The organism is Brevibacterium permense (assembly GCF_013280495.1).
GTDB classification, from domain to species: Bacteria; Actinomycetota; Actinomycetes; order Actinomycetales; family Brevibacteriaceae; genus Brevibacterium; species Brevibacterium permense.
Map to the genome: position 1 here is coordinate 1 of NZ_JABSSX010000002.1, position 230,686 is coordinate 230,686.

The 230,686-nt window shown below is 64.8% G+C and carries 207 protein-coding genes, 2 tRNA genes and 4 pseudogenes; 55 read left to right on the top strand and 158 right to left on the bottom strand.

Translation table 11 applies throughout. The annotated features are described in order from the left end of the window. Window positions 1-169 precede the first annotated feature (169 nt). The 3 genes from HK353_RS02850 to lipB all read right to left on the bottom strand — a co-directional run bounded on the left by HK353_RS02850 (window position 170) and on the right by lipB (window position 2,672). A complete protein-coding gene (locus tag HK353_RS02850) occupies window positions 170-907 on the bottom strand; it encodes a DUF4191 domain-containing protein (RefSeq protein ID WP_173152137.1) in 738 nt (245 codons plus the stop codon). A 63-nt stretch (window positions 908-970) separates the two neighbouring features. Next, window positions 971-2,023, bottom strand: a complete 1,053-nt coding sequence (lipA, locus tag HK353_RS02855; RefSeq protein ID WP_173152139.1) for a lipoyl synthase — start codon at window positions 2,021-2,023, stop codon at window positions 971-973. Window positions 2,024-2,033: 10 nt separating this feature from the next. Then, window positions 2,034-2,672, bottom strand: a complete 639-nt coding sequence (lipB, locus tag HK353_RS02860) for a lipoyl(octanoyl) transferase LipB (RefSeq protein ID WP_173152141.1) — start codon at window positions 2,670-2,672, stop codon at window positions 2,034-2,036. Window positions 2,673-2,830: 158 nt separating this feature from the next. Between lipB and HK353_RS02865 the strand changes: the two genes are divergently transcribed. Further along, window positions 2,831-4,246, top strand: coding sequence for a hypothetical protein (locus tag HK353_RS02865; protein WP_173152143.1), 1,416 nt, complete (start codon window positions 2,831-2,833; stop codon window positions 4,244-4,246). 62 nt (window positions 4,247-4,308) lie between these two features. Here HK353_RS02865 and sucB read toward each other — a convergent pair whose 3' ends face one another. The 3 genes from sucB to HK353_RS02880 all read right to left on the bottom strand — a co-directional run bounded on the left by sucB (window position 4,309) and on the right by HK353_RS02880 (window position 9,168). Further along, window positions 4,309-6,129, bottom strand: coding sequence for a 2-oxoglutarate dehydrogenase, E2 component, dihydrolipoamide succinyltransferase (gene sucB / locus HK353_RS02870; protein WP_173152145.1), 1,821 nt, complete (start codon window positions 6,127-6,129; stop codon window positions 4,309-4,311). Between the two features lie 21 nt (window positions 6,130-6,150). Continuing rightward, window positions 6,151-7,539: a dihydrolipoyl dehydrogenase gene (gene lpdA, locus HK353_RS02875; protein WP_173152147.1), complete on the bottom strand. Its 1,389-nt coding sequence runs from the start codon at window positions 7,537-7,539 to the stop codon at window positions 6,151-6,153. Between the two features lie 153 nt (window positions 7,540-7,692). Continuing rightward, the gene (locus tag HK353_RS02880; RefSeq protein WP_173152149.1) at window positions 7,693-9,168 is read right to left on the bottom strand and encodes a leucyl aminopeptidase; all 1,476 of its coding nucleotides are present in this window, start codon (window positions 9,166-9,168) and stop codon (window positions 7,693-7,695) included. Window positions 9,169-9,314: 146 nt separating this feature from the next. Between HK353_RS02880 and HK353_RS02885 the strand changes: the two genes are divergently transcribed. After that, window positions 9,315-10,421: a quinone-dependent dihydroorotate dehydrogenase gene (locus HK353_RS02885; RefSeq protein WP_173152151.1), complete on the top strand. Its 1,107-nt coding sequence runs from the start codon at window positions 9,315-9,317 to the stop codon at window positions 10,419-10,421. Here HK353_RS02885 and HK353_RS02890 read toward each other — a convergent pair. Continuing rightward, the gene (locus HK353_RS02890; RefSeq protein WP_173152153.1) at window positions 10,396-11,007 is read right to left on the bottom strand and encodes a DUF3043 domain-containing protein; all 612 of its coding nucleotides are present in this window, start codon (window positions 11,005-11,007) and stop codon (window positions 10,396-10,398) included. The genes HK353_RS02885 and HK353_RS02890 overlap by 26 nt on opposite strands. A 23-nt stretch (window positions 11,008-11,030) precedes the next feature. Here HK353_RS02890 and HK353_RS02895 point away from each other — a divergent pair, with 23 nt between their 5' ends. The 6 genes from HK353_RS02895 to HK353_RS02920 all read left to right on the top strand — a co-directional run bounded on the left by HK353_RS02895 (window position 11,031) and on the right by HK353_RS02920 (window position 16,622). Next, window positions 11,031-12,407 (top strand): dipeptidase, encoded by a 1,377-nt coding sequence (locus HK353_RS02895; protein WP_173152155.1) that lies wholly within the window; start codon window positions 11,031-11,033, stop codon window positions 12,405-12,407. Window positions 12,408-12,486: 79 nt separating this feature from the next. Beyond that, window positions 12,487-12,840 carry a HesB/IscA family protein gene (locus tag HK353_RS02900; protein ID WP_025778316.1) on the top strand — a complete coding sequence of 118 codons (354 nt, stop codon included), beginning with the start codon at window positions 12,487-12,489 and terminating at the stop codon, window positions 12,838-12,840. Between the two features lie 29 nt (window positions 12,841-12,869). Beyond that, entirely contained in the window at window positions 12,870-13,547 is a 678-nt protein-coding gene (gene aat, locus HK353_RS02905; protein ID WP_173152157.1) for a leucyl/phenylalanyl-tRNA--protein transferase, read from the top strand. A 110-nt stretch (window positions 13,548-13,657) separates the two neighbouring features. Beyond that, on the top strand, window positions 13,658-14,530 hold the full coding sequence (gene ctaC / locus HK353_RS02910) for an aa3-type cytochrome oxidase subunit II (protein ID WP_082819349.1): 873 nt from the start codon (window positions 13,658-13,660) through the stop codon (window positions 14,528-14,530). After that, window positions 14,527-16,224, top strand: a complete 1,698-nt coding sequence (gene ctaD / locus HK353_RS02915; RefSeq protein WP_173152159.1) for an aa3-type cytochrome oxidase subunit I — start codon at window positions 14,527-14,529, stop codon at window positions 16,222-16,224. The genes ctaC and ctaD overlap by 4 nt, the downstream gene beginning before the upstream one ends. After that, entirely contained in the window at window positions 16,221-16,622 is a 402-nt protein-coding gene (locus HK353_RS02920; RefSeq protein WP_173152161.1) for a cytochrome c oxidase subunit 4, read from the top strand. The genes ctaD and HK353_RS02920 overlap by 4 nt, the downstream gene beginning before the upstream one ends. Window positions 16,623-16,964: 342 nt before the next feature. On the opposite strand, the pseudogene HK353_RS17530 reads toward HK353_RS02920, so the two are convergent. Together HK353_RS17530 and HK353_RS17535 are read right to left on the bottom strand one after the other, a co-directional pair. After that, a pseudogene (locus HK353_RS17530) lies at window positions 16,965-17,230 on the bottom strand (transposase); the annotation flags it as partial. 281 nt (window positions 17,231-17,511) lie between these two features. Further along, window positions 17,512-17,820: a DDE-type integrase/transposase/recombinase gene (locus tag HK353_RS17535; RefSeq protein ID WP_051505182.1), complete on the bottom strand. Its 309-nt coding sequence runs from the start codon at window positions 17,818-17,820 to the stop codon at window positions 17,512-17,514. Window positions 17,821-18,239: 419 nt separating this feature from the next. Here HK353_RS17535 and HK353_RS02930 point away from each other — a divergent pair, with 419 nt between their 5' ends. After that, window positions 18,240-19,175, top strand: a complete 936-nt coding sequence (locus HK353_RS02930; protein ID WP_025778321.1) for a cytochrome c oxidase assembly protein — start codon at window positions 18,240-18,242, stop codon at window positions 19,173-19,175. Window positions 19,176-19,999: 824 nt separating this feature from the next. Here HK353_RS02930 and HK353_RS02935 read toward each other — a convergent pair. From HK353_RS02935 to ctaE, 6 genes and pseudogenes are all read right to left on the bottom strand, one after another. Further along, the gene (locus HK353_RS02935) at window positions 20,000-20,746 is read right to left on the bottom strand and encodes an ATP-binding protein (RefSeq protein ID WP_131248702.1); all 747 of its coding nucleotides are present in this window, start codon (window positions 20,744-20,746) and stop codon (window positions 20,000-20,002) included. Beyond that, window positions 20,743-22,308: pseudogene (gene istA / locus HK353_RS02940) on the bottom strand (IS21 family transposase). Before istA ends, HK353_RS02935 begins: the two are co-directional and overlap by 4 nt. A 685-nt stretch (window positions 22,309-22,993) precedes the next feature. Continuing rightward, window positions 22,994-24,619 (bottom strand): cytochrome bc1 complex cytochrome b subunit, encoded by a 1,626-nt coding sequence (gene qcrB, locus HK353_RS02945; protein WP_062861640.1) that lies wholly within the window; start codon window positions 24,617-24,619, stop codon window positions 22,994-22,996. Then, on the bottom strand, window positions 24,616-25,659 hold the full coding sequence (qcrA, locus tag HK353_RS02950; RefSeq protein WP_062861641.1) for a cytochrome bc1 complex Rieske iron-sulfur subunit: 1,044 nt from the start codon (window positions 25,657-25,659) through the stop codon (window positions 24,616-24,618). The genes qcrB and qcrA overlap by 4 nt, the downstream gene beginning before the upstream one ends. A 49-nt stretch (window positions 25,660-25,708) precedes the next feature. Further along, window positions 25,709-26,494, bottom strand: a complete 786-nt coding sequence (gene qcrC, locus HK353_RS02955; protein WP_173152163.1) for a cytochrome bc1 complex diheme cytochrome c subunit — start codon at window positions 26,492-26,494, stop codon at window positions 25,709-25,711. A gap of 57 nt (window positions 26,495-26,551) precedes the next feature. Next, entirely contained in the window at window positions 26,552-27,226 is a 675-nt protein-coding gene (gene ctaE, locus HK353_RS02960; RefSeq protein WP_173152165.1) for an aa3-type cytochrome oxidase subunit III, read from the bottom strand. 197 nt (window positions 27,227-27,423) lie between these two features. Between ctaE and trpD the strand changes: the two genes are divergently transcribed. Further along, the gene (gene trpD / locus HK353_RS02965) at window positions 27,424-28,527 is read left to right on the top strand and encodes an anthranilate phosphoribosyltransferase (RefSeq protein WP_173153189.1); all 1,104 of its coding nucleotides are present in this window, start codon (window positions 27,424-27,426) and stop codon (window positions 28,525-28,527) included. Here trpD and HK353_RS02970 read toward each other — a convergent pair. Genes HK353_RS02970 through HK353_RS02980 form a run of 3 tightly spaced genes read right to left on the bottom strand, consistent with a single transcriptional unit; the run spans window position 28,495 to window position 31,569 of the window. Next, on the bottom strand, window positions 28,495-30,252 hold the full coding sequence (locus HK353_RS02970; RefSeq protein ID WP_173152167.1) for a DEDD exonuclease domain-containing protein: 1,758 nt from the start codon (window positions 30,250-30,252) through the stop codon (window positions 28,495-28,497). The two genes, trpD and HK353_RS02970, sit on opposite strands and share 33 nt — an antisense overlap. A gap of 47 nt (window positions 30,253-30,299) precedes the next feature. Continuing rightward, on the bottom strand, window positions 30,300-30,752 hold the full coding sequence (locus HK353_RS02975) for a YiaA/YiaB family inner membrane protein (protein WP_173152169.1): 453 nt from the start codon (window positions 30,750-30,752) through the stop codon (window positions 30,300-30,302). A 28-nt stretch (window positions 30,753-30,780) separates the two neighbouring features. Next, window positions 30,781-31,569 (bottom strand): alpha/beta hydrolase, encoded by a 789-nt coding sequence (locus HK353_RS02980; protein ID WP_173152171.1) that lies wholly within the window; start codon window positions 31,567-31,569, stop codon window positions 30,781-30,783. 106 nt (window positions 31,570-31,675) lie between these two features. Here HK353_RS02980 and HK353_RS02985 point away from each other — a divergent pair, with 106 nt between their 5' ends. Further along, on the top strand, window positions 31,676-32,428 hold the full coding sequence (locus HK353_RS02985; RefSeq protein ID WP_173152173.1) for a 1-acyl-sn-glycerol-3-phosphate acyltransferase: 753 nt from the start codon (window positions 31,676-31,678) through the stop codon (window positions 32,426-32,428). Window positions 32,429-32,676: 248 nt separating this feature from the next. Next, window positions 32,677-33,258, top strand: coding sequence for a MerR family transcriptional regulator (locus HK353_RS02990; RefSeq protein WP_101544153.1), 582 nt, complete (start codon window positions 32,677-32,679; stop codon window positions 33,256-33,258). A 200-nt stretch (window positions 33,259-33,458) separates the two neighbouring features. Here the strand turns inward: HK353_RS02990 and HK353_RS02995 are convergent, their stop codons facing one another. Then, window positions 33,459-34,304, bottom strand: a complete 846-nt coding sequence (locus tag HK353_RS02995; protein WP_173152175.1) for an AAA family ATPase — start codon at window positions 34,302-34,304, stop codon at window positions 33,459-33,461. A gap of 175 nt (window positions 34,305-34,479) precedes the next feature. Between HK353_RS02995 and HK353_RS03000 the strand changes: the two genes are divergently transcribed. Genes HK353_RS03000 through HK353_RS03010 form a run of 3 tightly spaced genes read left to right on the top strand, consistent with a single transcriptional unit; the run spans window position 34,480 to window position 39,285 of the window. Next, complete coding sequence (locus tag HK353_RS03000) at window positions 34,480-37,881, top strand: pyruvate carboxylase (protein ID WP_173152177.1); 3,402 nt, start codon at window positions 34,480-34,482, stop codon at window positions 37,879-37,881. Then, window positions 37,874-38,380 carry a peptide deformylase gene (locus HK353_RS03005; RefSeq protein WP_173152179.1) on the top strand — a complete coding sequence of 169 codons (507 nt, stop codon included), beginning with the start codon at window positions 37,874-37,876 and terminating at the stop codon, window positions 38,378-38,380. The genes HK353_RS03000 and HK353_RS03005 overlap by 8 nt, the downstream gene beginning before the upstream one ends. 50 nt (window positions 38,381-38,430) lie before the next feature. After that, window positions 38,431-39,285, top strand: coding sequence for a 3-hydroxybutyryl-CoA dehydrogenase (locus HK353_RS03010; RefSeq protein WP_101544160.1), 855 nt, complete (start codon window positions 38,431-38,433; stop codon window positions 39,283-39,285). 84 nt (window positions 39,286-39,369) lie between these two features. On the opposite strand, the gene HK353_RS03015 is transcribed toward HK353_RS03010, so the two are convergent. After that, window positions 39,370-40,629 (bottom strand): aspartate aminotransferase type Ic, encoded by a 1,260-nt coding sequence (locus HK353_RS03015; RefSeq protein ID WP_173152181.1) that lies wholly within the window; start codon window positions 40,627-40,629, stop codon window positions 39,370-39,372. 129 nt (window positions 40,630-40,758) lie between these two features. Between HK353_RS03015 and HK353_RS03020 the strand changes: the two genes are divergently transcribed. Continuing rightward, the gene (locus HK353_RS03020) at window positions 40,759-41,493 is read left to right on the top strand and encodes a class I SAM-dependent methyltransferase (protein ID WP_173152183.1); all 735 of its coding nucleotides are present in this window, start codon (window positions 40,759-40,761) and stop codon (window positions 41,491-41,493) included. Between the two features lie 111 nt (window positions 41,494-41,604). Here the strand turns inward: HK353_RS03020 and HK353_RS03025 are convergent, their stop codons facing one another. Beyond that, on the bottom strand, window positions 41,605-42,075 hold the full coding sequence (locus HK353_RS03025; protein WP_173152185.1) for an Hsp20/alpha crystallin family protein: 471 nt from the start codon (window positions 42,073-42,075) through the stop codon (window positions 41,605-41,607). Window positions 42,076-42,341: 266 nt separating this feature from the next. Here HK353_RS03025 and HK353_RS03030 point away from each other — a divergent pair, with 266 nt between their 5' ends. Beyond that, window positions 42,342-43,088 carry an AEC family transporter gene (locus tag HK353_RS03030; RefSeq protein ID WP_245395756.1) on the top strand — a complete coding sequence of 249 codons (747 nt, stop codon included), beginning with the start codon at window positions 42,342-42,344 and terminating at the stop codon, window positions 43,086-43,088. Window positions 43,089-43,235: 147 nt separating this feature from the next. On the opposite strand, the gene HK353_RS03035 is transcribed toward HK353_RS03030, so the two are convergent. From HK353_RS03035 to HK353_RS03055, 5 genes are all read right to left on the bottom strand, one after another. Beyond that, window positions 43,236-43,751 (bottom strand): ferritin, encoded by a 516-nt coding sequence (locus tag HK353_RS03035; protein ID WP_173152187.1) that lies wholly within the window; start codon window positions 43,749-43,751, stop codon window positions 43,236-43,238. Window positions 43,752-43,910: 159 nt separating this feature from the next. Next, window positions 43,911-45,344, bottom strand: coding sequence for an amidase (locus HK353_RS03040; RefSeq protein ID WP_173152189.1), 1,434 nt, complete (start codon window positions 45,342-45,344; stop codon window positions 43,911-43,913). Continuing rightward, window positions 45,341-46,582: an amidohydrolase gene (locus HK353_RS03045; RefSeq protein ID WP_173152190.1), complete on the bottom strand. Its 1,242-nt coding sequence runs from the start codon at window positions 46,580-46,582 to the stop codon at window positions 45,341-45,343. Before HK353_RS03045 ends, HK353_RS03040 begins: the two co-directional genes overlap by 4 nt. 94 nt (window positions 46,583-46,676) lie before the next feature. After that, window positions 46,677-47,414 (bottom strand): hypothetical protein, encoded by a 738-nt coding sequence (locus HK353_RS03050; RefSeq protein ID WP_173152192.1) that lies wholly within the window; start codon window positions 47,412-47,414, stop codon window positions 46,677-46,679. 9 nt (window positions 47,415-47,423) lie between these two features. Further along, on the bottom strand, window positions 47,424-48,170 hold the full coding sequence (locus HK353_RS03055; RefSeq protein ID WP_173152194.1) for a DUF5058 family protein: 747 nt from the start codon (window positions 48,168-48,170) through the stop codon (window positions 47,424-47,426). Between the two features lie 163 nt (window positions 48,171-48,333). On the opposite strand from HK353_RS03055, the gene HK353_RS03060 reads away from it, so the two are divergent. Then, entirely contained in the window at window positions 48,334-48,474 is a 141-nt protein-coding gene (locus HK353_RS03060; protein WP_173152196.1) for a hypothetical protein, read from the top strand. Between the two features lie 177 nt (window positions 48,475-48,651). Here HK353_RS03060 and HK353_RS03065 read toward each other — a convergent pair whose 3' ends face one another. The 8 genes and pseudogenes from HK353_RS03065 to HK353_RS03100 form a co-directional block, all read right to left on the bottom strand. Then, on the bottom strand, window positions 48,652-49,170 hold the full coding sequence (locus HK353_RS03065; protein ID WP_173152198.1) for a hotdog fold domain-containing protein: 519 nt from the start codon (window positions 49,168-49,170) through the stop codon (window positions 48,652-48,654). A 192-nt stretch (window positions 49,171-49,362) separates the two neighbouring features. Then, window positions 49,363-49,644, bottom strand: a complete 282-nt coding sequence (locus tag HK353_RS03070; protein ID WP_245395757.1) for a hypothetical protein — start codon at window positions 49,642-49,644, stop codon at window positions 49,363-49,365. A gap of 314 nt (window positions 49,645-49,958) precedes the next feature. After that, the gene (locus HK353_RS03075) at window positions 49,959-50,429 is read right to left on the bottom strand and encodes a transglycosylase family protein (protein ID WP_342589792.1); all 471 of its coding nucleotides are present in this window, start codon (window positions 50,427-50,429) and stop codon (window positions 49,959-49,961) included. Window positions 50,430-50,599: 170 nt separating this feature from the next. After that, window positions 50,600-52,089, bottom strand: a pseudogene (locus HK353_RS03080) (ATP-binding cassette domain-containing protein); the annotation flags it as partial. Between the two features lie 31 nt (window positions 52,090-52,120). Next, a pseudogene (locus tag HK353_RS03085) lies at window positions 52,121-52,527 on the bottom strand (helix-turn-helix transcriptional regulator). Beyond that, a complete protein-coding gene (locus HK353_RS03090) occupies window positions 52,524-54,047 on the bottom strand; it encodes an APC family permease (RefSeq protein WP_173152204.1) in 1,524 nt (507 codons plus the stop codon). Before HK353_RS03090 ends, HK353_RS03085 begins: the two are co-directional and overlap by 4 nt. 1 nt (window position 54,048) lies before the next feature. Then, the gene (locus HK353_RS03095; protein ID WP_173152206.1) at window positions 54,049-55,407 is read right to left on the bottom strand and encodes an FAD-dependent oxidoreductase; all 1,359 of its coding nucleotides are present in this window, start codon (window positions 55,405-55,407) and stop codon (window positions 54,049-54,051) included. Window positions 55,408-55,511: 104 nt separating this feature from the next. Next, window positions 55,512-56,360: an SDR family oxidoreductase gene (locus HK353_RS03100; protein ID WP_173152208.1), complete on the bottom strand. Its 849-nt coding sequence runs from the start codon at window positions 56,358-56,360 to the stop codon at window positions 55,512-55,514. A gap of 62 nt (window positions 56,361-56,422) precedes the next feature. Here HK353_RS03100 and HK353_RS03105 point away from each other — a divergent pair, with 62 nt between their 5' ends. Next, window positions 56,423-57,358, top strand: a complete 936-nt coding sequence (locus HK353_RS03105; protein WP_173152210.1) for a helix-turn-helix transcriptional regulator — start codon at window positions 56,423-56,425, stop codon at window positions 57,356-57,358. A gap of 28 nt (window positions 57,359-57,386) precedes the next feature. Here HK353_RS03105 and HK353_RS03110 read toward each other — a convergent pair whose 3' ends face one another. Together HK353_RS03110 and HK353_RS03115 are read right to left on the bottom strand one after the other, a co-directional pair. Next, entirely contained in the window at window positions 57,387-58,166 is a 780-nt protein-coding gene (locus tag HK353_RS03110) for a septal ring lytic transglycosylase RlpA family protein (protein ID WP_173152212.1), read from the bottom strand. Window positions 58,167-58,429: 263 nt separating this feature from the next. Continuing rightward, entirely contained in the window at window positions 58,430-58,753 is a 324-nt protein-coding gene (locus HK353_RS03115; protein WP_173152214.1) for a hypothetical protein, read from the bottom strand. Window positions 58,754-58,809: 56 nt separating this feature from the next. On the opposite strand from HK353_RS03115, the gene HK353_RS03120 reads away from it, so the two are divergent. Both HK353_RS03120 and HK353_RS03125 read left to right on the top strand, forming a co-directional pair. After that, window positions 58,810-59,574 carry a glycerophosphodiester phosphodiesterase family protein gene (locus HK353_RS03120; RefSeq protein ID WP_173152216.1) on the top strand — a complete coding sequence of 255 codons (765 nt, stop codon included), beginning with the start codon at window positions 58,810-58,812 and terminating at the stop codon, window positions 59,572-59,574. A gap of 110 nt (window positions 59,575-59,684) precedes the next feature. Next, on the top strand, window positions 59,685-60,026 hold the full coding sequence (locus HK353_RS03125; protein ID WP_098731087.1) for an RNA polymerase-binding protein RbpA: 342 nt from the start codon (window positions 59,685-59,687) through the stop codon (window positions 60,024-60,026). Between the two features lie 123 nt (window positions 60,027-60,149). Here the strand turns inward: HK353_RS03125 and HK353_RS03130 are convergent, their stop codons facing one another. Continuing rightward, on the bottom strand, window positions 60,150-60,899 hold the full coding sequence (locus HK353_RS03130) for a polyprenol monophosphomannose synthase (RefSeq protein ID WP_342589793.1): 750 nt from the start codon (window positions 60,897-60,899) through the stop codon (window positions 60,150-60,152). 277 nt (window positions 60,900-61,176) lie between these two features. Beyond that, window positions 61,177-62,103: an amidohydrolase family protein gene (locus HK353_RS03135; protein WP_173153192.1), complete on the bottom strand. Its 927-nt coding sequence runs from the start codon at window positions 62,101-62,103 to the stop codon at window positions 61,177-61,179. Window positions 62,104-62,179: 76 nt separating this feature from the next. On the opposite strand from HK353_RS03135, the gene HK353_RS03140 reads away from it, so the two are divergent. Both HK353_RS03140 and secA2 read left to right on the top strand, forming a co-directional pair. Beyond that, entirely contained in the window at window positions 62,180-63,883 is a 1,704-nt protein-coding gene (locus HK353_RS03140; RefSeq protein WP_342589794.1) for a 5'-3' exonuclease H3TH domain-containing protein, read from the top strand. A gap of 42 nt (window positions 63,884-63,925) precedes the next feature. After that, complete coding sequence (gene secA2 / locus HK353_RS03145; RefSeq protein ID WP_173152220.1) at window positions 63,926-66,187, top strand: accessory Sec system translocase SecA2; 2,262 nt, start codon at window positions 63,926-63,928, stop codon at window positions 66,185-66,187. Between the two features lie 54 nt (window positions 66,188-66,241). On the opposite strand, the gene HK353_RS03150 is transcribed toward secA2, so the two are convergent. From HK353_RS03150 to HK353_RS03170, 5 genes are all read right to left on the bottom strand, one after another. After that, on the bottom strand, window positions 66,242-68,962 hold the full coding sequence (locus HK353_RS03150; RefSeq protein WP_173152223.1) for a DEAD/DEAH box helicase: 2,721 nt from the start codon (window positions 68,960-68,962) through the stop codon (window positions 66,242-66,244). Next, a complete protein-coding gene (tatC, locus tag HK353_RS03155) occupies window positions 68,955-69,737 on the bottom strand; it encodes a twin-arginine translocase subunit TatC (protein ID WP_173152226.1) in 783 nt (260 codons plus the stop codon). Before tatC ends, HK353_RS03150 begins: the two co-directional genes overlap by 8 nt. A 56-nt stretch (window positions 69,738-69,793) precedes the next feature. After that, complete coding sequence (gene tatA / locus HK353_RS03160; RefSeq protein ID WP_101544196.1) at window positions 69,794-70,075, bottom strand: Sec-independent protein translocase subunit TatA; 282 nt, start codon at window positions 70,073-70,075, stop codon at window positions 69,794-69,796. Window positions 70,076-70,161: 86 nt separating this feature from the next. Further along, window positions 70,162-71,049 carry a WYL domain-containing protein gene (locus HK353_RS17390; protein ID WP_173152229.1) on the bottom strand — a complete coding sequence of 296 codons (888 nt, stop codon included), beginning with the start codon at window positions 71,047-71,049 and terminating at the stop codon, window positions 70,162-70,164. Continuing rightward, entirely contained in the window at window positions 71,033-72,055 is a 1,023-nt protein-coding gene (locus HK353_RS03170; protein ID WP_342589795.1) for a helix-turn-helix transcriptional regulator, read from the bottom strand. The genes HK353_RS17390 and HK353_RS03170 overlap by 17 nt, the downstream gene beginning before the upstream one ends. Window positions 72,056-72,095: 40 nt before the next feature. Between HK353_RS03170 and HK353_RS03175 the strand changes: the two genes are divergently transcribed. Beyond that, a complete protein-coding gene (locus HK353_RS03175) occupies window positions 72,096-73,229 on the top strand; it encodes a DUF3866 family protein (RefSeq protein ID WP_173152232.1) in 1,134 nt (377 codons plus the stop codon). Between the two features lie 146 nt (window positions 73,230-73,375). Here the strand turns inward: HK353_RS03175 and HK353_RS03180 are convergent, their stop codons facing one another. The 7 genes from HK353_RS03180 to dop form a co-directional block, all read right to left on the bottom strand. Further along, window positions 73,376-73,750, bottom strand: coding sequence for an FKBP-type peptidyl-prolyl cis-trans isomerase (locus HK353_RS03180; protein WP_025778366.1), 375 nt, complete (start codon window positions 73,748-73,750; stop codon window positions 73,376-73,378). A gap of 42 nt (window positions 73,751-73,792) precedes the next feature. Further along, entirely contained in the window at window positions 73,793-74,746 is a 954-nt protein-coding gene (locus tag HK353_RS03185; RefSeq protein WP_342589796.1) for an FKBP-type peptidyl-prolyl cis-trans isomerase, read from the bottom strand. A gap of 64 nt (window positions 74,747-74,810) precedes the next feature. Continuing rightward, window positions 74,811-76,214, bottom strand: a complete 1,404-nt coding sequence (gene pafA / locus HK353_RS03190; protein ID WP_173152235.1) for a Pup--protein ligase — start codon at window positions 76,212-76,214, stop codon at window positions 74,811-74,813. After that, window positions 76,215-76,904, bottom strand: coding sequence for a proteasome subunit alpha (prcA, locus tag HK353_RS03195; protein WP_173152238.1), 690 nt, complete (start codon window positions 76,902-76,904; stop codon window positions 76,215-76,217). A 34-nt stretch (window positions 76,905-76,938) separates the two neighbouring features. Continuing rightward, on the bottom strand, window positions 76,939-77,736 hold the full coding sequence (prcB, locus tag HK353_RS03200) for a proteasome subunit beta (RefSeq protein WP_173152241.1): 798 nt from the start codon (window positions 77,734-77,736) through the stop codon (window positions 76,939-76,941). Between the two features lies 1 nt (window position 77,737). After that, window positions 77,738-77,929, bottom strand: coding sequence for a ubiquitin-like protein Pup (locus HK353_RS03205; RefSeq protein ID WP_025778371.1), 192 nt, complete (start codon window positions 77,927-77,929; stop codon window positions 77,738-77,740). 11 nt (window positions 77,930-77,940) lie between these two features. Next, window positions 77,941-79,470, bottom strand: coding sequence for a depupylase/deamidase Dop (gene dop, locus HK353_RS03210; protein WP_173152243.1), 1,530 nt, complete (start codon window positions 79,468-79,470; stop codon window positions 77,941-77,943). 32 nt (window positions 79,471-79,502) lie between these two features. On the opposite strand from dop, the gene HK353_RS03215 reads away from it, so the two are divergent. Then, window positions 79,503-79,907, top strand: a complete 405-nt coding sequence (locus HK353_RS03215) for a DUF3054 family protein (protein WP_173152246.1) — start codon at window positions 79,503-79,505, stop codon at window positions 79,905-79,907. Window positions 79,908-80,005: 98 nt separating this feature from the next. Here HK353_RS03215 and arc read toward each other — a convergent pair whose 3' ends face one another. The 3 genes from arc to HK353_RS03230 are packed head-to-tail and all read right to left on the bottom strand — an operon-like array spanning window position 80,006 to window position 83,934. Further along, entirely contained in the window at window positions 80,006-81,658 is a 1,653-nt protein-coding gene (arc, locus tag HK353_RS03220) for a proteasome ATPase (RefSeq protein ID WP_173152260.1), read from the bottom strand. After that, the gene (locus HK353_RS03225) at window positions 81,655-82,728 is read right to left on the bottom strand and encodes a tRNA (adenine-N1)-methyltransferase (RefSeq protein ID WP_173152263.1); all 1,074 of its coding nucleotides are present in this window, start codon (window positions 82,726-82,728) and stop codon (window positions 81,655-81,657) included. Before HK353_RS03225 ends, arc begins: the two co-directional genes overlap by 4 nt. A gap of 45 nt (window positions 82,729-82,773) precedes the next feature. After that, complete coding sequence (locus HK353_RS03230; protein ID WP_173152266.1) at window positions 82,774-83,934, bottom strand: site-2 protease family protein; 1,161 nt, start codon at window positions 83,932-83,934, stop codon at window positions 82,774-82,776. A gap of 127 nt (window positions 83,935-84,061) precedes the next feature. Here HK353_RS03230 and HK353_RS03235 point away from each other — a divergent pair, with 127 nt between their 5' ends. Next, window positions 84,062-84,871, top strand: coding sequence for a RecB family exonuclease (locus tag HK353_RS03235; protein WP_173152268.1), 810 nt, complete (start codon window positions 84,062-84,064; stop codon window positions 84,869-84,871). Window positions 84,872-84,874: 3 nt separating this feature from the next. On the opposite strand, the gene HK353_RS03240 is transcribed toward HK353_RS03235, so the two are convergent. Beyond that, window positions 84,875-85,549: an HAD family hydrolase gene (locus HK353_RS03240; RefSeq protein ID WP_173152270.1), complete on the bottom strand. Its 675-nt coding sequence runs from the start codon at window positions 85,547-85,549 to the stop codon at window positions 84,875-84,877. A gap of 22 nt (window positions 85,550-85,571) precedes the next feature. On the opposite strand from HK353_RS03240, the gene HK353_RS03245 reads away from it, so the two are divergent. Next, window positions 85,572-86,402: a proteasome assembly chaperone family protein gene (locus HK353_RS03245; RefSeq protein WP_173152272.1), complete on the top strand. Its 831-nt coding sequence runs from the start codon at window positions 85,572-85,574 to the stop codon at window positions 86,400-86,402. A 56-nt stretch (window positions 86,403-86,458) separates the two neighbouring features. Here the strand turns inward: HK353_RS03245 and mshC are convergent, their stop codons facing one another. Genes mshC through HK353_RS03260 form a run of 3 tightly spaced genes read right to left on the bottom strand, consistent with a single transcriptional unit; the run spans window position 86,459 to window position 89,161 of the window. Continuing rightward, complete coding sequence (gene mshC, locus HK353_RS03250; protein ID WP_173152274.1) at window positions 86,459-87,718, bottom strand: cysteine--1-D-myo-inosityl 2-amino-2-deoxy-alpha-D-glucopyranoside ligase; 1,260 nt, start codon at window positions 87,716-87,718, stop codon at window positions 86,459-86,461. Between the two features lie 60 nt (window positions 87,719-87,778). Then, window positions 87,779-88,591, bottom strand: coding sequence for an SCO1664 family protein (locus HK353_RS03255; protein WP_173152276.1), 813 nt, complete (start codon window positions 88,589-88,591; stop codon window positions 87,779-87,781). A gap of 6 nt (window positions 88,592-88,597) precedes the next feature. Continuing rightward, window positions 88,598-89,161 carry a DUF3090 family protein gene (locus HK353_RS03260; protein ID WP_173152278.1) on the bottom strand — a complete coding sequence of 188 codons (564 nt, stop codon included), beginning with the start codon at window positions 89,159-89,161 and terminating at the stop codon, window positions 88,598-88,600. 57 nt (window positions 89,162-89,218) lie between these two features. Here HK353_RS03260 and HK353_RS03265 point away from each other — a divergent pair, with 57 nt between their 5' ends. Next, window positions 89,219-89,479 carry a hypothetical protein gene (locus HK353_RS03265; protein ID WP_025778383.1) on the top strand — a complete coding sequence of 87 codons (261 nt, stop codon included), beginning with the start codon at window positions 89,219-89,221 and terminating at the stop codon, window positions 89,477-89,479. 29 nt (window positions 89,480-89,508) lie between these two features. On the opposite strand, the gene HK353_RS03270 is transcribed toward HK353_RS03265, so the two are convergent. Beyond that, the gene (locus HK353_RS03270) at window positions 89,509-90,423 is read right to left on the bottom strand and encodes an aldo/keto reductase (protein ID WP_173152281.1); all 915 of its coding nucleotides are present in this window, start codon (window positions 90,421-90,423) and stop codon (window positions 89,509-89,511) included. Window positions 90,424-90,492: 69 nt separating this feature from the next. Here HK353_RS03270 and HK353_RS03275 point away from each other — a divergent pair, with 69 nt between their 5' ends. Further along, a complete protein-coding gene (locus HK353_RS03275) occupies window positions 90,493-91,329 on the top strand; it encodes an undecaprenyl-diphosphate phosphatase (RefSeq protein WP_173152284.1) in 837 nt (278 codons plus the stop codon). A 78-nt stretch (window positions 91,330-91,407) separates the two neighbouring features. Here HK353_RS03275 and HK353_RS03280 read toward each other — a convergent pair whose 3' ends face one another. Beyond that, a complete protein-coding gene (locus HK353_RS03280; protein ID WP_173152287.1) occupies window positions 91,408-92,121 on the bottom strand; it encodes a histidine phosphatase family protein in 714 nt (237 codons plus the stop codon). A 58-nt stretch (window positions 92,122-92,179) separates the two neighbouring features. Here HK353_RS03280 and HK353_RS03285 point away from each other — a divergent pair, with 58 nt between their 5' ends. Then, complete coding sequence (locus tag HK353_RS03285) at window positions 92,180-92,362, top strand: DUF5703 family protein (RefSeq protein ID WP_173152290.1); 183 nt, start codon at window positions 92,180-92,182, stop codon at window positions 92,360-92,362. 141 nt (window positions 92,363-92,503) lie between these two features. Further along, window positions 92,504-92,728: a hypothetical protein gene (locus HK353_RS03290; protein ID WP_245395758.1), complete on the top strand. Its 225-nt coding sequence runs from the start codon at window positions 92,504-92,506 to the stop codon at window positions 92,726-92,728. Here HK353_RS03290 and HK353_RS03295 read toward each other — a convergent pair. The 5 genes from HK353_RS03295 to HK353_RS03315 all read right to left on the bottom strand — a co-directional run bounded on the left by HK353_RS03295 (window position 92,682) and on the right by HK353_RS03315 (window position 97,795). After that, on the bottom strand, window positions 92,682-93,989 hold the full coding sequence (locus tag HK353_RS03295) for a M20/M25/M40 family metallo-hydrolase (protein WP_173152292.1): 1,308 nt from the start codon (window positions 93,987-93,989) through the stop codon (window positions 92,682-92,684). The genes HK353_RS03290 and HK353_RS03295 overlap by 47 nt on opposite strands. 147 nt (window positions 93,990-94,136) lie before the next feature. Then, window positions 94,137-94,224: transfer RNA gene (locus HK353_RS03300), tRNA-Leu, on the bottom strand. A gap of 84 nt (window positions 94,225-94,308) precedes the next feature. Then, window positions 94,309-95,145: a MaoC family dehydratase gene (locus HK353_RS03305; RefSeq protein WP_245395759.1), complete on the bottom strand. Its 837-nt coding sequence runs from the start codon at window positions 95,143-95,145 to the stop codon at window positions 94,309-94,311. 11 nt (window positions 95,146-95,156) lie between these two features. Further along, window positions 95,157-96,509, bottom strand: coding sequence for a 3-oxoacyl-ACP reductase (locus HK353_RS03310; RefSeq protein WP_173152297.1), 1,353 nt, complete (start codon window positions 96,507-96,509; stop codon window positions 95,157-95,159). Beyond that, window positions 96,506-97,795, bottom strand: coding sequence for an acetyl-CoA C-acetyltransferase (locus HK353_RS03315; RefSeq protein ID WP_173152300.1), 1,290 nt, complete (start codon window positions 97,793-97,795; stop codon window positions 96,506-96,508). The genes HK353_RS03310 and HK353_RS03315 overlap by 4 nt, the downstream gene beginning before the upstream one ends. A gap of 58 nt (window positions 97,796-97,853) precedes the next feature. Between HK353_RS03315 and HK353_RS03320 the strand changes: the two genes are divergently transcribed. Both HK353_RS03320 and HK353_RS03325 read left to right on the top strand, forming a co-directional pair. After that, on the top strand, window positions 97,854-98,465 hold the full coding sequence (locus HK353_RS03320; protein ID WP_173152303.1) for a TetR/AcrR family transcriptional regulator: 612 nt from the start codon (window positions 97,854-97,856) through the stop codon (window positions 98,463-98,465). After that, window positions 98,462-100,501, top strand: a complete 2,040-nt coding sequence (locus HK353_RS03325; protein ID WP_173152306.1) for an acyl-CoA dehydrogenase family protein — start codon at window positions 98,462-98,464, stop codon at window positions 100,499-100,501. The genes HK353_RS03320 and HK353_RS03325 overlap by 4 nt, the downstream gene beginning before the upstream one ends. A gap of 129 nt (window positions 100,502-100,630) precedes the next feature. Here HK353_RS03325 and metX read toward each other — a convergent pair whose 3' ends face one another. The 5 genes from metX to HK353_RS03350 all read right to left on the bottom strand — a co-directional run bounded on the left by metX (window position 100,631) and on the right by HK353_RS03350 (window position 109,150). Then, a complete protein-coding gene (metX, locus tag HK353_RS03330) occupies window positions 100,631-101,665 on the bottom strand; it encodes a homoserine O-acetyltransferase MetX (protein WP_173152309.1) in 1,035 nt (344 codons plus the stop codon). A 1-nt stretch (window position 101,666) separates the two neighbouring features. Beyond that, window positions 101,667-102,989 (bottom strand): O-acetylhomoserine aminocarboxypropyltransferase/cysteine synthase family protein, encoded by a 1,323-nt coding sequence (locus HK353_RS03335; protein WP_173152312.1) that lies wholly within the window; start codon window positions 102,987-102,989, stop codon window positions 101,667-101,669. A gap of 263 nt (window positions 102,990-103,252) precedes the next feature. Continuing rightward, the gene (locus tag HK353_RS03340; RefSeq protein WP_173152315.1) at window positions 103,253-106,699 is read right to left on the bottom strand and encodes an error-prone DNA polymerase; all 3,447 of its coding nucleotides are present in this window, start codon (window positions 106,697-106,699) and stop codon (window positions 103,253-103,255) included. 65 nt (window positions 106,700-106,764) lie between these two features. Then, entirely contained in the window at window positions 106,765-108,390 is a 1,626-nt protein-coding gene (locus HK353_RS03345; protein ID WP_173152318.1) for a Y-family DNA polymerase, read from the bottom strand. Further along, complete coding sequence (locus tag HK353_RS03350) at window positions 108,380-109,150, bottom strand: DNA recombination/repair protein RecA (RefSeq protein WP_245395760.1); 771 nt, start codon at window positions 109,148-109,150, stop codon at window positions 108,380-108,382. Before HK353_RS03350 ends, HK353_RS03345 begins: the two co-directional genes overlap by 11 nt. 428 nt (window positions 109,151-109,578) lie before the next feature. Here HK353_RS03350 and HK353_RS03355 point away from each other — a divergent pair, with 428 nt between their 5' ends. The 3 genes from HK353_RS03355 to HK353_RS03365 are packed head-to-tail and all read left to right on the top strand — an operon-like array spanning window position 109,579 to window position 111,602. Further along, on the top strand, window positions 109,579-110,247 hold the full coding sequence (locus HK353_RS03355) for a class I SAM-dependent methyltransferase (protein WP_173152320.1): 669 nt from the start codon (window positions 109,579-109,581) through the stop codon (window positions 110,245-110,247). Between the two features lie 20 nt (window positions 110,248-110,267). Continuing rightward, entirely contained in the window at window positions 110,268-110,732 is a 465-nt protein-coding gene (locus tag HK353_RS03360; RefSeq protein WP_173152323.1) for a tRNA (cytidine(34)-2'-O)-methyltransferase, read from the top strand. Between the two features lie 45 nt (window positions 110,733-110,777). Further along, window positions 110,778-111,602 carry a PfkB family carbohydrate kinase gene (locus HK353_RS03365; RefSeq protein ID WP_173152326.1) on the top strand — a complete coding sequence of 275 codons (825 nt, stop codon included), beginning with the start codon at window positions 110,778-110,780 and terminating at the stop codon, window positions 111,600-111,602. A 152-nt stretch (window positions 111,603-111,754) separates the two neighbouring features. Here HK353_RS03365 and HK353_RS03370 read toward each other — a convergent pair whose 3' ends face one another. After that, window positions 111,755-112,009, bottom strand: a complete 255-nt coding sequence (locus HK353_RS03370) for a type B 50S ribosomal protein L31 (protein WP_101544255.1) — start codon at window positions 112,007-112,009, stop codon at window positions 111,755-111,757. Window positions 112,010-112,186: 177 nt separating this feature from the next. Here HK353_RS03370 and HK353_RS03375 point away from each other — a divergent pair, with 177 nt between their 5' ends. After that, window positions 112,187-112,738: a YbaK/EbsC family protein gene (locus tag HK353_RS03375; RefSeq protein ID WP_173152329.1), complete on the top strand. Its 552-nt coding sequence runs from the start codon at window positions 112,187-112,189 to the stop codon at window positions 112,736-112,738. 45 nt (window positions 112,739-112,783) lie between these two features. On the opposite strand, the gene HK353_RS03380 is transcribed toward HK353_RS03375, so the two are convergent. The 4 genes from HK353_RS03380 to HK353_RS03395 are packed head-to-tail and all read right to left on the bottom strand — an operon-like array spanning window position 112,784 to window position 116,183. Further along, complete coding sequence (locus HK353_RS03380; RefSeq protein ID WP_173152331.1) at window positions 112,784-113,554, bottom strand: phosphatase; 771 nt, start codon at window positions 113,552-113,554, stop codon at window positions 112,784-112,786. Between the two features lie 44 nt (window positions 113,555-113,598). Next, on the bottom strand, window positions 113,599-114,528 hold the full coding sequence (locus HK353_RS03385) for a TrmH family RNA methyltransferase (RefSeq protein WP_342589798.1): 930 nt from the start codon (window positions 114,526-114,528) through the stop codon (window positions 113,599-113,601). Window positions 114,529-114,558: 30 nt separating this feature from the next. After that, on the bottom strand, window positions 114,559-115,395 hold the full coding sequence (locus HK353_RS03390) for a sulfite exporter TauE/SafE family protein (protein WP_139467267.1): 837 nt from the start codon (window positions 115,393-115,395) through the stop codon (window positions 114,559-114,561). A gap of 2 nt (window positions 115,396-115,397) precedes the next feature. Continuing rightward, on the bottom strand, window positions 115,398-116,183 hold the full coding sequence (locus tag HK353_RS03395) for an ABC transporter ATP-binding protein (protein ID WP_139908060.1): 786 nt from the start codon (window positions 116,181-116,183) through the stop codon (window positions 115,398-115,400). A gap of 44 nt (window positions 116,184-116,227) precedes the next feature. On the opposite strand from HK353_RS03395, the gene HK353_RS03400 reads away from it, so the two are divergent. Together HK353_RS03400 and serB are read left to right on the top strand one after the other, a co-directional pair. Further along, window positions 116,228-116,962 (top strand): hypothetical protein, encoded by a 735-nt coding sequence (locus HK353_RS03400; RefSeq protein WP_173152334.1) that lies wholly within the window; start codon window positions 116,228-116,230, stop codon window positions 116,960-116,962. Then, entirely contained in the window at window positions 116,959-117,636 is a 678-nt protein-coding gene (gene serB, locus HK353_RS03405; protein ID WP_342589799.1) for a phosphoserine phosphatase SerB, read from the top strand. Before HK353_RS03400 ends, serB begins: the two co-directional genes overlap by 4 nt. A 130-nt stretch (window positions 117,637-117,766) precedes the next feature. On the opposite strand, the gene HK353_RS03410 is transcribed toward serB, so the two are convergent. The 3 genes from HK353_RS03410 to HK353_RS03420 form a co-directional block, all read right to left on the bottom strand. Continuing rightward, window positions 117,767-118,273: a SixA phosphatase family protein gene (locus HK353_RS03410; RefSeq protein ID WP_173152336.1), complete on the bottom strand. Its 507-nt coding sequence runs from the start codon at window positions 118,271-118,273 to the stop codon at window positions 117,767-117,769. A gap of 8 nt (window positions 118,274-118,281) precedes the next feature. After that, the gene (gene fabI / locus HK353_RS03415; RefSeq protein WP_173152339.1) at window positions 118,282-119,040 is read right to left on the bottom strand and encodes an enoyl-ACP reductase FabI; all 759 of its coding nucleotides are present in this window, start codon (window positions 119,038-119,040) and stop codon (window positions 118,282-118,284) included. 147 nt (window positions 119,041-119,187) lie between these two features. Then, window positions 119,188-119,898 carry a beta-ketoacyl-ACP reductase gene (locus HK353_RS03420; RefSeq protein WP_342589800.1) on the bottom strand — a complete coding sequence of 237 codons (711 nt, stop codon included), beginning with the start codon at window positions 119,896-119,898 and terminating at the stop codon, window positions 119,188-119,190. Window positions 119,899-119,998: 100 nt separating this feature from the next. Between HK353_RS03420 and HK353_RS03425 the strand changes: the two genes are divergently transcribed. From HK353_RS03425 to HK353_RS03435, 3 genes are read left to right on the top strand one after another with little or no spacing between them, the layout of a single operon-like run. Continuing rightward, window positions 119,999-120,532, top strand: a complete 534-nt coding sequence (locus HK353_RS03425) for a DUF3099 domain-containing protein (RefSeq protein WP_245395762.1) — start codon at window positions 119,999-120,001, stop codon at window positions 120,530-120,532. Further along, a complete protein-coding gene (locus HK353_RS03430) occupies window positions 120,529-120,741 on the top strand; it encodes a hypothetical protein (protein ID WP_173152345.1) in 213 nt (70 codons plus the stop codon). Before HK353_RS03425 ends, HK353_RS03430 begins: the two co-directional genes overlap by 4 nt. Beyond that, on the top strand, window positions 120,738-121,640 hold the full coding sequence (locus HK353_RS03435; RefSeq protein ID WP_173152348.1) for an SURF1 family cytochrome oxidase biogenesis protein: 903 nt from the start codon (window positions 120,738-120,740) through the stop codon (window positions 121,638-121,640). The genes HK353_RS03430 and HK353_RS03435 overlap by 4 nt, the downstream gene beginning before the upstream one ends. A 51-nt stretch (window positions 121,641-121,691) precedes the next feature. Here HK353_RS03435 and HK353_RS03440 read toward each other — a convergent pair whose 3' ends face one another. The 10 genes from HK353_RS03440 to HK353_RS03485 all read right to left on the bottom strand — a co-directional run bounded on the left by HK353_RS03440 (window position 121,692) and on the right by HK353_RS03485 (window position 130,736). Continuing rightward, the gene (locus HK353_RS03440; RefSeq protein WP_092013696.1) at window positions 121,692-123,290 is read right to left on the bottom strand and encodes an ABC-F family ATP-binding cassette domain-containing protein; all 1,599 of its coding nucleotides are present in this window, start codon (window positions 123,288-123,290) and stop codon (window positions 121,692-121,694) included. After that, complete coding sequence (locus HK353_RS03445; RefSeq protein WP_101593464.1) at window positions 123,287-123,985, bottom strand: ribonuclease H family protein; 699 nt, start codon at window positions 123,983-123,985, stop codon at window positions 123,287-123,289. Before HK353_RS03445 ends, HK353_RS03440 begins: the two co-directional genes overlap by 4 nt. A 209-nt stretch (window positions 123,986-124,194) precedes the next feature. Further along, window positions 124,195-124,530, bottom strand: a complete 336-nt coding sequence (locus HK353_RS03450) for a metal-sulfur cluster assembly factor (protein WP_025778421.1) — start codon at window positions 124,528-124,530, stop codon at window positions 124,195-124,197. Beyond that, window positions 124,523-125,002, bottom strand: a complete 480-nt coding sequence (sufU, locus tag HK353_RS03455; RefSeq protein ID WP_173152351.1) for a Fe-S cluster assembly sulfur transfer protein SufU — start codon at window positions 125,000-125,002, stop codon at window positions 124,523-124,525. The genes HK353_RS03450 and sufU overlap by 8 nt, the downstream gene beginning before the upstream one ends. A 16-nt stretch (window positions 125,003-125,018) precedes the next feature. Beyond that, window positions 125,019-126,269, bottom strand: coding sequence for a SufS family cysteine desulfurase (locus HK353_RS03460; RefSeq protein ID WP_173152354.1), 1,251 nt, complete (start codon window positions 126,267-126,269; stop codon window positions 125,019-125,021). Continuing rightward, a complete protein-coding gene (gene sufC / locus HK353_RS03465; RefSeq protein WP_173152357.1) occupies window positions 126,269-127,027 on the bottom strand; it encodes a Fe-S cluster assembly ATPase SufC in 759 nt (252 codons plus the stop codon). Before sufC ends, HK353_RS03460 begins: the two co-directional genes overlap by 1 nt. A gap of 26 nt (window positions 127,028-127,053) precedes the next feature. Beyond that, window positions 127,054-127,377 (bottom strand): non-heme iron oxygenase ferredoxin subunit, encoded by a 324-nt coding sequence (locus tag HK353_RS03470; protein ID WP_101544279.1) that lies wholly within the window; start codon window positions 127,375-127,377, stop codon window positions 127,054-127,056. Next, window positions 127,374-128,549 (bottom strand): Fe-S cluster assembly protein SufD, encoded by a 1,176-nt coding sequence (gene sufD, locus HK353_RS03475; protein WP_173152360.1) that lies wholly within the window; start codon window positions 128,547-128,549, stop codon window positions 127,374-127,376. The genes HK353_RS03470 and sufD overlap by 4 nt, the downstream gene beginning before the upstream one ends. A gap of 40 nt (window positions 128,550-128,589) precedes the next feature. After that, window positions 128,590-130,020, bottom strand: a complete 1,431-nt coding sequence (sufB, locus tag HK353_RS03480; RefSeq protein ID WP_039207512.1) for a Fe-S cluster assembly protein SufB — start codon at window positions 130,018-130,020, stop codon at window positions 128,590-128,592. Beyond that, window positions 130,017-130,736 carry a helix-turn-helix transcriptional regulator gene (locus HK353_RS03485; RefSeq protein ID WP_139467280.1) on the bottom strand — a complete coding sequence of 240 codons (720 nt, stop codon included), beginning with the start codon at window positions 130,734-130,736 and terminating at the stop codon, window positions 130,017-130,019. Before HK353_RS03485 ends, sufB begins: the two co-directional genes overlap by 4 nt. Window positions 130,737-130,873: 137 nt before the next feature. On the opposite strand from HK353_RS03485, the gene HK353_RS03490 reads away from it, so the two are divergent. The 4 genes from HK353_RS03490 to HK353_RS03505 are packed head-to-tail and all read left to right on the top strand — an operon-like array spanning window position 130,874 to window position 133,857. After that, window positions 130,874-131,791, top strand: a complete 918-nt coding sequence (locus tag HK353_RS03490; RefSeq protein WP_173152363.1) for an ATP-binding cassette domain-containing protein — start codon at window positions 130,874-130,876, stop codon at window positions 131,789-131,791. Beyond that, window positions 131,788-132,519 carry an ABC transporter permease gene (locus tag HK353_RS03495; protein WP_173152365.1) on the top strand — a complete coding sequence of 244 codons (732 nt, stop codon included), beginning with the start codon at window positions 131,788-131,790 and terminating at the stop codon, window positions 132,517-132,519. The genes HK353_RS03490 and HK353_RS03495 overlap by 4 nt, the downstream gene beginning before the upstream one ends. An 8-nt stretch (window positions 132,520-132,527) precedes the next feature. After that, a complete protein-coding gene (locus tag HK353_RS03500; protein WP_342589801.1) occupies window positions 132,528-133,430 on the top strand; it encodes a COX15/CtaA family protein in 903 nt (300 codons plus the stop codon). Window positions 133,431-133,446: 16 nt separating this feature from the next. Beyond that, a complete protein-coding gene (locus tag HK353_RS03505) occupies window positions 133,447-133,857 on the top strand; it encodes a VOC family protein (protein ID WP_342589802.1) in 411 nt (136 codons plus the stop codon). Between the two features lie 130 nt (window positions 133,858-133,987). Here the strand turns inward: HK353_RS03505 and HK353_RS03510 are convergent, their stop codons facing one another. Together HK353_RS03510 and HK353_RS03515 are read right to left on the bottom strand one after the other, a co-directional pair. After that, entirely contained in the window at window positions 133,988-134,974 is a 987-nt protein-coding gene (locus tag HK353_RS03510) for a heme o synthase (protein WP_173152375.1), read from the bottom strand. Window positions 134,975-134,984: 10 nt separating this feature from the next. Continuing rightward, complete coding sequence (locus HK353_RS03515) at window positions 134,985-135,542, bottom strand: hypothetical protein (RefSeq protein ID WP_173152378.1); 558 nt, start codon at window positions 135,540-135,542, stop codon at window positions 134,985-134,987. Window positions 135,543-135,768: 226 nt separating this feature from the next. On the opposite strand from HK353_RS03515, the gene tkt reads away from it, so the two are divergent. The 3 genes from tkt to HK353_RS03530 are packed head-to-tail and all read left to right on the top strand — an operon-like array spanning window position 135,769 to window position 140,578. Further along, complete coding sequence (tkt, locus tag HK353_RS03520; RefSeq protein WP_173152381.1) at window positions 135,769-137,850, top strand: transketolase; 2,082 nt, start codon at window positions 135,769-135,771, stop codon at window positions 137,848-137,850. Next, window positions 137,847-138,950 carry a transaldolase gene (gene tal / locus HK353_RS03525; RefSeq protein WP_173152384.1) on the top strand — a complete coding sequence of 368 codons (1,104 nt, stop codon included), beginning with the start codon at window positions 137,847-137,849 and terminating at the stop codon, window positions 138,948-138,950. Before tkt ends, tal begins: the two co-directional genes overlap by 4 nt. Further along, window positions 138,947-140,578 carry a glucose-6-phosphate isomerase gene (locus HK353_RS03530; protein WP_173152387.1) on the top strand — a complete coding sequence of 544 codons (1,632 nt, stop codon included), beginning with the start codon at window positions 138,947-138,949 and terminating at the stop codon, window positions 140,576-140,578. The genes tal and HK353_RS03530 overlap by 4 nt, the downstream gene beginning before the upstream one ends. Before the next feature lie 146 nt (window positions 140,579-140,724). Here the strand turns inward: HK353_RS03530 and secG are convergent, their stop codons facing one another. From secG to HK353_RS03580, 10 genes are all read right to left on the bottom strand, one after another. Next, window positions 140,725-140,970, bottom strand: coding sequence for a preprotein translocase subunit SecG (gene secG, locus HK353_RS03535; protein ID WP_101544300.1), 246 nt, complete (start codon window positions 140,968-140,970; stop codon window positions 140,725-140,727). Window positions 140,971-141,025: 55 nt separating this feature from the next. Then, the gene (gene tpiA, locus HK353_RS03540) at window positions 141,026-141,811 is read right to left on the bottom strand and encodes a triose-phosphate isomerase (RefSeq protein ID WP_173152390.1); all 786 of its coding nucleotides are present in this window, start codon (window positions 141,809-141,811) and stop codon (window positions 141,026-141,028) included. Window positions 141,812-141,825: 14 nt separating this feature from the next. Next, window positions 141,826-143,043, bottom strand: a complete 1,218-nt coding sequence (locus HK353_RS03545) for a phosphoglycerate kinase (protein WP_173152393.1) — start codon at window positions 143,041-143,043, stop codon at window positions 141,826-141,828. After that, window positions 143,040-144,041: a type I glyceraldehyde-3-phosphate dehydrogenase gene (gene gap / locus HK353_RS03550; protein ID WP_173152408.1), complete on the bottom strand. Its 1,002-nt coding sequence runs from the start codon at window positions 144,039-144,041 to the stop codon at window positions 143,040-143,042. The genes HK353_RS03545 and gap overlap by 4 nt, the downstream gene beginning before the upstream one ends. Window positions 144,042-144,050: 9 nt before the next feature. Next, window positions 144,051-145,034, bottom strand: coding sequence for a DNA-binding protein WhiA (gene whiA / locus HK353_RS03555; protein ID WP_025777783.1), 984 nt, complete (start codon window positions 145,032-145,034; stop codon window positions 144,051-144,053). Window positions 145,035-145,059: 25 nt separating this feature from the next. After that, a complete protein-coding gene (locus HK353_RS03560) occupies window positions 145,060-146,055 on the bottom strand; it encodes a gluconeogenesis factor YvcK family protein (protein ID WP_101544310.1) in 996 nt (331 codons plus the stop codon). A 1-nt stretch (window position 146,056) separates the two neighbouring features. After that, window positions 146,057-146,947 (bottom strand): RNase adapter RapZ, encoded by an 891-nt coding sequence (rapZ, locus tag HK353_RS03565; RefSeq protein WP_425350537.1) that lies wholly within the window; start codon window positions 146,945-146,947, stop codon window positions 146,057-146,059. A gap of 84 nt (window positions 146,948-147,031) precedes the next feature. Next, window positions 147,032-148,891, bottom strand: a complete 1,860-nt coding sequence (uvrC, locus tag HK353_RS03570) for an excinuclease ABC subunit UvrC (protein ID WP_173152431.1) — start codon at window positions 148,889-148,891, stop codon at window positions 147,032-147,034. Window positions 148,892-148,896: 5 nt separating this feature from the next. Continuing rightward, on the bottom strand, window positions 148,897-151,767 hold the full coding sequence (gene uvrA, locus HK353_RS03575; protein WP_173153214.1) for an excinuclease ABC subunit UvrA: 2,871 nt from the start codon (window positions 151,765-151,767) through the stop codon (window positions 148,897-148,899). A gap of 57 nt (window positions 151,768-151,824) precedes the next feature. Next, window positions 151,825-154,320, bottom strand: a complete 2,496-nt coding sequence (locus tag HK353_RS03580) for a DUF3516 domain-containing protein (RefSeq protein WP_173152446.1) — start codon at window positions 154,318-154,320, stop codon at window positions 151,825-151,827. A gap of 65 nt (window positions 154,321-154,385) precedes the next feature. Between HK353_RS03580 and HK353_RS03585 the strand changes: the two genes are divergently transcribed. Beyond that, window positions 154,386-154,676, top strand: a complete 291-nt coding sequence (locus HK353_RS03585) for a YciI family protein (RefSeq protein WP_173152452.1) — start codon at window positions 154,386-154,388, stop codon at window positions 154,674-154,676. A 132-nt stretch (window positions 154,677-154,808) separates the two neighbouring features. Here the strand turns inward: HK353_RS03585 and HK353_RS03590 are convergent, their stop codons facing one another. From HK353_RS03590 to rpsA, 5 genes are all read right to left on the bottom strand, one after another. After that, a complete protein-coding gene (locus HK353_RS03590; protein WP_173152468.1) occupies window positions 154,809-155,867 on the bottom strand; it encodes a TerC/Alx family metal homeostasis membrane protein in 1,059 nt (352 codons plus the stop codon). 186 nt (window positions 155,868-156,053) lie between these two features. Beyond that, entirely contained in the window at window positions 156,054-158,186 is a 2,133-nt protein-coding gene (uvrB, locus tag HK353_RS03595) for an excinuclease ABC subunit UvrB (protein ID WP_245395763.1), read from the bottom strand. A 90-nt stretch (window positions 158,187-158,276) separates the two neighbouring features. Then, window positions 158,277-159,452, bottom strand: coding sequence for a dephospho-CoA kinase (gene coaE, locus HK353_RS03600; RefSeq protein WP_173152471.1), 1,176 nt, complete (start codon window positions 159,450-159,452; stop codon window positions 158,277-158,279). A 9-nt stretch (window positions 159,453-159,461) separates the two neighbouring features. Beyond that, on the bottom strand, window positions 159,462-161,357 hold the full coding sequence (locus HK353_RS03605; RefSeq protein WP_173152473.1) for a hypothetical protein: 1,896 nt from the start codon (window positions 161,355-161,357) through the stop codon (window positions 159,462-159,464). Then, on the bottom strand, window positions 161,335-162,819 hold the full coding sequence (rpsA, locus tag HK353_RS03610) for a 30S ribosomal protein S1 (RefSeq protein WP_025777794.1): 1,485 nt from the start codon (window positions 162,817-162,819) through the stop codon (window positions 161,335-161,337). Before rpsA ends, HK353_RS03605 begins: the two co-directional genes overlap by 23 nt. A 206-nt stretch (window positions 162,820-163,025) precedes the next feature. Between rpsA and HK353_RS03615 the strand changes: the two genes are divergently transcribed. Beyond that, window positions 163,026-163,865: a class I SAM-dependent methyltransferase gene (locus tag HK353_RS03615; protein ID WP_173152476.1), complete on the top strand. Its 840-nt coding sequence runs from the start codon at window positions 163,026-163,028 to the stop codon at window positions 163,863-163,865. A 409-nt stretch (window positions 163,866-164,274) separates the two neighbouring features. Here HK353_RS03615 and polA read toward each other — a convergent pair whose 3' ends face one another. Then, complete coding sequence (gene polA, locus HK353_RS03620) at window positions 164,275-166,938, bottom strand: DNA polymerase I (protein ID WP_173152479.1); 2,664 nt, start codon at window positions 166,936-166,938, stop codon at window positions 164,275-164,277. 42 nt (window positions 166,939-166,980) lie between these two features. Between polA and HK353_RS03625 the strand changes: the two genes are divergently transcribed. Beyond that, window positions 166,981-167,442 (top strand): PaaI family thioesterase, encoded by a 462-nt coding sequence (locus HK353_RS03625; RefSeq protein ID WP_173152482.1) that lies wholly within the window; start codon window positions 166,981-166,983, stop codon window positions 167,440-167,442. Between the two features lie 117 nt (window positions 167,443-167,559). On the opposite strand, the gene HK353_RS03630 is transcribed toward HK353_RS03625, so the two are convergent. Further along, window positions 167,560-168,180, bottom strand: a complete 621-nt coding sequence (locus HK353_RS03630) for an ANTAR domain-containing response regulator (RefSeq protein WP_425350535.1) — start codon at window positions 168,178-168,180, stop codon at window positions 167,560-167,562. A 192-nt stretch (window positions 168,181-168,372) separates the two neighbouring features. Here HK353_RS03630 and HK353_RS03635 point away from each other — a divergent pair. After that, window positions 168,373-168,454 (top strand) — tRNA-Leu (locus HK353_RS03635). Window positions 168,455-168,594: 140 nt separating this feature from the next. Here HK353_RS03635 and HK353_RS03640 read toward each other — a convergent pair. From HK353_RS03640 to HK353_RS03890, 51 genes are all read right to left on the bottom strand, one after another. Next, on the bottom strand, window positions 168,595-169,185 hold the full coding sequence (locus HK353_RS03640; protein ID WP_173152485.1) for a GNAT family N-acetyltransferase: 591 nt from the start codon (window positions 169,183-169,185) through the stop codon (window positions 168,595-168,597). Further along, window positions 169,142-170,515 (bottom strand): dicarboxylate/amino acid:cation symporter, encoded by a 1,374-nt coding sequence (locus HK353_RS03645; protein WP_173152487.1) that lies wholly within the window; start codon window positions 170,513-170,515, stop codon window positions 169,142-169,144. The genes HK353_RS03640 and HK353_RS03645 overlap by 44 nt, the downstream gene beginning before the upstream one ends. Window positions 170,516-170,733: 218 nt before the next feature. Further along, window positions 170,734-172,278, bottom strand: a complete 1,545-nt coding sequence (gene pyk, locus HK353_RS03650) for a pyruvate kinase (protein WP_173152490.1) — start codon at window positions 172,276-172,278, stop codon at window positions 170,734-170,736. Between the two features lie 127 nt (window positions 172,279-172,405). Continuing rightward, window positions 172,406-173,869: a glutamate synthase subunit beta gene (locus tag HK353_RS03655; RefSeq protein WP_173152493.1), complete on the bottom strand. Its 1,464-nt coding sequence runs from the start codon at window positions 173,867-173,869 to the stop codon at window positions 172,406-172,408. Then, window positions 173,862-178,562: a glutamate synthase large subunit gene (gltB, locus tag HK353_RS03660; RefSeq protein WP_173152496.1), complete on the bottom strand. Its 4,701-nt coding sequence runs from the start codon at window positions 178,560-178,562 to the stop codon at window positions 173,862-173,864. The genes HK353_RS03655 and gltB overlap by 8 nt, the downstream gene beginning before the upstream one ends. 185 nt (window positions 178,563-178,747) lie before the next feature. Beyond that, a complete protein-coding gene (locus HK353_RS03665; protein WP_173152499.1) occupies window positions 178,748-179,914 on the bottom strand; it encodes a prolipoprotein diacylglyceryl transferase in 1,167 nt (388 codons plus the stop codon). After that, window positions 179,911-180,702: a tryptophan synthase subunit alpha gene (gene trpA, locus HK353_RS03670; RefSeq protein WP_173152502.1), complete on the bottom strand. Its 792-nt coding sequence runs from the start codon at window positions 180,700-180,702 to the stop codon at window positions 179,911-179,913. Before trpA ends, HK353_RS03665 begins: the two co-directional genes overlap by 4 nt. After that, the gene (trpB, locus tag HK353_RS03675; protein WP_173152505.1) at window positions 180,699-181,913 is read right to left on the bottom strand and encodes a tryptophan synthase subunit beta; all 1,215 of its coding nucleotides are present in this window, start codon (window positions 181,911-181,913) and stop codon (window positions 180,699-180,701) included. The genes trpA and trpB overlap by 4 nt, the downstream gene beginning before the upstream one ends. A gap of 127 nt (window positions 181,914-182,040) precedes the next feature. Continuing rightward, the gene (gene trpC / locus HK353_RS03680) at window positions 182,041-182,838 is read right to left on the bottom strand and encodes an indole-3-glycerol phosphate synthase TrpC (RefSeq protein WP_173152508.1); all 798 of its coding nucleotides are present in this window, start codon (window positions 182,836-182,838) and stop codon (window positions 182,041-182,043) included. Then, the gene (locus HK353_RS03685; RefSeq protein WP_173152511.1) at window positions 182,835-183,104 is read right to left on the bottom strand and encodes an HGxxPAAW family protein; all 270 of its coding nucleotides are present in this window, start codon (window positions 183,102-183,104) and stop codon (window positions 182,835-182,837) included. The genes trpC and HK353_RS03685 overlap by 4 nt, the downstream gene beginning before the upstream one ends. Before the next feature lie 96 nt (window positions 183,105-183,200). Next, the gene (locus tag HK353_RS03690) at window positions 183,201-183,749 is read right to left on the bottom strand and encodes a Trp biosynthesis-associated membrane protein (protein ID WP_173152513.1); all 549 of its coding nucleotides are present in this window, start codon (window positions 183,747-183,749) and stop codon (window positions 183,201-183,203) included. Between the two features lie 4 nt (window positions 183,750-183,753). After that, window positions 183,754-185,394 carry an anthranilate synthase component I gene (gene trpE / locus HK353_RS03695; RefSeq protein ID WP_173152516.1) on the bottom strand — a complete coding sequence of 547 codons (1,641 nt, stop codon included), beginning with the start codon at window positions 185,392-185,394 and terminating at the stop codon, window positions 183,754-183,756. Continuing rightward, window positions 185,297-185,653, bottom strand: a complete 357-nt coding sequence (gene hisI, locus HK353_RS03700; protein WP_173152519.1) for a phosphoribosyl-AMP cyclohydrolase — start codon at window positions 185,651-185,653, stop codon at window positions 185,297-185,299. Before hisI ends, trpE begins: the two co-directional genes overlap by 98 nt. Further along, window positions 185,650-186,414: an imidazole glycerol phosphate synthase subunit HisF gene (gene hisF / locus HK353_RS03705; protein WP_173152521.1), complete on the bottom strand. Its 765-nt coding sequence runs from the start codon at window positions 186,412-186,414 to the stop codon at window positions 185,650-185,652. Before hisF ends, hisI begins: the two co-directional genes overlap by 4 nt. Window positions 186,415-186,423: 9 nt before the next feature. Further along, a complete protein-coding gene (locus tag HK353_RS03710; RefSeq protein ID WP_173152524.1) occupies window positions 186,424-187,926 on the bottom strand; it encodes a carboxyl transferase domain-containing protein in 1,503 nt (500 codons plus the stop codon). 11 nt (window positions 187,927-187,937) lie between these two features. After that, window positions 187,938-189,137: a CaiB/BaiF CoA transferase family protein gene (locus HK353_RS03715; RefSeq protein WP_173152527.1), complete on the bottom strand. Its 1,200-nt coding sequence runs from the start codon at window positions 189,135-189,137 to the stop codon at window positions 187,938-187,940. A gap of 2 nt (window positions 189,138-189,139) precedes the next feature. Further along, window positions 189,140-189,574 carry a PH domain-containing protein gene (locus HK353_RS03720; RefSeq protein ID WP_342589804.1) on the bottom strand — a complete coding sequence of 145 codons (435 nt, stop codon included), beginning with the start codon at window positions 189,572-189,574 and terminating at the stop codon, window positions 189,140-189,142. A gap of 7 nt (window positions 189,575-189,581) precedes the next feature. Next, window positions 189,582-190,421, bottom strand: coding sequence for an ATP phosphoribosyltransferase (gene hisG / locus HK353_RS03725; protein ID WP_101544369.1), 840 nt, complete (start codon window positions 190,419-190,421; stop codon window positions 189,582-189,584). A gap of 53 nt (window positions 190,422-190,474) precedes the next feature. Further along, window positions 190,475-190,738, bottom strand: coding sequence for a phosphoribosyl-ATP diphosphatase (locus HK353_RS03730; RefSeq protein WP_101544371.1), 264 nt, complete (start codon window positions 190,736-190,738; stop codon window positions 190,475-190,477). 98 nt (window positions 190,739-190,836) lie between these two features. Further along, window positions 190,837-191,502, bottom strand: a complete 666-nt coding sequence (locus tag HK353_RS03735) for a nicotinamide mononucleotide transporter family protein (RefSeq protein WP_101544373.1) — start codon at window positions 191,500-191,502, stop codon at window positions 190,837-190,839. Window positions 191,503-191,552: 50 nt separating this feature from the next. Beyond that, window positions 191,553-192,215 (bottom strand): ribulose-phosphate 3-epimerase, encoded by a 663-nt coding sequence (gene rpe, locus HK353_RS03740; protein ID WP_139467323.1) that lies wholly within the window; start codon window positions 192,213-192,215, stop codon window positions 191,553-191,555. Between the two features lie 3 nt (window positions 192,216-192,218). Then, window positions 192,219-193,787, bottom strand: a complete 1,569-nt coding sequence (locus HK353_RS03745; protein ID WP_173152532.1) for an RsmB/NOP family class I SAM-dependent RNA methyltransferase — start codon at window positions 193,785-193,787, stop codon at window positions 192,219-192,221. 5 nt (window positions 193,788-193,792) lie between these two features. After that, window positions 193,793-194,725, bottom strand: coding sequence for a formyltransferase family protein (locus HK353_RS17395; protein WP_173152535.1), 933 nt, complete (start codon window positions 194,723-194,725; stop codon window positions 193,793-193,795). Between the two features lie 29 nt (window positions 194,726-194,754). Beyond that, on the bottom strand, window positions 194,755-196,809 hold the full coding sequence (locus HK353_RS03755) for a primosomal protein N' family DNA-binding protein (protein ID WP_173152537.1): 2,055 nt from the start codon (window positions 196,807-196,809) through the stop codon (window positions 194,755-194,757). Window positions 196,810-196,821: 12 nt separating this feature from the next. Further along, entirely contained in the window at window positions 196,822-198,027 is a 1,206-nt protein-coding gene (gene metK, locus HK353_RS03760; RefSeq protein WP_173152539.1) for a methionine adenosyltransferase, read from the bottom strand. Next, window positions 198,024-199,304, bottom strand: coding sequence for a bifunctional phosphopantothenoylcysteine decarboxylase/phosphopantothenate--cysteine ligase CoaBC (gene coaBC, locus HK353_RS03765; RefSeq protein WP_173152541.1), 1,281 nt, complete (start codon window positions 199,302-199,304; stop codon window positions 198,024-198,026). Before coaBC ends, metK begins: the two co-directional genes overlap by 4 nt. Continuing rightward, on the bottom strand, window positions 199,301-199,636 hold the full coding sequence (gene rpoZ / locus HK353_RS03770; RefSeq protein WP_228281215.1) for a DNA-directed RNA polymerase subunit omega: 336 nt from the start codon (window positions 199,634-199,636) through the stop codon (window positions 199,301-199,303). The genes coaBC and rpoZ overlap by 4 nt, the downstream gene beginning before the upstream one ends. A gap of 12 nt (window positions 199,637-199,648) precedes the next feature. Next, window positions 199,649-200,212 carry a guanylate kinase gene (gene gmk / locus HK353_RS03775; protein WP_101544382.1) on the bottom strand — a complete coding sequence of 188 codons (564 nt, stop codon included), beginning with the start codon at window positions 200,210-200,212 and terminating at the stop codon, window positions 199,649-199,651. Between the two features lie 19 nt (window positions 200,213-200,231). Beyond that, window positions 200,232-200,543: an integration host factor, actinobacterial type gene (gene mihF / locus HK353_RS03780; RefSeq protein WP_025777825.1), complete on the bottom strand. Its 312-nt coding sequence runs from the start codon at window positions 200,541-200,543 to the stop codon at window positions 200,232-200,234. 175 nt (window positions 200,544-200,718) lie between these two features. Beyond that, window positions 200,719-201,564, bottom strand: coding sequence for an orotidine-5'-phosphate decarboxylase (gene pyrF, locus HK353_RS03785; RefSeq protein WP_173152544.1), 846 nt, complete (start codon window positions 201,562-201,564; stop codon window positions 200,719-200,721). Further along, window positions 201,564-204,839: a carbamoyl-phosphate synthase large subunit gene (gene carB / locus HK353_RS03790; protein ID WP_173152555.1), complete on the bottom strand. Its 3,276-nt coding sequence runs from the start codon at window positions 204,837-204,839 to the stop codon at window positions 201,564-201,566. Before carB ends, pyrF begins: the two co-directional genes overlap by 1 nt. 12 nt (window positions 204,840-204,851) lie before the next feature. Further along, a complete protein-coding gene (gene carA / locus HK353_RS03795; RefSeq protein WP_173152567.1) occupies window positions 204,852-206,012 on the bottom strand; it encodes a glutamine-hydrolyzing carbamoyl-phosphate synthase small subunit in 1,161 nt (386 codons plus the stop codon). Further along, on the bottom strand, window positions 206,009-206,503 hold the full coding sequence (locus HK353_RS03800) for a PH-like domain-containing protein (RefSeq protein ID WP_173152570.1): 495 nt from the start codon (window positions 206,501-206,503) through the stop codon (window positions 206,009-206,011). Before HK353_RS03800 ends, carA begins: the two co-directional genes overlap by 4 nt. Continuing rightward, entirely contained in the window at window positions 206,488-207,801 is a 1,314-nt protein-coding gene (locus HK353_RS03805; protein ID WP_173152573.1) for a dihydroorotase, read from the bottom strand. The genes HK353_RS03800 and HK353_RS03805 overlap by 16 nt, the downstream gene beginning before the upstream one ends. Then, entirely contained in the window at window positions 207,794-208,774 is a 981-nt protein-coding gene (locus HK353_RS03810) for an aspartate carbamoyltransferase catalytic subunit (protein WP_173152576.1), read from the bottom strand. Before HK353_RS03810 ends, HK353_RS03805 begins: the two co-directional genes overlap by 8 nt. Continuing rightward, window positions 208,771-209,322, bottom strand: a complete 552-nt coding sequence (pyrR, locus tag HK353_RS03815) for a bifunctional pyr operon transcriptional regulator/uracil phosphoribosyltransferase PyrR (protein ID WP_139467335.1) — start codon at window positions 209,320-209,322, stop codon at window positions 208,771-208,773. Before pyrR ends, HK353_RS03810 begins: the two co-directional genes overlap by 4 nt. A gap of 110 nt (window positions 209,323-209,432) precedes the next feature. After that, complete coding sequence (nusB, locus tag HK353_RS03820; protein ID WP_039207417.1) at window positions 209,433-209,843, bottom strand: transcription antitermination factor NusB; 411 nt, start codon at window positions 209,841-209,843, stop codon at window positions 209,433-209,435. After that, window positions 209,844-210,404: an elongation factor P gene (gene efp, locus HK353_RS03825; protein WP_025777834.1), complete on the bottom strand. Its 561-nt coding sequence runs from the start codon at window positions 210,402-210,404 to the stop codon at window positions 209,844-209,846. Between the two features lie 148 nt (window positions 210,405-210,552). Next, a complete protein-coding gene (gene aroB / locus HK353_RS03830) occupies window positions 210,553-211,674 on the bottom strand; it encodes a 3-dehydroquinate synthase (RefSeq protein ID WP_173152579.1) in 1,122 nt (373 codons plus the stop codon). A 171-nt stretch (window positions 211,675-211,845) separates the two neighbouring features. Further along, a complete protein-coding gene (locus HK353_RS03835; RefSeq protein ID WP_173152582.1) occupies window positions 211,846-212,484 on the bottom strand; it encodes a shikimate kinase in 639 nt (212 codons plus the stop codon). Beyond that, entirely contained in the window at window positions 212,481-213,680 is a 1,200-nt protein-coding gene (gene aroC / locus HK353_RS03840) for a chorismate synthase (protein WP_173152597.1), read from the bottom strand. The genes HK353_RS03835 and aroC overlap by 4 nt, the downstream gene beginning before the upstream one ends. A 10-nt stretch (window positions 213,681-213,690) precedes the next feature. Further along, window positions 213,691-214,326: a prepilin peptidase gene (locus HK353_RS16910; protein ID WP_173152600.1), complete on the bottom strand. Its 636-nt coding sequence runs from the start codon at window positions 214,324-214,326 to the stop codon at window positions 213,691-213,693. A 158-nt stretch (window positions 214,327-214,484) separates the two neighbouring features. Beyond that, on the bottom strand, window positions 214,485-215,408 hold the full coding sequence (locus HK353_RS03850) for a shikimate dehydrogenase (RefSeq protein ID WP_173152603.1): 924 nt from the start codon (window positions 215,406-215,408) through the stop codon (window positions 214,485-214,487). A 3-nt stretch (window positions 215,409-215,411) separates the two neighbouring features. Next, window positions 215,412-216,548, bottom strand: a complete 1,137-nt coding sequence (gene mltG, locus HK353_RS03855) for an endolytic transglycosylase MltG (RefSeq protein WP_173152606.1) — start codon at window positions 216,546-216,548, stop codon at window positions 215,412-215,414. Continuing rightward, window positions 216,545-217,021 (bottom strand): Holliday junction resolvase RuvX, encoded by a 477-nt coding sequence (gene ruvX, locus HK353_RS03860; RefSeq protein WP_173152609.1) that lies wholly within the window; start codon window positions 217,019-217,021, stop codon window positions 216,545-216,547. The genes mltG and ruvX overlap by 4 nt, the downstream gene beginning before the upstream one ends. Beyond that, window positions 217,018-219,672, bottom strand: coding sequence for an alanine--tRNA ligase (alaS, locus tag HK353_RS03865; RefSeq protein ID WP_173152612.1), 2,655 nt, complete (start codon window positions 219,670-219,672; stop codon window positions 217,018-217,020). Before alaS ends, ruvX begins: the two co-directional genes overlap by 4 nt. Window positions 219,673-219,878: 206 nt before the next feature. After that, entirely contained in the window at window positions 219,879-220,520 is a 642-nt protein-coding gene (gene rpsD, locus HK353_RS03870) for a 30S ribosomal protein S4 (RefSeq protein ID WP_373270422.1), read from the bottom strand. A gap of 459 nt (window positions 220,521-220,979) precedes the next feature. Further along, window positions 220,980-222,383, bottom strand: coding sequence for a replication-associated recombination protein A (locus HK353_RS03875; RefSeq protein WP_173152615.1), 1,404 nt, complete (start codon window positions 222,381-222,383; stop codon window positions 220,980-220,982). Next, entirely contained in the window at window positions 222,383-224,167 is a 1,785-nt protein-coding gene (gene aspS / locus HK353_RS03880; protein WP_173152618.1) for an aspartate--tRNA ligase, read from the bottom strand. Before aspS ends, HK353_RS03875 begins: the two co-directional genes overlap by 1 nt. A 58-nt stretch (window positions 224,168-224,225) precedes the next feature. Continuing rightward, on the bottom strand, window positions 224,226-225,560 hold the full coding sequence (hisS, locus tag HK353_RS03885) for a histidine--tRNA ligase (protein ID WP_173152621.1): 1,335 nt from the start codon (window positions 225,558-225,560) through the stop codon (window positions 224,226-224,228). Window positions 225,561-225,611: 51 nt separating this feature from the next. After that, on the bottom strand, window positions 225,612-226,256 hold the full coding sequence (locus HK353_RS03890) for an MBL fold metallo-hydrolase (protein WP_173152624.1): 645 nt from the start codon (window positions 226,254-226,256) through the stop codon (window positions 225,612-225,614). 119 nt (window positions 226,257-226,375) lie between these two features. Between HK353_RS03890 and HK353_RS03895 the strand changes: the two genes are divergently transcribed. Then, window positions 226,376-227,728, top strand: a complete 1,353-nt coding sequence (locus HK353_RS03895; protein ID WP_173152626.1) for a DUF349 domain-containing protein — start codon at window positions 226,376-226,378, stop codon at window positions 227,726-227,728. 122 nt (window positions 227,729-227,850) lie between these two features. Further along, window positions 227,851-228,405 (top strand): hypothetical protein, encoded by a 555-nt coding sequence (locus HK353_RS03900; protein WP_173152629.1) that lies wholly within the window; start codon window positions 227,851-227,853, stop codon window positions 228,403-228,405. Here HK353_RS03900 and HK353_RS03905 read toward each other — a convergent pair. Next, window positions 228,384-230,681, bottom strand: a complete 2,298-nt coding sequence (locus HK353_RS03905) for a RelA/SpoT family protein (protein ID WP_173152632.1) — start codon at window positions 230,679-230,681, stop codon at window positions 228,384-228,386. The two genes, HK353_RS03900 and HK353_RS03905, sit on opposite strands and share 22 nt — an antisense overlap. Window positions 230,682-230,686: the final 5 nt, after the last annotated feature.

Here is a 230,686-nt window from a genome sequence, read left to right on the forward strand (position 1 = left end):
CTGCCCCTCCATTCCCCCCCCCCGGGGGCCCCCGCCCCCCGGCCCGTGGTGGGGGGGCCGCGGTCTGGTATTATGTGGGTAAGGGGATGGGGCGCCGACTCTCGTTGAGTCGGCGCCGCTTCTCCTTGCCTCGGCTGAAGGGCTCGTGCCTTCGCTGAGGGGCTGCGGGTCAGCGTCCGCGCATCGCCTTGTGGTTCGGGCGGGCCTTGTTCGGGTCGATGCCCTTCGGGATCGGCGGGCGGGTGCCCTGCGTCCCGAGAGCAGCCAGACGATTGCGCACGGCCAGGACCTCGGCGCGGTTGAGCTTGCGCGGCAGCTTCTGCACGGCCGGAACGACCTGCTTCATCGCCAACTGGCCCTCTTCCTTGCCGCCCTGGAAGGTGTGCACCGGAACATTGGGGAGGATGCGTTCGTGGCGCTTCTTCTCCTTGGCCAGCAGTTTCGCGCTGCGTCCCTTCGGACCTTCGCTCAGCAGCACGACGCCGGCACGACCGGTCGACCGGAACACGAGGTCACGGCTCTTCGGATCGACGGCGATCGGCTTCTCATCCATGAGGTACCCGCGACGGGCCGTGTTGAGAACAGCGCCGAAGGCTCCGGGCTGTCCGTCCATCTGAGCGAATGCGGCGGTCTCGGCGAAGCGGCCGAGCATGAACATGCCCAACAGCAGACCGACCATGAAACCGAGGATCGTCGTGAAGATCGCGGTGGTGCCGCCGATGAGCAGACCGATCAGCAGACCGATGAGCGTGCATCCGAGGATCGCCGCAGCCAGCAGCCACGGGGTCGCTTTGTTGTGTTTGGCGGACAGCTCGTAGACCTGACGCATCTGCGCCAGTCGGCCGGGCTTCTTGTTCGGATCCTTTGGCTTGCGCCGGAAGAGTCCCATACGCGGTTCTTCGCTCATTCTCTCACTTGCTCTTGAGGGGCGTTGCGGCGTCGCCTCCGGTAATCAGGGGGAGGCCGACGCTCATTGCTCAGCAGTCAAGTCTACCTCTTCGCCGGGGCCGAAGGTATCCACAACGGCCTGCGCCTCCTGCTTGGCGGGCGTGTGCTTGTCCAGGTGCGCCAGATGCGAGGGGATCTCCTCCCCGCGGCGGCGCATGGCTGTGGCCCACAGGCGGCCGGCACGGTACGACGAACGTACGAGCGGACCCGACATGACACCGAGGAAGCCGATCTCCTCTGCAGCATCGCGCAGCATCACGAAGTCGGCGGGCTTGACCCACCGGGTCACGGGATGGTGCCGGGGAGAGGGACGCAGGTACTGCGTGATGGTGATGAGGTCGCAGCCGGCATCGTGGAGGTCCTGCAACGCGGAGATGATCTCGTCATTCGTCTCACCCATCCCGAGGATGAGGTTCGATTTCGTGACCAGGCCGGCTTCGCGGGCCTGAGTGATCACCGACAGCGATCGTTCGTAGCGGAATGCGGGACGGATGCGCTTGAAGATGCGCGGAACCGTTTCGACATTGTGCGCGAGCACTTCGGGGCGGGAGGAGAACACCTCGGCGAGCTGATCCGGCTTGGCATTGAAATCAGGGATGAGCAGCTCGACGCCGGTGCCGCGTCCGTCGACATACGAGAGGTCGTGGATCTGGCGCACGGTCTCGGCATAGAGCCAGGCGCCGCCGTCTTCGAGGTCATCGCGAGCCACGCCGGTGATCGTCGAGTAGCGCAGACCCATCTCCGCCACCGAGGCGGCCACCCGGCGAGGCTCGTCAGCATCGAATTCGGCCGGTCGGCCGGTATCGATCTGACAGAAGTCACAGCGTCGGGTGCACTGTTCGCCGCCGATGAGGAAGGTCGCTTCGCGATCCTCCCAACATTCGAAGATATTCGGGCAGCCAGCCTCTTCGCAGACAGTGTGCAGGTCCCGCTTGCGCACGAGCGACTTCAGCGCGGTGTATTCGGGGCCGATATGGGCCTTCGCCTTGATCCAGGCCGGCTTGTCCTCGATGGGTGTCTCGGAGTTGCGGGCTTCGACGCGGAGCATGCGGCGGCCCTCTGGTGCAATCGTCATCTGAGTTCTCCTAAGCGGTGATGGTCTCGTGCAGGATTTCGTCGAGTCGCGATGCCACATCTTCGGGAGTGACTGTGCGACCGAGCTCAGCACTGATGGACGTGGTGTCGGCGTCTGTAATGCCACACGGGACGATGGACTCATAGGCGCCGAGGTCGTTGCTGCAGTTGAGGGCCAGGCCGTGCATCGTCACGCCTTCGTGGATGCGGATGCCGATAGCACCGATCTTACGGTCACGACGGAGTTCGTCGCCGCGCAGCCAGACACCGGCACGGCCCTCGATCGTGGTCGCTTCGATCTCGTATTCGGAGAGCAGTCGGATCATCGCGTCCTCGAGTTGGGACACGAAGAGTCGGACCTCTTTGGGGTCGTTAAGTTTGTAGATGAAGTAGGCGACCAGCTGTCCGGGGCCGTGCCAGGTGATCTTCCCGCCGCGGTCGACGTCGATGACATCGGTGCCGTCGGTCGGTCGTTCGAAGTCCTCGGTGCGCTTGCCGGCCGTATAGACCGGAGAATGCTCGAGGAGCAGCATCGTCGATTGACGGTCACCTGCGAGCACTTCATCGTGGTATCTCTTCTGCAATTCCCAAGTCTGCCGATAGTCCGAGAGGACAGGGGCGAACCCGAGCGTTTCTGTGGCCAGGGGCATGGCTCCACACTATGACTCTTGTCCCCGGTGTTCAATTTGTTTCCAATCACATCTGGCGGCCGCCACCGACGCTGTGGCCCTTGACACATAGCGACAGCGGCGAGCATCATTAAACAACACCAAATGTGACTTATCATCATCAACGGAGATGACGAACCATGACATGGGAGTTCCAAGCAACGATCGCGGATGATATCCATCGCGTCGTCGATTCCGACGGTCGCAGTGCGTGGGGCGTCGTGCACAAAGATTTCGATGCCGACGATCCCCGTGTTCTCGCCCTCACCGAGGTGGCTCTCCCGAACGGCGCCCGTTCCCTTCTCATCGTCCCCGCTTCGCCCGGTGGGCTCGTCCTCGACGTGATCCGCGCCTATCAGGGACTGACCGAGGCCGAGCTGTGCACCCTGTTCCTGGGCATCATCGAGGAGCTCACGACGTGCGCGCGGCCAGAGGATCGGCTCACTCTTTCCGCGTTCTCCCTCGACGCCCACGGTCGACCGGTCATCATTCCCGGAGTCTCGGCGCCCATGGCGACGACACCGCGCCGTGCGGTGGGAGAGATGATCTATCACGCCGTCTACGGGCGACCGTGGGCCGAGGTTCTGCTTCCCGTCGAACTCGCGCTGTCTGAGTCATCGTCGGCTCTGCGATCGCTCGTCGCAGGTCTCTTGGACGATGCGGCGTCCGATATCGGCTTGGGCGGCGCTCTCGCCGAGGCGGCCGGTTCTCTTCGTGCACTCGACCGTCCGGCTGCGCTGCCGCTGGTGCCTGCCGAGAGCGGAACGTCGCCGGAATCGGCCCTCACAGCTCGACTGCGCGTGGCAACCGGGCTCAGACCGCACCGGCGATCCGAGGAGGACATCGATTCGACGCTCAGCGCATCGGCTCCTCCTCTGCGCGGGGGCGGAGTGACTCCGCTGCGCGCCGATGCGAAGAGCTCGCGACGTTCGAGACGCGAACGCAGGCGCGCAGTTGGCCGAAGGGTATTGATGACATCGCTGCTGGACTCCGTGGACTCCCTGTGGACCCGCCTGCTGGCGGTGGACCTGCAGCGGGCGTTCGGGCGCAGAACTCTGTTCATCGGCGTCGCCGTGTGCCTGACGGTACTCGGCGGAATAGTCGTCTGGTCCTCATGGTCGTCCACCTCGGCCGTGAGCGGAGAAGAGGCGTCGTCCGCCGAGGGGGCGGACCGGTCACCCGAAGCGACGTCGACGCCGAGCGCAGACGACGTGACCGCCGTCCTCGAGGAACTGTGTGAGTCACGCGCAGCAGCTCTCAGCAATGGCGACGAGGCGGCTCTGAAGGCGCTGACGGTGCCCGAGTCGGCCGCCGCAGCAGCCGATGAGCTCATCGATCTTTCGACGTATGCCGACTCCGACTATTCGATCGATGTCGAGGACGTGGTCATCGTCGCCGCCGACGATGACCGGGTGGTCGCCTCGGCGCTCATGAGGTCGAGCGGAGGCACCGGGGCCGACCTGGTGGAGTTCGCCGAGCAGACCGTCGAATTCGAACTGCACAGAGTCGAGGGGGCATGGCTCGTAGCGGAGGTCCGGGAGGCGACGACGCGGTGAATGGCACGAGGGGCCGACCACGAATGGTCGGCCCCTCGAAACGGTGTGTCGGTCGGTCAGGCTCAGAGGTCGAGATCGGCCTCGAAGTTGCCTTCTTCCAGACGTGCCTTGATGGTCTGCAGGAATCGTCCTGCATCCGCACCGTCGACCAGCTGGTGGTTGTAGGTCAACGGCAGGTACACCATGTCGCGGATCGCGATCGCCTCATCACCGTCGGCCGTCTTCACGGCGATGGGACGGCGGACGATCGCGCCCGTGCCGATGATGCCCATCTGCGGCTGGTTGATGATCGGCGTGTCGAACAGCGCCCCGACGGAACCGATGTTGGTCACCGTGAAGGTTCCGCCCGACAGCTCGTCCGGCATGATCTTGTTGTTGCGGGTCCGGTCAGCGACATCGTCGATGGCCTTCGACAGACCTGCGACGCTGAGGTCACCGGCATCCTTGATCACGGGCACGAGCAGTCCGCGCGGGGTGTCGACCGCGACGGCCAGGTGCTCGTGATCGAAGTAGGTGATCTGCTGCGACTCGAGATCATACTGGGCGTTGACCTTCGGGTGCACCTGAAGCGCTTCGACGATGGCCTTGGCGAAGAACGGCAGGTAGGTCAGCTTCGAACCGTGCTTGGCCTGGAATGCCTCCTTGTTGGCCTTGCGCAGTTTGACGACGCGAGACATATCCACTTCGATGACCTGCGTGAGCTGAGCGGAGACGTCGAGGGACTCGCTCATGCGCTTGGCGATGGTCTGGCGGATACGCGAAGCCTTCTCCGTGGTGCCGCGCAGCTTCGCAGCCTCCTCGGGGATCTCAACCTTGAACGGAGCCTTCGGAGCTCCGGCCGATGCGCCCGCGTCTGCCGCTGGAGCGGCAGCAGGGCCGTTCTTCGCGGCCGACTCGACATCCTGCTTGCGGATGCGTCCGCCCACTCCGGTGCCGGTGACCTGCGAGAGGTCGACACCCTTCTCGCGGGCCAGACGGCGCACGAGGGGAGTGACGTAGGCAGCGTTCTCGCCGACGGTGTCGGCGGCGGCAGGGGCCTGTGCAGCGGCCTCCACCGGCTCTTCGGCCTGAGCGGCAGAAGCCGACTGCGCCGACGCGTCTGCGGCCGGCTTGGGAGCCGACTCCTGCTTCGGGGCCTCCTGCTTCGGGGCCTCCTCGGCGGGGGCTTCCTCCTTCGGAGCTTCCTCGGCGGGGGCCTCTTCCTTGGGCGCTTCCTCAGCTGGTGCGGATTCGGCCGGGGCACCGGAACCGATGCGGGCCAGAGGCGCGCCGACCTCGACGGTGTCGTCCTCGTCCGCCAGGTGAGCCTGAACGACTCCGGCAACGGGGGAGGGGACCTCGGTGTCGACCTTGTCGGTGGAGACCTCGAGGAGCGGTTCGTCGACCTCGACCTCTTCACCGACCTCCTTGAGCCACCGGGTCACGGTGCCCTCGGTGACGGATTCGCCGAGCGCGGGCATCGTGATCTCGGTGCCTTCGGAGGATCCGGAATCCGAAGCGGCAGGTGCCGACTCCTCGGCCGGGGCCTCTTCGGCCGCCGGTGCCTCTTGGGCAGGTGCTTCTTCGGCCGGGGCCTCTGCAGGCTCTTCGGCCGGGGCCACTGCAGGCTCCTCGGCGGGTTCCTCGTCGTCGGATGAAGCGCCGCTGCCGTCGCCGATGTAGGCGAGGTCGCCGCCGACCTCGACCACATCATCTTCTTCGGCCAGGATCTTCTCGAGGGTGCCCGCGTAGGGGCTCGGGATCTCAGTGTCGACCTTGTCGGTCGACACCTCGAGCAACGGCTCGTCTACCTCGACTTCTTCGCCCACTTCCTTGAGCCAGCGAGTGACAGTGCCCTCGGTGACCGACTCTCCGAGAGCCGGCATCTGAACGGAATTCGACATGAGTATTCGTCTCCTCGGATCTTATGAGTGGAAGTGCAGGGGTTTGCCGGCCAGGGCCAGGTGGGCCTCGCCGAGTGCTTCGTTCTGCGTGGGGTGCGCATGGATGAGCTGCGCGACTTCCTCGGGGAATGCTTCCCAATTGACGATGAGCTGAGCTTCACCGGCCTGCTCGGACAGGCGCGCGCCGATACCGTGCACGCCCACGACCGGACCGTCTTTTTCCCTGACGACCTTGATCAGACCTGTCGTGTTCAGGATCACGGACTTGCCGTTGCCGCCGAGGTTGTACTCGAGAGCTTCGACCTGATCCTTGCCGTACTTCTCTTCCGCCTGTGCGGAGGAGAGTCCGACGGAGAAGATCTCCGGTTCGCAGTAGGTCACGCGCGGGATGCCGGATTCGACGACCGGTGCCGGGTTGAGGCCGGCGATCTCCTCGGCGATGAAGATGCCCTGACCGAAGGCGCGGTGGGCCAGCTGGAGTCCGGGGACGATATCGCCGCAGGCGTAGATGTTCCCGACGCCGGTGTGGAGACGTTCGTTGGCCAGGACGAATCCGCGATCCATCGGGATGCCCTGCTCTTCGAAGCCGAAGCCCTCGGTGACCGGGCCGCGGCCGACGGCGACGAGGAGGTACTCCGCCTCGAGCGTCGAACCGTCTTCGAGAGTGACCTTGACCCCGTCGGCAGTCTCTTCGACGCCCTTGAACATGACGCCGAGCTTGAACTTGATCTTGCGCTTCTTGAAAGCGCGTTCGAGGTTCTTCGAGATGGTCTCGTCCTCGTTGGCAACGAGGTGCTTGAGGCCTTCGACGATCGTGACGTCGGCTCCGAAGGAGTTCCAGACGCTGGCGAACTCGACGCCGATGACGCCGCCGCCGAGCACGATGGCCGAGTTCGGGACCTTGTCGAGCTGGAGAGCCTCGGTGCTCGTGATCACGCGGTCGGTGACCTCGAGTCCGATGGTCTTCGATGTCGAACCGGTCGAGAGCAGAACGTTCGTGCCTTTGACGGTGTGGTTGCCGTCTTCGCCGGTGACCTCGACGGTGTCTTTGCCGACGAGCTTGCCGGTGCCGAAGTAGGTGTCGATTCCGCGAGCCTTGACCAGACCCTGCAGACCCTTGTAGTTGCGGGTGATGACCCCGTCCTTGTACTCGAGCACCTTGGCGATGTCGATCCCCTTGAACTCGGCTTCGATGCCGAAGGTCTCGGAGTTCTTGGCGGTGTCGGCGACTTCTGCGGCGTGCAGAAAAGCCTTCGTCGGCACGCAGCCACGGTGCAGGCAGGTGCCTCCCACCTTGTCGCGTTCGATCAAAGCGACCTTCATGTCGAGCTCTGCGGCTCGCAGAGCAGCGGCATAGCCACCGGTTCCGCCACCCAGAACGACAAGGTCGTAGGTCAATTCGTCACTCACGGATTTCTCCTCGTAGCTGTGAATAAGCCTGCAGTACGCAGCTTTCTGTCTTATCTTTCCACTTTTCTTGCCCGGGGCGAAGAAAAACGCTGTCTGATTGGACACAGGTGGGCATGATCACGTTCATCTCGACAGCGTGTAGAACCACCGGGCTCAGGCCTTCGCCTTCGCGATTTCGATGAGGGTGCGCACCGCGGCTCCGGTCGCGGCCTTCGGCGTGTAGCCGAAGGGTGCCGACCCGTTGAAGCTCGGTCCGGCGATATCGATATGCGCCCAGTTCGCATCCTCACCGACGAACTCCCGCAGGAACGCGGCAGCGGCGAGCATGCCGCCGGGACGCGGTCCTGAGTTCGTGAGATCGGCGGCGGTGGAGTCGAACCCGGAGAGCATCTCCTCGGGGATCGGCATCGCCCACATCTGCTCACCGGCCACGGACGCCGAGGCGATGACCTCTGCCCGTGCGGCCTCGGAGCCCATGACACCGGAGGTGCGTTCGCCGAGTGCGACGATCTGAGCGCCGGTGAGTGTGGCCACATCGATGAGCAGATCCGGGTTCTCTGCCCCGGCGTCGGTGAGTGCATCGGCGAGGACGAGTCGGCCCTCGGCATCGGTGTTCGTGACCTCGACGGTCTTGCCGCTGCGCATCTTCAGCACGTCGCTGGGGCGCTGTGCCGAAGATCCGGGCATGTTCTCCGCCATCGGCAGCCACGCGGTGACCCGCACGGGCAGTTTGAGGTCGGCGATGCCGAAGAGCGCCTGTACGACGGCCGCGGAACCGGCCATATCGGACTTCATGTCCTCCATGCTCTTCGCGGGCTTGAGTGAAATGCCGCCGGAGTCGAAGGTGATTCCCTTGCCGACGAAGCTGAGATGGCGCTTGGCGCCGCGAGGTGCGTATTCGACCTTGACGAGGCGGGGTCCGCGGGTCGAACCCTGGCCGACGCCGATGATTCCGCCGTAGCCTCCGGCCTTGAGCTCCTTCTCGCCGAGCACTGTGACCTTGAGCTTGCGGTCCTTGGCCTGGCCCTTGACGATCTCGGCGTAGGACTCGGGGTAGAGATCGAGTGGGGGAGTGTTGACGAGATCGCGAGCTCTGTTCGTCGCAGCCGCGATCACCTCACCGGCGTCATGGGCCGCGGCGAAGGTCTTGCCCTTGGGGCCGATGACGGTGATCTCGCCCGGAGTCCTGCCTTCGCTGCGGTAGTCGAGGAAGCGGTACGCACCGAGTCCGGCGCCTACTGTGACTGCTTCGACCTCGGCCGGAGTAGCGGCGGGCAGGGCCAGTGCGACCGACTCGGCACCGTCGAGTGCGCGCAGAGCGGCACCTGCGCCTCGGCGCAGCGATTCAGCAGCTGCGGCGACATCGGAGTCATCGGGATCGAAGTCGCCGAGTCCCACGAGCAGGACGGAGTCGGCGGCGACACCCTTCGGAGCGGGAACACGAGCGGTGGATCCGGCCTTTCCGCTGAACCCGATGGCGCGAGCGGCTTCGTCGAGGGCGGTCTTCGCCGCTTTCGCCCCTTCGAACCCGAGGACCATCGAGTCCGCTGCCGCCAGCACCAGAACGGAGGCGGTGGCCTTCACCGGTGAGGTCGTGGAGTAGCTGCTGAGGGTGGATGCACCAGCCATGAGTTCCCTTTCAGTCGACTTTGAACGTTGATTCGATCCTAATGCCAAACACGTCGACTTGCTGAAGCAGTGAAGCCGGCACCTGCTGACGCGGTGAAGCCGGCGCCTGCTGAAGCGCCGAGGATCTCTGACATATTCTTGACTCCGTGTACTCATTGATCTTCAGACTTCTCTTCGTTCCGATGGATGCCGAACGGGCCCATCACCTCTCGTTCACCGCCCTGCGGCTCCTTGACTCCATCCCCCTGCTCGGGCGTCTGCTCCGCTTCGTCTGCGCCCGCGGCACCGTCCGGCCCGTCGAGGTGATGGGACTGCCCTTCGCCAATCGCGTCGGCCTGGCCGCCGGGTTCGACAAGAACGGCGTCGGCATCCGTGCGCTGTCGTCGCTGGGCTTCGGCCATATCGAGGTCGGAACGATCACCGCCCACGCCCAGCCGGGCAATGATCAGCCCCGGCTGTTCCGTCTGCGGAAGAACCTCGCCCTTCTCAACCGGATGGGGTTCAACAATGACGGAGCTCGCCAGGCTTCGTTCAACATCGCCGCCGAACGGACCAAGATCGACGCCCTCCCGCAGCGGCTGCGCCCGATCGTGGGCATCAACATCGGCAAGACGAAGGTCGTCGAGGCAGCCGATGCAGTGTCCGATTACGCCGCCTCGACGCGTGCGCTGGCTCCCTTGGCCGACTACCTCGTGATCAATGTCAGTTCACCGAACACCCCGGGTCTGCGTGATCTGCAGTCCGCGAGCAGCCTGGAGCCGATCATCACGGCAGTCCGCGACACCGCCGCCGAGGTGGCGGACAGTCCGCGCTCGACGCTGGGACATGTGCCCCTGCTCGTCAAGATCGCTCCGGACCTGGCCGACGAGGATGTGATCGAGATCTGCGACCTCGCTCTGCGCACCGGAGTCGACGGACTCATCACGACGAACACGACGATCGACCGGTCCGTGCTGACCGGCGCCGAGGCGAAGTTCGCCGAAGGCCAGGCCGGTGGAATCTCCGGACGCCCCGTGGCCGAACGCTCGCTCGAAGTGCTGCGTCTGGTGAAGAAGCATGTGGGCGATGAGCTCACCGTCATCTCCGTCGGGGGAGTCGCGGATGCGAAAGACGCCCGGGCACGAGTGGCCACGGGCGCCGATCTGGTTCAGGTCTATTCGGAGATGATCTACTCCGGTCCGTTCTTCCCCGGCCGCATCGTCCGCGGCCTCGAGTCGAGCCGACTGCTCACTCGGGGTACTGACGCCTCTTGACCTGCGGCTTGGGCATGCGCAGCGGACGCAGCTGGATGCTGCGCATGACGGCATAGAAGGTGATTCCCCGTTCGACTTCGCCGAACTTACTGCGCAGTCGGTTCTTCAGGATGTAGCTGAGCACGAACCCGTCGAGGACGATCAGCGCGATGAGTCCCCAGACCGCATAGGTGAAGTACTGCTGAATCTGCACCGGCTGGGTGAAGGCGATGACGAGGATGAGGATCGCGGCGGGGATGAAGATCTCGCCGATCGAGAAGCGAGCATCGATGTAGTCGCGGATGTACCGACGCTGAGGTCCTTTGTCACGGCGGGTGAGGTACTTCTCCTCACCGTTCATCATGCCGATGCGCGCGCGATCACGCTCCTGCCGCTGCTGTTCCTTGGCTTGTCTGTTCGCAACCTTGCGATCCTTGTTCACCAAGGGCTGACGGCGCGCAGACTCCTGTTGGCTGCGCTTGGGCGTGGGCCGTCCCTTCTTCGCTTCCGCATCGCGACGGGCGTCGGCTTCTGCGGAGAGGTCGTCATGGACTGGCTGAGAGGCAGAGGTTTCGTTCTCCGCGCGAGATTTTTTGCTTCCGAACACGAGATGAATACTACCTTTGGAGAATGAGCGAATCGACTTCAGCACTTGACAGTGCACAATTGCATGCCGAACTGGACACCATCTTCGACGAGGTCCTCGGCAATCTCACGGATCTCGTCGCCATCCCCTCCGTCGCCTGGCCGAGCTTCGACGCCGCGAATGTCACGGCCAGCGCCGAGGCGGTCGCCGGCATGGCCAGCGACCTCGGCCTCGACGTCGACATCCTCAGCGCCGACCAGCCCGACGGAACCCCTGGATACCCGGCCGTCGTGGCCTCCGTGCCGGCGCCCGAAGGCGCCCCGACCGTCCTCCTCTACGCCCACCACGACGTCCAGCCGCCCGGACGCGCCGAGGACTGGGACACCGAACCGTTCGTCGCCACCCGCAGGGGCGATCGTCTCTTCGGACGCGGAGCCGCCGATGACAAAGCCGGGATCATGGTCCATCTCACGGCTCTGCGGCTGCTGGCCGACCGCCTCGGTGTGGGTGTGACTCTGTTCTTCGAAGGCGAGGAAGAAGCTGGCAGCCCGAGCTTCCGCAATTTCCTCGAGACCTACCGGGATCGTCTGCGCGCCGATGTCATCGTCGTCGCCGACTCCGGCAACTGGGCCGCGGGGACCCCGGCACTGACGACGAGCCTGCGCGGAATGTGCGCCGTCGAATTCGAGGTCTCCACTCTCGACCACGCCGTGCACTCGGGAATGTACGGGGGAGTGGCACCGGATGCGATGCTCGCGATGACGAAGCTGCTGGCCACCCTCCACGACGACAACGGCTCCGTTGCTGTCGCCGGACTGCACTCGGCCACGGACACGGACATCGACTACGACGAGGCGACTCTGCGCACCGACTCCGGAGTGCTCGCGGAGACCGAGCTCATCGGCGCAGGCACCTTGGCCTCCCGTCTGTGGACCCAGCCGTCGATCACCGTCATCGGCCTCGACATCCCCGATGTGGCGGTCTCCTCGAACACCCTGCAGTCCTCGCTGAAGGCCAAACTTTCCATCCGCCTCGCACCCGGCGACACCCCCGACTCGGCGGTCAGGGCCGTCGAAGACCATCTGCGGGCGAACCTGCCCTTCGGTGCGCAGCTGAGCATCGGTGAGACCGAAGGCGGCAGCCCTTGGCAGGCCGATGAGAACGACCCCGTGGTCCAGACCGCCCGACAGGCACTCACCGATGCCTGGGGCACCGAATCGGTGACGATGGGCATCGGCGGCTCCATCCCCTTCATCGCCGATCTGCTCGAGGTGTTCCCCAGCGCGTCGATCCTCGTCACGGGTGTCGAAGACCCGGACGCCCGAGCCCACAGTGCCAACGAATCGCTGTACCTGCCCGACTTCAGGGCCGCGATCGTCGCAGAAGCCCTGCTGCTGCAGCGCCTCGGCGAAAGAGGATGACACGAGCGGGGAATAGCTTGCACGGCACCGATGTTGACACCGGTGTAGCCTGGGGACAGGAACGCGAAAAGGAGTAACCATGACTGTGACCGAAAAAGCAGAAGCCACCCACGAGGTGGAGCTGTCGTCGACCGCTGCCGACAAGGTCCGCAGCCTGCTGGAACAGGAAGGTCGTGACGACCTGCGCCTGCGCGTGGCTGTCCAGCCCGGCGGATGTTCCGGACTGATCTATCAGCTCTATTTCGATGAGCGTTTCCTCGACGGAGACGCAGTCCGCGACTTCGACGGCGTCGAGGTCATCGTCGACCGGATGAGCGTTCCCTACCTCAGCGGTTCGACCATCGACTTCTCCGACACCATCGAGAAGCAGGGCTTCACTATCGACAACCCCAACGCCGGCGGATCCTGCGCCTGCGGAGACTCGTTCCACTGATCAGCCTCGGCTGAGGAGGAGCGCTTCTCATGGACCTGGAGGATCTGCGTGCCGTGTCATATACGGCAACGCAGCCCCAGGTCCTTTTGTCGTATCGGGCCGGACTCTTCCCCATGGGGGTCGGCCACGGGGGCACCGGTCGGATGGGATGGTGGGCGCCACGACGACGTGGAGTTCTGTTTCCCGGTGACCTGCGCGTGACGAAGAGCCTGCGCAAATCGATGAAGCACTTCACCTTCACCACCAACCGCGCCTTCATGCACGTCATCCGCTCGTGTGCCGACCCAGCGCGGACGGGCAGCTGGATCACCGAGGAGATGATCGAGCTCTACCAGGGCCTCCACGACGACGGGTGGGCCCATTCGGTAGAGGTATGGAACGAGGACGAACTGGTCGGCGGACTCTACGGAGTCGCCATCGGATCGTTCTTCGCCGGCGAATCGATGTTTCACACTCAGCGGGACGCCTCGAAGGCCGCGCTGGCCCACCTCGTCGGACTCTTCGACGGCGTCGACGTCGACAGCCGACATCGCGGGGCGAACTCGGCGGATGAGGACACCGGACCGGGGGGCTGGCTCATTGACACTCAGTGGCAGACATCACATTTGTCCACGCTCGGCGTGTCGGAGATCAGCGGCCTCGAATACTCCGCGCACCTAGATTCCGCGCTCAGGGGCCGCATCTGTCAGGATATTCTCAACAAATGAACATCTGCAGGTGAATTTCTACCGCGTGTAGCGGTAGTCTTGTAGGTGACAGAGTAAGTACACGTCTCTCGGTCTGACCTGGAGACGCAGAACGTTGTGAAAGGCTGCACGTGGATTCTCCGAATCAGTCAGGACCGCAGCGGTCCTGGGCGAAGCGGCTCGGCATTCTGAGCGCAGTATTGATACCGGTACTGCTATCGGGTTGCACCAAAGAGCAGATCGCCACGGGATTTTTCCCCGTCGAATCGAAAGGCGCTACGAACCACACGGACGCCTATACAGCGCTGTGGAACGGCGGTTGGATCGCGCTTCTCATCGTCGGAATCATCGTGTGGGGCCTCATGCTGTGGGCGATGGTCGCCTATCGCCGCCGCAAGAATGATCGTGGACTGCCAGTGCAGTTGCGCTACAGCATGCCGATTGAAATCCTCTTCACTGTGACTCCGATCATTCTCGTGCTCGGATTCTTCTTCCAGAACGTCCAGGTTATGGAAAAGACCGTCGACGACAGGACTCCCGGTGAGCAGGTCATCGAAGTCGCTGCCAAGCAGTGGGCGTGGGATTTCAACTACGAGACCGAGAACGTCTACTACGGCAGCAAACAGGTCGAACTCGATGGCACTCCGGAGCCAGCAAAGAAGGTGCCGACCCTATATCTTCCCGTCGACACCGACCTGGAGATCCGCCTGCATTCTCGTGATGTCATTCATTCTTTCTGGGTTCCTGCGTTCCTCGAGAAGCGCGATATGATTCCCGGGCGCGACCAGAGTCTGCACTTGCGTGCGGAGAAGGAAGGCGAGTACGTCGGCAAGTGTGCCGAACTGTGCGGTGAGTACCACTCGGAGATGCTGTTCAATGTGAAGGTCGTATCCAAGGCGGAGTACCAGGAGTACACACAGTCGCTTGCCGATCAGGGCAACACAGGCCAGCTGGGTTCGGAGTACGATCGCAACTGGTACCCGAAAGAAGGTGCTGAGAAATGACTGCCACGATGAATCAAGCGGCGCTTGACGTTCCGGCTGTGCCCCGGAGCAAGGGCCGGATCATCGTCGACTGGATCACGTCGACTGACCATAAGACGATCGGGTACATGTACCTCATCGGTTCGTTCTTCTTCTTCTGCGTCGGCGGGGTGATGGCGCTCATCATCCGCCTCGAGCTCTTTGAGCCCGGTATGCAGATCGTGGAAACCAAAGAACAGTACAACCAGCTGTTCACCATGCACGGCACCCTGATGCTTCTGATGTTCGCCACACCGCTGTTCGCCGGCTTCGCCAACGTCATCATGCCGTTGCAGATCGGCGCCCCGGATGTGGCGTTCCCACGCTTGAATGCCTTCGCATTCTGGATGTTCCTCTTCGGCAGCCTCGTGGCTCTCTCCGGGTTCCTCACGCCGCAGGGTGCGGCATCATTCGGCTGGACGGCCTATGCGCCCCTGAGCAATACGACCTTCACTCCAGGAGCCGGCGGCAACTTGTGGGTTCTCGGACTTGCGTTGCAAGGGTTCGGAACGATCCTCGGATCGGTCAACTTCATCGCCACTATCATTACGATGCGTGCTCCGGGTATGACGATGTTCCGCATGCCGATTTTCTGCTGGAACGTACTCATCACCGCGATTCTCGTGCTCATGGCTTTCCAGCCCCTGGCAGCCGCGTTGCTGGTGCTCGCTTCAGACAGGATTCTGGGATCGAATGTCTTCAGTCCCGGAAACGGTGGGCCGATACTTTGGCAGCACCTGTTCTGGTTCTTCGGCCACCCGGAGGTATACGTCATCGCGTTGCCGTTCTTCGGTATCGTGACCGAAATCTTCCCGGTGTTCAGCCGAAAGCCGGTCTTCGGGTACAAGGAGCTCGTCTTCGCGACCATCACCATCGCGGCTCTTTCTGTGACAGTCTGGGCTCACCATATGTATGTCACAGGTGTTGTCGCATTGCCGTTCTTCGCCTTTATGACAATGCTTATCGCTATCCCGACAGGGGTGAAGTTCTTCAACTGGATCGGCACAATGTGGCGGGGTTCGATCACATTCGAAACTCCGATCGTGTGGTCTATCGGCTTCATGGCTACCTTCCTCTTCGGCGGACTCACCGGCGTCATTCTGGCGAGTCCTGCGCTCGACCAGCAGGTCTCCGACACCTATTTCGTCGTTGCTCACTTCCACTACGTCGTATTCGGCACCGTCGTGTTCGCGATGTTCGCAGGCTTCTACTTCTGGTGGCCGAAGTGGACGGGCAAAATGCTCAACGAAAAGCTTGGTCACATTCATTTCTGGATGCTGTTCATCGGATTCCACGGAACTTTCCTCGTGCAGCACTGGCTGGGCGCCGACGGTATGCCGCGTCGCTATGCCGATTACCTTCCGCAGGACGGCTTCACATGGATGAATCAGGTATCGACGGTCGGTTCGCTGCTGTTGGGTCTTTCTATGGTCCCATTCTTCTGGAATGTCTGGATCACCCATCGCAACGCTCCGAAGGTTACAGTCGATGATCCGTGGGGCTATGGCGGATCCCTGGAGTGGGCCACCTCTTGTCCGCCCCCGCGGCATAACTTCACCTCATTGCCTCGAATTCGTTCTGAACGGCCTGCCTTCGACCTCAATCACCCCGAGTTGCTTGAGTACAGCGGACATAGGCAGGAAAGTACCTTGCCCGGAGGAGACAACGCCAAATGAAGTCATCGATCTACCTCTTCAACCTCTGCGGCCTGTTCTTCATCGCAGTCGGTATCTTCTACGGCTTCTTCACCGACTTCAGCGAACTCGTCGGATTCCCGGCACTCCTCCTTGTCGGGCTGATGGCCCTGATGATCGGCGTCTATCTTTGGCTGACAGATCGTCGCGTCGGGCGCCAACCTCAGGACAACGACGACGCGGAGATCTCCGACGCCGACGCTGACTACGGATTCTTCAGTCCGTGGAGCTGGTGGCCGATCGTCAGCGCGGGTGCGGCTGCAGTGTCGTTTTACGGATTCGCTATGGGCTGGTGGATCGTTCCGTTCGGTGTTGTGCTCGGTATCGTCGCACTCGTCGGCCTTACCTATGAACATGACCGCGGTGACTTCGCTCACTGAAGTTGTCGCCGTGAACGGAAACAACTGACAATTGATTCGCCCACGTGGCCCGAACTTGCATAGAGTTCGGGCCACGGTGCCTTTCGCTCCGGAATCGACAGGCTTCTCGCTTCTTCAGGGGTTGAGACTAAGGCGCGCGGGCTGTACAGTCTTCGAGGTCCACGCTTTTGTGGAGGTGCCCCTATGCCTTGATTCATGAGGCATCGGTGTGATTCTTCGAAAGTTTCGAGTCGGACTCGATGGCAGGGGTAATCGGATCGGGGTCCTACTCCCGAATTGATCAGGTACCTCGCGACAGGACTGCTCAGGCAGCTGGCACCGCCTCGGGGGTGTGGAGGTAGACGCCGTCGACAACGGGTCATTCAGTGCCGCGAACGCGGACAGGAACAAGGCTCGTTTGGGGAACTTGTTGGTCCAGCGGGACGTATGGTCGCCGCGGCCCCTGACCGCTGCGAAGTCGGTGCCAGTCCGGCATACGATGATAGGTGTCCGGCTGATTCGAAGTCCTTACCCACGATCTCGGTCAGAATCCTCGCAGTAGCCCTGACGCCGTCCGCCGGCATCGACGTTTGGAGCTCGAAACGCGGATGCGACTGGACCAGTTCCTCGATGGATGCCAGGATTTCGCCCCGCGACTGCTACATCTGCGCCGACGAGTTTGTCTAGCCCCAGGTTTGATGGAGAGTCTTCTACTTGGAGTTCATGACTCTCACACGAGTTACGCGGTCCGTGGCATCGTGCTGTGAGGGTCAGCTCGGAACGCTGTGGGAGTCGCTGCTCCTAGCGCACCGTGTGGTCAATAGGTGGTGGACCAGTGCGCCCGCTCCGCCGTGGCGAGCCCGACATGATCAATGCCTTTCCACGGGTTGCTATTCCGTATCCACTCAGCCTATACAGCGAGTTCGAGGCTTCGCAAGACGCTATCGTCTGAATCGCCCCTCGATCCGGCAGACGCGACGGCGAGTTGTTCGGTCAGGGCATCGTCATGGCGGATTGCCCGATACTGGCCTCCGCGATCCGAGTGCTGTACCAGCCCGCACAGGTCGCCACTGGGACCTCGACTCTGATAGATCCCCTTCTGCAGGGCATCAGGAGCCGACTCGGTGTGCACTGACCTCGATTCCTGCCAGCCGACGATCTCGCGATCGAACATGTCGGTGACGAACGCGAAGTAGACCCACCCGGCGGATGCGTGCACATAGGTGATGTCAGGCTCCTACCACCGGTCAGTAGCGAAAGTGGCGAAGTACCGATCAATGCAATCGGTCACACTGCTCTGACCTCTCGGTGTTCGAAGCCGTGGACGGCCCTATACGGTGCAGTCCGAGGTCTCTCGACAGTCGTTCGATCGGCACCGGAGAACAATTCCGGGATCGTGTAGAGAGCTGTTCGTCGATATGGCAGACGCTGCCGCGTCGGGCAACAGGATCGGTTTCGAGAAGGACCATGCTGCGGTCTGCTCTCTTACGAAGCCTTATGGGTACTTCTTTTGGGGCATGACAGATAAGTCCTTTTCGTGGCTTCACTGTGTCGGCTATGTTTCTGTACCTGATTTCTGAGTTCGACTTGGTTGAGCCTATACTGGCATCACCAGGGCCAATTGAAAGACGAGGAACAGTGAACGACGCTGCTGACTTGGTGCAACAGGTGCCGCTTTGGCTCCGTTTCGACTTCACTTCTGCGTCATGGATCATCGCTGCTCTTTCCGCGGTTCTGTGTGCGCTCTATCTGGCAGGTACATTCAGGCTGTGGTCTCAACGTCGATTTTGGAATCCGGCCCGCGTGCTTTCCTTTGTCTTGGGTTGCGTTATCGCATTCCTAGTAGCGACTTTGGGAGTGAACGCAGCTGCGCCGCATTCGCTGACCGCACTGATGTTTCAGCAGATCACCTTAATGACTATGGTCCCCCCGCTTCTGCTTACCGGAGCTCCCGGTGTGCTGCTCCTTCGGTCGATGCCACACGGTAGATTCGGCAGTTTCATCCTCCGGGTGGGGATCGGCGGCCTACGTTCGAAATGGACAAGCAGTTTGCTCCATCCCGCAGTGCCAATCGTTATAGCGCTTCTGGCATTTCCCGCTCTGTACCTGAGCGACGCGGTCAGCACATTCGTGTCGACGCGCGCTGGAATGGACGCTCTTCTGGCGATGTTCCTTTTCGGCGGAATCCTCGCCGCTGTTCCACTTTGGTCGGTTGATCCGCTGCCTCGAGTGCAATCCTTCCCCTCTCGATTCATTGACATTGCAATCGAACTTCAGATTCACGCCGTACTCGGACTGACCTTCCTGCGAATCGGACGGCCCATATTCGATCAGTATGCAGTGGCGACTAATGGAATCGATCCCGTGTACGACCAAGCAGTTGCTGGTGCGCTTCTGTGGACTTACGCCGAAATGCCATTGTTCCTTGTGCTGATTATCTGCCTGGCTCGCTGGTTTGCGCAGGAACAGAAATCACACAAAATCAAACAGTCCAGCGAGGACGCGGCAATGGATTCTTACAATGAGTATCTCTTGAGTCTGAACGATCATGACAGATTGCACAAGCAACACTGAATCGGTTGACTTCTGAAGCTCACACGCAGCGGCGGCAAGCCGATACGGTCTCTCGGCAGCAAGCTGACTGATCGGCAGTAACTCGCAGTCATCGTCGACCGCTACGTCCGCGCGGATTGCCTAGCCTCCGCGGTCGATGGCGTCTTTTCCACCTGAAGTACATCGGTCCGCGCTCGCGTTGCGAAGCCCGTGGCATCGAAATGACATAGTCCTACTCGAAAGTCATAGGGATTGGCCCCGCCGAGTGCTCTTTGTGAACTGTACGAGGTGAGACTGTCCATCTACAACGCTTTGGCGATCTCGATAGCATCAATGCCAATACACGAAACTCTGCTCCGGATCTGGTCGACTTTGTAAAGTGAGTTCAGTATCTCGGCGAAAACGTTACCGTTTGAATCACCCCTGGACCCGGCAGTCGTGACGGAATCTTAGTCGGCCGAGGCCCCGTAATTCGAATCACCCGATATTGGACCACGCCATTCGAGCGATGCTCCGGTCCGGACAGGCCGCTGCCGGTTCTTCGACGCTGGCAGACCCGCGTGTGCAGGGTGCCAAGAGTCACCTCGGCATGCAATGGCTTCGATATCTGCCAGCCTCGATTATCTCCGGGGTGACTCATCAGCTTACCCGAATCGGTCGTGTTGAGAGCAGAGAACCGTAGGTTGCGGACCGAGTTGGGCGGCGCTGAGATAGCTGCCGAAGCTCTGAAGTGAGTATTCGAAGGTTTGAAGGCCACCCGATATTGCCTTTGGGGACCATCGATATTGCCTTTGGGGGCCAGGGATGGTGGCGGTGGGGGCCACCGGCCCCCACCACCTACTTTCCTACTGGTCCAATATTGCCTGTTCTCGCATATTGTGAGTGCCGGTATCGACCCAGATGGTGTTATGCACGATGCGATCCATGATCGCATCGGCGTGGACCCCGGATCCGAGTCGTTGGTGCCAGTCCTTCTTCGCGTACTGAGTACAGAACACTGTCGACGTGGCATCATAGCGACGCTCCAGCAACTCCAACAGCATGCTGCGCATCGACTCATCCGGATGATCGAGTAGCCACTCATCAATGACTAACAACGTGAAGGCAGCGTATTTGCGGAGGAATTTCGTCGTCCCCTGCGGTTTGTCCTTCACCATCGCCCACGCTTCTTCAAGATCGGGCATCCGAATGTAATGGGCTCGGATTCGATGCTGACAAGCCTGCTTGGCCAACGCGCACCCCAAATAGGACTTCCCGGAACCGGTGAAGCCCTGGAACACCACGTTCTGCTGACGCTCGATGAACGAACACGTGCCCAGCTGGGCAAGGACGTGGCGATCCAAACCACGTTCGTCGACTCGATCCACTCGGCGCAGGTCTGCTTGCGGGTAACGCAGCCCGGCCCGCCTGATCAGACCCTCGACCTTGGCATGGTTGAACGCCGAATGAGCTTCATCGACGACCAGCCGCAACCGGTCATCGAAGCTCATTCCCAGCACCAGACCCTCGTCCTCACTGTCCAGGGCCTCCAGCAGCGTTCCCGCGCCCATCTCGCGCAGCTTGCGCTTGGTCTCGGTATCGATCTGGCTCATTTCGCGCCTCCTTCTGCGTAGTAAGACGCGCCGCGGACCAATCCGCCATGCTCGACGTGTTCTTCTCGTGGCGGCCGCACCGACCCGGTCTTGTCCTGCCCAGTGGCAAGGATCGGCTATAAGTGGGCATACCGCGGGGACCGAATCGGGCCAGCCAGGCCGATCCGGCAGGCCGCTTCCACCCGATCTGCCGAAAAGCGTCGCGACAGTCGCAGCACCGCCAGTGCGGCATCGAGTCCCTGCGCGTCGATCGGCACGGACTCGAAGATCCTATTGACGACTACGAGAGCAGAAGGTCCGATGCGCTCGGCCCACTCCCGCACCCTCGGGGTATCCCACGGCTGATACTTCTCGCCGGTGGGCAGATCAGCGTCGTTGGTCCGATACTCATTGGCCGCGCCCTCGGGCAGCAGCAGGTGACTGCTCAGCCGCTCGGTGCCCTGGTAGGCCTCGAGCACCCGGTCAGTGATCCGCAGATCGACTTTCGTGCCGATATGCGCGAACGGGACCGAGTAGTAATTGCGCTGCCAGCTCACGTGCCCGTTGCGAGCCACCCGCCGCCCATAGACCCACTGACTGATCTCGTAGGGCACCTGCGGCAGGGGCGTGAGCAACGGCTGCTCATCAGCGGCGAACACACTGGCTCGGGAGCCTGGCCGCTTCTGGAACGGTTCCGCGTTGTAGTCGGCCACCCGCTTAATGATCGCTGCCCGAAGTTCCGGCAGCGTCTGGAACCGATGCTGCCGGAGTCCGGCGATGATCCAGGTCGCGACGTGGGAGACCGTGTTCTCCACGCTGGCTTTGTCTTTCGGCGCCCGGATCCTGCCTGGCAGCACCGCCGCACGGTAATGCGCGGCCATCTCTCGGTAGGCGTCGTTGAGGACGATCTCGCCCTCGCGGGGATGCTTGAGTACCCCGGTCTTGAGGTTGTCCGGCACGATTCGTGGACTCGATCCGCCGAAGGCTTCGAACATAGCCACATGCGCCCGCAGCCAGGTGTCCTGCTTCATGTCCAAGGCAGGTTCGACGAACGCGTACCGACTGAATGGCAAGCAGCCGACGAACAAGTACACCGGTCTCGTCGTGCCGGTGGTCGGCTCATGTAGCTGCATCGTCGGTCCTGACCAGTCAACCTCGATCGTCTGTGCCGCCTTGTGCCCGACCCTGGACGCGGCTCCGGTGACGAGGACATGACGCTGATAGGTCCGGCAGAAACGGTCGTAGCCCATTGCCGGCGTCCCCGTAGCCGCGCAGTCGTCGGCGTACTCGCTGTGCAGTAGCTTCAGCGTCACCCCGACACGGGCGAGCTCTTTGTGGACCTGCTCCCAGTCCGGCTGAGCGAACACACTGTGATGCTGACCACGACCTGGGAAAACCAGGCCATAGACCTCGTCGTCTGTGCCGGCCTTGACGTCGTCCCAACCTAGCCCGGCCGCATCTGCGGCCTCGAGTACCGCGGCCACGGACTTTCGCGACATGCCCTGTGATGCCGCTATTGCTCGCGCGGACAGTCCGTCTGCGCGTAGTTGCAGCACCAACTTGGCTCTGATCTTTCGTACCATGAATGGTCTCCTTCCGTCGCGTGCCGTATACACGCGACGGAAGGAGCCTAAGCGCGGTGGCCCCCAAGCACACCACTAGTGGCCCCCAAGAGCACTATCCAATAATCAGCTCAGTGGCTCCCGCACACACGACTGATGGACCCCACAGAAGCGAATATTCACTGAAGCGAGGTTCGGAATGTCTTCTGCGGAGGAACTCGACCGAATCTCGAAATAGGCACCTTCCACAGATTCGTCCATTCCTGAACCATAATGAAATCGGAACAGAAGATAGGTTGAGTTCTTCCAGACAGATCAGGATCTCCGAGGCCGGACCGATCGTGAGGGCTATGAAGAACCGAGGACATAGACGCGGCGGAGCACATGGCATGTCTCTGCGCGTTCCTCAGAATGCATTGACAGGGTGGGCAGCCGTTAGGCACCAAGTCTGAGGAACCTAACGTTGCAGATTGTGGAATGCAGCGAGCGGAGCGGGAATTGAGTTGGGCACGAGCACTGTTGGTGCGCCTATCATGTACCGAACAGACTGTGACTGGCCTACTGCAGGCGAGACAGAATAGCCGGGTAGCGCCCTTCTGGGGGTAAAGCCGGAGCACGGAATGCCCTGGTTCAACGAAGGAACGAATAGAGAAAGGGGCTCAGCAGTTGAACCGCTGAGCCCCTGAAACACTGATCAAAGGACCGATCAGTGTCCGAGCTGTTTGTTGTCCGAACCCTCGAGGGCAGCGTTGTTGTGGTGAGGAGCTTCGAGCTCCTGCTTCGTCACCGGAGCCACACGGTCTTCAAAGAAGAACCGAGAGAGTCGCGCACGCAGCTTCTCTGTTCCAGTGATCTTGCCCTCTGCATTCGGCTCCGCAGGGATGTAACTCGGAGATTCGAACGCCGTAAGCTTCCACAGTTTATGCGGAGGAAGAGCCTCGTGGCGTTCAAGGAACTCACCGTGGGGCAGACGAATGATCTGGGCTGTCTCCCGTCCGTGCAGAGCGATCTCACGGTCCTTGCGCTGAAGCGCGAGACACATACGTTTGGTAATGATGTAACCGATGATCGGTCCGAAGAAGAATAGGAATCGGAAGATGTAGATCATGTCGTTGAGCGACATCTGAAAGAACACTGCAATGATGTCACCCGATGCAGCCGCCCACATGTTGCAGTAGAAGATGATTCCTGCAACGCCGATGGCGGTACGAGTCGGATTGTTACGGGGACGATCGAGGATGTGGTGTTCCCGATGATCCTTCTGCAGCCATGCCTCGAAGAACGGGTAGATGAACATGACTGCGAACACGCCGCCCATGACGATCACGGCGCTGTTGATGTTGAGCGAGATCGGCCATCCGAAGATATAGAACTCGAACCAGCCCGGAACGATACGAAGGAATCCGTCCGCCCAACCGATGTACCAGTCAGGTTGGGTGCCGGCCGAGACCGGTGAAGGGTCGTAGGGACCGTAGTTCCAGATCGGGTTGATCGTGAACAGAGCCGAGATAAGCGAGAGCAGACCGAAGATGAGGAAGAAGAATCCTCCACCCTTCGCCGCGAAGGTAGGCAGGACCGGTTCTCCGACCACATTCTTCTCGGTGTTTCCCGCTCCCGGGTACTGGGTGTGTTTGTGCACGACAACGAACATCAGGTGGATGCCGATGAGAGCGATCAGCAGGGCCGGCACGATCATGATGTGCAGGGTGTACAGACGGGCCACGATGTCGATGCCCGGGAACTCGCCGCCGAAGAGGAAGAACGAGATGTAGGTTCCGACGAGCGGCAGCGACTTGAGGATGCCGTCGATGATTCGTAGGCCGTTGCCGGATAGGAGATCATCAGGGAGAGAATATCCGGTGAAGCCGGCAGCCATACCCATGATGACGAGCAGAACACCGACGATCCAGTTGAGTTCGCGAGGACGGCGGAATGCTCCAGTGAAGAACACGCGAAGCATATGAACGCTCAATGCAGCGACGAACAACAGGGCGCCCCAGTGGTGCATCTGTCGGATGAACAGACCACCGCGTATCTCCAATGAGATCGCTAGCGTGGAATCGTAGGCCTCGGAGATCTCGACACCCCGTAGCGGAAGCCAAGGTCCTTCGTAGCGCAGCTCGCCCATGGCGGGCTGAAAGAAGAACGTAAGGAACGTTCCGGACAATACGACGATGATGAAGCTGTATAGAGCGACCTCGCCGAGCATGAATGACCAGTGAGAAGGGAAGATCTTGCGACCGAACTCGCGGACGAGGACCGATGCCCCGACGCGGGATTCGGCGAAGCTTGCGGCCTTCCCGATGGTGGTGGTTGGCTGAGTAGTTCTCATCGGTTGTTGATCTCCCAGAACGTAGGTCCGACAGGCTCAGGGAAGTCCGACTGGGCAACCAGGTAGCCTTCGCTGTCCACTGTGATAGGCAGCTGAGGAAGCGGTCGTTTGGCCGGTCCGAAGATGACCTTGCAGTGTTCCGTCACGTCAAACGTCGACTGGTGGCAGGGGCACAGAAGGTGGTGCGTTTGGTGCTCGTACAGTGCCACCGGGCAACCGACATGCGTGCAGATCTTCGAGTAGGCGACGATTCCGTCGTGCGACCAGTCCTTGCGGTCCGGATCTTCTTTGAGCTGCTTGGGATCGATGCGCATGAGCAGCACAGCGGCTTTGGCCTTCTCGTTCAGCGGGTGCTCGGCCGCCTCCTCATCGCCGATGCCCGAAGGCAGGACGTGGTAGGCCGAACCGATCGTGACTTCGTCTGCCTTGATCGGGCGCTCCGAGTCAACCGAAGGGATTCCGCCGACATCACGAATGAGGCGTGTGCCCTTCTGCCACAGCGTGTTGAACATCTTGTCGCCCGGCAGCGGACCCAAGTCTCGGAAGACGAGGACCGCGGGCAGCGGTGCGATCGCCAGTGCGGCGATGAGCGTGTTGCGCAGCAGGGGACGACGGGCGATGCCAGACTCCTCCTTGGCTTGGTGGAGGATCTCGAGCGCAATAGCTTGGTCCTCTTCGCTGCCGCCGATGTCGTGGCGTTCGTCGATGCCCTCGTGATCGCTCATGAGATTCTTGGCCCAGAGCACGGCACCGAATCCGATGGAGAACATCGCGACAGCGGCACCTAGACCGACGAACATGTTGTGGAGGCGGATGCTCTGCATCGATTCGCCGGGGGTGAACAGGAAGTACGCCACGATGAACCAGATGGTTCCGATCATCGAAAGGATGAACCAGGCTGCCACCTGTCGTTCGGCGATCTTCTCGGCGCGAGGATCCGAGTCGGCAAGGCGCGGTTTGTGCTCGGGCAACCCAGGGTTAGTGAACCCGTTCAACTCCTCGAGCTGGCTGCCGCCGCCGGAGTGCTCTTTCGAGGTCATTGAATTCCCCGTCTATTCTCGTAGTTGATGGTGAACGACACTGCCTGACTCACTTGGCTCTGGATGACAGCCACACTGTCAGGCCGATGACGGCAGCAAGTCCGAAGAACCATATGAACAGGCCCTCTGCGACTGGACCCAGTGATCCGAGCTTGAATCCGCCGGGGGAGGGGTTGTCCGAGACTTCCCGGACGTAAGCGATGACATCGCGCTTGTCTTCAGGAGTCAGGTTCGCATCGTTGAAGATCGGCATGTTCTGCGGGCCGGTCTGCATCGCTTCGTAGAGGTACTTCTCAGAGACTTCGGACAGATTCGGTGCGTACTTGCCGCGGGTCAGTGCACCGCCGGAGCCGACTACGTTGTGGCACATGGCGCAGTTGGTGCGGAACAGACCGCCGCCGGCAGCGGGGTCACCCTTCGAAGCATCAAGGTACTCGTCTTCCGGGACTGCCGGCCCGGGGCCGAGCGAAGCAACATAAGCGGCGAGCTGAGCAGTCTGCTCTTCGTCGAACTGCGGTTCCTTGACACGAGCCTGCGGTCCGTTGGCCTGCAGCGGCATGCGTCCGGTGCCGACCTGGAAGTCCACAGCAGCGGCGCCGACGCCGATGAGTCCGGGGCCGGCCTTCGACCCTTCGGCGTTCAGTCCATGACAGGTTGCGCAATTCGCCAGGAAGAGCTTCTTGCCTTCTTCGATATCAGAGGCGCTGGCTGTGTCCGCCTTGGCGCTCGAGGTCTGTGTAAAAAGTGCATAGGCGCCGCCGGTCAGCAGCAGCCCCACGAGCAGCAGCGCGACCAGCGCCATAGGGTGTCTGCGGCGATCTGCTAATAGCTTCACTTGATCGTCCTTTGCTTGAAGTGTTGGGTGTCGTGAGTGCCGGGCATCACAGGCCGGCTACTGGAGCAGGTAGATGATGCCGAACAGACCGATCCAGACGACATCAACGAAGTGCCAGTAGTAGGACACGCAGATTGCGAATGTGGCTTCATGCTGACCGAACTTCTTGGCTCCGTAGGCACGTCCGATGACGAGCAGGAAGCAGATGAGTCCGATGGTCACGTGAATGCCGTGGAAGCCCGTGGTGAGGTAGAAGACGGAACCATAACCGTCAGAGCTGATTGAGATGCCTTCGCTGACAAGGGTCGCGTACTCCATGACCTGGCCCGAGACGAAGATCGCACCCAGAGCGAAGGTGAGGTAGAACCACTCGATCATTCCCCATTTGGCGATATTGAACAGGGACCCGGTTCGTCGAGGGCGGAACCGCTCGGCTGCGAACACACCTATCTGACAGGTGAACGAAGACGACACCAGGATCAACGTGTTGCCGAGAGCATAGGGAATGTTGAGGACGGGAGTCCTCGCTTCCCACAGCTCCGGAACGACTGACCGGAGGGTGAAGTACATGGCGAAGAGCGCGGCAAAGAACATCAGGTCGCTCGCGAGGAACACGATGAAGCCCACCGTGGTCACATTCGGACGATTGACAACCGGATGTGCTGGCGCTGTTTGAGATGCAGTGGCAGTTGACACACCCCCATTATTACCCGTCTCGGGGTGAGTTTTCATCTTTTACCCAGGTTTCGAGAAAGAAATTTCTACACGACGTAGCAAAAACCGCGATTTGGTGCCGAAATCTCGATTCGGAAGCACCTTCCACCCGCGTGTCGAAGTCGCGATAGTATGCCGCAGGTAAGGTCCGCCCCATGCAACGGGGCGGCGGCAACGCCTAGTGAGAGTTCAAACGGATGACCGATTCCACGCCCATGACCACCACGGCAGCCCTCGCTTCCGAGGCCAGCACCACGGTTCCGGCGGCCGATGTGAACTGGCCCGACCTGCTTATGGCTCTCATGCACCAGCAGGACCTCGACGGCGTTCAGGCGGCTTGGGCGATGGATCAGATCATGTCCGGCAAGACCGCGGATGTGACAATGGCCGCATTTCTCGCCGCGCACCATACGAAGGGGGAGACGGTCGAGGAGATCGCCGGTCTCGTGGCCGCGATGATGGACCATGCCGTTCCCCTGCCCGGTCTCGAAGACTCCGTCGACATCGTCGGTACCGGAGGCGACCGCGCGAAGACGGCGAACATCTCCTCGACTGCGGCCATGATCATCTCCGCGGCCGGACAGCGGGTCGTCAAACACGGCAACCGCGCAACATCCTCGGCGTCGGGTTCAGCGGATGTGCTCGAAGCACTCGGCGTGCGATTCGACATCACACCCGAGCAGACCGGTCAGATCGCCCACGAGGTCGGGCTGGCCTTCTGCTTCGCCAACGTGTTCCACCCGTCGATGCAGTTCGTCGCCGCTGTGCGGCGTCAGATCAACGTCCCCACCGCGTTCAATATCCTCGGCCCCCTGACGAACCCGGCTCGGGCCAGGCATACGGCCATCGGCGTCGCCGATGCCCAGATGGCCCCGCTCGTCGTCGGCACGCTGGCCAAGCGCGGACACCAGGCCGTGGTGTTCCGGTCGCGTGACGGTCTCGACGAGCTGAGCAACACCGATGTCAACGATGTCTGGGAAGTCCGTCACGGCGAGATCGAACACACGACGTTCGACGCCCTCGACCTCGGCATCGAGCGGGCGACGAAGGACGATCTGCGCGGCGGCGGTCCGAATGAGAACGCGGCTATCACGCGCGCGGTCCTCGACGGCGAACGATCGGCAGTGCGCGACATCGTGGCCATCAACGCCGCGGCGGCTCTCGTCGCCGCCGACGAGTCGGCTGCGGGCACCTTCACTGAGCGTTTGGCCCTCAAGCTCGAGACTGCGGTGGAGACGATCGACAGCGGGGGCGGCGCGAACAAGCTTCAGCAGCTCATCGACGTCTCACACAGAGTCGCTGAGACGAACCGCTCCTGAGCTGTGTGCATGGCTGGTCGCTCCCTGTCGGGGCAGCGACCAGCCATGAACGCCTGAGGGAGTCACGGAGACGAGCTCGGCGGTCTCCAGCCAGCCGGCCAGCAAACGCGACTCCTCCGCAAGCGAGTCTGTCTCCTGCGGCAGCGCTCCGGGGGCAGGGACCCATTCGGCCGTCGAATGCAGCGCCGACAGGGAATCTCCCATGGCCTGCCTGGTCGACACATGGCCGGCACCGGCGAGTTTCCCGTGGCGGATGATCGCCAGGTCCCAGCCTGAGTCGAAACCGGGGGCCGCCGCAATCAGTTCGGGAACTCTCCGCAGTGCCGTGACCTGTTCGGCCCGCGCCGCGGTGGACACCGCCGAACGCATCGCGTCCCGGACCTCGGCGGCCGTTTCGAACCGGGCTTCTCCGGACAGTCGCTGCATCCGCTCAGCGGCCAAGCGCTGCAGTGAGGACAGGTCCCCACCGAGCAGGGCGAAGAGTTCGCGGATCGAACTCCGATAATCATCGACATCGGTGATCCCAGCGCAGGGACCGCCGCACTGACCCACCTGCGCACTTACACAGGGACGATGTTCGCCGAGGCTGCGCTGCGTGATCGTCGCCGTGCACCTCTTGACCGGGTAGAGGGTGTCGAGGAGTTCCTTGACAGCTTGTGCCGACTTCCGTGACCGGAACGGTCCCAGCGGCGGTGCGGGGGAGCGTTCGAGCGCCGAGTTCGCCCGAACCACCGACAGTCGGGGGAAGAGCTCATCGCTGAGCACGATCCACGAATTGCGTTCCGGGTTCTTCGACCGTCGGTTGTACGGCGGCGCCAGCTCTCCGATGAGACGGATCTCGCGGACTTCGGCTTCCAGCGCGTGGGCGCAGGGCAGGCAGCTGACCTCCTGTGCCGCGGTGATCATCTCGGCCATGCGGCCACGGTTCTCCGAGGCGTTGAAGTACCCGCGCACTCGCCTGGCCATATTTCCGGACTTCCCGATGTAGAGCACACGGCGAGTGCCATCGAGGAACATGTAGACGCCGGGCTCCGGGGGGACGTCCTTGGCCAGATGGGATTTCGCCTGTCGCTTCGCCCACCCCGACTGTCTGACGGTCGACAGCTCCTCAAGCGTCGTCACACCGTAGCCGCCGAATCGTTCGAACAGGTGGTGGAGGAGCTCGCCGGTGGCCCGCGCGTCGGAGAGCGCACGGTGATCGGGCTCGACCTGAGTGCCGAAATGAGCGGCGAGCGTCGAGAGTTTGTGGTTGCGCACTTCATCGCGGCCGACGACGCGCCGGGACAGCGTGACGGTATCGAGGACTGTGGGCGCAGGCCAGTGGTAGTCGAGGCGTTCGCAGGCCGAGCGGAGGAATCCGATGTCGAAGGGCGCATTGTGTGCCACCAGCACCGCACCGACGGAGAATTCCAGGAAACTCGGCAGAACCGAGCTGATCGGGGGTGCATCATCGACCATCGCATGAGTGATGCCGGTGAGCCGGGCCACGAACGGGCTGATCACGGAGTGTTCCGGTTTGACCAGGGTCTGGAACTCGCCGATGACCTCACCGCCGCGCGTCTTGACCGCGCCGATCTCGGTGATCTCCGACTGCCCGGCTCGGGTGCCTGTCGTTTCGAGGTCGACGATGACGAAGGTGACGTCGGACAGGGGAGTTCCGAGGCTGTCGAAGGACAGCTGAGTGTTGTGCAGTGCGCTGGGTGCGCGGTCGAAGGGGACGGTCATGATGCCCAGTCTCTCAGGTGCCGCTGACACGAAGCGGTCAGCATCGCTCACACCGAGGATCCGTCGCCGTCGTCGGCGGAACGGTGGCTCGGCAGATGGAAGAACAGACCGACCGCGCCGCCGATGCCGACGGCCAGCCCGATGAGCAGGTACCACCCGGGCAGCGGCCTGAAGAAGATCACGCCGATGAGCAGGAGCACGACCGCGCCGAGAGCCGCGGCCCAGGACAGCACCAGGGTGGGCGAAGCGGTGCGCCACCCGATCGGCTCCGCCGGTTCGCGCTCCCAATGCTCGGTGTCCTCGAGGGCGTCGCGAACATCCTCGGCGGGCATATCACCCATCGTCGCCGAGGGTTCTGCGATCTGCCGGACGAGGTCGTCCCAGTCCTCGTCGCTGATGCGCGAGCGGTCGTGCCCGATCCTCTCCGGATCGGGAACGTCTCGTCGCCAGTCCTCCCGGCCCTCGTCGTCGGGAGTCGAAGCGGTGCCCTCGTCGTTCATACCTGAATCAGCAATTCCGCGGCCTCAGCTATTCCCCCGCCTCGGGCTGACAGGGCACGGTCGTTTCGGTGGAGACCACCTGCAGGACCGCCTCGGCGATGGTGTTCGCATCGAAATCAAGAGTCGCCACATGGCGGGACCGGCGGAGGGCGACGATCTTCGGCGGGTGCGGAAGGTCCGATCGCAGCGCACGCAGCGTTCGCGGACTCACGACATTGTCCTCACCGGAGATCATGGCCGTGACGGGACAGGTGACTTTCCACAGATCGTCGCGCAGTGTCCGCAGCGCACGATGGAACGTCGCCAGGGGCGCCACCGGTGTCCGTTCATAGGCGTACTCATCGCGGTCCGGGTGGGCGATGTCGCCGCCGATCGACGGAATCGTGCGCACGACGTGCCTGAGCACCGGCAGCAGGGGAGCGAAGGGAGAGTCGATGTAGAGAGCAGGATTGACCACGACGATCTCGTCGGGTGCGCCCTCTGACGCCGCCAGGGCGAGTGCCAGGGCCCCACCCATCGACAGCCCGGCGACGACGACACGCTCGTGGTCGGCCTGCAGCCGACCCAGCTCTGTGCGCGCCTCGCCGAGCCAATCGGACCATCCCGTAGCGTCCATGTCCTGCCAAGAGGTGCCGTGACCGGGCAGTTGGGGGACGCTGACGTCGATGCCCTCCGCCGCGATCGCGCGGGCGATCGGCACCCAGGAGACGGGCGAACCGATGAGTCCGTGCAGAAAGAGAACCGCCGAGGCTGAACCGCCGTCGAGGCTGCGATAGGCGGCCGTCGGATCCGCCCCGAGTGTGAAATCGATCTCCATGCTCCCAGCATGGCACGGATGAGTCCGCGACGGACTTCGCTGTTCACCGTTCGTGTCGATATATGATTGCCGAGGACGACAAAGAGTCGTAGTCGGAAGGGTGCGCGTGTTCTACTGGTTTCTCAAGCGAGTCCTCGCCGGACCCATTCTGCGGATCCTCTTCCGTCCGTGGGTGCGGGGCCTGGACAATCTGCCGTCCGAGGGCCCGGCGATCATCGCAGGAAATCACAACCACTTCATGGACTCGATCTTCGTTCCGCTGCTCGCTCCGCGTCCCGTCGTCTATCTGGCGAAGAAGGACTACTTCACCGGTCGCGGAATCAAGGGTGCGGTGACTCGGTGGTTCTTCAAGCTCAACAATCAGCTCCCAATGGATCGCGGAGGCGGATCGGGATCTCAGGCTTCGCTCGAGTCGGGTCTGAAGGTCCTCCGTGAGGGGAATTCACTGGGCATCTATCCCGAAGGCACGCGTTCGCCCGACGGAAAGCTCTATCGCGGACGCACCGGCATTGCGCGTCTCGTCCTCGAGTCAGGCGCGCCTGTGGTTCCCGTGGCGATCATCGGCACGGACAAGCTGCAGCCTGCCGGTCGCCTCGTTCCCAAGCTCCGGCGTGTCGGAGTCGTCTTCGGCGCACCGATGGACTTCTCGAAATATGCAGGTCTTCCCGTCGACCGTTTCATGCTGCGGTCGGTCACCGACGAGATCATGTACGAGATCATGCGCCTGTCCGGGCAGGAATACGTCGACACCTATGCGTCGACGGTCAAGACCAAGCTGCTGACGAGCGCCAAGCCGAAGAAGGCGGACCCTCCGAGCCGGGATGAGTCGAAATCTGACGGCGAAAGCTCGTCGAACTAGGCCCGACGGTCCCGACTCGTCCTGCTCCTGGTCGCCTGAATGACATCCATGCGACATGTTCGAATACTGCGGTAACGGCGACACGCGGAAATTGTTACCTCGAGGTGTTTGTCCTGGCCGGGACGGCAGAATAACTTGGAGTTGTTGAATCCCACTGTAGGTTCGCTGGGAAGAGGGCTAGAATGACTATGTTCTCGGTCCTTCCAAGCGACCTTCGCTTCCCCCAGGGACTTTAAGGAGGAGTCGGTGTGAACCGCTCAAGTCATGAAAGCGTCGACATGACGCCGATGCCGTCAGCAGCCCAAGGGCTGCTGTTCGATGATGATCTGCCCGTACTCGATGAAGAGGCCGGCTACCGCGGTCCCACCGTCTGCAAGGTCGTCGGCATCAGCTACCGTCGCCTCGACTACTGGGCGCGCACCGATCTGGTGACCCCGTCGATCCGCAATGCGACCGGATCCGGCAGCCAGCGGCTCTACAGCTTCCGTGACATCCTCGTCCTCAAGATCGTCAAGCGACTCCTCGACACCGGCGTCGGACTGCAGTCGATCCGCACAGCGGTTGAGCACCTGCGTTCCCGCGGCGTCGACGATCTCTCTCAGATCACTCTCATGTCCGATGGTGCCAGCGTCTTCGAATGCACCTCGCCCGATGAGGTCGTCGACCTCCTCCAGGGCGGACAGGGCGTCTTCGGCATCGCCGTCGGCCGCGTCTGGAACGAAGTCGAAGGCTCGCTGTCGGAGTTCCCGAGCGAACGAGTCCCCGAAGACGATGCGGCCCTTGAAGCCATGGATGAGCTCGCCGCCCGTCGCGCACGCAAGTCCGGCTGACAGCCGACAGAGTACTCACACCACCACCGAGGCGGTCCGCTCAGTTCGAGCGGACCGCCTCGGTTGTCGTATGGAACGGAAAGGCTCGGTGCAGAGTTCCCTCGAATGAGTCCGTGGTGCCCGAGAACAGAGAACTGCCGTCGCGAACCTGAGTCCGCGACGGCAGTCGACGTGATGCTGGGGGAGCGGCAGCTAGTCGTTCACTTCTTCTCGGGCTGCTGAGCGTCGTTCTTCGTCGGGGCGGCACCGCGCCGACCGCGGATATTCTCCGAGCGGAGTGCACGTTCGAGCAGAGCGTCGAATGAGCCGGCGACTTCTTCGGCGGGTTTACCCGGCCAGGAGTGGATCGGACGTGCCGATCCCTGAGCCTGCTGCATGACGGCCCGTTCGGCCAAAGGCGGATTGAGGACGAGTGGACCGAACATCTCACGCATCTCCTGGATGCGATAGTCATGTTCGGTCGAACCGGCACGCACCCGATTGACGACCAGGCCGAGCGGCTGCAGATCGGAGGCGCCACGCTGCCGCAGTTCGTCCGTCGCCCGCAGGGCACGGTCGGCAGCTGCCACGGAGAACAGGCTGGGCTCGGTGACGACCGCGACTCGGTTGCTCGCTGTCCACGCCGTACGGGTGAGACCGTTGAGGCTGGGCGGACAGTCGATGAGGACGAGTCGGTAGCCTTTCGCGATGCGAGTCAGGGCATCTTCGAGCCGGCGCAGATAGCGCTCGGACAGCGAAGGCCGATCGAATTCCGCGGCACGCGGAGATCCGGAGATCACATCGAGGTGGCCGAGCCTGTCACCGACCCACCCGGAGGGGATGATCGCCTCGGACAGGATCTTCTGGGACTTCGGAGCAGCGAGCACATCGGCGATGTCGACACGCGTCGAGGTCGGCACATCGAGGCCGGTCGACGAGTCCGCCTGCGGGTCCATGTCGACGACCAGGGTGGGAATCCCCCTGTTGTAGGCCGCCGAGGCCAGACCGAGCGTCACGGATGTCTTACCGACTCCGCCTTTGAGGCTGCTGATACTTAGGACAAGCACCCTCCTACGTTAACGTATCGGCGGCTGCCGAGCCGTGCCGACCACGCCGAGACTCACGTCTTAGTCCAAAGTCGACCCCCGGGCGCAGGGGTGTTCCAGGTCACTTGTAGAGTATGTTCCCGACAGCTTGTCGACCAGTCGCCCAGTGCGGCCGATACAGAAGTGAGAGACACCTATGTTCTCTAAAGTCCTCGTGGCCAACCGCGGAGAGATCGCCGTCCGCGCGTTCCGTGCCGCCTATGAGCTCGGAGCCTCCACCGTCGCAGTCTTCCCGTATGAGGACCGCAACTCGGAACACCGCATGAAGGCCGACGAAGCCTACATGATCGGTGAGGAGGGTCATCCCGTCCGCGCGTACCTCAGCGTCGAAGAGATCCTGCGGGTGGCGAAGGAGAGCGGCGCCGACGCCATCTACCCCGGATACGGCTTCCTCTCTGAGAACCCCGATCTGGCACGTGCCTGTGCCGAAGCGGGCATCACCTTCATCGGGCCCAAAGCCGATGTGCTCGAACTGGCCGGAAACAAGGTCCAGGCGCTGGCGGCAGCACGCAATGCGGGCATCCCGGTCCTCGACTCAACACGTCCGTCGGCCGATATCGCACAGCTGCTCGCCGATGCCGAATCGATGGAATACCCCCTCTTCGTCAAGGCCGTCGCCGGCGGCGGTGGTCGCGGAATGCGTCGTGTGGCTCAGGCCTCCGACCTCGAGGATGCTCTCAAGGCCGCCATGCGCGAAGCCGAAGGCGCCTTCGGCGATCCTACGGTCTTCATCGAGCAGGCGGTGCAGCGCCCCCGTCACATCGAGGTCCAGGTGCTGGCCGACAATGACTCGAACGCCATCCACCTCTTCGAACGCGACTGCTCCGTGCAGCGCCGCCACCAGAAGGTCGTGGAGATCGCTCCGGCCCCGAACCTCGATTCCGAGATCGCGGCCGCCCTGCACGCAGATGCCCTGAAGTTCGCAAAGGCGCTGGGCTACCAGAACGCCGGCACCGTGGAATTCCTCCTCGAAACCGACGGGCCGCGCGCCGGCAAGCACGTGTTCATCGAAATGAACCCGCGTGTCCAGGTCGAACACACTGTGACCGAAGAGATCACCGATGTCGACATCGTGGCTTCGCAGATGCGCATCGCCGCCGGGGCCACCCTCGAAGAGATCGGCCTGCGCCAGGACGAGATGCGGATCAAGGGCGCCGCACTCCAGTGCCGCATCACCACCGAGGATCCCGCGAACTCGTTCCGCCCCGACACCGGCACGATCACTGCCTACCGCTCTGCCGGTGGCGCAGGTGTGCGCCTCGACGGCGGAACTGTCCACGCCGGTGCTGCCGTCAGCCCCCACTTCGACTCGATGCTCGTGAAGCTCTCGTGCCGCGGCCGCGACTTCGCTCAGGCCGTCGGCCGTGCCAAGCGCGCCCTGGCTGAGTTCCGCATCCGCGGCGTATCGTCGAACATCGGCTTCCTGCAGGCCGTCCTCGACGATCCTGCATTCGTCGCCGGAGACCTGTCCACGTCGTTCATCGAAGAACGTCCGCAGCTCTTCGACGCTCGAGTGAGCGCCGACCGCGGCTCGAAGCTGCTCGACTACCTCGCCGATGTCACGGTCAACCGCCCCCACGGCGAACCGGGCCTGCGCATCCGTCCGGGCGACAAGCTCCCGAGCATCGACCTCTCCGCGGCACCCGCAGCGGGCAGCCGCGACCGTCTCGCCGAGCTCGGACCGGAGGGCTTCGCCCGCGCCCTGCGTGAGCAGAGCTCCCTGGCCGTCACGGATACGACGTTCCGCGACGCCCACCAGTCCCTGCTGGCCACCCGTGTGCGCACCCGAGACCTGCTGGCCGTGGCAGGACACGTCTCCCGGATGACACCCGAACTGCTGAGCATCGAAGCCTGGGGCGGTGCGACCTATGACGTGGCGCTGCGCTTCCTCGGCGAGGATCCATGGGAACGTCTCGAAGCCCTGCGCACCGCGGTGCCCAACATCAACCTGCAGATGCTTCTGCGCGGACGCAACACCGTCGGCTACACCCCGTACCCGACCGAGGTCACCGACGCATTCGTCGACGAAGCGGCCCGCACGGGTATCGACATCTTCCGCATCTTCGACGCTCTCAACGACGTCGAGCAGATGCGTCCGGCGATCGAGGCCGTGCGCGGAACGAACACGGCACTGGCCGAGGTGGCCCTGTGCTACACCTCGGACATCCTTGATCCGAAGGAAGAGCTCTACACGCTCGACTACTACCTGCGCTTGGCCGAACAGATCGTCGACGCCGGAGCGCATGTGCTCGCCATCAAGGACATGGCCGGCCTGCTGCGCCCGGCAGCCACGGTCAAGCTCGTGACTGCTCTGCGGGAGAACTTCGACCTGCCCGTCCACGTCCACACCCACGACACTGCGGGCGGACAGCTGGCCACCCTCTATGCTGCTGCCGCCGCCGGTGCCGATGCCGTCGATGCCGCCTCGGCAGCCATGGCCGGAACCACAAGCCAGCCGAGTCTCTCCGCGCTCGTCGCCGCATTCGAAAACACCGAGCGTGACACCGGCATCAGCCTCGACGCCGTCAGCGACCTCGAACCGTATTGGGAGTCGGTGCGCAAGCTCTACGCACCGTTCGAGTCCGGGCTCGCCGGACCGACCGGCCGCGTCTACCGTCACGAGATCCCCGGCGGACAGCTGTCGAACCTGCGTCAGCAGGCCGTCGCACTGGGCCTGGGGGAGCGGTTCGAGGACATCGAGCACATGTATGCGGCCGCCGATTCGATTCTCGGCCACCTCGTCAAGGTCACCCCGTCCTCGAAGGTTGTCGGCGATCTGGCGCTTCACCTCGTCGGCGCCGGAGTCGCGCCGGAGGAGTTCGCGGAGAACCCCGACAAGTTCGACATTCCCGATTCGGTGATCGGGTTCCTCAACGGCGACCTCGGTGACCCTCCGGGCGGATGGCCCGAGCCGTTCCGCACGAAAGCCCTCGCCGGCCGTTCCGCCAAGCCGCTCACCGAGCATCTCGAACCTGCGGATGCCGAAGCACTGCAGACGCCGGGCCGGGACCGGAAGGACAAGCTCAACGAGCTGCTGTTCCCCGGTCCGACGAAGGAATTCCAGTCGATGCGCTCGAACTACGGCGACCTCTCCGTCGTCGAGACCTCGGAGTACCTCTACGGCCTCACCAGCGGCGAAGAGCATGCCGTCGAGCTGGCGAAGGGCAAGAACCTGCTCATCGGCGTCCAGGCCATCGGCGGCACTGACGAGCGCGGGATGCGTTCGGTCATGTTCACCCTCAACGGGCAGCTGCGTCCGCTGCAGGTGCGAGACCGCTCCGTCGAAAGCGAAGTCAAGACAGCGGAGAAGGCCGACCCGAACAACAGCGGACACGTCGGCAGCCCGTTCGCCGGAGTTGTGACCATGCAGGTCCACGAGGGCGACAAGGTCTCCGTCGGCGACACCGTAGCCACCATCGAGGCGATGAAGATGGAAGCGACGATCACAACCCAGACGGCTGGAACCGTCTCCCGTGTGGCCATCGCCGATGTCCAGCAGCTCGAAGGCGGAGACCTCGTCGTGGTGATCGATGCCTGAACGCGAGATCCGACTGTGGGGCGACCCCGTGCTCCGCAGCAAGTGCGAACCGGTGACAGCCTTCGATGACCACGTCGAAGCTCTGGCCGCCGACCTCGTCGACACCGCACGGCCCGAGGGCCGTGCGGCCGTCGCCGCTCCGCAGATCGGTGTCGGCTTGCGAGCCTTCGGCTACGACCTCGACGGTCGCACGGGATATGTCATCAACCCGGAGATCGTCGAGCTCAGCGGGCAGCTGCGTGATATCGAAGAAGGCTGCCTGTCCGTCCCCGGGCTGTTCTTCCCCACCCCCCGCTACGAATTCGCTCGGGTACGAGGGGTGGATGCGAAGAATCAGCCGATCGAGATCGAAGGCACGGAAGTCTTCGCCCAGATGCTCCAACACGAGGTGGGGCACCTCGACGGGCAGGTCTACATCCAGACTCTGCCCGGGGAACGCCGGCGGGAGGCCATGAAAGCCATCCGCTCGGCCGACTGGTTCCTCGCCCGAATGCCCTGAGCCGAGTCATTCGCACCCGACCGACCAGATAGACCAAGAAGGAGAAGTTTATGAGCATCCAGCGCACCGCCGTCATCGGCAGCGGACTCATGGGAGCCGGAATCGCCGAGGTGCTGGCGAAGTCCGGTCTCGACGTCATCGTCCGCGAGATCAACGAAGAGGCCTCGGCCGCCGGTCGTGCCCGCATCGAAAAATCCCTGGCTCGCGCAGTGGACAAGGGCAAACTCGATGCCGCCGCCCGCGACGAGGCGCTCGGCCGACTGCGGTTCACCACCGACATCAGCGATCTCGCCGATCGTCAGCTCGTCATCGAGGCAGCCAGTGAGAACGAGGACATCAAGAAGTCGATCTTCGCCGAGCTCGACCAGGTCGTCACCGACCCGGAAGCGATCCTGGCCTCGAACACCTCGTCGATGCCGATCATCCGATTCGCACAGGCGACCTCGCGCCCCGAACGCGTGCTGGGAGTGCACTTCTTCAACCCCGCACCGGTCCAGCCGCTCGTCGAGATCGTCTCCTCGGTGCTCACCGCCGAGGATGTCCGCAGCACCGTGACGTCCTTCGTCGCCGATGCGCTCGGGAAGAATCCGATCCAAGCCGATGACCGTCCCGGTTTCATCGTCAATGCCCTGCTCATCCCGTACCTGCTCAGCGCGGTCCGGATGCTCGAGGCCGGACATGCGACGAAGGAGGACATCGACGCGGGAATGGTCGGCGGCTGCGCCCATCCGATGGGGCCGATCAAGCTGGCCGACCTCGTCGGTCTCGACACCTGCCTCTATGCAGCAGAGAGCATGTATGAGGAGACCGGTGACCCGGCGAACAAGCCTCCGATCCTGCTGTCGCGCATGGTCGATGCCGGCCTGCTCGGTGTGAAGTCCGGACGCGGATTCTACGAATACTGATCCGACGCCCCGGTACAGACAGGTCCGCCCCGAACCCTTCGGTTCGGGGCGGACCTGTCTCAGTGTGCAGGCCGCGTTCGAGTGTCAGCCGGCGAGCAGCTTCTCATAGCTGGCCAGGCGCACACACGCCACGAGGCCCTGAGCGGCGAGCTCGACCTCATCGAGGGTCGGCATCGTCGGCGCGATGCGGATGATGTTGTTGTGCGGGTCGAGACCGTACGGGTGAGTGGCACCGGCAGGAGTCAGCTTCACTCCGGCTTCCCCTGCGAGTTTGACGACGCGATCGGCGATGCCCTCCATCGTCGTCAGAGTGATGAAGTACCCGCCGTCCGGTGAGGTCCACTGCGCCAGCTCTTCCGCTCCGAGTCCGTCCTCGAGCGCCTTGAGCACCGCATCGAATTTCGGTGCGACGATCTCGGCATGCTTGCGCATATGCGCTTCGACCCCGGCCGAGTCGGAGAAGAACCGGACATGGCGCAGCTGGTTGATCTTATCGGGACCGATCGCGACCTTCCCGAGGTTCGCTCGCATCCAATCGACCGTGGCCGGGCCCCCGGCGAAGAACGACACACCGGCCCCGGCATGAGTGATCTTCGACGTCGAGGCGAAGACCCATGCACGTTCGGGATGACCCGCCTCTGCGCAGAGTGAGAGGATGTCGAGATTGTCCGGATGGTCCTCTCGCAGATGGTGCACCCCGTAGGCGTTGTCCCACAGCAGAGTGAAGTCGGGCGCCGCCGTCGGCATGGCAGCCAGCTCCCGTGCCCGCGCTTCGGTGACCGTGATTCCCGTCGGGTTGGAATACATCGGCACCAGCCACATGCCCTTGACCGCCGGATCCTCGGCCAGACGCTGCGCCTCGGAGATGATCGGGCCCTCGTCATCCATCGGGATGGTCAACAGCTCGAACCCGAGGGATTCGGCCAGGGTGAAATGGCGGTCGTAACCGGGCACGGGGCACAGCAGCTTATGCGGACCCTGCCCCCACGGGCGATCATCGACGGCCGTGCCGTGCATGAGGGCGAAGGTCAGGGCCTGGGCCATGAAGGTCAGCGAGGCATTGCCGCCGGCCAGCAGCTGGTCGGCCGGAACCTTGAGCAGCGGAGCGAAGATCTCCCGCAGTTCGATGAGTCCGTCGAGTCCGCCGTAGTTGCGGGTGTCGACACCACCGGGAGAGCGGAAGTCGTCGCCGCTGACCGCAGTCAGCAGACCGGCAGCGAGGTCGAGCTGCTCCGGGGCCGGCTTGCCCCGTGTGATATCGAGCGAGAGACCGCGCGAGGCGAATTCCTCGTATGCAGCGGAGGCTTCGTCCAGTTTGGACGAGAGGTCGGACGGTGCGGACATGCTGGCTCCTTAGGGCTGGGAACGGGCCGTTGACTCCATCCTATCGACTCGGCGGATGTCGACGACGCTAGAGTGGTCTGCAGCGGCCGCCCGGACGACCGCAGGCAATTCGATGAAAGGCAGACTCAGATGGTGCGACCACGTGCGCAGGCCGCCCACGGACGCAGTTTCGGCACCCAGGCCGGAGTCTATGACGAGGTGCGGCCCGGATATCCCGACTCAGCCCTCGACCTCGCGCTGACCGGTTGGGAGCCGCAATGGTCCGGTCTGCGCGTATGCGACCTCGGTGCGGGAACAGGAATCCTCACCCGTCGGCTGCTCGCACGCGGTGCTGATCTCATCGCCGTCGATCCCGACAGGGCCGCGCTCGAACGCAATCCTGCCCCCACAAAGATCGGCACCGCTGAGGACACCGGCCTTGAAACAGAGAGCCTCGACCTCGTCACTGTCGCGCAGGCCTGGCATTGGTTCGACGAAGCGAAAGCGGCCGCCGAAGCGGCGCGCATCCTTCGCCCCGGAGGCCGGCTGCTCATCCTCATCAACCAACTCGATGTCCGCGTCGACTGGGTGCTGCGCCTGAGCCGGATCATGCACGCCGGCGACGTCTATCGACCGCAGTACCGACCCCAGCCCGGCAACGGTGTGGCCCTCACCGACCACAGGCTCGTCGAATTCACCACGGAGCTCACTGTCGACGGAATCGTCGACCTCGCTCGCACACGGTCGTACTGGCTGCGCTCGAACGAGAAGACACGAGCCCGAGTCGAAGCGAACCTGCGCGAGTACTTCAGTGTCGAGCATCCGGTGTCCGGCACGGTCGACCTGCCGTACATGTGCCTGGCATATCTTCTCGAACGGGGCTGAACAGACGAAGCGGGCCGCACCCGATGAAGGTGCGGCCCGCTTCGGCAACCTGAGAACGCCTCGGCGTCCGAACCTCGGCCACCGTGATTCCGTCCGAATCCGGCGCCGATGTCAGCCGTCGAGGCCGGGGGACCGGGGTCCGTCGGACGAGGACGATTCAACCACCTCGGGGGAGGTCTGTCCGGCTGCATGGGAGACGGAGATCTTCCGGGGGCGGGCCTCCTCGGCGACGGGGATCGTCAGCGTGAGGACGCCGTCGCTGTAGTCAGCGCGGATGCCATCCAGCGCCACCCGGTTGCCGAGCGTGAGCTGGCGGGCATAGGTGCCGTTGGTGCGTTCCCGGGTCAGCCACTTCACGTCCTTGTCGGCGACCTCAGACTCGCGGCGAGCGCGAACGGTGAGCGTGCGGTCTTCGACATCGACATCAATGCTGCTCGGATCGACTCCGGGCATATCGATGCGGGAGATGAAGACTTCGCCGTCGCGGTAGAGATCCATCGGCAGGGTGGTGGCGTTCGGGGTGCGGGTCACCTCGGAGAAGAATCGGTCGAGGTCACGGATGGGGTCGAAACGTGTAGCCATGTGCTTCCTTTCGTTCGGGTCCTACATTGAGTCAAACACACTCAACTTTGAAATGATTCCAAACTCATGAAATTCTCAGTCTGTGAGCCTGGTTCCCATACTCCTCGCCCTTCTTCCCGTCACGGCGCTCATCGCCTTCGGTCTCGTACTGAAGAGACTGCCGGGATTTCGGAGCCCGGAATTCTGGTCGGGCGCGGAGAAGCTCGCGTACTACTGTCTCCTTCCGGTGCTCCTCTTCACCTCCGTCGCCGAGGTGGACGTGGCCCATGTCCCGCTCGCGCTTGGCAGCGGCACTGGTCATCCCCACCGTGATCGTGTCCCTGGGCATCGTCCTCGCCCGCCGGGTCATCGCCCGCGATCTTCCGGCCTTCACCTCCGTGCTCCAAGGCGGGATCCGCTTCAACACCTATATCGGCCTGTCGTTGGCGGGCAGCCTGTTCGGTTCCGAAGGCAGCGCCGTGGCCGCGATCGTCGCAGCGGTCCTCGTCCCCACGGTGAATGTCATCTCGAGCCTCGGCTTCGAGTTCCTGCGCACCGGACCGAGCTCGCTGCTCGCGCTGCTGCGGGCGATCGTGACGAATCCTCTCGTACTCGGCTGCGTCGCCGGAGCCGCGGCCAATGTCAGCGGTCTGGGTCTGCCGGACGTGGCGGCCACGGTCTTCGACCCCTTGGCGGCCGCCTCGCTGCCCATCGGGCTCCTCTGCGTCGGCGCCGGTCTGCAGGCATTCTCGATGCGTGTACACGCACGGGCCATCATCGCCTCGACGATCGTCAAGCTGATCGTGCTGCCGGGGCTGTCCCTCGCCGCACTGTCTCTCTTGGCAGTCCCTTCGGTGCCGGCGCTGGTCGGATTGCTCTTCCAGTCGATCGCCACGGCGAGCTCCGGTTATGTCATGGCCCGGCAGCTCGGGGGCGATGCGAAGCTCATGGCCGCACTCATCGCCGGACAGACTGTCATCATGCTCGTGACTCTGCCGGTCGTGCTGCTCATCGGCAAGGTGGTCCTCGGCTGAGGACGGATAGACATCCCCGCAACCTCGGGCCTGGGAACGAGAGCGGCCGATCCCGTGCTGGGATCGGCCGCTGGAATACTCGACTCGAGTTCACACTCGACTCATAGAGCTCGCCCTGAGCGCTGAGCCGGAGCGGTCATGCGGTTCTCACTCGCTGTCGGCGGTGATATCCGGGTGGCGTGAGCCGAGTTCGGAATCGATGCGCAGGACGCCGGCACCGTCGTTGCCGACGCGCTCAAGGCGACCGATGATCTCGGAGATGCTCGACTCCTCCTCGACCTGCTCGTCGATGAACCAGTGGAGCAGCGGCAGGACGTCGAGGTCGGCCTCGTCCTGAGCGGTGCGGTAGATGCTGCGGATGGACTCCGAGACCTTCTCCTCATGGGCCAGTGCGGCCTTGAAGAAGTCGAGCGGCTGCGAACCGGAGACCTTCGGAGCAGCGATATCGCCGATCTGAGGGGCGAATCCGCGGTCGAGGCAGTGCTGAGTGAACTTGGCGGCGTGAACCTGCTCCTCTTCGGACTGGGCACGCATCCAGCGCGTCATTCCGGGCAGATCGAGATCATCGAGCTGGATGGAGAGCTGGAGGTAGACCAACGAGGCTTCGAGTTCGAGGGTGACCTGCTCGTTGAGGACCTTCTGCATAGCGGGGCTCAGGTGCATCTTTTACTCCTTTGCGGTTCGAGGCGGATCCGTTCCGCCTGCTTAGAGAATATCCTGACACCTTTTCTAGAACCGTTCCAGTGTGGAAAGGCTCGGCAAACTCTGCCCAGGTATGCCATACCTGCCTCGACCGACGCCGCGTCCTGCGAAGACTGCCGATCAGAGGTCCGGCCGTCTGAGGTGATGACCGGTGGCGGCTTCGAAGGCATGGGCGACTCGCAGCAGCTCGACGTCCCCACCGGGCTTGGCCACGATCTGCACACCCACCGGCAGACCGGAGGCCGAGAAGCCGGCGGGTACCGAGATCGCGGGGCAGCCGGTCGCCGAGATCAGGCACAGTGCTCGCATCCAATCGAGATAGTTCTCCAGCTGCACACCGTTGATCTGTCTCGGATACTCGATGTCCGCGTCGAACGGCAGGACCTGGCACGTGGTGAGCACGAGGACGTCGTGGTCGGCGAAATAGCTGTCGACTTCCGCGTGCAGACGGGTGCGCGCTGATTCGGCCGAAGCCACCTCGGCACCTGTGAGGTCGAGGCCCATGCGGATGTTCCACCGGACCGATTGCTTGATTCTGTCCGGGTGCGCCTCATACAGGCCGCCCCAGGAACCCACGAAGTCGAGGGCGCGGCGGACGTTGAACACCTCGTCGGCTTCCGTGAGATCCGGGATCTCCTCGTCCACATGTGCACCGAGGCTGCCGAACACCGGCGCTGCGGTCGCGACGATCTCCTTCACCTCGGATTCGACCGGAAGCAGTCCGTCCAGGTCGGGGTTGAAGCCGATCCGGAGTCCGGCAAGGTCGGGGGAGCGGTCGGAGGCGAGTGCGAACTCCGGGAGGTCGAAGACGCCGCCCGACTCGAGGATCGATCCCGGCGCCGAAGGATGTGGCCCTGAGGCCACCGACATGAGCAACGCCACATCGGAGACCGTGCGTGCCATGAATCCGCTCTGGGACAGCCACGCAAAGGGGTTGCCCGGTCGAACATGGGGAATACGGCCGTTGCTCGGCCGCAGACCGACGACGTTGTTGAACGATGCCGGCGACCGCAGCGATCCGCCCATATCGGAGCCGTCACCTGAGGCCTGGATCCCGGCTGCGAGCACCGCACCCACGCCACCGGAGGATCCCGAAGCCGATTTCGTCCGGTCGTAGGGGTTCACGGTTGTGCCGAAGACCTCATTGAAGGTGTGGGAGCCGGCGGCGAACTCGGGCACGTTCGTCTTGCCTGTCGTCGTGATTCCGGCGGCTTTGAGACGGGCGATGATGAGCGCATCCGTTTCGGGCACGCGATCGGCCATGAGCGGTGAACCCCAGGTCGTGCGCAGACCTGCTGTGTCGTGGGTGTCCTTATGCGTCATCGGCACTCCGTGCAGGGCACCGAAGCTCTCACCGCGGGCGGTTGCTGCGTCTGCGGCATCGGCTTGAGCGAAGGCGGCTTCGTCGTCTCGGGTGACGACGGCGTTGAGGGCAGGATTGACCTCGTCGATGCGGTCGAGATGAACCTGCAGAGCCTCCCGGGCCGAGATCTCCTTGGCGGCGATTCGGCCGGCCAGCTCACGGGTCGACCACCACAGCATCTCCTCGCTCATGCGCGGTCCTTTCCGACCTTGCTCAGCACTGCGGACAGCGCGGCTCTGATGCCGGTCTCGAGAGTGGTCTCAACATCGTCGGGAGCGAAGAACGGAGAGTGATTCCCGGGAGGGGTCTGACCATCGGCGAACTTGTTGGGGGAGTAGCCGCCGAAGAACCAGTACACGTACGGGACGCCGATGTCATCGCCGAACGCTCCGACGTCTTCGCTGCCGGTGGCAGGCTCGGACACGTGGACCCGTTCGGCGCCGAGTTCGGATCCGACATGGGTGAGGAACGAATCGGTCTCCTCGGGGTCGTTGTAGCACCGCGGGAACCGATACATCTCTTCGATCTCGGGTTCCGGAGCTCCGGAAGCAAGAGCCTCGGCTTCGATGATGCGGCGGACCCGGTCGAGGACGACCGCGCGGACCTCCTCGGTGAAGGTGCGGATATTGAGTTTGAATTCGGCGGAGTCGGGGATGATGTTCTCTTTGAGTCCGCCGTGGAAGGTGCCGACGGTGACGACGGACATGTCGCGGCCGGAGATCTCGCGTGACACGACCGACTGGAGGCGGGTGATCATATAGGCGCCGAGGACGATCGGGTCGATAGCGTTCTCCGGCTGGGATCCGTGTGCCTGTTTGCCCTTGACGGTCACGCGCAGGCAGTCGGACATCGCCATGGCGGTGCCGCTGCTGACGTAGAGGTGACCGGCGGCACCGGGCCACACGTGCTGACCGAAGATGACTTCGGGGCGCACGATCTCATCCCAGAGTCCGTCGTCGAGCATGGCCCGGGCACCTTGACCGGTCTCTTCCCCCGGTTGGAAGAGCATGACGACGGTACCCGACCACAGGTCCCTGTGTGCGACGAGGTGCTTGGTGAGGTAGAGGCCGACTGTGATGTGAGTGTCGTGGCCGCAGCCGTGCATGACCTTCGTCGTCTCCCCGTCGGGAAGAGTGCCGTCCGCCGTGGAGGCATAGTCGAGTCCGGTGTCTTCGCTGATCGGCAGTCCGTCGATGTCGGCACGGTAGCCGATGACCGGACCGTCGCCGTTCTCGATCACGGCGACGACTCCGGTTCCGCCGAAGGTGCGGGTCGTCAGACCGAGGGCCTGGAGCCGGGAGGCGATCTCCGCGGCAGTGTTCGTCTCCTGCATGGACAGCTCGGGAGTGCGGTGGAAGTGCTTGTAGTCGGCGATCGTCTGGTCGAGATCGGCACTGATCGACGCGCGGAGGGCGGCGTTGAGTGACATGATGTCCTTTCAGCAGAGGTCTGGTGCCATCTTGGCAGGAATTGTCGGATGCGGGGGTCAGTCTCGGCAGACGAGCACCGACCCTTGTCAGCCGTCAGTTGATGCCGACGGTGTCGGTGCCGTCGCTGTCGGGTCTCTTGTCCGTGACCGCCTTGTTGCGGGTGAACCATGTGATGAGGATGGTCAGGAACACGACGATGGCGACGTCGCCGGGCGCGAGCACGGGAACCAGCCGGACGAGGACGAGGATGACCAGCGCCGCCATGCCGAGGGCGATGAGCGTCGACTTCAGCTGTTTGAGCGACGCGATGAGCTGGACGGTAACACCGCCGAGGATGGCCGGGAGGATGTAGAGCTTCGCGACGAGGGTCACCGGCTCGGGAATGAGGGAGACGAGCCAGGTGCCGAGGATGCCGACGAAGATGACCATCGAGGCGACGTGGATGATCGCGGCTCCGCAGATGGCCATCGTCGCCGCGTATTCGCCCTTGCGAGTGCCGGGCTTCGCTCCGATCGTGTCCTGAGCGACGATCGCCGAGGGCAGCAGCTTGTTCGCGACGTTGCCGATCATGAAGGCTTGATACATTCCGGCGGGTCCGAGGATCGGGAAGTAGGTGAGAGGTTCGACGATGTAGAAGACGCCGTAGACGGCGAACACGGCGAGGAATCCCTTGAGGATCTCTCCGAGGTCGATGTTCGCGTCGGCGACGAACAGAAGATAGAACGGCACCGAGGTGGCGATGAGGAATCCGATGAACAGCGTGATCGAGCCCCATCGGCTGGTGGTGCGCTCGAATGCCGCGTGCGAGGGTGATGTGATGATCGATGGCATGTTCTCTCCTCAGGCTTCGGGCATGCCGAGACCGGCATAGTGGGCGAAGTAGGCGGCGACGAGGCCGATGAGCAAAGAGATTCCCAATCCCCATTCCTTCAGCCAGTTCTGTTTGAGCGTCTTGGCGAGCAGCAGGCAGATGCTCATCACCACCGCCGAGACGATGACGGCGATGACGTGGGTCGGTGACTTCGGCAGCTCACGGAAGGTCAGCGCCGCGAAGGCCGCGAGCAGCGCCGCACCCGGGATGATCGACATGAGTGCGGGATTGACCTTCTCGAGCTTGTGAGAGCTGCGTTTGAAGATCGGGGTGAGGATAAGGGTGGAGATCATCCAGCCGGCGCCCGAGAGGCTCATCGCCATCAGGGCGACGATGAACACGCCGCGAGTGAAGGTCTCATCACCGAGGTTGGCACCCATGGTGCCTGCCGCCAGGGACGCAGATGCGACCTCGGTGGCGGCGGACCCGATGAGTCCGACGCGGACGATGACCGGGGGAGTGCCGAACAGAGGCAACAGAGCGATGGCGACGAGGACCACCGACAGCGATGGCCCGATGGCGGCGACACCGCCGGCGCGGAAAGCCGAACGGACTTCCTGTTGGCTCATACCCGCGGACTCGGCGTTCTTCTTCACCGCGGTCATATAGATGAGCGATTGGACGACGACGACGCCCATCACCGCCAGCGCGAGTATCCAGAGAATCGGTGCGTTTGCGAGGCCGCTGTAGTCGGCCGAACCGCTGGCCACAGTCATGGTCAGCTCCTCACTTCATTATCGAGTTGCAGGGGCGCAGGAGAGCGAGCCATATCGGTATACCATCGCGCAGTGCACAGGAATAACCTATACTGACCGATCGGTCAGGACCATGGTTTGACCAGAAGTTCTCAACACTCGAGATTTATCGGAGCGATTTCCGATGCCCGTCCCGCCTTGCGGAACGACACCACCTGAGATCGTCGGAGGAGTCCGCTATGCGAAGCTGCTGGAGCAGGCGAGCACGGAAGAGGTCGAAGCCACCTGGGGAGCCGATCACCTCGGAGAGGACATGACTGGCTGAACGATGAGTACGCCGAGTTAATCTCAACCGAACTCGGCGATCTCAGCGTCGCCCTGCGCGCCGAGAGCGGAAACAAGCCGCCACGCCCGGTCGGCGAGGGAGTCACGCACGCTCAGCGCGTGCTGCTGTCGGGTCGGTGACGGGTACCGAACGGTGACAGGCTGGAACTGCGGTGCTTCAGCGCTTCTTCGGTGAGATGTACATGGTGATGCGCGCGGTGACGAAGGCGATGCCGTTCGCGTCGAGGACATCGACGGGGACGACCAGGTCGAACTTCTCCTCGCCGAATTCGGGGATCTCTTCAAGCCGGGTGACAGCCGTGACCGGCCCCTTGCTCGCCTTGGCGTTGTATTCCACGGTCATTCCAGCCGGGATCCAGCGGTGAGTGGGAGGCACGGTCGCTTCCGTCATGACGCCGGCGGCGACTTCGGCCATATTGCACGACGCGATCGCGTGATAGGTGCCGATATGGTTGTGCATTCCGCGGCGGTTGGGAGCAGTGACGCGGCACAGCCCGGGGCGCAGCTCTTTGATCTGCGGGCGCACAGTACGGAAGTAGGGTGCTTTGAAGCAGATGCCCTGAGAGAACAGCCAGGAACCCACGCGGCCGCCCAGAGGCATCTTCTGCATCTTCTTCCAGAGCTTGAAGGTGGGCGCAGATTCGGTGTTCTGCACGGCTGTGGTGACTGCGGTCATGGAGGCGCCCTTTACTGTGATCTGAGTTACTGTTCAGTACACATGCTATCAGTCGGACCATTCGGCGGGCGTCTGGTCACGAGTGCGCTTGAGGAGTTCACGGAGCACCGATTCGTCGACGTCATTCAAGCGTGTGAGATACAGGCACGACGTGCCGCTGCGGTACTTGCCGAGCCTGGAGGCAAGATAGGGTCACCGGTCCTCATAGTCGCTCGCGAGATAGATCGTGTGCTGACGCGAGGCAGGGGAGTACGCGAGAACCGGCATCCTGCCGCCATGTCCGGATTCGTACCGATACTCGACCTCGCCGAATCCGATGATGCGTGAGGCCCAGACAACGGGCTCTTCGCCGGAGATCTCTGCGAGGATCTCGCGCAGGCGATCAGCCTCGGCGCGCCTGGGACCGCCTGCACGGTCGAGCACCTCATCGACGGGTTCGCCTGTCGGTCGCATTGCCGGTTGCTTCGTCGCCATTTCGCCTCCTGGTGTCGGCCTGATGGATCACAGGCTCAGATCGCCGGATTCGCTTGTCACTGCGCGTCTCGGGGAGCGGGTCAGTCTCTGTACTTAACATAATGTATATTATCGGCGTTATACCTAAAGCCGGAGAGGAGCCTTGGATGCCCCGCAAGACGCTCCCACCGCGAAAGCGCAACAGACGGCGATGACCCTCACCGACAGAAATGGCCGTGAGCGACGCATGGGTCACTCACGGCCATTCCATGATCACGATCGCTGCGCACGTGTCCATGCCTGCAAATCGTTGATCGTCAGTTCATCGTGTGGTCTCAGCTGCCGACGGTGACGTTGCCGCCGAGGCCGACCTTGCCGCTGTCGCCAGAGCCACCGTCGTCCTTCTTGCCGCCATCGTCCTTCTTGCCGCCTCCGTCATCGGCAGCGCCATTGGACTTCGTCAGTCCGGCTTTCTCACCGCAGGTCGGCCATGCGCCCGGCCCCTGCTCCTTGAGGACTTTCTGAGCAATCCGGATCTGTTCCTTCTTGCTGTGCTCATCCGCAGTGCCCGAACCGCCGAAGCCGTTCCACGTCTGCTTGGAGAACTGCAGTCCGCCGTAGTATCCGTTGCCGGTGTTGATGTGCCAGTCTCCGCCGGATTCACATTCGGCGACCTTGTCCCAGACGCCCTTCTCAGATGCCTGGGCCGGCTGCCCTGCGCTCATTCCGGTCAGTCCGGCCGCTGCGACAGCGCCGGCGCCGACGAGCAGGGCGACCTTGCGGAGGCTTGTGCTGTAGAGGTTCACTGTGTCTTCTCCAAAGTACGACTGCATTTCGGTTCTGTAACCCGGTCGTTACCGAGCCGTTATACACCGTAACGAATCAAGTGCCGCATTTGAACCCGAGACCGTGAATTCAGCATCCGAATCGCCTCCGCGGAACCTGAGTGAGGCCTGAAGAGCAGCGGCTTCCCCAGTCAGGAATTGACGTACTGTGCCAGATGCTCCGCGGTCAGCGATCTAGTCGCCTTCGCCCCTGCGACCAGCTCATTCGGGCTGCCTTCGAAGACGATCGACCCTCCGTGAAGTCCGGCGCCGGGACCCAGGTCGATGATGTGATCGGCGTGAGCCATCACGGCCTGATGGTGTTCGATGACGATGACGGTCCGCCCCGAATCGACGAGCCCGTCGAGGAGCTGCGGCAGATTCTCGACATCGGCCAAGTGCAGACCGGTCGTCGGTTCGTCGAGGATGATGACCTGCGCGGCATCAGCGGCCTTCGCCGACAGATGGACGGCCAACTTCAATCTCTGCCGCTCTCCCCAGGACAGAGTCGTCAGCGGCTGACCGAGGCTGACATAGCCGAGTCCCACCTCGGCGAGGATCTTCAGAATCTTAACGACCGCGGGGATACGCGACTCCCCCGCACCGAAATGCTCGATCGCTGCGTCCACCGGAAGGTCGAGGACCTCACGGATATTCAGTCCGCCCAAGGTGAACTCGAGCACCTCGGCTTGGAAACCCTTGCCCTCGCACTCGTCGCAGGGTGCGGACACGCCTCCCATGAGCGCCATATCCGAATAGATGATTCCGGCCCCGTTGCACACGGGACAGGCACCTTCGGAGTTCGCGCTGAAGAGAGCGGGCTTGACCCCATTAGCCTTCGAGAATGCCTTCCGAATGGGTTCGAGCATCCCGGTATACGTGGCTGGGTTGCTGCGCCGGGATCCCCTGATCGGCGCCTGATCGATCATCACGACCCCATCACGTCCACGCAGGGATCCCTCGATGCGGCTGCTCTTACCGGATCCTGAGACGCCGGTGACGACGGTGAGCACGCCGAGGGGCACGTCGACATCGACATCGCGCAGATTGTGCGACCCGGCGTCGCGGATCTCGAGAGCTCCTGCCGGTTCCCGCACCGTTTCCTTGAGCGACGCCGTGTATCCGAGGTGGCGACCGGTGAGCGTATCGGATGCCCGGAGGCCTTCGACGGTGCCGGTGAAGGTGACCTCTCCCCGTTGCTGCCGGCTCCGGGTCCGAGATCGACGACGTGATCGGCGATGAGGATCGTCTCGGGTTAGTGTTCGACGACGAGCACCGTGTTGCCTTTGTCCCGCAGCGCCAGCAGGAGTTCGTTCATCGATCGGATGTCATGCGGGTGCAGGCCGATCGTCGGTTCGTCGAAGACGTAGGTGATGTCGGTGAGCGAGGACCCGAGGTGGCGGACCAGTTTGATCCGCTGCGCCTCTCCCCCGGACAGCGAACCGGCCGATCTGTCCAAGGACAGATATCCGAGGCCGATGTCGTTGAAGGCGCACACATCCGCACGCAGGGAATCGAGCAGCGCCGAGGCGGCTCCCGGCTCGATCTGGTCCAACCAACCCGCGATGTCCGAGATCTGCAGAGCGCAGACATCGGCGATGGATTTACCGGCGATCAGCGAGGACCGGGCGGCGGCGTTGATCGAGATGTCCACGTCAGCAATCGTAGACTGCTCAGCTCGATGGGACTTCTCGATTCCTGACCGGTCGCAGTGCAATCTTCACCACGATCGTCGGCAGCCGGTGCTCGCCTGCGGCGACTCCGTCGCGGTAGCGGGTCGGTGAGAGTCCGACGAGTTCGCTGAAGCGGGTGCTGAAGCTGCCCAGGGACGAGAAGCCGACGGTGAAGCAGAACTCAGTGATCGTGAGATCGCCGCGGCGGATGAGGGCCATGGCCCGTTCGATCCTGCGCGTCATGAGATACGAATACGGCGATTCTCCGAAGGCCGATCTGAATTGGCGATTGAGGTGACCGGCGGACATGTGCACACCGGTGCCAGGGCCTCCACGCTCAAGGGCTGGTCGAACTCGCGGTCGATGCGGTCCCGGACTCGGCGCAGAGCCACCAGCTGTTCGTTCACCCCTCGTCGACTCCCTGTTTCAGGGTGCGTCCGCGGAAGAAGTCGGGATGGCGGACGGATTGGATGATCATGATGACCACGCCCAGGGCCAGCACCCCGATGCCGAGGACGAAGACGAGTCCGATGCCGAATACCGAGGATCCGGATCCGTAGTCGGGGTCGAGCGAGTCGACTGCGGTGGTGACGAAGATGACCAGCAGGGTCACGCCCCCGATGAGCGGGAACAGGAACCGGTAGAAGAACGTGCGGGTCGAGGCGAAGAGGCTGCGTCGGAAGTACCAGATGCAGGCCAGGCCCGTGATGCCGTAGTAGAAGCAGACCATGAGTCCCAGCGCAGTGATCGTGTCCCACAGAGCGTTCTCCGAGAGCAGCCGCATGACGACATAGAAGATGATCGCGGCGCCCGCCGAGGTGACGGTGGCGACCGACGGGGACTTGTAGCGGGGAGACACCCGACCGTACTTCTCAGGCAGCGCCCCGTAGTGGCCCATCGCCAGGATCGTCCGCGAGGGCGAGACCATCGTCGCCTGCAGCGAGGACAGGGACGATGAGAGCACCGCAATGGATACGAGCACTGCGAAGGGCCCCATGACCGGGCCGGCGAGTGAGGCGAAGATCGATTCCTGATTATCGGGGTTGCCCGCACCCAGACCTTCGGTGCCGACTCCTGCGAAGGAGATGACGGCGATCGTGCAGGCGATGTAGATGATGACGATCGCGATGATCGTGAGCATGGCAGCGCGGCCCGGAGTCTTCTCCGGATCCTTCGCCTCCTCGTTCATCGTGATCACCGTGTCCCAGCCCCAGAACAGAAAGATCGACAGCGATACGGCTGCCGCGACGGTGGAGAAGTCGCCGGCAGACAGCGGATTGAACCAGTCGAGAGACACCGGGGTCGGATCGTAGGAGGTGCCATTGGAAGCCTGCACAATCGCGGCGACGACGAACCAGCCCAGCGCCAGCACCTGGAAGGCAACCAGCCACACCTGCAGCCTCTCGGTGGCTTCGACTCCCCGATACGACACCCAGGCCGCCGCGGCGGTGAGGATGATCGTCACGGGGATGTTGATCCACAGCACTCGTGTGAGTTCGGCGATGGATGGGTCGGAGAACACTTGGGACAGCAGGAGGAAGAGGAAGTCGACGGCCACGGCCGCGAGGTTGGACAGCACGAGGACGGTGGCGGCGACGAGTCCCCAGCCGCCCATCCAGCCCAGCCAGGGCCCGAACGCTCTGGTCGCCCACGTGAACGTCGTGCCCGAATCCGGCATCGCGGTGTTCAATTCCCGGTAGCCGAAGACGACGAGCAGCATCGGCACGAAGCCGATGAGCAGCACGGCCGGGGTGTGCACCCCGACTTCGGAGATCGTCGGACCCAGTCCCGAGGTCAGCGTATAGGCCGGAGCAATGCAGGAGATGCCGATGACGGCTCCCCCGATGGCTCCGATCTTGCCGGCGGAGAGTCCTTTGGAGCTCAGTCCGCTCGTGTTCGTCGACGGTGTGGGCTGTGTGCTGCTCATCTCAGGACTTCTCGCCGAGGATCCTCTCGGCGGTGGCGGTGCCGATGCGCACCGCTCCGTCGACGTGCTGGTAGCCTTCGGCAGCGATATCGGAGCTGGCGAAGTGGACGGGCCCGACCGGATCGTTCTGGAACGGTCCCCACCGGTGCAGACCGCCCAGGTCGTAGCTCGTCGCATAGGCTCCGCGGGTCCATTCCTCCGCCCCGAAGTCGGAGAGGTAGAACACCCGGGGGTCGAGTGCCTTCGGGCCGAGGAATTCGGCGAGGGCTTCGAGGATCTTCGTCCGGCGGGACTCTTCGTCCAGGGCCCACATGGCATCGGCGTTGACATCGGAGATGAAGCCGACGAGAGTGCCCTGCTCTTCACAGTGGTTCGTGTTGTCGTAGACCTCTTGGACGAGACGGGAGGCGCCGAAACCGGTTCCGCACAGACCGTCTTCGCGCCAGAACGGTGTGTCGTAGGTGGCGTGGACCTTGATGACGAGCCCCATCGACTGGTGTTGGTGGAAGATCTGCTGGAGCCTCGGCAGCGGCGGGTCATAGCTGATGCGCGAGTACAGGTTCGGCGGAACGGCGACGATCGCCTGGCCTGCGCTGACTGTCAGTTCGTCGGTCGAGACCCGGACACCGGTCTCCGACCATTCGATCCGGCGGACCGGTTGCTGCAGACGGACGATGTCCTCGCCGAGCTCCTCGGCCATCTGCACCGAAACCGACTGCATCCCGCCGACGACGCGACGATCGAGGATGAAGTGATCGTCGACGAGATTCGTGAAGGATCCGGCCGAGGAGGCCATGAGGATGGCTTGGAGTGCCGAGAAGGTGGTGGCGGGTTTGGTCAGCATGCCGCCCGCGACGAACAGTCCGATGTTCTCACATGCGAGTTCGTCCTCGGACTGCTGACGCAGCCAGTGGTGAAAGGAGATCGAATCGAGTTCGGCAGCGTCCTCGGCATCCCAGGGGGCCTTCGGACCGATCCTGGCGGCGAGTTCGTCGAGGATGCCGATGAGGCGCTCCATCTCGGACTGGGTCGACTCGCCCACCGGGAACATCTCCCCCGAATAGACGGTACGCGTTCCGTCGGGAGCGATGTAGACGCTGTCTCCGTCACGGTACCGCGGGTAGGTCTCTTTGCCGAGTTCGTCGACGAGGGCCAGCAGGGCGGTCTGATCCGGGGAGATCCACTGTCCGCCGAGTTCGAACATCTGCCCGTCGATGTGTTCGGTCCAAGTGCGGCCGCCCACACGGTCACGGGCCTCGAGCACGATGACGCTGCGTCCGGCCTTCCGCAGCCGACGGGCGGCGCTCAGACCCGATGGGCCTGCTCCGATGATGACGACGTCACGGGTTTCTGCGGACACGGCGAACTCCTCCTGAAGCGATTGGGGTGGCTTCAGGCTAACGAGATCCCGGGCCCGTGCCAAGACGGATTCGGCAAGTGCGGAATCCGCACTCGCCCGGGCGGTCAGCGGAACTCGCGGGGATCCGCCGCAGGGTCGTTCTCGAGGGCGGTGATGAAGCTCCACGAATCGGGTCGCGAACCGTCGAGGTCATTGAATCCGCAGCGGACGGCCAATCCGTGGGTGTCCTGCGTCGAAGAGTTGAAGCTGTGCCGGTCGGGATCAGCGGCCAGTGCGACAACCGAACGACCGAGCAGATGAGGCGTCTCGGAAATCGCAAAATCGCGTGGCGGTTCGGTGCGGATTTCGTCGAGCGAGTCGCGCATCCAGTCGTTCTCTGTGGTCCCGAAGTGAACGAGCATCATCTCCGATCGCAGCCAACCGGGGGTGATGGCGACCGCAGTCGCTTCCACCTTGCCGAGTTCGTGGCCGAGTCCGAATGCCAGACGGCTCACAGCCTTCTTCGTGCGGTCGAGGAAGACATTCTCCCGGTAATGGCTCGCGTTGAACTCCGCGGTGCCGTCGGTGATTTCGATGTGGAGACCGCCCGGATTCAGTGTGAGCAGGGGCAGGGCGGCATGTGCTGTGTGCAGGTGAGTGAGCAGACCCGCCCGGAACAAACGCATCTCGGTGTCGAGCACGGTCTCCCCGAACGGCGTGCCCCACTCGACGTAGGCTTCTCCCCCGATGTCGTTGACGAGGATGTCGAGATGACCGTGGTCGGTTTCGATCTGGCCGATCGCCTGTGAGATCCGGGCCGGATCGAGTTGATCACAGACGTGGGCTTCGGCCCGGCCGGCTCCGTGGGCGGCCCCGGCGACGAGGGCGACCTTGCCGCTCAGTGCACGTTGGGAGAACGGAACGAAGTCGGCAGGGTCGGCGGCGTGAGCTGATTCCGGTGTCCGTGTATTCATGGAACCAGACTCATCGGCTTCCACTGACATCTCGTGTCAGTGTCCTTCACTATTCTCGGAACTTGAAAGCTGCTCGCCTCGTTTCGGAGATCGTCATCCTCGGTGCGCGTTCTCGGCAGATCACGGCATCCGATCTCGCGCGACGTCTCGAGGTCACCGAGCGGACGATCTACGGTGACCTCGGTGAGCTGTCGCGGATGGGCGTTCCCGTCATCGCCGAGGCGGGGCCCGGCGGCGGGATCAGCCTCCTCGGCGACTGGGTCTCGCCCGTGGCGGTTCTGACCCGTGACGAACTCGACTCACTCCTCATCGGCTCCCCTGCCGCGGCCGATCTGGGCTTCGCGTACGCGTTGGCCACGGCCCGAGCGAAAGTCCTCACCGAATCGTCATCGGCATTCTCGCAGCTCATCCTGGTCGACGGGCCGGACTGGTTCATGGCCAAGGAGAATCCCGAGCAGCTCGACACCATCGTCACCGCACTGCGCACTCAGCGGGGACTGCAGGTCGCGTATCGCGGACGGAACGGTCTGCGATCGCGCACGCTTCTGCCTTTGGGTCTCGTCGTCAAAGCCGGTCGCTGGTATCTCGCGGCTCAGCCGCCGGGAGGCAGGCCTCGAACCTATCGAGTCTCACGGATCGGCTCGGCCGAGCTGCGATTCCTCCGCTGCACTCCCCCACCGAATTTCGACCTCACGGCCTACTGGACGGGTGCGCAGGCCGAATTCGACGCCTCGATCCGTCGAACTCGTGTGAGACTGCGGTTGCCCGTGGCCCAGATCGATGACCTTCTGCGTACGATTCCGGGCCGACTCACCGAGGCTGCCGTCAACGCGGGGCGGATGGATCGCGACACCATCGAGATCGACCTTCCCATGGAACCCGACGAGGAGGCTGTCAGTCAGCTCGTCACCGTGCCCGGGGTCGAGGTCCTCTCACCAAAACAGCTCCGCCGCGACCTGCACGTTCGTGCACGGGCCGCGACGGAGCTCAATGAGTGATGTAAGCAGTCAGCAGCTGACCGCAGGGTCACTGCACTTCGTACTTGCCGTTGATCTGTCCGGCGCCGACGCCGCCGACGGCTTCCATGGCGGCCTTGGACAGGTCGAAGCACCGATTGCCGTGGTAGGGGCCGCGGTCGTTGACTCGTACCGTCACGGACTTTCCGTTCGCGCTGTTCGTGATCTTCACCTTGGAACCAAACGGCAGGGTCTTATGGGCTGCTGTGAGCTTGTTCGTATCGAACTTCTGACCGTTTGCAGTGGGACGGCCGTCGAATCCGTCACCGCCGCCGTAGTAGGACATGGGGCAGCTGCCGGATTCGCCGGCCGACTTGCCGGAATTCGACGGTCCGTCGTTCTCGTCAGCGGACCCGCCCGTCGAGGCCTCCTCCTTTTTGTCAGCGGTCTTCGACGGCTCAGGCCTGGGTGTCTCGATATGAGTGTCGATCGTGACTTCTGCGGGTTTCTCCTTGGCCTGCTTCTTCGCCTTGGCGAGGAATTCATCCGCGGCCTTCGTCGGTTCGGAGACGGCGACGGCGGGGGCTTCGGCCGGCGCTTCCGCCACGACCTGGCTGCCCGTGGAGGCATCATTGGGCACCATTGCAAGGCTAGAAGCGACGACGGCTGCCGTTGCGGCCGTCGGCACGATGAAGGCGGAGAGCACCGGACGGGTGCGGACTGCTGCCAGCACTCCCCCAGCGGTATTGGGGCGGTCGGTCGGTGCGTGGCGTCCGGTCTTCTTCTTCGCCGTCAGGGCTGAGAAGATCGAGCCGGTCTTCTTGGTGCTCGGTGCTGAGTGTCTGCCCACAGTGGTGTTCCTCGTCGTCATCAGAGAGTGTCTCGGCAACTCGGAGATGCAATGGGAAGACCTCTCGCCACAGTGCGCTCGAGGAGAAACTCCAAGTTATCTGATCGTTATCTTCACAGATTCTAGTTAAGGAACTGTTACAAAAGCAATGTGGCGCACCGGAACGGTGTGCCACATTGGATGAGATTCTGCTCACGACAGCAAGTCCGCGCGCCGCTGTCCTCAGAACCTCGACGGGCGCGATAGACGCAAGCCGATGATGGTCACCGGGACTTGCGCGTCACCAGCTTCCGGACGTTGTCGGCTCCCGTCGTCACGGTCTCCTGCGCCCGGTCGAAGACTCGTTCGACCTTGCCGCTGCGCACAGCATCATCGATCACGTGAGAAACGGAACCCAGTGCACGGTTGACCCCGTTCTCGGTGGCTTCGATGAGACGGGAGGTCGAAGCCGCCCCACGCACGTTCTTCACACCTGAGCTCGCGACGCTGTATGCGCGTCCGGCGGCCCGGCGGGCACGTTCGGTCGGGGTCTTCGCGGTCGCGTCGATGACGTCGTCGGGTTCGATGGGTTCGCGGTGTGAGCTCATGGCTCCATCCTTGAACACAGCCTCGGCGAAATCAACACCCTGGTTAGGATTGGACCATGAATTCCCAGCGGGAGGTCACCGCGGACCCAGAGATCATCGCGCACCGAGGCGGCCTGTGGCCGGGAATGAGCGAAAACACCCTTGAGGCATTCGCCGCTGCGGCGTCGGCCGGAGTCGAGTGGATGGAGACCGACGTCCACGCCTCCGCCGACGGAATCCTCTTCGCCGCGCACGATGCCGACCTCAAACGCATCGCCGGGCTGGACCACACCATTCGGGAACTGCCGGCAGCCGAGCTCGACCGAGTCGAACTCCTCACGGGGGGTCGGCTCCCCCGCCTCGAGGCGTTGGTGGAAGCACTTCCGGAGGTGCGCTGGAACATCGATGTCAAAGCCGCTCACAGCATCGGCCCGATGATCCGCTTCGTTCACAATTTCCATGCCGCCGACCGCATCCGTCTCGCTTCCTTCGATTCCGCAACCCTCCGACGGCTGCGCATGGCTCTGCCTGGTGTGCGGACGTCGACGGGAACGACGGAGACCGCCCTCTTCGCCCTCGGTCGGCTGCCGGGAGTTCCCGATCACGGGGTTGCTCCCCTCCCGCCCGGAGCCGACGCTCTCCAGGTTCCGGTCTCGTTCAGACGGGTGCCTGTGGTCACTGCCGATTTCGTAGCGCGGGCTCACCGGTCAGGTCTGCTTGTCCACGTCTGGACGATCAATGACGAGGCGACGATGCGGTCGCTGCTCGATCTCGGAGTCGACGGGATCGTCACCGATGATGTCGAGCTCGGCCTCTCGGTGCTGGCAGGCCGACACGGCTGAGTCGAGATTCCGGCGAGGAATGGATGCCTCCCGGTCGGTGAGGAATATTCGAGCACGGTAGACTGTTGCATTGCGTCCAAGGTGTGCAGTCGAGTCGGAAGGTCTTAGATATGAGCGAACGCAGTCTCCGCGGAACACAGTTGGGCTCGCGCAGCCTCGAAACCGAAGAGGGCGTCGAGCCGGCACCCCGCCAGATGGTCGAATTCGAATGCGAAGACGGGACCCGGTTCAAGGTGCCGTTCTCCATCGAAGCCGAGGTCCCCTCGACCTGGGACTCGGGAATCCACGGCATCGGTGTCCGCGTCGGAGTCAACGAACCCGATGGCGAGCCCGTCAAGCATGTGCGCTCCCACTGGGACATGCTTCTGGAACGCCGATCCTTCGACGAACTCCAGGTGCTCCTCGACGAGCGCCTCGCAATCCGTCGCGGTGAGGTTCCGGCCCAGAGCTGAAGTAGCCGCAACAGGAATTCTTAAGGGGTGCAGGTCAACAGACCTGCACCCCTTATTGCTACCTGACGGCGGCCCAGCAACCTCGCGCCAGGTTGCTGGGCCGCCGTCAGGTAGCAATAGGGATTAGTTGGAGCGGGTCAACAGGCGGCGCAGCTGACTGCGGCGGCGACTCAGCCCCCAGCCAGCGACCTTCGTGAACGCTTCGGTGATGATCGAGCCGCTCATCTTCGATTCACCGAGCTCGCGTTCGACGAAGACGATGGGCACCTCGGCGACACGGAATCCGGCCTCCACGGTCCGGTAGGTCATGTCGATCTGGAAGCAGTATCCCTGCGACTGCACATCGGTGAGATCGAGTGCCTCGAGCACAGCGCGGTTGTATGCACGGAAACCGGCGGTCGCATCTTTGACTCCCAGACCCACGACCGCGTTGACGTAGACGTTCGCGCCGCGGGAGAGGAAGTATCTCGACTTCGGCCAATCGACGATCTCTCCGCCTGGCACCCACCGTGAGCCGATGATGAGGTCCCCTCGTCCTTCTGCCGCGGCGCCGAGCAGCTGCCCCAGGTCGAGGGAGCGGTGAGAACCGTCAGCATCGAACTCGCAGATGATCTCGTAGTCGCGGTCCAATGCCCATTCGAATCCAGCGATATAGGCCATTCCGAGGCCCGACTTCTCGCTGCGGTGGAGGACGTTGATGCGGGGATCCAGCCCAGCCTGCTCATCGGCCCACTCGCCGGTTCCATCGGGAGAGCTGTCGTCGACGATGAGGACGTCGACTTCGGGCTGCTGTTCGAACAGTCCGGCCAATGTTACGGGGAGGGCCAGACGTTCGTTGAAAGTGGGGATGACGACAAGAATCTTGGAAAGCACGGACTCCACGATACGCGCTAGTCGCCCCAGACAATGAGTCGACACCCCCGCCTTCGGACCACGCTGCCACGGCAGCGAGTTATCTATTGACGGGAGTGCCGACTCCATCCCACTTCAAGCGGAATGTTCACGTCGAATCTAATGGCCCACAGAGACTTTGCAAAATCGCTGTGACCTGGGCTGATGGCTGAAACTGCAGGTCAGAGGTTTAATTGAGAAACCGAAATTCTCAGCCCATCGGCGTGTCGGCTGGACAGGCCGAAGCATCGGTTTCAGATCAGAGTTCCACCCGGGTGGGCAGCGCCACATCGGGAGACAATTCGGGCAGCCCCGGTGTACCCGACCGCGGATCGGTGCTCCAGGCTGCGACGCGCGGGTCGGCGACCTGGACGACGAGCCGTTCGACCTTCCAGCGCACGATATCGGCATCGGCACCGGGGGCGAGCACTCCGCCTTCGGGATTACCGGCCGCACGGTGGGCGAAGCGGGTCGCAGCGTTGAAGGCCGCACGGGCGCCGATTCCTCCGTCGCCGACGACGGCATCCCGCACTCCTGCCCAAGGCGAGGTCTCGGAATGGCTGAAGGACACCTGCGCCCCTGCTGCGAGCAGCTGAGCCGAGGGCTGCCGGCGAGCCGGGTCGAGGGTGATGGCGATTCCGCTGCGGCCGAGGGCCTGAACCTGCTCATCCGGAACGGAGAAGTCCAGGCGCAGACGGTACCCGTGGCGTTGGGCATGAGCGGCATCGGCCCGCAGGGTCTCGAGCACCTCGGTGAGCTGGTCGTCCGAGGCGACGAGGATGAAGAGGCTCAGTGCCGGCAGCTTCTCGAGTCCGAGCAGGTCAGCGGCGGTGATCGAGGCGCGACGGGTCCCGGCAGAACCGGAGTCCAGCTGCGGGTAGTCGACGATCGACAGCGCCTCCGGGGCGTCGGCGGCGAAACGGGAGACCGCCTCGGCGGTGCCGATCGCGTGCACATGGGTGAACCCCTGTGCGTACAGGTCGGCGGCCGACGGGGCCGAGTCGTCCACGATCAGCCCGGCATGGACGAAGCCCGGGGTGAGGAAGTCCTCACCGAGGTCGATCGCCTCCGGGTCCAGAGCCTTGGCCGCTTCATCGGAACCGATGAACGAGACCTTTCCGTCCGCATACCCCAGCGCCGTCGCAAACGGGTCGACACTGCTGTAAACATCTCCACCAAAGTACATAGTCACAGCCGACAGGCTACACCGTCGGCCGTTGCGGCTACACCTGTGTCAGGAGGGTCGGGTATCGTCACCTGATGTGAAGCCCTTGGTTCTGCTCGATACTCCAGCCCTGTACTACCGTGCCTTCTATTCGGTGCCGGATTCGATCGTCAATGCCGACGGTCACCCGGTCAACGCCGTTCGAGGGGTGCTCGACACTGTTGCCCAGATGGTGCGCCGGTTCGACACCGATCGTGTGATCGCGACGATGGACGCGGATTGGCGTCCGGCCTTCCGCACCGCGATCATGCCCGAGTACAAGGCGGCACGCGTCAAGGATGAGGAAGCCGGTACGGAGATCCCACCGGAGCTGGCCGTGCAGCTGCCGATCATGAACCGCGTCCTCACGGCCGCGGGGATTCCGATCGCCGAGGTGGCCGGGACCGAAGCCGATGACGTCATCGCCACGATGGCCGCCCAGTCGAGAACCCCGGTGGTCATCGTCTCCCCCGACCGTGATCTGTTGGCTCTGCTCGACTCGTCCGCCGAAGTCAGTGTTCTGCGCCCTCGGAAAGGCGGCGAGTGGGAAGCCGTGGCGCAGACCGACCTGCCGACCGCCTACGGAGTGCCCGACGGCGCCCGCTATCGCGAGCTCGCCGCTCTGCGCGGCGATCCGTCCGACGGGCTTCCCGGAGCACCTGGCATCGGGGAGAAGACCGCCGCGACCCTGCTGGAGAACTTCGGCTCCCTCGAGTCGATCGTCAAGGCCGCCAAGGCCGGGGTGAAGACCGGCGGGCTCAGTCCGAAGCGAGCCGCGACGATCATCGAGGTCGAGGAGAGTCTGTACAAGACTCTGGAGGTTATGCGTTGCCTGACCGATGTCGATCACGGCATCGACCTCGACACCGTCCCGAACAGCTTCGACCGCGACGCGGTCGAGGCTGCGGCCGAGGGGCAGAACATCCGCCGCTCCGTCGACAATCTCACCAGTGCTCTCGATTCCGTGTCGGGAACCGCCGATTCGGCACCCGCACACTCCGCGGCACCTGGACGCACAGCGGCAGCGTCCCCGCCACCCAAGTCTGCCGAGTCAACTGAGTCGAAGGCCCGGAGCGGGAACGCCGGTTCGTGGCCTCAGTCGCGGCTCGTCGGCTTCGACCTCGAGACCACCGGAGTCGAACCGGCGACCGCGCGCATCGTCACCGCCGCCTTCGTCGATTCGGCGGATCAGGTGCGGACGTGGCTGGCCGATCCGGGGATCGAGATTCCCGAATCGGCGCGAGCGGTCCACGGCATCACCACCGAATTCGCTCAGGCCAACGGAGCGACCGCCACCCAAGTCATCAGCGAGCTGTGTGCAGAATTCGCAGCGCTGAGGGAAGAAGGCGCCGTCATCGTGGGGCACAACGTCGTCTACGACCTCAGTGTGATGGCCGCCGAGGTGGCCCGCCACCGCCCGGACATCGATTTCCCCTCGATCATCCCGACGATCATCGACACCTTCGTCGTCGACAAGCACATCGATCCCTACCGCAAGGGCAAACGGACGCTCATCGAGACGGCGAAGACCTACCGCGTCGAACTCCTCGACGCCCATGATGCTGCCGCCGACGCTCTGGCCGCTCTGGACATTTCCCGAGCATTGGCCGAAAAGTCGACGGAAATCTCCGCGATGAGCAACGACGAGATCATGGCCGCACAGGCCGATTGGAAGCACTCACAGTCGGCAGGGCTGCAGGCATGGCTGCGGAAGAAGGGCAACGCCGAGGCCGTCGTCGACGGTTCGTGGCCCATCTGCTGAACGCTAGACTCGACACCGACGTACAAACGACGAAGGACGACAATGGGATTCTTTTCTCGCCTGCTCAACCGACCCGGCTCTCATGCGGAGAAGACGACAGGTTGGTTCGAGCGCGCCGTCGACGATCTGGACGCGGCCGGGCGCGAATTCTCCGAGCTCAGCGATGCCGAACTCACGGAGGCCGCCGGCGAGGTCTTCGCTTCGGGCACCCAGCAGCAGACGCTCATCCGCTACTGCGCTCTGGCGCGCGAAGCCGGTGAGCGGGTTCTGGACGAACGCGCCTATGACACACAGCTTCGCGGACTCATCGGCCTGCTGCAGGGCAGCATCGTGCAGATGGCCACCGGTGAGGGCAAGACTCTCGTCGGTGCGCTGGCCGCAGCCGGCTACGCACTGCAGGGGCGACGCGTGCACGTCGTCAGCGTCAACGACTACCTCGCCGTCCGTGACCGCAACTGGATGAAGCCCCTGTTCGACCTCCTCGGAGTGAAGTCAGCCGCGATCTCCGGTGCGCAGCGCGACGACGAACGCCGTGAAGCCTACCGCTCCGAGGTCGTCTACGCCTCCGTCACCGAGGTCGGCTTCGATGTCCTCCGTGACCGGTTCCTCACCGAGGATGCCGATCAGCGGGTTCCCGAACGCGATGTCGTCATCGTCGATGAGGCCGACTCCGTGCTCATCGACGAGGCGCGTGTGCCGCTCGTCCTCGCCGGTTCTTCCAGTGTCCAGGACACCGACGCCGCGATCGCAGCGCTCGTGTCCCGGCTCAGCCCGGACACCGACTATGAGGTCAGCGCCGACAGGCATGCCGTCTCACTCACCGACGCCGGGGTCGACCGGGTGGAGGAGGAACTCGACGTCGAACTCTTCGGAGAGGACTCCGAGACTCTGGCCGCCGTCAACTTGGCACTCCACGCCCGGGCGCTGGTCAGACGCGATGTCGACTATCTCGTCGTCGATGGACGGATCAAACTCATCTCCTCGTCCCGAGGCCGCGTCGCTGAACTCCAGCGCTGGCCGGACGGACTCCAAGCCGCGGTCGAAGCCAAGGAGAGCCTCGACGCCACCGACAGCGGTGAGATCCTTGATCAGATGACGGTGGAAGAGCTCATCCACGGATATCAGACCGTCTGCGGAATGACCGGCACCGCCCTGGCCGTCGGGGACGATCTGCGCGAATTCTATGGGCTGGAGATCGTGCCCATCGACACGCACCTGCCCGTGGTCCGCGTCGACGAACCCGACCGCCTGTTCACCTATCAGGAGTCGAAGGAACGAGCGATCGTCGAAGAGGTCGCCGACCATCATGCTCGCAGCCGTCCCGTTCTCATCGGAACCTCCTCGGTGGCCGAGAGCGAGTCGTTGGCCGAACGGCTGACCGAACGCGGAATCGACGTCGCCGTCCTCAACGCCAAGGACGATTCCCGAGAAGCGGAGATCATCGCGAAAGCCGGTGCACCCGGTGCGGTGACGGTGTCGACGCAGATGGCCGGACGCGGAACGGACATTCGACTAGCCGACGACGAGGTCGCTGACGCCGGGGGCCTCCTCGTCATCGGTGCTGGTCGTTATCCGTCGTCCCGACTCGATGACCAGCTGCGCGGTCGCGCGGGTCGTCAGGGCGATCCCGGCACGTCCGTGTTCTTCACCAGTCTCGAAGACGAACTGGTCACCAGGGTTCCGGAGATCCAACGCTTCGTCTCCGAAGGTGATGAGACGGGCCTCATCGAATCCAAGCGCGCGCTCGGCCTCGTCGAACACGCTCAGCGCATCGCTGAGGGACAGAACACCGCACTGCATCGTGACACCTGGCGCTTCAATGAGCTCATGGCCAAACAGCGCGAGCTCGTCCTGGAGCGCCGAGCCGAGATCCGCAAGGACGACGAGCCCGTCGAGCAGCTGCGCAAGGAGCTCGGCGACCGTGCCGATGAGATCGTGCAGGACCACTCCGAGGAGCTGCTGGACTCAGTGCTGCGCGAGGTCATGCTCTTCCACCTCGACGCGCGTTGGGTCGATCACCTCGCCTTCCTCAACGATCTGCGTGAGGGCATCCACCTGCGCACATTCGCCAGGGAGAAGCCGCACGAGGCATTCAACACCGAGTCGATCCGCGTCTTCTCATCGTTCTGGTCCGATGTCATCGACGATTCGAAGTCGACGATCGAGGAAGCGACGATCACCGCTGAGGGCATCGACCTCGAGTCGCACGGACTCAAACGTCCGTCGTCTACGTGGACCTACCTGACGACGGAGAACGCGTTCGGCTCCGATATCGAGAACATCGTCAAGAAGGTCCGTCGCTGAGACGATGACGCTGCGTCTGCGCTCCCCCGGCGGAGAGCGCAGACGCGGTGACGCTCAGGAGTCCGCGACGACTCCGCGACGGATGGCTTCGATGGTGCGACGAACGCGCACTGCGGTCTCCGCATCGATGACCTCAGCGACTTGACCGAGCAGATCGAGGCTCTGTTTGGCCCATCTGACGAAGTCACCGGCGGCGATATCGCTGCCCCGCAGTGATTCCGACAGGGTTTTGCCTTCTGTCCACCGGTACATCGGTCTGATCAGCCCACGGTCCGGTTCGTCAGTCGTGGTCAGAGCATGCTGTTCTTCGAGGTGGAAGAGCCGACGCCAGATCATCTCCGATTCATCGCAGACAGCCTTGAGGTCGGCGCTCGGCGCCCGATGCGCGGTCAGGGTGTCCCTGCGCGACTGGAAGACGAAGATCGATGCGAAGGCCGCAAGTTCCGGCTCATTGAGCCTGTCCCACAATCCGGCGCGGATCGTCAGCGCCACCAGGAGATCCCGTTCGCCGTAGATCCGACGCAGCATCGTCGAGTGCTCGGGGTCGAACCCGAGCCCGCGCAGGACGTCCTGGACCCGGTCGAACACCAGGGCGATCGAGGTGGTACGGCCTTCGATGCGGGCGATGAGCGAATCGTTCTCCCGGATGAGCTTGTCCGCACGGTTGGCCCAACGGGCGTGCAGTTCCCGGTCCGGGCAGTCGTGACAGGGATGTGCACGCATCTGCGCCTGGAGTTCGGCGACAGTGGTGCTCTCCCCCTGATGCTCTCGGGTCGATTCCCAATGGGCTTCCGCATCGACCCTGCCGTCAGCCACGGCGGCTTCGAGGATGGACAGCAGCTGCCTGCGGTCGCCTGCCTGCCGGTGGTTGAACTTCTTCGGCACGCGGACGCGCCCCTGGGAGGCGACGGGTTCGGTCACTTCATGGGGTCGCAGATGCCACACCTTGCCCTGCTCGGTGAGGACGGTGGGAAGTCGTGAGACACCGTCCTTGTTGCTCATCGGAGAGATGATGACTGCGCGACCGCCGACCCGTTTCGCCGGCATCGTCACGACATCGCCGATCTTGAGAGCGGTGAGGGATTCGACGATGTCGCGCTGCTTATTCCGCGACTTCGTCCGAGTCTCCTGCTTCTGGGTGTCCGAGATCGCCCGGCGCAGTCCGGCATATTCGGAGAAGTCACCGCGGTCGCAGTGCATCGACTTCTCGTACGCCTCGATCGTCGCTTCGTTCTTGCGCACCTTCCGCGCCAGGCCGACGACGGCCTTATCGGCCTGGAACTGAGCGAAGGAGGTCTCGAGCACCTTGGCGGCCTCGTCCGAACTCATTCGCGACAGCAGATTCGCCGTCATGTTGTAGGTCGGCCCGAACGCCGAATTCAGTGCGTAGGAGCGGTTCGAGGCCAAGGCTGCCAGTTCGCTGACCTCGGTGGTCGGGTGCCAGACCACGACCGAATGGCCGATGCGGTCGATTCCGCGGCGACCGGCTCGTCCGGTCAGCTGGGTGTACTCACCCGGGGTGATCATCACATGTGCTTCGCCGTTGAACTTCACGAGCTTTTCGAGCACGACAGTGCGCGCAGGCATGTTGATGCCCAGCGCCAGCGTCTCCGTGGCGAAGACGACCTTGATGATTCCCTGCGAGAACAGCTCCTCGACGAGCTGCTTGAACTGTGGAATCATCCCCGCATGGTGCGCGGCAACTCCGAGCAGCAGACCCTCACGGAAGGTGTGGTAGCCGAGGATGCCGAGGTCTTCGTCGGCGAGATCGTCGCGCAGCGATTCGAGGGCGGCATTGACGATCGTCTTCTCCTCCCGAGAGTTCAGATCGGTGCCCGTGCTCAGATACTGTTCGACGGCTTCATCGCAGCCATTGCGGGAGAAGATGAACATGATCGCCGGGAGCATGGCCGCCTCGGCGAGAGATGCCACCACCTGAGTGCGGCTGGGACGGCGGAACCGGGCACGGGTGGCACGTGCGCGTTTCGACCGCGGTCCCCCGTGTGTGCGAGTGGCGTGGTTGAGTGCCGGATCGATGCGGTCGGAATCGCTGTGCGTGAACAGGTCGTACATCCGGTGGCCGACCAGGACGTGATTGACCAGCGGCACCGGCCGGTGACTCGTCGAAACGATCGTCGTCGGTCCCCGGACTTCCCGCAGCCAGGCTCCGAACTCCTCCACATTCGACACCGTCGCCGACAGAGACACCATCTGCACACGTTCCGGCAGGTGGATGATGACCTCTTCCCACACCGGTCCGCGGAACCGGTCGGCGAGGTAGTGGACTTCGTCGAGGACGACGAAGCCGAGGTCCGAGAGACCGGACACGTCGTTGTAGAGCATATTGCGGAGCACTTCGGTGGTCATCACGATGATCGGCGCATCGCGGCGGATCGACGTGTCGCCGGTGAGCAGCCCGACGTTCTCCGCCCCATGGACCTCTGCGAGGTCATTGAACTTCTGATTGCTCAGCGCCTTGATCGGGGTCGTGTAGAAGACCCGTTTGCCCTCGCCGCGGGCCAACTCCACAGCGAACTCCGCGATGAGCGTCTTGCCGGCTCCCGTCGGCGCTGTGACCAGCACGTCCTCGCCGTCCTGCAGATGACTGCAGGCTTCGACCTGGAAGTCATCGAGGGCGAACTCGGTGCGCTCCATGAACTGTCCCAAGGGAGTGCGGGCGAATTCCGCGCGCGCCTTGAAATCGGCGTAGGCGGCCGAGGGGCTCAGCGGTTCTTCGGCAGAATTATCGGTCGAAAGCGGCGTAGTGTCAGTCATTCTTCTCTTCGTCGGTCAGTTCGTCCTCGTCGACCCACAGGCCCTGCGCGATGAGGCGCTTCTTACGTCGGCGATCATTGAAGACACAGATCACCCACGCCAGACAGAACAAGGTCATCATGGGGATGACGAGGAAGAACATGGACATTGCGTCCGGAGTCGGGGTGGCGATCGCGGCGAACAGGAAGACGAGCATGACGATGATGCGCCACGACTTCTTGATCCTCTCCGCCGACAGGATTCCGAGCATGTTGAGTCCCACCATGAGCACGGGAAGGACGAATGCGAGTCCGAAGACGACGATGATGATCATCACGAAGCTCAGGTAGTCCTGTGCCGGGATGATGTTCGTGCCGCCCTCGGGGGTGAACGAGGTCAGTGCCTTCACCGCATTGGGCAGAGCGAAGAACGCCATGGTCGCCCCGGCCAGGAACAGCGGTACCGCTGCCCCGAGGAATCCGAGTGAGTACAGCTTCTCCTTGCGCTTCAGTCCCGGGACGATGAAGGCCCAGACCTCATAGAGCCAGATGGGGCAGGAGAGGAAGAGACCGATGAAGAACGAGAGCTTGATCTTCAGGTCGAAGGGAGAGGCGACTCCCGCGAAGTTGATCTCGGCCATCCGTCCGCCGTTGTCACGGATCGTCCGGATCGGCTCTTGGAGGATGTCGAGGACAGGGTCGTAGAGGAACCAGCCTGCTACCGCGCCCAGAGCGATGGCGATGGCGGAGATGATGACGCGATTGCGCAACTCGACGAGGTGCCCGACGACGGGCATCTTCTTTTCAGGATTGCTCTTCCGTGATCGAGATGGCTTTCGCTGACTGTTCTCTTTCACTTCTCGTGAGACTGCGGGTCCTGCTTCTCTCGCCGCGACTCCTCGGTACCAGTGGTTTCACCGGTGGCCGTGGTGGAATCGGTCGAGGAGTTCTGGTTGAGCGCTCCCGGCTCCGTGGTCTTGCCGGATTCGTCGTCGTCGCGCAGGTCCTTGACTTCGGACTTGAAGATCTTCATCGACTGTCCCAGGCTTCGGGCCAGCTGCGGCAGTTTGGGTGCGCCGAAGATGATCACGATGATGAGGATCACGATCGCGATCTGCACGAAACTTGGTTTCATGGGGAGCTCCTTGGATTGTTGATGCTGTGGATGATTCTACGCGCTGCGGCTGAGCCTTTCATCCACATCCGGGCGCGGTCTTCGTCTCAGCCGAGCCTGCGCAGGGCGGCCGCAACGGCTTCGGTGTCGTCGATCTCGGTGATGACATCGGCATGGCAGAGCAGGAACCGGCTGAGCCAATCCACCGAATGCACGAGCAGGCGGATGCGTACGCTCGTGTCACCGCCGTCGAGGTACTCGCGATTCGTCACGTCGAGTTCATCTGCCAGCCATGCTCCCGCGGCCGCGAGACCGAGGGTGACTTCGTAAGAGCTCGTCGTCGATTCACTGACCGACATCGGCGGATGCGCTGCCGGTTCCCAGGAACGGATGCGCCCCAGGGCGAAGCGTCGGGGTGCTCCGGCCGAGTAGCACCAGGCATCGACGTACCAGTCAGCACCGGGTACGAGCCGGGTCGGGGCGATGGTCCGGGTCGTGAGTTCGTCGCGGGAGCCGACGTAGTAGTCGATGCTCATCGCCGTGCCTTCTTCGACAGCCCGTCGCAGTGCGGTCAGCAGCTCTTCGTCGGCATCGATGGGGCTGACATCGACGGCGGTGCGCAGGTTCTCTCCTGCCGCTGCACGCAGTTTGGATGCTGCCGTGGCCACGGCGTCGGAATCGAGTCCGGGCAGGGATGAGAGCATGTCGAGCGCGAGCACGAGGACGCCTGCTTCCTCGGCGCTGAGCCGCACGGGCACGGAGACCTCTTCGGCGTTGGAGATGAAGATCTGCCCGCCTTCCCAGGACGCGTCGATGAGATCATCGGGCATATGTCCGGGTCGACCTGTGACGAAGAGCAGCTGCAGATCGTCGATGAGGGTGTCGGAGTCGATGCCGAAATAGGCGGCGGTTTCTTCGAGGTCCGCTCCCGGATGCGCATCGAGGTAGGGCACGAGACTGAGCAGCCGGGTGAGGCGTTCACGCGCTGAGGACACTGGTGCCTCCCAAGCGGTTGAGCGAGTCCCGAATCGTTTCGCGTCGGCGGTCGACGGCACGCACGAGGTCGGGCGGATCGACCACGACGACGGCGTCCCCGAAGCCGACGATCTCAGCGGCGAGGCCCTCGACATCGGAATATCCGATGATCACGGCGTCTCCGTCGCTGCGGATCTGTCGACGGCGCAGCGGATCGGCCCGGTGGGCACGGATGCGCAGCGTCGCCTCGGCGACGACGGCCATTTCGGAACTCGACTGCAGGGCCAGCTGCGGGGAGAAGTCCTCGGGAATCTCATAGTCGCCGGGTTCACGGCCGCTGAGCTTCGCGATCCCTCCCTCCACACGGGAGAGCCGGAAGGTGCGGCGAGCTTCGCGATCGAGGTCGAAGCCGAAGAGGTAGACGCGGTCACCGCGGCTGAGCAGCGCATAGGGTTCCAGCCGCACTTTCCTCACGCTCTGGCCGGGTTTGTGGTAGCGGAAGCCGACGGCTTCGCGGGCGTTGATGTGGTGAAGGGCTGTGGCGAAGTTCGCGCTCGCCAGTCGGTGCGCGGCGGTGCCCGGGTCGACGCCTCCCGGTCCGGGCGCGGACTGGCCGAGGTCGATGCCGAGAGCACGCAGCTTCGTCAGCGCCTGAGCCGAGGACTCCCCGAGCTCGGTCTCCGACCAGAACGCGGCGGCAACGGTCACGGCAGCCACCTCGGCGGGGGTGAGATCGACGTCGCCCATCGCGTAGTCGGCGGTCGAGATCCTATACCCCGTCTCTCCCACATCACCGTAGGCATCGTGTTCGGCCCGGGTGGCGATGGTGATGCCCATGTGCCGCAGCAGCTCTTTGTCGCGAGAGAATTTGCGGTCGAAGGCGACCTCGTCGAGTCCGGAATAGCCGTCGATGGCGCTCATCAGCGTTTTGCGCGACACCCAGCCGCGGGAAGCGCGCAGGGCGATCAGCAGATTCATCAGACGTTCGGTCTGCTGTCTCTGTCTGCTGGTGCGGGGTGTATTCACGATTCCACCGTAACCTAAGCCGGGCGATAGTCTTGGGACCATGATTCATTGGCGCAAAGGAATCGTCGCAGCGATTCGCTCCACCCGGCCAGGATACACAGAGGTCGAGGTCGAACTGGACGAGGCCGTGCCCGGCACCGATGCGAGATCCATCCGAGCGGTCGCCTACACCGATGCCGTCGGACAACCGCAGAGCCACGACACCGTCATCGTCAATGTCTCGGCTCTGGCGAAGCGCCTGGGCACCGGTGGCTTCGGTCTCATCGTCGCCCTACCCGATGCGCTGCCGGCAGATCCCCCGGACGGCCCCGGTCATCTGGTCAAGGACCGCTATTCGCCGTTGCAGACGATGGTCCTCGGTGTCGACGATCAGGAGTCGCAGCATCATTCCACCCTCGCCGAGGCGGACAGCCTCGGCGGCATGCCTGTGGTCGTGGCCGATCTGCATTCGGCTCTGCCCGCGGTGGCTGCCGGCATCCGCGCCGTCGACCCGTCGTTGTCGGTGGCCTATGTGCTCAGTGATGGTGCGGCTCTGCCGGCCCCGTTCTCTCAGGCCGTCGCCGGGCTCAAGGACGCCGGCTGGCTTAAGGGCGTGATCAGCACTGGCCAGGCTTGGGGCGGAGATCTTGAAGCGGTGACCATCCACACAGGACTGCTCGCGGCTAAGCACGTGATGGGTGCCGATATCACCATCGTCGCTCAGGGCCCTGGGAATCTGGGCACCGGCACGAAGTACGGCTATTCGGGGCTGGTCACCGGAGAGCACCTCAATGCCGCGGCTCTGCTCGGCGGGCATCCGATCGGTCTGCTGCGGATGTCGAACGCCGATGCCCGCGGCCGCCATTTCGGCATCTCCCATCATTCGCTGACGCCCTTGAGTGAGATCGCACGATCGGGGATGACCGTACCGGTACCCGATTTCTCCACCCTCGCCGAGGCGGAACGAGCCGAGATGGACCCGGATCCCGGTGTCGTCGCCGAGACCGTGGCCGAGCAGCTGCATCGACTCCGGGTGCATGATCTCGTCGACATCGATCTGACGGGGCTGTGGGAAGCTCTGCGCACTTCACCTGTGCGTCTGTCGACGATGGGCAGGAAGCTGCCCGCCGATGCTGCGTCGTTCCTCGCAGCAGCCGCCGCTGGACGCTGCGCCGCCGGGCTCGTCCGCCGCTGACCGCGTCGAACACAGGTCACCGCCTCATCTCCGCAGAATCCCCTTCCGCGTCGGCGAAGACAGAGAAGACAGATGCGGCCGGGTTCCGAAGAACCCGGCCACAGTCGACTGGCAGGATCAGCGCGTGCTGATCATCCAGCTGATTCTCAGCGCACGTTCTCGAGGTCGCAGACGAAGATCAGCGACTCTCCGGGCTGGATGACTCCGCCCGCGCCCTGATCGCCGTACGCCAGGTGCGGTGGGATCTGCAGGGTGCGGCGTCCGCCGACCTTCATGCCCTGGATGCCCTGGTCCCAGCCGGAGATGACCATGCCGGATCCGAGGCGGAACTCCAGCGGGGTGCCGCGGTTGTACGAGGCGTCGAATTCCTCGCCCGTGGAATGGGCGACTCCGACGTAGTGCACGCTCACGGTGTCGCCGGGTCCCGCCTCGGCGCCGGTGCCGATCACATCATCGGTGATGATGAGCTCGGTAGGGGCGTCTCCGCCTGGGAAATCGACTTCGGGCTTCTGCTTGCTCATGTGTTCCTCCTGGTGTCGGTTCTGTTGGGATATCGGACGTTCTCAGCCCTGGGCCGAGAGGATGTCGACGACGAAGATCAGGGTCGAGTTCCCTGGGATCGAATCCTTGCCCTGTTTGCCGTAGCCCTTGTCCGGCGGGACGACGAGGACGACCTGGTCGCCGACCTTCTTACCGACGAGCCCCTCGTTCCAGCCGTCGATGACCTGAGCCTCGCCGACCGGGGCGACGACGAAGGGCTCTCCGTCCTTCTTCCAGTTCGAGTCGAAGGTCTTCGACGTGTCGTCCCAGAGCCAGCCGGAGTACTTCACGGCGACGCTCTGGCCCTTCTTGACCTCGTCGCCTTTGCCTTCGATCGTCGTGTACGACTCGAGCTCGGTCGGTTTCTTGCCTTTCGGCTTCGAGATCGATGGGGCGCCGTCGTCGGCCCACTTCACCGTCACGGGGTTGTCCGACTGATCGGCTTTCTCCCCCTCGGCGCGAGTCAGCGGCTTCTTCGTGTCCTCGATGTCGATGACGTAGACGAGCGTCTGTGACGCCTCCCCCTGCTGGGCGCTGCCGTTGAGCGACATCATCACGCGGGAACCGACCTTGACGTCGATGAGCGCGTTGTAGAGGTCTTCGGAGATCTGGGACTTGTCCATGGGGAATCCGGCGGCGGAATCCGAATCGTAGCTGGATTCGACGGTCTTGCCGGTCGTCCCGGAGACCAGCGTCATCTGCGCCGTGACCTGCTCGCCGTCGGCGACCTTGTCGCCGGTGCCCTCTTCCAGCACCTTCTTCTCGGTCTTGTCCATGACCAGCGGTGCCTCGAAGCTGACCTTGGGCTTCTTCCCCATCTTGCCGTCGACGGTGATGTCGTCGAGGCTGGTCGACTTCGCGTCCTGAGCGGCTACCGACGGCGGAGGTGTGGTCGAGTCCTCTGACTCATCACCCTGACCGCAGGCCGAGAGCAGCAACAGGCCCGCCGCGATGGCGCTGAGCACTTTGGTGCGCACTGGTTTCCTTTCGTCACGCCGAGGCCGCGCCCGGGTAGGGGCTCAACCGAATCACAGGGCGATCTTACAGGCCCGCGATGAGTGTTTCCGCCTGCGGGTGAGTCGTGGCGAACGGGTCCTTGAGTGCGACTGCGCGACCGGATTCGTCGTTGAGGCGCAGGTGCACCCAGTCGACGGTGTAGTCGCGACGGGCCGCATGGGCCGCGCGGACGAATTCGCCGCGGATCGCCGCCCGTGTGCTCGCAGGCGGTGCGTCCTTCGCTCGTTCGGCCGCCTCGGCGGGGACGAGGCTCTTCGCCAACCCGGCGGCCTCGAGCTTGGGAAACAGTCCCGTAGCGGGCGTGATGTCGTGGAAGGCGATGTCGAGCCGATGGATGCGCGCATCGGCGATATCCGTGATTCCGCGCTGCATCGAGCGTTCGATGAGGGTGCGTTTCATCACCCAGTCGATCTCCGTGTCCACAGTCGAGAAGTCCTGCGATTCGACGGCGGTGAGCATCCGCGTCCACAGGTCGATGACGTAGTGGGCCAGATCATCATCGCCGAGGCTGTGCTCCCCGGACTCTACGATCCGCTGAGCCCGGTCCCGGTAGTCGCCGAGCAGTCCCAGCGGAGTCGTCGTGGTTCCGTCGGTGCGTTCGAGCACGACCCGTCCCGTGAGATCACGGGCGACGAGCCTGATATCGCGCACCGGGTGACGCAGCCCGTTCTCCGGGATCCGTGCGCCCTGTTCGATGAGGTCGAGCATGAGGACTGCGGATCCGATCTTCAGCGCCGAGGTGGCCGTCGACATCGAGGAATCACCGACGATGACGTGCAGCCGCCGGTACTTCTCCGCATCCGCGTGCGGTTCGTCGCGGGCGTTGATGATCGGCCGCGACCGTGTCGTCGCCGATGACAGCCCTTCCCACATGACGTCGGACCGCGCGGAGAGGCCGAACATCATCTCCGAGCGGTCGGCTTCCTCGTCGGGGGTGAAGGCCGAACGGCGTGGGATCACGGCTCCGGCTCCGACGAGCAGCTGCCGCGAGACGAGGAAGGGCAACAGGACCGTGGTCAGCCGGTTGAAGTCGAGGGTGCGACGGATGAGGAAGTTCTCGTGGGACCCGTACGAATTGCCTGCGGCGTCCGTATTGTTCTTGACCATGTGCACGCGTCCGCCGATGCCATCGACCTCGAGGGCGGCCTGTGCTTTGTCCAGCAGGTCGATCATCAGGCCCTCGCCGGCTCGGTCCTGGGCGAGCAGGTCGCCCAAGTCATCGCATTCGGCGGTCGCATACTCCGGGTGGGATCCGACGTCGAGGTAGAGGCGAGACCCGTTGGGCAGGAATACGTTCGACGACCGGTCCCATTCGACGACGGGACGGAAGAGATACCGGGCGATCTCCTCCGGGCCGATGCGTCGCCCCTCGGGGTCGGCGGTGTGGGCGAGTCCGTATTCGGTTTCGAGCCCGTAGATGCGTGCCATTCAGTCCTCCCGCAGTGCGCTCATCGCCGCGTCGTCGAGGCGGCGGAAGGTCCGCTGCTTCGGCGTCGTGCGATCGAGGACGGCTGCCTCGAGTGCGTCGGTGGCCAAGATCGTCTGGGTCGCGGCTCCCAATGCGGTCACACCGTGGTTGAATACTTCGCGCAGGGTCATCTGCGAGCTGCGCACCCCGGCCAGGGATGCCGTGATCGCATCGGCCTGACCGCCGATGGCCACATGTTCGGTCTCGTCGATGACGGATCCGTCGTAGCTGAGCCGGTAGAGCTGGTCGGTCTCCGGTGAGAGTCCGAGTTCGGCGACGACGAGTTCGACCTCGAAGGGCTTCGACTCGGTGGTGAAGACTCCGGCCAGCGTCTGTGCGTACGCGTTCGTCAGTCCGCGAGCGGTGACGTCGGTGCGGTCGTAGGAGTATCCGCGCAGGTCGGCATAGCGGACGCCCGCCTGGCGCAGGGTCTCGAATTCGTTGTACTTGCCGACCGCGGCGAAGCCGATGCGGTCGTAGATCTCAGCGATCTTGTGCAGCGTCGGTGATGGGTTCTCCGCCAGCAGCAGGATGCCTGCGTCGAAGCGCATGACGACAACGGATCGGCCGCGGGCGATGCCCTTGCGGGCGAAGTCGGCCCGGTCCTTCATCAGCTGTTCGGGTGAGACGTAGAACGGTGCCTGACTCATCGACGATCCTTTCGCGGTAACGGTGCCGCAGTCATCACCGGGCGGTGGCCGTGCGGCGGGCGACGACCTCGGTGGCGGTGTCCAAGACGGTGGCCGATTCGACCTCGGTGACCCCGTTCTCGAGGTCGACGGTGAAGATCGTGGGAGCGATCTGCCGGACGAAATCCGGTCCGCCCGTCGCCGAATCGTCGTCTGAGGCGTCGAAGAGGGCTTCGACGGCCACCGCAATCGCCTGCTCGTGGTCGAGGTCGGCCCGCCACAGCTTCTTCAGCGCCCCGCGGGCGAAACCGGAACCGGAGCCGATGGAATGGAATCTGTGCTCTTCGTACTTTCCGCCGGTGACGTCGAAGCTGAAGATCTGGCCCTGCGGCCTGGATTCGTCGACCCCGGCGAACAGCGGGACGACGGTGAGTCCCTGCATCGCCAGGCCGAGGTTTCCCCGCAGCATCGCAGCCAAGCGGTTGGCTTTGCCGTTGAGCGAGAGACGGGCGCCTTCGATCTTCTCGTAGTGTTCGAGTTCGAGTTGGAAGAGCCGGATGAGGTCGAGTGCGACCCCGGCAGTGCCGGCGATGCCGATGACGGAGTAGTCGTCGGCGGCTTTGACCTTCTCCATCGAGTGCGATGCGATGAGGTTGCCGATCGTCGCTCTCCGGTCACCGGCCATGAGGATGCCCGAGGCGGTGCGGAAGCAGATGATCGTCGTGCCTTCCGGCGACTGTTCGGCCAGATCCCGCACACTGGGGTGCGGAAGCGCTTCGGGCGCCGAGGAGCGGGCGAGTTCGACGAACGAGTTGCTCGTCGAACTCAAGAATGCAGGAGGGAATCCTGCCATCTCATTGGCCGCCCTTCTGCACGAAGTTCTTGACGAACTCCTCGGCGTTCGACTCGAGCACACCGTCGATCTCATCGAGGATGGAATCGACGTTCTGAGTGTTGATCTGTCCCTGCACGGCCTCCGGCGGATCCACGGGGGCGTCTCCCCCACCGGACGATTTGTCTCTCTGGACCTGTTCCTGCGAGCTCATCTCACACTCCTTCAGTCGTTCTTCGAACTCAGTCTATCCACTCCGAGCGCCTTCAGCAGGCCCTCGGCGGTCTCGATTCCCTCCACCCGATCGGCAAGCAGCTCACGGGTGCCTTTGAGCGGTTCGTGCATGGGCAGCCGCACCACACCGAGGGCTCCCGCGTTGACCACGAGCGAGTCCCAGCTGGCGGCGACCAGATCCTCGCCGAGGCGGCTGACCGCCACGGAGCGCAGGAACGCGCGGGTCCCGTCGGGTGCGTTGACCACGGCGGCTTCGACCTCGGCGTCGGTGGTCATCCGACGGATGCGGCCGGCACGTTCGAGCTTGTGGAACAGCCCCTTCTCCGGGCGGACATCGTGGTACTGGACGTCGATGAGGGCAAGCTTCGGATGGTCCCAGTCGATTCCCTCACGAGACCGGTAGCTCTCGAGCAGCACCCATTTGGCGACCCAGTCGATGGAGTCGGCCAGGGTCTTCGGGTCGGTCGAGAGCCCATCGAGGAATCGGCGCCATTCGGCGAGCACCTCGGCGGTTTCGGCGTCCTCGGCATCGGCGTGCTCGAGGCACGCGGAGTAGAAGGCTTCTTGGATCTCCAGCGCCGTTGTCGTCGTGCCGTCGCTCAGCGCGAGCGGAGCGCTGAGGCTGAGGTCGTGGCTGACGTCCCACAGCGCCTGCAGGGCATCGGCGAGCTCGATCTGCGGCGCCAGTCCGGCCTCGATGAGTCCGAGGACGAGGGAGGTCGAACCGAAGCGGACGAACGTCGCAGGCTCCGCCAGAGTGGCGTCGCCGATGATCACGTGCAGCCGGCGGTATTTCGCGGGATCGGCATGTGGTTCGTCCCGGGTGTTGACGATAGGACGGCGCAGAGTGGTCTCGAGTCCCACTTCGGCTTCGAAGAAGTCGGCACGGGACGAGATCTGGAAACCCTTGCCCTCGCCATCACGGCCGATGCCGACCCGTCCGGATCCGCACAGGATCTGCCGAGTGACGAAGAACGGGACGAGGCCGGCGACGATGCCGTCGAAGTCCGTGGACCGGTCGACGAGGTAGTTCTCATGGGTGCCGTAGGAGGCTCCCTTGGAGTCCGTGTTGTTCTTGTACAGATTGACCGGTTCCGCGCTCTTCTCGAGGGTCCGCACCGATTCGAGGGCGACGAGGTCGCCGGCCCGGTCGAAGGTGACGATATCGCGTGGAGTGAGGACCTCCGGGGACGAGTATTCGGGATGAGCGTGGTCGACGTAGTAGCGGGCGCCGTTCTCCGTGACGACGTTCGCCAGGTACTGGGCTTCGAGGTCGTCCTGCGGAATATGGGTCAGCTGAGAGGAGTCGGCGTCGGCGATGTTCATGAAGAAGCCGCGGGCGTCGGCCAATGGAGACTCCGTAGCGAAGTCCCAGAAGTTCTGGGACGACTTCAGTCCGCGCGGTCCGGCATAGGCGTCGACGACACGCGCCGAGTCCCGCATCGGGTTCGCTCGCGGATTGCCCGGCTGACTGAGGCCGAACTCCGTCTCGGCTCCCATGACGCGCCTGACTCTGAGCATCTGATTCTCCTCCAAGGTCTAGACTCGGGGACGTGGCAACGAAGAAATCTCATCTCCCCATCGCACTGATCGTCGACCTCATCCTCGTGGTTCTGTTCACGATCGTCGGTCATTACACACATTCTCACAATTTCGATCCGCAGGGGCTGATGACCACAGCGTGGCCGTTCGTCGCAGCCCTCGTCATCGCCTGGCTGCTCACGGCCGTCTGGGATCGGCCGATCGCTCCGCTGGCCACGGGAACCGGTGTCTGGGCGATCACCGTCCTTCTCGGACTCGTCCTGCGCGGGGTCACCGGAGCCGGCGGCGATCCGGGGTCGGTGCCGGTGAGCTTCATGATCGTCGCGACGTCGCTCAACCTCATCACTCTGGTCGGTTGGCGTCTCATCGCCACGGCCGTCTCCGGGGGTTCGGGCCGCCGCAAGCGCAGCCGTTGAGCATCTTCCCCTTCGGCCCTGTGCACGGCCGGTAACGAGACGAGCCCGCCGCTTCCGTCAGTTGACGGAAGCGGCTCGTCGTTCTTACCGGACCCGTCTCAGACGAGGTCCGAGTTGGGCCGCACCTCGGCGACGTCGGTCTCGTACGGCACCGTCGGGGCTCCACTGGTCGTGTCGAGGTGCATCATCCGCAGATGAGTGACCCTTTCGCCCTTGCGCCCGGAGATCCGTGCCCATTCGTCGGGGTTCGTCGTGTTCGGCAGGTCTTCGTGTTCGCTGAACTCTTCGGCGATCGCATCCTCGAAGTGACCGGGGCGCAGGCCGCGCTCGCCGGTGTCGAGCAGCGATTTGATCGCCGCCTTCTTTGCACGGTCGACGATGTTGTGGATCATCGCACCGGAGGCGAAGGCTGAGAAGTGGAGGACCTCCTTCGACCCGTCGGCGTAGCTGACCTCGACGAATTCATTCTCCGGAGTCTCTGCGAACATCCGTTCCACACAGCTGTCGATGAGTGCCGAGACCGCCTCCGCGGGGGTGTCGTGGCCGGCGAGCACGCTCGAATGCAGGGGCAGCTCCGCGGTGAGGTACTTCTCGAAGATGTCTCGGGCGGCTTCGGCGTCGGGACGTTCGATGCGGATCTTCACATCGAGTCGGCCGGGGCGCAGGATCGCGGGGTCGATGAGGTCTTCACGGTTCGAGGCGCCGATGACGATGACGTTGTCGAGCTGTTCGACTCCGTCGATCTCGGTGAGCAGCTGCGGCACGATCGTCGTCTCCACGTCCGACGACTTGCCGGTGCCGCGGGTGCGGAACAGTGACTCCATCTCGTCGAAGAACACCACGACGGGGAATCCTGCCGAAGCCTTCTCACGTGCCCGGGCGAAGATCAGGCGCAGCTGACGTTCGGTCTCGCCGACGTACTTGTCGAGCAGCTCCGGACCTTTGATGTTGAGGAAGTAGGTCTTGCTCGTGCGGACCTTTCCGGTGCGATCTGCCAGGGAGTTCGCCACGGCCTTCGCGATGAGCGTCTTTCCGCAGCCGGGAGGGCCGTAGAGCAGGATGCCCTTGGGCGGTTTGAGTCCGTGTTCGGTGTAGAGCTCGGGATGTTCGAAGGGCAGTTCGACAGCATCTTTGATCTGTTCGATCTGGTCGGCCAGTCCCCCGATGTCCTGGTAGGTGATGTCGGGGACCTCTTCGAGCAGCAGCGAGGAGACCTCGGGCTTCTCGACGACCTGCAGCGCGTAATGGGTCCGGGTGTCGACGACGACGGCATCGCCGACGCGCAGTCCTGCGTCGACGAGGCCGGCGGCGAGGGTGAAGACCTGCTCGTCATCGCCGGGAGCTCCGACGAGGATGCGCTGGGAGTCGACGAACTCACGGACGTTGACGACCGACCCCACGGGAGGGAACTCGCCGGTGCCGATGATGACGAGGCCCTCGGACAGGAGCACATCGGCTCCGGCGCGCAGGGTCTCGGGTTCGATTTCGGGGGCGACGGCCACGCGCATGCGTCGTCCGCCGACGATGACATCGGCGGTCACTGCGTTCTCGCCCAGCGCGATGAGTGTGCCCCAGTTGTTCGGCGGCTCGGTCAGGCGCCGAGCCTCTTCCTTGATCCGATTCAGCTCATCACGGGCCGTGCGCAGAGTCTTCGACAGTGCTTCATTGCGTTTGCCCGCTGTGTAGAGCTGCTGGCGCAGGGACGCAGTGTCCTCGCGCAGCTTCTTCACTTCGGTCGTGGTCTCTGTCATCGATCCTCCTTCGGCCCAGTGCTGTTGCTGGTCGGGCTGCCTGTGACATCTGTGGGCTGCGCATTCTCGGAGCCTTCGGGCTCGGTGCGCAGGCGCCTGCCGGCGTCTCGCATCACCCGGCGCAGCTTCTTGCCGTGCGCGGTCCGGGTACCGATCGCCGCCTCGGTGACTTCGGGCTCCGTCCACGCCGCCACATCCTCGGCGGCCGCGGTGGCTCCCTGGGGGCGTTTCTTCTTCTCCAGCGGACTGATGCCGTCGGCCATTCGGCGGGCCAGGATGAGGAACCCGGTGTGGGCGATCATCCGGTGGTCGGGCCGGACGGCGAGTCCGTCGACGTGCCAGCCGCGGACCATGGCCTCCATGGACTCGGGTTCGGCGAACTTGCCGGAAGCGCGCAGGGCTTCGACGAAGCGTGAGAGCTGCGGAACCGTGGCGACATACGCGATGACGATTCCCCCAGGCGTCAGCGCTTCGCTGACGGCCTCGAGTGTGTTCCAGGGAGTGAGCATGTCGAGGACGACGCGGTCCACGCTGCCGGGCCCGAAGGTCTGCGGCAGAGTATCCGCAAGGTCGCCCACGGTGACGGACCAGTTCTCCGGTTCGCCGTCGAAGAAGTCGGCGATGTTTCCGGCCGCGATCGTGGCGAATTCCTCACGCAGTTCGAACGAGTGCACGGATCCCGTCGCGCCCACGGCGCGCAGCAGCGCCATCGACAGGGCTCCGGATCCGACGCCGGCTTCGACCACGGTGGCGCCGGGGAAGATATCGCCGAGGGTGACGATGAGTCCCGAATCCTTCGGGTAGACGACTGCAGCGCCGCGGGGCATGGAGAGCACGAAATCCTCGTAACGCGGGCGGAAGACCTGGAAGTCGACTCCCCCGGTGTTCGCGACGATGATTCCTTCTGTGCGCCCGATGATGTCGTCGTGGCTGATGAGCCCCTTGTTCGTGTGGAAGTGCTCACCCGGTGCGAGCACGAAGGTGTGCATCCGCCCCTTGGGGTCGGTGAGCTGGACCTTCTCTCCGCGGCTCAGAACGCGCGGGGGCCGGGAATGCAGTGGCTGAGTCATGATGAGTCCACTCTACGCTGGTGAGGATTGCCTCACACAACCGGCTCAGGCAGCGAGGAGTTCGTCGAAGAATTCCTGCAGGTCGATGACTCCGACCAGGGTGTTGCCGTCCATGACCAGGCTGAACTGCGCCTTGGGGCGGTGGGTGAGCGATTCGAGCAGGTGCGGGGCCGTGATGTCCTTCGGCACTCCGATCCACCCGGCCAGAGGGCGGGCGACCTCGCCGGCGGGAACCGCTTCGAGGGTTTCGGCGAGACGACCGGCTGCGGCGTGCCGGTCCACGAGACCGTACGGCAGCCCCTTCTGATCGAGGACGACGATGAGGGTGCGTTCCTTCGCGTTTCCCAGCGTGTTCGCATAGTCGAGGGTGTCAGCGAGGTCGGCGTCCCAGGTGGCGGCGATCGCGGGCTGGATGACCTGGGAGAGGTCGTAGGTCTCCATCTTCCGGGCCCGTTTGGCATGGGTGGCGGCATCTCCGGCGGAGAACCACAGCATGATCGCGATGAGCGACATCCAGGCCACGGTCAGCGGATCGGGTCGTTCTCCGGCCAACAGCGGGGTGATGACCGACCAGCCGATGAAGCCGACGGCGATGATCCGGCCGACCCAGCTGGCCACGATCGTGCCGAGGAACTGGGATCCGGTGATGCGCCACATGATCGCCTGCAGCGCCCAGCCGCCGTCGAGCGGAATGCCCGGCAGCAGGTTGATCGCACCGAGAGCGACATTGGCGAAGGTGACGGCGATGAGCAGCAGCCACGGCACCGAGGTGGGGCTCGCCGCACTGAGACACCACCATCCCAGCAGGGCGAGAACGATGTTGACGATGGGGCCGACGATGGAGATGACGAAGCTCGTCATCGCCGCTTTGTCGCGCGGGTTGTCCATCTGCGGTTCGAAGCGGGTGAATCCGCCCCAGATGTTCAGCTCGATCGCGGCGACCTTCTGCCCGTAGAACTGGCCGGCGACTCCGTGCGCGAGTTCGTGGAGGAACACGGAGGCAAAGAGAAGGACCGCATAGGCGAAGGCCACGAACCAGGCGCCGATGCCCAGATCCGGTCGGACCTGGTTGAGCCACGGGGTGAAGAGGATGGTGATCACGATGGCGGCGAGGAACCACGACCATGCCAGAATCACCGGAGCGCCGAGCACAGTGCCCAAGCGCAGACCCGATGACGCACCGGGGTGGTGGTTTTTCGCGGCCATTGAAGGGGTTCCTCCGGTCGATGTCGTGGTCAGCGGACCACTGAGGGTCGGTTACTCAGCCTAACAGCGACGACGCACTCACCGCTGGTCGCCACGTCGTGTCCGTGCAGGTCGTTACAGTGGAGTTATGGCCGAGCTCACCAGTCTGTCGCCCTCCCGGGCCAATGACTTCATCCAATGTCCTCTGAAGTTCCGCTTCCGCAGCATCGACAAGCTGCCGGAGCCGCCTTCTCAGGCGGCGTTCCGCGGCACTGTGGTCCATTCGGTGCTCGAGAAGCTGTTCATCGCGCCGCCGGCCGAGCGCACGGCGGAGCTCGCACAGACGATGCTGATGCCTGCGTGGGAGGAGCTCGTCGAGAAGGACCCGGATGTGCTCGAGATCTTCGAAGGCGAATCGGAGAAGGAGACGTTCTTCACATCGGCACGTCGGCTCATCGATTCCTACTTCGTACTCGAGTATCCCGAGCATCTCGAACCGGAGGAGACGGAGAAGTTCGTCCGCACCACATTGGACAACGGTCTCGAGCTGCGCGGGTTCATCGACCGCGTCGACGTCGCCCCGGGTGGGGAGCGGCGCCTCGTCGACTACAAGACGGGCAAGCAGCCGAAGCCTCAGTACGGACGAGAAGCCAAGTTCCAGATGGGCTTCTACGCTCTCGTCGTCTACCGGCTCTCGGGCGAGCTCGTCCACACCCTGCAGCTGATGTACCTGGGTTCGCGCAGCGTGCTGAAGTCTCATCCGACGATGGCGGAGGTCGAACAGACCCAGTTCGAGATCGATGCCATCTGGAAGGACATCATCGCCTCGGCCGAGTCGGACCGTTGGCGGCCGAAGAAGTCACCGCTGTGCAATTGGTGCACGTTCAAGCCGCTGTGCCCGGCGTGGGGCAACGCCGCTCCCCCGACTCCGGAGATCACGAAGATCGTGGGAGCGTAGAGCTCAGGCGCTCTGCTGCGCACGGAGGCGTCGCAGATCGGCGACGCTGCGGCCTTCGAGACTGTTCCACAGGATCCGCCCCGGACGCGGTTCGAGGTCGATGAAATGCGGGATTCCGATTGCAATGGTGCCGGCCGCCTCGGCGCTGGCCAGACCCGGCTTAGAATCCTCCAGTGCCACACAGTCGGCCGGGTCGAGGTCGAGCAGCGCAGCACCCCGCAGATAGGGCTCCGGATCCGGTTTGCCGGCGGTCACCTCATCGCCGGCGACGAGACCGGCGAAGCTGTCGGGCGGACAATTGGCGATGACCGCCTCGGCCAGCGGCCGGTACGACATCGTGACCATGACGTTCGGGATGCCTTCGGTCTTGAGTTCGGCCAGCAGCTCCAGCGCACCGGGGCGGAAGGGCACGGATTCTCGGATCTGTCCGATGACGTTGTCCATCAGGGTCTCGACGATCTCCTCGGCGGGAACGTCGAGGCCGGCCTCACGCATCATTCGAGCGGAGACGATGAGCTCGTTGCCGACGAATTCGAGCCCCTGCTCTTCGGACCAGGAAAGCCCATGGGCGTTCATGAGCTCGGTCTCGGCGCGGATCCAATACGGCTCGGTGTCGACGAGGGTTCCGTCCATGTCCCACAGGACGGCGGCAGGGTCGGCTGATGCATGGTTCGTCATACGCCCAGCGTAGTCTGGAACCATGAGTATTCTTCCATCCGGGTCCGGGGCACTCGTCTTCATCGCCTTCGAAGGTCAGGATGCCGATGCTTCCGAAGCGGCGAGCTCACTGGTCAAGGATCTCATCGAGGTCTGGCACCTGGACGACTCCGAGATCCTCGACACCGATGGGTTCTACGAATTCCGCTTCTCCGAACCCGAGATCATCCGCGACGAGGACGGGACGGCGTCGATCGCCTGGCCGGGTGTCGCGGTCCATCGGGGTCTCCTCGGCGAGCAGCCGATCACGGTCATCCACGGTCACGAACCGGGGCTGAAATGGCGGGAGTTCCTCTCCCTCGTCCTCGCTCACGTCGGCGACGACGATACCGTCATCCTCCTCGGCGGTCTCCATGCCGAAGTTCCGCATACGCGTCCGCTGCCGGTGGTGGCCAATACGGAGGACGCAGAGCTTGCGTCCGAGCTCGGCATCGACGCCAACGGCTATGAGGGTCCCATCGGCATTCTCGGTCTCCTCGGCGTCGCCTGCCGGTGGCGCGGGGTCCGCGCCATGAACCTGTGGGTGGGAGTGCCGGACTATCTGGCCGAGTCGCCGTCGCCGAAAGCCGAACTCGCGTTGGCGAAGGCGGTAGAACGCTATGCCGGCATCGAAATCGATATCCACGTGCTCGAAGAGGAGAGCCGGGCATGGGAGCTCGGCGCCGATGAACTCGTCTCCTTCAACCCGCGGCTGGCAGAACTCGTCCAAGCACTGGAGAAGCAGAACGATTCGACGGAGCTTCCCGAAGCCAGCGGAGATGCCATCGCGGCCGAGTTCGAACGCTATCTGCGCAAACGCGGCCGCGATAAGTGAATCACCGACTCCCGGCGCTCAGGCGGTGAACGCCGGTCGACATCGGACGAGCGATGTCAGTCGAGCAGGCGGATGCCGAGGAGGGCGTCGACGGCGTCGGCGACTCGGTCGCCGGTGATGGCTGCTGTCTCCGAAGGATCGGAGTCCGCATAGTGTTCGGCCCATTCGTCGAGGATCCCCAGAGCCCGCGGGCTGTCGAGGTCATCGGTGAGTGCTTCGCGCAGCAGCCCGATGATGTGCTCACGCAGACCCTGGCGACATTCTGATTCGCATTTGGCCGCGTGCTTCCATGCCTGCAGGCGTGCTTCGGCGATGGACAGCTGCTCCTCGGTGAAGCTCCAGTCGCTGCGGTAGTGGTTGGACAGGATCACGGTGCGGATGGCCATGGGATCGACTCCGCGCTCGCGCAGCTTCGAGACGAGGACGAGGTTGCCCTTGGACTTGCTCATCTTCTCGCCGTCGAGACCCACCATTCCGGTGTGCATATAGGTCTTCGCCATCGGTGTGTCCCGCCAGGCAGCAGCATGGGCGGCGCTCATCTCATGGTGCGGGAAGATGAGGTCGCTGCCGCCTCCCTGCACGTCGACGGGGAAGCCGAGATACCGATCGGCGATGACAGTGCATTCGACGTGCCATCCCGGTCGACCCCGGCCCAGTGTGCCTCCGTCCCAGGAGGGTTCGCCTTCGCGTTCGGCCCGCCACAGCAGCGGATCGATGGGGTTCTTCTTGCCCGGAGTCTCGGGGTCACCGCCGCGTTCGGCCGAGAGCGCTGCCATGGTCTCGGCGTCGTCATGGCTGACCGTGCCGAACGGCGGGGTGATCTGCGTCGACACACGGTAGTAGACGTCACCGCTGTCGAGAGTGTAGGCGGCCCCCTTGTCCACGAGATCGCGGACGCCGGCGGCGATATCGTCGACGGATTCGACGACGCCGATGAAGTTCGCCGGCGGGATCACCCGCAGGGCTTCCATATCCTCTCGGAACAGATCGATCTGCGACGAGGCGAGTTCGCGCCAGTCGACTCCCGTGGCATCGGCCCTCTCCAGCAGCGGATCGTCGACGTCAGTGGTGTTCTGTGCGTACTCGACTTCGAGTCCCGCATCGCGCCAGATCCGGTTGAGCAGGTCGAAGGCCACATAGGTGGATGCGTGCCCGAGGTGGGTCGCATCGTAGGGGGTGATGCCGCAGACGTAGAGTCGAGCGGTCTGCTTAGATCCGCGCAGCCTGCGCGGGCTGCGTGTGCTCGTATCAAAAACCGTAGGCACCTTGCCGGTGCTGGTCAGACGGGGCAATTGAGGTTCGGGCCATGACTTCACGGCACCCAGCCTAACCGAGAGGCAGGCGTTCGGCACTTCCGAGGCGAAGTGATGCCGGTTTCATATCGGCGGCCAGGGAATGACGGTGCGATCGTCCGGTGCGTCGGGGAAGAACTCGGCGGCGAGAAGCCGGTCGCCCCGGTCCTTCAGAGCCTCGATCTCGTCGGCTGACAGGCAGTCGCTCAGCTGCGTCCGCAGCCTCTCGTCCATGGCGGCGACTTCCTGAAGCGCATCGATCTCTTCGGCGCAGAACGAGGTGTGAGAGAAACCCCACAGAACGGTGCGCAGCTTCTCCTCATTGTGGAAGGTCAGTCCGTTGTCGATGCCGAAGACGCCGATGTGGGCCGCGGCCGTGGTAGGCAGACAGCTGCCGGTGATGACATGACCTGCTTTGCGGTCGGCGTTGTTCGCCAGGAGATCGAAGAAGGCGATGGAACGCAGTCCCTCGTCGACGGAATGGGAGAGTACGAGGTCACGTCCGTCCTCTGTGCGCAGAGCGAAGATCGGTGTGTGATCGACAGGGATCGCGTTGACCGTCGACAGCGTCACCGCTTCGTCATCGTCGGAGGCTTCGACATAGGCCTGCAGGGATCCGCGGCCGGCGGGCAGATCATCGCGCAGAACCGTCGGCGGAACGACCCCCAGGTCGAGTGCGGCGGAGAGTCGATACGCCGCCACCTCGCGCAGAGCCAGTGTCTGTGCCGGGAAGTCGTGCAGGGGCCGTTCGCCCGAGATGGGCTTGTAGACGGCCTTGATCGCCCGGCCTTCGTGTTCGAGCACGAGCAGTCGGGTGTCGTTGCTGGCACGAGGGATCGATCCCATCTCCGTCCACTCCCCCGCAGCCAGCGCGTCGAGGAGAATCCCGTGGTCCATCATTGATCAGGCGCGCGGGATCCCGTTGGCACGGGGGCACAGGTGGCCGTCGGGTTCGAGCGGGAGGGAGCAGAACGGGCAGTCTCCGCGTCCGGCGCTGACGACCTGTTCTCCGCGGCGGGCGAATTCTCGGGCGGCGGCTGCGTCGAGGACGATGCGCAGGACTTCGCGTTCGACCTCGTCGTCATCGGGGTCGGCGGAGGTTCCGGCCTGGGCGTCCGCCTCGGTGAGTTCGAAGCATTCGATGACGAGTTCGTGCTTGACGGTGTCCCACCCCAGGCTCATCGTGCCGACGCGGAACTCCGGTTCGATGGGGACGTTGAGCCCGGCGTTGTCGATGAGAACGTCGAGCGCCGTCTGCGGCACCCGCGCGGCCGGATCCTTGATCATCACCATGTCGAGCAGTTCGGTGATCCGGTCGGAGAGGATTTCGACCTGCTCCTTCTCGACGACCACGGTCGTCAGCGCGTTGCCGGACTTCGCCTGGAGGAGGAACGTCCTCTCGCCGGGAAGTCCGATTGTGCCGACGACGAAACGATCGGGTGTGGGGTGGTCGTACAGAGCTGCCATGTCTTCAGCCTAGTTCAAAGACTTACATGTCGGTCCGGCCTGGGATACATTTGAGTCATGAGCACTGATCCTCGTGAGGCCCTGGACGCATTCCTCGAAGCAGTGAGAGAGCACTACGCTGCATCCGCGCACCGCAACGGTGACCAAGACCCCCGAGTCGAAGCCGCTTATATGGCTTTGGCCGATGCCTTCGAAATCTACGAAGACGCGATCTACACCGCGTTCGACGAAGTCACCCCATTCGAACTCTTCGATGATGTCGAGGATGCCAAGGACGATGACGAGTTCCTCCTCGACGATGACGACGAGGACGACTGAGAGATTCGCAGAGGGTCGGGCCTGCAGTTCTAGTCCGACGGACCCCAGGAGATCTGGTCGAGCACCTCGGCGATCTCATCGGCCAAGTCGACCTCGCTGCCGGTGACCTCGGCCAGCTGCGCCGGGGTGCGAGGCGAGACCAAGGTGCTTGCGATACCGTGCTGGCGGTTGAAGGCCAAGGCGATGTCCAATGTCGATACGCCCAGAGCGGTCGCGGCACGACGGACGCCGGCGAGCACCCGGTTCGACCGCTCATCGAGATAGGCACCGGCGTAATCGCTCAGCTCCCCCGCCAGGCGCGAATCCTGCGGAGTCGCATTCCGGTATTTGTCGGTGAGCACACCTCTACCCAGCCCGGCTCCGGCGATGAGGGAGACGCCCGCATAGTCGGCGGCCGGGACAAGCTCTGCCTCGGCCTCGCGGTTGAGCAGCGAGTATTCGGCGACGGCACAGGCAACCGGAATCCCGGCACCGCGCATCTCCGCCAGCTGCCAACCGGTGTGGTGGGACACGCCCACGTAGCGGATCTTTCCAAGCGTCAGCAGTGTCTCGACCGCCGAGGCTGTCTCGGCACGGTCGACCTCGGCATCGAAGACGTCGAGGACGAGCACGTCGAGGTGGTCGCGACCGACTGTGCGCAGCAGGGAATCGACTTGGCTGAGGATTCTCGAGCGCCCGAGTCCGGTCTCGATGTGGCCGGGTTCACTGATGGACACGCCCACCCGGGCCAGCAGCAGAATCTCTTCGGGAAGTCTCAGCCGTCCGAGCACCTCGGCGGAGATCGTAGCCGAGCTGGGCAGCTCGATGAGGTTGCCACCTGCGTCTTTGTACCCATCGACGAGGCGCTGGGCGACCTGGTCATCGACCCGATGCCCCCACTCGAAGGTCCCGAGACCCACATCGCTGACGACCAGACCGGTAGTGCCGAGGCGTTGGTGCTTCATGCTTCTTGAGGTTACCCGATGCTGCGACTACCGTGGTTTCGTTCCCACCTCATATTCTCAAGGAGTCGTATGTACGACTGGCTGGTCGCTGCCGTGCTCGGAATCGTGCAGGCACTCACCGAGTTCCTCCCGATCTCCTCCTCTGCGCATGTGCGCATCGTCGGCGAACTCATGCTGCCCGGTTCGGATCCGGGCGCGTTCTTCACCGCCATCATCCAGATCGGCACCGAGGCGGCCGTCGTCGTCTACTTCTGGCGCGACATCATCACGATCATCTCGAAATGGTGCAAGGCACTCGTCGGCAAGCACGATCGCAAGGACCCCGAGGTGCGTCTGGGCTGGCTCATCATCGTGGGTTCGATTCCCATCGTCATCATCGGCCTGCTCTTTCAGGATTACATCGAGGGTGCTCTGCGCAGCCTGTGGATCACCGCGACGATGCTCATCGTCTTCGGTCTCATCATCGGCATCGCCGACTGGGCCGGGAAACGCGAACGCACCCTCGAGGACATGAACTGGGGTCAGGGCATCCTGTTCGGCTTCGCACAGGCGCTCGCCGTCATTCCCGGCGTGTCACGCTCGGGCGGCACGATCATGGCCGGCCGTTTCATGGGCTTCGATCGCCCGGCAGCGGCTCGCTACTCGTTCCTGCTCGCCATTCCCGCCGTCGTCGGCTCCGGCCTCTACGGTGTGGCGCAGACGCTCGGTCGCAGTGAAGCCATGGTTCTCGGCTGGGGACCGACGATCCTCGCCACGGTGATTTCGTTCGCTCTCGGCCTCGTCGTCATCCACTGGTTCCTCAAGTACGTGGAGACGAAGTCCTTCGCCATCTTCGTCTGGTACCGCGTGGCCCTGGGCATCGTCCTCTACATCCTGCTCGGCACCGGAGTCCTCGCAGCAGTCTGAGCCCGCGCATTTCATTTCGGGCTGACATCCGACCCTCCAGCATCATCTGATCCCGGCATTCGCTCCTGAGTGCCGGGATCAGCGCATTCCGCCGCCGCCGACGGCGGCCGATTGGGCGAGTCCGGCAGCGGTCACCGACATCGCCGCGAGCACCGGCCTGTCACCGGAGAAGTCGATGACCGTGAACGACCCGGGAGCGACGCTCAGCCGTTGGAAGTCATCCAGCGGCATCCCCAGGGCGTCGGCGATGATCGCCTTGATGATGTCTCCGTGGGAGACGATCATCGCCCACCGAGGCGGCGTCGATTTCTCGGTACCGTCCGTGGGTTCTGCATCGGCCCGGGATTCGGCATCGGCACGTTCGTCCTCACGCAGCTGGGCCACGAGATCACGGACGCGGGCTGTGGAACGTTCGGCCGCCTCGGTGATGGATTCCCCTCCGGGGAACCTGGCCTGCGACGCCGACTTCACTACGGTCGCCCACAGGGGCTCCTCGCCCAGTTCCTTGAGTGGCCGGCCAGTCCATTCGCCGTAGTCGAGCTCGATGACGGCCTCGTCGACGTCGATGCGATCGAAGTCAGCTGCCTCAGCTGCGATCGATGCGGTCTGTGCGCAGCGCTGCAGGGGCGAATGCAGCAGCTGGGTGAAGTGTCGGTGCGGCAGCAGTTCGAGATTGGCCCGCAGCGCCCGGATTCCCTCATCGGTGAGGGACACGCCGGGGGCGCGTCCGGCCAGGATTCCGGAGACGTTGGCGCTGGAGAGGCCGTGCCGCAGCAGAATGATGACGGGCATACCCTCAAGATTAGCCCAGATCGTCTAGGGTGAGGCTATGAAACGTCAGCGTCCACGTATGACATACGAATTCCGCAAGGTCTCGTTCTCTCGCGATGTGCCGCGGTCGGTCAGCCTGCAGGAACTCAACGACCAGGCGGAATACGGCCAATGGGAGCTCGCCCGCACCCGCATCTCCGCCGGCGGAGTCCGCACCGTGTGGCTGCGCCGGAAGATCATGCCGTTGACGATGAGCAGCTGATGGTGTGAGGTCGCCTTCCCTCGTTCCTGTTCTCACTGCCGGCCTCGTCACGATCACTGCGGGAGCGGCCATGTCGCTCCAGGGACGAGCGAACGGTCTGTCTTCATCGCCCTGACGACGGTCACCGTAGCCAGGCTGGGCGTGCTGCTGCTCAGCCTGTTCGCGCTCTTCGGCAACCTCGCCGGGGCATTGGCCCTCGATGTGCTGCTGCCGATCCCCGGCTCCGATGTCACGCTGACCACGGTGCTCAGCGCCATCGGAGTGCTCATCGGTATCGTCGTGACGATTCTGCCGGTGCCGGTCGGGCCTTCAGCAGCGGTCAGGCCTTCATCAGGAAGTCGCCGAGGACCCGCGTCCCGAACTTGAGCGCCGAGATCGGCACCCTCTCGTCGACGCCGTGGAACATCGCCGGGAAGTCGAGGTCGCCGGTGAGCTGGAGCGGAGCGAAGCCGTAGCCGGTGATGCCGAGCTCGGCCATCGACTTGTTGTCCGTGCCTCCGGAAAGCGTGTAGGGCAGGACGTTCGCGCTCGGGTCGTCGGCGAGCAGGCTCTTCTGCATCTGCGCGACCAACGGAGTGTCGAACGGTGACTCGAGCGCCTCGCCTTCATCCTCGGCGGTGATGTCGATCCCCTCCCCCGCGAGTTCCTTGATCTTGAGCATGACGTCCTCATGCTGTCCCGGCAGAGTGCGGCAGTCGACGTAGGCTGTTGCGCTGCCGGGAATGACGTTGTGTTTGTATCCGGCTTCGAGGAATGACGGGTTGGAGGTGTTCTGCAGCGTCGGTGCCACGAACTTCTCGACCGAACCCAGTTCGGCGAGCAGCTGCGGGATCGTCTCTGCCGTGAACTCGATTCCCGTGAGCTCCGAGACGCCTTCGAGCAGTTTCCGTGTGGCCAGAGGGATCTCCTGCGGCCACGGGTGGTTGCCGATCCGGGTGATCGCGGCGGCGAGCCGCGTGACGGGATTGTCGTCGTTGCGCTGAGATCCGTGCCCGGCGGTGCCGTGGGCGACGAGGTTGAGCCAGGCCAATCCCTTCTCGGCGGTCTGGATGAGGTAGACACGCTGCCCGCGGACGTCGACGGAGTAGCCGCCGACTTCGGAGATCGCCTCGGTGGCCCCGGAGAACAGCTCGGGACGGTTGCGCACCATATGGCGGGCACCGTAGTTTCCTCCGGCCTCCTCGTCGGCGAAGAACGCGATCACGAGGTCCCGACGCGGAGTGAGTCCCTGGCGGAGCATGGCGCGGACGGACGCGACGATCATCGCGTCCATGTCCTTCATGTCCACCGCTCCGCGGCCCCACAGCAGACCGTCCTTGACGACTCCTCCGAAGGGGTCGACGCTCCAGTCCTCCGCGGCCGCCGGAACGACGTCGGTGTGGCCGTGGACGACGAGGGCCGGCGCCTCGGGATCGGAGCCCTTCACACGGGCCACGAGGTTGGCCCGGCCCGGTGAGGATTCGACGATCTCGGACTTCAGGTCCACCTCGGCAAGCCAGGACGCGATGAGTTCGGCGGCCGGCAGCTCCGGGTTGGCTTTGTTCCCGCCCCAGTTCTGGGTGTCGATGCGGATGAGCTGACGGCACAGTTCGGTGACTTCGTCCTCTGCGGCGCTGAAATCAAACACGGAGACTCCCCTCGATGGTGGTTCGATCACGCGGCGGTGCTGTGATCGGCCTGACAGTCACCACCGTATCCCACCCGCGAGCCTGTCTCCGACTGCCGAATACGAAAACGGCCTCCGGATCGCAATCCGGAGGCCATCCCCTCGTTGTGCGCGAAGGGGGACTTGAACCCCCACGCCCGATAAGTTGGGCACTAGCACCTCAAGCTAGCGCGTCTACCAATTCCGCCACTCGCGCTGGCAACAGAGATAACTCTACATGCGCGAAACGGTGTCGCAAAATCGAAATCGGCTTTTGTGACGCACTGCACTTATCAGACCATCAGTCGAGGTGTGCCACCCGCGAGAGGACGTGCGGTTTGCCGTTCTTCAGGTCGAAGACGGCCGACTGCGCAGCCTCGTGACGACGCCCTTCGGTCAGCGCATAGCCGACCGTGCCGGGCAGCAGGATCGGCTTCGCGAAGGACACATCCCAGCGGTAGGACTCGAGCCGCGGATCCATCGCCGAGAACGCCCGGGAGGCGCTGTACATCCCATGGGCGATCTGCCGCGGAAATCCGAATCCCTTCGCGGCCAGACCGTTGAGGTGAATCGGGTTGTAGTCACCGGAGACCTTCGCATAGCGCTGACCGATGATCGGATCCAGACGCCACAGGGCACTGGGCTGCGGCGCCGTGAACTCGAGGTGCGGCACCTGTGCCTTCGGCTTGGCTCCGGAGAGCTTCCGCCCCTTGGCCAGGTACGTTGAAACCTCGACCATCACGGGACGACCGTCGACCTTCGCCTCGAGCCGAACCTCGATCGTGGTGCCCTTCGTGTGCTCGAAGGGACCGGCGAGCTCGAGGTGGAAGTCCACGACCTCGCCGAGGCGGGCCTGCGAATGCATATCGACGCGATTGTGGATGTGGACCATCCCCATCATCGGCAGCGGCACTTCGGGGTCGGCCAGCAGCTGCATGCTCAGCGGGAAGCCGAGGATGTGCAGGTAGCCGGGGTGGACGATATCGTCCAGACCGTGGCCGACGACGTGGGCGAATCCCGCATAGGCGACCGGTTCGAGCGGAATGCTGCGATCGATCGCATGATCCGGCAGCTCCGGACCGGTGCGCGGGCCCACCGGCAGGGTCTTGAGCAGTGCACGGGCATAGATGGGAAGCATCGAATCCGCCATCATGCACCCACCATGTTCTGACCGCACACGCGCAGCGTCTGTCCGTTGATGCCGCGGGCACCGCTGGATGCGAGGAAGCCGATGGCTTCGGCCACATCGACCGGCTGCCCGCCCTGCTGCAGGCTCGAGAGCCGGCGCGCGACCTGGCGTGTGAGGGTCGGCATCTTCGCGGTCATATCCGTTTCGATGAAGCCGGGTGCCACCGCATTGATCGCTCCCCCGCGGGCGGCGAAGTCCTCCGCCGAGGCGGCCGTGAGTCCGATGACTCCGGCCTTCGAGGTCGCATAGTTCGTCTGTCCGCGATTGCCCGCGATTCCCGAGGTCGAGGCCAGGGAGACGACCTGGGCGCCGTCGGCGAAGAGTCCCTTCTCCGACAGGCGCGCATTGATCATCGTCTGCGCGGCGATGTTGACGGCGATGACAGAATCCCATCTGGCCGCGTCCATGTTCGCCAGCATCTTGTCGCGGGTGATGCCGGCGTTGTGGACGAGGATGTCCACGGGTGCTCCGAGCGCCTCGGTGATCTTGTCCGGGGCATCGGCTGCGGTGATGTCGAGCTGCAGCGACTTGCCGCCGATCCGGTTCATCACCTGCGCCAGCGCCTGACCGGCCTGCGGCATGTCGACGCCGACGACGTAGGCGCCGTCGCGGGCGAGATTCTCGGCGATCGCGGCTCCGATTCCGCGTGCGGCACCGGTGACCACGGCGGTGCGTCCGGCCAGCGGGCCGGCGGCACCGGTGGACATGAATTCGTCTAGGCTCAGCCGCTGACCGGCGTCCGAAGACACCGTGAGGAACTGGCCGGAGACATAGGCGGATTTGCCGGAGAGCAGGAACCACAGGGCCGCTGCCACCGAGGGTGCGGTGAGGTCGACTCCGTCGAGCAGGATCCCGTTGGCGGTGGCGCCGGCGCGCATCTCATGGGCGACCGACCTGGTGAAGCCGGTGATGCCCTGGGCGGTGGCGGCCTGCTCCGGCGTCTGGCTCTGCGCATCCGGTGCCGTCGAGATGGTGATCACTCGACCACAGGCGGCCAGTGAACGCAGGGCGGCGCCGATCTCGAGGACGACCGGTGACAGGTCGGCTGGGGACTGCGCGTCGTCGAGGACGGCGATGACGGCCCGCAGCTTCTCCCCGGTTTGGGCGTTGCGGCGGACCTCGAGTCCGTTCTCCAGCAGCTGATCGGCCAGCCCCTGGGCTCCCGAACCGGTGCCGAGGACGAGGACCGGCTTGTTCTCATAGGACGCCGGGGTGGAGCCGAAGCGGTTGAGTTCCACCGGCTGCGGCAGGCCGAGGGTTTTGGCCACCTGCTTCAGCGGTCCGTTGACGAGGGAGAGATAGGTGTCTTTCATGCTGCCTCCACAATCGCAGTGAGTCCCTGTCCGCCTGCGGCGCAGATCGAGACCAGGGAGCGCTTCTTGCCGGTGGTCTTCAGGTGCTTGGCGGTGGTGGCGATGATACGTCCGCCGGTGGCGGCGAAGGGGTGACCTGCGGCCAGGCTCGAGCCCAGCGGGTTGAGCTTGTCGCGGTCGATGGTGCCCAGTGCCGCATCCAGTCCGGCCTTGTCCTTGCAGAACTCTTCGGATTCCCAGGCGGCCAGGTGCGAGAGCACAGTGGAGGCGAATGCTTCGTGGATCTCGAAGACATCGAAGTCGTCGAAGGTCAGCCCGTTGCGGGCCAGCAGCCGCGGAACTGCGTAGGCGGGGGCCATGAGCAGACCTTCGTCGCCGTCGACGAAATCGACGGCGGCTGCTTCGGCATCGACGAGGCGCGCCAACGGGGTGAAGCCGTGTTCGGCGGCCCAGTCCTCACTGCCCAGCAGCACCGAGGAGGCGCCGTCGGTCAGCGGAGTCGAGTTGCCGGCGGTCATGGTCGCCTCGGCGGCGAGCTTCCTGCCGAAGACGGGGTTGAGCTTCGCCAGGGATTCCACGGTCGAGTCGGCACGCATGTTCGTATCGCGGCTGACCCCGAGGTACGGGGTGGTGAGGTCATCGAAGAAGCCGGATTCCCATGCCGCGGCGAGGTTTTTGTGGGAGGCCACGGCCAGTTCGTCCTGGGCCTGTCGGCTGATGCCCCAGGCGGCGGTGGTGATCGCCTGGTGCTCGCCCATGCTCAAGCCCGTGCGCGGTTCGCCCGTGCTCGGAGCCTGCGGTGCGAGGTAGGCGGGGCGGATCTGGGAGGCGATCTTCGCCTTCTGCACCATCGTCTTCGCACGGGTGAGCTCGAGGAGGATCTCGCGCATCGAATCGTTGATGACGATCGGAGCGTCGGACGTCGAATCCACGCCCGAGGCGATTCCGGATTCGATCTGCCCGGCGTTGATCTTGTTGTTGAGGCTGACCACGGCTTCGAGGCCGGTGGCGCAGGCCTGACCAAGATCGAAGGCGGGGGTCGTCGGTGCCAGGGCGGAGCCGAGCACGGCTTCCCGGGTGAGGTTGAAGTCCTTCGAATGCTTGAGGACTGCACCTCCGGCGACCTCGCCGATGTTCTCTCCAGCCAGTCCGAAGCGGGCAACGAGCCCGTCGATGGCCGAGGTGAGCATATCGAGGTTCGTGGCCTTCGCGTACTGCTTGTTCGAGCGGGCGAAGGGAATTCGGTTGCCGCCGAGGATGACGGCGCGGTTGTTGGGAGCGGACATGTGCACCTCCGAGTGGTTGATTTAGCCGATACCGACAGTACCTGATACTGTCGGTTACATGAAATCGATCACAGACGGTCGCTCGACGAGATGGCAGAAGCATCGCAATGAGCGCCGTCGCGAACTTCTGCGTTCCGTGCGGCTCGTCGTCGAGGAGTACGGCGACGATATGTCGATGGAGCAGATCTCGGACGCGACCGGAACGTCGAAGTCGGTGCTCTACCGATACTTCACCGACCGGGCAGGTCTGCAGGCGGCCATGGGCGAATGGGCGATGGGCGTCATCGTCCGGTCTCTCGACGAGGCCGCGGCCTCCTCGGCGAAGGGCGAGGGCTCAGCCGCGGCGCAGGAGTCCCTGGCCGCGATGATCCGCGCATTCGTCACGCTCGCCGCGAATTCTCCGAACGTGTATCGCTTCTGCGACACCGCGGTCAACCGGTTCGCGCCCGAGGAGACCGGCGGTTTCTTCAATTCCGTTGCCGGGCAGCTGGCCGAACGCCTCGGCCTGAGCGGGGAGCAGGCTCGGCTGTGGTCGGCCGGAGCGATCGGTTTCGTGCGCGCCGCCACCGAGACGTGGCTGTCCCGACCGGACCGGCCCGAGGAATTCGCCACCACCATCACCCATTGGCTCTGGGCAACCCTGCCCGAACAACGAGGAGTAGAACAATGAAGCTGTCTCTTGACCCGAAAGCCATCAACGACGTCCTCGACGGACATTGGGCAGAAGCTCGCCGACTCGGGCGGACCCTGGCCGAAGCGTCGTCGACCCATGACGATCCGGCCGATGATCTCGACACCGCACGGGCGAAGACCGTCGACGGGGTCATGATGATGGCCGAGACCGGACTGCCGATGACAGGGCTGTCACCGGAGATGGGCGGAAGGAACGAACACGCCACGAACGTCGCCGGGTTCGAAGAGACCGTGACCGCAAACCCCAGCCTCCAGATCAAGGCCGGCGTCCAGTTCGGACTCTTCGGCGGCGCGATCCTCCACCTCGGGAATAAGGAGCAGCATCAGAAATGGCTGCTCGACGCTCAGTCCGGCCGGCTGCTGGGTTCGTTCGCGATGACGGAGATCGGGCACGGCTCCGATGTGGCGAACGTGGCGACCACCGCCACCTACGATGAGGCGACCGAAGAGTTCGTCATCGAGACCCCCTTCCGGGCCGCGACGAAGGAGTACATCGGCAACGCCGCCCGCGATGCCCGGGCCGCCGTCGTCTTCGCTCAGCTCATCACCGAGGGTGTCAAGCACGGGGTGCATGCCTTCTTCGTGCCCGTCCGCGACGAGGCCGGTGAGCCGATGCGGGGAGTCTCGATCGAAGACGACGGCTACAAGGGCGGGCTCAAGGGAGTCGACAATGGTCGCCTCGCCTTCGACTCCGTGCGGATCCCACGCACCAACCTGCTCAATCGCTATGGAGACGTCACCGCCGACGGCACGTACTCCTCCCCCATCGAATCGCCGGGACGCCGCTTCTTCACGATGCTCGGCACCCTGGTCCAGGGCCGGGTCTCGCTCGACGGCGCCTCCGTGGTCGCATCGAAGATCGCCCTCGACATCGCCGTGCGCTACGGACTCGAGCGCAAGCAGTTCACGGCCGGCGATGAATACGCCGAGACGACTCTGCTCGACTACGGCCAGCATCAGCGTCGCCTCATGCCGGCCCTCGCCGCCGTCTACGCCTCGGCGTTCGCGCACGAGAAGCTGCTGACCTCCTTCGAAGAGGTCTTCGCCGGAGCCGATGACTCCGACGAGAACCGGGCTCTGCTCGAGACCCGCGCGGCTGCGTTCAAGGCCGACTCGACCTGGATGGCGCTCGACGTCATCCAGGAATGCCGTGAAGCCTGCGGCGGTGCCGGATTCATGGCGGAGAACCGCCTCGTGGGGCTGCGCGCCGACCTCGACGTCTACGTCACCTTCGAAGGCGACAATACGGTGCTGCTGCAGCTCGTGGCCAAGCGCCTCCTCGGCGACTATGCCAAGGAATTCGCGAACCTCGACGTCGGCGGAGCCGCCCGCTTCATCGGCACCCAGGCCGCCGAACATACGCTCTACCGCACCGGTCTGGCCAATGCGGGACGGGCGATCTCGGATGCGCTGACCCCGAACCTCGGCGACAAGCGGATCAGGTCGGGACGCCTGCAGCGGACCCTGCTCGAAACGCGTCTGGAGGTCATGGTCGCCGGAGTCGCTCAGAAGCTGCGGCCTGCGACGAAGATGCCGGCCGCGCAGGCGGCCGATCTGTTCAACGTCCACCAGCATGAGCTCATCGAGATGGCACGCGCCTATGTCGAGCTCGAGAAGTGGAAGGCGCTGGACGAGAAGATGAAGGAGCAGACCGACGCCGATCAGGCCAAGGCCTTCCGTCGTCTGCGTGACACCTACGGTCTCGGACTGATCGAGACGCATATGGCATGGCACCTCATGTACGGTCGCCTGCCGATGTCGCGTGCACGCCAGATCAACGAGACGCTGAACCGTCTGTGCAAGAAGCTCGCGGCCAATGCGCTCGACCTCGTCGAGGCATTCGGCTACTCGGATGTCCACCGTCGGGCCACCATCGCCTCCGGCGTCGAAGCCGAGCGTCAGGCAGAGGCCGCCGACTACTACCGTCGGGCCCGGGCTCGTCAGGACTTCCCGGTCGACGAGAAGCAGCTGCTCAAGGCCGCGAAGAAGAAGGCGAAGGCCGCCGCAAGGTGACCGCGGGCCCGTGGTCCGGGCACACCAGAAGACTTTCGCAGCGAACGGTCTGCGGGGGTCTTCTGGTGCTTGGGGAGATTCGGGTCGCCGGCTGGCGACGGTGCCCGCCGCCAGCCAGCCCCGACGGTCTCAGTCGGCGAGGAAGTCGGCGAGCACCGCGGAGATCTTCTCTGTCTCGGTGAGGAACCCGTCGTGGCCGACCGGGGAGTCGATGATGTGGTGTCGCACTCTCCCGGGCAGCGCCTCGGCGAGGATGCCCACCTGTTCCGGCGGGAACAGCCGATCCGAGGACACGGAGACCACGAGGTTGTCGGTGCAGGCGTCGGCCAGTGCGACCGTGAGGTCAGAGGAGCGACCTCGGCGCACATCATGGTCGCGAAGGGCACGTGTGAGCACGATATAGCTGTGCGGATCAAACCGGGCGGTGAGCTTCTTGGCCTGATGGTCTAGGTACGAGGTCACTTCGTAGTAGTCCTCCGAACGCAGCCGACGGGAGAAGCGTTCATTGAGGTCGGCATCGTTGCGATACGTCAGGTGCGCGATCTGCCGGGCCAGTCCGAGACCATGACTGGGGAAGCTGCCGACGGCCGAATAGTCTCCGGAGTAGTAATCGGCGTCGAGTTCGATCGCGCGTTCCTGCATCATCGCCCAGGCGATCTGGTCGGCTTCGCAGAAGGCCGGTGCGGCGATGACCGCGCATTTGCGGACCTTCCTGGAATCCAACAGAGCGAACTCGAGCGCTCGCGCACCTCCCATGGATCCGCCGATGACGGCGGCCCAGGAGTCGATGCCGAGGATCTGGGCGAGATTGTGCTCCAGCCGTGCCATGTCGCGGATCGAGACCCGAGGGAATCGGGAGCCGTAGGCCAGGCCGTCATCATAGGACGACTGCGGCCCGGTCGTTCCCGAGCAGCCTCCGAGGGAGTTCGCACACACCACGAAGTACTTGTCGGTGTCGACGGCTTCCCCGGGGCCGACGACACCCGCCCACCATTCGGTGACGCGGGTATCGCCGGTCAGAGCATGCTCGATGAGGATCGCATTGGACCGGTCGGCGTTGAGGGTGCCGAAGGTCTCATAGGCGATCTCGACCGTGCCGAAGGTGTGTCCCGAGTCCGTACCGAAGCCGAGGATCCGTTCGACGGAAGTGCTCTGGGTGGTCATCTCAGGCCGCGGTCTGCGCCTTCGCCGCTGCTGCCGCGAAGCCCTTGTCGAGGTCGTCGATGATGTCGTCGACGCCTTCGATGCCCACGGACAGGCGGACCAGTGCCGGGTTCACTCCGGCGGCCTCCTGGGCTTCCTCGTCCAGCTGTGCGTGCGTGGTCGAGGCCGGGTGGATGACGAGCGAGCGGACGTCGCCGATGTTCGCCACCAGCGAGTGCAGTTCGAGGGCGTCGACGAAGGCCACAGCGGCGTCGTATCCGCCGGCGATGTCGAAGGCGAGCACCGAACCCACGCCGTTCGGCAGGTACTTCTTGGCCAGGCCGTTCCAGGGGCTCGACTCGAGTCCGGCGTAGGCGACGCGGTCGACCTGGTCGTGGGCTTCGAGGTAGGCGGCGACCTTGTTCGCGTTCTCCACGTGGCGTTCGATGCGCAGGCTCAGGGTCTCGATGCCCTGGGCCAGCAGGAATGCGTTAGTCGGGCTGAGCGAGGGTCCGAGGTCGCGCAGTCCCTGCACGCGAGCCTTGAGTCCGAAGGACACGTTCACTCCGAAAGCTCCGTCGGCGCCGAGGTCGCGGGCGAAGACGAGTCCGTTGTAGGAAGCGTCGGGTTCGTTGAAGCCGGGGAACTTCTCCGGCTGTGCGCCGTAGTCGAAGTTGCCGCTGTCGACGAGGACTCCGGCAACGGAGTTGCCGTGGCCGCCGAGGTACTTCGTGGCGGAATGGAGGACGACGTCGGCTCCGTGTTCGATCGGACGCACGAGGTAGGGGCTGGCCAGGGTGTTGTCGACGATGAGCGGCACACCGGCTTCATGGGCGATTCCGGCGATCGCCTCGATGTCGAGGATGTCTGAGCGCGGGTTCGACACGACCTCGCCGAAGAGGATCTTGGTGTTGTCCTGGATCGCGTTCTTCCATGCCTCGTGGTCGTCGACGTCGACGAAGGTGGTGTCGATGCCGAGCTTGCGCAGGGTGACGTCGAGGAGGTTGACGGTTCCGCCGTAGAGGCTGGAGCTCGCGACGATGTGGTCGCCGGCTCCAACGACGTTCGTGATCGCGAGGAAGGCCGCGGACTGGCCCGAGGCGGTGAGGACGGCGTGGACGCCGCCTTCGAGATCGGCGATCCGGTTCTCGACGACTTCGTTCGTCGGGTTCGTCAGGCGGCTGTAGACGGGGCCGACATCGGTCAGCGCAAAGCGCGCTGCGGCATGATTCGCGTCGTTGAACACGAATGAGGTGGTCTGGTGGATGGGCAGGGCGCGCGAACCGGTGGTCGGATCGGGGACCTGTCCGGCATGGATCTGGCGGGTTTCGAATGCCTGGGTCATGGTGACTCTCCTGTGTGAATGCGGTGGCGGTGTCGCTGGTTGAGGCGATGTGATGTGTCTACTGTCATCGACTTCGCCGGCTGGCACCCACCTGTGTGTCATGTTGGTGTCATCGTCTGTCATGTTTCGTCACACCGTGCCGTGCAGCTGTCATCTGGCATGCCTGCGTCGTGCTGTCATCCCGTCGCGTACGGGCGATGCCCTTGTCGCACGTGGCCAGGTGTCACACGTGTGCGGTTGCCACACGTGTGCAGTGCCGACATTCACCGGAAGTTCCGCGCCTTCGTCGGCAGCTGCACCTCGAGGGGGATGAGTTTGTGGGCGTAGAGGCTGACCACGTCTCCCCCGCGCTGGATGAGTCCGGTGACGACGAGGGCGTTGCGGGAGGTCGCGACCGTGCGGAAGCGTTTCATCAGCCCGGCCGTGGCTACGACGTTGAGCATCCCGAATTCGTCTTCGAGGTTGATGAAGGTGATCCCCGAGGCGGTGGCCGGGCGCTGCCGATGGGTGACGATCGCGGCCACCGTCATCCGGGTTCCGTCTGCGGCGGCGGCCGCATCCGCGGTCGATGAGTATCCGCGGGCGCGAAGCGTCTCGCGCATCATCTCCGTGGGGTAGCCGTCGACGGTGATCCCGGTGGAGAACAGCTCGGCCAAGGTCGTATCGAAGGCATCCATGACCGGCAGGCTCGGAGCCGAGTCCACGCTCGCCGTTCCCGGCAGCAGCCCCGGATGGGCACCGGCGACTCCCCCGGCCAGCCACAGGGCCTGCCGTCGGTCGAGGTCGAATCCGGACAGAGCCCCGGCCGTGGCCAGCGATTCCAGGGCCTGCTTGCCGGCTCCGGTGCGTTCGGCCAGGTCCGCCACCGAGGTGAACGGCGCGTTCTCGCGTTCGCTCGCGATCACCTCGGCGAAGGAGCCGACATGCGCGACCGTGTCCAGTCCCAAGCGGATCCCCAGCTCCCCCGCCGAGGCGGTCGTGTCCTTGTCCTCCCCCGCTGAGGCGGTGTCCCCATCCCCCGCCTCTGCGACCCGTTCGAGGTCCGTGGCCGCTTGGGAGCGGCGGATGTCGACGGGCAGGATCGGCACCCCGTGCCGGCGGGCGTCGGCGATGAGCGACTGCGGGGAGTAGAAGCCCATCGGCTGGCTGCGCAGCAGTCCGGCGGTGAAAGCGGCGTGGTGATGGTATTTGAACCAGGCGGACTGATAGACGAGGTTCGCGAAGCTGATGGCATGCGATTCGGGGAACCCGTAGTTCGCGAAGGCGGCGATGGTGGCAAAGATCGCCTCGGCGGTCTCCGCGTCGACTCCGCGCGCACGCGCTCCGGTGCGGAACTTCTCGGCGAGTTCGGCCATCCGCTTCTCCGACCGGCGGGAGCCCATGGCCTGCCGCAGCCGGTCGGCATCGGCCCCGGTGAACCCACCGACGTCGATGGCCATCTGCATGAGCTGCTCTTGGAACAGAGGGACCCCGCAGGTCTTGGCCAAGGACTTCTCGAGCAGCGGGTGGAGGTATTCGACCTGATCCAGACCCTGCCGTCTGCGGATATAGGGGTGGACGGAGCCGCCTTGGATCGGCCCCGGTCGGATGAGGGCGACCTGGACGGCCAGATCGTAGAACGTTCTCGGACGCAGCCGAGGCAGGGTGGCCAGCTGGGCGCGGGATTCGACTTGGAAGACCCCGATCGCGTCGGCACGGCAGAGCATCTCGTAGACGGCTTCGTCGTCGTCATCGATCTCCGCCCGGTCGATGAGGACCCCGGTGTGACGGTGGACGAGTCCGACCATCTCGTGCAGGGCGGTGAGCATGCCCAGACCGAGCAGGTCGAACTTGACCAAATCCATGGCCGCGCAGTCGTCCTTGTCCCATTGAACGACGGTGCGGTGGCCCATCGTCGCCCTCTCGACCGGCACGACTTCGCCGATGGCACGGTCGGCCAAGATCATCCCACCGGAATGGATGCCCAGATGGCGTGGTGAGCCGAGCAGATCCTCGGCGACCTTGAGCACCGGTGCGGGCACCGGTGAGTCCTCGGCATCGGGCAGGCTCGACCACCGGTTGCTCGACTTCGAGAACGCATCCTGCTGGCCGGGGGCATAGCCGAGGCTGAAGGCGGCGTCCCGGATGGCCGATTTCGCACGGTAGGTGATGACATTGGCGACCTGGGCGGCCCGGTCACGGCCGAAATGGTCGTACACGTATTGGATGACCTCTTCGCGGCGGCCGGATTCGATATCGATGTCGATGTCCGGGTACCCCTTGCGGTCCGGGGACAGGAACCGGTCGAAGAGCAGTCCGTGTTTGACGGCGTCGACGGCGGTGATGCCGAGGACGTAGCAGACCGCGGAGTTCGCCGCCGAGCCCCGGCCTTGGCAGAAGATGCCCATATTGCGGCAGAATTCGGTGATGTCGAAGACGATGAGGAAGTAGCCGCAGAAACCCAGTTGGGCGATCATGTCCATCTCCCGGTCCAGCTGCTCCCAGGCCCGCGGGTGCTCTGCTCGGGATCCGTAGCGGGTGCGGCCGCGTTCGGCGATGAGGCCACGCAGATACGTCTCCCCCTCGGTCTCATCGGGCATCGGCGCCTTCGGCAGGTCGGGACGGGCTGAGGAGAGGACGAAGGAGCAGTCCTGACCGATCCGCACCGCATTGTCCACAGCCTGCCGCGGGAAGCGTGCGAGCATCTCCTGGCCGGTGTGGATGCGTGCGCTCGCCGTCGCCGGCAGCCATCCGGCCAGTTCCTCCAGGGACTTCCGCGACCGCACCGAGGCGCGCACCTGAGCCGACTTCCACTCGGCCCGGGTGGCGAAGTGGACGGCATTGCTGGCGATGATCGGCAGGCCCGTCCGCTGGGCCAGATCGCCGAGGTGGTGCAGCCGTTCGTCGTCATCCGGGGCTCCGTCCCGGCTGAGTTCGACGGCGACCCGGTCGGGTCCGAAGAGTGCGGTGAGTTCGCGCAGAGCGCTGAGCCCGCCGTCATCGTTGCCCAAGGCTCGTCGCAGCGGTCCTTTGCGACAGCCTGTGAGGATCATCCAGTCTCCGTCCTCTGCCGCGAGTTCTTCGAGGTCGAAGAGCGGACGGTTCTTCTCACCACGCAGGTTCGCCTCGGTGATGACCTGAGAGAGCTGGTGGTAGCCCTCGACGCTGCGGGCGAGGACGAGCAGGTGGGTGGCATCGGGGTCGGTCTGTCCGGGGATCTTCTCGGACAGCCCGATGGACAGTTCGGAGCCGAACACGGTGTCCAGTCCCGCCTCGGCGGCGGCATGGGCGAAGCGGACGGCACCGTAGAGTCCGTTGTGGTCGGTCAGCGCCAGGGAGCTCAGCCCGGCGGCGGCGCCGGCGGCGACGAGCTCTTCGGGGTCGGAGGCTCCGTCGAGGAAGCTGAACTGGGAGTGCACATGCAGCTCCGCCCAGTCGACCTGCTTCCGCAGCAGTCCCGGTCCGCGGTTCAGCCCCTGAGCGCTGCCGGCGCCAGCCGACTCCTGATAGCGGCTGCGTCCGTCCGAACCGCCGGGGCCGACCGAGACTTGGTGGCGGTCAAGGCGGGAGAACGCAGGGGCATCGGAGCCGTCGGCGTGCTTGTCGACAGGCTGTTTTCCTGCGAAGTTCTCGCCAGCAGGCTGTTTGTCCGCCGGGGAAGACCGGATGTCCTTACCCTCGAGGCGGCGGGCCAGCTTCGACCACGGTGTACGCGGGTTCGAGAATCCCATCGGGATCTCCTCCTCTCAGGTGGGGTCGCTCTCTCAGTTGGAGTCGTTGGTCGGCAGGTTGCCGGTCAGCGGTAACGGCCGGTGAGGTACCACTGACCGTGCTCTTTGCTCAGCAGAAGGGCACGGCCGGCATCGGTGACCACCTGCAGCCGGGTGCGGTAGACAGCTCGGTTCGGGTCCCACCAACCGGATTCGATGGGCCAGGAACCGGAGTAGTCGGTGATGGTCTCGGTCTGCCCGGTGGGGAATCTGATCGTCGCCGGGGCCGCACCCAGACCCGAGGGGCGTGCTTCCACCGGTGAGCCGTCCGCGGCGAGCACGTCGACGGCGGAGTGTTCGACGGTCGTCGGACGGGGTGCGTGCAGAGCACCGGGCCAGGGAGCGGCAGGGCTGCGTTCGGGGACGGCCGCCTGCTGCCACGGGGTCCACAGGTTCGTCTCTGCCGGGTCCCACCCGCCTTGGATGCCCGGAACCAGGACGGCATCGGGACCGAACAGTCCCTGCAGACGCTCGAGCGTATGGGTGATCTGCCCGGTGTTCTCGTCGAACAGGCTGCGTGTGGCACCGATCGGGGTGGTCAGTTCGGCCGCGATGAGGCGCAGCGCGATGATGCCGTCGTCGGAGAAGTCCTCGGCGTCGGGTGCCGGCTCGTCGACGATGTCGAGTTCCTGCGGGTCAGGCTGCGCCGTGCGGGGGTTCTGTCCCGGAGGCGAACCCCGGCCCACTCCCGCCAGCCAGCCTTCGGCCTGCCACCGCAGGCGGTCGGCGATCGCATTCTCCTGCATGTCCTCGATCCGCCAGGTCCGGGACGAGGACTGGCCGCCCGCGGCATCGAGTTCGATCGTGATCTGGGTGCAGACCAGCGCCTGTCTGCGTACCTTGGCCAGCAGGTCGGCACCGAGCTGGCGGGCGAGGAAGCCGAGGGTGTCGCTGCGGGTCGTCGGGGCATCGAGGTCGAGTTCGACGTCGAGCTGTTCGCCGCGGACATGATCGGCGAGCGGGGCTCCTGCCCGCCCGGAGGCCAGGTCGTGCAGATGCCGACCGAAGGCGCCGAAGCGTGCGTTCACGTCTTTGGTCGCGAGGCGGGCGAGGTCGCCGAGGGTGCGCAGCCCCAGCTGCAGAAAGACCTCGATCAGCGCGGTCGCCTCGGCGCCGGCGTATTCCAGGGTGGTGATCGGCTGGGCGGAGAGGAAGTCCACGGTCTGTCCGGGTTCGACGCGGCGCGCCTGTCCGGCGGCGAGGACCGCGGCGAAGACGGTGTCGGCGATCCCGGGGAAGAACTCCCATCCGGTGTCATCGACAAGCGCCGAGACCAGTGTCTCGACCGCATCGGCTTCGTCGGCGTAGCCGTGTCTGAGCGAGTCGAGAGGGATCGCCAATGTTCCCGGGCTGAGCAGGGTGAACCGTGCGACGAGGTTGTCGAGGGCACCGACCCCGGCACTGAAATGTCGGTTGTCGGCCTCTTCGTCCCAGACCGCGATGTGGGCTTCGGGACAGCGGTATCCCACAGCGCGTTTGTTGTTCCCGGCGGTGATTCCGGCGGCACGGGCCGGAGCATCGGCGGCGATGACCTTGCCGGCGTGGAGAACCGCGACAGGGCGGCCCGGTGCGATGTCGTGTTCGACCGCGGCGGCCACCGCCGGCCAGTCGGGAACGGTGAGCACGAGGGTGCGGCCGGACTCATCCGACATGGCTGATCACCTGCCGCAGCTGTGTGATCGTCGACCACCGAGGATCGTCGTCCGTGTCCGTGGCCGGATCTGTGCCCAGATCCGTTGTCGGGGCAATGGAGGCTCCGCCGTCTGCGACCACTTCCAGCGTCCCCGCGGGGACGCTGGCGGGAGTTCCTGACGGTCCCGGCAGCAGGAACCGGTGGGTTCCCGTCTGTGAACGAGCACGGACGAGGCAGGACTGCAGACGGCCGTGACCGTGTTCGGCGCCCGACCAGCGAGTGTCGGTGATCTCGATCTGCTCCGTACTGCCGGAAAGAGGTCGGAGGCTGATGAGGCTCATTCGTCGTTCACGGATCTTCGCCAGGAGTCGGGCCCGTTCCGACGCGCTCGGGGCGAAGCCGGGGTCGACGAGGATGATGTCGAAGGATTCGATGAGGATCGACGCCACTCGCAGCCAGTCCTCACCAGGGGTCGCGAGATTGACGAAATGGTCGAGATCGACACCGAGGTCGGCGATCGAGGACACGGACGGTTCGCCGAGCCCGATCCCGGCACACCACTTCTGTTCCCGGGTCGCCGCAGCGATCGTCGCCAGGCCGCAGCTCAGCGACAGCTCACCGGTGACGGTGACGAGTTCCCCACGCGGCAGACCGCCGCGACGGAACAGCGGAGAGAGCACAGGATCCACCGGATGGGGTGGGATCTTGTCGAACAGTGCCGCAGCCGTGGAGATCCCCGTCTCCCGACTGAGCTGTTCGATGACCGGTGCTGCTGACATGACATCCATTATCGAACTGACGTTCTAAATTGGCAAGATTCAGACAACAGCTTCGCCTTCCCGGGCGTGTCGCCATTCGGCTTCGAGCCTTCATGCGGTAGCAAAACGAGGTCAAAGCCGCAGCACTCACCGCCGCCTCCCGGGTCGGCCGCCTCCGCCGCATTCGGCTCATCGTCTCTCATGGCGCTCCCCTCCCGCGGTCGCTTCGGCCCTCCGGTCCGGCGATCCCCATGACCACCGACCGCGCCTCCACTCTAGGATTCGGCACTGACGCCAGAATTCGAGCAAGACAGTCTCCAGCGCTCGATCATTGCCGAGATTCGATTGAGTTTCGTTTCTTCAGGTGACCGAACCGAACCAGGTGTGTCCCGAAAGTCGCCGAACTGCCTTACACCGGTGGTGTCAGCGCCGACGGGTAGGGTGACGTCATGACTGACGAAGCCCGCATCCGCGAAGCGGCCACGCGTGACTCCTATGATGCGATCGCCCGGACCTACACGGACTGGGTCGCCGATGAGCTCACCGCCAAACCGCATGACCGCGCCGTTCTCGGGGCCTTCTCCGAGCTCGTCCTCGGCACGGGCTCAGCGGAGGTCCTCGACATGGGCTGCGGGCCCGGTCGCATCACGACGTTCCTCGCCGCCCTCGGACTCGAACCGCGCGGACTCGACCTCTCCCCTGCCATGATCGAACTCGCTCGGGGCCTCTATCCGATGCATCAGTTCGACGTCGGGTCGATGACCGTCCTGCCCTATGCCGATGAGTCCTTCTCCGGTCTCGTCGCCTGGTACTCGACGATCCATGTCCCCGACGATGAGCTTGTCCTCGCCTTCGCCGAGGCGGCCCGTGTCCTTCGTCCGGGCGGCTGGTTCCAGCTGGCGTTCCAGCTCGGGGACCGGGTCGATCATTGCTCCGATCTCGCCGGCTTCGGCGTCGATCTCGATTTCCATCGCCGCTCGATCGATGACGTGCTCACCGCGCTCGAACCGCACGGCTTCATTCCTGCCACCCGCATCGAACGCGAACCCGACCGGACCGGTCGGTTCCCGGAAGCGACCAGGCAGGGGTACCTCCTCGTTCGTAAGGCCAGCCTCTGAGGTGAGAAGATGAGGGTGATATGAACATCGACATCGTCTTCCACACTCCCGAGATCCCCGGCAACACCGGAAACGCCATCCGGCTCGCCGCGGTCACCGGAGCCCATCTGCATCTCGTCGAGCCCCTCGGCTTCGACCTCTCCGACGCGAAGCTGCGCCGAGCCGGTCTCGACTATCACGACCTCGCCCATGTCACCGTCCATCCTTCGATCGACGAACTCTGGGGCCGCCTCGGTGAACGTCGGGTGATCGCGTTCAGCACGCATACGGACAATTCCTTCGCCGAGGTGGACTACCAAGACGGTGATGTCCTCCTCTTCGGGCGCGAGTCGACGGGACTGCCCGACGAAGTCGTCAACGACGAGCATGTGGATATGACAGTGCGGATCCCGATGCTGCCGGCACGCCGTTCGCTCAACCTGGCGAATTCGGCATCCATCGCCATCTACGAAGCCTGGCGTCAGCACGGCTACGCGGGCGCCTGAACCCGCGTAGACTTCTTCGCGAACGCTTTACCTGAAAGGACCACTATGACCGCAAAGGTGCTCACTGTCGCCGGATCCGATGTCTCCGGAGGAGCCGGACTCGAAGCCGATCTGAAGATGTTCGACGAATACGGGGCCTTCGGCACTGCCGTCGTCACCTGCATCGTCACTTTCGATCCCAATGACGGATTCGCCCATGTCCTCGAGTTCATCGAGCCCGAGGTCGTCACCCGTCAGCTCGAATCGACGCTGGCCGTGCACGAGTTCACCGCCATCAAGTCCGGAATGCTCGGCTCCGTCGACTCGGCGCTGGTCCTCGCAGAAGAGCTGAAGACCAATGATCTGCCGTACGTCTTCGATCCTGTGCTCGTGTGCAAGGGCGCAGGCACCATGGTCGATCTCAAGGATCTCTTCGTCGAGAACCTCGTGCCTCTGGCCACCGTCGTCACCCCGAACCTCGAAGAGGCCGCGACCCTGGCCGGGGTCGATCCCATCGACTCCGTCGAGGGCATGATCGAGGCCGCGAAGATCATCCACGGGCAGGGCGCGAAGAACGTCGTCGTCAAGGGCGGAGCACGGCTGGCTGGGGGCGATGCCATCGACATCCTCTTCGACGGAGAGACCGTGACGACTCTGCGCTCGCGCAAGGTCAACAACAAGCTCGTCAACGGCGCAGGCTGTTCCTTCGCGTCCTCGATTGCGGCAGGAATCGCCACCGGTCTCGACATCAAGGACGCCGTCGTCTCCGCGAAGGAGAAGGTCGCTCACGGAATCGCGAACTGCCTCGACAATGCCACCGGCGTCGCCTCGCTCTACCATCCGGCGTCACGAGTGAGCCCCTCCTCCGAGGTCTCAGTCACCGTCGGCTGATCATCGGTGCTTCGGCTGCGTCCCCGCGGGGACGCAGCCAGTCACAGTCGGGACGTCGCATCAGAGTCAGTCGGCTTGCAGACGACAAATCGCCCCGCACACCTTTCCGGTGTGCGGGGCGATTCGTATGAAGCTGTTGGGAACGCCCGAGATCAGCGCTTGCCGAAGCCCTTGTAGCGGTCCTTGAACTTCTCCACGCGGCCGGCGGAGTCGAGGATGCGCTGCTTGCCCGTGTAGAACGGGTGCGAAGCGGAAGAGATCTCGACGTCGATCACGGGGTAGGTGTTGCCGTCTTCCCACTCGATGGTCTTCTCGCTCTTAGCGGTGGAGCGGGTGAGGAACTTGGTGCCGGAAGCCAGATCGTTGAACACGATCGGCGCGTATTCCGGGTGGATGTCCTTCTTCATTTTCTTACCTCTGCTGAATTCTTTCAGGCGCCTGATATGAGTTGAACTCATCTGCCAGTGCCCGAATTCGTCTGCTGGACACGCTCCGAACCGTAGGAACCGGACCCGGAGCGACAGTCCATTCTATCTGATGGGCCCGGACAAAGCGATTCGACACGGATCTCCTAAACTGTGGCCATGACCACGAAGGAACGCCTCTCCACTCAGTTCACCCTCCAACCCGCCGCCACCGCTCCCGAACTCATGGCCGAATCGACTGCCGCCGCCTTGTCCACGGTTTCCGGCGATGTCGACGTCTTCGACATCGATCCGCGGATCGCCGATACCGCTGCTCTCCTCGCTGCCACGGATCTGCCTCCGGCCACCTCGGCGAACTGCGTTCTCGTCGCCGGCTCGCGGGGTGGTGAGGAGCGGATCGCCGCCTGCATGGTGCTTGCGAACACCCGCGCCGACGTCAACAAGCGGGTCAAGAAGCTCCTCGATGTCCGCAAGGCCTCGTTCCTGCCGCTCGAACGCGCCGTGAACGAATCCGGAATGGAGTACGGCGGTATCGGTCCGATCGGCCTGCCGGAGAATTATCGGGTGCTCATCGACTCCCGCGTCGCCGAGGCCGACGAACTCATCATCGGTTCCGGTATCCGCGGTTCCAAGCTGCTGCTCTCCGGATCCACTCTCGCATCCCTGCCCGGCTCCGAGGTGATCGAGGATCTCGCGAACGAGATCGGCTGAACGTGGCGCTCGGGCATGCATCGCCCGCCGGTCGAGCGCTGCTCGTCAGTTCAGTCCGGAACAGTCGATGACGAAGTCGATGAGCGGGGCGTAGAGGTTCGGCACGACATCGTCGTCGAGCGGGATTGTCGCTTCGATCTGCCCCTGCGCCTCGGCGACGAAGAGTGCCGGATCATTGCAGTCGGCATAACCGATCGTTCGCAGCGCTCTGCTCGAGGCGGCTCCGGCCCACCCGTGGTCGGCGACGACGAGGTCGGGGGCAGATCCGCCGCGGGCGGCGATATCATCAAGCAGCGCATGCATGGGTTCGGCCAGGTGCGTGTGCGGGCTGCCGCCGTGCAGGTGCCAGGTCCACACGTTGCTGATCTGTCGCACGTCCCCACCGATCTCCGGAACCGGGATGAAGTGATCACGGGTGTCGATGACGGCGCCGGCGTCTTGCGCCGCGGCGGCAATTGCCATATGCACAGGCAGAAGCCCTGCGGGGTGGCCGGTGGCGAAGAGGATCTGTCCGCCGGCGCGCGCGACCTCGCCGACCGCCTCGGCGAGCTTCTCCAGAGCGTCGATGCAGGCGTCGGTGGAGATCGTGTCCACGCCTTCGACGAAGTCGGGATCGGGCCGCAGGCCACAGCGCGCAACCATAAGCGCGAACACTGAGTCATAGTTCCATGTGCGGGTGAGCTCGACACCGAAGTCGAACTGGCGTTCCTGGTCGAGGAACCGGTGGATATGGGAGAGATTGTTCTCTCTTGGAGTGGCGACCTCCCCGGTGATCCGTCCGGCTTCAAGGGCATGGGCTAGGGTGCTGCGGTCCACTGGGGTCCTCTCTGTAGCTTGCGGGGAAAGGGCACTGGAACAACTCACTCTTCCTGCAGGGCGAAGCAGGTGACCGCCGAGGCGGCAGCGACATTGAGGGAGTCGACTCCCCCGCTCATGGGGATCATCACGGTCGAGTCGCAGGCGGCGATCGTCGATCTCTTCAGACCGTCGCCTTCGGTGCCGAAGACGACGGCGGTACGTTCCGGTGCGGTGGCGGCGAACTGGCGTAGGCTCACCGATTCATCATCGAGTGCCAGTGCGGCGACATGGAAACCGGCTTCCTGGAGCTCTGCGATCCCGCCCGGCCAGGATTCGATGCGAGTCCAGGGCACCTGGAAGACCGTGCCCATCGACACGCGGATCGACCGTCGATAGAGCGGATCGGCACAGCGTGGGGTCACGAGCACGGCGTCGGCGCCGAATGCGGCCGCAGACCGGAAGATTGCGCCGACGTTCGTATGGTCGACGATATCTTCGATGACGACGAGTCGCCTGGCATCGGCGATCAAGGAGGAGACCGGAGCCGGAGCGGGGCGGCCCATGGCGGCCAGCGCTCCTCGGTGGAGGTGAAATCCGGTCAGGGACTCCACGGCGGCATCCGTGCCGATGAAGATCGGCACATCGCTCTCGGAGATGATGTCGGCCAGGTCGAACAGCCATTTCGGGCTGGTGAGGAACGACCGGGGTGAGAGGCCGGCTGCATGAGCGCGGCGGATGATCTTCGAGGATTCGGCGATGAACAGCCCCTCGGCGGGTTCGCGGACGCTGCGCAGGGCGACATCGGTCAGCTGCGTGTAATCGCGCATGCCCTCGAGACGCCGGTGCAGGGCATCGCTGGAATCACCGCCCTGGCTCCCCGAGGTCAGGTCCGCCTCGTCGAAGAAGCGCAGACGCTCGACGGCGATCCCGAGTTCAGCGGACCGATTGATGACCTGCTGACGGGTCAGGGGTGCCTTGGCCGGAGTGTTCACAGCGCGCTCCCGTTCACAGCGGAATTCCGTTCACAGCGTGAGGATCCTCCAGATCGCGACGAGTCCGAGGGCCACGATGACGGCGCGCAGCAGCACGGGCGAGAACTTCCGCCCGATTCGGGCACCGAAGTACCCGCCGATGAGTGAGCCGATGGCGATGCAGACGACGGCGATCCAGTTGATCCGGTCGTGGCCGACGATGATGTACGTGCTCGCCGAGACCGTATTGACGACGAGGACGAGGACGTTCTTCAGCCCGTTGAGTCGCTGCAGATCATCGGGCAGCAGTAGACCGAGCAGGGCGATGAGGATGATGCCCTGGGCAGCGGCGAAGTAGCCGCCGTAGATCGCGGTGAGGAAGACGACGATGAGCACGGCGATGTACCGGCCCGTGGACAGGCGATCCCCCGCCTTGGCGGCCCGATGCTCGACGCCGGCGGCCTCGGCCCGGCGCAGGGACCGATTCTTCAGGTAACGGGAGAGGTACGGCTGGCCGACCACCATGATCAAGGCTACGACGAGGAGGACCGGTACGATCGTCTCGAATGCGTCCTCGGGCAGGTGCAGCAGCAGATACGCCCCGGTCAGCGACCCGAGCAGAGAGGCGGGAACGTATCCGAGAATCCGTTTCCACTGCCCTCGCAGCTCTTCACGGTATCCGAACGAGGAGGCGATATTGCCGGGGATGAGACCGACGGCGTTGCTCATCGTCGACACCACCGGCGGCACCCCGAAGGCGACGAGCGCCGGGAAGGTGATGAGCGTTCCGGAGCCGACGACGGCGTTGATGCCTCCTGCCGCGATTCCGGCGACGATCACGAGGCCGATCTGCCACGGTTCGAGGCTCAGGTTCGCCAGGAACTCCATGCTCAGAGGGCGGAACGTGCGTGGTAGCGCTGACCGTCCCGGGTGAGCTTGACATCGATGCCGAAGGTCGCCGCAAGGTTCTCCGCCGTCAGGGTCTCCTCGATCGGACCGGCGGCCAGATCGGTGCCCTCGGACAGCAGCAGCACATGCGTGATGCCCTCCGGGATCTCCTCGACATGGTGGGTGACCATGATCGTGGCCGGCGCCCACTTCGACGAGAGGATCTCCGAGAGTGCGCCGAGCAGCTCCTCGCGCCCGCCGAAGTCGAGTCCGGACGCCGGCTCGTCGAGCAGCAGCAGCTCCGGGTCGGTCATGAGCGCACGAGCGATCTGCACACGCTTGCGCTCGCCCTCGGACAGCGTGCCGAAGGTGCGATCGGCCAGATGGGTGATGTGGAACGCGGCCAGCAGATCGCGGGCACGTTCGATATCGTCCTGTTCGTACTCCTCCACCCAGCGTCCGGTGACGCCGTAGGCGGCGGTGAGCACGGTGTCGAGCACGGCTTCGGAACTCGGAATGCGGTTGGCCAGAATCGTCGAGGCATAACCGATGCGCGGGCGCAGTTCGAACACGTCGACGCGCCCGAGCTGCTCTTCGAGGATGTTGACCGTACCCGTCGTCGGATGCATGCGACCTGCCGCGATTTCGAGCAGGGTCGTCTTGCCCGCACCATTGGGTCCGAGCACTGCCCAGTGCTCGCCTTCGGCGACGGTCAGCGAGAAATCGTCGAGGAGGAAATTGGTTCCCCGGCGCACGGACACAGAATCCAGATTCAGGACTTCACTCATATTTTCAGACTCTATCGCAGACGAGCCGTCTATCCTGGTTCGACATGGACCTCACGACCGACTCACTGCTGCTGACCCTGGCCCTCAACCACCGTCTGCGCTCGACCCTGCCCCCTGACGAGGTGACCTCTGCCTTCCTCGACGATGATCGTGATGTTCCTCTCATCGTCTCCGATGAGGTCTTCGACTCGGCTGTACCCACCGGTCTGCTGCTCTTCGCAGCCGAGGCGGCCGCCGCCGGAATCACACATGCCCGCTTGGCACTGCACCACCCGTCCCTGCCACACACGACTCCCCCGGTCGATCGCACCGCCCGAACGAAAGTGGGACGTCACACCGCCCCCGTCGTCCTCCAGCGGGGCGACGAACAGGCGGCGATCGCCCTCATCGGCGCCGAGGCGAACGTGGAGATCGTCGCCTGTGCGCCCACCGTCTTCCGCCCCGTCACGGTCGGGTCCGCCCCCGAGGCGCTGCGGCGTCTGCGGCTGCTGGTGATGGAGGGCCTGCGCCTCATCGAGACCATCGACGTTCCCGAGGACTGGCGGCAGGGGCCGTGGCGTGACTGGCAGGAGGAGCTGTCGACGCTGCATCCGATCTCCCGGCTCATCCCCACCGAGGCGGATTCCCGCGCGATCTATGCCGCGCTCGACATCCACCACCGGATGCGCACGGTGCTCGCACCTGCGACGGTCGCCCCGCCCGAGTTCGGTGCGCTGCTGTCTCAGCTGCACCCCGCCGCCGCGGACTACATCATGGCTGTGGCTACGATGAAGGGGTGAATGAGACGTCTCAGGCCACCGCCTCCCAGATCCCCGTCCAACTGCTCGTCATGGACGTCGACTCGACGTTCATCAACGAAGAGGTCATCGACCTCATCGCCGCCCATGCCGGGGTCGGAGACAAGGTCGCCGACATCACCGAACGCGCCATGGCCGGTGAGCTCGACTTCGCCCAATCCCTCGCCGAACGGGTCGCCCTGCTGAGCGGGCTGCCGGAGACCGTGCTCGATGAGGTGCGAGAGCAGATCACCCTCACCGAGGGGGCCGCCGACCTGGTCGCGGCTGTGCACTCCTCCGGCGGCAAGGTGGCGCTGGTGTCGGGCGGCTTCACCGCCATCATCGCTCCCGTCGCCGCACAACTGGGCATCACCGATGTCTTCGCCAACGGCCTCGACATCCATGACGGGCTGCTGACCGGGCGGACGAACGGCCGTGTCATCGACCCGAGCGCGAAGGCCGAGATCTTCGAGGATCTGCTCGCAGCCGGCGGATATGATCGTGCCGCCTCGGTGGCGATCGGTGACGGCGCCAATGACATCGGCATGGTCGAAGCCGCCGGTCTCGGAGTCGCCTTCTGTGCGAAATCGGCCCTCGTCGCCGCAGCGGACGCGTCCGTGGAGACACGTGACCTGAGAGCCGTCATCGACTTAGTCGCTGCCCGTGCAGACGTGTGAGCGATCCCTGCGAGGGTGTGGCAACGGCGCCATTGACCACTGACTGACCGAAGACGCCTGGGGCGCTGACGATTGCTTCGTCAGCGCCCCAGGCGTCTTGTCGACCGATCGCGTCGTTCAGGCGGAGCGTTCAGACTCCGTGGAAGACCCGGATCTGTGGGGCCGGGTAGTGGCCCGGCTCCACGTCCCAGCTCTCGAGGTCGAAGACCGCGATCGACGAGGGACGGAAGGTATCGGGAACCCCGCCTTCCGGATTGAGGTGGCCGACCACCTCGGCGACGGTCGGCTGATGACCCACGATATACGCGCACTGCGCATCCGCGGGGATCGAGTTGATCGCATCCAGCCAGTCGTCGACGGACCCGGAGTACAGCGAGGGGTCCTCGAGCAGGGTCAGGTCACCTGGTTGGTCGAGGGTTCCTCCGTGAGCACGGTTGACGGCTTCGACGACGGCCTGTCCGGTCTGCACGGTGCGCCTGGCCGCCGAGGCGATGGCCACATCGGGTGACCAGCGCTCGGCGATCTCGGCTCCGGCCTCGACCGCTTGAGCCAGACCCTTCGCATCCAGGGACCGTTCGAAGTCTGTCGGACCGTGCGCTTCCGCCTTGGCGTGGCGGGCGAGGATGAGCACAGGCATGAGTGGTCTCAGGCGCCGGTGGAGTGGAATCCGCCGTCGACGTGGATCATCTCGCCGGTAGTGGCGGGGAACCAGTCGGAGAGCAGGGCGACGATGGCCTTGCCGGCAGGAGTGGTGTCCTTCTGGTCCCAGCCCAGGGGTGCGCGGTCGCCCCACATGTCTTCGAGCGTGCCGAAGCCGGGGATCGAGGTTGCTGCGGTGGTCTTCAGCGGTCCAGCCGAGACGAGGTTGACGCGCACGCCGTCTTCGCCGACGTACTTGGCGAGGTAGCGGGCGGTCGATTCGAAGGCGGCCTTGGCCACACCCATCCAGTCGTAGACCGGCCAGGAGACGGTCGCGTCGAAGGTCAGGCCGACGATTCCGGCGCCCTTGTTCAGCACGGGCTTCGCGGCCACGGCGATGGCCTTGAGCGAGTACGCGGAGACGTGGATGGCCGCGGACACGGAGTCCCACGGGGTGTCGAGGAAGACTCCGCCGAGGGCGTCCTTCGGCGCGAAGGCGATGGCGTGGACGATTCCGTCGATATTGCCGCCGAGGCGCTCGGGCAGGGCTGCGAGGTCCTCTTCGTTCGTGGCGTCGAGTTCGATGACCTGCGGGGTCTCGGGCAGGCGTTCGGCGATCACCTGAGTGATCTTCATCTGTCGGCCGAAGCTCGAGAGGATGACTTCGGCTCCCTGCTCCTGTGCGATGCGAGCAGCGGCGAAGGCGATCGACGCCTCGGTGAGTACGCCGGTGACGAGAATGCGCTTTCCGTCAAGAATTCCCATGGTGGTCCTTTCGAAAGGAAGGTGGTTGCGTGTGCATGACGCCGCTTCGGGCGGTGTCTCTGTATCGAAGTCTACGGGCTGTGGCCCGACCGGGCCGCATCGTCTGCGGCCCGGGAGCCGGTCGTGACCTGCCCAGCGCCGTCTGAGTCAGTGGCCCATGCCCAGTCCGCCGTCGACGGGGATGACGGCACCGGAGATGTACGCGGCTTCGTCGGAGGCCATCCAGCGGACGACCTTGGCGACCTCAGCGGGTTCGGCGAAGCGCTTGGCCGGGATGGTGGCAAGGTACTCCTTCTGCTGCTTCTCGCTGAGCTCATCGGTCATATCCGTGCGGATGAAGCCCGGGGCGACGACATTGGCGGTGATTCCGCGGGAGCCGACCTCACGGGTGATGGAGCGGGCGAAGCCGACGAGACCTGCCTTCGACGCCGAGTAGTTCGCCTGACCGGGCACCCCGTAGAGACCCGACACCGAGGAGATGAGGACGATGCGGCCCTTCTTCGCGCGGATCATCCCGGTGATTCCGCGCTTGACGGTGCGGAAGGCACCGGTGAGATTCGTGTTGATGACGGATTCGAATTCGTCATCGTTCATCCGCATGAGCAGATTGTCGGCGGTGATTCCGGCATTGGCCACGACGACCTCGACGGGGCCGAGCTTCTCCTCGATCTCGGTGAACGCCCGATCGATCGATTCGCTGTCGGTGACATCGGCGGCCACGGCCAGCGCTCCATCCGGGGCCTGACCGTTGCGGGAGGTGACTGCCACCTTGTCCCCCTGGGCGAGGAATTCCTCGGCGATGGTGCGACCGATTCCGCGGTTGCCGCCGGTGACGAGGACTGTGCGTGGTTCTGACACGTTGGTCTCCTGTTGATCGACTGTGTTCTTCAAATCTATCGTGGACAAACTTATCCTGTCCTTTGTCCGATGGATATGACTCTCACAAAGGACGAGTATCATGTTTGGCAGTCATCGATCGAAGAAGGATATGGTCAGGCACGCTCAGCAGATCACAACGGCAGACACCGCCCTTGATGACGATATGCGGTCTCGGATCATCAAGTATTCGATCACCATGGGCATCAGGACGGTCTGCTTCGTGGCCGCCTATTTCGCTTTCGTCGCCGACCTGCACATCCTCATGTGGATCTGCGTGGCAGGGGCGGTAGTCCTCCCCTACCCTGCGGTGATCTTCGCCAATGCGGGCCGCGAACGCACCCGAGATGATCGATCCGCCCTGCTCGAACAGGCCCCGCTGACAGAGCTGCCGCCGGCGCGCGGTGAGACGATCTCCGGGGACACCCTCGGCGGAGAGACGGTCGGTGACGAGACGGTCGACGACCCAGATCCCCGAGGCGGCTTCCCTGACGAGACCGATCCAGGCGCGGATCACCGGCACGAAACGATCCGGGGCGAGACGACCATCCCGGGCGAAACCGTCCAAGGTGAGACCGTCGACCACAATGACGAGGACAGGAGGGACCAGGCTTGAGCGAGCAGCTGCAGTGTTCCGCGAAGGAATGCCGGGCGTTCGCGACCCGTGCCCTGCTGTGGAACAATCCCCGCGTCCACACTCCCGAGCGGAAGAAGACGTGGTTGGCATGTGATGAGCACCTCGACTATCTGCGCGACTTCCTGACTCTGCGCGACTTCTTCATCAGCGACGTCTCCGTCGACGAGATTCCGGAGGATGCAGGTTGAGCCGCTATTCCTTCCTCTTCTCCGCACGCTGGCTCAAATACATCGCCATGGCGATCATCGTCATCATCGCCTGCGTGTTCCTCGCCCTGTGGCAGAAGGACCGCCGCGATCAGCGGGAGCAGGAGATCGCGACGATCACCGCGAACTACTCCGCCGACCCCGTCGACATCACCTCGGTGCTCTCGACACCGAACTCGACGCTGGAGACCACCGAAGAGTGGACCCAGGTGGAACTGACCGGAGAGTTCTCCGACGAGGACACCGTCCTCGCCCGCAACCGTACGGTCGAAGACGAACCCGGCTTCTATGTGGTGACTCCGTTCGAGATCTCCGGCGGTTCGACGATCGCCGTCGTCCGCGGCTTCACCGCCGAACAGGGTTCCGTGCCGCCCGCTCCACGGGGTGAGCAGACCGTGGTCGCCCATCTGCGTCCCGCTCAGGACGGATCCGAGGATGAGAACCCGAAGGGACTCATCAAAGCCATCGATCCCGCGCGCATTCCGGGAATGGACGATGCCTATTCGCACGTCTACGTCGAGGCCTCACCGGCCGAGACCGGCGGCTCCCCGGAAGAGGGACTGACCCCGCTGCCGATGCCCGAGCTCGATCCGGGCAACCACCTGTCCTATATGCTCCAGTGGTTCGCCTTCGGAATCATGATCATCATCGCCGTGGTCATCTCGGCCCGTCGTGAGCGCAAGGCCGCCGCCGAGGCGGTCGAGCACGGCGCTGTCGACAACGAAATGGTCGTCATCGACAAGGCCGCCCTCGACGCGGGTGCGAAGATCAGTCAGCCCGGCAGACGCTATGGCCGCAACCGCTGGGCCTCGCCCACCGTGCGCGGGCAGGCCGAAGCCGATGAGGATGCCCTGTTCGAGGAGCGCTTCCGCTCTCAGTGAGCCGATCAGCCGAGTGAGGCCGACCGGCTCAGCCGAGCGTGATGAGCCGGCTCAGGCGAGCGTGACGAGATCGAGGTACGTGTCGTTCCACAGGTCCTCGTCGCCGTCGGGCAGCAGCAGCACGCGGTCGGGGTCGAGCGCGGACACCGCACCCTCATCGTGGGTGACGAGCACGATTGCGCCTTCGTAGCGGCGGATCGCCGAGAGGATCTCCTCGCGAGAGGCCGGATCGAGGTTGTTCGTCGGCTCGTCGAGCAGCAGCACATTCGCGCTCGAGACCACGAGGGTCGCCAGAGCCAGACGCGTCTTCTCGCCTCCGGAGAGGACCCCGGCAGGTTTGTGCACATCGTCACCGCTGAAGAGGAACGAACCGAGCACATTGCGCACCGCGGTGTCATCGAGATGCGGAGAGTTCCGCGACATGTTCTCCAGCACTGTGCGTTCGAGGTCGAGGGTCTCATGCTCCTGCGCGTAGTAGCCGAGCTTGAGGCCGTGTCCGGGCACGACTTCTCCGGAGTCGGGTTCGTCGAGTCCGGCGAGCAGTCGCAGCAGCGTCGTCTTTCCGGCACCGTTGTAGCCGAGTACGACGACTCGTGTGCCCTTGTCGATGGCGAGATCGACACCGGTGAACACCTCGGTCGACCCGAAGCTGCGAGAGAGTCCCTCGGCCGTCAGCGGCACACGTCCGCAGTCGGCCGGGGCCGGGAAGCGCAGATTCGCGACCTTCTCCGTGGCGCGTTCGTCCTCGAGACCGGCGAGCAGACGGTCGGCGCGCTTGGCCATCTGCTGGGCGGCGACGGTCTTCGTCGCCTTCGCCATCATCTTGTTCGCCTGAGCGTTGAGCGCCGCGGCCTTCTTCTCGGCGTTGGCACGTTCGCGGCGGCGACGCCGCTCATCGTCCTCACGCTGTTTGAGGTAGAGCCGGTAGCCCATCGAATAGATGTCGATGGTCTGACGGGTGGCGTCGAGGAAGAAGACCTTGTTGACCACTTCGTCGATGAGATCGAGGTCGTGGCTGATGATGATCAGACCACCGGAGTAGGCCTTGAGGTGGTCGCGCAGCCACAGCACGGATTCGGCGTCGAGGTGGTTCGTCGGCTCGTCGAGGATCATCGTATCCGGGGCCGAGAACAGGATCCGGGCGAGTTCCACACGGCGACGCTGACCGCCGGAGAGCGTCCCGATCTCCTGGCTGATCAGCGCCTCGTCGAGGCCGAGGTTCGCAGCGATCGCGAAGGCTTCGGATTCGGCGGCATAACCACCGGCCGCGATGAACTCCGCTTCGATGCGCGGGTAGCGGTCGATGGCCTTCGTCGCCACCTTCTCGTCCGGTGAGGCCATCTGCCGTTCGGCCTTGCGCAGACGCTTGACGAGGACGTCGAGATCACGCACCGAGAGGATGCGTTCCATGCCGGTGGCAGTGAGGTCACCGCTGCGCGGATCCTGGGGCAGATAGCCGACGGTGCCCGAGATCGACACGGATCCGGATTGGGCCGGGTGTCCGCCCATGATCACCTTGGTCAGAGTCGTCTTGCCGGCGCCGTTGCGGCCGACGAGACCGACCCGGTCGCCCTTGTCGACGCGGAAGGACACCTCGGACATGAGGGTGCGGGCGCCGACGGCGACTTCGAGGCCTGAGGCCTGAATCATTCTGTCTCCAAACTGCGGCCGATGAGTTCGGCCAGAAATTCTTGGGGGTGGATGCCGCGGGCCTGGGCCCGGGCGACGAGTTCATCTGCGACTGAGGACGGCACACGGCAGGACACGACAGTGGTGTCCGGCCCGGCTGCTGCGGCCACGGGCGCGACGGAAACGTCGTCCTGAGCAACAGGTTCCGCCGGGTTGTCTGCCTGTTCGCCCGCCGTCGCGGTCGACGTCCCCGCGGGGACGTATCCGGGGCCTTCCGGCACGGGCGTGCCCTTCTGGAAGGCGGTGGCTGCCGCGCGGGCGCGAACGTCGGCGGCCTCATTGAGTTCGTGGTGGTTGTGTCCTTTGACCCACTCGAACTCGACCGTCCGCCCGCTCAGTTCCTCATCGAGAGACGCTAAGAGGTCCTTGTTGAGGACTTCTTTTCCATCGGCTTTCTTCCACCCTTTGCGTTTCCACCCCGGCATCCATTTGGTCAGGGCGTTGATGACGTACTGCGAATCACAGTATATCTTCAGCTCGTCGTCGCTGTCCGCGGTCGACTGGAGCAGGTCGAGGACGGCCATGAGCTCACCGCGGTTGTTCGTCGCGTTCTTCCACCCGCCGGCGTGCCAGGAGGTGTCGTCGATGTACCAGGCCCACCCGGCGGGTCCGGGATTGCCGAGCGCGGATCCGTCGGCGGCAGCGATGATCGTCAATGGTTCTCCTTGGAAAGTCGGATTCCATTCTTTCACGCCGCTGCCTGGTTCTCGGTCCGCGGGGCGGTGATCTCCGCGACCCTGCCCGGAGACGAGTGCCGGATCGGACGACAATCGCCGAGGCGGGGCTGACCTTCTCAGGTCGCCCCGCTTCGGCGATGTGATCGTCCGCGTCCCCGCGGGGACGACCGAACGTCGTCGGTGTCGGATCAGATGTTGAATCCGAGGGCGCGCATCTGTTCGCGGCCGTCCTCGGTGATCTTCTCCGGACCCCATGGCGGCATCCAGACCCAGTTGATCCGGTAGGCCGGCACGATTCCCTCGAGCGACTGTGCGGTCTGGTCCTCGATGACGTCGGTCAGCGGGCAGGCCGCCGAGGTCAGGGTCATCTCGATCACGGCGGTGCCGTCGTCTTCGACCGAGAGTCCGTACACGAGGCCGAGATCGACGATGTTGACACCGAGCTCGGGATCGACGACGTCCATCATCGCCTCGCGCACTTCGTCGACGCTGGCATTCTGCGGTGCGTCAATGACTTCAGGCATTGTGTTTCTCCTCACGAGCTGCTTGTGCTTGGTTGAGTGCGTCCTTGAACGCCATCCATGCCAGGAGAGCGCATTTGATCCTGGCCGGGAATTTCGACACTCCGGTGAACGCCGCGGCGTCCCCGAGAATCGACTCATCCGCTTCCATTGTCCCACGTGAATGCATGAGTTCGTGGAACGCGCCTTCGATCTCGAGCATCTGCGCGACGGAGGATTCGGCGGCCAGTTCGGACAGCACCGAGGCCGATGCCATCGAGATCGAACAGCCGTCGCCGGTCCACCGCACCGCGATCGTGCCGTCCTCGCTCAGTTCGGTCTCGAGCTCGATCTCATCGCCGCACGTCGGGTTCACCTGATGCGAATATCCGTGCGGTGACGCTGCGGCGTCACGGAGCAGTTCGGTGTTGCCGATGCGTGCCCGCGACTGGTCGAGGATGACCTGCTGGTAGAGCTGTTGCATCTGTGTGCTCATCGCTTCACTCCCCTCCTCAGGCTACTCCGAAGAAGGGCCGCACTTCCGCCAGAGTAGAAAGGAAGCGGGTGCAGTCTTCGACGTTGTTGTACAGGTACGTGCTCGCCCGCGTCGAGGCGGTGACCCCGAAGCGGCGGTGCAGCGGCTGAGCGCAGTGGTGGCCCACCCGCACGGCGATGCCCTGCGAGTCGAGATACTGTCCGACATCGTGGGCGTGCACGCCGTCGACGTCGAAGGCCACGGTTCCGATCCGGTCCTCGGCCTCGCCGAGGATGCGGATTCCGGGGATCTGGCCGATCCCGTCGAGGAGGACTCGGGCGAGTTCCTTCTCATGTTCGAGAACATTGTCCAGCCCCACCTCGGCGAGGTACCCGATCGCTGTCGCGAAAGCCGCCACCTCGGCGACCGGCTGAGTGCCGGCCTCGAACCGCTGCGGCGCGGGCATGAACTCGGTCTCCTCCATGGTCACCGTGGTGATCATGGATCCGCCGGTGAGCACCGGCGGCAGAGCGTCGAGCAGTTCGGACTTGCCCCACAGCACACCCAGACCGGTGGGGCCGAGTGCCTTATGAGCTGAGAAAGCGGCGAAGTCGACGTCGAGGTCGACGAAGTCCACGGGCATATGCGGAACGGACTGGCAGGCGTCGAGCACGACGTAGGCTCCGACGGCGCGGGCCCGGTCCACGAGGCGGTCGACCGGGTTGATCGTGCCGAGGACGTTGGAGACGTGCGTGAACGCGAGCACCTTCGTCGATTCGTCGACGATCGTGTCGAGATCGGTCAGATCGAGTTCACCGGAGTCAGTGACCGGCAGCCAGCGCAGCTGTGCACCCGTGGAGGCAGCCAGCTGCTGCCACGGCACGAGATTCGCATGGTGCTCCATCTCGGTGACGACGATCGAGTCACCGGGGGCGAGGGCGAAACGCTCTGCGTCGTCTCCCCCGAAGCCATGGCTGGCCCGATCCATGCCGAGGGCCACGATGTTGAGCGCCTCGGTCGCATTCTTCGTCCAGCACACCTGTTCCGGTGTCCCGCCGACGAGTCCGGCAGCGGCGATCCGACCGTTCTCGAAGGCGTCCGTGGCCTCGACGGCCAAGGAGTGCGCGCCTCGGTGGACGGCGGCGTTGCGCTGTTGGAAGTACTCGACGAAGGTGTCGATGACGCACTGCGGCTTCTGCGATGTCGCTCCCGAATCGAGATACGACAGCGGCGACTCCCCGACCCTCACATCGAGGATCGGGAAGTCGCCCCTCAGACGTGAGAACATCAGACGCCGGCGGTGAAGAAGCGGTCGTAGCCTTCGTTCTCGAGGCGTTCGGCCAGTTCCGGTCCGCCTTCCTCGGCCACCCTGCCCTTGATGATCACGTGGACGTGATCGGGCTTGATGTAGTTGAGGATGCGCGTGTAGTGGGTGATGAGCATGATGCCGACGTCGGTGGCGTCCTTGACGCGGTTGACGCCTTCGGACACGATGCGCAGCGCGTCGACGTCGAGTCCGGAGTCGGTCTCGTCGAGGACGGCGAACTTCGGCTTGAGCATCTCGAGCTGCAGGATCTCGTGACGCTTCTTCTCGCCGCCGGAGAAGCCTTCGTTGACGTTGCGCGAGGCGAAGGCGGGATCCACGCGAAGGTTCTCCATGGCCTGCTTGAGGTCCTTGGTCCAGTTGCGCAGCTTCGGAGCTTCACCGTCGATGGCGGTCTTGGCCGAACGGAGGAAGTTCGTCACGGTCACGCCGGGAACCTCGACGGGGTACTGCATGGCCAGGAACAGTCCGGCCTTGGCACGCTCGTCGACGGACATCTCGAGGACGTCCTCACCGTCGAGGGTGACCGAACCGGAGGTCACTTCGTACTTGGGGTGCCCGGCCAGGGCGTAGGCCAGGGTCGACTTGCCGGAGCCGTTGGGGCCCATGATGGCGTGGGTCTCGTTCGTGTTGATGACGAGGTCGATGCCGTTGAGGATGGGCTTGAGACCGGTATCGGTGTTGACACCGACGTGCAGGTCTTCGATCTTGAGAGTGGACATAATGATCCTTCTTCTTCGGTCTTGAGTCAGTTCAGGGTGGTGTTCGGGTCGACGAGGATGCGGCCGGCGATCTCTTTGCAGTCATAGACCGCGACGGGTTCGAACGCCGGCGGATTCACCGGCTTGCCCGTGTTGAGGTCGAACTGCGAGCCGTGCAGCCAGCATTCGATGGTGCAGTCCTCGACGTCGCCTTCGGCCAGCGACACCTCACCATGGGTGCACAGGTCGTCGATGGCGTGGATCGTGCCGTCGGAGTCGCGAGCGATGCAGATCTCGTACTCGCCGACCTCGATGCGCATGGTGCCGCCGGGGTCCACCTCGTCGGTGGCCGCCACGTCGATCATGGTCACAGAACACTCCGGGACAGTTCGTCCTCGATGCGTTCGTTGATCACGTCTTCGATCTCGGGCACCTGGATCTTCTGGATCACTTCGTTGAAGAATCCGCGGACCACGAGCTGACGAGCGACATCCTCGGGGATGCCGCGGCTCATGAGGTAGAACAGGTGCTCCTCATCGAAGCGACCCACCGAGGAGGCGTGGCCGGCACCGGCGATGTCACCGGTCTCGATCTCGAGGTTCGGCACCGAGTCGGCGCGGGCGCCATCGGTGAGGATGAGGTTCCGGTTGAGCTCGTAGGTGTCGATGTCGAGGGCTTCGGGACGGATGAGCACATCGCCGATCCACACGCTGCGTGCGTCCTTGCCCTGCAGAGCGCCCTTGTAATGGACGTTCGACTGGGCCTTCGGCGTGTTGTGGTCGATGTAGGTGCGGTGTTCGAGGTGCTGACCGGCATCGGCGAAATAGAGTCCGAGCAGTTCGGCCTCTCCCCCGGCTGCCGAGTAGCGCACGTTCGTGTTCAGGCGCACGACGTCACCGCCGAGGGTGATGTGGATGTGCTTGAACTTCGCGTCCTTGCCCACGATCGCATCGTGCTGACCGAGGTGCTGGGAGCCGTCGTCCCACAGCTGCAGCGATACGAAGGTCACGTCCGCACCATCGCCGATGACGAGGGAGACGAGTTCGGAGTACCGGGCCAGTCCCTCGTGTTCGACGACGATGGTCGCCTTCGAATTCGCTCCGACCGTGACGACGACATGGCCGTGGCCGAGTGCCTCACCGGTGCCGTCCGCGTGGATGATTGCGGCCCGCTCGAGTTCGGTGTCCGCGGGGACCGAGTAGTGCGTCACCGCAGAGGCGCGGTTGGCGGCGACGGCCGCGGCGCGGTCCTCGGGCTCGAGGATGCCCAGTTCCTGAGCCGACTCGAGCGAGATCTCCTCGACGGACAGGCCCGCGGGCAGATCCGACTCGAACTTCAGCTTCGCCTCGGTGGCGGTGTCCTGGAAGAACTCGCTGAACTTGCGGACGGGAGAGAAGCGCCATTCCTCCTCCCGGCCGGTGGGCACGGGGAAGTCGGCGACATCGAAGCTGCGCGTGCGCGCGTCGCGCTTCGAATCGGGCACCTGGACCTCGGAACCATGCGAATGCTCCGAGAGGCCAAGCGGGTTGGTGGTATCAGTCACAGATTTACTCCTTTGAGTGCAGTGGGCGCCGGGACGGGTCTCAGCCGACCGCGCCTTCCATCTGCAGTTCGATGAGGCGGTTGAGTTCGAGGGCGTACTCCATCGGGAGTTCGCGTGCGATGGGCTCGACGAAGCCGCGCACGATCATCGCCATCGCCTCGGTCTCCTCCATGCCGCGGGACATGAGGTAGAAGAGCTGATCCTCACTGACCTTCGACACGGTGGCCTCATGGCCGAGTGTGACGTCGTCTTCGCGGATGTCGATGTAGGGGTACGTGTCCGAACGGGAGACATTGTCGACGAGCAGGGCGTCGCAGAGGACGTTGTTCGACGAGCCTTCGGCACCCGGGTGGACGTGGACGAGTCCGCGGTAGCCGGCGCGGCCGCCGCCGCGGGCCACGGACTTCGACACGATCGACGAATGGGTGTGCGGAGCGGCGTGGACCATTTTCGCACCGGTGTCCTGGTGCTGTCCCTCGCCGGCGAAGGCCACGGACAGCGTCTCGCCGCGGGCGTGCTCACCGGTCAGCCAGATGGCCGGGTACTTCATGGTCACCTTCGAGCCGATATTGCCGTCGACCCATTCCATGGAGGCGCCCTCTTCAGCGATGGCGCGCTTGGTGACGAGGTTGTACACGTTGTTCGACCAGTTCTGGATCGTCGTGTAGCGGACCTTCGCATCCTTCTTCGCGATGATCTCGACGACGGCCGAGTGCAGGGAGTCGGTCTTGTAGATCGGAGCGGTGCAGCCCTCGACGTAGTGGACCGAGGAACCCTCGTCGGCGATGATGAGCGTGCGCTCGAACTGGCCCATGTTCTCCGTGTTGATGCGGAAGTAGGCCTGCAGCGGGATCTCGACGTGGACGCCCTTGGGGACGTAGACGAAGGAACCGCCGGACCAGACAGCGGTGTTCAGAGCGGCGAACTTGTTGTCACCGGAGGGAATGATCGACCCGAAGTACTCTTCGAAGATCTCCGGGTGCTCGCGCAGGCCGGTGTCGGTGTCCATGAAGATGACACCCTGAGCCTCGAGCTCCTCGTTGATCTGGTGGTAGACGACCTCGGACTCGTACTGAGCGGCGACACCGGCGACGAGACGCTGCTTCTCGGCCTCGGGGATGCCGAGCTTGTCATAGGTGTTGCGGATGTCCTCGGGCAGGTCCTCCCATGACGTCGCCTGTCCCTCGGTGGAGCGGACGAAGTACTTGATGTCCGCGAAGTCGATTCCGGTGAGATCGGCGCCCCAGTTCGGCATCGGCTTCTTGTCGAACAGACGCAGGGCCTTGAGTCGACGCTTGAGCATCCACTCCGGTTCGTCCTTGAGCTTCGAGATGTTGCGGACGACTTCCTCGCTGAGGCCGCGGGTCGCGGTCGCGCCGGCGTCGTTCTCGTCGTGCCAACCGTATGCGTACTGCCCGAGGTCTTTGAGCTCGGGATTCGCATCGATGATCCGATTTCCTGTGTCAGTCATCGTGAACCTCCTTGAGGTCGATCATTGCTGTGGATGAGTGGTCTGGTCAGTTCCGAAGTCGGAATGTGGGTGGTGCACACATGGTCGCCCTGCGCCAGCGACGACAGCCGCCGCACGTCGACACCGAGGTAGTCGGAGAACATCGCGAGCTCTGCTTCGCAGATCTCCGGGTACTCCGCCGCCACGGCCTGGATCGGGCAGTGCCCCTGGCACAGCTGCATCGCCTCCAACGGGGTTCCGGCCGCGACCGGGGTCGCCGAGGCGGCGTACCCTTCCCGTGTGAGTGCGGCGGCGAGTGCACGTGAGCGAGACGCCACTGTGGTGCCGCCGCGCTTCTCGAGTTCCGGTCCGAGTCGCTCCCGCAGTCGGCTCACGAGGTCTTCTGTGAATCCCTCCACTGCCGATCTGCCGTGCTTGTCCTCCATGAAGCGCAGGATGTTCACGGCCAACTCGTCGTAGGAATGACTGACCGAATCGTGTCCGGCCGTCGTGACCACATAGTGCCGGGCCGGTCGGCCCCTGCCTGCCTGTTTGCCGGCGAGTTCACGGACCTCGAGAAGGCCCTCACTCTCCAGCGCGTCCAGGTGACGACGGATCGCCGCGGGAGTCAGCTCGAGGGCTTTGGCCAAAGACGAAGCAGTGATCGGACCTTCGTCGAGCACCGACTGGAAGACCTTCTGCCGGGTTCGGCGATCTTCCGTGTCGTTTGCAGCCATAATCCACCTCCTTGACTAACACAACAATATTGTTGCGTAATTTGTTTCGTAAAACTAGGTGAGCCTAACCATCGCCCGCGTCGCGTGCGGACACCTGCGGTTTCGACACCTGTTTCGACGCGTCGTAGAATAACCTGGTGTCCTCTCCGGCCCTGACCATTCGCGGTCTCCAGTACTCCTACGGCACCCACCGTGTCGTCGACGGAATCGACCTCACGGCCGAGTCCGGATCCGTCCTCGGCGTGCTCGGACCCAACGGCGCAGGAAAATCCACGACCATCTCCCTGGCCGTGGGCACCCGCCGTCCCGAATCGGGTACGGTCGAGATCTTCGGGCACGACCCCGTGACCGAACACGCGACGACGTCGCAGCTGGCCGGGGTCATGCTCCAGGACGGCGGACTGCCGATGAGCTCGAAGCCCCTGCAGGTGCTGCGGCACCTCTCCACCCTCTATGAGAATCCCGTACCGGTCGACGAACTCGCCGAACCCCTCGGTCTCCACGACTTCGCCGGACGCACGATGCGCAGGCTCTCCGGGGGACAGAAGCAGCGAGTCGCACTGGCCGCGGCCCTCATCGGACGTCCGCGCCTCGTCTTCCTGGACGAACCCTGCGCCGGTCTCGACCCGCAGGCTCGCGAGGTCGTCCACAGCTTCATCCGCGATCTCGCCGACCGCGGAGTCGCCGTCGTCCTCACCACCCACGACCTCGCCGAGGCCGAGGAGCTCTCCGACGAGGTCGTCGTCATCGATCGCGGACGGATCATCGCTCAGGGAGCGCCAGAGGAGCTGCGCAGCGCCTCCGCCGGGTCACGGTCGATGACGATACGCGTCGACTCCCCCGTCCCCGCCGCCCTCGTCGATCGGCTCACCGAGCTCGGTCCCGCCTCGGCGCAGGGTTCGATGATCTCTCTCGACGGAGCACCGACTGCGAGCCAGATCGCGGCTGCGTGCACTGCCGTCGCCGAGGCAGGCCTGCAGATCACGGACATCGGCATGCAGAGGCAGTCCCTGTCCGACGTCTTCTTCGAACTGACCGGGAGGCCGCTGCGATGACATCGACCCGCATCGTCTCGCAGGCGAAGTTCGAGACTCTGTCCGTTCTGCGCAACGGCGAACAGCTGCTGCTCTCAATCATCTTCCCGCTGGGTCTGCTCGTCTTCCTCGCGAAGACTCCCCTGCTCACCGGGCTCGGGGTCATCGAGGCCGGCGCCGATCCACTGTCGATCGCCGTCCCCGGCGCGCTGAGCCTGAGCCTGGCCTCCAGCGCCTTCACCGGGCAGGCGATCGCAACCGCCTTCGACCGCCGCTACGGGGTGCTGCGGCAGCTCGCGACGACTCCGCTGGGGACGAACGGGCTCATCCTCGGCAAACTCGGCGCCGTCATCGTCGTCGTTCTCATCCAGTACGCGCTCGTCTTCGCCGCGGCGGCGATTCTCGGCTTCCGAGGCCCCGTCGACATCCTCGGACTGATCCTGGCCTCGCTGTTCGGCACCGCAGCGCTGCTCTCGCTCGGACTGCTCATGGCCGGCACACTCCGCGCCGAGGCGACTCTGGCGGCGACGAACCTCATCTGGGTGCTCATGGCAGGCGTCGGTGGCCTCGTCATCGCACGTCCGGGAGAATGGGGAACGGTTGTGGGCTACCTGCCCTCCGGTGCGCTCGGCGACGCCATGCGGTCGGCCATCGGACACGGCGGCACAGACATCAAGGCAATCATCGTGCTCCTGGTATGGGGGCTTGTGGGAACGCTTGCGGCACGCAGGTGGTTCCGTTTCGAATGAGGAGTGAAGTGGTCACGAAGAAGATCCGCATCGCCGCTTGGGCCATGCTCATCGCCCAGGCAGGTATCATCCTGACCGGGGGAATCGTCCGGCTCACCGGCTCTGGGCTCGGCTGTTCGGATTGGCCGAAGTGCACCCCGGATTCGCTCGTGGCCACCAGCGAGATGGGCATCCACGGCGCCATCGAGTTCGGCAACCGCCTGCTGGCTGTGGCGCTGGCGATCCTCGGCGTGTGCATTGCGCTCATGCTGTGGAGGCACCGGAAGCAGCGCCCGGATCTCTTCTGGCTCAATATCGGCCTGCTGGCCATCGTGCCCGTCCAGGCCGTCGTCGGCGGAATCACCGTGTGGACGAAGCTCAACCCCTGGGTCGTCGCCGGACACTTCGTGCCCTCGGCCGTCGCTGTCGGGGTCGCCGCCTATTTCGTCCGCCGCACCTATGACACGGGAGTGCGACTGAGGACGAAGGCCCCGGCTCCGCTGCCGACTCTGGGCTGGATCATCCTCGGTCTCACCGCGATCATCGTCGTCTTCGGCGTGCTCACGACGGGGGCCGGGCCCCATTCGGGTTCGACGATCTCGACCCGCAACAACCTCGACAACATCTGGGTCACCCGGCTGCATGCCGCGCCGGTGTGGCTGCTCGTCATCTCCACGATCTCCGCGCTCGTCGTCGCCCGGAAGAAGGCGCAGACGGCGATGGTCGCCCCGCTGACCGTGCTTCTCGTCGTCGAGGTCGCCCAGGGAATCATCGGCTACGTCCAGTACTTCCTCGGTGTTCCCGAACTGCTCGTGGCCCTACACATGGTCGGCCTGTCGGCTACGATTGCGGCAAGCGTTGCCGTCCTCGACAGCGCATATCCGAGGAGCACCGATGTCCATACCGATCGTTCCGTGTCTGTGGTTTCCTGACTGCGCCGAGGAGGCCATGGAGTTCTACTGCTCCGTCTTCCCCGATTCGCGAGTCCTGTCCATCGAACGCTATCCCGACGAATCCCTCGACGAACACTTCAAGGGGATGAGCGGGAAGGTCCTGACCGGCCGGTTCGTCCTCGACGGCACAGAGTTCATCTGCCTCGACGGCGGACCGGTGTTCACATTCAACGAGGCGATCTCGCTGACCGTCGAATGCGCGGACCAGGCCGAGATCGACCGCTATTGGTCGAATCTGTCGGCTTCACCCGAGCACGAACAGTGCGGTTGGCTCAAGGACCGCTTCGGAGTCAGCTGGCAGATCGTTCCCGCGAATCTCGGCGAGCTGATGACCGGTCCGGCACAGACTCGGGCGCTCATGAGAATGAAGAAGATCGTCATCGACGACCTCGTCAACGCCGCCTGAGAATTTGCGTTCCCACCCGAAGCGCAAGGCACAGACGCACAACGGCCCAGTTTGAGTTGGATAGCACTGTTTCAAATCTGTGCTATCCAACTCAAACTGGGCCGAATGGATCAGCGGGTTCTTCGGCGAGTCACCAGATACCGGGGAACAGGGTGGGCACGAACGGGTCGATGGCCACCGCCAGGAAGAGCAGCGACAGGTAGGTGATCGAACCGTGGAAGACCTTCATCGCCTTGAGCGAGGTGCCGTCCTTACCCTGCTTGGCACGGGAGACCAGCGAGTAGCACGACGACAGGAACCAGACTCCGGCGCCGACGGCCACGATCGTGTAGACAGGACCCATCGGAGCGACGGGAATCAGCGCGAGTGAGCAGGCGATCATCGCCCAGGTGTAGAGGATCATCTGACGGCCGACGGATGTCGGCGGAACCTTCGACGGCAGCATGGGCACGTCGGCGGCGTCGTAGTCGGCCTTGTACTTGATCGCCAGCGGCCAGTAGTGCGGCGGGGTCCAGAAGAAGACGACGAGGAAGAGCAGCACGGGCTCCCACGCGATTCCTCCGGTCACGGCCGACCAGCCGATGAGCACAGGCATGCAGCCTGCAGCGCCGCCCCAGACGATGTTCTGTGAGGTGCGGCGCTTGAGGACGAGGGTGTAGAAGACTGCGTAGAGCAGAATCGCCGAGGCGGTGAGTCCCGCCGTGACCCAGTTCGTGAATCCGCCGAGCCAGAAGATCGAACCGATGCCGAGCACGAAAGCGAAGATGAGTGCAGAACGGGGGCTGATCTCACCGGTGACGAGGGGACGGCCCTTCGTCCGTTCCATCTTCGCATCGATGTCACGGTCGACGTAGCAGTTGAAGACCGAGGCCGATGCCGCAGCGGCGGCTCCGCCGATGAGGGTGTTGATGACCAGCCAGATGTTCGGCAGTCCCTGAGCGGCCAGGAACATCACGGGCGCGGTCGTGACGAGGAGCAGCTCGATGACCCGCGGCTTGGTCAGCGCGATATAGGCGCTGATGATCGAACGCGGTCGGGTAGCGAGACTCTGCTCGTCGATGGCCCTCTGCAGAGGTCGTTCACTCTGCTCTTCCCGGTTCTGACGAAGTTTGCTCACGCCCTAGATTCTACCTGTTGTCGAAGTTTTTGCCAGTCGCACGCAGGCGAGTCGAGTCACTGACGATGCGGACGAGGAACGCCACCGCCGCACACACCGGAGCAAGCACGACGACCTGCGCGATGAGCACTGAGATGAAGCTCAGCGAAGCGGACTGCGGATCCGTGCGGAGGAGATTCGCATCGACGCACAGTCCGATGATTCCGGCGATGACGGAATAGACGAGCGCGGTCGTCCACACCAGCCCGCCGCGCCGCGCCTTGAGCATCACGGCCAGCGTTGCCGCGAAGGGGGTGAGCAGAAGGAGTGTGCCCAACGTCCACAGGCCGAGCTCCCCGATGTCGACGTTGCCGCGCAGCGGCTGGGCGATCGCCGACGACACGGCGACGGTCGCCACGGCGAAGATCACCGGGCACGCCGTGCCGATCCGGGAGATCAGCCGACGCAGCCCCCTCGTCTGTTCGGCCACCTCGGCGAGGTCGGGGCGCCTGCCCGTCAGCCGATCGGATCGCTGGTCTCCGCAGTCTGCGACGGCGGCATCGATCACGGGATCAGCACCTTTGCTCACCCTGTCACCTCTCTCAGTCAGTACCAGTCGCTCTTCAGTCTCTTCGGCGCACCGCAGTTGTTGAATGTCGAATCACAGCTGTGCGCGAGACCACACTTTACCCGTCGGTAGCCTAAATGTCTCGCTCCCCGTCGGCACGGCAGACGAACAGGGGCGGCGCTTCAGGCATCCGACGGGTAGAGTTTGACTGCACGCTCTTCAGACGAACGAAGGATCGCTCGACGACATGACAACTCTGTCCTGGACTGAACTCGATAATCGCGCAGTCGACACCGCCCGCCTCCTCGCCGCGGATGCGGTGCAGAAGACAGGGAACGGGCACCCGGGCACCGCAATGAGCCTGGCTCCCATTGCCCACTACCTGTACCAGCACGGACTCACTCACGACCCGGCCGACCCGACTTGGGTCGGCCGAGATCGTTTCGTCCTCTCCTGCGGTCACAGTTCGCTCACCCAGTACGTCCAGCTCTACCTGGCAGGGTTCGGGCTCGAGCTCGACGACCTCAAGGCGCTGCGCACATGGGGTTCGCTCACCCCGGGGCACCCGGAAGTCGGCCACACCGCCGGCGTCGAGATCACCACGGGGCCCCTGGGCTCCGGGCTGGCCTCGGCCGTGGGCATGGCCATGGCCGCTCGCCGCGAACGCGGACTCTTCGACCCCGAGGCGGCTCCCGGCGCCTCACCGTTCGACCACAACATCGTCGTGCTCGCCTCCGACGGCGACCTCGAAGAGGGAGTGTCCGGTGAGGCGTCATCGCTGGCCGGGACACAGGAGCTGTCGAACCTGCTGGTGATCTGGGACGACAACAAGATCTCCATCGAAGACGACACCGCGATCGCCTTCGGGGAGGACACGGCCGCCCGGTACGCCGCCTACGGCTGGCACGTCCAGCACGTCGACTTCACCGCCGGTGGTGACTACCACGAGGACATCGAAGCCTTCCACGCCGCCGTCGAGGCCGCTCGCGCGGATTCCCGCCCCTCGTTCATCCGCCTGTCCACGATCATCGCCTGGCCCGCCCCGAACGCGCAGAACACCGGCGGGTCCCACGGTGCGGCCCTCGGCGAGGACGAGATCCGTGCGACCAAGGAGGTCCTCGGCTTCGACCCGGAGTCGACCTTCGCCGTCGACGACGAGGTTCTCGCACACACTCGTCAGGCCCTGGACCGCGGTCGTGCCGCCCATCTCGAATGGGACAAGTCCTTCGCCGAATGGCGCACCGCCAACCCGGACAACGCCGCCCTCTTCGACCGTCTGTCCACGCGCGAACTGCCCGCCGGGCTCGATGCGGCCGTCCCGGTCTTCGAAGCCAGCGAGAAGGGCATCGCCACTCGCGCGGCCTCCGGTCAGGTGCTCAATGCGATCGCCGAGACCATGCCCGAACTCTGGGGCGGTTCCGCCGACCTCGCGGGCTCGAACAACACGCTGATCAAGGGTGAGCCGAGCTTCCTGCCCGCTCACCGCTCCACGGGTGCATTCTCCGGCCATGAGTACGGACGCAATATCCACTTCGGCGTCCGCGAGTTCTCCGCCGGACTCATCGGCAACGGCATCGCCCTGCACGGCGGAACCCGCCCGTACAACGGCACGTTCCTCGTCTTCAGCGACTACCAGCGTCCGGCCGTACGCCTGGCAGCCCTCCAGCAGCTGCCGAACCTGTTCGTGTGGACACACGATTCGATCGGCCTCGGCGAAGACGGACCGACCCACCAGCCGATCGAGCACCTCTCCGCGCTGCGGGCGATCCCCGGCCTCGACCTCGTCCGACCGGCCGATGCGAACGAGACCGCGGTCGCGTGGCGGAAGATCCTCGAACGCACCGACGGTCCCAGCGGACTCGTGCTCACCCGACAGGCCGTGCCGGTCCTCGACCGTGAGAAGTACGCTCCCGCCTCCGAGGCCGCACGCGGCGGCTATGTGCTCACCGATACCGGTGACCAGCCCGAGGTGGCCATCATCGCCAGCGGTTCCGAGGTCGCCATCGCCGTCGAGGCCGCCGAGGCGCTGCAGGCATCGGGCACAGCCGCTCGCGTCATCTCCATGCCGTGCCAGGAATGGTTCGACGCTCAGCCGGAGGACTACCGGGCCACCGTGCTGCCGCGTTCACTCAAGGCACGGGTGAGCATCGAAGCCGCCTCGGCGATGAGCTGGCACAAGTACCTCGGCGATGCCGGTCGTGCCGTGTCCATCGAACACTTCGGCGCATCCGCGGACTACCAGACCCTGTACGAGAAGTTCGGCATCACGGCCTCGGCCGTCGTCGACGCAGCCAAGGAATCCATCAACGCAGCAAAGGCAGAAGCATGAGTGAACGTCTCCAGCAGCTCAGCGCGGCAGGAGTCTCGATCTGGCTCGACGACCTCTCCCGCACCCGACTCGAATCCGGGGATCTCGCCCGCCTCATCGAGCAATCCTCCGTCACGGGTGTGACGACGAATCCGACGATCTTCGCGAACGCGATCTCCAGTTCCGACGACTACGACTCTGCGGTCGCCGAACTCGGTGCCTCCGGTGCCGATGTCGATGAGGCCATCGAGGCGCTGACCACAGCGGATGTCGCCGAGGCGGCCCGCCTGTTCCGTCCGGTCTTCGAGTCCACGGACGGTGAGGACGGTCGCGTTTCGATCGAGGTCGCTCCCCCGCTGGCCCATGATACGCAAGCGACCGTCGCCTCGGCGAAGGCCCTGTGGGAACGCGTCAGCGAACCGAATGCGATGATCAAGATCCCCGCCACCGAGGAGGGACTCCGCGCGATCTCCGAAACGATCGCGGCCGGAATCAGCGTCAACGTCACGCTCGTGTTCTCCCTGACCCGCTACCGTCACGTCGTCGAAGCCTTCCTCCAGGGACTGGAGAAGGCCCGCGCCGCCGGTCATGACCTCTCGACGATCCGGTCGGTGGCCTCGGTGTTCGTCTCCCGGGTGGACTCGGAGATCGATTCCCGACTCGACTCCATCGACGACCCGAAGGCCGCCGAACTCAAGGGCAAGGCGGGCATCGCGAACTGCGTGCTCGCCCATGAGATCCATTCGCAGCTGTTCACCTCCGAACGCTTCCGAGTCCTCGAACTCGCCGGGGCCCGTCCGCAGCGTCTGCTGTGGGCTTCGACCGGAGTGAAGAATCCCGACTATGCCGACACGATGTACGTGACCGGGCTCGTCGCACCGAACACCGTGAACACGATGCCCGAACCCACCCTGGAGGCGTTCGCCGACCACGGTGAGGTCACCGGCCAGATCACCTCCGAGCACTACCGTGCCGCCGACGAGGTCTTCGACGCTCTGGCACGACTGGGCATCGACTACGCCGAGGTCATGACTGTCCTCGAAGAGCAGGGGCTGGAGAAGTTCGACATCAGTTGGACCGAACTCCAGGAAACGATCCGTACGGCTCTGGACCGCTCATGAAGCTCTCACTCTCTGTTCCCGTAGATGAGGAGTTCGAGGCAGAGGCCGCGCGTCTCATCGACGCCGGCCTGGCTTCCCGGCTGAGCGCCAAGGATGCGGACCTGTTCGACGGGGCCGCCGACGCCGCGGACCGGATGGGCTGGGTGGATCTTCCGCAGAACGCCGCAGATCTGCTCGATGAGATCGAATCCCTGCGGGTGCGTCTGCAGGAGCAGGGTCTGCGCACGATCAGCTTGGCCGGAATGGGCGGATCATCGCTCGCTCCCGAGGTGATGGCTCAGACGGCCGGTGTCCGACTCGAGATCATCGACTCGACGGATCCCAATCAGGTCGCCGAGGCGATCGGCACCGATCTCGACCACACGGTCCTCATCGTCGCGTCGAAGTCCGGAACCACGGTGGAGACGGATTCGATCCGCCGCAGCTTCGCCGCGGCCTTCGAGTCGATCGGTGTCGATCCGGCGTCCAGGATGATCGCGATCACCGATCCGGGAACCGAACTCGAGGCGCTGGCCGCCGATCAGGGCTTCCTTGCGACCTTCCTCGTCGACCCCACGGTCGGCGGACGCTTCAGCGCTCTCTCGGCCTTCGGACTCGTCCCCGCGGGTCTGGCCGGTGCCGATGTGCGCGGAATCGTCGCCGAGGCCGCCGCTGCCGACGCCGACCTGTCTGCCGACCGTCCGGACAATCCTGCGCTGCGGTTCGGCGCTTGGCTGAGCATCGCTCACGCCCGGACGACGGAGAAGCTCGTCCTCGCCGAGACCGCTGAGCAGCTGAACGGGCTCGGGGCCTGGGTCGAGCAGCTCGTCGCCGAATCCCTCGGCAAGGACGGTCAGGGCATCCTTCCCGTCGTCGTCGACTCCCCCGCCGACATCGGGTTCTCCGATGCACGTGCAGACGCGCTCCTGTGCCTGCTCGGGCCGGCAGCCGATGATTCAGGGCTGGGTGCGCCGTCCGGATTCGAAGCGACGATCACGGGTGGATTGGGCGAGCTGCTCCTGTTCTGGGAATACGCCACGGCGATTGCCGGATACAGCATCGGGGTCAATCCCTTCGACCAGCCTGATGTGGAGGCGGCGAAGGCACAGGCCAGGCATCTGCTCGACGGACCGGACTCCGGTTCGACGGAGCAGCCGCGGTTCCGTGAGGGTGACATCGACGTTCTCGAGGTCGTCGATGAGGCCACGGATCTCATCGGAGCCCTTGAGGAGCTGTTCTCGCAGGTCGACGAGTACGGTTATGTCGGCATTCAGGCCTACCTCGATCGGATCGCCGATGCCGAGGCTGCGGATCTGCGTCCGCTCGTGTCCACACATGCCGGAGTGCAGACGACCTTCGGCTTCGGCCCCCGCTACCTGCATTCGACCGGTCAGTACCACAAGGGCGGTCATCCCAACGGAGTGTTCCTCCAGATCACCGGTGAGGCTCGCACGGACCTGCTGGTGCCGGGACGCGGCTTCGGCTTCGCTCAGCTGCAGCGCGCCCAGGCCGCCGGCGATGCGGCGGTCCTGAGCGAAAAGGGCCGGCCCGTGCTGCGTCTGCATCTGCTTGATCGTGCTCGTGGGCTCCAACAGCTGCGGGAGGCGATCGGGTCGATCAGCCCGCGCCACCACTTCGGCCACGACTGATCTGCCTGAAACGGCACTGATCCGCCGGAACGACGGACAGAGCACGAACAGAGAAGGACCCCGACCGATTCGGTCGGGGTCCTTCTCATTCGACCGGGACCTGGCCTCGGTGTCTCACGGTCTCGGCATCAGCGGGCCACGATGGCTCAGGAGTTGAACCGGGTGAGGACGCCCAGCAGGATGATGCAGGCCGCCCAGATGATCGCCATGAGCGTCGTGAACCGGTTGAGGTTGCGCTCCGCGACGCCCGAGGATCCCAGCGACGAGGACATTCCGCCGCCGAACATGTCGGACATGCCACCGCCCTTGCCCTTGTGCATGAGGATCAGCAGGGTGAGGAAGATGCTCGTGAGCACGAGCAGCGCGATGAGAATGATGTTGAGGATTTCCACGTCGGATTCAACCTATGTTTCGTCGAGTGTGTCGTCGAATGATGCGTCTGTCAGTCTACTTCGCGACCGCGGCCTTGCACAAAGCGGCGAAGTCCGGACCGCTGAGGCTCGCACCTCCGACCAATGCGCCGTCGACGTCCGCGGAGGCGACGATCTCGGCGACATTGTCGGCCTTGACCGACCCGCCGTAGAGAATGCGGGTGGTCTGGGCAAGAGCATCGCCGTACTTCTCACCGATGCGTGCGCGGATCGCCGACGCCATCTCGGCGGCATCGGCGGCCGTGGCTGTCTCTCCGGTGCCGATCGCCCAGACGGGTTCGTAGGCGATGACGAGTCCGGAGAGGTCGCCTGCGTCGAAACCGGCCAGCGACTCCTCAAGCTGACCGAGGGTGAACTCGACGTGGCTCTTCTCCTGCCGCTGCTCCAGCGACTCCCCCACGCAGAGGATCGGAGTGAGTTCAGCCGAAAGTGCGGCCTTGATCTTCGCGGCCGCGACCTCGTTGGTCTCATGGTGGTCGGCACGGCGTTCGCTGTGGCCGATGACCACGTAGCTGCAGCCGAGGCGGGAGAGGAACGATGCGGCGATCTCTCCGGTATGCGCTCCGGGAGCGTGCTGGGAGACGTCCTGGGCACCGTACTTCAGCCACAGCTTGTCGCCCTGGACGAGTGTCTGCACCGAACGGATGTCGGTGAACGGCGGAATGACGACGACTTCGCAGTCGCTGTCGTCGAGTTTGGCGTCCTCGAGTGCCCAGGCGAGCTTCTGGACAGTGGAGATCGCCTCCAGATGATCGTGGTTCATCTTCCAGTTGCCTGCCAGCAGCAGGGTGCGGTCGCTCATGGTGTCTGTCTTCCTCATTTGAGTGCGTCGAGTCCGGGCAGGGTCTTGCCTTCGAGATACTCGAGGCTGGCACCTCCGCCGGTGGAGATATGGCTGAAGGCGTCATCGGCGAAGCCGAGGCTGCGCACGGCGGCCGCGGAATCGCCGCCGCCGACCACGGTCAGTCTCTGCCCCCTGCTGCTGCCTTCGCCGGCCAGAGCTTGGGCTACGGCTTTGGTGCCGGAGGCGAAGGCCGGGAACTCGAAGACGCCCATCGGCCCGTTCCAGAACACAGTGGTCGAGCCCGCGATGATCTCGGCGTAGGCGCGAGCCGATTCGGGGCCGATGTCGAGGCCGAGGCCGTCGCCTCCGGCCGGAGTGTCTTCGAGTTCGGCGACGGGCCGGACCCAGTGCTCGGCGTCGGCGGCGAAGGAGGCGGCCATGACGATGTCCGTGGGCAGGACGATGCGTGCACCACCGGACCGGGAGCTTTCGAGGTAGCCCTTGACGTCGGCGATGCGGTCCTTCTCGACCAGGCTCGACCCGATGTCGTGGCCGAGTGCGGCGAGAAAGGTGAAGACCATTCCCCCGCCGATGAGCAGATTGTCGGCACGGTCGATGAGGTTGTCGATGACGCCGAGTTTGTCCGAGACCTTGGATCCGCCGAGGATGACGGTGAACGGTGGTTCGGGGTTGTTGAGCAGCCTGTCGCTGACCTCGACTTCGGCGCGCACGAGTGAGCCGGCATAGTGCGGGAGGAGGCCGGCGATGTCGTAGACCGAAGCCTGTTTGCGGTGGACGACGCCGAATCCGTCGGAGACGAAATCGTCGGCCAGCGCTGCCAGCTGGGTGGCGAATTCCTGGCGCTCGGCATCGTCCTTCGCCGTCTCGCCGGGGTTGAAGCGCAGGTTCTCCAGCAGCAGCACGTCGCCGTCGGACAGGGCTGCGGCCTTCGTCTGCGCATCGTCACCGACGGTGTCGGCGGCGAAGGCGACCGGACGGCCGATGGCTTCGGCGAGTTCGGGGACGATCGGGGCCAGTGAGAACTGCGGATCCGGTTCTCCCTTCGGCCGACCCAGATGTGACATCACGATGACCTTGGCTCCCGCCTCGGCGAGGGACCTGATGGTTCCGGCCGAAGCCAGGATGCGACCGCGGTCGGTGATCGTGCCCTCGTCCATCGGCACGTTGAGATCGCTGCGGACGAGCACCGTGTGTCCGGCGAAGATGCCCGCATCGTCGAATGTCCTCATGAGTCCCTTTCGCTGAGAATGTAGCTGACCATGTCTTTGAGTCGGTTCGTGTATCCCCACTCGTTGTCGTACCAGGCCACGACCTTGATCTGGTCGCCCAGCACCATCGTGAGCTTGGAATCGACGATCGCCGAGGCGGAGGTGCCGACGATGTCGCTGGAGACGAGTTCGTCGGTGGAGAAGTCGAGGTAGGGCGATCCATCTGCGGCGGAGGCGAGGATCGCGTTGACCTCGTCGCGGTCGGCGCTCGTGGAGGTGGTGAAGGTGAAGTCGATGATCGATCCGGCGGGCACGGGCACACGCACGGCGAGTCCGTCGAGCTTGCCTTCGAGGTGGGGCATGACGCGGCCGACGGTGCGTGCGGCTCCGGTCGTGGTCGGCACGATGTTGACGGCGGCGGCTCGGGCGCGACGCAGGTCCCTGTGGGGTCCGTCGACGAGCATCTGGTCGCCTGTGTAGGCGTGAACGGTGTTGAGCAGACCGGATTCGACGCCGAGGGCATCGTCGAGCGCCTTGACCACAGTGGCCATGCAGTTCGTCGTGCACGAAGCGTTCGAGACGACGGAATGTGCGGACGGGTCGAAGGTGTCTTCGTTCACCCCCATGACGAGCGTCGCGTCGACGTCCTTTCCGGGTGCGGAGAGCACGACGGTCTGCACGGTGCCGCCGAGGTGGGCCTCGGCCTGATCCTGCCGGGTGAAGCGTCCGGTGGATTCGACGACGAGTTCGACCTTGTGCGAACTCCAATCGATGGCGGACGGGTCGGCTTGGCCGGTCACCGCGATCTCTCGTCCGTCGACGATGATCGCCTCGTCGGCGGCGTCGACTTCATGGTCGAAGCGAGGCCACACGGAGTCGTGGGAGAGCAGATGAGCCAGGGTCGTCGTATCGGTGAGATCGTTGATGGCCACGACCTCGAAATCAGCATCGGGTTCGAGGGACAGACGGAACAGGGCACGACCGATGCGGCCGAAGCCATTGATGGCGATTCGTCTCATGCCTCGATCTTAGCGATCTTCGAGCATTTCCGGGGTCAGGCTGGCTTCGGTGCCGGGAATTCCCAGTTCTTCCGCATGCTTGTCCGCTGTGGACAGCAGCCTGCGGATCCGGCCGGCCACCGCGTCCTTCGTCATCGGCGGGTCGGCGAGCTGACCGAGCTCTTCGAGGGACGCCTGTTTGTGGGTCACCCGAAGCTGACCGGCGTAGCGGAGGTGTTCGGGGACTTCGTCGCCGAGGATCTCCAGGGCGCGTTCGACCCGGGCGCCGGCGGCCACGGCGGCACGTGCCGAGCGACGCAGGTTCGCATCGTCGAAGTTCGCCAGGCGGTTCGCGGTCGCTCGGACCTCCCTGCGCATCCGCCGTTCCTCCCAGACCAGCACGGCGCTGTGGGAGCCCATGCGGGTGAGCAGCGCGGCGATGTCGTCGCCGTCGCGGATGACGACGCGGTCGACTCCGCGGACCTCGCGGGCTTTCGCACTCAGTCCGAGCCGGCGCGCTGCGCCGACGAGGGCAAGAGCCGCCTCGGGGCCGGGGCAGGTGACTTCCAACGCCGAGGAGCGCCCCGGCTCGGTCAGTGAGCCGTGGGCGAGGAAGGCTCCGCGCCAGGCGGCTTCGGCATCGGCGACGGAGCCGTTGACGATGGCCGAGGGCAGTCCGCGCACGGGACGGCCGCGGTTGTCGACGAGTCCGGTCTGGCGGGCCAGTGCTCCCCCGTCACGGGTGACGCGCAGCAGGTAGCGGTTGGAGCGGCGGATTCCGGCGGCATTGATGACGACGATGTCGGCATGCTGACCGTAGAGATCCTTGATCTCCGCTCGCAGCCGTTTGGCGGCCTGGGCAGTGTCGAGTTCGGCTTCGAGAACGATCGAGCCGTTGACGAGGTGGAGGGCGGAGGAGAAGCGGAAGATCGAGGACACCTCGGCCTTGCGGGCGGAGGTGCGAGTGATCGTCACTCGCGCCAACTCGTCCTTGACCTGAGCGGTCAGTGCCATAGCTCGTCCTCCTGCACCTGTAGTTCTACCACTGCTCGGCGACGCCGATCCCGGCGTCCAACAACATGTCACGGTAGCATGCCGCCAGCTTGAGGCTGTCATGCTGTCCCTGCCTCCGTGAGCGCAGGGGACGTTCCCAGAGTTTCGCTCCGAACATATCCTCGGCCCGCTGCGGCAGGTCGGGTTCGAGTTCGGTGGCCGCCTCGTCGACGAGAACATAGTCCAAGGTCAGTGAGCGGGCATGACGGTGGAGGGAGACGAGGTGTTCGCCGAGGCTCAGGTCCTTCGTCTCACCGTCGGTGGAACTGAGGTTGAGCGTGAGGGATTTCACCGCTGTCGAGGCCACGATCGCCTCGGCGAGCGACGGCACGAGCAGGTGCGGCATCACCGAGGTGTACCAGGAGCCGGGGCCGAGGTTGAGAACCTCGGCCTCCTCCACGGCTTCGATCGTCTCGTAGCGGGCCGGTGGAGCCGCCGGGTCGAGGCGCACGGTCTCGACGTGGCCGATCGTGGAGGCGAGCACGGACTGTCCGCGCACGACCTGGAAGGAGCCGGGGAACTTCACATCGGCTTCGATCGTCAGCGGCACCGAGGACATCGGCAGCACGCGACCGTGAGCGCGCAGCAGCCGGGCCATCCAGTCAAGGCCGGCCACATGGTCGCCGTGGATCTGCCACAGTGCTGCGATGAGCAGGTTGCCCACCGCGTGACCGTGCAGCTCACCTGTCGATTCGAAGCGGTGCTGGATGACATCACGCCAGGTCTGCCCCCACGTGCCGTCGTCGCAGAGTGCGGCCAGAGCCATCCGCAGATCGCCGGGAGGCAGTCCGCCGAGTTCGTCGCGCAGTCGTCCGGATGAGCCGCCGTCGTCGGCGACTGTGACGACCGCGGTGAGGTCTTCGGTGAGCAGACGGAAGGCCCTCAGCGCAGCGTAGAGTCCGTGGCCTCCGCCGAACGAGACGATGTTGGGACCGTCCTTCTGTGCGCCCGTGGAGATGACGGGCAGATCTTCGGTCTCCATGTCATTCTCTTCCCAGATCGCGGTGACGCACAGCCACTGGGATCCCGGTCTGGGCCGACAGCAGTCGTCCGACCCTTTCGCTGATCGCCACGGAACGGTGTTTGCCGCCCGTGCAGCCGATACCGATCATCGCGTAGCCGCGGCCCTCGTGCAGATATCCCTCGGCGACGGTGGACAGGGTTGCGGCATAGCGTTCGATGAATTCCTCGGCGCCGTTCTGCTCGAGGACGTAGGCTGCGACATCGGAGTCGAGTCCGTTGTGTCCGCGCAGATGGGGAATCCAGTACGGATTCGGCAGGAAGCGGACGTCGGCGACGTGGTCGGCGTCCTTGGGCAGGCCGTATTTGAATCCGAAGCTCATCACCGTCAGACGCAGCGGCGGGGTGTCGTCGTCGCTGAAGCGTTTGCGCACCTCCGCGGAGAGCTGGTGCACGTTGAGGTCGGAGGTGCCGACGATGATATCGGCGCGGTGTTTGAGGGACTCGAGCTCGGCACGTTCGGCTTCGATGCCGTCGAGCAGGGTCCCCTCCCCCTGCAGAGGGTGGGGCCGCCTGGTCGATTCGAAACGTCGGACGAGGACTTCGTCGGAGGCGTCGAGGAAGACGATGCGCAGGGACAGACCCTGATCGACGAAATCGCTGATCGTCTCCTGCAGTTCGGTGTATTTGGTGCGCCCTTTGGCGTCGATGACGATGGCGATCTTCGGCAGGGCACCGTCGGCACGGGCGACGAGTTCGACGAGCGGACGCATCATCTGCGGCGGCAGGTTGTCGACGACATACCAGTCCATGTCTTCGAGCACATTGGCCACGGTGGTCCGGCCCGCTCCGGACATTCCGGTGACGAGCACAACCTCGATGGGGTGGTCGGATCCGTTCGATTCGGCCTGCACGCTCACTCGTCCTCCTCTGTCAGTGCCCGATCGGTCGGTGGGCACTGTACCTCTCGGCACTACTCTAGGGCAGAATCGCAGAGCTCAGTCGGCCAGGGCCGTGACGATCTTCTCGGCGAGGGAGGGACCGATTCCCTTGACCTCGCAGATCTCCTCTGCGGTGGCAGCACGGACCTTCTTCACGGATCCGAAATGGCGCAGCAGAGCGGTGCGTTTCGACTCTCCGAGACCCGGAATATCGTCGAGCACGGAACTCGTCATCGCCTTCGCTCGTTTCGACCGGTGATAGGTGATGGCGAAGCGGTGGGCCTCATCGCGCAGGCGCTGCATGAGGAAGAGCCCTTCGGAGTTGCGTGGGAGGATGACCGGGAACGGATCGTCCGGAATCCAGATCTCTTCGAGCCGTTTGGCCAGACCGACGACGGAGATGTCGACGATGCCGAGATCCGTCAGTGCCCGCGTCGCTGCCGCAACCTGCGGGCCGGCACCGTCGACGACGAGGAGGCTGGGTCGATAGCCGAAGCGCTCATCCGGCTCCTCGGAGGTCATCTGTTCGAGGTAGCGGCTGAAGCGACGGGAGACGACGTCGTACATCGAAGCCGTGTCGTCGGCCGCGGCTTCACCGTGGATGGCGAAGTGTCGGTAGTCGCGCTTCTTCGCCATTCCGTCTTCGAACACGACGAGGGAGGCGACGACGTTCGATCCCTGGGTATGGGAGATGTCGATGCATTCGATGCGCAGCGGTGCTTCCGGCAGGTCGAGGTGCTCCTGGATCTCCTTGAGAGCCTGGCTGCGGGTCGTCAGGTCGGACGAGCGTTTGAGCTTGTGCTGGATGAGCGCTTCCTTCGCGTTCTTCCCCACGGTCTCCAGTGCCGCCTTCTTCTCCCCGCGCTCGGGTACCCGCACGGTCACCCGCGAACCGCGCTGCTCGCTCAGCCAGGCCTCCAGGGATTCCAGATCCGCCGGCAGTGTGTCGACGAGGATCTCCTTCGGAATGGCATCGGCATCGAGCCCGGAGTATGCCTGTCGCAGGTAGTCGGTGGTCAGTTCCGCGGGAGTGTGATCATCGGAGCGTTCGATGATCCAGCCGCGTTGGCCGCGGATACGACCCTGGCGCACGTGGAAGACCTGGACGGAGGCTTCGAGCTCCTCGGTGACGAGGGCGAAGATATCGCAGTCGGCGCTCACCGACAGGACGACGGCGGATTTGTCGAGGACCTTCTGCAGGGCGGAGATCTCGTCGCGCAGACCGGCCGCGCGTTCGTAGTCGAGTTCGGCCGCAGCTTTGGCCATCTCCTTCTGCCGGTGGCTGATGAACCGGCCGGTGTTTCCGGACATGAAGTCGGAGATGCTGCGGGCCAACTCCTTGTGATCGTCCTTGCTGATCTGACCGACGCAGGGAGCAGCGCATTTGTCGATATAGCCGAGCAGGCAGGGCCTGCCGCTGCGTTCGGCCCGCCGGTAGACCCCTGCTGTGCAGGTGCGCATCGGGAAGGCCTTGAGCAGCAGGTCGAGGGTGTCCTTGATCGCCCACACCTGAGCGAAGGGCCCGAAGTACTTCACGCCCTTGCGTCGTTTTCCCCGGGTGATGAAGGCCCGAGGCACCTCGTCATTCATCGTGATCGCGAGGTAGGGGTAGGACTTGTCGTCGCGGAACATGACGTTGAACCGCGGGTTGAACTCATTGATCCACGTCCATTCGAGCTGCAGCGCTTCGACCTCGGTGTCGACGACGGTCCATTCCACCGAGTTCGCGGTGTGGACCATCGTCGAGGTGCGCGGGTGCAGCTGGGCAGGGTTGGCGAAGTACGAGTTGAGTCGATTGCGGAGGTTCTTCGCCTTTCCGACATAGATCACCCGCCGGTCGGGGTCACGGAATTTGTAGACCCCGGCCGATGTGGGGATCGACCCGGTGGCCGGACGGTAGGTGGATGGATCAGGCATTCGGATCAGGACTTGAGCATCGGTTTGAGGAACCGTCCGGTGTGCGATTCGGCCACCTCGGCGACTTCCTCGGGTGTGCCCTGCGCGATGATCTGCCCACCGCCGCGGCCGCCCTCGGGTCCGAGGTCGATGATGTGATCGGCATTGCCGATGACATCGAGGTTGTGTTCGATGACGATGACCGTATTGCCTTTGTCGACGAGTCCCTGGAGGACCATGAGCAGCTTCGAGATGTCCTCGAAGTGCAGACCGGTCGTCGGTTCGTCGAGCACGTAGACGGTGCGACCGCGGGAGCGCTTCTGCAGTTCGGCGGCCAGCTTGACACGCTGTGCCTCACCGCCGGAGAGAGTCGTGGCCGGTTGGCCGAGTCGGACATAGCCGAGCCCTACCTCGACGAGGGTCTTGAGGTGTCGCGAGATCGCGGGAATCGCGGCGAAGAAGTCGTTGGCCTCCTCGATGGGCATGTCGAGGACCTCGGCGATGTTCTTGCCCTTGAACGTGACCTCCAGAGTCTCCCGGTTGTACCGGGCTCCCTGGCAGACCTCACAGGGGACGTAGACATCGGGTAGGAAGTTCATCTCGATCTTGATCGTGCCGTCGCCGCTGCAGTTCTCGCAGCGTCCGCCCTTGACGTTGAAGGAGAATCGACCGGGCAGATAGCCGCGGACTTTCGCCGATTCGGTTTCGGCGAACAGCCGGCGCACATGGTCGAAGACGCCGGTGTAGGTCGCGGGATTCGACCGCGGGGTGCGACCGATCGGAGACTGGTCGACATGGACGACCTTGTCGAGATTGTCCAGGCCGGTCACGCGTTTGTGCCGTCCCGGCACCCGGGAGGCGCCGTTGAGGACGTTGGCCATCTGTGTGTAGAGGATCTCGTTGACCAGAGTCGATTTGCCCGAACCGGACACGCCGGTGACGGCGGTGAGCACACCGAGGGGGAAGGACACCGTGACGTCGCGCAGGTTGTTCTCCACGGCCTTCTCGACGGTGACCATCCGGTCCTTGTCGACGGGGCGGCGGGTCGGCGGGATCGGGATCGCTCGTCGGCCGGAGAGGTAGTCGCCCGTGATCGATCCTTCGGCATCCTTGAGGCCGGTGACGGGACCGGAATAGACGACCTCTCCCCCGTGCTCGCCGGCGCCGGGTCCGACATCGACGATCCAGTCGGCGGATTCGATGGTGTCCTCATCGTGTTCGACGACGATGAGGGTGTTGCCGAGATCCTTGAGCTTGTTGAGTGTTTCGATGAGTCGGCGGTTGTCTCGCTGGTGCAGTCCGATCGAGGGCTCGTCGAGGACGTAGAGGACGCCGACGAGGCCGGAGCCGATCTGCGTGGCCAGGCGGATGCGCTGGGCCTCACCGCCGGAGAGCGTACCGGCTGCCCGGTTGAGGCTGAGGTAGTCGAGGCCGACGTCGAGGAGGAATCCGAGTCGGGCGTTGATCTCCTTCATCACCTGTGCCGCCACGGCGGCATCGCGGGAGCTCAGCTCCAGGGAGCCGAGGAAGGAAGCCGCTTCGTCGAGGGCGAGTTCGGAGACCTCGGCGATGGACCTGTCCCCGACCTTGACGGCGAGGATCTCCGGTTTGAGGCGCGTACCGTCACAGCTGGCACACGGGATCTCGCGCATATAGGACTCATAGCGTTCCCGCGACCACTCGGATTCTGTTTCCTCGTGCTTGCGCTGAATGTATTGGTAGACGCCTTCGAAGCCCGTCGAGTACGTGCGTTCACGCCCGAAGCGGTTCTTGTACTTGACGTGGACCTTGTAGTCCTTGCCCGTCAGAATCGCGGTCTTCGCGGACTTCGGCAGCTTCTTCCACGGCGTCTTCATATCGAAGCCGAGTTCGTCGCCGAGCCCCTTGAGCAGACGGTTGAAGTACTTCGAGACCTGTTTGCCTCCCGACCAGGGGGCGATGGCCCCGGAGCCGAGGCTGAGATCCTCGTCGGGGACGACGAGATCTTCGTCGACCTGCAGGCGCGTGCCGATGCCGTCGCAGGTGGGGCAGGCGCCGAAGGGCGAGTTGAAGGAGAACGAGCGCGGTTCGATCTCGTCTATCGTCAGCGGGTGCTCGTTCGGGCACGACATGTGCTCGGAGAAAGTGCGGGTCGTGCCTTCGTCCACGAGTTCGATGTCGATGCGTCCGTCGGCGAGCCCCAGAGCGGTCTCGACGGAGTCGGTCAGCCGCGGGCGCATTCCCGATTTGGCGACGAGGCGGTCGACGACAACGGAGATCGTGTGCTTGTACTGCTTCTCCAAGGTCGGCGGTTCGCTCAGGCTGATCTGCTCGCCGTCGACGATGGCCCTGGAGAAGCCCTTGGACTGCAGGTCGGCGAAGAGGTCGACGAATTCGCCCTTGCGGGACCGGACGACGGGAGCGAGGACGAGGAACTTCGTCCGCTCCTCGAGTTCGAGCAGCTGGTCGACGATCTGCTGCGGGGTCTGCTTCGTGATGACCTCACCGCAGACGGGGCAGTGCGGGATGCCGATCCGCGCCCACAGCAGGCGGAGGAAGTCATAGACCTCGGTGATCGTGCCGACGGTCGAACGCGGGTTGCGCGACGTCGACTTCTGGTCGATAGACACCGCCGGAGACAACCCTTCGATGAAGTCGACGTCGGGTTTGTCCATCTGCCCGAGGAACATCCGGGCATAGGAGGATAGGGATTCGACATAGCGTCGCTGCCCTTCGGCGAAGATCGTGTCGAAGGCCAGCGAGGATTTGCCGGAACCGGACAAGCCGGTGAACACGACCATCGAGTCACGCGGCAACGCGATCTCGACGTTCTTGAGATTGTGTGCCCGCGCTCCCTTGACCCACAGGGTGTCGAGATGGGAGACGCCTGTCACTTGCTCACCGTTATTGGTTTTCATCACCTGACCACTGTATTACTCGGCACTGACATTGCTGTATTCGCAGCGGTTTCCGGCTCATCTGCCGATCTCTCCGACGGAGAGGATGCGGAGCACGATATCTCCGGATTCGTCGCTGGCGGCCACGTCCACCTCGGCGTCGATGGCCCAGTCCCGGTTGTCATCGGGATCGGCGAGGATCTGTCGGACGCTCCATGTGTCTGAACCGGGGCTGATGTCGATATATTCCCGACTGCGGGCCTTCTGGTCGACGATGAGCTCTCCGTATTCGTCGTAGAAGTCCTCGATCACGTCCTCCCAGGCACGGGAGTCGAATCCGGATTCGGCGTCGAGGCGGCCGAGCTCCGTATAGTTCGCACGTTCGGCCAGCAGCACTCGGTGGAACAGGGCATTGCGGATCTCCGCGGTGAACACCTTCGTGTTTTCGGAGAAGCGGCGGTCGAGTGCCGGCAGCTCGTCGGAGGCTTCGGTGGGGTCGAGTCCCTGCAGGGTGCGCCATTCGTCGAGCAGCGACGAATCCGTCCGGGCAATGGTCTCACCACACCATTCGATGATGGTCTCGAGCTCCTCGGTCCGGTTCTCGGCGGGAACGTTGTGGAGCAGTGCACGGTAGGCGTCGGTGAGGTAGCGCAGCAGGCTGCCCTCGGCCCGGGCCAGACTGTAGTAGCCGACGAACTGGGTGAAGCCCATGGCCTGCTCGATCATGTCGCGGACGACGGATTTGGGTTCGAAGCCGCCTCGGTGGAGCCAGGGATGGGTCTCGACGAAGTGGTCGAAGGCCGGGTCGAGCATCTCGGCCAGGGGTGCGGGGCTTTCGATCTCGTCGAGGATCGCCATGCGTTCGGCGTATTCGACGCCTTCTGCCTTGAGCTCGGCCAGGGTCTCTCCCTTGATCCGGTCGAGTTGGCCCTTCAGTATCTGGAACGGCACCGAGGTGGTCGCCTCGACGATGGATACGACATCGAGGGCGTAGGTGTCGTCGTTCTCGTCGAGAAGCTCCAGTGCGGCGAGCACGAAGGGAGCCAGGGGCTGGTTGAGCGCGAACTGGGGGCCGAGGTCCTGGGTGGCGATGAGTTCGCTGCCGCGGACCTCGATGAGTCCGGCGTCGATGAGGGAGCGCCCGATGCTGATCGCGGTGAGTTTGAGGTCGAGCCGGCGTTCCCTGGTCTCATGTGTCTTGTCGATGAAGTCGCTGATCGTCGACACATCGGAGCCGGGGCGGGCGACGAGGTTGAGGATCGTCGAATGGTCGATCTTCATCCGCGGCCGCAGGGTCTCGGATTCGCCTTCGATGAGTTTTGCGAAGGTCTCTTCGGACCAGCCCACGAAGCCGACCGGAGCGGCCTTCTTCTTGACCTTCTTCTTTTTCTTCTTGTCATCGTTGGCCGCTTTGGCTTCTGCCCTGAGGTTGTCGATGACGTGTTCGGGGGCTTGGGCGATGACGTAGCCACGGGTGTCGAATCCGGCACGGCCGGCACGTCCGGCGAGCTGTTGGAATTCGCGGACGCTGAGTCTGCGCATCTTCCGCCCGTCGAACTTCGTCAGTCCGGTCAGCAGCACGGAGCGGATGGGCACATTGATGCCCACGCCGAGGGTGTCGGTGCCGGAGATGACGAGCAGCAGTCCCTTCAGCGCGAGCTGTTCGATGAGACGGCGGTACTTCGGCAGCATACCGGCGTGGTGGACGCCGACGCCGTGCAGCAGCAGTTTGCGCAGGCTGGTCCCGAATCCCTTGCCGAAGGTGAAGCCCTTGATGGCTGCGGCGATCGCGGCCTTCTGTTCCTTGGAGGCGAGATCCACCGAGAGCAGGTTGGTGGCGAGGTCGATGGCACCGTTCTGAGAGTAGGAGACGACGTAGACCGGGGCTTTGTCGTTGCGGACGAGGCCGCGGAGAGTGTCCGAGAGCGTCTCCGTCGAATATTCGTAGTCGAGCGGGACCGGCCTGGTCGCCGAGGTGACCACGGAGGAGTCGCGTCCGGTCGTCTCCGTCATCGTCCGTCGGATGTCGGTGGTGTCGCCCAAGGTGGCGGACATGAGGACGAACTGGGTCTGCGGCATCTCGAGGAGGGGCACCTGCCAGGCCCATCCGCGGGAGGGGTCTGCGACGTAGTGGAATTCGTCCATGACGACCATTCCGGCGTCGAGCATTCCGCCTTCGCGCAGCGCCTGATTGGCCAGGATCTCCGCCGTGGCGCAGATGACGGGCGCCTCCGGGTTGACGGTGGAGTCGCCGGTGATCATCCCGACGTTCTCGGCGCCGAAGGCGTCGATGAGGGAGAAGAACTTCTCGCTCACCAGGGCCTTGAGCGGGGCCGTGTAGTACGACCGGATCCCGCGGGTGAAGGACTGGTAGAGAGCGAACAGAGCGACGAGTGACTTCCCCGATCCGGTCGGGGTCGCCATGATCGTATTGTCTCCGGCCAGGATCGTGAGGAACGCCTCGTCCTGAGCCGGGTAAGGCTCGACACCGATCTCTCGGCAGTATTCGCCGAAGGACTCATAGATCGTGTCGTCGTCAGCGAATTCCGCTGGGATCTCCTGCAATCTGGCCACGCTGATGCACAGACCTTTCCGATTAGACTGATTCCATCCTATTGCTCGACACCGAGGAGTCACATATGCCGGTCTTCGCCGTCACCTACCACTATGGTCCCGATACGAATACGCGGATGGAGCACCGCCCCGCGCATCGCCGCTGGCAGGCGGAGCTGAATGAGGCCGGGACGATCCTCGCCTCCGGCCCCTTGAACAACGATCCGCAGCCTGGAGGGCTGCTGATCCTCAACGCCGCCGACCGTGCGGAGGTCGAAGGCCACCTCGCCGCCGATCCCTATGCCTCGCTCGGTGTCATCGAGTCGACGGACATCCGCGAATGGACTCCCGTGTTCGGCCCCTTCGCCCAGGGCTGAGGGCCGCACTGCCGGTCCGGTTCTGCCCTGACCGGGAAGACGCCAGCGGGGTCCGTCTCGAGAGATCGAGACGGACCCCGCTCGTTCTGAGCCGACACCGAGGCGGTGCCGGCGCGACCGGGTCCGATCGGCTCAGGCCTCTTCGGATTCGTTCGAGCTGACGTCCTTGAAGGAGATGCCGTCCTTCTTCATCTTCGCGAGTGAGGCGACGGTGGCCACCGCCATGGCGAGGACGATGACGGTCAGGGACAGCCATGTCGGCACCTCGGGGATCGAGTGACCCCACGAGAGGAACTCCCAATCGCTCGAATGCAGAGCGTGGATGATGAGCTTGACGCCGATGAAGCCGAGGATCGCGGCGATTCCGTAGTGGAGGTAGACGAGCTTGTCGACGAGTCCCCCGAGCAGGAAGTACAGCTGACGCAGTCCCATGAGGGCGAACACGTTCGCGGTGAACACGAGGAACGCATTCTGAGTGACGCCGAAGATCGCGGGAATCGAGTCGAGCGCGAACATCACATCGGTCGAGCCGATGGCGATGAACACGATGAACATCGGGGTCCAGTACTTCTTGTTGTCGTCGAGGGTCACCCGAAGCTTGTTGCCGTGGTATTCGTCGACGACGTTGATCCGCTTGCGCAGGAACCGGATGAGACCGTTCTCGCCGTCGCCCTCGTCTTCGGAGCTGAAGGCCTGCCGGTAGGCGACGATGAGGAGGAAGATGCCGAAGATGAAGAAGACTTCGACGAAGGCGCTGATGATCGCCGCACCGGCGAGGATGAAGATGCCGCGGAAGATGATGGCGATGATGATGCCGACCATGAGCACTTCCTGCTGGTACTTCCGCGGTACCGAGAAGCTGCCCATGATGATGATGAAGACGAACAGGTTGTCGATGCTCAAGGAGTACTCGAGCAGCCAACCGGTGAGGAACTCGCTGCCGTGCTGGGCATCGCCGATGGCGAAGAGCGCGCCGGCGAAGACCAGCGCCAGGGCGACGTAGAAGGCGACCCAGATGCTCGCTTCCCGCATCGACGGGGTATGTGGTCGCTTGACGACCAGCAGGAGGTCGAAGACGAGGATCGCAACGACGATGATTCCCGAGGTGATCATGAACCAGACGGGAATCGGAGATTCGCTCGCAGCAGCTGCGTTGCCGCCGGCTGCAAGCGTGGAGGACAGGATATCCATGGATGCCTTTCGTGGTGAACAGGATGTATCCAGGTCGAAAGTCTCTCCCACGCGGTGAATCTGCGTGCGCTCCGCGTCCGGACCCCTGGTGGGGTCGTGGTGACGACCGCGGATGGACGGGATACTCCCTTTCGCCAGCACACCAGTATAAACACGCGAGCATCACTCGCGCGTCACCGGTGCGGATCAGGCGTGCCCGGCCTCCTTCATCTGGCGCAGCTCCTGTTTGAGGTCGGAGAGCTCATCGCGCAGTCGTGCGGCGAGCTCGAACTGCAGCTCCGCGGCGGCCGAATGCATCTGCGAGGTCAGTGATTCGATGAGTTCTGTGAGATCAGCCGCCGGCGGGCGCAGCGAACCGGGCTTGCCGGCGGCTTCCCTCTGTTCGTCGGTCAGGGTCGAGTTGTAGCCGCGTTTGCCCTTGCCGTAGTCGAACTCGGTGAGCAGCTCTCGCGTGTCCTCGTCCTCACGCTGCAGTCGTTCGGTGATGTCTGCGATCCGCTTGACCAGCGGGGCCGGATCGATTCCGTGCTCTTCGTTGTAGGCGATCTGGATGGCGCGCCTGCGGTCGGTCTCGTCGATGGCGGTGCGCATCGAATCCGTGATCGTATCGGCGTACATGTGCACCTGGCCGTTGAGGTTACGTGCGGCACGACCGATCGTCTGGATGAGCGATGTCGACGACCGGAGGAAGCCTTCCTTGTCGGCATCGAGGATCGCCACGAGGGAGACCTCGGGAAGGTCGAGGCCCTCACGCAGGAGGTTGATGCCGACCAGCACATCGAATTCGCCCGCGCGCAGCTCTGTGAGCAGCTCCACACGTCGCAGAGTGTCGACGTCGGAGTGAAGGTACTGGACGCGGATATCGTGTTCGAGCAGATAGTCGGTGAGATCTTCGGCCATCTTCTTCGTCAGGGTCGTCACGAGCACACGCTCATTCGCGTCGACACGGGTCTTGATCTCGTCGAGCAGGTCGTCGATCTGCCCCTTCGTCGGCTTGACCTTGATCTCGGGGTCGACGAGTCCGGTGGGGCGGATGATCTGCTGGACGTATCCGTTGGCGTTGCCGAGTTCGAAGTTGCCGGGTGTGGCCGACAGGTACACGCTCTGTCCCACGCGCTCCCGGAACTCGTCGAACTTCAGCGGCCGGTTGTCCATGGCACTGGGCAGACGGAAACCGTGCTCGACGAGGGTGCGCTTGCGCGACATATCGCCTTCGTACATTCCGCCGATCTGCGGAACCGTGACATGGGATTCGTCGATGACGAGCAGGAAGTCCTCGGGGAAGTAGTCGAGCAGGCAGTTCGGTGCCGAGCCGGGTGCACGACCGTCGATATGCCGGGAGTAGTTCTCGATGCCGGAGGTGAAGCCCATCGATTCCATCATCTCGAGGTCATAGGTCGTGCGCATCTTCAGCCGCTGTGCTTCGAGCAGCTTGTTCTGAGATTCGAAATCGCTCAGCTGCTTCTGCAGCTCCTCCTCGATCCCGCTGATGGCCTTCGCCATCCGGTTCTCACCGGCGACGTAGTGGCTGGCCGGGAACACGTGGATGGTGTCCTCGTCGCGCACGATCTCACCCGTCAGGGGGTGGAGGGTCTGCAGCGATTCGATCTCGTCGCCGAAGAACTCGATGCGCAGCGCGAGCTCCTCGTACTGCGGGATGATCTCGACGGTGTCTCCGCGCACACGGAAGGTCCCGCGGGTGAAGGCCATATCATTGCGGGCGTACTGCATCGACACGAAGCGTTTGAGCAGTTCGTCCCGATCGCATTCGTCGCCCTTGTGAAGGGTGACCATCCGGTCGACGTACTCCTCGGGTGTGCCGAGACCGTAGATGCACGACACCGTCGAGACCACGACGACGTCGCGTCTGGTCAGCAGCGAGTTCGTGGCCGAGTGCCGGAGACGTTCGACTTCGTCGTTGATCGAGGAGTCCTTCTCGATGAACGTGTCCGTCTGCGGCACATACGCTTCCGGCTGGTAGTAGTCGTAGTAGGAGACGAAGTACTCGACCGCGTTGTTGGGCAGCAGCTGTCGGAATTCGTTGGCCAGCTGCGCGGCGAGAGTCTTGTTCGGCGCCATGATCAGGGTCGGTCTCTGCACCTGCTCGATGAGCCATGCAGTCGTCGCCGACTTGCCTGTGCCGGTGGCACCGAGGAGGACGATGTCCCGCTCTCCTGCGTCGAGCCGGTCGGAGATCTCTCGGATCGCCGTGGGCTGGTCACCGGAGGGAGAGTACTCGGACACGACCTCGAAGGGTGCCACTTCGCGGGTGACGTCGGGACGGTGGCCGATCGCTGGCAGGGGGCGTTCTGAGCTCATAGTCCAACCCTAGCCCTCGCCCCTGACATTGGGCAGATCGGAGTCGGACCGACAGCCTCGGCGAAGTGCCTGCCGACATGTGTCACCGTGTCAGTTGAAGCTGTCGGGCACCAGTCGGCGGCGCATCTGCAGGAAGTACGGTTCCTTCGATTCCGCATATGCTCTGATCATCTGCCCGTTCGTCCCGCCCGCAGCCTTGGCTTCGGCCACACGGTCTCTCTTCAACTCGAGGTAGCGGTCTCTCTCCCCCGCGTCCTGGATGAGCAGGTCCCGGAATGCGCGGGCGAAGCGGGCACCGACGGAGTCCGCAGTGCGCACATGCAGATTGACGGCCCGACCAGGGTCGGTGTTCGCGTGGAACCATTTCCCTTCGGTCGACTCTTCGCCGAGGTGGTCGCTCATCTCGGCTCCCGGATAACCGAGTTCGGCCAGTCGGGGTGCCAGCTCCCTGGCGGCGGTGAGATCGGGGACGAGGAGCTGCAGATCGATGACGTCCTTGGCTGGCAGTCCCGGCACAGAGGTGGAGCCGATATGTTCGATGGCGAACTTCTCGCCCGTGCCGTGTCGCAGCTTCCTGATCGCTCTCTGCGCGTCACCAATCCAGTCGGCATCCGCGGGATCGACGAGTTCGAGGGCTGCCCTCGGTGCCCACTGCCCGGACGCGAGATTGGCGGCGAAGGGGCGGATCCGGGATTCGATGAGCCGGGCGACCGCGGCCTTCGTCTCGTCGACGGGACCGGAGTTGTCGATGGTGACATCGCAGGCTGCTCGCCGGGTGTCGTCATCGGCTTGGCGGGAGATCCGTGCGGCGGCGTCGTCGCGGCCCATTCCGCGGGAGTCCATGAGCCGCTGAAGGCGCACCTCGGCGGGCACGTCGACGAGGAGATTGAGGTGGTAGGCCGGTGTCATGTCGTTCTCGACGAGCAGCGGAACGTCGTGGACGACGATCTCGGCGGCGGCGTGTCTGGCGAAGTGTTCGGCGGTGCGGTCGCGGATCGCCGGATGCATCAGGCTGTTGAGCCGCGCTGTGTGGTCGGAGTCGACGAAGGCTGCCGCGGCCAGTGCCTGCCGGTCGAGCGAACCGTCGGAGTGCAGCACCTGCGGCCCGAAGGCCTCGGCCAGTTTCTCGAGCAGCGGCTGTCCGGGTTCGACGACTTCGCGGGCGATCCTGTCGGCGTCGACGAGCACTGCCCCGTGTTCGACGAGCATTGCGGACACCGTTGACTTTCCGGCGCCGATTCCGCCGGTGAGACCGATTCGCAGCATGGGATCATCTTACTGATCCAGTCGGTACACCCGCACTCCCTCCTCGGCGAAGATCGGATCTCCGACTGCGGCATCGAGGAATTCCGCATAGTCTCCGTCGCCTCCCGGCAAGAGCGGAGCTTCGGGGACGAGAACGATGAAGTCGACCCCGGTCTCCCTCAGTTCGGCGATCGCCGAGGCGACTTCCGGGCTGTCCGCGCGCGGAATGGGCTCACCGTCGAAGACGGAGCCGTGCAGGAGTTCGTCGAGGGCATCCTCGGGGGCGGAATAGGTCACCGGCGATTCCGGACTCGAACCGATGAAGTAACCGCCGGTCTCGCGGTAGCGGAATCCGCTCACCGACTGCCACACCATGGCTTCGTCGGCGTGGGGCTCGGCCCATGCGAGGGGGCGGGGGAAGGTCTTGACGACGGATCCGGCGGGGATCACCTCGGCGATGGAGTGCTCGTAGAAGTCTGGAACTGTCACCTCATGGGCGGTCTGCGGAGCGGGGAGGATGGCAACGGCGGCGAGGACGAGCAGGATGAGGAGGGCGCGGGCGCGAAGCAGCTTCCGGTGGCTCAGGGCCCACTGGAGGCCGATTCCGAGCACGGCGAAGAGCGCGATCGTCGAGTGGAGGACGAGCCGCATGGGCAGGATGTTGTTGAGTACGGGGATGGCTTCGATGAGCGCGAACGGACCGGTCGCGAGGGCGATTCGGCCGCCGAGGAGGATCGGTGAGCCGAGTGCCAGCAGGCCGACGAGGATGCCGGTGCTCGCAGCGATGCGCACCGGAACCGCGTGTGTGGACCGGTGGGCGAGGCCGAGAACGATGAGCACAGCCGCCGCCAGAGCTGGCGCGCCGACGTAGGCGCCGAGTTCAGCGGGATCGATCTCCATGATCCGGGGCAGAGGGGACACTCCGGAACTCAGCCAGGCCGGGGCTGCGGGGAGGATCGGGTCGAGCAGGTCGGTGTTCCATACTCCGTGTGGGCGAATGGCGCCCTGTGGGGCGTTCGGTCCGGACATGGTCACCAGCAGCGGGATCGCACACAGCATGGCGATGCAGCCGGCGACTGCGGAACCGAGACCGAGGGCGACCCATGACCGGGCGCGGTAGAGGCGGCGTCCGAAGACGGCGAGGCTGGCCAGGAAGCAGAGTGCGGCGAGGAAAGTTCCGGCCAGAACTTCGGTGGAGACGTAGAACTGGAAGCCGAGGAGGAGCCCGAAGCCTCCTCCGAGCAGCCACAGGCGACGGCTGCGCAGCAGAGAACGGCCGGGATCCGCCTGTATCGCGCGGCCGAGGTCGAGGAGAGCGAGGATCGCCCACGCGGTCAGGGGCGGGGTGACGATATAGGCGAGGTTCGGGTGGCCGCCGAGCTGGGCGACGACATAGCTGGAGAAGCCGACCCCGGACGCGGCGATGAAAGCGGGCAGACGATCGAGGAAGCGGCGGAAGAGTACGGCTGCGGCCAGGCTGCCGAGCACCGGGAAGACGAGGATGAGGAGGTTGTAGCTCACGATGGGGCCGGCCACCCACGTGACGGGAGCGAGCAGGATCGCAAACCCTGCGAGCGAGGTGTTCCAGGCTCCGTTGACTCCCCCGCCGAGGGCGTTCATCGATTCCGTGTACAGCAGGCCGCCGGTTTCCCCCGGTGCGAATCCGAGGATGTCTGCGAGAACCTGCGCGCCGTGCCCGAGCCACCAGATGAACAGTGAGGTGTCGTCATTGGAAGCGACGACGCTGCCGCCGGGGTCCGCAGCGACGGAACCGAAGACGGTCAGGCTGCCGACACAGAGGATGAGGGTGTACCACAGCCACGGGCGCAGGCGTACCCGAGCCGTGGGGGCATACAGAAAGGGCTCCCGGCCTTCCGACCGGGAGCCCTTCTGGTGGCTGCTATCAGCTGCCTGCAAGCTTCTCACGCAGGGCTGCGAGAGCTTCGTCGCTGGCCAGGGTGCCCTCGTCGTTCGCCTCTTCGGAGGAGAACGATCCGGTGGCCGGAGCGGCTTCGGCAGATCCGACGGCATCGGCTGCGGAGGCCTCGGCATCCGCTGCGATGGCCTTGGCGACCTGCTTCTTGTGCTCTTCCCAGCGTTCCTGAGCGGCGGCGTACTGCTGCTCCCAGGTCTCGCGCTGGGCCTCGTAGCCCTCGACCCATTCGTTGGTCTCGGGATCGAAGCCCTCGGGGTACTTGTAGTTGCCGTCCTCGTCGTACTCCTGCGGCATGCCGTACAGAGCGGGGTCGAGGAACTCTTCGGCCTCGGGGTCGACGCCTTCGTTCGCCTGCTTCAGCGACAGCGAGATGCGGCGGCGTTCGAGGTCGATGTCGATGACCTTGACGTAGATGGTCTCGTCGACCGAAACGACCTGCTCGGGCAGATCCACGTGGCGCACGGCCAGCTCGGAGATGTGGACGAGGCCTTCGATGCCGTCTTCGACGCGCACGAATGCACCGAACGGAACGAGCTTGGTGACCTTGCCCGGCACGATCTGTCCGATGACGTGCGTGCGAGCGAAGTGCTGCCAAGGATCTTCCTGGGTGGCCTTGAGCGACAGCGAAACGCGCTCACGGTCCATGTCGACGTCGAGAACCTCGACGGTGACTTCGTCGCCCACGGTGACGACCTCACCCGGGTGATCGATGTGCTTCCAGGACAGTTCGGAGACGTGGACGAGTCCGTCGACACCACCGAGGTCGACGAACGCACCGAAGTTGACGATGGAGGACACGACACCAGGACGGACCTGGCCCTTCTGCAGGGTCTGTAGGAAGTCGTGACGAACGGCCGACTGGGTCTGCTCGAGCCAGGCACGGCGCGACAGGACCACGTTGTTGCGGTTCTTGTCGAGCTCGATGATCTTGGCTTCGACCTGCTGGCCGATGTAGGGGGCGAGGTCGCGGACGCGGCGCATCTCGACGAGGGACGCGGGCAGGAAGCCGCGCAGTCCGATGTCGACGATCAGGCCGCCCTTGACAACCTCGATGACGGTGCCGGTGACAACGCCGTCGTCTTCCTTGATCTTCTCGATGTCGCCCCAGGCACGCTCGTACTGAGCGCGCTTCTTCGACAGCATGAGACGACCCTCTTTGTCTTCCTTCTGAAGAACGAGGGCTTCGATTTCGTCCCCGACCTCGACGACTTCGCCGGGATCGACATCGTGCTTGATGGAAAGCTCACGTGCGAGGATGACGCCTTCCGTCTTGTATCCGATGTCGACGAGGACTTCGTCACGGTCGACCTTGACGACTTCGCCCTCAACGATGTCGCCATCGTTGAAGTACTTGATGGTCTCATCGACGGCGGCGAGGAAATCCTCAGCGGTTCCGATGTCGTTGACAGCGACCTGCTTCGGCTGCACCGATTCCGGCGTGGTGGTGGTCATATAGGTAGGGACTCCGATGGAATATTGGTCCAGATCCGGTACCCTGGCGACAGGTCGTGTAAGTTGCCGCAAGAACCGAATCCGGTCTCGATTGCGAATTTGGACTTGTATGCACAGGCGCATACGGTTGTCAATGCTAGCACCTTTTCGGGTGTGAATGCACGCCGAAGAGACGAATCATCACCACCTGGGGCCACGGAGGAACCATGAGCGAAGGAACTGACGGAGCCGAGGTCATCAGCGGTGGCTATCTCCCGATCGACGAAGAGGCTTCCGTCCGGGCCAATCGCAGCTATTGGGACAACTCTGCCGAGGAGTATCTCGCCGAACACGGCACGTTCCTCGGGGCTTCGGATTTCATCTGGTGTCCGGAAGGAATTCACGAATCCGATGTGCGCCTCCTCGGCGATGTCGCCCGGAAGCAGGTTCTCGAGGTCGGCTGCGGTGCCGGTCAGTGCTCCCGGTGGCTGGCCGAGCAGGGCGCGATCACCACAGGCGTCGACGTCTCCGCCGGAATGCTCGAGCAGGCCTCGCGTCTGCAGCGCGAACATCCCCTGAGCGCCGAGGCGACTCCCCCGACGTTCCTCCTCGCCGATGCCCGACAGCTGCCATTCGCATCGAACAGCTTCGATCGCGCGTTCTCCTCCTACGGTGCCCTGCCCTTCGTCAAGGACGCCGAGGTCGTCTTCGCCGAGGTGGCCCGAGTGCTGCGCAACGGCGGACAGTGGGTCTTCTCGACGACTCACCCGATGCGGTGGATGTTCCCCGATGTTCCGGGTGAGGCCGGTCTGACGGTTGAGTACTCGTACTTCGATCGCACTCCGTACGTCGAGCTGTCCTCGGACGGTCAGCCGGTCTACGCCGAGCACCACCGGACGATGAGCGACTGGGTCCGTCTCCTCGTCGAAGCCGGCTTCACGATCGATTCGGTGACCGAACCCGAATGGCCCGAGGAGAATCGGACCGCTTGGGGCGGCTGGTCGCCGCTGCGCGGTGCGCTCATGCCCGGTACCGCGATCTTCTCCACCACCCTGACCAAGGACTGAGGTCGCCGTCAGCGGACCCAGCTGAACTCCCCCGACCGCGCCCCTGTGGACCCTGGCATTGGACCGGCTGGCGCTCTCGTTCAACCGCAATCGCACTTTGCAATCGGTAGGCGCCGCGAAAAGCGCGCTGTCACTGGAACGAGCGTGCACGATAGCGTCTTCTGAGCCGACCCTTGAACGAGGAGGCGCGAATCGCCTGCGGCTATCGCTGTGCCGCCTTTCGGCACCCGGCGTCCCCATTCGAGCCGTCCTCGCCCCGCGCAACTCAGCCGACGCACTCTCGTTCAAGCGCTAGCGCGGATGTCGTGTGGTACAAGTCGCGCAATCTGCGGGGACGCTTGAACGAGCGCTGGCGAGACCGCTTTCTGCGCTAGCGCTTGAACGAGAGCGGCAGGTCAGCGGGCAGAGGTCAGTGGGCGGCTGCGTGCCAGGAGCGGCCAGTGCCGACGTTGACGTCCAGAGGCACATCGAGTTCGAAGGCCGAACCCATTTCCTCCATGACGATCGTCTTCACCTCATCGATCTCGTCCGGACGGACGTCGACGATGATCTCGTCATGGACCTGCAGCAGCATCGGCGAGCGGAGACCGTCCAGACGGGCGGCCACCTTGAGCATGGCGATCTTCATGATGTCGGCTGCCGAACCCTGGATCGGAGCATTGAGTGCGGCGCGTTCGGCCATGTCCCGCAGCTGCCGACGGTCGCTGTGCAGCGCCGGCAGATAACGACGACGGCCCATGATGGTCTCCGTGAACCCCTTAGCGCGAGCCTGCTCGACGATGTCGTCGAGGTAGTCCTTGACCGCACCGAAGCGTTCGAAGTACTGATCCATCAGCCCCTTGGCTTCATCGACGCCGATCGCCAGCTGCCGGGAGAGGCCGTATGCGGAGAGACCGTAGACCAACCCGTAGGACATGGCCTTGACCTTCGAACGCATCTCCGAGTCCACCTCGTCGATGCCGACTCCGAAGACCTTCGAGCCGACATAGGAGTGGAGATCCTCGCCGTCCTTGAACGCCTGGATGAGCGCGGCATCGCCGGACAGATGCGCCATGATCCGCATTTCGATCTGCGAATAGTCGGCGGTGAGCAGAGTCCCCTCAGCCACCTCGGGATCGGCGACGAAGATCTCTCGGATGCGCCGACCTGATTCGGTTCGCACGGGAATGTTCTGCAGGTTCGGGTCCAGGGACGAGAGCCGTCCGGTGGCGGCCACGGTCTGCTGGTAGGTGGTGTGGATGCGGCCGTCGTCGGCAACTGTCTTGAGCAGACCGACGACGGTCTGCTTGAGCTTCGTCGAATCCCGGTAGGCCAGCAGGTGCTGGAGGAAGGGGTGTTCGGTCTTGACGAACAGTTCGGCCAGGGCGTCCGCATCGGTCGTATAGCCGGTCTTCGTCCGCTTGGTCTTGGGCATATCGAGTTCGTCGAAGAGCACGGTCTGCAGCTGTTTGGGAGAACCGAGGTTCACCTCGTGGCCGATCGCGTCATAGGCCTCCTGCGCACTGGCTTCGGCCTGTTTCGTGAATTCGTCGATGAGGTTCGACAGTCCGGTCTTGTCGACGGCGATCCCGGTCGCTTCCATGCGCGCGAGCACGGGCACCAGCGGCAGTTCGATCTCGCGGTACACCTGCGTCATGTTCGCGTCCTCGACGGCCTTCGCGAGCACCTCGTGGACCTCGAGCAGGGCGGCGGCACGTTGGCCGTGCGTGGTCGCCGCGGCATCGGAGTCGAGGTCGAGGGCCAGCTGTCCTGTATCGGCCTCGGGTTCGCTGAGATCGATTCCGGCGCGGTCGGCGGCGATCTGACCGAGTTCGTAGGACCGGGCATCGGGAACGAGGAGGTAGGCGGCCAGGGCCGTGTCCCCGGCGACATCCGTCACGGACAGTCCCATCGACTCCCACGCTTTGATCTGTAGCTTCGAGCTATGGAGGATGAGCGAATGTCCGCCCAGGGCGGAACCGAGCGCGCCGACGGCCTTCTGCCCTGCCTCGGCGAGGTCGACGACCCAGGCCTGGCCGGGTTCGGCGGAGACCGCCAGGGTCCGTGCCTGACCGTGGCCGAGTTCGAAGGAGGCGTCGGAATCAAGCCCCAGCACATCGTGGTCGGCGATCTTCGTCAGCAGAGTGTCGATGTCGACGGTCTCGATGTTCGTCTCGCGTGTCGGTGCCGGCTCGGACTCGGCTCCGGCCTCGGGGAAGATCGCGGCCAGACGTTTGCCGAGGGCCTGGAACTCAAGTTGGTCGAACAGGCTCGACAGCTCGGCGGGGTCGCCTTCGCCCCAGGCCAGGTCGTCGAACTCCAGTCCCAAGTCGACGTCGTCGAGGAGGCGGTTGAGTCGGTAGTTCCGCTCCACCTCGCTGATATGGTCGCGCAGCTTCTCACCGACTTTGCCGCCGATCTTGTCGGCATTGGTTAACACCCCGGGCAGATCGCCGTGTGCGGTGAGCCATTTCGCGGCGGTCTTGTCACCGACTCCGGGCACGCCGGGCAGATTGTCGGCCTTCTCACCGACGAGTGCGGCCAGCCCCCGGTAGTTCGCGGGGCTCACCCCGTACTTCTCCTCGACCGCGGCCGGCGTCATCCGGTTGAGGTCGCTGACTCCGCGTTTCGGGTAGAGGATCGTCACCCGGTCGGAGGCGAGTTGGAACGAATCCTTGTCTCCGCTCATCACCTCGACGAACGAGCCGGCCTCGGTGCCCATCTTCGCCATCGTCGCCAGAGCATCATCGGCCTCGAACCCCTCCTTCGTCACCACCCGGATGCCCATCGCCGTGACGATGTCCTTGATGAGGTCGATCTGCGGGTGGAACTCGGGCGGAGTCTTCGCCCGTCCGGCCTTGTACTCGGGGTATTCCTCGAGGCGGAACGTCTGGCGTCCGAGGTCGAAGGCCACGGCCACGTGGCTGGGCTGTTCGTCGCGGAGGACGTTGATGAGCATCGAGATGAAGCCGTAGATGGCGTTCGTCGTCTGCCCCGTGCTGGTGGAGAAGTTCTCCACGGGCAGCGCATGGAAGGCCCGGTACGCCAGGGAGTGTCCGTCGATGAGCAGGAGGGATTCGTTTGAGTGACTCACATGGCATAGCCTAGCGTTCGAAGCTGACTTGAAGGAGAACCGATGTTGCGTCCCGACGTGTCCCTGACCGCTCACACCTCCCCTGAGGAGATCGACACGCTGCTCGGGCAGCTTCGCTCGCCGGGGTCAGGGGGTGAGCTGGCCGAGAGGATGGGAATCGAGTTCGTCGAGCTCGCCCACGATCATGTCGTGGCCACAGCTCCGGTCGTCGGCAACCGGCAGCCGATGGGTCTCTTCCACGGAGGCGGCCACGTCGTTCTGGCCGAATCCCTGGCCTCGATGCATTCGTATCTGCTCTCCGGCGGTAAGAACGTCGTCGGGGTCGATCTCAACGCCACTCACCTGCGTGCCGCGCGAGAGGGCGTGGTGACCGGTCGCGCCGAGGTGCTCCACCAGGGACGCACGATCGTCTCCCATGAGGTGAAGATGACCGACGAGGCGGGGCGCCTGCTCTCGATCGTGCGGATCACGAATATGATCCTGAAGACCGAGCCGAAGGGCTGAGGCACGGCTCCTCCTCGGCGAAAGTCCACAGCGAAAGCAGAGGGCCGGCGAATCCATCTCGGGATTCGCCGGCCCTCTCGGGTTCCGGATCCGGACCGTGACCGGTCCGGGAGGTGATTACTTCTTCGTGCCGATCTGCTTGAGCACGGTCTCAGCGACCTCGCGCATCGTCAGGCGACGGTCCATCGAGGTCTTCTGGATCCAGCGGAATGCTTCGGGCTCGCTCAGACCCATGGAGGTCTGCAGCAGGCTCTTGGCGCGCTCGACGAGCTTGCGGGTCTCGAAGCGTTCGGTGAGGTCGGAGATCTCGGACTCGAGCGAGCTGATCTCGGCATGACGCGAGAGCGCGATCTCCAGGGCTGGGATGAGGTCGGCCGAGGTGAACGGCTTGACGACATAGGCCATGGCACCCGCATCGCGGGCCCGCTCGACGAGCTCCTTCTGCGAGAAGGCAGTGAGCAGCACCACGGGGGCGATGCGGGCCCTGGCGATGCGCTCGGCGGCGGAGATTCCGTCGAGGATGGGCATCTTGATGTCCATGACGACGATGTCCGGGCGCAGCTCCTCCGCCAGGCGGATGGCGGATTCGCCGTCCGCAGCTTCACCGACGACGTCATAGCCGACTTCGCGGAGCATTTCTACGATATCGAGACGAATCACGGCCTCGTCTTCGGCCACGACTACGCGGCGGACCGGCACGGACTCATCTGAAGTTGATTCTTCGCTGTTTGAAAGCACGGCACCAGTCTAGACCAGGCGCTCAGCGTCATGGCCAACGGACCCGGAAGTTTATTCTGTGAGGGTGGCCACGGGCGGTGACGGTGGCCACCGGAGGGCATCCTCGGCGGGTGGCGATTGTGCAATCGGTCCGCGCGCGCAGTAGAATCGTTCCCGTTGCACAGGCGGTCCTGAAAGGACAGCTCGTAACGAGCCGGATTGGCGGAATCGGTAGACGCGGTGCACTCAAAATGCATTGTCGAAAGACGTGCGGGTTCGAGTCCCGCATCCGGTACAGACGAAGGCACTGTCGAACGTGATGTCGACAGTGCCTTCTGCATTTCCCCGGGTGACGGCGGCTCCAACTCCCGAATCCAGGTCGCAATCGGACATTTCGTGCGGCGGAATGTATCCGATGGTGACCTGGATTTGCCCTCAGAGAGATGGTGGCGGGTTCAGTTCAAGCGAAATCACTGGCCTGCGCGCAGGTCGAGGGAGTACAGCAGCGTGTCGTATCGCTTCTCCCCCACCGCCACGAAGTCCGGGAGTCGTCCGTATGAAGCCGAGGGATTCATAGAGACCGATGGCGGCCGCATTGTCCCCACCCAGGTCGAGAGTGACCACTTCCGTGCCGTGATGACGTGCCGCCCGAATGAGCGCCTCCATCAGCTTCCTGCCCGCGCCCTGACCTTGAGCGTCCGGGGCGACGGCCACCTTTTCGATGTCGACATGGGGGCGGAACGTCGGGCGAGCGTACCGATTCCAGTACGCGAAGCCGGTGATCTCGGTTCCGGTGCGAGCGATTGCGGCAGCGGAATCCCCGCTGTCAGTGCCCGCAGCCAGGCAGCCGACGAGATCCGCGATCTCCTCGACAGACGGAGCTGAGACCCAACCGAGAGCGGCACCTGCATCGACGAGGCGGCCGAGCAGCGATGTCACGTGCAGGACATCGTGCTCGGCCACCCCCTCGGCTGGGAGAAGATCAACTGTGACTGCGGACGTCCTCGGTGCGGGTCTCGTCGACATCTGCGTCCTCCTCGGTCGGAACGTAGCCGTTGATGCGCGGGGCATCGTAGCGTTCGACGTCCAGGATCTCATGCCGCTTGGCAACGATGGCCGGGACGAGTGCCTGACCGGAGACGTTGAGCGCGGTGCGGCCCATGTCCACGATCGGCTCGATGGCCAGCAGCAGTCCGACGCCTTCGAGGGGCAGACCAAGGGTCGACAGGGTCAGGGTGAGCATCACGGTCGCACCTGTCGTGCCGGCCGTTGCGGCCGAGCCGATGACGGCGACGAAGATGATGAGCAGGTACTGGATGAGGGAGAGATCGATGCCGAAGAACTGTGCGACGAACACGGCGGCGATGGCCGGATAGATCGCGGCGCAGCCGTCCATCTTCGTCGTCGCACCGAAGGGCACGGCGAAGGCGGCGTAGGAGTGGGGCACCCCGAAGTTGTCGGTGGCGACCTTCTGCGTCACGGGCATGGTGCCGATCGACGACCGGGAGACGAAGCCCATCTGAGTGGCCGGCCAGACTCCGGAGAAGTACTGGCGCACCGACAGTCCGTTGGCGCGAGCCAGGGCCGGATAGACGATGAAGAAGACGATCGCGAGACCGATGTAGACGGCGACGACGAACCACAGCAGCGAGCCCATCGTCGACCAGCCGTAGGAGTTCACTGCGTTGCCGATGAGGCCGAGCGTACCGATCGGGGCGATGCGCACGATCCACCAGACGACCTTCTGGACCACGGCCAGGGCCGCCTCGGTGAACTGGAGGAACGGCTCTGCGGCCTTGCCGACCTTGACCGCTGCGATGCCGATGGCACCGGAGACGATGATGAGCTGGAGGATGTTGAAGTTGACCTCGGAGGTCATGACTCCGGAGTCATCGGGTGCGGTGGCCACCTCGAGTCCGAGGAAGTTCACCGGGATCAGTCCGGTGAGGAAGCCCAGCCAGCTGCCCTGGGAGTCGGGTGCACCGGCGTTGAGCGAAGCGGCATCGGCGTGGGCGCCGGGCTGCATGACGATGCCGATGATGAGTCCGAGGACGACGGCGATGAGAGCGGTGAGGGCGAACCACAGCAGGGTCGACATCGCCAGCCTGGCGGCGTTGGTGACCTTGCGCAGGTTGCCGATGCTCGCGATGATCGCGGTGATGACCAATGGGACGACGGCGGCCTTGAGCAGTGTGACATACGACGAGCCGATGGTGTCCAGGGTCTGGCCGAGCCAGTTGTCAGCGGTGTCGCTGACCGGTCCCCATGAGCGGGCGATGAGCCCGAGGATGACACCGGCGACGAGTGCGATGGTCACCTGCACTCCGAAGGACTTGCTCCATGCGGGCAGTCTCATTGAATTCCTCTCCTAGCGGGTCCTCCCCTGGCAGATCCGCAGGGAGGATTGGGCAACAGAGAGCACAACTGTTGAGCAATTTGCAAAATTCCCTGGCCACTTGTGAGCTGTCTCGCAGTTTGGAATCGGTCCACGCTCGGTCCCGGACACAGAGACCCCGGCGGCGCCCGCCCCGCGGTCGTGGGGCAGGCGCCGCCGGCGTTTGAGCCTGGGTGCGGTCAGTGTCGTGAGTGGCCCTCGCGCACGATCGGCACCTCACGGGTGATCGGCGCTTCGGCGACGACTCCATATCCGGCCAGCGGATCCTCTTCCGAGTCCGAGGCGTCCTGGTATGCGGCCGTCACACCCTTGGCGGCGTCACCGATGGTGTGGATGCGCAGAGCGTTCGTCGAGCCGGGGATCCCAGGAGGCGAACCGGCCACGAGGATGCTCTGATCGCCTTCGCGGGCGGTGCCGTCGGCGAGCAGAACGGCGTCGACCTGCCGTGCCATCTGGTCGGTGTGACGCACGGTCTTCACGAGGTACGGCCGGACTCCCCAGGTCAGCGCCAACTGGTGACGGACCTGCGGGTCGGGCGTGAAGCCGAGGATCGGCCAGGCCGGGCGCAGACGCGACATGCGCCGCACGGAATCGCCGGTCTGCGAGAAAGTGCACAGAAGATCGATATCGAGCTGCTGAGCAATCTGCACGGCCGCCGCAGTGACGGCTCCGCCCTTCGTGTGCGGGACGGTGCCCAGCGCCGGAATCCGCTCGAGACCGTGCTCCTCGGTGGAGCCGATGATCCGGCTCATCGTCCGAATCGCTTCGACCCAGTGCGCACCCACCGAGGTCTCGCCGGAGAGCATGAGCGCATCCGCGCCGTCGAGGACGGCATTCGCGCAGTCGCTGGCCTCGGCGCGGGTGGGCCGCGGAGCGTCGATCATCGTCTCGAGCATCTGTGTGGCCACGATGACGGGCTTGGCCTGTTGACGGGCGATCTCGACGGCCCGCTTCTGCACGATCGGCACCTGCTCGAGCGGCAGTTCGACACCGAGGTCGCCGCGGGCGACCATGATTCCGTCGAAGGCGTCGATGATCTCGACGAGCTGGTCGACCGCCTGCGGCTTCTCGAGCTTGGCGATGACCGGAGCGGTGATTCCGACCTCGTCCATGACCGCGCGCACATCGTTCATGTCCTCGGGGCTGCGGACGAAGGACAGGGCGACCCAATCGAAGCCGAGCTGCAGCCCCCACTTGAGATCGTCGACGTCCTTCTCCGACAGGGCGGGGACGGAGACCGGGACTCCGGGCAGGTTGATGCCCTTGTGGTTGGAGATGGTTCCGCCGATCTCGACTTCGGTGACCACATCGGTGGCGGTCACCTCGGTGGCGCGCAGGCGCAGGCGCCCGTCGTCGATGAGCAGCGGGTCTCCCACGGACACGTCCTCTGCCAGGGTCGGCAGGGTCGTGGATACGAGCTCCGCGGTGCCGGGAACGTCACGGCTGGTGATGGTGAAGGAGGCCCCTTCGACGAGCTCTTCCTTCCCATTGGCGAAGGTGCCCACGCGGATCTTCGGACCCTGGAGGTCCAGCAGGACGGCGACGGGGCGGCCGGTGTCGAGTGCGGCCTGCCGGACCCAGGCGAACTTCTCTTCGTGCTCTTCTCGCTTTCCGTGGCTCAGATTGAATCGGGCGACATCGACGCCTTCATCGACGAGCTCGCGGATCTCTTCATAGGAGTTCTGGTTCGGACCTAAAGTTGCGACTATCTTTGCACGCCTCATACGCTCCACCCTACCTAAAGTCTCAGCCGGCGGTTTCCACCGCTCTGCGCTGGTCACGGGCGGTGCGGGTGCGGCACTTCGCTGTGCCGCCCCCACCACCCATTCTCAGTGTCTGACATGAACTATCTTAGCATTTGAACCCTTCGTCGGTGGGCTGCACGGGCGCCGGCAGCCGCGTCGACCCGGTGAGGAACCGGTCGACTTCGGCGGCCGCGGCGCGCCCCTCGGCGATGCCCCACACGATGAGCGACTGTCCGCGTCCGGCATCGCCTGCGACGAAGACTCCGGGGGTCTCCGAAGCGTAGGAGTCATCACGGGTGAAGGCTCCGGAATCGGCGACGTCGAGACCGAACGAGTCCGACTCCGGTCCGGAGAATCCCAGTGCCAGCAACACGAGATCGGCCTCAAGGACGTGTTCGGTGCCCGGTGTCGGAATCCGGCGGCCGTCGACGAACTGGGTCTCGGCGACCTCGATCCCGCTCACGCGGCCGGTGTCGTCGCCGACGAAGCGCGTGGTCGAGGCGAGGTACTTCCGCGTTCCGCCCTCCTCGTGCGAGGACTGGACTTCGAAGATGCGAGGAACGGTCGGCCACGGATCGCTCTCACTGCGTTCGGCGGGCGGCTGGGCGCCGATCGCCAGGGTCGTCACAGAGGCCGCCTTCTGGCGCAGGGCCGTGCCCAGGCAGTCGGCGCCCGTGTCCCCGCCGCCGATGATGATGACGTGTTTGCCCGCGGCGTCGATGAACGCCGACGAGTCGGCCTCGGGCCCGCGATGGTCGCCCGCCTGATCCCGATTCGAGGGCACAAGGTAGTCCATGGCGAATTCGACCCCGTCGAGATCGCGGCCGGGGATCGGCATGTCGCGCGGAACCGTCGCACCTGTGCACACGATGACGGCATCGAAGCTCGAACGCAGGGACTCGAGCGTGACATCGCGTCCGACTTCGACCGAAGTCTTGAAGCGGGTGCCCTCCGCACGCATCTGATCGAGTCGACGATCGATGTGGTGCTTCTCCAGCTTGAAGTCCGGGATGCCGTAGCGCAGGAGTCCGCCGAGGCGGTCGGCGCGTTCGTAGACGACGACCGTATGCCCGGCTCGGGTCAGCTGCTGGGCTGCGGCCAGCCCGGTGGGACCGGATCCGATCACGGCGACCGTCTGGCCTGTGATCCGCTCGGGGATGATCGGCTGGATGAGACCGGCGTCGAAGCCCTGATCGACGATCGTGACCTCGACCTGTTTGATAGTCACTGCCGGCTGGTTGATGCCGAGGACGCAGGAGTTCTCGCACGGGGCCGGACAGGCACGCCCGGTGAACTCCGGGAAGTTGTTCGTCGCGTGAAGCAGTTCGACGGCGCGGGGGAGCTCGCCGCGGTACATCGCGTCGTTGAATTCCGGGATGAGGTTGCCCAGCGGACAGCCCTGATGGCAGAAGGGGATGCCGCAGTCCATGCAGCGTGATGCCTGCCGTCGCAGCTGCTCGGGATCACCCGCCTCGTAGACCTCCTTGTAGTCCATGAGACGGATCGGGACGGGGCGCCGCTTCGGCAGCTCCCGGTGTTCGACAGTGAGGAATCCGTGCGGATCAGCCATTGGTGGCCTCCAGAATCGTGTGCCAGGCCTCGTCCGAGTCGACGGCCTTGCCGGCCGCGGCGAACTCGTCCTGGATGTCTTTGACCGTCGCGTAGGCGACGGGGATGATCTTCGTGAAGCGGGAGAGGACGTCCTGCCCTCGGCGCAGTCCGTCGAGGAGCTCGCCGGCCAGCGGTGAGGCAGTCCATTCGACATGCTCACGCAGCAGCCGCTCGAGAATCTCCATATCTTCCACGCCGACACCGGTGAAACGGAAGACGCCGGCCGCCCGCTCCTTCGGATTGAGTCGGGCCGGATTGAAGTCGAGCACATAGGCGGTGCCGCCGGACATGCCTGCGGCGAAGTTCCGGCCGGTGCCGCCGAGGATGACGGCCACACCTCCAGTCATGTACTCGAGGCCGTGGTCGCCGATGCCCTCGACGACCGCCTCGGCGCCGGAGTTGCGGACGAGGAATCGCTCCCCCACCTGGCCCGAGACGAACAGCTTGCCAGCCGTCGCCCCGTAGCCGAGCACATTGCCGGCGATGACGTTGTGTTCGGGTCGGGTGGGGTTCTCCGCATGCGGCCGAACGCTGACGATTCCTCCGGACAGGCCCTTGCCGACATAGTCGTTTGCATCACCGTGGAGTTCGATGCTGACACCCTTCGGCAGGTAGGCGCCGAGGGACTGTCCGGCAGTTCCGCGCAGCTCGAGCCGGATCGTGTGCTCCGGCAGGCCCGCTTGCCCGTGGGCGAGAGTGACGTGATGGCCGAGCAAGGTGCCCGCCGAGCGGTCGGTGTTCTCGATCGCCGAGGTGATCGTCGTCTCCGTGCCCTCCGAGATGGCGTCTCGGGCCTGCTCGAGCAGGCGGAGGTCGAGCTCGTCGGCGAAGCCGCGGTCGACGCGTTCGCCGCATTTGCGTGCGACGTCAGAGCTGCCGTGGAGGTCGACGGGGACCTTGAGGATCGAGGCGAGATCGAGGTCGAGCCCCGTTGCGGCCGCCCGCTCCTCGTCGATGCTCAGCCGCTCGACCGCGCCGATGGCCTCATCGAGGCTGCGCAGGCCGAGCGCCGCCAGGTAGGCGCGGACCTCCTCGGCGATGAAGGTGAAGAAGTTGACGACGTGATCGGCCTGACCGTGGAAGCGCTCGCGCAGCTTCGGGTTCTGGGTCGCCACACCCACCGGGCATGTGTCCTTGTGGCACACGCGCATCATGATGCAGCCGGAGACGACGAGGGCCGTGGTCGCAAACCCGAACTCCTCTGCGCCGAGCAGGGCTGCGATGATGACATCCCGGCCGGTCTTGAGCTGACCGTCGACCTGTACGCTGACCTTCTCGCGCAGACCGTTGAGCACGAGGGTCTGCTGGGCCTCGGCGAGGCCGAGCTCCCAGGGAGTGCCCGCGTGCTTGAGCGAATTGAGCGGACTCGCTCCGGTTCCGCCGTCGTGCCCGGAGATGAGGACGACGTCGGCACCGGCTTTCGCCACTCCGGCAGCCACCGTGCCCACACCGATCGCGGACACGAGTTTGACGTGGACCCGGGCCTTGGCGTTGGCGCGGCCGAGGTCGTGGATGAGCTGGGCCAAGTCCTCGATCGAGTAGATGTCATGGTGCGGCGGCGGCGAGATCAGCCCGACGCCCGGAGTCGCGTGGCGAGTCTTCGCTATCCACGGGTAGACCTTCGTCCCTGGCAGCTGCCCGCCCTCGCCGGGCTTGGCTCCCTGGGCCATCTTGATCTGCAGGTCGTCGGCCTCGGTGAGGTAGTGGCTCGTGACGCCGAAGCGTCCCGAGGCGATCTGCTTGATCGCCGAACGGCGCTCGGGGTCGATGAGCCGCTCGGTGTCCTCGCCGCCTTCGCCCGTGTTCGACTTGCCGCCGATCCGGTTCATCGCGATCGCCAGGGTCTCGTGGGCCTCTTTGGACAGCGAACCGTAGCTCATCGCTCCGGTCGAGAACCGCTTCATGATCTCCTCGGCGGGTTCGACCTCGGAGATGTCGATCGGGCCCGATTCGCGTGGAACGAGGTCGAAGAGACCGCGCAGCGTCATGAGTTCGCGCGACTGTTCGTTGATCTGTGCCGTGTACTGGCCGAAGATGTCGAAGCGTCCCGTGGCCGTGGAATGCTGGAGCTTGAAGATCGTCTCCGGGTTGAACAGATGCTCCGGCCCTTCGCGACGCCACTGGTACTCCCCGCCGACGTTGAGGTTCCGGTGCGAGGGTCGGGGGTGATCATCGCGGTAGGAGTCCCCGTGGCGGGCACTCGTGTCCGCTGTGATCTCCCTGATGCCCCTGCCGCCGAGCTGGTGCGGAGTCGAGGTGAAGTACTTGTCGATGAATGCCTCGGACAGACCCAGAGCCTCGAAGGTCTGGGCCCCGTGGTAGGACTGCACGGTCGAGATGCCCATCTTCGACATGATCTTGAGCAGTCCCTTGTTGAGCGCGGTGAGCACGTTGGCAACTGCGGCCTCTTCGCTGATGCCCCGGATCCGGTCCGAGCGGACGAGCGCCTCGGCGGATTCCATGACGAGGTACGGATTGACCGCGGATGCCCCGAAGGACACGAGGGTCGCGACGTGGTGGACCTCGCGGACGTCACCGGCCTCGACGATGATGCTCGCCCTCGTCCGCGAGCGTTCACGCACAAGGTGGTGGTGCAGCGCCGAGGTGAGCAGCAGCGACGGGATCGGAGCGAGATCGGCCGTCGAGTCCCGGTCGGAGAGGATGATGAACACGGCGCCGGCCTCGATCGCCGCGCTCGCCTCGGCGCACAGCGCCTCAAGACGCTCGGCCATCGCGTCCTCTCCCCCGTTGACCGAGTAGAGGCCGGAGAGGATCACGGAGGGGTGTGCGTTCTCCACGCCGAGGTGGCTGCCCTTGACGTGCGCGATCGCCGTGAGCTCGTCGTTGTCGATGACCGGCTGGTCGAGCAGGATGTGCGCAGAGTCGGGCTTCGAGAACTCGAGCAGATTGCCCTCTCGGCCGATCCCGGCAGCCATGCTCGTCACGATGTCCTCGCGGATCGAGTCGAGCGGCGGATTCGTCACCTGAGCGAAGTTCTGGTGGAAGTAGTCGAAGAGCAGACGAGGTCGCTGACTCAACGCTGCGATCGCGGTGTCCGTGCCCATCGCACCCAGCGGTTCGGCCCCGGTCTCGGCCATCGGCGAGATGAGGATTCGCAGCTCCTCCTCGGTGTAGCCGAAAGTGCGCTGACGGCGCCTGACTGAGGACTGCGGGTGAGTGACGTGGACGCGGGTGGGCAGGTCCTTCAATCGTTTCGAGCAACTGTCTACCCAGTCGGAATAGGGGTGGTCGGTGGCGAGCTGATTCTTGATCTCCGTGTCGGAGATGATGCGCTCGGACTCGGTGTCGACGAGGAACATGCGGCCCGGGGTGAGACGGCCGCGGGCGACGACCTCGGACTCCGGCAGATCGACGACTCCGACCTCGCTGGCGAGCACCACCGTGTCCTCGGTCATCACGTACCGGGCCGGGCGCAGGCCGTTGCGGTCGAGGACGGCGCCGGCGAGCCGGCCGTCGGTGAAGGCCACACAGGCGGGACCGTCCCAGGGCTCCATGAGCAGCGAATGATATTCGTAGAAGGCCCGACGCTCCTCGCCCATGCCCGGATTGTTCTCCCAGGCCTCGGGGATCATCATCAGCATCGCCTGCGGCAGCGATCTTCCGGAGGCGACCATGAGCTCGACGACGGCGTTGAACGATGCCGAGTCGGAGGCACCGGGCGGCACGATCGGGCACAGCCGGTCGAGGCTGCGCGAGGTCTCGGGCACGGGAGAGACGAGGAGTTCGGAAGCGAGCTTCGATTCCCTGGCCTGCATCCAGTTGCGGTTGCCGCGCACGGTGTTGATCTCGCCGTTGTGAGCGATCGTGCCGAATGGCTGGGCCAGCTGCCACGACGGGAAGGTGTTCGTCGAGAAGCGCGAGTGGACCAGTGCGATCCGCGACGTCAGCCGCTCGTCGTGGAGTTCTGTGTAGAACGAGGCGAGCTGACCGGTCGAGAGCATCCCCTTATAGGTGATGGTCGCCGGGGACAGCGAGGGAAAGTAGATGCCCGCGTGGTCCAGTCGCTTGCGCACGATGTATGCGCGACGGGTGAGGTCCGCGTCGTCACGGGCCGGGTAGCGCTCGTCGCAAGCGAGGAAGACCTGGCGCAAACGCGGCATGGTCGATCGGGCGATTTCGCCGAGCACACTGTCATCGTGGGGCACATCCCGCACCGCGAGGACGCGCAGGCCCTCCTCGGCGGCGATCCGGGCGACGAGATCGTCCTGGGATTCGTCGCCGGCCGCGGAGCCGGCACCTAAGTCCGGGGACACGTTCTCCGACAGCGGCGGGGTTGCGGCCTTGAGATCGCGGCCGTAGTCCTGGGCGAAGAATCCCACGCCCACGGCGTACGCGCCGGGCTCGGGCAGGTCGATGCCGTCGGCGGCGAGCACCTCGGCGAAGTAGTCATGGGGCATCTGGAGAGTGATGCCCGCACCGTCGCCGGTGCCTTCGTCCGAGCCGATGCCGCCTCGGTGCTCGAGCTTGCGCAGAGCGGTCAGGGCCTGCTCGACGACCTCGTGGTCGGCAGATCCGCGGTAGCGGACGATGAGGGCGAGGCCGCAGTTGTCGTGTTCGAGCGCCGGATCGTAGAGACCGATGCGGCCAGGCGGGGCCGTGGTCTTGGGGATCGACTGAGCGCTGTGGTTCATATCCTGCCTTCTCGGTGTTGAGTGCTTCCCGAAAAGACGGCGCTGTCCCTTGCGGTGTGGACGAGTCCGAAAAACAGCGTTTCCGAACCCGGCTGTGAGATCACTCTCACAGCCGGAGTCCTAACCTACACCATGTGCAATTCCAGAAAAAGCAGACAAAGGAACAAACAGCGAACCAATTCGTCTCATTTGCTGGACGTTCGCGGGTTCTCTTCGTGGGTGGCAGGCGCCGAATTTCCGCGCACATCGGGCACGATCGAGATCGCCGAGGTCACGGCTCCGAAGAATCCGAAGCTGTGGCGACCGCTGAGATCGATTCCGGATTCGTCCTCGGGCTCCGAGTCGTCCGATTCGGCGCCAGACGCGTTGCTGTCCGCTGTCGCAGACGCCGCACCGTTGACGTCTGCATGGCGCGCACAAGTACACACAGTCGAGTCGGAAGCCGGGGCGGGTGACGCGGTCACGGTCGAGCGCCGTGATGGCGGTGCCCCGGTGCCTTCGTGACCGTGCTGATCGTCCGGATCGGCCACCCGCGCTACGGAAGGCAGCGGGGCTCCGGAGGCTGCGGCCGCCTCAGCGATATTGGGTGCATTGATCTCAAAGGTGTGCTTTCCGCGGCGATGGCGGCGCAGCAGGGTCCGGGACCCGTGCATGTAGACACCGGTCTCATAGGTGCGGTGACGCAGTCGGGAGACGATGAGCCAGCCGAGGCCGAGGAGCAGGGCGAGGATGGCCGTCCAGACGTTGAACGGCAGTCCGAGGAGCAGGCGCGCGTCCTCGGCTGCGGGAGTGCCGATCCGCAGGGCCTCGAGCAGAATGCGGCCGAGGCCGAACAGGCACAGATACAGGGCGAAGACCTGTCCGTAGCCGAGCCGGAGGCGTTTGGACACGATGATGAGCACAACACAGGCGATGAGGTTCCACGCCGATTCGGTGAGCACAGTGACCAGTTCGAGGCGACCGTCGAACCAATCGCTGAAGGCTCCGGCGACGTGGCCGAGGATGAGCCCCGGTGCGACCGAGTCGAGCAGCGGTCGGAACCTGATGCCTTGGATGCGGGTGAGCACCCAGACGGAGAGGAAACCGAGGATGGTGGCTCCCCAGAAGCTGAACCCGCCGTCCCAGACCGCCAGCGCCCGCAGCGGGCTGCCGTCGGGGCCGAAGTAGGTGTCCGGCGCCGAGAGCAGATGTCCGAGACGTCCGCCGATGACTGCCGCAGGCAGACCGACGACCGTGATGGCCCAGAGGTCTCCCTTATGGCCGCCGCGGGCGCGCCATTGGATGCCTGTCATCCACAGCGCGAGTCCGATGCCGAGGACGGTGAAGACGACCCATGCAGGGCTGAAGCTCATGCACACCCTTCTGCGAGCTCGGCGGCGAGTCGACCGACTCCGGCCACTCCTTCGGAGTCCAGCGCCCGAACGAGGGCGGAGCCGACGATGACGCCATCGGCGTATTCGGCGACCTCGGCCGCCTGTTCGCGGTTCGATACGCCGAGGCCGACGCACGCGCGCTCGGCTCCGGCTTCCTTCAGCCGGGCGACGAGATCGCGCGCATGGTTGTCGACTTCGGAGCGGACACCGGTGACACCCATGGTCGAGGCGGCGTAGACGAACCCGGAGCTGTGCTCGACGATGCGGGCGAGTCGCTCGGGCGTCGACGAGGGTGCGGCGAGGAAGATGCGGTCGAGGTCGTGCTTCTCAGAGGCTGCCAGCCACGGACCCGCCTCATCGGGGATGAGGTCGGGGGTGACGATTCCGCCGCCTCCGGCCGAGGCGAGATCGCGGGCGAATCTGTCGATGCCGTATTGGAGCACGAGGTTCCAGTAGCTCATGACGACGGCGGTGCCGCCGGCTTCGGCGATGGCTTCGACTGCGGTGAAGACATCGGAGGTTCGCACACCGTTGTCCAGTGCCGCCTCACCGGCGCGCTGGATGACGGGTCCGTCCATTCCGGGGTCGGAGTACGGCAGTCCGACCTCGATGATGTCGACGCCGTTGCGGACGAGTTCGACCATCGCCTCTGTCGAACCGGCCACAGTCGGGAAGCCGACGGGCAGGTAGGCGATGAGCGCGGCCTTGCGGCCCGCCTCGGCGACGGCGTCGAGGGTGGTTCCTGTGCGTGGACCTGAGTGCGTCATACCTGCACCGCTCCTTCGTCGATGTAGTCGAACCATTTCGCGGCGGTCGTCATATCCTTGTCGCCGCGGCCGGAGAGATTGACCAGCAGGACCGCGTCGGGTCCGAGCTCACGGCCGATGCGCATGGCTCCGGCCAGGGCGTGAGCGGATTCGATGGCAGGGATGATGCCCTCCGTGCGAGAGAGCAGTCGCATGGCCTCCATCGCCTCCTCATCGACGACGGGTTCGTACGTCACTCGCCCGGTGTCGTGGAGGTGGGAGTGCTCGGGGCCGACCGACGGGTAGTCGAGTCCGGCGGAGACCGAGTGGGAGGCCTGAGTCTGACCGTCGGCATCCTGGAGGATGTAGGTGGCGGAGCCGTGGAGGACACCGGGGCGTCCGCCGGAGAACCGGGCAGCGTGATGGCCGGAATCGACTCCTTCGCCGCCGGCTTCGAAGCCGAAGATCCTGACGTCCGCATCGCTGAGGAAGGCTGCGAAGAGTCCCATCGCGTTCGATCCGCCGCCGACGCAGGCGCAGACGGCGTCGGGCAGGCGACCGGCCATCTCCTGGATCTGTTCGCGGGCTTCGACCCCGATGACGTTCTGGAAGGAGCGGACCATCGCCGGGAACGGGTGAGGACCGGCAACCGTGCCGATGACATAGTGGGTGTCGTCGACGTTGGCCACCCAGTCGCGCATGGCTTCGTTCATCGCGTCCTTGAGAGTGCGGGTGCCGTTGGTCACGGCGTTGACCGTGGCTCCGAGCAGACGCATGCGCGCGACGTTGAGGGCCTGGCGCTGAGTGTCCTCCTCGCCCATGTAGACCACGCAGGACATGTCGAGCAGGGCCGCGGCGGTCGCCGTGGCGACTCCGTGCTGACCGGCTCCGGTCTCGGCGATGAGACGGGTCTTGCCCATCCGCTTGGCCAGCAGAGCCTGCGCCAGGGCGTTGTTGATCTTGTGGCTGCCCGTGTGGTTGAGGTCTTCGCGTTTGAGGAACACTCGAGCACCGCCGCAGTGCTCGGCGAAGCGAGTGGCCTCGGTGAGCAGAGAGGGCCGGCCGATGTAGCTGCGCTGCAGAGTGAGGAGTTCGTCGGTGAAGGCCGGATCCACCTGGGATTTGCGCCAGGTCTCCTCGATCTCGTCGAGTGCCGGGATCAGCGCTTCGGGGATGAACCTGCCTCCGAACTCGCCGAAGTACGGTCCGGTCTCCTCGCTCAAATCGGTCATTGCGGTCCTTCTCGATCTCCTCGTGGCGCCAGCCTGTGGGGCGGAGAGACTCCGCCTCACCGGACGCCGGAATGGGTGCAGTGTCAGCTCATCGTCGGCCACGTGCAGCGGCCGACGCGGGCAGGGTTCAGGATGCGGACAGGGAGCGGCGTTCCCGGCCGAGTGCGGTGTACTCCTCGACTGCGGCCTGCGGACGGCCGCCGGTGACGAGGGCTTCGCCCACGAGCACGAGGTCGGCTCCGGAGTCCGCGTACTTCGACACCTCGGCGGCTCCGGCGACGCCGGACTCGGCAACTAGGGTGCAGCCGGCGGGAGCGAGTTGGGCCAGGGGCGCGAACCGGTCGGTGTCGACGCTGAGATCCTTGAGGTTGCGGGTATTCGCGCCGATGAGTTCGGCACCGAGTTCCGTCGCGATCTCCAGCTCTTCGCGATTGTGGGTCTCGACGAGCGCCGTCATCCCCAGCTCCGTGGCCAGGGCATGGAATTCGCCCAGCTGCACGGGATCGAGTGCTGCGACGATGAGCAGAACGATATCGGCACCGTGGGCACGGGCCTCATGGAACTGATATTCGTCGACCATGAAGTCCTTGCGCAGGACCGGGATGTCCACGGCAGCGCGCACCGAGTCGAGGTCCGCGAGACTGCCGTTGAAGCGTCGGGATTCCGTGAGCACGCTGATGGCCCGGGCTCCCCCGGCGGCGTACAGACCGGCGAGCGTGCCCGGATCGGGGATCTCGGCGAGGTCACCACGGGAGGGTGACTTCCGCTTGACTTCGGCGATGACGCCGAAGTCGGCGGACAGGTCGAAGGGGCGGACCGGTTCGGCCGCCGCGGCCCGCGCGGTGATCTCGCTCAGCGGAACCTCGTTCCGGCGTGCCTGCAGGTCTTCCCGCACGCCGGAGATGATGTCGATGAGGACTGTCATTTCTTCTTCGGCTTGTTGCCCAGTCCGACGGCGCGCAGGATCAGGCCGACGACGACGCCGAGGGCGACGATGCCGATGGAGATGTAGGTGATCGTGGGGTTGTGGATCGTGAAGCCCACACAGCCGACCGTGACACCGATGAGCATGATGATGACTCCGGTCCATCCCGCCACCGAGTTGCCGTGACCGGGATCGGCGATCGCTGCGTAGTCGATCGTGGATTTGTCGAGATCTGCGGCTCCGTTGCGGGCGAGGGACTGCGACATGGCGCTCCTTTGTGTGAGTGCGTGACACGCGTGTGGAATCTTTCCTCCATTGTGTCACGCTTCTTCGACTGACCGGACACCGACCCGGTCACAAGGTCATTTCGAATCCGGGTCGGCATCCGGATCGGTCGAGGTTTCGTCGTCGGGTGCGTCTTCGACGTCCTCTCCGCGGGACAGTGCGTCCCAGGTCGCGGCAGAATCGAATTCCCCGGACGCGGATTCGGCGGTGCGGGCGTAGCGGTTGGAGTTCATCCACCCGTTCGAGGCGACCGCGACCCAGACGATGCCGATGACGCCGATGCCTGCGGCCACTGCGGCGATGATCGCCCAGGAGGTGGCTCCCGGCGCCGAGGCGGCGCTCAGTGCGGTGATCCCGTAGCCGATTCCGGCGATGCCTGCCAGTGCCAGGACGACGAAGCGGCCGATCCGTCCGAGCATCGCGGCGAGCAGTCCCGAAACCGCGATGATCGCCACACACGCGGTGGCCACGGGTGAGGTCTGGGAGCTCGCATCCTCGGTGACCTTCGCCACTCCGCTGGGTCCGAGCGTGTCGCCTCCGGCGCCGGCCTGCCAGGCGGAGATCGTCAGCGCCCACAGTGCAGCGGCGATGACGAGGATGATGAGGACTCCGCGTGATTTCGTCATGGGCTCACCTCTGACTTCCTTCTGCCGCATCCAATGCGTCGGCCGCGGCGGCGGCACGCAGCACCGCTGCGGCCTTGTTCTCGGATTCCTGGTACTCGGTCTCGGGCACGGAGTCGGCGACGAGTCCGCCTCCGGCATAGACGCTCATCGTGCCGTCCCGGAGCACCCCGGTGCGGATGGCGATGGCGAGGTCGAGGTCGCCGGTGAAGGACATATAGCCGACCACTCCCCCGTAGATTCCGCGTCCGACGGGTTCGAGCTCGTCGATGATCTGCAGCGCCCGGGGTTTGGGCGCGCCCGACAGAGTGCCGGCGGGGAACGTCGCCCGCAGCACATCGATGGCCGTGGTTCCGGGTTCGAGTTCGCCGCGCACGGTCGAGCTGATGTGCATGATGTGGCTGTAGCGGACGATGTCCATGAACTCGCTGACGTCGATGGTTCCGGCTGCGCAGACCTTCGCCAGGTCATTGCGGGCGAGGTCGACGAGCATGAGGTGCTCGGCTCGTTCCTTCTCATCGGCCAGGAGCTCTCGGGCCAAGGAGTCATCGGCTTCAGGTGTGGTCCCGCGGGGGCGGGAACCGGCGATCGGGTGGGTGACCACCTCTCCTGACCGGACGGTCACGAGCGCTTCGGGTGAGGAGCCGATGATGCTCACCGGTTCCCCTCCGTCGTCATGGAGGTTGAGCAGGTACATGAAGGGGCTCGGGTTCGCATGTCGCAGCATCCGGTACACGCTCAGCGCATCAGCCTCGCACGGGGTGTCGAATCGTTGGCCGACGACGACCTGGAAGATCTCCCCGTCGACGATCTTCTGCTTCGCCGTCTCCACACCGTCGAGGTACACCTGCGGCTGGGTGCGGGTGGCCACCTCGGGGTCGGCTTTCCGGGGGCGCAGGACATCTGCCGGGCTGGGCTGCTGCAGACGCTCACACATCGCGGCGATGCGGGCGACTCCTGAAGCATGGGCGTCGTCGATGCCGGTATCGGCGCCGTTGACGTTGAACACGTTGGCCACGAGGGTGACCATTCCCGAATAGTGGTCGAAGACGGCGATATCGCCGGGGATCATCAGCTGCACGGTCGGCAGGTGGTGTTCATTGGGCCGCGGCGGCCCGAGCCTCTCGAAGCGACGGACGATGTCCCATCCGAAGTAGCCGACGAAGCTCGAGACCATGGGCGGCAGCGCCGATTCCGCTTCGGCCACGGCGAGGAGATCGAGGGTGGCGGTGACCGCGTCGAGGACGTCGCCGTCGGTGGGGATGCCGACCGGAGGGGTGCCGGTCCAGTGGAATCCGTCTTCGGTCGAGATGAGGGTGGCCACGGGCGCCGAGCCGATGAAGGAGTACCTGGCCCAGGATCCGGCGACGGCGGATTCGAAGAGGAAGCTGCCCGGTCCGCCGTCGGTGAGTTTGCGGTAGAGGCTCAGCGGTGTCTCCGAGTCCGCGAGCACCTGGGTGTGGACCGGTACCAGGCGATGGTCGGCGCCGAGGGCGCGGAACTGGTCGAGGCTGGGTCGGATCGGCAGGTTCGTGGGGTTCGCCGCTGGGTCAGTCGACACTGATGGTCCTTCCGGTGAAGCAGGTCGGGGTGTTCGTATGGCAGGCGGGTCCGGTCTGGTCGACGAGCATGAGCAGGGCGTCGGCATCACAGTCGAGGCTGAGCGAGCGAAGGTGCTGGACGTGGCCCGAGGTCTCCCCCTTCACCCAGTACTCCTGCCGGGAGCGGGACCAGTAGGTGGCCCGCTTCGTCTCCAGTGTGCGGGAGACGGCTTCGACGTCCATCCACGCGAGCATGAGCACCTCTGCGCTCGTGGCCTCTTGGACGATGACGGGGATGAGCCCGTCGGCGTTCGTTCGGATGATCTCACGCCAGTTCTCCGGAGTCGCGTCGATGTCGCTGCTCATCGGACGTCGATTCCCTGGCCGCGCAGGGCGTCCTTGACCTCGGCGATGCTCAGTGTGCCGAAGTGGAAGACGCTGGCGGCCAGCAGGGCATCGGCTCCGGCTTCCACCGCCGGAACGAAGTGTTCGACCGCTCCGGCACCGCCCGAGGCGATGAGCGGCACATCGACGGCGGCGCGGGCGGCACGGATGAGTTCGAGGTCGAATCCCTCACGTGTGCCATCGGCGTCGATGGAGTTGAGCAGGATCTCGCCGACCCCGCGGTCGGCGGCTTCCCGGATCCAGTCGATGGCGCAGCGGCCCGTGCCTTCGCGGCCGCCGCGAGTGGTGACCTCGAAGCCGGATTCCGTACTCGCGCCCTGAGCGCGGCGGGCATCGAGAGAGAGGACGAGGACCTGGTTGCCGAAGTGCCGGGAGATCTCGCTGATGAGTTCCGGGTTCTTCACCGCCGAGGTGTTGACCGAGACCTTGTCGGCTCCGTCGCGCAGCAGCCGGTCGACGTCGGCGACGCTGCGGATCCCTCCGCCGACGGTGAGTGGGATGAATACCTCTTCCGCGCAGGCGCGGACGACGTCGTGGACGGTCTCCCGATCACCGCTGCTGGCCGTGACGTCGAGGAAAGTGAGTTCGTCGGCACCGGACTCGCCGTAGCGGCGGGCGAGCTCGACGGGGTCGCCGGCGTCCCTGAGGTCGGCGAACTTCACTCCCTTGACGACGCGTCCGCCGTCCACGTCCAGACAGGGGATGACTCTGACAGCTACCACGCAGTCCTCCTAGATTCCCAGGCCCCGGTAGCGATCCATCCGGCGGGCCAGGCGCCTGGCCGAAGGTTCGCGCATGAGCGAGATGAGTTCGTATTCGAGTGTCTCACCGACCCGGGCGACGAAGTCGAGCGGTTCGTCGCTGGCGTCGGGATGCTCGGCGATGATCCGGTCGACGACTCCGTTGGCCTGCAGCATGGGAGCGTGCACGCCCTGGCTCTGAGCCATCTCGGCGGCTCTCTCCGTCGTGCGGTGCACAATCGCCGAAGCGCCTTCGGGCGGCAGGGGCGAAAGCCAGCCGTGTTCGGCGCTGAGCACCCGATCGGTCGGGATGAGGGCCAGTGCTCCGCCCCCGGATCCCTCACCGAGGATGAGCGAGACGGACGGAGCGTCGAGGTTGGCGAGGTCGGCGAGGCTGCGGGCGATCTCGCCGGCGATGCCGCCTTCTTCGGCTTCCTTCGACAGGGCAGCGCCGGGGGTGTCGATGACGGTCACGAGCGGCAGGTGCAGCTCCGCGGCCAATCGCATTCCGCGTCTGGCCTCACGCAGGGCCGCCGGGCCCATGGGTGCGCGGGAGTCCTGCCGGAATCGGTCCTGGCCGAGGACGATGCACGGTGCGGAACCGAACTTCGCCAGGGCCAGCAGCAGTCCGGGGTCCTTCTCCCCTTCGCCGGTGCCGTTGAGCGGCAGCACGGTGTTCGCTGCGGTGCGCAGCAGATCACGGACTCCGGGGCGTTCGGGGCGACGCGAGCTGGTGATCGCGGCCCAGGCATCGGAGTTCGGGTCGACGCTGTCCGGGGCCGTGTCCGGGTCCGGCACCGGGCTGGGAACTTCCTTGGCGCCCATGAGCACGTCGAGGACGCGGGAGACCGTGCCGGCGATGCGTTCGGGTCCGATGACGGCGTCGACGATGCCCATCTTGTGCAGGTTCTCCCCGGTCTGCACGTTCTCCGGGAACTTCTCTCCGTAGATGGCCTCGAAGACTCGGGGGCCGAGGAATCCGATGAGGGATCCGGGTTCGGCCACGGTGACGTGCCCCAGCGATCCCCAGGAGGCGAAGACTCCTCCGGTGGTGGGATGGCGCAGGTAGACGAGGTAGGGCAGTCCGGCCTTGCGATGGGCGATGACGGCGTTCGTGATCTTCACCATCGACAGGAAGGCGATGGTGCCCTCCTGCATGCGGGTGCCGCCCGAGGCCGGACCGGCCAGCAGGGGCAGCCCTTCGAGGGTCGCACGTTCGATGGCATCGACGAGGCGTTCGGCCGCGGCCACGCCGATCGACCCGGCGAGGAAGCGGAATTCGCCGGCGATCACGGCCACGCGACGTCCGGCGATGGTGCCTTCGCCGGTGATGACGGATTCGTCGACCCCGGACTTCTGCGCCGCGGCTTCGAGTTCAGCGGCGTAGGCGTCAGAGATCCCGCCGGCGGGCTGGACGGGAGTGGTGTCCCAGGACAGATACGATCCTTCGTCGAGGACGATGTCGACGAGCTCGAGTGCGTTGAGACGCGTCATGGCGGTTCCGTTCAGTTTCCGTCGGCGAGCCACGCCACGATGGATTCCGCGTCTTCGTCGAGCAGCGGCGGGGCATCGTGAGCGGTGCGGGTGGTTTCGACCTCACCGGAGGAATCGGCGTCGAAGAAGCGCAGCGGCGGTCCGGGCAGGTCGATGTCGCCGAGCACGGGGTGGTCGACCGAGACCTTGAGTCCCTGGCTGAGTGCCTGCTCCCACTGGTAGACCTCGGGCAGGGTGCGCACCGTGCCTGACGGGATTCCCGCCTCGGTGAGCCTGTTCAGCAGATCGGCTGCGTCGTAGGCGGAGAAGCGGTCTTCGATGAGTTCGATGACGGCGGGACGGTTGTCCACGCGCTCGGAGTTGACGGCCATACCCTCGGTGGCAGGATCGATGTCGAAGGCAGCGCAGAACTTCTGCCACAGGTTCTCGTTGCCCACGGAGATCTGCACGGCGCCGTCGCGGCAGGTGAAGAGTCCGTAGGGCGACAGCGAAGGGTGGTGGTTGCCGCCGGGCTGCGGTTCCTGACCGGCAACCGTGGCCCGGGTGCCCTGGAAGGCGTGGACGCCGACCATTCCCGCGATGAGCGAGGTGCGCACGACCTGGCCCTTGCCGGTGCGTTCGCGTTCGAGCAGGGCCGCCAGCACGCCGTATGAGCCGTAGATTCCGGCGAGCAGGTCGGCGATCGGCACGCCCACGCGCTGCATATCATCGGGTCCCGAGCCGGTCAGCGACATCAGCCCGGCTTCGCCCTGGGCGATCTGGTCATAGCCGGCGCGGGAGGCTTCGGGACCGTCGTGGCCGAATCCGGTGATGGACAGGATGACCAGGCGCGGGTTGATCTCCATGCAGCGGGCGGTGGAGAAGCCGAGTCGGTCGAGGACACCGGAGCGGAAGTTCTCGATGAGCACATCGGCGCGTGCAATGAGTCCGGTCAGGGTGTCCTTGCCCGTGTCGGATTTGAGGTCGAGGGCGATGGATTCCTTGTTGCGGTTGCACGAGAAGAAGTAGGTGGCCTGAGGATTGTCCGCAGGCCCGACGAAGGGAGGTCCCCAGGACCGCGAATCATCGCCCTTGCCGGGGTTCTCGACCTTGATCACCCGCGCGCCGAGATCGCCGAACATCATTCCTGCATGAGGGCCGGCCAGGGCACGAGAGAGATCGACGACGGTGTATCCGGTCAGGGGCCCTGCCTCGGGTGTCTCGTTCGCCATTCCTAATCCTCCTTGAAGTGGGTGCGTCTCTTGATGAGCATACGCAATCGTGCGACCTCCGCATGGGCGCGGCGACCGTCTGCGTGCTGGATCGCCATCACCGCGCAGGTGGTGCCGTCCGTGAGGTCCAACAGGGGCCACGGGTCATCGCCCTCGGGTGAGAACGTCACACCGAGGATCTGTCCCCAGTCGAGCCGACGGGTGCGCACCATGTTCCTGACCACCAGGCCCTCCTCGGTGGGCCGGGCCTGGATATCGGAGATGCGCAGCAGGGCGGCTCCGAAGAGAATGCCCAGCAGGTTCATCCATATCATGTCGAGCACTGTCCACGGTTCCCAGTCCACGACGAACAGCGCCACGGACAGGACCGCGAACCCAGCGGTCACGGCAAGGGCACCGACGAGGCTGACGATGCGCACCTGTCGTGGCCGGAACACGGCCAGATCAGATTCGGCAGGCGCCAATGTTCGTCACCAGAATCGCACGCGCCCCGACTCCGTAGAGTCGGTCCATGACGTTGTTGACTTCCTTCGCTTCGACCATGACGCGCACGGCGACCCACCCGGTCTCCTGCAGCGGGGACACGGTCGGGGATTCGAGTCCCGGGGTCAGCGAGATCGCCTCGGGAACCAGTCGCTGTTCGATGTTGTAGTCGACGAGCACGTACTGACGGGCGACCATGACCGACTCGAGGCGGCGTTTGAGCACGCCGATGCGGGATTCGGCTCCGGCGCGCTGGATGAGCACACCTTCTGATTCGAGCAGCGGCTCGCCGAAGGTTTCGAGTCCCGCGGCGCGCAGCGTGGATCCGGTCTCGACGACATCGGCGATGGCGTCGGCGACTCCGAGCTGGATGGAGACCTCGATCGCTCCGTCGAGCTGCACGGTCGTTGCCGCGATTCCACGTCGCTGCAGGTCGGCTTCCACGAGGTTCGGGAAGCTCGTGGCGATGCGGGCACCGGCCAACTGGTCGGCCGAAGTGAAGGAGCCGACTGTGCCGGCGTAGAAGAAGCGCGAGGCGCCGAATCCGAGTCCGAGCACCTCATCGGCTTCGGCCTGTGACTCGAGCAGCAGATCACGGCCGGTTATTCCGGCGTCGAGGATGCCCGAGCCGACGTAGATGGCGATGTCACGGGGACGCAGGTAGAAGAATTCGACTCCGTTGACCTCGTCCTGATGGACCAGGGTCTTGGTTCCGCGTCGAGTGGAGTATCCGGCCTCGCTGAGCATGTCGGAGGCGGCTTCGGACAGTGCGCCCTTGTTGGGCACGGCTACACGCAGCATGGGGTCCCTTTGGAGTTCGATGGCGTCGGGTCGGTCAGGTTCGCGGGAGGGTCTTACAGGTGGGTGTTGACGTCGTCGAGGGTCAGTCCCTTGGCGATCATCATCACCTGCACGTGGTAGAGCAGCTGCGAGATCTCCTCGGCGAGCTCTTCCTTGGTTTCGTATTCGGCGGCCATCCACACTTCGGCAGCCTCTTCCACGACCTTCTTGCCGATCGCATGGACTCCGGCGTCGAGTTCGGCCACGGTCTTCGAACCGGTGGGGCGATCGAGGGATTTCTGCTGGAGTTCGGCGTAGAGAGTCTCAAAGGTCTTCACTTCTCCAGCCTAATGCATGCCTCTCGGCCGCAGCATTCGGGGTCTCATGTTCTAGAACGCGGCAGGCCGGGTCTCACCGGTGCTGCCGGGGACTGACCTCAGTCCTCGGGGTCGCGGCCGATGTCGGTGGCCGGACGGTGAGGCGCAGAGATCGTCTGCCGTGACCGTTTCGACCAGTCGATGAGTCCGAGGATGACCATGACGAGGAAGAACAGGTACACGGCGCCGGAGAAGACGAGTCCGCCGGAGATCGCAAGCGGGATGCCGACGAGGTCGACGGCGAGCCAGACGAACCAGAATTCGACGATGGCCCGCCCCTGGGCGTACATGGCCACAATCGAACCGATGAAGATATAGGCGTCGGGGTAGGGGTTCCAGGACCATCCGCCCAGGGCGAGGACCCAGCCGAAGACTCCGGTGCCGATGACGAGAGCTGCGAGCAGGATCGCCCGTTCCTTCCAGCTCGCCCAGCGGACGAGGACTTCACCGGCGGCAGCCTTGGACTTCTTCCATTGCGTCCATCCCCAGACCGCGGCGACGATGATGACGACCTGCCGAGAGGCGTTGCCGCCGAGGCCGGCGGAGAGGCTCGCGGAGAAGAGGAGGATGGAGCCGAGGATCTGCACCGGCCAGGACAGGATGTTCCGGCGCAGCGCCAGGACGACCGTGGCCAGCGCACAGATGTTGCCGAACAGGTCGGAGTATGGCACAGGCTTGCCCAGCAGTTCGAATGCCGGGGTGTTCAACCAGTCGAACAGGTCCATCGCAGGCTCTCTTCAGGTGTGGGCCGTAAGCATAGTTCGGCCCGGTTCGGTCAGTGGGTGTGTGCGGCGGCGAGGGTGCGCAGTTCGCTGATGGCGGCCGCCGCATCGTCGGCTCCGTAGACGGCGGAGCCGGCGACGAGGACGTCGGCGCCGGCGTCGACGACACGGTCGATCGTCGCCGCGGAGACTCCCCCGTCGACCTGCAGCTTGATCTCGAGTCCGGAAGCAGAGATCGCTTCGCGGGTCCGCGTGATCTTCGGCAGGCACACGTCGAGGAACTTCTGACCGCCGAATCCGGGTTCGACGGTCATGATGAGGATCTGGTCGAATTCGCCGAGGAGGTCGATGAAGGGTTCGATCGGGGTGGCCGGCTTGAGGGCGAGGCTGGCCTTGGCCCCGAGACGGCGCAGTTCCCGGGCGAGACGGACGGGGGCGGCAGCCGCCTCGGCGTGGAAGGTCACCGAGGCGCAGCCGATCTCCGCGTACACGGGAGCGTTGCGGTCGGCGTCGGCGATCATGAGGTGGGCGTCGAGCGGGATCGGTGAGATCGCCTGGATGCGTTCGACGACGGGCGGGCCGAAGGTGAGGTTCGGCACGAAATGGTTGTCCATGACGTCGATATGGGCCATATCGGCGGTGCTGATCTTCGTAAGCTCACCGCGCAGATCGGAGAAGTCCGAGGACAGGATGGAGGGGTTGATGTCGATCGACATGGGTCATTTCGCCTTTCGCAGGAGAGCCAGGAACATTCCGTCGCTGTTGTGGACATGGGGCCAGAGCTGGGCGTATCGCCCGCCTTCCCGCGTCACCGACGCGAACGACTCCGCCTCGGTGCCGGTGATCGCCGACAGCGCGGCCGGGGTGTCGAGGACCTCGATGTCCGCGCTTCCCGACTTGGTTCGCAGGCGCAGAACCTCGTCGACGACGAGCACGGTTTCGGCGTAGTGCGGTGAACACGTCGAGTAGGCGACCACTCCCCCGGGCGCGCAGGCATCGAGGGCAGCGGCGAGCAGTTCGCGCTGCAGTCCGGTCAGGGAAGTGATGTCTTCGGGCGACCTGCGGTAGCGGGCTTCGGGGCGGCGGCGCAGGGCGCCGAGTCCGGAGCAGGGCACGTCGACGAGGATCTTCGAGTAGGGTCCGCGAGCGTCGCGGCCGTCGCGGACGGCGGCGGTGACGTTGCTCAGCGCCTTGGTGGAGTCGCGGACGAGGTCGACACGGTGCTCGCTGGAGTCGAAGGCCTCCAATGTCGTCGATTCGCCCGCGGCCGCAGCACCGAGGACGGCGGCCTTGCCGCCGGGTCCGGCGCACAGATCGGCCCAGGTTCCGGCGGGTGCGTCGATATCGGCCAGAGCAAGGGCGACGAGGGCCGACCCTTCGTCCTGGACGCGGGCACGTCCGTCGGCCACGGCTGCCACGTCCCGGGGAACCGCGGTCTCCAGGGTGACGCCGATCGGTGACAACGGGGTGGGTTCACCCGGCAGTTCGGCGCGGTCGATGAGCCCGGGCAGGGCGGTCACTCCGACCTTTGCGGGTGCGTTGTCGGCTTCGAGGAGAGCTTCGAGCTCGGCGGCGTCGCGGCCATGTCCCTTGAGCGCCTGGCTCAGTGCCCGGACGACCCATTCGGGATGGGAGTGTTCGATCGCCAGCCGGGTGGTCTCGTCAGCCTCGGCGGTGACGCGGTCGAGCCACTCGGTGGGTTCGGCTTCCGAGATGCGGCGGAGCACGGCATTGACGAATCCGGCGGTCTTCGCCGCCGATCGTTTGACCACGGCCACGGTTTCGGACAGTGCAGCATGGTTGGGCACCCGCATCGACAGCAGCTGGTGGGCGCCGAGGCGCATCGCTGCCAGGGGTTCGGGATCGATCTTGTCGACGGCTCGGGACGAGGCGATTTCGATGACCGCATCGTAGAACTTCTGCCGACGCAGGGTTCCGTAGGTCAGTTCGGTGGTGAAGGCAGCGTCCTGAGCCCCCATATGGGTGCGGGAGAGTTTGGCCGGCAGCAGCAGGTTCGCGTAGGCGTCTTTCGTCGCCACGTCGACGAGGACTTCCCAGGCGATGCGCCGCGGCAGGTTCTTCCCGGCCCGTTCCCCCTGTGGTGCTCCACCGTCCTGACGGGGGCGGTCGCGACCCTGGCCTCCGCGATCCTGGCCTCCGCGACCGCTTCGTCCGCGGCCGTGGCCGTCGCGTCGGTCGGTGTCTCGGGGGCCGCCTCGGCGCTGCCCGCGATTGCCGTCGTTTCCGCGGCTGCCGCCTCGGCGGTCTCTGCCTGCTGACTCAGCCATGGCTCTTATGCTTGCCTCTCGGTATAGGGGTCGAAAGTCACGTCTCCACGGCCGCGCAGGAAGTCGGCCGTGGCCATCCGGGCCTTGCCGAAGGGTTGGATCTGTTCGACCCTGACCCAGCCGTCACCGCAGCGCAGCACCGGCTGCTGCTGCCAGGTGGTCAGTTCGCCGACAGCCCCGGGGGTCGTCACTTCGGGTGCGGGTGAGAGTCCGAAGAGCTTCGTCCTCTTCCCGTCGAGTTCCACCCATGGTCCCGGTGCGGGACTGGTTCCGCGGGCCCGGTCGATCACCCGGGCGGTCGGAGCGGACAGATCGAGGTGGGCGTCGGTGACGGTGATCTTCTCCGCATGGCTGGACTCACCGGTCTGCGGGGTCAGAGTGGCGGTGCCGGCGGCGAGATCGTCGAAGGCGGCGACGAGTTCGGGGGCCCCGCGGCGTGCATAGTCCGCAAGTGCCTCTGCGACATCTGCGTGGTCGAGCGGCAGTTCGAGTCGTCGCAGCACGGGGCCGGTGTCCATGCCTTCGTCGATGCGGAACACGCTGATCCCACTGGTGGTCTCGCCGCCTATGAGTGCGCGTTGGACGGGGGCGGCTCCGCGGTAGGCCGGCAGCAGTGAGAAGTGGAGGTTGAACCAGCCGAGTCGGGCGGTGGCCAGTGCGGCGGGTCCGGCGATGGCTCCGAAGGCGACGACAGCGACGGCGTCGACGTCGAGTGCCTGCAGCTGGGCGATGACGTCGCCGCGCAGACGCCCGGCTTCGATGACGGGCAGTCCGAGTTCGAGAGCGCGGGTCTTCACCGGTGACGGGGTGAGGACCCTCTTCCGTCCGACGGGCGCATCGGGTCGGGTGAGCACCGCACGGATGCGGTGGCCCGATTCGGCAAATGCCTCAAGGGCGGGAACTGCGACATCAGGGGTGCCGGCGAAGACGATATCCACGACTTGGATTCTACTGGTTCGCCGCGCCGTCACAGCGACCGGGGATCATCGATGCGCACGCGCACCTGCCGTTGCTTCTTGGCCGACCGGGAGGCGATGATCTCGGCCGCTCTCGTTCCGACGCGGTCTCCGGCGGAGAACGGGTAGGCGCTGACGCTGCGCTGCCCGTCCTCGGCGTCCTCGCGCAGGAGTTCCTCGACCTCGCCGATCTGTTCGAGCACCTCGTCGATGTCGGCGCCTGCTCCCGTGAGTTCGAGGATCCGTCGGTAGGGCGGGAAGCCGAGAGTCTTCCGGTCGCTCAGCTGTCGTGACATGAAGGTCGTGGGGTCGAAGGCGGTCAAGGTCTGCCGGATGAGTTCGTCTTCGTCGCCGAGGTAGACGACTCCCCCGTCATCGCGTGAGCGCACGAGTGAGGCGGCACGCAGTCGGCGTGCCACACTTTCGTCGATCGAGCGCATCCAGGGCCCCGGCCACAGCGAATCCAGAAGGATCGCCGCGGCATAGCCGCCGAGCACATAAGGTTCGGCTCCGGTGGTGGCGACCACGAGTCGCGGGGTCTCGTCGAGGGCAGTGGAGATGTGGTCGCCTCCGGATTCGACGATCTCGATATCGGGCAGCGCCCGGGCGAGCTCTTCGACGGTGCGGGCCCGGCCGCGCACGATCGATCGCACACGGTTCGAATGGCAGCGCAGGCAGCTGAACGTCTCCGAGTGATAGCCGCAGGACCGGCAGGCGAAGGGACCGACTTCCGACTGTGTGGTCAGCGTCGCCTGACATTGCGGGCAGCGGGCGACTTCCTGGCAGCGGGCACAGGCGAAGACAGGATAGTAACCGGAGCGCGGCACTTGAACGAGCACCGGACCGGGCACTCCGCCGTCCCGGGGCCGCGGACGCAGCGCCGTTCGCATGATCTGCCAGGCGCGGCTGGGAATGCGCTGCCAGGCGAAGGGGTCGCGGTCCTCATCGGGGACGAAGACGACGGGGGCGGCATGCCGCCTGGCCGGTCCGACCGGTGTGACGTCGGCCAGCCAGCCGATCTCGACGAGGCGCTGCACTTCGGCGCTGCGGTCGGTGGAGACGAAGAGCAGCTCGGTGTCCTCGATGGTCGACCGCAGCAGGCAGACCTCTCGGGCGTGCGGGTACGGGGCGTGCTGATCGAGGTAGTTGAGGTTGGCGTCATCGGTGCAGATGATGAGTCCGAGGTCCGCGACGGGGGCGAAGGCCGCCGCACGCGTGCCGATCGTGATCCGCGTGTGTCCGAGCAGTCCGCGCAGCCAGGCCTGCCACCGCAGCTCCGGTGACTGGTCGGCGCTGAGCACCGAGACCTCCGCGATCCCAGCGTGGGTGAGAGTCGAATGGAGCACGGCGAGTTCACGATGATCGGGCACGAGCCAGAGCACGGATCTGCCGGCCTCGAGACTCGCGCGTGCGGCATCGAGTCCGGCACGGATCCAGCTGAGACCCGGCGTCGGCCCGGGTGTGCACGCCAGGGCTCTGCGCCGAGGCGATTCCGAGGCATCGTCGGCCGTGGGTTCCGTCCCCGCCGTAAGAACCCATTCGCCGAGGCGGTTCAGCAGCTGCGGATCATCCGCCGGCCCGTCGTTCGGTCCGGTCGCTGGGTCCGCGGCGTCCGCGTCGGTCTGTACGGCCGGATCTCCCGCCTTCTCAGCGTTGAGCACGGCTTTCTCGCCGCGGGCATGACGCGGTGGGATGGCCAGACGCAGCACATCGGCGAGGGTGCCGCCGTAGCGACGGGCGACAGCTTCGCTCAAGGCGAGCAGATCCGCACTCAGCACCTGGATGGAGCCGCTGATGCGTTGGATCGTCGCCAGCGGACCGATGTGGTCCGAGGCTTCGACGCGTTCGAGCAGATAGCCGTCGCGCAGCTTTCCGGCGAATTTCACCCGCACCCGCACACCGGGCAGGGCAGCCTCCGCGAGCTTCTCCGGCACCGCGTAGTCGAAGGTCCGCGCCAGGTGCGGGACGGAATGGTCGATGAGCACTCGGGCGACCGGTTCGGTCGGGGCCAGGGGAACCTGGCCCTCGGCCGAGGTGCCGGTGTCGATCGGGAGGGGTTCGTCCACGCCGACGGCAGACTAGTTGGAGGACACGGCGCGCAGCAGATCCTCGGCGCGGTCCGTGACCTCCCAGGTGAAATCGGGCAGTTCACGGCCGAAGTGGCCGTAGGTCGAGGTCTGCGAGTAGATCGGGCGCAGCAGGTCGAGTTCCTGGATGATCATCGCAGGGCGGAGGTCGAAGACCTCCCGGATGGCGGCCGAGATGGCCGCAGGGTCCGCCTTCTCCGTTCCGAAGGTCTCGACGTAGAGCCCCATCGGATCGACTCGGCCGATCGCATAGGACACCTGCACCTCGGCACGGTCGGCGAGACCGGCTGCGACGACATTCTTCGCCACCCAGCGCATCGCGTAGGCCGCCGACCGGTCGACCTTCGACGGGTCCTTGCCGGAGAACGCACCGCCGCCGTGACGGGAGAACCCGCCGTAGGTGTCGACGATGATCTTCCGTCCGGTCAGACCGGCATCGCCCATCGGTCCGCCCGTGACGAAGGGACCGGCCGGGTTGATGTGGATGTTCGCACCCGAGGTGTCGAGACCGGAGTCGGCGATCACCGGATCGATGACGAGCTCCTTGATCTCGGTGTGCAGCTGGGACTGGCTGGTCTCCGCCGAATGCTGGGTGGAGACCACGACGTTCTCGATCGACACTGCCTCATCGCCGTCGTAGCCCAGCGTCAGCTGCGTCTTGCCATCGGGACGCAGGTAGTCGAGCCGACCGGACTTGCGCACCTCGGAGAGCTGCTCGGCCATCCGGGAGGCCAGGTGGATGGGCAGCGGCATGAGCACATCGGTGGAGTTGTCGGCATAGCCGAACATCAGTCCCTGATCTCCGGCGCCGAGGCTGGTGCCGTGGTCTGAGGATTCGACGGCCTCACGGAAGTCCAGCGGATTCGTCACCCCGGAGTGGATGTCCGTGGACTGGCTGCCGATGGACACTGAGACTCCGCAGGAGTGTCCGTCGAAGCCGGTGTCCGAGGAGTCGTAGCCGATGCCCGTGATGAGGCTGCGTACGATTCCGGCGACATCGGCGTAGGCGGCGGTATTCACCTCACCGGCAACATGGACGAGCCCGGTGGTGACCATGGTCTCCACGGCCACTTTGGCGTTGGGGTCCTGCCGGAGCAGGTCGTCGAGCACCGCATCGCTGATCTGGTCGCAGATCTTGTCGGGATGTCCCTCGGTGACGGACTCGGATGAGAAGAAACGCAGATTTGTGTGTGTCACGTTGTCGATTCTACGTGGGTGAATTGGTCGGAGACGGCCGTGATGACCTTTTGTGAAACATGGTCCTTCGACCCGTGGAATTCGTCGCCGACGACGATCTCGCCGTGGTGGGCGGAGATGATCTGGACCATGGTGTCATCGTGGCCGAAGGCGCGGTCGTCCGAGACGTCGTTGAATACGAGAAGGTCGACGCCTTTGCGCTCGAACTTGGCTCGAGCGTAGTCGAGGGCGGCGGTGGCGGCGTCCCCGGTCTCGGCGGCGAATCCGACGATGATCTGATGGCGGAGGCTGGTCTGACGGCTGCGCTCGTCGACGAGTCCGCGGAGGATGTCCGGGTTCTGTACGAGACGCAGAGTCAGACCGTCGTCTCCGGACTTCTTCATCTTCGAGTCCGTCGTCTCGGCCGGCCGGTAGTCGGCGACGGCGGCGGCCATGATGATGGCATCAGCCCGCACCTGGGCCGAATGCATCGCCGACTGCAGCTCCAGAGTGGATTCGACCGGGGTGATCGTGATGCCCGCAGGCAATCCCGTCAGCAGCCCGGTGTCGATGTTCGCGGCGACGAGTTCGACTGATGCGCCCGCGGCATGGGCGGCCTTGGCCAGCGCGATGCCCTGTTTGCCTGAGGAGCGGTTGCCGAGAAAACGCACTGGGTCGAGTGCTTCCCGCGTGCCGCCTGCGCTGATGACGATGCGACGACCGGACAGAGCACCGCTGTGGTCATTGGACGCGTCTGCCGAGTCGGCGGAGGTGCCGTCCTTGACCGAGAGCGCGAAGTCGACGATCTCTTCGGGTTCGGGCAGTCGGCCGGGCCCGGAATCGGGGCCGGTGAGGCGTCCGACAGCAGGGTCGAGGACATGGACGCCGCGGGAGCGCAGGGTCGCGATGTTGGCGACTGTGGCGGGGTTGAGCCACATCTCCGTGTGCATGGCGGGGGCCACGACCACCTCGGCGGTCGTAGTGAGCACGGAGGCGCTGAGCAGATCATCGGCTCGTCCGGCGGCGATCTTCGCGATCAGATCCGCGGTCGCCGGAGCGATGATGACGAGTTCGGCTGCCTGTCCGATGCGGACGTGATTGACGGTGTCGATCTCGTCGAAGACATCGGTGGTCACGGTCTGGCCGGACAGTGCCTCCAGGGTGGGGGCACCGATGAATTTCAGTGCGTTGGCCGTCGGAACGACCTTGACGCTGTGGTCGAGCTCCCGGAGCCGCCGGATGATGTGTGCCGCTTTGTAGGCGGCGATCCCACCGGCGACGCCGAGTACGATTCTCACTGGTCGCTGAAGTCGATCGCGCCGTCGTTGCTCACAGGAGCGGTGGCTTCGGCCTCGGGTGCGGCCTGGATGAAGTCGGCTTCGGAGACCTCGCGGGCGACGATCTTCGACTCGTTGACCTCACGCAGAGCGATCGACAGAGGCTTCTCGTTGGTGCCCGGCGTGACGAGCGGACCGACGTTCTCGAGCAGTCCCTCCTGCAGCTGGGCGTAGTACGAGTTGATCTGACGGGCGCGCTTTGCCGCGATCGAGACCAGTTCGTACTTCGAACCGGTGACGTTGAGCAGATCGTCGATCGGAGGGTTGGTGATGCCTTCAGGCTGTGCGGGCAAGGAGATTCCCATCTAATCGGAAGTGGATATACCCATCAATGATAGGAGTTCTTCGGCCGCAGTGCGAACGTGGTCGTTCACAATGGTCACGTCGAACTCCGATTCGGCGGCCAATTCGCGTTTCGCGGTGGCCAGTCGTCGTTCCTGCTCCTCCTCCGTTTCGGTGCCTCGACCGGTCAGGCGGGAGACGAGTTCCTCCCAGCTGGGCGGGGCGAGGAAGACGAAGCGGGCATCGGGCATCTTCTCTTTGACCTGGCGGGCTCCCTGCAGATCGATCTCCAGCAGCGCGGGAATCCCCTGTTCGAGCTTCTCCTCCACCGGGGCCGAAGGCGTGCCGTAGCGGTGGCGTCCGTGGACGACGGCGTATTCGAGCAGGCGATCCTCGGCGATGAGGGTGTCGAAGGCGTCGTCGGTGAGGAAGTGATAATGGACACCATCGATCTCACCGGGGCGTCTGGGTCGGGTCGTGGCCGACACGGAGAACCAGACCTCGGGGTGGTTCTGTCGAATATAGGTGCTGATGGTGCCTTTTCCGACGGCGGTCGGACCCGCGAGGACGGTGAGTCGATTATTCACAGATCTGAGGTTGTCACACTCAGGAATATTTCTCCAACAGGGCGGACTTCTGGTGCACGCCCAGACCTTTGATCCGACGGGAGGTGGCGATGCCGACCTCTTCCATGGCGGCTTCGGCGCGCCGGTCGCCGACTCCGGGCAGAGCTCTGAGCAGATCGAGCACACGCATCTTCGCCAGTGCTTCGTCGTCTGCTGCCTTCTTGAGCACGGCCGCGAGATCGGTATCGCCGGTCTTCAGCGCCGACTTCACTTCGGCTCGTGCCTGACGTGCCTTGAACGCTTTGTCCAACGCAGCGGAACGCTGTTGCGGGGTCAACGGTTCGAGTGCCACTTTGTCTCCTCTGTCACCATGAACGGGCAGGTAGGGAAGTTGTCTCAGTCTAAGACAAAATCCCTGCCGAGAGGCGATATGAGAAGAAATTGGTGTCGTGGCGAGCCGGAATCCGCCCTTCGACGGAACACCGAAACCGGTGTTCGGAGCGCCCCCGCGATCCGAACACCGGTGTTCAGTCGGTGACCGTCAGCGCACGATTGAGCGCGGCGGCGGTTTCGGCCAGACCGTCGGGTCCGGCACCGAGCACCGCACGGGAGGCGGTGGCGAGCACCTGTCCCGATTCCAGCGCCCGGCTGCCGAAGACGGCCCGCAGCTCGGTCAGGCCTGCGCCCTGTGCGCCGACGCCCGGAGCGAGGATCGGTCCCCCGCAGTCGCTGGGATCGAAACCCAGATCGCGCGCGGCGGTGCTGATGGTCGCTCCGACGACGAGTCCGAAGGGGCCGAGGTCGTCGGGTGTCCCCAGTGCCTGAGCATTGCGCTGCCGGACTCGGGACACGATCGATCCGGCCACCGATTCGCGGTCTCTCACGGCATGCTGGACTTCTGCCCCTTCCGGGTTCGAGGTCAGTGCCAGGACGAACACGCCCTTGCCGTGAGCGGCAGCGAGTTCGAAAGCCGGCTCCAGGGCGCCGAATCCGAGGTAGGGCGAGACCGTGATCGAGTCCGCGGCCAGCGCCGAGGCGGGGTCGAGGTAGGCCTTCGCGTAGGCACCCATGGTCGACCCGATGTCACCGCGTTTGATGTCGAGGACGGTGAGCAGTCCGGCGTCCCTGGCCGCGGCCAGCGTCTCTTCGAGAGCAGCGACGCCGGCGGAGCCGTACTGTTCGAAGAACGCGGACTGCGGTTTGACGGCGGCCACCGAGCCCTTGAGCTCGGAGACCGTGCGGAGGGCGAACTCCCGGACCCCTGCGGCGCTGGCAGGCAGCCCCCAGGAGGCGAGGAGATGCTCGTGCGGGTCGATGCCCACACACAGCGGTCCATGCTCGTCCATGGCGGCTGCCAGTCGGGTGCCGAACATCAGGCGCTCCAGTCCTGCAGGCTGCGCACATCGAACTTCGAGTCGCGGATGACTTCGAGGGAGGTCACGGCGGCGGCGAATTCGGCCAGCGTGGTGATCAGCGGCACGGAGTTCGCGGTCGCCGCGGCGCGGATCTCGTAGCCGTCGGCGCGTTCCTGCCGACCCGACGGCACGTTGATGACCATGTCGATGGTGCCCGCGGTGAGGTAGTCGATGACCGTGCGGTCTTCGGCGTCGGCCTCGAAGTGCTTGTGCACCTGCGTGGTCTTGATCCCGTAGCGGGAGAGCACAGCTGCGGTGCCGGTGGTCGCGACGACGTCGAAGCCCATATCGACGAGCTCCTTGACCGGCAGCACCATGGCGCGCTTGTCCCGATCGGCCACCGACACGAACACGGTGCCCGAGGTCGGCAGCTTCACGGACGACCCGAGCAGTCCCTTCGCGAAGGCGGTCGGGAAGTTGTGGTCGATGCCCATGACCTCACCGGTCGAGCGCATCTCGGGACCGAGGACCGAGTCGACGATCTTGCCTTCGACGGTGGTGAACCGTCGGAACGGCAGGACTGCCTCCTTGACGGCGATCGGATGGTCGAGCGGCAGGGTCGAGCCGTCGCCGACCGCCGCCAGCAGATCGCCGCGCAGATCCTCGATCGTGCGGCCCACGGCGATGAGCGCCGCGGCCTTGGCCAGCTGGGTCGACGTCGCCTTCGAGACAAAGGGCACGGTCCGCGAGGCACGTGGGTTGGCTTCGATGACGTGGAGGACATCCGCGGCGATGGCGAACTGGATATTGAGCAGTCCGCGCACGCCCACACCTTCGGCGATGGCCTTCGTGCCCTGGCGGACGCGCTCGAGCACGTCCTCACCCAGAGTCAGCGAGGGCAGTACGCAGGCGGAGTCGCCGGAGTGGATTCCGGCTTCCTCGATGTGCTCCATGATTCCGCCGATGTAGACCTCGTTGCCGTCGTAGAGGGCGTCGACGTCGATCTCGATGGCGTCTTCGAGGAACCGGTCGACGAGGACCGGACGATCGGTCGAGATCTCCGTGGCGCTGGCCATGTAGTCGAGCAGCTGCGTGCGATCGTAGACGATCTGCATTCCGCGTCCGCCGAGGACGTAGGAGGGCCGCACGAGCACCGGGTAGCCGATGTTCTCCGCGATCGCTGCGGCCTCCGCTGCGGTCACCGCAGTGCCGTGCTTGGGCGCGGTGAGTCCGGCCCTCTCCAGCACGGCTCCGAACTCACCGCGGTCCTCGGCCAGGTCGATGGCCTCGGGCTGGGTGCCGAGCACCGGTACACCCGCGGCCTTGAGCTTGTCGGCCAGGCCCAGCGGTGTCTGTCCGCCGAGAGTGCACACGACGCCGAGGACCTCGCCGGCGGCGAGTTCGGCGTGGTAGACCTCCATGACGTCTTCGAACGTCAGGGGTTCGAAGTACAGACGATCGGCGGTGTCGTAGTCGGTCGACACGGTCTCCGGATTGCAGTTGACCATGATCGTCTCGTAGTCGGCGGACCCGATCGCCATGGTCGCGTGCACGCACGAGTAGTCGAACTCGATGCCCTGGCCGATGCGGTTCGGGCCCGAGCCGAGGATGATCACGGCCGGGCGCTCGCGCGGCATGACCTCGGTCTCGGAGTCGTAGCTCGAGTAGTGGTAGGGAGTCTTCGCTTCGAATTCTCCCGCGCAGGTGTCGACCGTCTTGAACACCGGGCGCACGCGCAGTGCGTGGCGGATGCCGGTGACGACGCTCGTGTCGAGACTGCGCAGTCCTCCGATCTGCTCGTCGGAGAAACCGTGGTTCTTCGCAACCCGCAGGACCTGCTCGTCGAGTTCGTCGGCGTCGCGGACATAGGCGGCCACCTCGTTGATGAGCTGGATCTGATCGAGGTACCAGGGGTCGATCTCGCAGGCGTCGAAGACCTCGGCCGCGCTCAGGCCGGCGGCGAGTCCGCGCTGAACCGAGTGGATGCGGTCGGCAGTGGCGTGCGAGATCGCTTCGAGCACGGATTCGCGGACGTCGTCGTCGGAGACGTCGGGCAGGTCGGCCCAGCTGAACGCGGAGTCCTTCTGCTCGAGTGAGCGCATCGCCTTCTGCAGCGCGGTGGTGAAGTTGCGGCCCAGGGCCATCACCTCACCGACGGATTTCATCGTCGTCGTCAGGGTCGGATCCGCGGCCGGGAACTTCTCGAAGGTGAAGCGCGGGATCTTCACGACCACATAGTCCAGGGTCGGTTCGAAACTGGCCGGGGTGACCTTCGTGATGTCGTTGGGGATCTCGTCGAGCGAGTAGCCGACGGCGAGCTTCGCGGCCATCTTGGCGATCGGGAAGCCGGTGGCCTTCGACGCCAGCGCCGAGGACCGGGAGACGCGTGGGTTCATCTCGATGGTGATGATGCGGCCGGTCCTGGGGTCGACGGCGAACTGGATGTTGCAGCCGCCGGTGTCCACGCCGACGGCACGGATGATGGCGATGCCGATATCGCGCATCGACTGGTATTCCCGGTCGGTCAGCGTCAGTGCCGGAGCCACTGTGATCGAGTCGCCGGTGTGCACGCCGACCGGGTCGACGTTCTCGATCGAGCACACCACCACGACATTGTCCTTGTTGTCGCGCATGAGCTCGAGTTCGTATTCCTTCCACCCGAGGATCGATTCCTCGAGCAGCACCTCGTGGGTGATGGAATCGGACAGGCCGGCGCCGGCGATGCGGCGCAGATCGGCTTCGTCATAGGCCATGCCCGAGCCGAGGCCGCCCATGGTGAACGAGGGGCGGACGACGACCGGGTAGTTGAGCTCCTCGGCTGCGGCCAGGGCTTCGTCAAGGGTGTGGCAGATGGCGGATCTGGCCACTTCGGCGCCGCAGGCCTCTGCGATGTCTTTGAACTTCTGACGGTCCTCGCCGCGCTGGATGGCGTCGACGTCGGCACCGATGAGTTCGACGCCGTACTTCTCGAGCACTCCGGCGTCGTGGAGGGCGATGGCCGCGTTGAGTGCGGTCTGTCCGCCCAGGGTGGGCAGGAGCGCGTCGGGGCGTTCCTTCTCGATGATCGTCTCGATGACGTCCGGATCGATGGGCTCGACGTAGGTCGCGTCGGCGATGTCCGGGTCGGTCATGATCGTCGCCGGGTTCGAATTGATGAGGATGACGCGCAGGCCCTCGGAGCGCAGCACGCGGCACGCCTGGGTGCCCGAATAGTCGAATTCGCAGGCCTGGCCGATGACGATGGGGCCGGAGCCGATGACGAGGACGGATTTGAGGTCGTGTCTCAGTGGCATTGGGTGTTCTCCTTAGACCTGGGCAGCCGAATCGGCCTGGGAAGCGGACATGAGGTCGACGAAGCGATCGAACAGGTAGCTCGAATCGTGCGGGCCGGCCGCAGCCTCGGGGTGGAATTGGACGGAGAAGGCGGGAATGTCGAGGCAGGCGAGTCCCTCGACGACGTCGTCGTTGAGGCACACGTGGGAGACGATCACCCGGCCGTAGTCGGCCTTGTGCGGGGCGATGGTCTCCCCTGTCAGCGGAGCGTCGACGGCGAAGCCGTGGTTCTGCGAGGTGATCTCGACCTTCTCCGTGGTCCGGTCCATCACGGGCACGTTGATTCCACGGTGGCCGAAGGGCAGCTTATAGGTGCCGAAGCCCAGGGCCCGACCGAGCAGCTGATTGCCGAAGCAGATGCCGAAGAACGGGATTCGGGCGTCGAGCACGGCGCGCAGCAGTTCGACCTGGTCGTCTGCGGTCGCGGGGTCGCCGGGGCCGTTGGAGAAGAAGACTCCGTCGACGCCCAGGGCCCGGATCTCTTCGAAGCTGATCGTCGACGGCAGCAGGTGCACGTCGATTCCGCGTTCGCTCAGTCGTTCGGGGGTCATCGATTTGATGCCGAGGTCGACGGCGGCGACGCTGAAGCGCTTCTCCCCGCGGGCGGGGACGAGGGTGGGTTCGGTGATCGAGACTTCGTCGACGAGGTTGGCTCCGACCATCTGCGGAGACGCCTGGACACGGGCGAGGAGTTCGGATTCGGGCGCCTCGGCGGCGGGTCCGGAGAAGATGCCCACGCGCATGGCTCCCTTGTCGCGCAGGTGGCGGGTCAGGGCTCGGGTGTCGACGTCGGAGATGCCGACGATCCCGGACTCGGTCAGCCAGTCGGCCAGGTCGCCTTCGGAGCGCCAGTTCGACGAGATGCGGGAGGCATCGCGGACGACGTAGCCGGCGGCCCAGATCTGGGCGGATTCGTCATCGGTGCGGTTGACTCCGGTGTTGCCGATGTGCGGAGCGGCCTGGATGATGATCTGTCGGTGATAGGACGGATCTGTCAGCGTTTCCTGGTAGCCGGACATGGCGGTGACGAACACGGCCTCACCGGTGGTTTCGCCGATGTGTCCGTAGGCGGATCCGTGGAAGGTCCGGCCGTCTTCGAGGACGAGGACGGCGGGGGTGGTGGAAAAGCTCATTGTGCCTCTTCGATCATTTCGCGGATGCGGTCGACGGTAGGTGTGGTGGATGCGGCGTAGCGGGCGCGGAAGCCCGTGTCGACGAGGGTGTCGCCCAGGTGCCAGGTGATGCGGATGATGCCTCCGCGTTCGACGAATTTCCCGATCATCCCGTTCGTGGTGTCCACGGAGACGATGTCGCGGCGTGGGATGAGGAAGTCCTCGCGTCCGGCCAGGTCCATGATCACTCCCCCGTCGGTGACGACGAGTTCCCCGGTGGTGCGGATGCCCAGGCCGTGGACGGCGACGCGTTCGAGCGGATGGCCGGCCTTCGTCGTCGACACGTAGGAGCCTTCGACGGGTTCGCCCACGGCCTTGATTCCCATGTGGGGCTTCGGCGGGGTGACGACCTCTGACTGGGCCCGTTTGCGTCGGCTCCATCCCCAGGCGATCGCGACGATCACGAGGAGGATGACGGCGGCGACGATGAGTGTGCCTACTGCTGTGTCCATGTTGCTCCTGCCGGGTGGGGTGTGGTGAGTGCCCCTGCGGCCAAGACCCGGTGGCCGTAGAAGAAGGTGTCGGTGACCTGCGCGGTGACTTCGACGCCGGCGAAGGGGTTGTTGCGTCCCTTCGTGGCGTGGTCGGCGGGTTCGATGCGGTGAGGTGCGGTCGGGTCGACGAGGACGATGTTCGCACTCGCCCCGATCTCGAGGCTGCCGTGTCCGGAGGCTCCGGTGATCCGGGCCGGAGCCGAGGACATCACGCGGGCCACATCGCCGAAGTCGAAGTCGTGGTCGGCCATGGCGGCGACGACGATCGACAGGGCGGATTCCATGCCGACCATGCCCATGGCCGCTGCGGTCCATTCGCTGCATTTGTGTTCGGCCGTGTGCGGGGCGTGGTCGGTGCCGACGACGTCGATCGTGCCGTCTGCCAGCGCTTCACGCAGCGCCTGCACGTCCCGGTCGGTGCGCAGCGGCGGGTTGACCTTGTAGACGGGGTCGAACGTGCGCACGAGTTCGTCGGTGAGCATGAGATGGTGCGGTGTCACCTCGGCGGTCACGGCGATCCCCCGGGCCTTGGCCCAGCGGATGAGGTCGACGCTGCCGGCCGTGGAGACGTGGCAGATGTGCAGCCGGGACCCGACGTGTTCGGCCAGGAGCACATCGCGGGCGATGATCGACTCCTCGGCCACGGCGGGCCAGCCGGGCAGTCCGAGTTCGGCCGAGACCGTTCCCTCATTCATCTGTGCGCCTTCGGTCAGGCGCGGCTCCTGGGCGTGCTGGGCGATGATCCCGTCGAAGGTCTTGACGTATTCGAGGGCGCGGCGCATGAGCAGCGGATCGGAGACGCAGATTCCGTCGTCGGAGAACATCCGCACGCGGGCTCCGGAGCGCGCCATGGCTCCCAGCTCGGCGAGCTGCTGTCCCTCGAGTCCGGTGGTCACGGCGCCGACAGGTACGACTTCGGTGAATCCGGCGGCGCGGCCGAGGCGGTGAACCTGTTCGACGACTCCGGCGGTGTCGGCCACCGGCGCGGTGTTCGCCATGGCGTGGACGCAGGTGAACCCGCCCGAGGCGGCTGAACGTGATCCGGTGAGCACGGTCTCGGCGTCTTCCTTGCCCGGCTCGCGCAGATGGGTGTGCATGTCGACGAGTCCCGGCAGGGCCACGAGTCCTGCGGCGTCGACGGTCTCAAAGTCGCTTGAGCTCAACAGTTCGGGGTCGACGATGCGACCGTCCTGGATCGCGATATCGGCGGCTCCGCGTCCGAGCAGATCGGCACCGCGGATGAGGTAATCAGTCATTGGTCTCCTCCTGACCGGTCAGCAGACGGTAGAGGACCGCCATGCGCACGCTCACTCCGTTCTCGACTTGGTCGAGGACGAGGGCGCGGGGTGAGTCCGCTGCGGCAGCGGAGATTTCGAAGCCGCGGTTCATGGGCCCTGGGTGCATGATGAAGCTCGTCTCCGGCAGTTTGGCCAGACGGGCCGCGCTCAGTCCCCACAGGCGGGCGTATTCGCGTTCGTTGGGGAAGAAGGATTCGTGCATCCGCTCGTGCTGGACCCGCAGCATCATCACGGCTGCGAAGTCCTCGGCGCTCAGCGCCGAATCGAAGTCGTAGTGGATGGTCACCGGCCAGTTCTCCACTCCCCAGGGCAGCAGCGTGGGTGGTGCGATGAGGTGGACGTCCGCGCCGAGGCGGGCGAGCAGGTGGACGTTCGACCGAGCCACTCGGGAGTGCAGGATGTCTCCGACGATGGCGACCTTCGCTCCGTCGAGTCCCTGACCGCGCGGTCCCCCTTTCACCGGGCCCGAGGCGGGGACTCCGGCGAGTGCCCGACGCAGGGTGAACGCGTCGAGGAGCGCCTGGGTGGGGTGTTCGTGGGTGCCGTCGCCGGCGTTGACGACGGGGACGTCGATCCACCCGGTATGGGCGAGGCGGTGGGCGGTGCCCGCTCCGGAGTGGCGGACGACGATGGCATCGGCGCCCATCGCCGAGATCGTCTGGATCGTGTCCTGGAGGCTCTCGCCCTTCGACACGGAGGAGCCCTTGGCGGAGAAGTTGAGCACATCGGCCGAGAGGCGTTTGGCTGCGGCTTCGAAGGACAGTCGGGTCCGTGTGGAGTCCTCGAAGAACAGGTTGACCACTGTGCGTCCGCGCAGCACGGGCAGCTTCTTGACCTCGCGTTCGGAGACGAGAGTCATCTCCTCGGCGATGTCGAGGATGCCGATGGCGTCGTCCCGGCTCAGTGATGCGGTGTCGAGCAGATGCTTCATTCGCGGCCTCCCGAGATGCTCACGGAGTCGTCACCGTCGATTTCGGTCAGGGAGACGTTGACGCGTTCGCTGCTGGAGGTCGGCAGGTTCTTGCCGACATGGTCGGCACGGATCGGCAGATCCCGATGGCCGCGGTCGACGAGGACGGCGAGGCGGACCTTGGCGGGTCGACCGACATCGGCGAGGGCGTCGAGGGCGGCGCGGATGGTGCGTCCGGAGAAGAGCACATCGTCGACGAGGACGACGGTCTTCGCATCGATTCCCGCACTCGGGATGGTGGTGGGTTCGGGTGCCCGGTAGGAGCCGCCGCGCAGATCATCGCGATACATCGTGATGTCGAGGCTGCCGGCGAGTTCGCCTGCGGTCTCGGGCCGACCGGAGATGGAGGCGATCGCCTCGGCGAGTCGGTGGGCGAGCGGGACTCCGCGGCGCGGGATCCCTAAGAGGACCAGGTCGTCGCTGCCCTTGTTGGATTCGATGATCTCGTGCGCGATGCGGGTGATCGCCCGGGAGATATCGGGGGCGTCCAGCACTGTTCGCTGTGTCATATTTCCCCTTCTCCGCCTCTCTGGACGGTGGTTAAAGGAGTGGTTCGATTCGATTGTAGACCCGGTGGGGCGCCCACCGGCGGGCGGGTCCGGAGTGCGGACCCGCCGCCTCAGATGAGTGTCGGTTTGACGTCGAGGATGCGGGAGAGCAGCCCCGAGACGAAGCCGGGAGAGTCATCTGTGGAGAACTGTCTGGCCAGAGACACTGCTTCGTCGATGGCCACTTTGTCGGGAACCTCGTCGTTGAACAGCATCTCCCAGGTTCCGATCTCCAGCAGCGATCGGTCGACAGCCGGCATCCGATCCAGGGTCCAGCCTTCTGAGTAGGTGGAGATGATCTCGTCGATCTCCGCCTGCTTCTCGGTGATGCCCTTGACGATCTCGACCGCGTATTCCTTCATCGGGTAGTCGGGATCGTTCGACCGCATGGTGACGAGTTCGTCCATGGCCAGTCGACGCTGCCCGGCTTCGAAGAGCAGCTCGAGAGCCCGGCGACGGGCTCTGGTACGTGCGGACGCCACTTACTTGACGCGACCGAGGTAGTCGCCGCTGCGGGTGTCGACCTTGACCTTCACGCCTTCTTCGAGGAACAGGGGCACCTGGATCTCGTAGCCCGTCTCGAGGGTCGCAGGCTTCGAACCGCCGGTCGAACGGTCGCCCTGAAGTCCGGGTTCCGTGTGGGTGATGGTCAGTTCCACCGAGGGCGGCAGCTCCACAGAGAGCGGGGTGCCCTCGTGGAAGGAGATCTGCAGATCCTGGTTCTCGAGCATGTAGTTCGCGGCGTCGCCGACGAGCTCTGCGGAGATGTTGACCTGGTCGTAGTCCTTGGCATCCATGAACACGTAGTCGGTGCCGTCATGGTAGAGGTACTGCATATCGCGGCGATCGACGTTCGCGGTCTCGACCTTGGTGCCGGCGTTGAAGGTCTTGTCGATGATCTTGCCGGAGATGACATTCTTCAGCTTGGTGCGGACGAAGGCCGGTCCTTTTCCGGGCTTGACGTGCTGGAATTCGAGCACCTGCCACAGCTGGTTGTCGAGGTTGAGCACAAGGCCGTTCTTCAGGTCGTTCGTTGTCGCCACTAATTCGTCCTTCTTCGGTTCAGTCCTGATCACCGAATGGTGATCGCAGTCGGCACGACGCGCCGGAGAACCCCGAGGTGCGGGGTCGACGAACGCGCCACTGGGCAAGTCTAGCAAGCTTAAGCGGGACGCTTCCATCCGGGCGGGGTCAGTCGAGGCCGAGGCCGATGCCGAGGGGAACCGTCGGCGAATCCTCGCCGATCTCCTGGTAGGCGGTGAAGAGGATGGAGGCATCGGGGATCTCGACGGTGCTCGGTTCGCCGATGTCGCTGAGCAGCACCATCCGCAGCATCGCTCCGCGGGCCTTCTTGTCTCTCTTCATCGTGTCCAGCAGCTGCGGCCACACGTCGGAACGGTAGCCCACCGGCAGTCCGAGCTTGCCGAGCAGTTCACGGTGGAGGTCGACGACTTCATAGGGCAGACTCTTGATCATCGACGCCACCTCGGCGGCGAAGACCATGCCCACCGATACGGCGGCACCGTGGCGCCACTGGTAGCGCTCCTTGTGCTCGATCGCGTGGCCGAGGGTGTGGCCGTAGTTGAGTATCTCCCGGCGTCCGGACTCCTTGAAGTCTCCGGAGACGACTTCGGCCTTGACCCGGATGGAGCGTTCGATGAGCTCGCGCAGCACGGGGCCGTGCACATCGGCGATCTCGTCCTTCGAATGGTTCGACACGAGATCGAGGATTGCAGGGTCGGCGATGAATCCGGTCTTGACCACCTCGGCGAGGCCGGTGAACAGTTCGTTCTCCGGCAGGGTCCCGAGCGTGTCGAGGTCGACGAGGACACCGGCGGGTGCGTGGAAGGAGCCGACGAGGTTCTTGCCTTCGGCCGTGTTGATCCCGGTCTTGCCGCCGACGGAGGCGTCCACCATGCCGAGCACGGTGGTGGGGATGTGGATGACCTTGATTCCGCGCAGCCAGGTGGCGGCGACGAAACCGCCGAGGTCGCTCACCGCTCCCCCGCCGACGGTGATGATCGCGTCCGTGCGGGTGAAGTCGGATTGGCCGAGGACCTGCCAGCAGAATGCGGCGACCTGGACGTGTTTGGCTTCTTCGGCGTCGGGGATCTCCGCGGCCACAGCCTCCAGACCGGCGGCGGCGAGGTCGTCGCGAACGGTCTCACCGGTGGTGCGCAGGGCGCGGGGGTGGATGACGAGGACCTTCTCGACGCGGTTCCCGAGCAGCTCGGGCAGTTCGCCGAGCAGTCCCTGGCCGACGAGGACGGGGTAGGTCCCGCCGGCGTCCACATTGATGCGTGTGAGGCTCATTCGTCCGTCTTCCTGCTCGTTCATCGTCTTCTCTCAAGGCTCGGCCGCCCGGTGAGTGCTCGGAGCCGAGGCACCTGTTCCGCGGGCCGGATCCAGCCTAGCCCTCACAGGCTCCCGGCGGCGAAACGGGTGACCGATGTGGTCACAGGCGTCTCACCGCCGGGGCCGTGCTCAGCGCGGCTGACCGGATCCGTCGTCGTCGGGATCGGCGTACTTCGCGTACTCCTCCGCTCGTTGCAGGCCGGTGAGAACGTCGACGACTCGGTTGACCACCGTCGACGGCGGTGAGTTCGAGGCCTGGACCCGGAAGGTCGCGACCTGTTCGTACAGCGGTTCGCGTTCGTTGACCAGGGCCAGCCAGTTCTCCACCGGGCTGCCGGCACCGCGCAGCAGCGGTCGGTGCGGGGCGGTCAGCCGCTGGGACACGGTGTCGACATCGATATCGATGTGCACGACCTTGATCGACGGATGTCGCAGCTGAGCTCGGGTGCCGGGGTTGAGGATCGCTCCTCCGCCCAGGGACACGATGCCCGGACGATCGAGCAGACGACGCAGGGCTCTGCGCACGACCTCGCGCTCGATGCGCCGGAAGTGATCTTCGCCGCGTTCGACGAAGATCTCCGAGATGACCCCGTACTTGTCGACGATGTTCGCGTCCGTGTCCGTCAGCGGCAGGCCGAGTCGGTCGGCGAGCAGCCGACCGATCGTCGATTTCCCTGCCGCCGGCGGACCGGAGAGCACGATGCGCGAGAGCGCGGCGGGAACCGGTTCCAAGGGCGGAACCGGTTTGGGCAGCGGGGTGTGGTTCATCGTCCGATGCGGAGGTTCTCCGGAATGGCCGCGACATAGGCGTCCAGGTTCCGCTTCGTCTCGGCAACGGAGTCTCCGCCGAACTTCTCGACGACGGCTTCGGCGAGCACCAGTGCCACCATGGCTTCGGCGACGACTCCCGACGCGGGAACTGCGCACACGTCGGAACGCTGATGGTTCGCCTTCGCGGCCTCACCGGTTTCGACGTCGACCGTCGCCAGGGCACGCGGCACCGTGGCGATCGGCTTCATCCCCGCCCGCACGCGCAACGGACCGCCAGTGGACATTCCGCCTTCCGTGCCGCCGGCACGATTGCTGGTGCGACGGAATCCGTCGGGTCCGACTTCCAGTTCGTCATGGGCCTGCGAGCCGGGACGCTTCGTGGTGAGGAAACCGTCTCCGACCTCGACGCCTTTGATCGCCTGGATGCCCATGAGGGCACCGGCCAGGCGGGAGTCGAGACGACGGTCCCAATGCACGTGGGAGCCCAGGCCCGGAGGCAGGTCGTAGGCGAGGACTTCGACGACTCCGCCGAGGGTGTCCCCGGCCTTCTTCGCCGCGTCGATCTCGGTGACCATCGCCGCCGAGAGGTCGGCGTCGAAGCAGCGGACCGGATCGGCGTCGAGGGCTTCGACATCGGCCGCGGTCGGCAGCGCGGGCAGCGCATCGGCTGCGTGTTCGGCGCCGCCGATGGCCACGGTGTGGGAGACGAGGGTGATGCCCAGTTCGCCGAGGAACTTTGCGGCCACCGTGCCCAGTGCCACGCGCATCGCGGTCTCACGCGCGGAGGCGCGCTCCAACACGGGGCGGGCTTCGTCGAATCCGTACTTCTGCATGCCGACGATATCGGCATGGCCCGGACGAGGCCGGGTCAGCGGGGCGTTGCGCGCCAGTCCTTCGAGCTCGGACGCGTCGACGGGATCCGGGCTCATCACGGATTCCCACTTCGGCCATTCGGTGTTGCCGACCTCGATCGCCACCGGTGAGCCCAAGGTCTGCCCGTGGCGGACACCGCCGAGGAGACGCACCTCGTCGGCTTCGAACTTCATCCGTGCGCCGCGGCCATAGCCGAGTCGGCGGCGAGCCAGGCTCGCACGAATATCGTCCCTGGTGATCGGTACATGGGCGGGAAGCCCTTCAATGATCCCGGTCAGCGCTTCGCCGTGGGATTCGCCTGCAGTCAGCCATCTCAACATTCCACTGATTCTACAAAAGTATTGGGGCGAACAGGCACCCGAGCCACATGCCGGAAAGCATGGCCGGTCCGAAGGCGATGGTCACCCCGCGCACCCGACCGGCCCGGATCGCGCCGATGAGCGCCCAAACTCCGCTGATGAGCATCATGGCGACAAGCACGATGGCAGGTGCCCACGGGTCGAAGAGACCGGGCACGGCGAAGACGATGAACGCAAGCTTGACGTCCCCGAGCCCCATCGTCCGTGCTCGCAGCGCTCGACCCATCAGGTGCACTGCCGTGAAGAAGACGAGGCCGATCAGTCCTGCGAAGAACGACGCGAACCACATCGGCAGCGCTCCAAGCACGGACCCTGTGATGATGAGTCCGAGTGCGACCAGAGACAGGGGGATGACGATCCGATCAGGCAGCCTGCGTACGCTGACATCCGCAGTGACGAGGAATGATGTGGCGCCTGCGATGAGGCCCAGCAGCAGGGCGGAGAGGATGCGATCGGCGGAGTTCGGCTGGTCTGGGGCGAACGTCGTCTCGCTCAGCGGCGCATAGGCGCTCCACCCGGTCTCAAGTGGTGCGAGCACAGTGAGGGTGAAGACGACGGCGGCTCCTGCGGCGATGATGACGCCCCCCCACCACCGGACCCGGACCACGTGTCCATCTGGAGGCCCGCCACCGCTGCAGGTGCGAGGCGTCGTTGAGCCAGGCACCCGGGGTCACGGAGAGGAGGAGACCGCAGGCCAGAGCGACCAGAACCGTGACACCGATGGTCATCCCGTGCAGCACTCCGGTGTCCATCGCGATCGCCGGTTCAGTCCTGGGTCCGGACCGGCGGGACCTCGAGTGCTGCGTACATGGCCGCCGTGACCCGCGCGGTCAGGTCGTCTGCTGCCGGCAGGGTCTCCGACGTCGGCAGGGTCTCCGTCGTGGTTGGGTCGTCGGCCGTTGCTGCGGCGAGGAACATCTCGAACTGGGCGACGGCCTGTTCGACGAGCATGGCGGTTCCCGGGACGGGGCGCAGACCGTGTGCGGCAGCCGCGGCGAGGAAGGTCGAATCGGCGGCGTAGGCGACGTCGAGGGCGATCGCGCCGGGGGCGAAGGAGTCATCCCAGGTCGGGTCGGGCGCCGCCTCGGCGGGCAGGGTTGAGATGACGAGCTCCGATGGACCGATCCGGGTCAGGTCTCCCACCGAGGCGGTCAGACCGGTCCGCTCGGCTAAGTCGAGGACCCGGCGGGCACGGTCCGGGCTGCGGACGCGGAAGTCCACGTGTGCGATCCCGAGATCGCGGCAGGCCACGAGCGCCGAGGCGGCCGTGGCTCCGGCGCCGAGGATCGTCGCCCGACCGGCTCCCCCACCACCACCGGACGCGGACGGACCCGAATTCCTGTGCGGGGCGATGGCACGCACGATGCCCTCGACGTCGGTGTTCGCCACCTGAACGTCTCCGCCCCGGCGCACAATCGTATTGCCGGCTGCCGTCAATGTCGCCGTCTCGTCGAGGTTCCACCCGCGAACGGCGGCGAGTGTGACGAGTCGGTCCTTCAACGGCATCGTCAGGGAGAAGCCGGTGTGATCGGGGTGGGAGTCGAGGAATTCCTCGAGCTCATCGGCTCCGAGTTCGTACCGGGAGTATTCGCTGGATTCCAGGTTCAACGCTGCGAAGGCGGCGCGGTGGAGCAGCGGGGACTTCGAGTGTGCGATCGGCGAACCGAGCACTGCGGCAAGTATCCTCACCGGTTATCCGTCGTCCTTGCTGTGCTCGCGCAGCCACTTGCGGTAGATCTCGACGTTCTTCTTGTGGTCTTCGTAGTTGTCGGCGAACTTGGTTTCCCCCGTGTCCGGGTTCGTCGCGACGAAGAACTGCCAGTCACCGTCGGCGGGATCGAGCGCGGCCTCGACGGCGCCCTTGCTCGGCGAGTTGATGGGCCCGGGAGGCAGCCCCTTCCTCTTGTACGTGTTGTACGGCGAGTCGGACTGGCGTTCCTTCTTCGTCGTCGTCAGGTCGGAACGAGCACCGTGGATATAGGCCACGGTCGCATCCGATTGGAGCAGTCCTCCGGTCTGCGACTTCTCGGAGATGCGGTTGAGGAAGGACCTTGCCACCTTCGAGCGCACCTCGGGGTCTCCCGGGGATTCCTTCTCCACGAGGCTGGCCAGCGTGAGGATGCGGTTGGCGTCCTTGCTCTCGATTCCCAGTTCGTCGAGTTCGGTCTCGGTCTTGTCGACCATCTCCTGGACGATGTCCTCGGCGGTCTTCTGCTTGTTGAGGTCGTAGGTCGCCGGATACAGATACCCTTCGAGGCTCGGTGCTTCGATCTCGAGTCCGTAGTCCTTCGGGGTCTTGTCGTCGATGGCTTTGTCGACCTCGTCGGCGTTCATCCCCGATTCGATCATAATCGCCTTGATCTCTTCGACCTGTTTGCCTTCGGCGACCGTGATCTTGGGCGGGGCGATGGGGTTGATGAGCGCTTCGACCGCGGCCTTCGAGCTCATCTTCTCCCGCATCGTCCAGGTTCCGGCCTGGATGGTCGCCTCGCGGCTTTCGATCTCGTCGAGGAAGGGCTCGGAGTTCATGATCACTCCGGCTTCGACGAGCTGGTTGGCCACGGTGCGGGCCGAGGATCCGGGTGCGATCTCGATCGAGACCTCGTTCGTGCCCTGACCCTCGTAGTCGCCTTTCGGCCCGAACAGGTCGTCGAAGACTCCGCCGGCCGCGCGCACACCGAAGAATCCCCCGATGCCGAACACGAGGACGCAGATGATCACGATCGTCGTCGTCCGTCGTCGGCGCATCATCCTGCGCCGCTTCTTCGCGCGGATCTCTGCGCGGGACAGTCCTTCGTCGGTCGAGAACTCTTCGGTGATCGGGCTCATACGTCGCTCTCCTCGTCGGGCATCTCACGGCCGGCGGGGACACCGGTGTTGTGTTCGTACTCGAGGGCGTTCTGGAGGATGATCACGGCGGCTTGGGCATCGACGATCTCGCGTCTCTGGCGTGACGATTTCCCGGCTGCGGCGAGAGCTTGGTGGGCCTCGACGGTGGTGAATCGTTCGTCGACGAGACGGACAGGTGTGCCGGTGGCCGCGGCGATCCGGCGGGCGAATTCCAACGCCGAGGTGGCTGCGGCGCGGGCGGCGCCGTCGAGGGACTTCGGGTCCCCCACCAGGAGTTCGATGGGTTCGTATTCGTCGACGATGTCGCGCAGCTGCCGCAGCGCCGCCGGTTCGTCCGCTCGACGAACGACGGTGAGCGGGGTGGCCAGAATCCCGTCGGGGTCGCTGGAGGCGACACCGATCCGCACGGAACCGATGTCGAGACCCAGCCGGCGACCTCGGCGGAAACTCACTGGATGGCTGCCTTGACCGCCGCGATGGCTGACGGGATCGCCGCGGGGTTGCTGCCCCCACCCTGGGCGAGGTCGGGCTTGCCGCCGCCTCCGCCGCCGAGTTCTCCGCAGGCCAGCGACACGAGCTTCCCTGCGTTGAGACCGGCGGCGCGGGCCGCCTCGGTGGTGGCGATGACGACGACGGGCTTTCCGCTGCTGACTCCGATGCCGAAGATCACCGCCTGACGGTCGGCGACCCGGTTGCGCAGATCGGTGACCAGTGTGCGGAGATCTCCGGCATTGGCGATGTCGCCGAGTTCGGCCTGCACGAACAGCGTCTGGCCCACGGTCTGCGCCTCATCGAGGAACTTGCCCGAAGAGGCCAACAGCTGCTGGGCGCCCAGTCGGGCGATCTCCTTCTCGGCGTCCTTGAGCCTGCTCATCAGGTCGGACACGCGTGATGTGACATCGGCGCCGGGGACCTTGAGCATCTCCGAGAGCGAGGACACGATGGTCCGCTCGGCGGCCAGGGACCGGAAGGCGTCCATGCCGACAGCGGCTTCGATGCGTCGGACTCCGGAGCCGACGGATGCTTCGGAGAGCACGGAGATCGGGCCGACCTCCGCGGAGGCTCCGACGTGGGTGCCGCCGCAGAGTTCGCGGGAGAATGGTCCGCCGATATCGACGACGCGCACGACGTTCGGGTACTTCTCGCCGAAGAGCGCAATGGCACCGGACTTCTTCGCGTCGTCGAAGGACATGTATTCGGTGCCGACTTCGTAGTTCGAGCGCACTGCGAGGTTCGCGACCTCTTCGATCTCGGCCCGCATCTGGGTGCTGGGGGCTTCGGGGAACGAGTAGTCAAAGCGCATGTATCCGGGCTGGTTGAGCGAACCGGCCTGCACGGCGTGGCTGCCGAGGATCTCGCGCAGCGCAGCGTGGACGAGGTGGGTGGCGGTGTGGGCCTGTGCGCCCTGAAACCGGTGGTCGTGGTCGACGGCGGCGAGCACCTCGTCGCCGACGCGCAGCTCTCCGTCGATGACCTCGACCCGGTGGGCGGGCAGTCCCTTGACCGGATTCTGCACGTCGCTGACCCGGGCGGTGAAGCCATGGCCGGAGATGAGGCCGACGTCGGCGCGCTGACCACCGGATTCGGCGTAGAACGGGGTCAGGTCGAGGATGACGTCGCCGCTCTGACCGGCGGTGAGCACCTCGGCGGCGACCCCATCGACGACGATTCCTCGCACGCGGGAGTCGGACTCGAGTCGGTCATAGCCAACGAATTCGCTGGGACCTTCGTCGAGCAGCGCCGAATAGGCGGACAGGTCGGTGTGGCCGCCGCCCTTCTTCGCCTTGGCATCGGCCTTGGCGCGGGTGCGCTGTTCACTCATCAGCTCACGGAACCCGGCCTCGTCGACGCTCAGTCCGGCTTCGGAGGCCATCTCGAGAGTGAGGTCGATGGGGAATCCGTGGGTGTCGTGGAGGGCGAAGGCGATGTCTCCACTGATGGTCTTGTCCGCGCCGTCGAGTGACTTCGCGGCATTGGCGAACAGCTGAGTGCCGGATTCGAGGGTGCGCAGGAACGCCTTCTCCTCGGCGTAGGCGACCCGGGAGATGCGGTCGAAGTCGGTTTCGAGTTCCGGGTAGGACAGCTTCATGGCCTGCATGGAGACGGGCAGCAGCTCGGGCAGGACTTCTTCCTTGACTCCGAGCAGACGCATGGCACGCACGGCACGGCGGAGCAGGCGGCGGAGGATGTAGCCGCGGCCTTCGTTGCCGGGGCGGACCCCGTCGCCGATGATGATCAGGGCCGAACGGACATGGTCGGCGACGACGCGCAGCTGCACATCGGCGTGCTCGTCCTCGCCGTAGGTCCGGCCGGCCAGACGACTGGCGGCCTCGATGACGGGGAAGACCTCGTCGATCTCGTACATGTTCTCCACGCCCTGGAGCAGGAAGGCGACACGTTCGAGTCCCATGCCGGTATCGATGTTCTTCGCCGGCAGCTCGCCGGCCACGTCGAAGTCGACCTTCGAGCGAACCGCGGAGAGTTCGAACTCCATGAACACGAGGTTCCAGATCTCGATGTAGCGGTCTTCGTCGGCCACGGGTCCGCCGTCGACGCCGTAGGCGGGGCCGCGGTCGAAGTAGATCTCCGAGCAGTAGCCGCCAGGGCCGGGCTGGCCGGTGTGCCAGTAGTTGTCCTCGTTGTCGCGCAGCTGGATGCGCTCGCGGGGAACGGAGGTCTCCTCGAGCCACATGTCGATGGTCTCTGCATCGTCCTCGTGCACTGTCGCCCACAGCAGGTCCGGGTCGAAGCCGAGGCCGCCCTCGGCGACGGGGGTCGTCAGCAGTCCCCAGGCGAACTTGATGGCATCGCGCTTGAAATAGTCGCCGAAGGAGAAGTTGCCGTTCATCTGGAAGAAGGTGCCGTGGCGGGTCGTCTTGCCGACCTCTTCGATGTCTCCGGTGCGCACGCATTTCTGGACGCTGGTGGCACGGTTGAACGGGGCCGGCTCCCGGCCGGTGAGGTAGGGAATGAACTGGACCATTCCCGCGATGTTGAACAGGATGGACGGATCGGAGCTGATCACCGACGCCGAGGGGACCACGGTGTGCCCGTTCGCTTCGAAGTAGTCCAACCAGCGTTGTTTGATCTCTGCCGTCTTCAATCCAAGGCCTTTCAGATATTGCCTGTGCGCCGCCGAGCGGATGAGCCCGGCGCGACACTTACTCGTGCGTACCCGCACTTAACAGGAACCAGTTTAATGGCTGCGCCGCAATATGCGATGTGGCGCGGCGTGCCGTGAATGCACGACTGCCCGGAACCGTGCGGTCCCGGGCAGTCGCGGTGGCGCGATGCGCTGTGTTCAGCAGATCAGCGCGAGTAGAACTCGACGACGAGCTGAACGTCACAGGTGATCGGCACCTCTTCGCGCTTCGGGGTGCGCAACAGGGTTGCCTGCAGGCCCTCGAGGTTCACGTTGAGGTATCCCGGCGTTGCGGGCAGGACGTCCTTGTGACCACCGGCGGCGGCGACCTGGAACGGATCCATCGAAGCCGAACGCTCGTGCACCTGGATGGTCTGGCCTTCCTTCACGCGGAAGGAGGGACGGTCCACGCGCTGTCCGTCGACCGTGATGTGACGGTGGACGACGAACTGACGGGCCTGGGCCATGGTGCGGGCGAAGCCCGAACGCAGGACGAGGGCGTCGAGACGCGATTCGAGGAGCTCGACCATGGTCTCACCGGTCAGACCGGGCAGACGGTTGGCTTCCTTGTAGGTCTTGAGCATCTGGGCCTCACGGATGCCGTACTGCGCGCGCAGTCGCTGCTTCTCCTTGAGGCGGACCGAGTAGTCGCTGTCGTTGCGACGACGGGCGCGACCGTGCTCACCTGGAGGGTACGGGCGACGCTCGAAGTACTTCTCGGCCTTGGGTGTCAGAGCAATGCCGAGGGCGCGCGAGAGGCGCGTCATGCGGCGATTACGTGCTGGTGCTGGCACTGTATTACCTTTCATCAATGTGTTCTGCCGCGGTGGGCCTCTGCGGTTCTCGCCCCGAACGCGACTGTTGTTTCCCCGGATGGGAAAGAGGGATTGAGCGTCGAGATCCGCTCGCACCGACCGCCTTTAGGGTGCAGGCACAACAGCTGTCCATCTTAGCGGGTGCACACCGCCCGTCGCAAAGCCGATCGGCCGCGTCGCCGCAATGATCTTGCCGACTGAGGCGAACCGTCCGCCCCTGTCGGCCGACTAGTCCGCAAACACCGTTGTCACTTCCGGCACCGAGGAGGACCACCGTGATCATGTGCCGCGCAGCGGTGCCGTGGGCTTCGGGTTGGAGCAGGGAGCGCAGATCGAGTTTCAGTCCGATCGTGAACAGCAGCAGGACGACTCCGCTGTCCGATACCTGCTGCAGTCCCGCGAAGGCGGTGAAGCCGAAGACGTGCAGGAGGAACCGCGTCTGCTCAGCAGCTATCAGGGTCGCAGCAGCCGCCTGAGGTTCTCGAGCCTCTCAGCCATGCTGCGTTCCATTCCGTTGCCGGTCGGGGAGTAGTAGTGCTTGCCTCGCAGCGACTCCGGCAGGTACTCCTGATCGGCGACCCCGTGCGGATAGTCGTGCGAGTATTTGTAGCCCTCACCGTGGCCGAGCTCTTTCGCCCCCGGATAGTGGGCGTCGCGCAGATGCATCGGCACCTCTCCGGCGAGCCCGTTCTTCACATCGGCGATCGCGGCGTCCAGGGCGCGGTAGCTCGCGTTCGACTTCGGGGCCAGCGCGAGGTAGGTGACCGCCTCGGCGAGGGGGATCCGTCCTTCGGGCATGCCGATGTTCTGGACGGCCGTCGAGGCGGCCACGGCGATCGGCAGCGCCTGCGGGTCGGCCATGCCGATGTCCTCGGCCGCGGAGATGACGACTCGACGGGCGATGAAGCGCGGGTCCTCACCGGCGACGATCATCCGCGCGAGATAGTGCAGGGCAGCGTCGACATCGGATCCGCGGATGGATTTGATGAACGCGGAGACCACGTCGTAGTGCTGGTCGCCGTTCTTGTCGTAGCGCAGAACGGTTTCGCTGCTCGCCTCGGCGCAGGCCGATTCGGTGATTGCGATCGGTTCGTCGCCCTCCTCCTCCGACTGCGCGGCGGCGATTCCGGCGGCGGCTTCGAGGACGGTCAGTGAACGGCGGGCGTCGGCTCCGGCGATGCGGACGATGAAGTTCCGGGCCTCCTCGGTGAGGGTGAACTGTCCGGCCAAGCCGCGATCGGATTCGACGGCACGGTCGAGCAGATTGCCGACCGCCTCGTCGTCGAGCGGACGCAGCGTGAGCATGAGCGACCGCGACAGCAGGGGTGAGATGACGGAGAACGACGGGTTCTCCGTGGTGGCGGCCACGAGCACGACGAGCCGGTTCTCGACCGCCGGGAGCAGGGCATCCTGCTGAGCTTTCGAGAACCGGTGGATCTCGTCGAGGAAGAGGACGGTGGTCCGTCCGTACATCTCCCGTTCGCGGCGGGCGCTCTCGATCACCTGGCGCACGTCCTTGACGCCCGCGGTGATGGCGGAGAGCTCGACGAAGGTGCGGCCCGGGGCGTGGGAGATGACATGGGCCAGCGTGGTCTTTCCGACTCCGGGCGGACCCCACAGGATCACCGAGGAGGCTCCCGCCCGGTCTCCCCCGCTGGCTTCGACGAGTTGGTTGAGCGGCGACCCGGGGAAGGTCAGGTGCTCCTGGCCGACGACCTCGTCCAGGGTCCGGGGACGCATCCGCACCGCAAGCGGGTCCAGGGCCCTGCCCGAGGAGGTCCCGGAGGAGCCGGCGAAGCCCGGACCCGGTGTTTCCTGGTCCGGGCCGTCGGAGAACAGATTGGGTTCTTGGCTCATCAGGCCTCGGATTCGGCGTCTTCCGGTTCGAAGTCGACTCCGGCCTCGGCGCGCTGGGCGTCGGTGATCGGGGCCGGCGCCTGGGTCAGCGGATCGAATCCGCCGCCGGACTTCGGGAAGGCGATGACCTCACGGATCGAGTCGACGCCGGCCAGCAGGGACACGATGCGGTCCCAGCCGAAGGCGATGCCGCCGTGCGGGGGTGCACCGAACTTGAAGGCTTCGAGGAGGAAGCCGAACTTCTCCTCGGCCTCTTCGGCGGAGATTCCCATGATCTTGAAGACACGTTCCTGGACATCCTTGCGGTGGATGCGGATCGAGCCGCCGCCGATCTCATTGCCGTTGCACACGATGTCGTAGGCATAGGCCAGTGCCGCGCCCGGGTCCTCTTCGAGAGAGTCGAGGAATTCGGGCTTTGGAGCGGTGAAGGCGTGGTGGACGGCCGTCCACTGTCCGCCGCCGACGGCGACGTCTCCGGCCGCCTGCGCTTCGGCGGCCGATTCGAACAGAGGCGCGTCGACGACCCATACGAAGGCCCAGTCTCCGTCCTTGATGAGACCCGTGCGTTCGGCGATCTCATTGCGGGCGGCACCGAGGAGGGCACGGGAGGAGTTCGCCTCACCTGCGGCGAAGAAGATCGCATCGCCCGGCTGCGCACCGGCCGCCTCGGCGAGTCCCGCCTTCTCCTCATCGGAGATGTTCTTGGCCACCGGACCGGACAGGGTTCCGTCTTCGCCGATGAGCACATAGGCCAGGCCCTTCGCCCCGCGCTGCTTGGCCCAGTCCTGCCAGCCGTCGAGCTGACGACGCGGCAGCGAGCCGCCGCCGGGGTAGACGACGGAGCCGACATAAGGCGACTGGAAGACGCGGAACGGGGTGTCGGCGAAGAACTCAGTGAGGTTGTGCAGCTCGAGGCCGAAGCGCAGGTCCGGCTTGTCCGAACCGTAGCGCTCCATCGCCTCGTGATAGGTGATGTGCGGGATCGGCGTGGTGATGTCGTAGCCGATGAGCTTCCACAGCGCGGAGAGGATCTCTTCGGCCAGAGCGATGATGTCCTCCTGCTCGACGAAGGAGGCTTCGATGTCGAGCTGGGTGAACTCCGGCTGGCGGTCGGAGCGGAAGTCCTCGTCGCGGTAGCAGCGGGCGATCTGGTAGTAGCGTTCCATGCCGGCGACCTGAAGCAGCTGCTTGAACAGCTGCGGCGACTGTGGCAGGGCGTACCAGGAGCCGGGCTTGAGCCGGGCCGGGACGAGGAAGTCGCGGGCACCTTCCGGAGTCGACTTCGTCAGGGTCGGAGTCTCGACCTCGACGAAGCTGTGGGTGTCGAGGACCGACCGTGCGGCCTTGTTGACATCGGAGCGCAGTCGGATCGTCTTGGCCGGTCCCGAACGGCGCAGGTCGAGGTAGCGGTAGCGCAGACGGGTCTCTTCGCCTACTGCGCCGGAGTCCTCGGCATGGTCGGAGACCTGGAACGGCAGGGCCGCTGCTTCCGAGAGCACCTCGACGGCAGTGTCGATGATCTCGATCTCGCCGGTGGGCAGGTTCGGGTTCGTGTTGCCATCGGGGCGCACCGAGACGGTGCCGGTGGCCTTGACGACGGTTTCGTTGCGCAGCTGGTGGGCATCGTCCTCACGGACGACGACCTGCACGATCCCCGAAGCGTCGCGCAGATCGATGAAGGCCACACCTCCGTGATCGCGACGACGATCGACCCACCCGGTGAGGGTGACGGTTTCTCCTGCGTTCGCGGCTCGCAGGCTTCCGGCTTCGTGGCTTCGCAGCACCTAGGGCTCCTTTGTGATGTTGTGGTCTAGCGCCTGAATAATGATAGTCGCCCTGCGCTCAGCTCCGGTACACGCGGGGCCAGAGGTCGTCTTCCGCGGGCGTCCATGTGTCCGGGTCGGCCGTGGTCTGCTCTCCCGAGCGGATGTCCTTGACCTCGTGGCCGGACTCACCGTCGGTGAACCAGACGAACGGGATGTCGCGGCGTTCCGCGTAGCGGATCTGCTTGCCGAACTTCGCAGCGTTCGGCGAGACTTCGCACGGGATGTCCCGGGACCTCAGCGTCGCGGCCACGGCGTCGGCGTCAGCCCGTCGGGCCTCCTCGGTGACGGCGATGACGACGGCCGAGGGGGTACCGCGGGTGGCGCGGATCTCCGAGGTCTCGCCGAGGATGAATGCCATCAGGCGGGAGACGCCGATGGACATGCCCACCCCGGGATAGTTCTTCTTCCCCACGGTGACCAGCGAGTCGTAGCGCCCGCCGGAGGATACGGAACCGAGCTCCTCGTGGCCGATCAGCTGGGTCTCATAGACCGCGCCCGTGTAGTAGTCGAGGCCGCGGGCGATCTTGAGCTGGGCGACGACGACTCCGGGGGCGCGAACGGCTGCGGCTCGCAGCAGCGTCGTCAGCGATTCGAGTCCGGCTTCGAGCAGGGGGTGGTCGACGCCGAGGGCGCGCACCTCGTCGGCGAAGTCCGGGGAGTCGGATTCGATGGCGGCCAGCTCCAGGCACAGGCGCTGCTGCTCCTCATCGGCGTCGGCTTCGGCAGCCAGCAGCTTCGCCACTTCGGCGGGGCCGATCTTGTCGTATTTGTCGAGGCAGCGCAGCACGGCTTGGATGTTCGTCAGCCCGATTCCGCGGGCGAAGCCTTCGAGCAGCCTGCGGTCGTTGACGACGATCTTGATTCCGGGCACGCCGAGAGGGGCGAGACGGGAGAACGCATCGGCCACGGCCAGGGGGATCTCGACCTCGAAGTGTCCGGGCAGGTCCCCGTCGGCGATGACGTCGATATCGGCCTGGATGAACTCCCGGTAGCGGCCGGCCTGCGGCCGTTCGCCCCGCCAGACGGGCTGGACGCGAGCGGCCTTGAACGGGAAGCTCAGTTCGTTCGCATTGTCGGCGATATAGCGAGCCAGGGGCACCGTGAGGTCGAAGTGGAGTCCCAGAGGGTTGCGTTCGGTGCCCTCGGAGTGGAGGCGGGAGACGGCGAAGATCTCCTTGTCGATCTCGCCGTCCTTGGCCAACTGGCTGATCGGTTCGACGGCGCGGTGGTTGAGGGCGGAGAACCCGTGCAGGGCGAAGGTGTGTTCGAGGGTGTCGATGATGGTCTTCTCGATCACGCGTTCGGCCGGGAGTCGTTCCGGGAATCCGGACAGACGGGCTGACTTCGCCATGGTGCTCCTTGCTTTCGGTGCGGTTTCAGTGGTGTGAAGTGGTGGGAGATTTCAGAAGAACGGATTCGTCGCGAGCTCCGTGCTCACGCGAGATGCAGGGCCGTGCCCAGGATAGATCGGCACGTCCGGCAGCGTCGCGAAGGTCCGCAGGGATTCGGCCATCGCCTGGGGGTCTCCCCCGGGCAGGTCGACGCGGCCGATGGCTCCGGCGAAGACGACGTCACCGGTGAAGATGACTTCCTCGTCCCCGTCCTTCACTCGCAGCAGCATGGAACCTTCCGTGTGCCCGGGTGCGGAGACTGCGGTGATGGTCAGTCCGGCGATATCGAAGCTCTGCCCGTCATTGATGTCAATGGCTGCCGGGGCGTTCCAGTCTGCGACGAGCGGGGCCAGCATTGCCGCGAACTGCGGGTTGAGCGTTGTGGCCGGCGTTTCCAGGCGGTACCGGTCGGCGGCGCCGAGGTGGACGGGCACGTTCCAGCGGGCGAGCACGTTGGTCAGGCCCAGGATATGGTCGGGGTGGCCGTGGGTGAGGAAGATCGCCCGAGGTTCGAGTCCCTCTTCGCTCAGCAGCTTCTCGAGACCCGGGGCGCAGTCGTATCCGGAGTCGATGAGAATGCAGTCGCTGGAGCCGTCTGCGCGCACGGCATAGCAGTTGACGTCGAGGAATTCGGCGTTGGTCGAGAACACATCCATGTGCAAAGTCTATCTACACGCCCGCCGATGGTTATGCTGGGATAACGTCTATCCCACAATCGAGTGATCGGCGGGTGGAATGACCTGCCGGTTCGACCGATGGAAACAAGGTGAGAACCATGTCGACCCCGACACCGAAGCCGACCCCCCGTCCGTCGTCGCTGCCGCGTCCGCAGGCGGCACAGGTGGTCAATGCCAGCCATATCGACCACGACGCCGAGGTGGCTCGCGCGGTGACACATGGTCGTGCCGATGCGGAGGGCAATGTGTTCGTCACCACCCCGGAGGGCGAACGTGCCGTCGGTCAGTACCCGGACGCCACTCCTGAGGAAGCGCTCGAGTACTTCGCGAAGAAGTACGTCGAACTCGCCGAGAGCGCGGTCCTGCTGCGCAACCGTCTCTCCGCCGGCGCTCCCGGCCGTGAGGTCGTGTCTGCGGCGACGACGCTGCAGGAAACGCTTCCGGAAGCCAACGTCGTCGGCGATCTCAAGGGGCTGAGCGCCACTCTCGACACCCTCATCTCCGATGCCGAGGCCACGGAGTCCCGTCAGGCGGCCCGGGCGCAGGCCGCGAAACTCGCCGCTGCCGAGGATCGTGAGGCTCTCGTCGTCGAGGCCGAGACTCTGGCCAAGCAGGATCCTTCGAAGATCCAGTGGAAGCAGTCGGGCGCGCGTCTGCGTGAGCTCTTCGCCCAGTGGAAGGACATGCAGCGCAGCGGACCCCGTCTGCCGCGTGCGGTCGATCAGGAGCTCTGGGGTCGGTTCTCACAGGCTCGGAACACCTTCGAACACAAGCGCAAAGAGTTCTTCGCCGAGCTCGACAAGGTCAATGCCGAGGGCAAGCGGATCAAGGAGAAGATCGTCGCCGAGGCGGAGTCGCTGTCGGCCTCGACCGATTTCCGCACCGTGTCGCAGAAGTACAAGGACCTGATGAGCCAATGGAAGCGCGCCCCGCGTGCCTCGCGGAAGGACGATGATGCGCTGTGGGCACGATTCCGTGCAGTACAGGACGTGTTCTTCTCTGCTCGTGATGCGGAGAATGCCGCTCTGGACGAGGAGTTCAAGGGCAACCTTGTCGTCAAGGAAGAGCTGCTGAAGAAGGCTCAGGCGCTGCTGCCGATCACCGACCCGGTGGCAGCCAAGCGCGAGCTGCGCACCATCCAGGACCAGTGGGAGGACGCCGGCAAGGTTCCTCGCGCCGATGTCTCCCGGATGGAGAATGGTCTGCGCGATGTCGAACGTGCGCTCGCCGATGCCGAGGAAGCCGCGTGGCAGCGAAGCAACCCGGAGACGAAGGCCCGCACCTCGGGTGCGCTGAGTCAGCTCGACGAGTCGATCGTCGACCTCGAGAAGAAGCTCGAGGCCGCGAAGGCCGGCGGCGATGAGAAGTCCGTCGCCGAGGCGCAGGAAGCTCTCGACGCTCGCCGCGCCTGGCGGGATCAGCTCGCCCAGACCGCCGCAGAACTCGACTGAAGCCGCAGTGCTCGGCTGAGGCTGCGGCGCTCGTCCACAGCTTCCGACGTTCGAGTCAGCACCTGTCCACAGGCGCTCACCGGAGTCTTGTCAACGCCTCCACATCCGACGATAGTTCGGGTATGGAGGCGTTGTTTCATCTGCGGGACTTCGGGTACGAGCAGCTCACCGAGCTCACCCTCGACGGCCTGCTCATCCGACTGACCGAATCGACCTGGGTGCGCAAGGGTGCGATCCTCTCCCCCGCTGAGCGGATGGCCGCCCTGCATTCGCTCATCCCGCCCGGACTCGCGCTCTCTCACGACAGCGCCTGGTGGGTGCATCGCGGCCTCGGCCGGGCTCCTGCTCCGCTGAGCTTCATCACGCTGCCCAGGCGCCGGTGGATCGCCGATGACGGTTTCGACGTCCACGAGACGAATCTGGCGCAGGATGACTGGTGCCTCATCGACGAGCTGCCGATCACCACGGAGGAGCGCACGCTCTACGATCTGCTCTTCCCGCATTTCCGGAACCGGTCCGCGGAGTCGCCGCGGGCGCTCACGGGCATCATCGCGGAGATTCCCAGCGGTCTGCGCCTCCGTCTCCGGGACTACCTCACCGAGGTGGCCCGTCGGCCGTTCGTCGCCCAGATGCGCGCGGCGCTGGACAGGGAGGATCAGCCGCCGGAGATGCGGTAGACGTCGAAGACGCCTTCGACCTTGCGCACGGCCGAAAGCACAGTGTCGAGATGGCTGGCGTCGCTCATCTCGAAGACGAACTTCGATTGCGCCACACGAGCCCTGGAGGTGCCGACTGACGCCGACAGGATATTCACATGGGTCTCGGTGAGCACCTTGGTGATATCGGAGAGCAGACCGGCACGGTCGAGGGCCTCGACCTGGATCTGGACGAGGTAGATTCCGCTCGTCTTCTCACCCCACGAGACCTCGACCATGCGTTCGGGTTCACGTTTGAGCGAGGTGACGTTCGGGCAGTCGACGCGATGGACGGAGACTCCCGAACCGCGGGTGACGAAACCGAGGATCTCGTCTCCCGGCACCGGGGTGCAGCAGCGAGCCAGTTTGACGAGCACATCGTCGACGCCTTTGACGATGACGCCTTCGGACGAGGAATGATGCCCCGAGGACTGGCCGGTGCGGTTGCGCGGCTCCGGCGGCAGCACGACCGACTCGTCGTCCTCCCCCACTTCCTTGGCCAGCAGATCGACGACGTGCTGAGCCGAGGATACTCCGTTGCCGATCGCGGCATAGAGGGCGCTGACATCGGGCAGACGCATCTCCGTGGCGACGACTTGGAGGGCCTCCTGGCTCATCAGCGACGCGGCGGAGAAAGTATGGCGGCGCATCGCCCGGGCGAGCTGTTCGCGACCGTTCTCGATCGCCTCTTCGCGGCGCTCCTTCGAGAACCACTGACGGATCTTGCTGCGGGCACGCGGGCTCTTGACGAAGCCGAGCCAGTCGCGGCTGGGGCCGGCGTTCTCATCCTTCGAGGTGAAGACCTCGACGGAGTCCCCGTTCTTCAGCTCCGTGTCCAAGGCGACGAGGCGACCGTTGACGCGGGCGCCCATGGTCTTGTGCCCGACCTCGGTGTGCACGGCGTAGGCGAAGTCGATGGGGGTGGCTCCCGACGGCAGGCTCATCACCTCGCCCTTGGGAGTGAATACGTAGACTTCCTTCGAGTTCACCTCGTAGCGGAGGCTGTCGAGGAACTCATCGGGGTCGGAGACCTCTCGCTGCCAGTCCAGCAGCTGTCGCAGCCAGGCGGCGTCGTCGACCTCACCGGCGTCGGAGACCTTCACCGAACGCGCGGTGTTCGAAGTCACGGCCTTCGAAGACTTGTTCAGATCCTTGTACTTCCAGTGAGCGGCGACGCCGAATTCTGCACGTCGATCCATCTCGTGGGTCCGGATCTGGATCTCGACGGGCTTGCCGGCCGGCCCGATCACCGTGGTGTGCAGACTCTGGTACATGTTGTACTTCGGCATCGCGATATAGTCCTTGAACCGTCCGGGAACAGGATTCCAGCGGGCGTGGACGATGCCGAGGGCGGCATAGCATTCGCGTACGGATTCGACGAGGACGCGGACTCCGACGAGATCGTAGATGTCGGCGAACTCGTGTCCGCGCACGACCATCTTCTGATAGATCGAGTAGTAGTGCTTGGGTCGACCCGTGATTGAGGCGTCGATTCCGGATTCCTTGAGTTCGCCCTGGAGCTCCTCGGAGACCGTGGCCAGATACTTCTCGCGCTCGGGAGCACGATCCGCGACGAGTCTGACCACTTCGTCGTAGACCTTGGGATGGAGGACCTGGAAGGACAGGTCTTCGAGCTCCCATTTGATCGTGTTCATGCCCAGCCGGTGTGCCAGCGGGGCAAAGATGTCGAGGGTCTCGCGAGCCTTCTTCGTGCTGGACGACGCGGGCACGAATCGCCAGGTGCGCGCATTGTGCAGGCGGTCTGCGAGCTTGATGACGAGGACGCGGATGTCCTTGGCCATCGCCACGATCATCTTGCGCACGGTCTCGGACTGCGCGGCCTGCCCGTAGGTGAGCTTGTCGAGCTTCGTCACCCCGTCGACCATGGCCGCGACTTCGGAGCCGAATTCCTCGGTGAGTTCGTCGAGCGAGTACGAGGTGTCTTCGACGGTGTCGTGCAGGAGTGCGGCGGCGAGCGTGACCGGCAGCATGCCGATCTCCGCAAGGATCGTCGCCACCGCGATGGGGTGGGTGATATAGGCGTCACCGGACTTGCGGGTCTGCCCGCGGTGGGCTTCCTCGGCGACTTTGTAGGCCCTGACGACGAGGTCGATGTCCGCCTTCGGATGGTTCGACTGCAGGGCCCGGATCATCGGGCCGAGCACTCGGGGGTAGCCAGGGTTGTTCTGCGCCCTGGCCGCCCACCAGGCTAAGCGGGAGATGCCTCGCGGACGGCGCGAATCAGCGGACGAAGCCACAACAT

What these genes read in the sequence shown, in the direction of transcription:
- hisG (WP_101544369.1), bottom strand. Translation starts at nt 190,421, where the DNA reads ATGCTGCGTGTAGCCGTGCCCAACAAGGGCGCACTGTCCGAAGCCGCC.
- HK353_RS03340 (WP_173152315.1), bottom strand. Translation starts at nt 106,699, where the DNA reads ATGGGATTCTCGAACCCGCGTACACCGTGGTCGAAGCTGGCCCGCCGC.
- prcB (WP_173152241.1), bottom strand. Translation starts at nt 77,736, where the DNA reads ATGGCAGGATTCCCTCCTGCATTCTTGAGTTCGACGAGCAACTCGTTC.
- HK353_RS03365 (WP_173152326.1), top strand. Translation starts at nt 110,778, where the DNA reads ATGACCGCAAAGGTGCTCACTGTCGCCGGATCCGATGTCTCCGGAGGA.
- pyrR (WP_139467335.1), bottom strand. Translation starts at nt 209,322, where the DNA reads ATGACACAGCGAACAGTGCTGGACGCCCCCGATATCTCCCGGGCGATC.
- HK353_RS02900 (WP_025778316.1), top strand. Translation starts at nt 12,487, where the DNA reads ATGACTGTGACCGAAAAAGCAGAAGCCACCCACGAGGTGGAGCTGTCG.
- HK353_RS03040 (WP_173152189.1), bottom strand. Translation starts at nt 45,344, where the DNA reads ATGAGCGAGGAGATGCTGTGGTGGTCGACCCGTGAGCTGGCCGGCCGA.
- HK353_RS02880 (WP_173152149.1), bottom strand. Translation starts at nt 9,168, where the DNA reads ATGGCTGGTGCATCCACCCTCAGCAGCTACTCCACGACCTCACCGGTG.
- HK353_RS03710 (WP_173152524.1), bottom strand. Translation starts at nt 187,926, where the DNA reads ATGACGCGTCTCAACGCACTCGAGCTCGTCGACATCGTCCTCGACGAA.
- uvrB (WP_245395763.1), bottom strand. Translation starts at nt 158,186, where the DNA reads ATGAGCTCAGAACGCCCCCTGCCAGCGATCGGCCACCGTCCCGACGTC.
- HK353_RS03350 (WP_245395760.1), bottom strand. Translation starts at nt 109,150, where the DNA reads ATGTCAGCAGCACCGGTCATCGAACAGCTCAGTCGGGAGACGGGGATC.
- HK353_RS03800 (WP_173152570.1), bottom strand. Translation starts at nt 206,503, where the DNA reads ATGGACACAGCAGTAGGCACACTCATCGTCGCCGCCGTCATCCTCCTC.
- qcrA (WP_062861641.1), bottom strand. Translation starts at nt 25,659, where the DNA reads ATGACCTCGAAAGAGCACTCCGGCGGCGGCAGCCAGCTCGAGGAGTTG.
- HK353_RS03400 (WP_173152334.1), top strand. Translation starts at nt 116,228, where the DNA reads ATGGACCTCACGACCGACTCACTGCTGCTGACCCTGGCCCTCAACCAC.
- HK353_RS03285 (WP_173152290.1), top strand. Translation starts at nt 92,180, where the DNA reads ATGACATACGAATTCCGCAAGGTCTCGTTCTCTCGCGATGTGCCGCGG.
- aroC (WP_173152597.1), bottom strand. Translation starts at nt 213,680, where the DNA reads ATGTTGAGATGGCTGACTGCAGGCGAATCCCACGGCGAAGCGCTGACC.
- HK353_RS03735 (WP_101544373.1), bottom strand. Translation starts at nt 191,502, where the DNA reads ATGGACCTGTTCGACTGGTTGAACACCCCGGCATTCGAACTGCTGGGC.
- HK353_RS03045 (WP_173152190.1), bottom strand. Translation starts at nt 46,582, where the DNA reads ATGTCACTCAACGCCGCCCTCCGCGCGTCGATCAGTGCCGATCTCGAC.
- HK353_RS02895 (WP_173152155.1), top strand. Translation starts at nt 11,031, where the DNA reads ATGAGCGAATCGACTTCAGCACTTGACAGTGCACAATTGCATGCCGAA.
- HK353_RS02970 (WP_173152167.1), bottom strand. Translation starts at nt 30,252, where the DNA reads ATGACCGTCCCCTTCGACCGCGCACCCAGCGCACTGCACAACACTCAG.
- HK353_RS03425 (WP_245395762.1), top strand. Translation starts at nt 119,999, where the DNA reads ATGTTTGGCAGTCATCGATCGAAGAAGGATATGGTCAGGCACGCTCAG.
- HK353_RS03655 (WP_173152493.1), bottom strand. Translation starts at nt 173,869, where the DNA reads ATGGCTGATCCGCACGGATTCCTCACTGTCGAACACCGGGAGCTGCCG.
- qcrB (WP_062861640.1), bottom strand. Translation starts at nt 24,619, where the DNA reads ATGAGAACTACTCAGCCAACCACCACCATCGGGAAGGCCGCAAGCTTC.
- HK353_RS03690 (WP_173152513.1), bottom strand. Translation starts at nt 183,749, where the DNA reads ATGACGAAATCACGCGGAGTCCTCATCATCCTCGTCATCGCCGCTGCA.
- carB (WP_173152555.1), bottom strand. Translation starts at nt 204,839, where the DNA reads ATGCCACTGAGACACGACCTCAAATCCGTCCTCGTCATCGGCTCCGGC.
- metX (WP_173152309.1), bottom strand. Translation starts at nt 101,665, where the DNA reads ATGACCACCCAGAGCACTTCCGTCGAACGGATCCTCGGCTTCGGTACG.
- HK353_RS03065 (WP_173152198.1), bottom strand. Translation starts at nt 49,170, where the DNA reads ATGACCGCAGTCACCACAGCCGTGCAGAACACCGAATCTGCGCCCACC.
- HK353_RS03325 (WP_173152306.1), top strand. Translation starts at nt 98,462, where the DNA reads ATGAAGCTGTCTCTTGACCCGAAAGCCATCAACGACGTCCTCGACGGA.
- HK353_RS03175 (WP_173152232.1), top strand. Translation starts at nt 72,096, where the DNA reads ATGATTCATTGGCGCAAAGGAATCGTCGCAGCGATTCGCTCCACCCGG.
- HK353_RS03485 (WP_139467280.1), bottom strand. Translation starts at nt 130,736, where the DNA reads ATGGCTGCAAACGACACGGAAGATCGCCGAACCCGGCAGAAGGTCTTC.
- HK353_RS03645 (WP_173152487.1), bottom strand. Translation starts at nt 170,515, where the DNA reads ATGAGACTGCCCGCATGGAGCAAGTCCTTCGGAGTGCAGGTGACCATC.
- aat (WP_173152157.1), top strand. Translation starts at nt 12,870, where the DNA reads ATGGACCTGGAGGATCTGCGTGCCGTGTCATATACGGCAACGCAGCCC.
- HK353_RS03270 (WP_173152281.1), bottom strand. Translation starts at nt 90,423, where the DNA reads ATGAAGCACCAACGCCTCGGCACTACCGGTCTGGTCGTCAGCGATGTG.
- ctaE (WP_173152165.1), bottom strand. Translation starts at nt 27,226, where the DNA reads ATGAAAACTCACCCCGAGACGGGTAATAATGGGGGTGTGTCAACTGCC.
- lipA (WP_173152139.1), bottom strand. Translation starts at nt 2,023, where the DNA reads ATGACGATTGCACCAGAGGGCCGCCGCATGCTCCGCGTCGAAGCCCGC.
- gltB (WP_173152496.1), bottom strand. Translation starts at nt 178,562, where the DNA reads ATGAACCACAGCGCTCAGTCGATCCCCAAGACCACGGCCCCGCCTGGC.
- HK353_RS03255 (WP_173152276.1), bottom strand. Translation starts at nt 88,591, where the DNA reads ATGGACCACGGGATTCTCCTCGACGCGCTGGCTGCGGGGGAGTGGACG.
- HK353_RS03100 (WP_173152208.1), bottom strand. Translation starts at nt 56,360, where the DNA reads ATGAATACACGGACACCGGAATCAGCTCACGCCGCCGACCCTGCCGAC.
- HK353_RS03665 (WP_173152499.1), bottom strand. Translation starts at nt 179,914, where the DNA reads ATGAGCTTCAGCCCTGCATGGGTCGTCTTCACCGTCCTCGGCATCGGA.
- arc (WP_173152260.1), bottom strand. Translation starts at nt 81,658, where the DNA reads ATGACAGAGACCACGACCGAAGTGAAGAAGCTGCGCGAGGACACTGCG.
- HK353_RS03010 (WP_101544160.1), top strand. Translation starts at nt 38,431, where the DNA reads ATGAGCATCCAGCGCACCGCCGTCATCGGCAGCGGACTCATGGGAGCC.
- trpB (WP_173152505.1), bottom strand. Translation starts at nt 181,913, where the DNA reads ATGACCGATTTGAGCGAGGAGACCGGACCGTACTTCGGCGAGTTCGGA.
- trpA (WP_173152502.1), bottom strand. Translation starts at nt 180,702, where the DNA reads ATGACGCACTCAGGTCCACGCACAGGAACCACCCTCGACGCCGTCGCC.
- HK353_RS03835 (WP_173152582.1), bottom strand. Translation starts at nt 212,484, where the DNA reads ATGAACCACACCCCGCTGCCCAAACCGGTTCCGCCCTTGGAACCGGTT.
- HK353_RS03895 (WP_173152626.1), top strand. Translation starts at nt 226,376, where the DNA reads ATGTCGACCCCGACACCGAAGCCGACCCCCCGTCCGTCGTCGCTGCCG.
- HK353_RS03875 (WP_173152615.1), bottom strand. Translation starts at nt 222,383, where the DNA reads ATGAGCCAAGAACCCAATCTGTTCTCCGACGGCCCGGACCAGGAAACA.
- HK353_RS03235 (WP_173152268.1), top strand. Translation starts at nt 84,062, where the DNA reads ATGGCCGAGCTCACCAGTCTGTCGCCCTCCCGGGCCAATGACTTCATC.
- HK353_RS03315 (WP_173152300.1), bottom strand. Translation starts at nt 97,795, where the DNA reads ATGTCCGCTCCCAACAACCGCGCCGTCATCCTCGGCGGCAACCGAATT.
- HK353_RS03030 (WP_245395756.1), top strand. Translation starts at nt 42,342, where the DNA reads ATGTCCCGCTCGCGCTTGGCAGCGGCACTGGTCATCCCCACCGTGATC.
- sufU (WP_173152351.1), bottom strand. Translation starts at nt 125,002, where the DNA reads ATGAGCACACAGATGCAACAGCTCTACCAGCAGGTCATCCTCGACCAG.
- HK353_RS03225 (WP_173152263.1), bottom strand. Translation starts at nt 82,728, where the DNA reads ATGACTCAGCCACTGCATTCCCGGCCCCCGCGCGTTCTGAGCCGCGGA.
- coaE (WP_173152471.1), bottom strand. Translation starts at nt 159,452, where the DNA reads ATGCTGCGAATCGGTCTCACCGGCGGAATCGGCGCCGGAAAGTCAACG.
- HK353_RS03000 (WP_173152177.1), top strand. Translation starts at nt 34,480, where the DNA reads ATGTTCTCTAAAGTCCTCGTGGCCAACCGCGGAGAGATCGCCGTCCGC.
- HK353_RS03320 (WP_173152303.1), top strand. Translation starts at nt 97,854, where the DNA reads ATGAAATCGATCACAGACGGTCGCTCGACGAGATGGCAGAAGCATCGC.
- HK353_RS03150 (WP_173152223.1), bottom strand. Translation starts at nt 68,962, where the DNA reads ATGACTGACACTACGCCGCTTTCGACCGATAATTCTGCCGAAGAACCG.
- HK353_RS03530 (WP_173152387.1), top strand. Translation starts at nt 138,947, where the DNA reads ATGAAGCTCTCACTCTCTGTTCCCGTAGATGAGGAGTTCGAGGCAGAG.
- HK353_RS03205 (WP_025778371.1), bottom strand. Translation starts at nt 77,929, where the DNA reads ATGAGCTCGCAGGAACAGGTCCAGAGAGACAAATCGTCCGGTGGGGGA.
- uvrA (WP_173153214.1), bottom strand. Translation starts at nt 151,767, where the DNA reads ATGAAAACCAATAACGGTGAGCAAGTGACAGGCGTCTCCCATCTCGAC.
- HK353_RS03545 (WP_173152393.1), bottom strand. Translation starts at nt 143,043, where the DNA reads ATGAGGACATTCGACGATGCGGGCATCTTCGCCGGACACACGGTGCTC.
- hisS (WP_173152621.1), bottom strand. Translation starts at nt 225,560, where the DNA reads ATGGCGAAGTCAGCCCGTCTGTCCGGATTCCCGGAACGACTCCCGGCC.
- pafA (WP_173152235.1), bottom strand. Translation starts at nt 76,214, where the DNA reads ATGGCACGCATCTACGGGCTCGAAACCGAATACGGACTCGCCCACACC.
- HK353_RS03585 (WP_173152452.1), top strand. Translation starts at nt 154,386, where the DNA reads ATGCCGGTCTTCGCCGTCACCTACCACTATGGTCCCGATACGAATACG.
- aroB (WP_173152579.1), bottom strand. Translation starts at nt 211,674, where the DNA reads ATGAGCCTCACACGCATCAATGTGGACGCCGGCGGGACCTACCCCGTC.
- HK353_RS03245 (WP_173152272.1), top strand. Translation starts at nt 85,572, where the DNA reads ATGAGTATTCTTCCATCCGGGTCCGGGGCACTCGTCTTCATCGCCTTC.
- HK353_RS03280 (WP_173152287.1), bottom strand. Translation starts at nt 92,121, where the DNA reads ATGCCCGTCATCATTCTGCTGCGGCACGGCCTCTCCAGCGCCAACGTC.
- HK353_RS03560 (WP_101544310.1), bottom strand. Translation starts at nt 146,055, where the DNA reads ATGGAGACCGAAGATCTGCCCGTCATCTCCACGGGCGCACAGAAGGAC.
- HK353_RS03495 (WP_173152365.1), top strand. Translation starts at nt 131,788, where the DNA reads ATGACATCGACCCGCATCGTCTCGCAGGCGAAGTTCGAGACTCTGTCC.
- HK353_RS03055 (WP_173152194.1), bottom strand. Translation starts at nt 48,170, where the DNA reads ATGACTGTGGCCAGCGGTTCGGCCGACTACAGCGGCCTCGCAAACGCA.
- mltG (WP_173152606.1), bottom strand. Translation starts at nt 216,548, where the DNA reads ATGAGCCCGATCACCGAAGAGTTCTCGACCGACGAAGGACTGTCCCGC.
- tatA (WP_101544196.1), bottom strand. Translation starts at nt 70,075, where the DNA reads ATGAAACCAAGTTTCGTGCAGATCGCGATCGTGATCCTCATCATCGTG.
- HK353_RS03450 (WP_025778421.1), bottom strand. Translation starts at nt 124,530, where the DNA reads ATGCCTGAAGTCATTGACGCACCGCAGAATGCCAGCGTCGACGAAGTG.
- HK353_RS03900 (WP_173152629.1), top strand. Translation starts at nt 227,851, where the DNA reads ATGGAGGCGTTGTTTCATCTGCGGGACTTCGGGTACGAGCAGCTCACC.
- HK353_RS03390 (WP_139467267.1), bottom strand. Translation starts at nt 115,395, where the DNA reads ATGGAGTTCCTGGCGAACCTGAGCCTCGAACCGTGGCAGATCGGCCTC.
- HK353_RS03615 (WP_173152476.1), top strand. Translation starts at nt 163,026, where the DNA reads ATGAGCGAAGGAACTGACGGAGCCGAGGTCATCAGCGGTGGCTATCTC.
- HK353_RS03370 (WP_101544255.1), bottom strand. Translation starts at nt 112,009, where the DNA reads ATGAAGAAGGACATCCACCCGGAATACGCGCCGATCGTGTTCAACGAT.
- HK353_RS03005 (WP_173152179.1), top strand. Translation starts at nt 37,874, where the DNA reads ATGCCTGAACGCGAGATCCGACTGTGGGGCGACCCCGTGCTCCGCAGC.
- HK353_RS02935 (WP_131248702.1), bottom strand. Translation starts at nt 20,746, where the DNA reads ATGAGCCAGATCGATACCGAGACCAAGCGCAAGCTGCGCGAGATGGGC.
- HK353_RS03805 (WP_173152573.1), bottom strand. Translation starts at nt 207,801, where the DNA reads ATGACTGATTACCTCATCCGCGGTGCCGATCTGCTCGGACGCGGAGCC.
- HK353_RS02920 (WP_173152161.1), top strand. Translation starts at nt 16,221, where the DNA reads ATGAAGTCATCGATCTACCTCTTCAACCTCTGCGGCCTGTTCTTCATC.
- whiA (WP_025777783.1), bottom strand. Translation starts at nt 145,034, where the DNA reads ATGGCACTGACCGCTCAGGTCAAGGACGAGTTGGCGCGAGTGACGATC.
- HK353_RS03395 (WP_139908060.1), bottom strand. Translation starts at nt 116,183, where the DNA reads ATGAGTGAAGTCCTGAATCTGGATTCTGTGTCCGTGCGCCGGGGAACC.
- trpD (WP_173153189.1), top strand. Translation starts at nt 27,424, where the DNA reads ATGACCACCACGGCAGCCCTCGCTTCCGAGGCCAGCACCACGGTTCCG.
- HK353_RS03035 (WP_173152187.1), bottom strand. Translation starts at nt 43,751, where the DNA reads ATGCACCTGAGCCCCGCTATGCAGAAGGTCCTCAACGAGCAGGTCACC.
- rpe (WP_139467323.1), bottom strand. Translation starts at nt 192,215, where the DNA reads ATGTCGATCGACATCAACCCCTCCATCCTGTCCTCGGACTTCTCCGAT.
- carA (WP_173152567.1), bottom strand. Translation starts at nt 206,012, where the DNA reads ATGAGCTTTTCCACCACCCCCGCCGTCCTCGTCCTCGAAGACGGCCGG.
- sufB (WP_039207512.1), bottom strand. Translation starts at nt 130,020, where the DNA reads ATGACTGACACAGGAAATCGGATCATCGATGCGAATCCCGAGCTCAAA.
- sufC (WP_173152357.1), bottom strand. Translation starts at nt 127,027, where the DNA reads ATGTCCACTCTCAAGATCGAAGACCTGCACGTCGGTGTCAACACCGAT.
- HK353_RS03305 (WP_245395759.1), bottom strand. Translation starts at nt 95,145, where the DNA reads ATGCTTCCCATCTATGCCCGTGCACTGCTCAAGACCCTGCCGGTGGGC.
- HK353_RS03135 (WP_173153192.1), bottom strand. Translation starts at nt 62,103, where the DNA reads ATGTACTTTGGTGGAGATGTTTACAGCAGTGTCGACCCGTTTGCGACG.
- HK353_RS03440 (WP_092013696.1), bottom strand. Translation starts at nt 123,290, where the DNA reads ATGATTCAGGCCTCAGGCCTCGAAGTCGCCGTCGGCGCCCGCACCCTC.
- HK353_RS03015 (WP_173152181.1), bottom strand. Translation starts at nt 40,629, where the DNA reads ATGTCCGCACCGTCCGACCTCTCGTCCAAACTGGACGAAGCCTCCGCT.
- HK353_RS03275 (WP_173152284.1), top strand. Translation starts at nt 90,493, where the DNA reads ATGTACGACTGGCTGGTCGCTGCCGTGCTCGGAATCGTGCAGGCACTC.
- HK353_RS02865 (WP_173152143.1), top strand. Translation starts at nt 2,831, where the DNA reads ATGACATGGGAGTTCCAAGCAACGATCGCGGATGATATCCATCGCGTC.
- tpiA (WP_173152390.1), bottom strand. Translation starts at nt 141,811, where the DNA reads ATGAGCGACCGCACCCTGCTGCTGGCAGGCAACTGGAAGATGAACCAC.
- tal (WP_173152384.1), top strand. Translation starts at nt 137,847, where the DNA reads ATGAGTGAACGTCTCCAGCAGCTCAGCGCGGCAGGAGTCTCGATCTGG.
- uvrC (WP_173152431.1), bottom strand. Translation starts at nt 148,891, where the DNA reads ATGCCTGATCCATCCACCTACCGTCCGGCCACCGGGTCGATCCCCACA.
- HK353_RS03090 (WP_173152204.1), bottom strand. Translation starts at nt 54,047, where the DNA reads ATGAGCAGCACACAGCCCACACCGTCGACGAACACGAGCGGACTGAGC.
- ctaD (WP_173152159.1), top strand. Translation starts at nt 14,527, where the DNA reads ATGACTGCCACGATGAATCAAGCGGCGCTTGACGTTCCGGCTGTGCCC.
- prcA (WP_173152238.1), bottom strand. Translation starts at nt 76,904, where the DNA reads ATGAGTCAGGCACCGTTCTACGTCTCACCCGAACAGCTGATGAAGGAC.
- HK353_RS03810 (WP_173152576.1), bottom strand. Translation starts at nt 208,774, where the DNA reads ATGAAGCATCTGCTCGACACCGCATCACTGAGCCGGGACGACGCCATC.
- HK353_RS02850 (WP_173152137.1), bottom strand. Translation starts at nt 907, where the DNA reads ATGAGCGAAGAACCGCGTATGGGACTCTTCCGGCGCAAGCCAAAGGAT.
- tkt (WP_173152381.1), top strand. Translation starts at nt 135,769, where the DNA reads ATGACAACTCTGTCCTGGACTGAACTCGATAATCGCGCAGTCGACACC.
- HK353_RS03230 (WP_173152266.1), bottom strand. Translation starts at nt 83,934, where the DNA reads ATGGCCGCGAAAAACCACCACCCCGGTGCGTCATCGGGTCTGCGCTTG.
- HK353_RS03345 (WP_173152318.1), bottom strand. Translation starts at nt 108,390, where the DNA reads ATGTCGGATGAGTCCGGCCGCACCCTCGTGCTCACCGTTCCCGACTGG.
- HK353_RS03125 (WP_098731087.1), top strand. Translation starts at nt 59,685, where the DNA reads ATGAGCGAACGCAGTCTCCGCGGAACACAGTTGGGCTCGCGCAGCCTC.
- HK353_RS03120 (WP_173152216.1), top strand. Translation starts at nt 58,810, where the DNA reads ATGAATTCCCAGCGGGAGGTCACCGCGGACCCAGAGATCATCGCGCAC.
- HK353_RS03060 (WP_173152196.1), top strand. Translation starts at nt 48,334, where the DNA reads ATGCCCGTCCCGCCTTGCGGAACGACACCACCTGAGATCGTCGGAGGA.
- hisI (WP_173152519.1), bottom strand. Translation starts at nt 185,653, where the DNA reads ATGAGCAGCGACATCGACGCGACTCCGGAGAACTGGCGTGAGATCATC.
- HK353_RS03265 (WP_025778383.1), top strand. Translation starts at nt 89,219, where the DNA reads ATGAGCACTGATCCTCGTGAGGCCCTGGACGCATTCCTCGAAGCAGTG.
- HK353_RS03070 (WP_245395757.1), bottom strand. Translation starts at nt 49,644, where the DNA reads ATGGCGACGAAGCAACCGGCAATGCGACCGACAGGCGAACCCGTCGAT.
- tatC (WP_173152226.1), bottom strand. Translation starts at nt 69,737, where the DNA reads ATGCCCGTCGTCGGGCACCTCGTCGAGTTGCGCAATCGCGTCATCATC.
- HK353_RS03590 (WP_173152468.1), bottom strand. Translation starts at nt 155,867, where the DNA reads ATGGATATCCTGTCCTCCACGCTTGCAGCCGGCGGCAACGCAGCTGCT.
- HK353_RS03025 (WP_173152185.1), bottom strand. Translation starts at nt 42,075, where the DNA reads ATGGCTACACGTTTCGACCCCATCCGTGACCTCGACCGATTCTTCTCC.
- HK353_RS03355 (WP_173152320.1), top strand. Translation starts at nt 109,579, where the DNA reads ATGACTGACGAAGCCCGCATCCGCGAAGCGGCCACGCGTGACTCCTAT.
- dop (WP_173152243.1), bottom strand. Translation starts at nt 79,470, where the DNA reads ATGCTCAGAGTCAGGCGCGTCATGGGAGCCGAGACGGAGTTCGGCCTC.
- HK353_RS03375 (WP_173152329.1), top strand. Translation starts at nt 112,187, where the DNA reads ATGACCACGAAGGAACGCCTCTCCACTCAGTTCACCCTCCAACCCGCC.
- HK353_RS03050 (WP_173152192.1), bottom strand. Translation starts at nt 47,414, where the DNA reads ATGCCATCGATCATCACATCACCCTCGCACGCGGCATTCGAGCGCACC.
- pyk (WP_173152490.1), bottom strand. Translation starts at nt 172,278, where the DNA reads ATGAGGCGTGCAAAGATAGTCGCAACTTTAGGTCCGAACCAGAACTCC.
- pyrF (WP_173152544.1), bottom strand. Translation starts at nt 201,564, where the DNA reads ATGTTCGGCACCCGACTGGCAGCCGCCATGGACGAGCATGGACCGCTG.
- HK353_RS02980 (WP_173152171.1), bottom strand. Translation starts at nt 31,569, where the DNA reads ATGGAGATCGATTTCACACTCGGGGCGGATCCGACGGCCGCCTATCGC.
- HK353_RS03180 (WP_025778366.1), bottom strand. Translation starts at nt 73,750, where the DNA reads ATGAGCAAGCAGAAGCCCGAAGTCGATTTCCCAGGCGGAGACGCCCCT.
- trpE (WP_173152516.1), bottom strand. Translation starts at nt 185,394, where the DNA reads ATGCCGACGCCCTGCTCATGCTCGTCGACCAGACCGGACCCGCCTGCC.
- HK353_RS03240 (WP_173152270.1), bottom strand. Translation starts at nt 85,549, where the DNA reads ATGACGAACCATGCATCAGCCGACCCTGCCGCCGTCCTGTGGGACATG.
- lipB (WP_173152141.1), bottom strand. Translation starts at nt 2,672, where the DNA reads ATGCCCCTGGCCACAGAAACGCTCGGGTTCGCCCCTGTCCTCTCGGAC.
- HK353_RS03505 (WP_342589802.1), top strand. Translation starts at nt 133,447, where the DNA reads ATGGAGTTCTACTGCTCCGTCTTCCCCGATTCGCGAGTCCTGTCCATC.
- HK353_RS03020 (WP_173152183.1), top strand. Translation starts at nt 40,759, where the DNA reads ATGGTGCGACCACGTGCGCAGGCCGCCCACGGACGCAGTTTCGGCACC.
- HK353_RS03260 (WP_173152278.1), bottom strand. Translation starts at nt 89,161, where the DNA reads ATGGCAGCTCTGTACGACCACCCCACACCCGATCGTTTCGTCGTCGGC.
- rpsD (WP_373270422.1), bottom strand. Translation starts at nt 220,520, where the DNA reads ATGAAAGGTAATACAGTGCCAGCACCAGCACGTAATCGCCGCATGACG.
- secA2 (WP_173152220.1), top strand. Translation starts at nt 63,926, where the DNA reads ATGGGATTCTTTTCTCGCCTGCTCAACCGACCCGGCTCTCATGCGGAG.
- fabI (WP_173152339.1), bottom strand. Translation starts at nt 119,040, where the DNA reads ATGGGAATTCTTGACGGAAAGCGCATTCTCGTCACCGGCGTACTCACC.
- trpC (WP_173152508.1), bottom strand. Translation starts at nt 182,838, where the DNA reads ATGACAGTCCTCATCGACATCATCTCCGGCGTGCGGGAAGACCTGCAG.
- HK353_RS03715 (WP_173152527.1), bottom strand. Translation starts at nt 189,137, where the DNA reads ATGGCGAACGAGACACCCGAGGCAGGGCCCCTGACCGGATACACCGTC.
- HK353_RS03310 (WP_173152297.1), bottom strand. Translation starts at nt 96,509, where the DNA reads ATGAAAGACACCTATCTCTCCCTCGTCAACGGACCGCTGAAGCAGGTG.
- HK353_RS03685 (WP_173152511.1), bottom strand. Translation starts at nt 183,104, where the DNA reads ATGTCGCAGTCCCTCGCCCGCAACGGAGCCGCAGATCTCGACAAATCC.
- HK353_RS03360 (WP_173152323.1), top strand. Translation starts at nt 110,268, where the DNA reads ATGAACATCGACATCGTCTTCCACACTCCCGAGATCCCCGGCAACACC.
- sucB (WP_173152145.1), bottom strand. Translation starts at nt 6,129, where the DNA reads ATGTCGAATTCCGTTCAGATGCCGGCTCTCGGAGAGTCGGTCACCGAG.
- HK353_RS03335 (WP_173152312.1), bottom strand. Translation starts at nt 102,989, where the DNA reads ATGACCCAGGCATTCGAAACCCGCCAGATCCATGCCGGACAGGTCCCC.
- HK353_RS03640 (WP_173152485.1), bottom strand. Translation starts at nt 169,185, where the DNA reads ATGTCGACGAGACCCGCACCGAGGACGTCCGCAGTCACAGTTGATCTT.
- HK353_RS02975 (WP_173152169.1), bottom strand. Translation starts at nt 30,752, where the DNA reads ATGAACGACGAGGGCACCGCTTCGACTCCCGACGACGAGGGCCGGGAG.
- HK353_RS03745 (WP_173152532.1), bottom strand. Translation starts at nt 193,787, where the DNA reads ATGGCTGAGTCAGCAGGCAGAGACCGCCGAGGCGGCAGCCGCGGAAAC.
- HK353_RS03890 (WP_173152624.1), bottom strand. Translation starts at nt 226,256, where the DNA reads ATGGATGTGTTCTCGACCAACGCCGAATTCCTCGACGTCAACTGCTAT.
- gap (WP_173152408.1), bottom strand. Translation starts at nt 144,041, where the DNA reads ATGAGACGAATCGCCATCAATGGCTTCGGCCGCATCGGTCGTGCCCTG.
- HK353_RS03410 (WP_173152336.1), bottom strand. Translation starts at nt 118,273, where the DNA reads ATGCCTGTGCTCATCCTCGCCCGCCACGCCAAGGCGGAAGCGCACGGT.
- HK353_RS03115 (WP_173152214.1), bottom strand. Translation starts at nt 58,753, where the DNA reads ATGAGCTCACACCGCGAACCCATCGAACCCGACGACGTCATCGACGCG.
- HK353_RS03460 (WP_173152354.1), bottom strand. Translation starts at nt 126,269, where the DNA reads ATGTTCTCACGTCTGAGGGGCGACTTCCCGATCCTCGATGTGAGGGTC.
- rpsA (WP_025777794.1), bottom strand. Translation starts at nt 162,819, where the DNA reads ATGACCACCACCACGCCGGAATCGGTGCAGCCGAAGCAGGTCGCTGTC.
- HK353_RS03625 (WP_173152482.1), top strand. Translation starts at nt 166,981, where the DNA reads ATGTTGCGTCCCGACGTGTCCCTGACCGCTCACACCTCCCCTGAGGAG.